Origin of the sequence: Brevundimonas sp. Leaf280 (genome assembly GCF_001422455.1) — a bacterium.
Taxonomy (GTDB): domain Bacteria; phylum Pseudomonadota; class Alphaproteobacteria; order Caulobacterales; family Caulobacteraceae; genus Brevundimonas.
On sequence record NZ_LMNC01000002.1, the window covers coordinates 330860 to 512964 of the forward strand.

182 protein-coding genes, 4 tRNA genes, 1 other RNA gene and 3 pseudogenes (1 of these 190 cut by a window edge) are annotated in these 182105 nt (G+C 63.8%); 75 read left to right on the plus strand and 115 right to left on the minus strand.

The window, feature by feature from the left end; genetic code table 11:
* Window positions 1-576, plus strand: the 3' end of a protein-coding gene (locus ASF31_RS05185) for an amino acid permease (protein WP_055753649.1). Its footprint begins 999 nt before the window's first position; the window shows 576 of its 1575 coding nt (coding positions 1000-1575); its start codon lies beyond the left edge, outside the window; its stop codon occupies window positions 574-576.
* A 122-nt stretch (window positions 577-698) separates the two neighbouring features.
* On the opposite strand, the gene ASF31_RS05190 is transcribed toward ASF31_RS05185, so the two are convergent.
* A tRNA-Leu gene (locus tag ASF31_RS05190) sits at window positions 699-783 on the minus strand.
* A gap of 153 nt (window positions 784-936) precedes the next feature.
* On the opposite strand from ASF31_RS05190, the gene ASF31_RS14405 reads away from it, so the two are divergent.
* Entirely contained in the window at window positions 937-1860 is a 924-nt protein-coding gene (locus ASF31_RS14405) for a helix-turn-helix domain-containing protein (protein ID WP_156355874.1), read from the plus strand.
* Between the two features lie 89 nt (window positions 1861-1949).
* Here the strand turns inward: ASF31_RS14405 and ASF31_RS05205 are convergent, their stop codons facing one another.
* A complete protein-coding gene (locus tag ASF31_RS05205) occupies window positions 1950-2354 on the minus strand; it encodes a hypothetical protein (protein WP_162233937.1) in 405 nt (134 codons plus the stop codon).
* A 415-nt stretch (window positions 2355-2769) separates the two neighbouring features.
* On the opposite strand from ASF31_RS05205, the gene ASF31_RS05210 reads away from it, so the two are divergent.
* Genes ASF31_RS05210 through ASF31_RS05220 form a run of 3 tightly spaced genes read left to right on the plus strand, consistent with a single transcriptional unit; the run spans window position 2770 to window position 4161 of the window.
* Window positions 2770-3006: a hypothetical protein gene (locus tag ASF31_RS05210; RefSeq protein ID WP_055753653.1), complete on the plus strand. Its 237-nt coding sequence runs from the start codon at window positions 2770-2772 to the stop codon at window positions 3004-3006.
* Between the two features lies 1 nt (window position 3007).
* Window positions 3008-3454, plus strand: coding sequence for a hypothetical protein (locus tag ASF31_RS05215; protein WP_055753654.1), 447 nt, complete (start codon window positions 3008-3010; stop codon window positions 3452-3454).
* On the plus strand, window positions 3454-4161 hold the full coding sequence (locus ASF31_RS05220) for an SOS response-associated peptidase (RefSeq protein ID WP_055753655.1): 708 nt from the start codon (window positions 3454-3456) through the stop codon (window positions 4159-4161). The genes ASF31_RS05215 and ASF31_RS05220 overlap by 1 nt, the downstream gene beginning before the upstream one ends.
* 25 nt (window positions 4162-4186) lie before the next feature.
* Here the strand turns inward: ASF31_RS05220 and ASF31_RS05225 are convergent, their stop codons facing one another.
* Window positions 4187-4627 (minus strand): DUF1810 domain-containing protein, encoded by a 441-nt coding sequence (locus ASF31_RS05225; protein WP_055753656.1) that lies wholly within the window; start codon window positions 4625-4627, stop codon window positions 4187-4189.
* A complete protein-coding gene (locus ASF31_RS05230) occupies window positions 4624-4962 on the minus strand; it encodes a hypothetical protein (protein ID WP_055753657.1) in 339 nt (112 codons plus the stop codon). Before ASF31_RS05230 ends, ASF31_RS05225 begins: the two co-directional genes overlap by 4 nt.
* A gap of 139 nt (window positions 4963-5101) precedes the next feature.
* Between ASF31_RS05230 and ASF31_RS05235 the strand changes: the two genes are divergently transcribed.
* The gene (locus ASF31_RS05235) at window positions 5102-5857 is read left to right on the plus strand and encodes an ImuA family protein (protein WP_156355875.1); all 756 of its coding nucleotides are present in this window, start codon (window positions 5102-5104) and stop codon (window positions 5855-5857) included.
* Entirely contained in the window at window positions 5772-7289 is a 1518-nt protein-coding gene (locus ASF31_RS05240) for a DNA polymerase Y family protein (RefSeq protein WP_055753659.1), read from the plus strand. The genes ASF31_RS05235 and ASF31_RS05240 overlap by 86 nt, the downstream gene beginning before the upstream one ends.
* A 192-nt stretch (window positions 7290-7481) precedes the next feature.
* On the opposite strand, the gene ASF31_RS05245 is transcribed toward ASF31_RS05240, so the two are convergent.
* Window positions 7482-7763, minus strand: a complete 282-nt coding sequence (locus tag ASF31_RS05245; RefSeq protein ID WP_055753660.1) for a SemiSWEET family sugar transporter — start codon at window positions 7761-7763, stop codon at window positions 7482-7484.
* Between the two features lie 227 nt (window positions 7764-7990).
* On the opposite strand from ASF31_RS05245, the gene ASF31_RS05250 reads away from it, so the two are divergent.
* The 5 genes from ASF31_RS05250 (at window position 7991) to ASF31_RS05270 (ending at window position 10714) form a co-directional block, all read left to right on the plus strand.
* Entirely contained in the window at window positions 7991-9136 is a 1146-nt protein-coding gene (locus ASF31_RS05250; RefSeq protein ID WP_156355877.1) for a DUF3182 family protein, read from the plus strand.
* A complete protein-coding gene (locus ASF31_RS05255; RefSeq protein ID WP_055753662.1) occupies window positions 9133-9891 on the plus strand; it encodes a S9 family peptidase in 759 nt (252 codons plus the stop codon). The genes ASF31_RS05250 and ASF31_RS05255 overlap by 4 nt, the downstream gene beginning before the upstream one ends.
* Before the next feature lie 129 nt (window positions 9892-10020).
* Complete coding sequence (locus ASF31_RS05260; protein WP_055753663.1) at window positions 10021-10284, plus strand: DUF2171 domain-containing protein; 264 nt, start codon at window positions 10021-10023, stop codon at window positions 10282-10284.
* Window positions 10285-10289: 5 nt separating this feature from the next.
* Window positions 10290-10499 carry a hypothetical protein gene (locus tag ASF31_RS05265; protein WP_156355879.1) on the plus strand — a complete coding sequence of 70 codons (210 nt, stop codon included), beginning with the start codon at window positions 10290-10292 and terminating at the stop codon, window positions 10497-10499.
* The gene (locus tag ASF31_RS05270) at window positions 10496-10714 is read left to right on the plus strand and encodes a helix-hairpin-helix domain-containing protein (protein WP_055753665.1); all 219 of its coding nucleotides are present in this window, start codon (window positions 10496-10498) and stop codon (window positions 10712-10714) included. Before ASF31_RS05265 ends, ASF31_RS05270 begins: the two co-directional genes overlap by 4 nt.
* Before the next feature lie 122 nt (window positions 10715-10836).
* Here ASF31_RS05270 and ASF31_RS05275 read toward each other — a convergent pair whose 3' ends face one another.
* The 7 genes from ASF31_RS05275 to ASF31_RS05305 are packed head-to-tail and all read right to left on the minus strand — an operon-like array spanning window position 10837 to window position 17144.
* A complete protein-coding gene (locus ASF31_RS05275; RefSeq protein WP_055753827.1) occupies window positions 10837-11691 on the minus strand; it encodes a glycosyltransferase family 2 protein in 855 nt (284 codons plus the stop codon).
* Window positions 11688-12269 carry a class I SAM-dependent methyltransferase gene (locus ASF31_RS05280; protein WP_055753666.1) on the minus strand — a complete coding sequence of 194 codons (582 nt, stop codon included), beginning with the start codon at window positions 12267-12269 and terminating at the stop codon, window positions 11688-11690. The genes ASF31_RS05275 and ASF31_RS05280 overlap by 4 nt, the downstream gene beginning before the upstream one ends.
* The gene (locus ASF31_RS05285) at window positions 12262-12969 is read right to left on the minus strand and encodes a PIG-L deacetylase family protein (protein ID WP_082465026.1); all 708 of its coding nucleotides are present in this window, start codon (window positions 12967-12969) and stop codon (window positions 12262-12264) included. Before ASF31_RS05285 ends, ASF31_RS05280 begins: the two co-directional genes overlap by 8 nt.
* Complete coding sequence (locus ASF31_RS05290) at window positions 12963-14063, minus strand: acyl-CoA dehydrogenase family protein (RefSeq protein ID WP_055753667.1); 1101 nt, start codon at window positions 14061-14063, stop codon at window positions 12963-12965. The genes ASF31_RS05285 and ASF31_RS05290 overlap by 7 nt, the downstream gene beginning before the upstream one ends.
* Window positions 14060-15091: a glycosyltransferase gene (locus ASF31_RS05295; protein ID WP_200918568.1), complete on the minus strand. Its 1032-nt coding sequence runs from the start codon at window positions 15089-15091 to the stop codon at window positions 14060-14062. The genes ASF31_RS05290 and ASF31_RS05295 overlap by 4 nt, the downstream gene beginning before the upstream one ends.
* The gene (locus ASF31_RS05300) at window positions 15088-16041 is read right to left on the minus strand and encodes a glycosyltransferase (protein WP_055753669.1); all 954 of its coding nucleotides are present in this window, start codon (window positions 16039-16041) and stop codon (window positions 15088-15090) included. The genes ASF31_RS05295 and ASF31_RS05300 overlap by 4 nt, the downstream gene beginning before the upstream one ends.
* Window positions 16038-17144 (minus strand): glycosyltransferase, encoded by a 1107-nt coding sequence (locus ASF31_RS05305; RefSeq protein ID WP_055753670.1) that lies wholly within the window; start codon window positions 17142-17144, stop codon window positions 16038-16040. The genes ASF31_RS05300 and ASF31_RS05305 overlap by 4 nt, the downstream gene beginning before the upstream one ends.
* A gap of 266 nt (window positions 17145-17410) precedes the next feature.
* Here ASF31_RS05305 and ASF31_RS05310 point away from each other — a divergent pair, with 266 nt between their 5' ends.
* Window positions 17411-17710 carry a hypothetical protein gene (locus ASF31_RS05310; RefSeq protein WP_066551468.1) on the plus strand — a complete coding sequence of 100 codons (300 nt, stop codon included), beginning with the start codon at window positions 17411-17413 and terminating at the stop codon, window positions 17708-17710.
* 91 nt (window positions 17711-17801) lie between these two features.
* Window positions 17802-18557 (plus strand): Crp/Fnr family transcriptional regulator, encoded by a 756-nt coding sequence (locus ASF31_RS05315; RefSeq protein WP_162233938.1) that lies wholly within the window; start codon window positions 17802-17804, stop codon window positions 18555-18557.
* 58 nt (window positions 18558-18615) lie between these two features.
* On the opposite strand, the gene ASF31_RS05320 is transcribed toward ASF31_RS05315, so the two are convergent.
* Window positions 18616-19374 (minus strand): Crp/Fnr family transcriptional regulator, encoded by a 759-nt coding sequence (locus tag ASF31_RS05320; protein ID WP_055753673.1) that lies wholly within the window; start codon window positions 19372-19374, stop codon window positions 18616-18618.
* 350 nt (window positions 19375-19724) lie between these two features.
* Here ASF31_RS05320 and ASF31_RS05330 point away from each other — a divergent pair, with 350 nt between their 5' ends.
* A complete protein-coding gene (locus ASF31_RS05330; RefSeq protein WP_055753675.1) occupies window positions 19725-20330 on the plus strand; it encodes a cysteine hydrolase family protein in 606 nt (201 codons plus the stop codon).
* Window positions 20327-20593, plus strand: a complete 267-nt coding sequence (locus ASF31_RS05335) for a hypothetical protein (protein ID WP_055753676.1) — start codon at window positions 20327-20329, stop codon at window positions 20591-20593. Before ASF31_RS05330 ends, ASF31_RS05335 begins: the two co-directional genes overlap by 4 nt.
* Before the next feature lie 9 nt (window positions 20594-20602).
* On the opposite strand, the gene ASF31_RS05340 is transcribed toward ASF31_RS05335, so the two are convergent.
* On the minus strand, window positions 20603-21316 hold the full coding sequence (locus ASF31_RS05340) for a Crp/Fnr family transcriptional regulator (protein ID WP_055753677.1): 714 nt from the start codon (window positions 21314-21316) through the stop codon (window positions 20603-20605).
* Window positions 21317-21359: 43 nt separating this feature from the next.
* A complete protein-coding gene (locus ASF31_RS05345) occupies window positions 21360-22274 on the minus strand; it encodes a manganese catalase family protein (protein WP_055753678.1) in 915 nt (304 codons plus the stop codon).
* 176 nt (window positions 22275-22450) lie between these two features.
* Here ASF31_RS05345 and ASF31_RS05350 point away from each other — a divergent pair, with 176 nt between their 5' ends.
* The 5 genes from ASF31_RS05350 (at window position 22451) to ASF31_RS05370 (ending at window position 26367) form a co-directional block, all read left to right on the plus strand.
* The gene (locus ASF31_RS05350) at window positions 22451-22996 is read left to right on the plus strand and encodes a hemerythrin domain-containing protein (protein ID WP_055753679.1); all 546 of its coding nucleotides are present in this window, start codon (window positions 22451-22453) and stop codon (window positions 22994-22996) included.
* Window positions 22997-23029: 33 nt separating this feature from the next.
* Window positions 23030-23596, plus strand: a complete 567-nt coding sequence (locus ASF31_RS05355) for an SRPBCC family protein (protein ID WP_055753680.1) — start codon at window positions 23030-23032, stop codon at window positions 23594-23596.
* Between the two features lie 17 nt (window positions 23597-23613).
* Window positions 23614-24792, plus strand: a complete 1179-nt coding sequence (locus ASF31_RS05360) for a zinc-dependent alcohol dehydrogenase (RefSeq protein WP_055753681.1) — start codon at window positions 23614-23616, stop codon at window positions 24790-24792.
* A gap of 224 nt (window positions 24793-25016) precedes the next feature.
* Entirely contained in the window at window positions 25017-25586 is a 570-nt protein-coding gene (locus tag ASF31_RS05365) for an arylesterase (RefSeq protein ID WP_235551252.1), read from the plus strand.
* A gap of 4 nt (window positions 25587-25590) precedes the next feature.
* Window positions 25591-26367 (plus strand): exodeoxyribonuclease III, encoded by a 777-nt coding sequence (locus ASF31_RS05370; protein WP_055753682.1) that lies wholly within the window; start codon window positions 25591-25593, stop codon window positions 26365-26367.
* A gap of 44 nt (window positions 26368-26411) precedes the next feature.
* Here ASF31_RS05370 and ASF31_RS05375 read toward each other — a convergent pair whose 3' ends face one another.
* Both ASF31_RS05375 and dinB read right to left on the minus strand, forming a co-directional pair.
* Complete coding sequence (locus ASF31_RS05375) at window positions 26412-26972, minus strand: alpha-ketoglutarate-dependent dioxygenase AlkB (protein WP_082465027.1); 561 nt, start codon at window positions 26970-26972, stop codon at window positions 26412-26414.
* Complete coding sequence (gene dinB / locus ASF31_RS05380; protein ID WP_055753683.1) at window positions 26969-28042, minus strand: DNA polymerase IV; 1074 nt, start codon at window positions 28040-28042, stop codon at window positions 26969-26971. The genes ASF31_RS05375 and dinB overlap by 4 nt, the downstream gene beginning before the upstream one ends.
* Before the next feature lie 110 nt (window positions 28043-28152).
* On the opposite strand from dinB, the gene ASF31_RS05385 reads away from it, so the two are divergent.
* From ASF31_RS05385 to ASF31_RS14920, 3 genes and pseudogenes are all read left to right on the plus strand, one after another.
* Window positions 28153-31413, plus strand: a complete 3261-nt coding sequence (locus ASF31_RS05385; RefSeq protein ID WP_055753684.1) for an error-prone DNA polymerase — start codon at window positions 28153-28155, stop codon at window positions 31411-31413.
* A 141-nt stretch (window positions 31414-31554) separates the two neighbouring features.
* Window positions 31555-31710, plus strand: a pseudogene (locus tag ASF31_RS14915) (helix-turn-helix domain-containing protein); the annotation flags it as partial.
* Between the two features lie 93 nt (window positions 31711-31803).
* Window positions 31804-32025: pseudogene (locus tag ASF31_RS14920) on the plus strand (peptidase S41); the annotation flags it as partial.
* A 94-nt stretch (window positions 32026-32119) separates the two neighbouring features.
* Here the strand turns inward: ASF31_RS14920 and ASF31_RS05395 are convergent.
* The 8 genes from ASF31_RS05395 to ASF31_RS05425 all read right to left on the minus strand — a co-directional run bounded on the left by ASF31_RS05395 (window position 32120) and on the right by ASF31_RS05425 (window position 42949).
* Window positions 32120-33382: a ComEC/Rec2 family competence protein gene (locus ASF31_RS05395; protein WP_082465029.1), complete on the minus strand. Its 1263-nt coding sequence runs from the start codon at window positions 33380-33382 to the stop codon at window positions 32120-32122.
* A gap of 83 nt (window positions 33383-33465) precedes the next feature.
* Window positions 33466-36819 (minus strand): TonB-dependent receptor domain-containing protein, encoded by a 3354-nt coding sequence (locus ASF31_RS05400; RefSeq protein WP_082465030.1) that lies wholly within the window; start codon window positions 36817-36819, stop codon window positions 33466-33468.
* A gap of 84 nt (window positions 36820-36903) precedes the next feature.
* The gene (locus ASF31_RS05405) at window positions 36904-37914 is read right to left on the minus strand and encodes a FecR domain-containing protein (protein WP_055753688.1); all 1011 of its coding nucleotides are present in this window, start codon (window positions 37912-37914) and stop codon (window positions 36904-36906) included.
* Window positions 37883-38485, minus strand: a complete 603-nt coding sequence (locus ASF31_RS14235; protein WP_082465031.1) for an RNA polymerase sigma factor — start codon at window positions 38483-38485, stop codon at window positions 37883-37885. The genes ASF31_RS05405 and ASF31_RS14235 overlap by 32 nt, the downstream gene beginning before the upstream one ends.
* Before the next feature lie 95 nt (window positions 38486-38580).
* Window positions 38581-38775, minus strand: coding sequence for a DUF6255 family natural product biosynthesis protein (locus ASF31_RS14925; protein WP_369814629.1), 195 nt, complete (start codon window positions 38773-38775; stop codon window positions 38581-38583).
* Window positions 38772-40337, minus strand: coding sequence for an ATP-binding protein (locus tag ASF31_RS05415; RefSeq protein WP_082465053.1), 1566 nt, complete (start codon window positions 40335-40337; stop codon window positions 38772-38774). The genes ASF31_RS14925 and ASF31_RS05415 overlap by 4 nt, the downstream gene beginning before the upstream one ends.
* 137 nt (window positions 40338-40474) lie before the next feature.
* The gene (locus tag ASF31_RS05420) at window positions 40475-41971 is read right to left on the minus strand and encodes an ATPase domain-containing protein (protein ID WP_055753691.1); all 1497 of its coding nucleotides are present in this window, start codon (window positions 41969-41971) and stop codon (window positions 40475-40477) included.
* 351 nt (window positions 41972-42322) lie between these two features.
* Window positions 42323-42949, minus strand: a complete 627-nt coding sequence (locus ASF31_RS05425) for a tyrosine-type recombinase/integrase (protein ID WP_055753692.1) — start codon at window positions 42947-42949, stop codon at window positions 42323-42325.
* A gap of 448 nt (window positions 42950-43397) precedes the next feature.
* Between ASF31_RS05425 and ASF31_RS05430 the strand changes: the two genes are divergently transcribed.
* Genes ASF31_RS05430 through ASF31_RS05440 form a run of 3 tightly spaced genes read left to right on the plus strand, consistent with a single transcriptional unit; the run spans window position 43398 to window position 47126 of the window.
* Window positions 43398-44396 carry an SDR family oxidoreductase gene (locus tag ASF31_RS05430; protein WP_055753693.1) on the plus strand — a complete coding sequence of 333 codons (999 nt, stop codon included), beginning with the start codon at window positions 43398-43400 and terminating at the stop codon, window positions 44394-44396.
* Complete coding sequence (locus ASF31_RS05435; RefSeq protein WP_055753694.1) at window positions 44393-46240, plus strand: glycoside hydrolase family 15 protein; 1848 nt, start codon at window positions 44393-44395, stop codon at window positions 46238-46240. The genes ASF31_RS05430 and ASF31_RS05435 overlap by 4 nt, the downstream gene beginning before the upstream one ends.
* Window positions 46233-47126, plus strand: coding sequence for an SDR family oxidoreductase (locus ASF31_RS05440; protein WP_055753695.1), 894 nt, complete (start codon window positions 46233-46235; stop codon window positions 47124-47126). The genes ASF31_RS05435 and ASF31_RS05440 overlap by 8 nt, the downstream gene beginning before the upstream one ends.
* Window positions 47127-47185: 59 nt before the next feature.
* On the opposite strand, the gene ASF31_RS05445 is transcribed toward ASF31_RS05440, so the two are convergent.
* The 5 genes from ASF31_RS05445 to ASF31_RS05475 all read right to left on the minus strand — a co-directional run bounded on the left by ASF31_RS05445 (window position 47186) and on the right by ASF31_RS05475 (window position 52703).
* On the minus strand, window positions 47186-47989 hold the full coding sequence (locus ASF31_RS05445) for an SDR family NAD(P)-dependent oxidoreductase (protein ID WP_055753696.1): 804 nt from the start codon (window positions 47987-47989) through the stop codon (window positions 47186-47188).
* Window positions 47989-49533, minus strand: a complete 1545-nt coding sequence (locus tag ASF31_RS05450; protein ID WP_055753697.1) for a GMC family oxidoreductase — start codon at window positions 49531-49533, stop codon at window positions 47989-47991. The genes ASF31_RS05445 and ASF31_RS05450 overlap by 1 nt, the downstream gene beginning before the upstream one ends.
* Entirely contained in the window at window positions 49530-50888 is a 1359-nt protein-coding gene (locus ASF31_RS05455) for an alpha/beta hydrolase (RefSeq protein WP_082465032.1), read from the minus strand. The genes ASF31_RS05450 and ASF31_RS05455 overlap by 4 nt, the downstream gene beginning before the upstream one ends.
* A gap of 136 nt (window positions 50889-51024) precedes the next feature.
* Window positions 51025-51237: a hypothetical protein gene (locus ASF31_RS05465; protein WP_055753700.1), complete on the minus strand. Its 213-nt coding sequence runs from the start codon at window positions 51235-51237 to the stop codon at window positions 51025-51027.
* An 833-nt stretch (window positions 51238-52070) separates the two neighbouring features.
* Window positions 52071-52703 (minus strand): LuxR C-terminal-related transcriptional regulator, encoded by a 633-nt coding sequence (locus tag ASF31_RS05475; RefSeq protein WP_055753702.1) that lies wholly within the window; start codon window positions 52701-52703, stop codon window positions 52071-52073.
* A 203-nt stretch (window positions 52704-52906) separates the two neighbouring features.
* Between ASF31_RS05475 and ASF31_RS05480 the strand changes: the two genes are divergently transcribed.
* The 5 genes from ASF31_RS05480 to ASF31_RS05500 all read left to right on the plus strand — a co-directional run bounded on the left by ASF31_RS05480 (window position 52907) and on the right by ASF31_RS05500 (window position 58115).
* Window positions 52907-53485, plus strand: a complete 579-nt coding sequence (locus ASF31_RS05480) for a DUF4402 domain-containing protein (RefSeq protein ID WP_235551253.1) — start codon at window positions 52907-52909, stop codon at window positions 53483-53485.
* Between the two features lie 112 nt (window positions 53486-53597).
* Window positions 53598-54410: a molecular chaperone gene (locus ASF31_RS05485; RefSeq protein WP_082465054.1), complete on the plus strand. Its 813-nt coding sequence runs from the start codon at window positions 53598-53600 to the stop codon at window positions 54408-54410.
* Window positions 54410-57124, plus strand: coding sequence for a hypothetical protein (locus tag ASF31_RS05490; RefSeq protein ID WP_055753704.1), 2715 nt, complete (start codon window positions 54410-54412; stop codon window positions 57122-57124). The genes ASF31_RS05485 and ASF31_RS05490 overlap by 1 nt, the downstream gene beginning before the upstream one ends.
* Window positions 57121-57663, plus strand: coding sequence for a hypothetical protein (locus ASF31_RS05495; protein WP_055753705.1), 543 nt, complete (start codon window positions 57121-57123; stop codon window positions 57661-57663). The genes ASF31_RS05490 and ASF31_RS05495 overlap by 4 nt, the downstream gene beginning before the upstream one ends.
* Window positions 57660-58115, plus strand: a complete 456-nt coding sequence (locus tag ASF31_RS05500; protein WP_055753706.1) for a DUF4402 domain-containing protein — start codon at window positions 57660-57662, stop codon at window positions 58113-58115. The genes ASF31_RS05495 and ASF31_RS05500 overlap by 4 nt, the downstream gene beginning before the upstream one ends.
* A 1-nt stretch (window position 58116) precedes the next feature.
* Here the strand turns inward: ASF31_RS05500 and ASF31_RS05505 are convergent, their stop codons facing one another.
* The 4 genes from ASF31_RS05505 to ASF31_RS14240 form a co-directional block, all read right to left on the minus strand.
* The gene (locus ASF31_RS05505; protein WP_055753707.1) at window positions 58117-58383 is read right to left on the minus strand and encodes an Hpt domain-containing protein; all 267 of its coding nucleotides are present in this window, start codon (window positions 58381-58383) and stop codon (window positions 58117-58119) included.
* Window positions 58380-58763, minus strand: a complete 384-nt coding sequence (locus tag ASF31_RS05510; RefSeq protein WP_055753708.1) for a response regulator — start codon at window positions 58761-58763, stop codon at window positions 58380-58382. Before ASF31_RS05510 ends, ASF31_RS05505 begins: the two co-directional genes overlap by 4 nt.
* 11 nt (window positions 58764-58774) lie before the next feature.
* Window positions 58775-61249: a response regulator gene (locus ASF31_RS05515; protein WP_055753709.1), complete on the minus strand. Its 2475-nt coding sequence runs from the start codon at window positions 61247-61249 to the stop codon at window positions 58775-58777.
* A gap of 361 nt (window positions 61250-61610) precedes the next feature.
* Window positions 61611-61832, minus strand: coding sequence for a helix-turn-helix transcriptional regulator (locus ASF31_RS14240; RefSeq protein ID WP_082465035.1), 222 nt, complete (start codon window positions 61830-61832; stop codon window positions 61611-61613).
* Between the two features lie 68 nt (window positions 61833-61900).
* Here ASF31_RS14240 and ASF31_RS05520 point away from each other — a divergent pair, with 68 nt between their 5' ends.
* Window positions 61901-62722: a hypothetical protein gene (locus ASF31_RS05520; protein WP_055753710.1), complete on the plus strand. Its 822-nt coding sequence runs from the start codon at window positions 61901-61903 to the stop codon at window positions 62720-62722.
* Between the two features lie 371 nt (window positions 62723-63093).
* On the opposite strand, the gene ASF31_RS14410 is transcribed toward ASF31_RS05520, so the two are convergent.
* Window positions 63094-63270 (minus strand): hypothetical protein, encoded by a 177-nt coding sequence (locus tag ASF31_RS14410; protein ID WP_156355887.1) that lies wholly within the window; start codon window positions 63268-63270, stop codon window positions 63094-63096.
* 840 nt (window positions 63271-64110) lie between these two features.
* Between ASF31_RS14410 and ASF31_RS14415 the strand changes: the two genes are divergently transcribed.
* The 4 genes and pseudogenes from ASF31_RS14415 (at window position 64111) to ASF31_RS14935 (ending at window position 66091) form a co-directional block, all read left to right on the plus strand.
* The gene (locus ASF31_RS14415) at window positions 64111-64812 is read left to right on the plus strand and encodes a MerR family transcriptional regulator (protein ID WP_162233939.1); all 702 of its coding nucleotides are present in this window, start codon (window positions 64111-64113) and stop codon (window positions 64810-64812) included.
* Window positions 64812-64976, plus strand: a pseudogene (locus tag ASF31_RS14930) (helix-turn-helix domain-containing protein); the annotation flags it as partial. The gene ASF31_RS14415 and the pseudogene ASF31_RS14930, both read left to right, overlap by 1 nt.
* Window positions 64977-64996: 20 nt before the next feature.
* A complete protein-coding gene (locus tag ASF31_RS05525) occupies window positions 64997-65794 on the plus strand; it encodes a hypothetical protein (RefSeq protein WP_055753711.1) in 798 nt (265 codons plus the stop codon).
* 3 nt (window positions 65795-65797) lie between these two features.
* Entirely contained in the window at window positions 65798-66091 is a 294-nt protein-coding gene (locus ASF31_RS14935) for a tyrosine-type recombinase/integrase (RefSeq protein WP_082465038.1), read from the plus strand.
* A 94-nt stretch (window positions 66092-66185) separates the two neighbouring features.
* On the opposite strand, the gene ASF31_RS05530 is transcribed toward ASF31_RS14935, so the two are convergent.
* The 7 genes from ASF31_RS05530 to ASF31_RS14940 all read right to left on the minus strand — a co-directional run bounded on the left by ASF31_RS05530 (window position 66186) and on the right by ASF31_RS14940 (window position 71198).
* On the minus strand, window positions 66186-66548 hold the full coding sequence (locus ASF31_RS05530) for a hypothetical protein (protein WP_105625214.1): 363 nt from the start codon (window positions 66546-66548) through the stop codon (window positions 66186-66188).
* 68 nt (window positions 66549-66616) lie between these two features.
* Window positions 66617-67132, minus strand: a complete 516-nt coding sequence (locus ASF31_RS05535) for a Dps family protein (RefSeq protein ID WP_235551255.1) — start codon at window positions 67130-67132, stop codon at window positions 66617-66619.
* 391 nt (window positions 67133-67523) lie between these two features.
* The gene (locus tag ASF31_RS05540) at window positions 67524-68147 is read right to left on the minus strand and encodes a hypothetical protein (protein WP_156355891.1); all 624 of its coding nucleotides are present in this window, start codon (window positions 68145-68147) and stop codon (window positions 67524-67526) included.
* A 15-nt stretch (window positions 68148-68162) separates the two neighbouring features.
* Window positions 68163-68705 (minus strand): hypothetical protein, encoded by a 543-nt coding sequence (locus tag ASF31_RS14420; RefSeq protein WP_156355893.1) that lies wholly within the window; start codon window positions 68703-68705, stop codon window positions 68163-68165.
* Window positions 68706-68734: 29 nt separating this feature from the next.
* Window positions 68735-69667 carry a CBASS oligonucleotide cyclase gene (locus ASF31_RS05550; protein WP_055753715.1) on the minus strand — a complete coding sequence of 311 codons (933 nt, stop codon included), beginning with the start codon at window positions 69665-69667 and terminating at the stop codon, window positions 68735-68737.
* A 2-nt stretch (window positions 69668-69669) separates the two neighbouring features.
* Window positions 69670-70647, minus strand: coding sequence for a hypothetical protein (locus tag ASF31_RS05555; protein ID WP_055753832.1), 978 nt, complete (start codon window positions 70645-70647; stop codon window positions 69670-69672).
* Entirely contained in the window at window positions 70644-71198 is a 555-nt protein-coding gene (locus tag ASF31_RS14940) for a 7-cyano-7-deazaguanine synthase (protein ID WP_082465039.1), read from the minus strand. Before ASF31_RS14940 ends, ASF31_RS05555 begins: the two co-directional genes overlap by 4 nt.
* A gap of 182 nt (window positions 71199-71380) precedes the next feature.
* Between ASF31_RS14940 and ASF31_RS05560 the strand changes: the two genes are divergently transcribed.
* The 3 genes from ASF31_RS05560 (at window position 71381) to ASF31_RS05570 (ending at window position 73985) form a co-directional block, all read left to right on the plus strand.
* The gene (locus tag ASF31_RS05560; RefSeq protein ID WP_162233940.1) at window positions 71381-72193 is read left to right on the plus strand and encodes a 3'-5' exonuclease; all 813 of its coding nucleotides are present in this window, start codon (window positions 71381-71383) and stop codon (window positions 72191-72193) included.
* A gap of 143 nt (window positions 72194-72336) precedes the next feature.
* On the plus strand, window positions 72337-73110 hold the full coding sequence (locus ASF31_RS05565) for a hypothetical protein (RefSeq protein WP_055753717.1): 774 nt from the start codon (window positions 72337-72339) through the stop codon (window positions 73108-73110).
* Complete coding sequence (locus tag ASF31_RS05570; RefSeq protein WP_055753718.1) at window positions 73107-73985, plus strand: toll/interleukin-1 receptor domain-containing protein; 879 nt, start codon at window positions 73107-73109, stop codon at window positions 73983-73985. Before ASF31_RS05565 ends, ASF31_RS05570 begins: the two co-directional genes overlap by 4 nt.
* 80 nt (window positions 73986-74065) lie before the next feature.
* Here ASF31_RS05570 and ASF31_RS05575 read toward each other — a convergent pair whose 3' ends face one another.
* Window positions 74066-74656 (minus strand): recombinase family protein, encoded by a 591-nt coding sequence (locus ASF31_RS05575; RefSeq protein WP_055753719.1) that lies wholly within the window; start codon window positions 74654-74656, stop codon window positions 74066-74068.
* 1773 nt (window positions 74657-76429) lie between these two features.
* Here ASF31_RS05575 and ASF31_RS05580 point away from each other — a divergent pair.
* Window positions 76430-76804, plus strand: a complete 375-nt coding sequence (locus tag ASF31_RS05580) for a hypothetical protein (protein WP_055753720.1) — start codon at window positions 76430-76432, stop codon at window positions 76802-76804.
* Window positions 76797-77789 (plus strand): hypothetical protein, encoded by a 993-nt coding sequence (locus ASF31_RS05585; RefSeq protein WP_055753721.1) that lies wholly within the window; start codon window positions 76797-76799, stop codon window positions 77787-77789. The genes ASF31_RS05580 and ASF31_RS05585 overlap by 8 nt, the downstream gene beginning before the upstream one ends.
* Window positions 77790-77793: 4 nt before the next feature.
* On the opposite strand, the gene ASF31_RS05590 is transcribed toward ASF31_RS05585, so the two are convergent.
* The 5 genes from ASF31_RS05590 to ASF31_RS05610 are packed head-to-tail and all read right to left on the minus strand — an operon-like array spanning window position 77794 to window position 86666.
* Window positions 77794-78666, minus strand: a complete 873-nt coding sequence (locus tag ASF31_RS05590; protein ID WP_055753722.1) for a GIY-YIG nuclease family protein — start codon at window positions 78664-78666, stop codon at window positions 77794-77796.
* Window positions 78666-79247, minus strand: coding sequence for a hypothetical protein (locus ASF31_RS05595; RefSeq protein WP_055753723.1), 582 nt, complete (start codon window positions 79245-79247; stop codon window positions 78666-78668). Before ASF31_RS05595 ends, ASF31_RS05590 begins: the two co-directional genes overlap by 1 nt.
* A gap of 20 nt (window positions 79248-79267) precedes the next feature.
* Window positions 79268-82093: a DEAD/DEAH box helicase family protein gene (locus tag ASF31_RS05600; RefSeq protein ID WP_055753724.1), complete on the minus strand. Its 2826-nt coding sequence runs from the start codon at window positions 82091-82093 to the stop codon at window positions 79268-79270.
* Entirely contained in the window at window positions 82090-83799 is a 1710-nt protein-coding gene (locus ASF31_RS05605; RefSeq protein ID WP_055753725.1) for a site-specific DNA-methyltransferase, read from the minus strand. The genes ASF31_RS05600 and ASF31_RS05605 overlap by 4 nt, the downstream gene beginning before the upstream one ends.
* Window positions 83799-86666, minus strand: coding sequence for an SNF2-related protein (locus tag ASF31_RS05610; RefSeq protein ID WP_055753726.1), 2868 nt, complete (start codon window positions 86664-86666; stop codon window positions 83799-83801). Before ASF31_RS05610 ends, ASF31_RS05605 begins: the two co-directional genes overlap by 1 nt.
* 275 nt (window positions 86667-86941) lie before the next feature.
* Between ASF31_RS05610 and ASF31_RS05615 the strand changes: the two genes are divergently transcribed.
* The 3 genes from ASF31_RS05615 to ASF31_RS14555 are packed head-to-tail and all read left to right on the plus strand — an operon-like array spanning window position 86942 to window position 90170.
* Window positions 86942-88816: a DUF262 domain-containing protein gene (locus tag ASF31_RS05615; RefSeq protein WP_055753727.1), complete on the plus strand. Its 1875-nt coding sequence runs from the start codon at window positions 86942-86944 to the stop codon at window positions 88814-88816.
* Window positions 88737-89903, plus strand: coding sequence for a hypothetical protein (locus ASF31_RS05620; protein ID WP_162233942.1), 1167 nt, complete (start codon window positions 88737-88739; stop codon window positions 89901-89903). The genes ASF31_RS05615 and ASF31_RS05620 overlap by 80 nt, the downstream gene beginning before the upstream one ends.
* Window positions 89904-89939: 36 nt before the next feature.
* Window positions 89940-90170 (plus strand): DUF6626 family protein, encoded by a 231-nt coding sequence (locus tag ASF31_RS14555; protein ID WP_055753729.1) that lies wholly within the window; start codon window positions 89940-89942, stop codon window positions 90168-90170.
* Window positions 90171-90338: 168 nt separating this feature from the next.
* Here ASF31_RS14555 and ASF31_RS14265 read toward each other — a convergent pair whose 3' ends face one another.
* On the minus strand, window positions 90339-91523 hold the full coding sequence (locus ASF31_RS14265; RefSeq protein ID WP_235551257.1) for a DNA cytosine methyltransferase: 1185 nt from the start codon (window positions 91521-91523) through the stop codon (window positions 90339-90341).
* Window positions 91524-91715: 192 nt separating this feature from the next.
* Here ASF31_RS14265 and ASF31_RS05645 point away from each other — a divergent pair, with 192 nt between their 5' ends.
* The gene (locus ASF31_RS05645; RefSeq protein WP_055753733.1) at window positions 91716-92519 is read left to right on the plus strand and encodes a hypothetical protein; all 804 of its coding nucleotides are present in this window, start codon (window positions 91716-91718) and stop codon (window positions 92517-92519) included.
* Window positions 92520-92537: 18 nt separating this feature from the next.
* Here ASF31_RS05645 and ASF31_RS14425 read toward each other — a convergent pair whose 3' ends face one another.
* From ASF31_RS14425 to ASF31_RS05665, 4 genes are all read right to left on the minus strand, one after another.
* A complete protein-coding gene (locus tag ASF31_RS14425) occupies window positions 92538-93077 on the minus strand; it encodes a hypothetical protein (protein ID WP_156355897.1) in 540 nt (179 codons plus the stop codon).
* Window positions 93078-93175: 98 nt separating this feature from the next.
* On the minus strand, window positions 93176-93787 hold the full coding sequence (locus ASF31_RS05655; RefSeq protein WP_055753735.1) for a hypothetical protein: 612 nt from the start codon (window positions 93785-93787) through the stop codon (window positions 93176-93178).
* Between the two features lie 56 nt (window positions 93788-93843).
* On the minus strand, window positions 93844-95586 hold the full coding sequence (locus tag ASF31_RS05660) for a site-specific integrase (protein ID WP_082465042.1): 1743 nt from the start codon (window positions 95584-95586) through the stop codon (window positions 93844-93846).
* An 85-nt stretch (window positions 95587-95671) separates the two neighbouring features.
* Window positions 95672-95745: transfer RNA gene (locus ASF31_RS05665), tRNA-Gln, on the minus strand.
* Window positions 95746-95946: 201 nt separating this feature from the next.
* On the opposite strand from ASF31_RS05665, the gene ASF31_RS05670 reads away from it, so the two are divergent.
* A tRNA-Pro gene (locus tag ASF31_RS05670) sits at window positions 95947-96023 on the plus strand.
* 61 nt (window positions 96024-96084) lie between these two features.
* On the opposite strand, the gene ilvC is transcribed toward ASF31_RS05670, so the two are convergent.
* Window positions 96085-97119 carry a ketol-acid reductoisomerase gene (gene ilvC / locus ASF31_RS05675; protein WP_055753833.1) on the minus strand — a complete coding sequence of 345 codons (1035 nt, stop codon included), beginning with the start codon at window positions 97117-97119 and terminating at the stop codon, window positions 96085-96087.
* Between ilvC and ASF31_RS05680 the strand changes: the two genes are divergently transcribed.
* The 6 genes from ASF31_RS05680 to ASF31_RS05705 all read left to right on the plus strand — a co-directional run bounded on the left by ASF31_RS05680 (window position 97118) and on the right by ASF31_RS05705 (window position 100617).
* On the plus strand, window positions 97118-97660 hold the full coding sequence (locus ASF31_RS05680; RefSeq protein ID WP_055753737.1) for a DUF924 family protein: 543 nt from the start codon (window positions 97118-97120) through the stop codon (window positions 97658-97660). The two genes, ilvC and ASF31_RS05680, sit on opposite strands and share 2 nt — an antisense overlap.
* A gap of 75 nt (window positions 97661-97735) precedes the next feature.
* Window positions 97736-98593 carry a thymidylate synthase gene (locus tag ASF31_RS05685; RefSeq protein ID WP_055753834.1) on the plus strand — a complete coding sequence of 286 codons (858 nt, stop codon included), beginning with the start codon at window positions 97736-97738 and terminating at the stop codon, window positions 98591-98593.
* A gap of 11 nt (window positions 98594-98604) precedes the next feature.
* Window positions 98605-99459: an alpha/beta hydrolase gene (locus tag ASF31_RS05690; RefSeq protein ID WP_055753738.1), complete on the plus strand. Its 855-nt coding sequence runs from the start codon at window positions 98605-98607 to the stop codon at window positions 99457-99459.
* Window positions 99460-99490: 31 nt separating this feature from the next.
* The gene (locus ASF31_RS05695; RefSeq protein WP_235551258.1) at window positions 99491-99763 is read left to right on the plus strand and encodes a phosphoribosyl-ATP pyrophosphohydrolase; all 273 of its coding nucleotides are present in this window, start codon (window positions 99491-99493) and stop codon (window positions 99761-99763) included.
* A complete protein-coding gene (locus ASF31_RS05700) occupies window positions 99760-100287 on the plus strand; it encodes a dihydrofolate reductase (RefSeq protein WP_055753740.1) in 528 nt (175 codons plus the stop codon). The genes ASF31_RS05695 and ASF31_RS05700 overlap by 4 nt, the downstream gene beginning before the upstream one ends.
* A 9-nt stretch (window positions 100288-100296) precedes the next feature.
* Window positions 100297-100617, plus strand: a complete 321-nt coding sequence (locus ASF31_RS05705) for a YbjQ family protein (protein ID WP_039243695.1) — start codon at window positions 100297-100299, stop codon at window positions 100615-100617.
* A gap of 19 nt (window positions 100618-100636) precedes the next feature.
* Here the strand turns inward: ASF31_RS05705 and ASF31_RS05710 are convergent, their stop codons facing one another.
* Both ASF31_RS05710 and ASF31_RS05715 read right to left on the minus strand, forming a co-directional pair.
* A complete protein-coding gene (locus tag ASF31_RS05710) occupies window positions 100637-101734 on the minus strand; it encodes an NADH:flavin oxidoreductase (RefSeq protein WP_055753741.1) in 1098 nt (365 codons plus the stop codon).
* A gap of 76 nt (window positions 101735-101810) precedes the next feature.
* Window positions 101811-102878 carry an Mrp/NBP35 family ATP-binding protein gene (locus ASF31_RS05715; RefSeq protein ID WP_055753835.1) on the minus strand — a complete coding sequence of 356 codons (1068 nt, stop codon included), beginning with the start codon at window positions 102876-102878 and terminating at the stop codon, window positions 101811-101813.
* Window positions 102879-102952: 74 nt separating this feature from the next.
* Between ASF31_RS05715 and miaA the strand changes: the two genes are divergently transcribed.
* From miaA to ASF31_RS05725, 3 genes are all read left to right on the plus strand, one after another.
* On the plus strand, window positions 102953-103825 hold the full coding sequence (gene miaA / locus ASF31_RS05720) for a tRNA (adenosine(37)-N6)-dimethylallyltransferase MiaA (RefSeq protein WP_055753836.1): 873 nt from the start codon (window positions 102953-102955) through the stop codon (window positions 103823-103825).
* A 10-nt stretch (window positions 103826-103835) separates the two neighbouring features.
* Window positions 103836-104205: a transfer-messenger RNA gene (gene ssrA / locus ASF31_RS14270) on the plus strand.
* A 111-nt stretch (window positions 104206-104316) separates the two neighbouring features.
* The gene (locus tag ASF31_RS05725; protein ID WP_017504863.1) at window positions 104317-104790 is read left to right on the plus strand and encodes an SspB family protein; all 474 of its coding nucleotides are present in this window, start codon (window positions 104317-104319) and stop codon (window positions 104788-104790) included.
* A 6-nt stretch (window positions 104791-104796) separates the two neighbouring features.
* Here the strand turns inward: ASF31_RS05725 and ASF31_RS05730 are convergent, their stop codons facing one another.
* Both ASF31_RS05730 and ASF31_RS05735 read right to left on the minus strand, forming a co-directional pair.
* On the minus strand, window positions 104797-105177 hold the full coding sequence (locus ASF31_RS05730; RefSeq protein ID WP_369814630.1) for a RusA family crossover junction endodeoxyribonuclease: 381 nt from the start codon (window positions 105175-105177) through the stop codon (window positions 104797-104799).
* Window positions 105153-105806 carry a peptidylprolyl isomerase gene (locus tag ASF31_RS05735; protein ID WP_200918570.1) on the minus strand — a complete coding sequence of 218 codons (654 nt, stop codon included), beginning with the start codon at window positions 105804-105806 and terminating at the stop codon, window positions 105153-105155. The genes ASF31_RS05730 and ASF31_RS05735 overlap by 25 nt, the downstream gene beginning before the upstream one ends.
* A gap of 61 nt (window positions 105807-105867) precedes the next feature.
* Here ASF31_RS05735 and fumC point away from each other — a divergent pair, with 61 nt between their 5' ends.
* Window positions 105868-107259 (plus strand): class II fumarate hydratase, encoded by a 1392-nt coding sequence (fumC, locus tag ASF31_RS05740; RefSeq protein WP_055753743.1) that lies wholly within the window; start codon window positions 105868-105870, stop codon window positions 107257-107259.
* A 63-nt stretch (window positions 107260-107322) separates the two neighbouring features.
* On the opposite strand, the gene ASF31_RS05745 is transcribed toward fumC, so the two are convergent.
* Entirely contained in the window at window positions 107323-107709 is a 387-nt protein-coding gene (locus ASF31_RS05745; protein WP_055753744.1) for a YccF domain-containing protein, read from the minus strand.
* Between the two features lie 96 nt (window positions 107710-107805).
* Window positions 107806-108045 (minus strand): DUF2171 domain-containing protein, encoded by a 240-nt coding sequence (locus ASF31_RS05750; RefSeq protein WP_039243689.1) that lies wholly within the window; start codon window positions 108043-108045, stop codon window positions 107806-107808.
* Window positions 108046-108218: 173 nt separating this feature from the next.
* On the opposite strand from ASF31_RS05750, the gene ASF31_RS05755 reads away from it, so the two are divergent.
* Both ASF31_RS05755 and ASF31_RS05760 read left to right on the plus strand, forming a co-directional pair.
* Window positions 108219-109454: a patatin-like phospholipase family protein gene (locus ASF31_RS05755; RefSeq protein ID WP_235551259.1), complete on the plus strand. Its 1236-nt coding sequence runs from the start codon at window positions 108219-108221 to the stop codon at window positions 109452-109454.
* Window positions 109455-109456: 2 nt separating this feature from the next.
* Window positions 109457-109645, plus strand: a complete 189-nt coding sequence (locus ASF31_RS05760; protein ID WP_055753746.1) for a DUF4169 family protein — start codon at window positions 109457-109459, stop codon at window positions 109643-109645.
* Window positions 109646-109649: 4 nt separating this feature from the next.
* Here ASF31_RS05760 and ASF31_RS05765 read toward each other — a convergent pair whose 3' ends face one another.
* Window positions 109650-110534: a DMT family transporter gene (locus ASF31_RS05765; RefSeq protein ID WP_055753747.1), complete on the minus strand. Its 885-nt coding sequence runs from the start codon at window positions 110532-110534 to the stop codon at window positions 109650-109652.
* A gap of 106 nt (window positions 110535-110640) precedes the next feature.
* Between ASF31_RS05765 and ASF31_RS05770 the strand changes: the two genes are divergently transcribed.
* A complete protein-coding gene (locus ASF31_RS05770) occupies window positions 110641-111048 on the plus strand; it encodes a YbaY family lipoprotein (protein WP_055753748.1) in 408 nt (135 codons plus the stop codon).
* Entirely contained in the window at window positions 111045-111269 is a 225-nt protein-coding gene (locus tag ASF31_RS05775) for a ribbon-helix-helix domain-containing protein (RefSeq protein ID WP_055753749.1), read from the plus strand. Before ASF31_RS05770 ends, ASF31_RS05775 begins: the two co-directional genes overlap by 4 nt.
* Before the next feature lie 19 nt (window positions 111270-111288).
* Here ASF31_RS05775 and ASF31_RS05780 read toward each other — a convergent pair whose 3' ends face one another.
* Complete coding sequence (locus ASF31_RS05780; RefSeq protein WP_156355899.1) at window positions 111289-111552, minus strand: hypothetical protein; 264 nt, start codon at window positions 111550-111552, stop codon at window positions 111289-111291.
* 52 nt (window positions 111553-111604) lie between these two features.
* Here ASF31_RS05780 and ASF31_RS05785 point away from each other — a divergent pair, with 52 nt between their 5' ends.
* The gene (locus ASF31_RS05785; RefSeq protein WP_156355901.1) at window positions 111605-113980 is read left to right on the plus strand and encodes an ATP-dependent helicase; all 2376 of its coding nucleotides are present in this window, start codon (window positions 111605-111607) and stop codon (window positions 113978-113980) included.
* Window positions 113981-114013: 33 nt separating this feature from the next.
* Entirely contained in the window at window positions 114014-114196 is a 183-nt protein-coding gene (locus ASF31_RS05790) for a DUF3606 domain-containing protein (RefSeq protein WP_055753752.1), read from the plus strand.
* A gap of 55 nt (window positions 114197-114251) precedes the next feature.
* On the opposite strand, the gene lpdA is transcribed toward ASF31_RS05790, so the two are convergent.
* The 14 genes from lpdA to lipA all read right to left on the minus strand — a co-directional run bounded on the left by lpdA (window position 114252) and on the right by lipA (window position 126239).
* Window positions 114252-115658 carry a dihydrolipoyl dehydrogenase gene (gene lpdA, locus ASF31_RS05795; RefSeq protein WP_055753753.1) on the minus strand — a complete coding sequence of 469 codons (1407 nt, stop codon included), beginning with the start codon at window positions 115656-115658 and terminating at the stop codon, window positions 114252-114254.
* On the minus strand, window positions 115658-116137 hold the full coding sequence (locus ASF31_RS05800) for a glutathione peroxidase (RefSeq protein ID WP_055753838.1): 480 nt from the start codon (window positions 116135-116137) through the stop codon (window positions 115658-115660). Before ASF31_RS05800 ends, lpdA begins: the two co-directional genes overlap by 1 nt.
* Before the next feature lie 13 nt (window positions 116138-116150).
* Window positions 116151-117446: a pyruvate dehydrogenase complex dihydrolipoamide acetyltransferase gene (locus ASF31_RS05805; protein WP_055753754.1), complete on the minus strand. Its 1296-nt coding sequence runs from the start codon at window positions 117444-117446 to the stop codon at window positions 116151-116153.
* A complete protein-coding gene (locus ASF31_RS05810) occupies window positions 117446-117763 on the minus strand; it encodes a DUF5076 domain-containing protein (protein WP_055753755.1) in 318 nt (105 codons plus the stop codon). Before ASF31_RS05810 ends, ASF31_RS05805 begins: the two co-directional genes overlap by 1 nt.
* Window positions 117760-119139, minus strand: coding sequence for a pyruvate dehydrogenase complex E1 component subunit beta (locus tag ASF31_RS05815; RefSeq protein ID WP_055753756.1), 1380 nt, complete (start codon window positions 119137-119139; stop codon window positions 117760-117762). The genes ASF31_RS05810 and ASF31_RS05815 overlap by 4 nt, the downstream gene beginning before the upstream one ends.
* Window positions 119140-119142: 3 nt before the next feature.
* Complete coding sequence (gene pdhA, locus ASF31_RS05820; RefSeq protein ID WP_055753757.1) at window positions 119143-120171, minus strand: pyruvate dehydrogenase (acetyl-transferring) E1 component subunit alpha; 1029 nt, start codon at window positions 120169-120171, stop codon at window positions 119143-119145.
* A 134-nt stretch (window positions 120172-120305) separates the two neighbouring features.
* Complete coding sequence (locus ASF31_RS05825) at window positions 120306-120605, minus strand: septum formation initiator family protein (protein ID WP_017504845.1); 300 nt, start codon at window positions 120603-120605, stop codon at window positions 120306-120308.
* Between the two features lie 138 nt (window positions 120606-120743).
* The gene (eno, locus tag ASF31_RS05830; RefSeq protein WP_039243670.1) at window positions 120744-122021 is read right to left on the minus strand and encodes a phosphopyruvate hydratase; all 1278 of its coding nucleotides are present in this window, start codon (window positions 122019-122021) and stop codon (window positions 120744-120746) included.
* Window positions 122022-122110: 89 nt separating this feature from the next.
* Window positions 122111-122731 (minus strand): hypothetical protein, encoded by a 621-nt coding sequence (locus ASF31_RS05835; protein ID WP_055753758.1) that lies wholly within the window; start codon window positions 122729-122731, stop codon window positions 122111-122113.
* A 109-nt stretch (window positions 122732-122840) separates the two neighbouring features.
* Window positions 122841-123023, minus strand: a complete 183-nt coding sequence (rpmF, locus tag ASF31_RS05840) for a 50S ribosomal protein L32 (RefSeq protein ID WP_026108365.1) — start codon at window positions 123021-123023, stop codon at window positions 122841-122843.
* 133 nt (window positions 123024-123156) lie between these two features.
* Window positions 123157-123708 (minus strand): sugar O-acetyltransferase, encoded by a 552-nt coding sequence (locus ASF31_RS14875; RefSeq protein WP_039243667.1) that lies wholly within the window; start codon window positions 123706-123708, stop codon window positions 123157-123159.
* Window positions 123705-124820, minus strand: a complete 1116-nt coding sequence (locus ASF31_RS05850; RefSeq protein WP_055753759.1) for an NAD(P)/FAD-dependent oxidoreductase — start codon at window positions 124818-124820, stop codon at window positions 123705-123707. Before ASF31_RS05850 ends, ASF31_RS14875 begins: the two co-directional genes overlap by 4 nt.
* A complete protein-coding gene (locus ASF31_RS05855) occupies window positions 124817-125269 on the minus strand; it encodes a type II toxin-antitoxin system RatA family toxin (protein WP_055753760.1) in 453 nt (150 codons plus the stop codon). The genes ASF31_RS05850 and ASF31_RS05855 overlap by 4 nt, the downstream gene beginning before the upstream one ends.
* A gap of 7 nt (window positions 125270-125276) precedes the next feature.
* The gene (gene lipA / locus ASF31_RS05860; protein WP_017504838.1) at window positions 125277-126239 is read right to left on the minus strand and encodes a lipoyl synthase; all 963 of its coding nucleotides are present in this window, start codon (window positions 126237-126239) and stop codon (window positions 125277-125279) included.
* A gap of 183 nt (window positions 126240-126422) precedes the next feature.
* Between lipA and ASF31_RS05865 the strand changes: the two genes are divergently transcribed.
* On the plus strand, window positions 126423-127976 hold the full coding sequence (locus ASF31_RS05865; RefSeq protein ID WP_055753761.1) for an AMP-binding protein: 1554 nt from the start codon (window positions 126423-126425) through the stop codon (window positions 127974-127976).
* Here ASF31_RS05865 and ygiD read toward each other — a convergent pair whose 3' ends face one another.
* The 4 genes from ygiD to ASF31_RS05885 form a co-directional block, all read right to left on the minus strand.
* Window positions 127977-128735: a 4,5-DOPA dioxygenase extradiol gene (gene ygiD / locus ASF31_RS05870; protein WP_082465044.1), complete on the minus strand. Its 759-nt coding sequence runs from the start codon at window positions 128733-128735 to the stop codon at window positions 127977-127979. It lies immediately after the preceding gene.
* A gap of 4 nt (window positions 128736-128739) precedes the next feature.
* The gene (wrbA, locus tag ASF31_RS05875) at window positions 128740-129342 is read right to left on the minus strand and encodes an NAD(P)H:quinone oxidoreductase (protein WP_055753762.1); all 603 of its coding nucleotides are present in this window, start codon (window positions 129340-129342) and stop codon (window positions 128740-128742) included.
* A 98-nt stretch (window positions 129343-129440) separates the two neighbouring features.
* On the minus strand, window positions 129441-129809 hold the full coding sequence (locus tag ASF31_RS05880) for a hypothetical protein (protein ID WP_200918572.1): 369 nt from the start codon (window positions 129807-129809) through the stop codon (window positions 129441-129443).
* A 65-nt stretch (window positions 129810-129874) separates the two neighbouring features.
* Window positions 129875-130591, minus strand: coding sequence for a D-alanyl-D-alanine carboxypeptidase family protein (locus tag ASF31_RS05885; RefSeq protein ID WP_235551260.1), 717 nt, complete (start codon window positions 130589-130591; stop codon window positions 129875-129877).
* A gap of 246 nt (window positions 130592-130837) precedes the next feature.
* Between ASF31_RS05885 and ASF31_RS05890 the strand changes: the two genes are divergently transcribed.
* The 3 genes from ASF31_RS05890 to ASF31_RS05900 are packed head-to-tail and all read left to right on the plus strand — an operon-like array spanning window position 130838 to window position 133664.
* Window positions 130838-132199: an MFS transporter gene (locus ASF31_RS05890; protein ID WP_055753840.1), complete on the plus strand. Its 1362-nt coding sequence runs from the start codon at window positions 130838-130840 to the stop codon at window positions 132197-132199.
* The gene (mazG, locus tag ASF31_RS05895; RefSeq protein ID WP_082465045.1) at window positions 132196-132990 is read left to right on the plus strand and encodes a nucleoside triphosphate pyrophosphohydrolase; all 795 of its coding nucleotides are present in this window, start codon (window positions 132196-132198) and stop codon (window positions 132988-132990) included. The genes ASF31_RS05890 and mazG overlap by 4 nt, the downstream gene beginning before the upstream one ends.
* A gap of 11 nt (window positions 132991-133001) precedes the next feature.
* Window positions 133002-133664, plus strand: coding sequence for an HAD family phosphatase (locus ASF31_RS05900; protein WP_055753765.1), 663 nt, complete (start codon window positions 133002-133004; stop codon window positions 133662-133664).
* On the opposite strand, the gene ASF31_RS05905 is transcribed toward ASF31_RS05900, so the two are convergent.
* The 7 genes from ASF31_RS05905 to dusB all read right to left on the minus strand — a co-directional run bounded on the left by ASF31_RS05905 (window position 133655) and on the right by dusB (window position 142558).
* On the minus strand, window positions 133655-135292 hold the full coding sequence (locus ASF31_RS05905; RefSeq protein WP_055753766.1) for a Na+/H+ antiporter: 1638 nt from the start codon (window positions 135290-135292) through the stop codon (window positions 133655-133657). The two genes, ASF31_RS05900 and ASF31_RS05905, sit on opposite strands and share 10 nt — an antisense overlap.
* A gap of 6 nt (window positions 135293-135298) precedes the next feature.
* Window positions 135299-136612 (minus strand): GTPase HflX, encoded by a 1314-nt coding sequence (gene hflX / locus ASF31_RS05910; protein ID WP_055753767.1) that lies wholly within the window; start codon window positions 136610-136612, stop codon window positions 135299-135301.
* A complete protein-coding gene (gene hfq, locus ASF31_RS05915; protein ID WP_003164861.1) occupies window positions 136613-136858 on the minus strand; it encodes an RNA chaperone Hfq in 246 nt (81 codons plus the stop codon). It lies immediately after the preceding gene.
* A 101-nt stretch (window positions 136859-136959) separates the two neighbouring features.
* The gene (locus ASF31_RS05920; protein ID WP_055753768.1) at window positions 136960-137820 is read right to left on the minus strand and encodes a D-amino-acid transaminase; all 861 of its coding nucleotides are present in this window, start codon (window positions 137818-137820) and stop codon (window positions 136960-136962) included.
* Window positions 137820-139226, minus strand: a complete 1407-nt coding sequence (locus ASF31_RS05925) for a sigma-54 dependent transcriptional regulator (RefSeq protein WP_055753769.1) — start codon at window positions 139224-139226, stop codon at window positions 137820-137822. Before ASF31_RS05925 ends, ASF31_RS05920 begins: the two co-directional genes overlap by 1 nt.
* Before the next feature lie 9 nt (window positions 139227-139235).
* Window positions 139236-141506 carry a PAS domain-containing sensor histidine kinase gene (locus tag ASF31_RS05930; RefSeq protein ID WP_055753770.1) on the minus strand — a complete coding sequence of 757 codons (2271 nt, stop codon included), beginning with the start codon at window positions 141504-141506 and terminating at the stop codon, window positions 139236-139238.
* Window positions 141503-142558 carry a tRNA dihydrouridine synthase DusB gene (dusB, locus tag ASF31_RS05935; RefSeq protein ID WP_055753771.1) on the minus strand — a complete coding sequence of 352 codons (1056 nt, stop codon included), beginning with the start codon at window positions 142556-142558 and terminating at the stop codon, window positions 141503-141505. Before dusB ends, ASF31_RS05930 begins: the two co-directional genes overlap by 4 nt.
* Before the next feature lie 95 nt (window positions 142559-142653).
* Between dusB and ASF31_RS05940 the strand changes: the two genes are divergently transcribed.
* The gene (locus ASF31_RS05940) at window positions 142654-143805 is read left to right on the plus strand and encodes a bifunctional 2-C-methyl-D-erythritol 4-phosphate cytidylyltransferase/2-C-methyl-D-erythritol 2,4-cyclodiphosphate synthase (RefSeq protein ID WP_055753772.1); all 1152 of its coding nucleotides are present in this window, start codon (window positions 142654-142656) and stop codon (window positions 143803-143805) included.
* On the opposite strand, the gene ASF31_RS05945 is transcribed toward ASF31_RS05940, so the two are convergent.
* Window positions 143802-146090, minus strand: a complete 2289-nt coding sequence (locus ASF31_RS05945) for a spermidine synthase (protein WP_055753773.1) — start codon at window positions 146088-146090, stop codon at window positions 143802-143804. The genes ASF31_RS05940 and ASF31_RS05945 overlap by 4 nt on opposite strands.
* Window positions 146091-146130: 40 nt before the next feature.
* Here ASF31_RS05945 and ASF31_RS05950 point away from each other — a divergent pair, with 40 nt between their 5' ends.
* Window positions 146131-146619: a CinA family protein gene (locus tag ASF31_RS05950; RefSeq protein WP_055753842.1), complete on the plus strand. Its 489-nt coding sequence runs from the start codon at window positions 146131-146133 to the stop codon at window positions 146617-146619.
* On the plus strand, window positions 146616-146867 hold the full coding sequence (locus ASF31_RS05955; RefSeq protein ID WP_055753774.1) for a sulfurtransferase TusA family protein: 252 nt from the start codon (window positions 146616-146618) through the stop codon (window positions 146865-146867). The genes ASF31_RS05950 and ASF31_RS05955 overlap by 4 nt, the downstream gene beginning before the upstream one ends.
* On the opposite strand, the gene ASF31_RS05960 is transcribed toward ASF31_RS05955, so the two are convergent.
* Window positions 146824-147672, minus strand: coding sequence for a YihY/virulence factor BrkB family protein (locus ASF31_RS05960; RefSeq protein ID WP_055753843.1), 849 nt, complete (start codon window positions 147670-147672; stop codon window positions 146824-146826). The genes ASF31_RS05955 and ASF31_RS05960 overlap by 44 nt on opposite strands.
* 297 nt (window positions 147673-147969) lie before the next feature.
* Here ASF31_RS05960 and ASF31_RS05965 point away from each other — a divergent pair, with 297 nt between their 5' ends.
* Entirely contained in the window at window positions 147970-149277 is a 1308-nt protein-coding gene (locus ASF31_RS05965) for a diguanylate cyclase domain-containing protein (RefSeq protein WP_055753775.1), read from the plus strand.
* Window positions 149278-149283: 6 nt separating this feature from the next.
* On the opposite strand, the gene mfd is transcribed toward ASF31_RS05965, so the two are convergent.
* Both mfd and ASF31_RS05975 read right to left on the minus strand, forming a co-directional pair.
* Entirely contained in the window at window positions 149284-152733 is a 3450-nt protein-coding gene (mfd, locus tag ASF31_RS05970) for a transcription-repair coupling factor (RefSeq protein ID WP_055753776.1), read from the minus strand.
* A complete protein-coding gene (locus ASF31_RS05975; protein WP_055753777.1) occupies window positions 152733-153074 on the minus strand; it encodes a succinate dehydrogenase assembly factor 2 in 342 nt (113 codons plus the stop codon). Before ASF31_RS05975 ends, mfd begins: the two co-directional genes overlap by 1 nt.
* Before the next feature lie 145 nt (window positions 153075-153219).
* On the opposite strand from ASF31_RS05975, the gene recG reads away from it, so the two are divergent.
* On the plus strand, window positions 153220-155307 hold the full coding sequence (recG, locus tag ASF31_RS05980) for an ATP-dependent DNA helicase RecG (protein ID WP_055753844.1): 2088 nt from the start codon (window positions 153220-153222) through the stop codon (window positions 155305-155307).
* Here recG and ASF31_RS05985 read toward each other — a convergent pair.
* The 5 genes from ASF31_RS05985 to ASF31_RS06005 are packed head-to-tail and all read right to left on the minus strand — an operon-like array spanning window position 155304 to window position 159384.
* Window positions 155304-156098: an MBL fold metallo-hydrolase gene (locus tag ASF31_RS05985; RefSeq protein WP_055753778.1), complete on the minus strand. Its 795-nt coding sequence runs from the start codon at window positions 156096-156098 to the stop codon at window positions 155304-155306. The two genes, recG and ASF31_RS05985, sit on opposite strands and share 4 nt — an antisense overlap.
* The gene (locus ASF31_RS05990; RefSeq protein WP_055753779.1) at window positions 156095-156877 is read right to left on the minus strand and encodes a TatD family hydrolase; all 783 of its coding nucleotides are present in this window, start codon (window positions 156875-156877) and stop codon (window positions 156095-156097) included. The genes ASF31_RS05985 and ASF31_RS05990 overlap by 4 nt, the downstream gene beginning before the upstream one ends.
* A complete protein-coding gene (locus ASF31_RS05995) occupies window positions 156877-157866 on the minus strand; it encodes a DNA polymerase III subunit delta' (RefSeq protein WP_055753780.1) in 990 nt (329 codons plus the stop codon). The genes ASF31_RS05990 and ASF31_RS05995 overlap by 1 nt, the downstream gene beginning before the upstream one ends.
* A complete protein-coding gene (gene tmk, locus ASF31_RS06000) occupies window positions 157863-158495 on the minus strand; it encodes a dTMP kinase (protein WP_055753781.1) in 633 nt (210 codons plus the stop codon). The genes ASF31_RS05995 and tmk overlap by 4 nt, the downstream gene beginning before the upstream one ends.
* 49 nt (window positions 158496-158544) lie before the next feature.
* On the minus strand, window positions 158545-159384 hold the full coding sequence (locus ASF31_RS06005) for a septal ring lytic transglycosylase RlpA family protein (RefSeq protein WP_055753782.1): 840 nt from the start codon (window positions 159382-159384) through the stop codon (window positions 158545-158547).
* Window positions 159385-159491: 107 nt separating this feature from the next.
* Between ASF31_RS06005 and ASF31_RS06010 the strand changes: the two genes are divergently transcribed.
* Window positions 159492-159581 (plus strand) — tRNA-Ser (locus tag ASF31_RS06010).
* Between the two features lie 26 nt (window positions 159582-159607).
* Here the strand turns inward: ASF31_RS06010 and ASF31_RS06015 are convergent.
* Both ASF31_RS06015 and ASF31_RS06020 read right to left on the minus strand, forming a co-directional pair.
* A complete protein-coding gene (locus ASF31_RS06015) occupies window positions 159608-160396 on the minus strand; it encodes a DUF5677 domain-containing protein (protein WP_156355916.1) in 789 nt (262 codons plus the stop codon).
* Window positions 160383-161015 carry a hypothetical protein gene (locus tag ASF31_RS06020; RefSeq protein ID WP_156355918.1) on the minus strand — a complete coding sequence of 211 codons (633 nt, stop codon included), beginning with the start codon at window positions 161013-161015 and terminating at the stop codon, window positions 160383-160385. The genes ASF31_RS06015 and ASF31_RS06020 overlap by 14 nt, the downstream gene beginning before the upstream one ends.
* Window positions 161016-161347: 332 nt before the next feature.
* Between ASF31_RS06020 and ASF31_RS06025 the strand changes: the two genes are divergently transcribed.
* Window positions 161348-162667, plus strand: a complete 1320-nt coding sequence (locus ASF31_RS06025) for an Hsp70 family protein (protein WP_055753785.1) — start codon at window positions 161348-161350, stop codon at window positions 162665-162667.
* 10 nt (window positions 162668-162677) lie between these two features.
* Here ASF31_RS06025 and ASF31_RS06030 read toward each other — a convergent pair whose 3' ends face one another.
* The 9 genes from ASF31_RS06030 to ASF31_RS06070 form a co-directional block, all read right to left on the minus strand.
* A complete protein-coding gene (locus ASF31_RS06030) occupies window positions 162678-163796 on the minus strand; it encodes an acyl-CoA dehydrogenase family protein (protein WP_055753786.1) in 1119 nt (372 codons plus the stop codon).
* Between the two features lie 4 nt (window positions 163797-163800).
* Complete coding sequence (locus ASF31_RS06035; protein ID WP_055753787.1) at window positions 163801-164982, minus strand: acyl-CoA dehydrogenase family protein; 1182 nt, start codon at window positions 164980-164982, stop codon at window positions 163801-163803.
* A 130-nt stretch (window positions 164983-165112) separates the two neighbouring features.
* Window positions 165113-166267, minus strand: a complete 1155-nt coding sequence (gene rodA / locus ASF31_RS06040; RefSeq protein WP_055753788.1) for a rod shape-determining protein RodA — start codon at window positions 166265-166267, stop codon at window positions 165113-165115.
* Window positions 166264-168294 carry a penicillin-binding protein 2 gene (gene mrdA, locus ASF31_RS06045; RefSeq protein WP_055753789.1) on the minus strand — a complete coding sequence of 677 codons (2031 nt, stop codon included), beginning with the start codon at window positions 168292-168294 and terminating at the stop codon, window positions 166264-166266. Before mrdA ends, rodA begins: the two co-directional genes overlap by 4 nt.
* On the minus strand, window positions 168291-168809 hold the full coding sequence (locus ASF31_RS06050; RefSeq protein WP_055753790.1) for a hypothetical protein: 519 nt from the start codon (window positions 168807-168809) through the stop codon (window positions 168291-168293). Before ASF31_RS06050 ends, mrdA begins: the two co-directional genes overlap by 4 nt.
* Window positions 168806-169951, minus strand: coding sequence for a rod shape-determining protein MreC (gene mreC, locus ASF31_RS06055; RefSeq protein ID WP_055753791.1), 1146 nt, complete (start codon window positions 169949-169951; stop codon window positions 168806-168808). Before mreC ends, ASF31_RS06050 begins: the two co-directional genes overlap by 4 nt.
* A 151-nt stretch (window positions 169952-170102) precedes the next feature.
* Window positions 170103-171143, minus strand: a complete 1041-nt coding sequence (locus ASF31_RS06060; protein WP_017504801.1) for a rod shape-determining protein — start codon at window positions 171141-171143, stop codon at window positions 170103-170105.
* A 220-nt stretch (window positions 171144-171363) separates the two neighbouring features.
* On the minus strand, window positions 171364-171834 hold the full coding sequence (locus ASF31_RS06065) for a hemerythrin domain-containing protein (RefSeq protein WP_235551262.1): 471 nt from the start codon (window positions 171832-171834) through the stop codon (window positions 171364-171366).
* 58 nt (window positions 171835-171892) lie between these two features.
* Entirely contained in the window at window positions 171893-172606 is a 714-nt protein-coding gene (locus ASF31_RS06070) for a TVP38/TMEM64 family protein (protein ID WP_055753793.1), read from the minus strand.
* Between the two features lie 122 nt (window positions 172607-172728).
* Between ASF31_RS06070 and ASF31_RS06075 the strand changes: the two genes are divergently transcribed.
* On the plus strand, window positions 172729-173934 hold the full coding sequence (locus tag ASF31_RS06075; RefSeq protein ID WP_055753794.1) for a pyridoxal phosphate-dependent aminotransferase: 1206 nt from the start codon (window positions 172729-172731) through the stop codon (window positions 173932-173934).
* Between the two features lie 43 nt (window positions 173935-173977).
* Here ASF31_RS06075 and ASF31_RS06080 read toward each other — a convergent pair whose 3' ends face one another.
* From ASF31_RS06080 to serS, 8 genes are all read right to left on the minus strand, one after another.
* Window positions 173978-174265: a hypothetical protein gene (locus ASF31_RS06080; protein WP_055753795.1), complete on the minus strand. Its 288-nt coding sequence runs from the start codon at window positions 174263-174265 to the stop codon at window positions 173978-173980.
* 87 nt (window positions 174266-174352) lie between these two features.
* Window positions 174353-175342: a protein translocase subunit SecF gene (gene secF, locus ASF31_RS06085; RefSeq protein ID WP_055753796.1), complete on the minus strand. Its 990-nt coding sequence runs from the start codon at window positions 175340-175342 to the stop codon at window positions 174353-174355.
* A complete protein-coding gene (gene secD, locus ASF31_RS06090; RefSeq protein WP_055753797.1) occupies window positions 175342-176934 on the minus strand; it encodes a protein translocase subunit SecD in 1593 nt (530 codons plus the stop codon). Before secD ends, secF begins: the two co-directional genes overlap by 1 nt.
* A 36-nt stretch (window positions 176935-176970) precedes the next feature.
* Window positions 176971-177282 carry a preprotein translocase subunit YajC gene (yajC, locus tag ASF31_RS06095; protein ID WP_017504795.1) on the minus strand — a complete coding sequence of 104 codons (312 nt, stop codon included), beginning with the start codon at window positions 177280-177282 and terminating at the stop codon, window positions 176971-176973.
* A 103-nt stretch (window positions 177283-177385) separates the two neighbouring features.
* Window positions 177386-178465, minus strand: a complete 1080-nt coding sequence (locus ASF31_RS06100; RefSeq protein WP_055753798.1) for a peptidoglycan DD-metalloendopeptidase family protein — start codon at window positions 178463-178465, stop codon at window positions 177386-177388.
* A 181-nt stretch (window positions 178466-178646) separates the two neighbouring features.
* Window positions 178647-179291: a protein-L-isoaspartate(D-aspartate) O-methyltransferase gene (locus ASF31_RS06105; protein WP_045810751.1), complete on the minus strand. Its 645-nt coding sequence runs from the start codon at window positions 179289-179291 to the stop codon at window positions 178647-178649.
* A complete protein-coding gene (gene surE, locus ASF31_RS06110) occupies window positions 179288-180082 on the minus strand; it encodes a 5'/3'-nucleotidase SurE (RefSeq protein ID WP_055753799.1) in 795 nt (264 codons plus the stop codon). Before surE ends, ASF31_RS06105 begins: the two co-directional genes overlap by 4 nt.
* Window positions 180082-181572, minus strand: coding sequence for a serine--tRNA ligase (gene serS, locus ASF31_RS06115; RefSeq protein WP_055753800.1), 1491 nt, complete (start codon window positions 181570-181572; stop codon window positions 180082-180084). Before serS ends, surE begins: the two co-directional genes overlap by 1 nt.
* Window positions 181573-182105 lie beyond the last annotated feature (533 nt).

The following is a 182105-nucleotide window of genomic DNA, read 5'->3' on the forward strand; positions in this document are numbered from 1 at the left end:
GTTCTGCGCGTCGTCGGTCACCCCCAGATCGGCAACGCCCTGGGCACCGCCGCTCTCTTGGCCCTGCCTTCGGTCATCCTGATGATGATCTTCGGTCAGACCCGCATCTTCTTCGTGATGGCGCGCGACGGCCTGCTGCCGGAAGGCCTGACCAAGATCCACCCCAAGTGGAAGACGCCCTATATCGTGACCGCCGCCACCGGCATCGCGGTCGCCATCGCCGGCGCCCTGTTCCCGGTCGGTCAGCTGGCCGACATCTCGAACTCGGGCACCCTGTTCGCCTTCTTCATGGTGTCGATCGCGGTGCTGGTGCTGCGGGTCAAGGATCCGAACCGCAAGCGTCCGTTCCGTACGCCGCTGATCTGGGTGTTCGCGCCCCTGTCGGCGTTCGGCTGCGCCTTCCTGTTCTGGAACCTGCCGCACGACGCCAAGATGGTGCTGCCGATCTGGGGCGGCATCGGCCTGCTGATCTACTTCGCCTATGGCTATCGCAAGAGCCACCTGGGTCGCGGTCTGGTCGAGGTTCACGAAACCGACGGCGACGTTCCGCCGCCGCCCGTGCCGCCGATCCGCTAAGACGAAATGCGAGGCCTGTCGCACCGATCGCGGCAGGCCCATCTATCGGCCTCAAGTAGCCCCAAGGGCGATAGGCCAGGAATAAAGAAAGGCCCCGGAGCAATCCGGGGCCTTTTTTTTCTTGGTGCGGATGAGAGGACTCGAACCTCCACGCCTCTCGGCGCTGGAACCTAAATCCAGTGCGTCTACCAATTCCGCCACATCCGCATCGAGGTAGGACGGGCCTTCTAGGGGCGTTTCATCGTTGCGGCAAGAGCCAACGAACCGGAACAAACAGGGTCTGTGCGACACAATCCGGAGGGACCGCGTCACAAAATCCCCCACACTCTGTTCCGCAAGCGTTCACGGTGCGACTTGCTCATGTCTGACCGTTTCACCGCCAACAAGCTCGCGTGGCTGGAGCAGGTGCAGGACGATGGTGAGCTGAGCGCCACAGTTTTCGCGGTCGCGTTCGGCATCGCGCGCCACCTGAACCGCGAAACCGGCGATGCCTGGCCCAGCCAAGCCACCCTCGGCGAGATGGCCGGTGTGTCCGATCGTCATATCAGAAAGCTGCTCAAGATCCTCCACACCCAAGGGCATCTCGATATCCAGACGGGAGGTTTCCATCGGCCCGATAGGTACCGACCGATCCTAAAAGACCGGAACTCCAGTTCCAGTCATGACCGGAACCACAGTTCCGCCCTTACCCCTCAAGACCGGAACTCCAGTTCCAGAGAGACCGGAACTCCAGTTCCGCCTAACCCTTTGAGAGAACTCTTTGAAAGAAGCGCTGCGCTTTCTCGTGACGAGGAGAGCGAAGCCGACCGCATTTTCGCGATGATGCCGAAGGGCTCGGCGAGCAGATCAAACAAGTCCAAGATCCGCGAAGCCGTGGCCAGCATCGTGAGCGAGGGAACCCCTGCTCTGTCGCTCCGGATCGCCGTCGGTGCTTTCGTGGCGGCCTCCCCTGACGCCAAGGACCAAGACGGGCGGTTCATGGGGGCGGCCCATACTTGGCTCACCGAGAAGCGAGGCTGGGAAGCCTACCTGCCATCGGCCGACGATCTGTTCTTGAGAAGCCGGCCCCCTGCTGAGGTGCAATGGTTCCATCGCGTCAGATCCTGGCAGCACAGCCCCGGCTACTGGCGCATGAAGCAGGACGACTTCGGTCCTGAGCCCGATTCGCCGAATACCCGCGTACCCCAGGCCGTGCTGGCCTATTGCCTCGAGAACACACCACCACAGCCACGGCCAGCCAATGACACACACCGGCTCAACCAGAAGCGGATCCGATGGCAATGAAAGAGAATGCGCCGCCGGAACACGCCAGCCCGATCAGCTATTCGGTGCGGCTCCCTGCCCTTTCGCGAAGCGGTCGGGCTTCGTCGAGGTCAGTCAAACCTGAAAGCCTCAAAAAGGGCCGCCATACGATTATCTTCTGGGATTTCCGATCTGGGATGGAATGGACGTTCTCCCAACCGACCGAACACGATCTCGGCAGCTTGGCCCGCAACTTCTCTTGCCTGCCGAATGTCGCTTTCGCTCATCGTTCTTTTCGCCATCGCCAGGGTGAGGCTCAAAATCATCATTGTCTGATAGCCGGCCTGCTTGGCAGACCACTCCGTCATGTCAGGTGAGTAAGCGACCAACGCGTCCGACACGTGCTCGCTCATTGTCTTTCCCAGCCGCTTGGCTTGATTTTCCGCCCGACGGTAAACGTCATATTCGATGTAGGCTTGTATGCGCGGGCGTCGCGTAACCACTGATTTTCTCCAGTAGGGGTGGATCGTCGGCAACCCATTTAGATGACTGATTAGACACGGTAAATAGACATAGCGATGTTGTGGGTCACTTATGACCCATTTTGCGCCCGGTTTTTCATGTTAAAATACAGCGACTTGGACCCAACGCAGGCGTGCGTAATGTGTGCATCATCCTTCACAGGATGATTTTCCTATCGGCCCCTTTAGGGTGGAATCGTTTTGCCAACGATTTGATTTGTGTGAACGCTAGGCTTCGCTCGCCTTTAGGCGCTCATGAACGATGGAAGATTTTCAAGCGTGGCCATGGGTGGAACAAATGTCGCGGGCGGGGACGGCAGACCCATCTGGTGCCGTGCAAGTCGTGCGCTTACTCAGACTGGTCCCATGCACGGTCGCGACTCCACATTCGCCGACCTGCGTGTCAGGGTTCGGTTGGGAGGACTACCTGATGGCGACACGCAAGACCCTCATCAGATCACGGGCAGGCGTTCGCCTTCAACGCATCGAGCATCTGGCCCGGCAGCAGGTGGTCCAGTCATCTTGGCGACTTTCGACACTGCGGCAGAACCAACCACGCTCATTTGCCGATGAGACGGAAGCGGAGGACGCCTTTGACATGGAGGTCATCGCTTCGCTGACCGATCCGATAATCATAGACATGCAGCGTCGCGGACTGATCGACTGACATGGCGGCCAAGCTGAAGGTCTTCACCTGGTCCGACGGCTTTCATGCCTTCACCGTCGCCACAACCTCGCGACCCAAGGCGTTGGAGGCCTGGGGCTCAAAGCAGGATCTGTTCGCAACCGGCCTGGCCAGCCAGCTTTCCGGCGGACCGGATTTCGAGGCCGCGCTGGCCTCTCCTGGCGAGGTCGTCGAACGCGGCCTCGCGATCGATGTCGGCAAGATTGGCAAGGCTAAACCCACGAGACCTCAGGGACCGTCCAAGGCGAGGGCCGCCAAAATCGAAAAGCTTCAGGCGGCGCTGGCCGATCTGGACGAACGTCATCGGGCGGTAATGGCTGATTTCGAACAACAACAGGCCGCGCTAAGCCAGGCGCGTCAGGAGGCGGATGCGACCTATGAGGCGGATCGTAAATCCCTCGCTGCCGATCTGAAAAAGGCTAGGGCCTGATGTGCAATCTGTATCGCCAGCGCTCTGGCCCCCAAGCCATAATGGATGCGGCGAACGCGATGCGGTCGACCGTCGGTAACCTCGCGCCGGGCGATATCTATCCCGACTATCCGGCGCCGATCGTGCGCTGGGAGGGCGCAGAGTGCATCCTTGCATCCGCGCGCTGGGGCATGCCGTCGTCCAAAAGGATGATCTTCGACAATGCGACGAAGCGCGCCGACAAGCTGCGCGCCAAGGGCGGCGAGGTGGACTTTCAGAAAATTCTGGAGTTCGAGCCCGACAGCGGCACGACCAACGTCCGCAACACCAGCTCCAGCCATTGGCGCCCGCATCTGTCGCCAGCGTCGCGCTGTCTGGTCCCCTTCACGGCCTTTAGCGAACCAGGTCGGGACGCCGCCGGCAAATACCGACCCGTCTGGTTCAAGCTCGCCGGGGACGATCCCGAGCCCCTCGCCTTCTTCGCCGGCATTCACCTTCAGGCCCACACAAGCGTGCGCAAGGTCAAGACCGGCATGGAGACGATCGACGTCTTCGCCTTCCTGACGACCGAACCCAACGCGGAGGTCGGCGCGGTTCACCCCAAGGCCATGCCGGTGATCCTGACACAGCCCGACGAGATCGAGGCCTGGATGACGGCGCCGTGGGAGACGGCCAAGGCGCTTCAGCGCCCGCTGCCCGACGGCGCTCTGTCAGTTATCGACGCCTGAACCGCGTAAAAACTCTGGCAATTATTTAAAGACGATCCGGTCCTGTCCTCGCGGTCGACACAAGGTCTGCGGTCAACGGATCAGGCGAAAGGCCCCAGCGTGCGAGCGCTGCGTCGAACACGGTCGGATCGGCCGCCACGGCGGCGAATAGCGTCATCGATGATCGGAATTTGAGATCGTCGGGCGATCCGAACAGCTGATGCAATGAAGTCGCCCGCGCCGTGGTCGCGCTCTGGGCGGCGCGGATGAGACGCGCCCCTAGAACGGGATGCAGCAGATAGGTTTGCGCCTCCGCGAGCGATCCGATCCCATAGAAGGCAGCCGTCGAAGACCGTCCCAACGACCGAGCCTGGGGGAAGACGAACCACATCCAGTGGCTTGTCTTGCGACCCGCCACGAGCTCGGCCATCGCCGTTTCGAACACGGGGTCTTGAGCAAGGACGAAACGGTCGAGAGCTGTCGTCACTTGCTCGTCTCGCCCAGATTGGCGAACCAGTCTGCATAGGGGGTGTTTCGCGCCATGTGCCGATTGAGATCTGGCGAGCCGTCGGTCCACCACACCGGGCCCCGCTCCCCCAATCCGACCTTGGCCTTATCGACGCTGCCCCGCGCTCCGGCTAGAGCGTCCATATCCTCAGCCGTCAGGGCCGTCCGCACCGCCCGGCGCGCCGACATCAGATCATGTACCAACTCGTCCCTCGCCTCCGCCGAAAGAGCAGGATTGGAGCACCGCCACAGCCGGCCTCGCACCACGAAATAGCGGCCGTCTGGCGTCGTGGGGTGTCGGGAAGGCCGCGTCATCGTCGAGCTAACGCGCAGCGGGCCGGATGGGCGCCACCCACAGGGCGATCCACAGCGCTGTTGCGATCCGCCTTGACTCTCACACGCTCGAATAAGAACAAATACAGAACATTCAGCTCGCATTCGGTTTCAGGAGATCATGTCCGCCGCCTCTTCATCCTTTCAGGCGCTTCGCACGGAGATCGCGCGCATAGAGGCGGATCGACGTCCGCCCGGCGGAGTGCTGCCGTTCGGCCTTGCCGCGCTCGATCGCCGGCTGCCCGCCGGAGGACTGGCGCTCGGCGCACTGCATGAGGTGGCCGGCGGCGGCGACGGGGCCATTGACGGCGCCGTCGCCGCTCTGTTTGCGGCCGGCGTCGCGGCGCGCACACAAGGGCCGGTCCTCTGGTGCGTGACCCGCCCGGATCTGTTCGCGCCGGCGCTGGAGCAGGCGGGGCTGTCCTCGAACCGGGTCATCTATGTGGAGGCCGGCGACGAGGCCGGATTGCTGGCCGCATTCGAGGACGGCCTTCGTCACGGCGGCTTCGGCGCCGTCGTGGGCGAAGTCGCCCGCCTGTCCATGACGGCGTCGAGGCGCCTGCAGCTCGTCGCCGAGGACACGGGCTCGCTCGGACTGGCAGTCCGACGATGGCGTCGTCAGGCCGAGGCGGCGGACTTCGGCCAACCGACTGCCGCCGCCACCCGCTGGCGGGTCACCGCCCTGCCCTCCGCCCCCCTGCCCGTGCCCGGCGTCGGCCGCCCGCGCTGGTTTGTCGAGCTGATCCGTTGCCGCGCCGGAGCCTGCGCGGATTTCGAACTGGAAGCCTGCGATGAGACGGGTCGTCTCGCTCTACCTCCCCACCTTGCCGACCGATCGGCTGAGACGCCGGCTTGGACCCGACACGCCGTCGCCTGACACGCCGCTTGTCCTGGTCGGGCGCCAGGGCCGCAAACGCGTGGTGCTGGCCGCCGACCCCGCCGCCCGCGCCCATCGTCTGCATCCCGGCATGGCAGCGACCCAGGCCCGGGCCCTGGTCGCCAATCTTGTCGTCCATCCCTTCGACCCCGCTGGGGATGCGGCCGCCCTGGACCAACTCGCCCTCTGGGCGCTGCGCCGCTATGCGCCGATCGTGGCCGCCGACCCGCCGGACGGCCTTGTGCTCGACGTCACCGGGGCCGGTCATCGCTACGGCGGCGATGAGGGCCTGCTCGAGGATCTGATCGCCCAGACCGCCGCTGTCGGCCTGGGCGCCCACGCCGCCCTCGCCGACACGTGGGGCGCCGCCCATGCCCTGGCCCGCAACCTCGCCGAACCGACGATCGTCGTCGCGCGCGGGGGGCCTGCCATCCGTCGCCTGCCCTTGCGCGCCTTGCGCCTGGCCGCCGACATGGTCGAAGGCCTGGGACGTCTGGGGATCGACACCATAGGCGAACTGGAGGCCAAACCTCGCGCGCCTCTGGCCCTGCGTTTCGGACCGGAGCTGATCCGTCGCCTGGATCAGGCCTACGGCCGCGCCCAGGAACCGATCACCCCGATCGACGCTCCGGAGCTGATCCAGGTCCGGCGGGTCTTCGCCGAGCCGATCGGCGCGCCCGAGACCCTGGCCCGCTACACGCTGAAACTGGTCGAAGCCCTGAGCGAGGCGCTCGAAGCTCAAGGGCTTGGGGCGTCGCGACTCGACCTAAGTTTTGAACGGATCGACAACCGGACCGAGGCCATCCGCGTCGGACTGGCGCGCCCCGTCCGTGATGTCGCGCGGCTCACCCGTCTGCTCTGCGACAAGATTGAAACCATCGATCCTGGCCTCGGCGTGGAGGCCATGGTCCTGGCGGCGCCGGTCGTCCTGCCGCTGGACTGGTCGCCGAGTTCCGGCGATCTGTGCGGCCCGGCGACGCCCGACATCGGCGATCTTGTTGATCTGCTCGCCAATCGTCTCGGCCCGCAAAACCTGTACCGGATGGCCCCCGCGCAGAGCGACGTGCCCGAACGCTCAATCCGCAAACTGTCGCCGACTGCTCCGCCGGTATCGGAGACATGGACCCGCCGTTGGCCGCGCCCCTCCCGCCTGCTCGCTAAGCCCGAAGCCATAGAGGCCGTCGCGCTCCTGCCCGACCAGCCGCCAGTCGCCTTCAGTTGGCGCGGCGTCCGCCACCGTGTCAGGCGCGCTGACGGTCCTGAGCGGATCTTCGGCGAATGGTGGCGACGCGACGGCGAACGCGATGCGGTGCGCGACTATTTCCAGCTTGAAGACGAGGCTGGGCACCGCTTCTGGGTCTTTCGACGCGGCGATGGCGAACAGCCTCAGACCGGCGATCTCAGCTGGTGGCTGCACGGGCTCTTCGGCTGACGCCTTTCGACCGGGGTCAATCTCGAGCGGTCCGCGCTGTCTAGGAATTGCTGACCGATCGTCCATTGCTGCCGCTTGTTGGTCGGACAACTAGCACGTCTGCATGGCTCTCCTCAGCAATACCGGTTTGACCAGGCCACGTCTGACAAGCACGGGCAAGGCGAGGGATAGGCGGTAGCCGGTCGATGCGACCTAATGCTCGTCAGGATCGCCATCGCGAAATCGCCACTTCATGATCAGGACGCACGCCGCCATGACCAGAGCAAAACTGTTTGACACCGTGACCGGCCAGGCCTGGGTCATGACGCCATAGACCACCCAGAGGATGAAACAGGTAACGGTAAGCGAATATGTTTTAAGGCTGACCGAAGACGCGTCGCGCTCTTTCCAAATCTTGAGGGCTTGGGGCGCAAAGCTCGTAATCGAGCAGACCGCCGCCGCTGTACCCACGATATTGGCTGTCAGGTCGCTCATGGATAGGCAACGACGCCCCCTGGCTCACCGTTCCTGTGCGCGATAACGCACCTCTACAGTGGTAAAGCCGCGCTGGCATAGGACGTTTTCAATCCTGATTTCTGCCTCGTCCGGCGTCGGCCTGTCTTCCCGACAACGACACTTCGGGGGCCCGCAAAAAGAAGGGTTGGCGTGCTGAACCGTTGCTCGCTCTTGGGGTTGACCCTCTGCAGGGAGCGTTGATCGCCATGACCATCGTCAATCCATTGGGCGTCGCCCCGATGCCTTCGTTCACCAACGCGGCCGCCCTTGCTGGCATCGCGCTGTTCGATCCGGACGGGCACAATCCGGGCAATCTGCACGATCAGGCGTCCAGAGCGATGTTGGTGTCTCGCCTGGCGCGCCTTCTGCGGCTCCCGATCATTGACGTGGTTGAAGACGCGGAAGACGTCGGACCCGATGTCTTGCTGGTGCCTCGCGACACCCTGATCGGTGAAGACATGACCTCGCGCACGGTCTTCACCGCTGGCAATCTGTTAGGCGGCCGCGTTCCACACCGCTTCATCGCCACCAAGGCGATCACCCACGGCCTGATCGATCGGTCCGCGACCTGCCCGGCCGGCTGGTCCAACACCATGGCCGACCGTCTTGGCGATGCGGCTCTGGAAGGCTACACCGCCTTCTCCGTCGCCGACGCGATCGAAGCTGGTCGGCGCCTCCTCGAGACCGGGCCTGTCCGCGTCAAGGATGTTCTGGCCAAGGCAGGGCTGGGCCAGACGGTCGTCGAAACGCCTGAGGCGCTCGTCGCCGTCATCGCCGATCAGGACGAAGCGCAAATCGCCGCCTTCGGCGTCGTCCTTGAGGAAAACCTGCTCGGCGTGGAAACCTACAGCGTTGGAACCCTGTCGGTCGGCGGACTGCGCATCAGCTATGTCGGCGATCAGCGGGAAACGACGGATCACAAGGGACGCGAGGTGTACGGCGGTTCACGACTGCGGTGCGTCAGGGGCGATCTTGATCGATTGACTCACCTCGGACTGACCCCCGAGGCGGTGGAAGCGGTGCGTTGCGCCGCCGTGTTCGACGACGCCGCCCAGCGCGCCTATCCGGACTTGGTTCTGACCCGCCGGAACTACGATGTCCTCGCCGGCAAGGATGCGCGAGGGCGAAGGCGAGTAGGCGTTCTGGAGCAGTCGTGGCGGGTCGGCGGCGCGACGGGCGCGGAAATCGCCGCCCTCGAGGCCTTCGCGGCGTCGCCGGCGCTGACTTCCGTCGAAACCGCCACGGTCGAGGTGTATGGCCTCGCCGATGTCGGACCGGAGGATGTCGTCTATTTCCGGGGTGAGGACCCCAAGGTCGGGCCGATGACGAAATATGTGACGAGGACAGCGTGACTGAACCTGACACCGTCGAGGAAGGGCAAGTCCGACTGTCTGTCGACGGACAGAAGCTGACCGGCACGCTTCTGACGCCGGAAGCCCCCGTGCCGGGATTTCTGTTTGTCCACGGCTGGGGCGGCGATCAGGAAGAGGATCTTGGCCTGGCCGAGGATCTCGCTCGACTGGGCTGCATCTGTTTCACCTTCGACCTTCGAGGCCATGCCGAGAGCGATGCGAGCCGAGACGAGGTCACCCGGCAGAACGGGTTCGACGACGTGACTGCGGCCTATGACTACTTGGCGTCCCAGCCCCTGATCGATCCCGGTGCGATCGGCGTGATCGGCACGAGCTACGGAGGCTATCTGTCGGCTCTGCTGACGAGCATCCGTGACGTGCGCTGGTTGGCGCTGCGTGTCCCGGCCCTTTATCCGGACGCGCACTGGGAGGTCCCCAAGGCCAAGCTCGATAAGGACGCGGTGCGCGCCTATCGACAGCAACTGCGAACGCCGCGGGAAGACAAGGCGCTCTCGGCCTGCGCCGCGTTCGAGGGCGACGTCCTCATCGTGCAGTCGGGCAAGGACGATCGCATTCCGCCAGAAGTCATCGCCTCCTATCAGGCCGCCTTCAAGGACGCGAACTCGTTCAGCCACAGGATCATCGCCGAGGCGACCCATGCGATGCGCGATCCCGCCCATCAGCGCCTTTACGCCACCCTGTTGATCAACTGGGTCGAGGAAATGGTGCGGGCGAGCCGCCGGTCTTATCGGTGAGCCTGTCGCCAGCGCCCAACGCCCAGCGCAGACGCCCTTATCGCAGCCGCATTACCCGCTACGACGCTTTCGTCTCTGGAACGCCGCGTGTCGCGCCTCGTTGATGGCGTAGGCAAACGGAGACCCACCATGACCGACCTCTCGAACATCAAAGAGCATATGGAAGTGACCGGCGCCGACGGCGTCCATCTCGGCACCGTCGATAAGGTCGAAGGCGATCGCATCAAGCTCACCAAGGCCGACAGCGGATCGCATAGTGGTCACCACCACTACCTCTCGGGCGGTCTGGTCGCCGAGGTTGAAGGCAATCGGGTGCGCCTGTCGGCAAACGCCGACAACGCCGCTCTTCTCGAGGAAGAAGAGGCCGGCGAGGCGATCGCCGACCTGAAATAGTGTCGATGACCCGAGACAACGATGCCGTGGCCGCACAGCTTCTGGCCATCCGCGAGCAGCTGACAACCGAAGTGTGGTCGACCGCCGTGGCCGCCGCGACGTCCGGCGACCACGAGCGCGTCCGTGATCTGGTGAAGCTGAAGGTCGATATCGAAGCCATCGACTTCGCCCTCGGACACCGGCCGGCGGGCAGACCTGAGGGAGACGAGAGATGATCGACCTGAACATCGCCAGCGCCGATACTTTGGACGGGATTGAGATGTTGCGCGGCCACGGGTTCGAAATCGTTCGCTATCGTGAGGAAAGAGGTCGTTTCACCAGCCTTCGCCAGCTCGATGAGGTACCGGGTTTGAGCGGCAAGACTGACGGCATTGAAGCGCACGTTTCGATCAAAGCCACGAGCTCAGCGACCCAGCCAACTTCGCAGTAACGGTCCGATGCGTGGGTCGCCTGATCAAGATCGCTTCCTCATTAGAGAAGACGGACATTGAACTGCGTCGGGTCGTTTAGTTTCATACGTACGGCGAGCCTGCGCTTTGAACGACGGCAATCCTAAAAGGGATTTGCAGGATCTTTTCGTGCGGCGGCAATTTCGGCCGGCGTTGGGTCGCGGCGGATGATCAAATCATCCGACGACCAGTCGACCAGTCCGAGATCCGCCATCGCCCTCAGCCAACCGTCCATCGGCCAGATCGACCAGACGGCGTGGAAGCGTTTGGCGTTGGCGATCAGGGCGCGGAAATGCTGCAGGGGCGGATCATAGCCGTCATGATGTTGGTGGAGGACGGGCGCGCCGCCGGCGAAGAGCAGCGGCAGGCCCGCTCGCGCAATGCGAAAGCCCAGGTCCGTGTCTTCGGCGCCGTAGCCGACATAGGTCTCGTCGAACCCGCCAAGCCGATGGAAGGTCGAGCGACGGACCGCGAAAGCCAGAGACCAAAACAGGCCGGGATTGCGCTCCCGGCTTTCGCCTTCCTGCGGAAAGGGGCGCACGGGATGGGGCCGGCCGGCCGCTCTCAGATCGGTTTCCGACAGGGGGCCCGGCCGGACGGCTCCGGCGGGTAGATAGAGCACCTCTGGACAGACGACGGCGTCATGCTCGGTGAGCAGGGCCTGCATACGGCCGCAAACTGACGACGACACGATGCAGTCCACGTCGAGAAACAGCAGGCTATCACCCGACGCCAAGGCGGCCGCCAGATTTCGGGCGGCGGCCAGAGGCAGGGCGTCGCCCGCCAGACGTTCGACGCGGACCGGGAAACCCACCGGCGGCAGCGTCACGGGCGTATCGCTCATGTCGATGACGATCAGTTCGTCGGGCGGCGAGGCGCTGAGCATCAGTCCCTCGACCAATCGGTCCAGATGCGCCTGCCGGTTGCGAACCAGCGTCAGAGCGGACAGTGAGGTCATCGGCGGCTCCACAAATCCAGCCGATAGTTCGGATGCCGCTCGGCGAGATCTACTTGCATGAGGTCCGATAATCCGAGCCAGAGGCGTCCCACGGCGCCGTCAGCGGTCTGAGGATAGTCGGTCTCGCCGGTCCAGTGCACCAGAAGGACGCGTCCCCCCTCGACCAAACCGTCGGCGATGCGTTGCGCCGCAAGGTCCAGATCAGCGTCGCTCCAATAATAGGCCACCTCGGACAGGACGACGAGATCCAGCCCGTCCTGAACCGGACAGTCCCGAGGGAAGGCCGCGGCCGCAAACCGGACTTTCCGCCGCCCCGACAGACGCTGACGCGCCCGCTCCAAGGCGGTCGGGCTGACGTCGATCGCCAACAGACGATCGCAGACCGCGCTCAACCGCTCGGTCAGGACGCCGCCCGCACAACCGACCTCGAGCGCAAAAGCCGCTCGCCGCGTCGACAGGGCGGCGATGGTGCGATCGAACTTGGCGGCCTCATAGGGGCTGGAGGCCAGGCCCCACGGATCGGCGTCCCCGGCGAAGATGCCTTCGAAATAGGCGGCGGTAAGCGAGCGTTCAGCCATAGGCGTCGCGCCGATACAGGGTGTCCGAGGCGGCCCGCAGCCCCCTCTCCTTCTCGAGCCGAAACCCCGGTCCGAACATCGGCGTCAACTGGCTTTGGTAGGCAGACAAGGCATAGGCCCTCAGGCCGGCCCTTAGAGGTCGCGTCGTGATCCGCAGTTTAGACCTGGGCGGAGCCGCCCCCCACACGACATAATCGAATACGGCGACCGGCCGACGGGCCATACCGGCTGCGCGGCGGGCAAGCTGTGCCGCCGCCTGATGGTCGCAATGGGGATCGTCGGGACCCGTCACGGCGATCGCATCGACGCCCCGCTCGCGGCACAAAGCCGCGAGACGACGCGCGGTCGCCTCGAACGCCATGCTGCCAGGAAAAGCGGGCTGGGCATCGGGCCAATCCAGAAACACCGGCGGCGCAGCCGCATCTCCCGCCAGCCGTCGAACGGCGCGCCCTGCCTCCAGGCGTCGGGTCCGGACAAGCCTCGCACGGGACGCCAAATCCGGATGATCGTGCGAACCCGCACCGTCGGTGAGGATCACGACGCCCGCCAACCGCCCAGCCTCGGCCGCCTGATGGATCAAGGCGCCGGCGCCCAGCGTCTCGTCGTCGGCATGCGGGGCGATGACCAGCCACCGCGCTGATCGCCAGGGCGAACGCTCCAGCGCCAGGGTCGCCAGCCGGCCGGTTTTCTCGCTCACCATAGGGCGTCGCCCTCGCCCCAGAGATCGCGATCCAGCCAGGTCTTGGCCGCCTGGTCCTTCGCATAGTCGGGTCCGGCCTGCCGAAGATAGAGGCTGAGATCACGGGTGATCTTGTCGATGCGCTCGCCGTCGAAGGCGCTGCGCGTCCCGACCGCCCGCGCCGCCAACTCCATTACATCCAGGGCGCTGCGTTCGACGACGCCGCGCGTGGCGCGGGCGAAATCCCCGGCGTCCGGCGCTTCGGACGCCGCGCGGATCGCGGCTTCGCGGACCCAAAGCCAGGCCGTCCGCGTCGCAACGACCGCATCGGCGAAGCGCGCGCGCTGGATGGGATCGGCGCGGGCGGCGTCGGACAGTGCGTCGCGCATCGCCATGACCAGGCCTTCGACGCCGCCCAACTGCACCGCCGTAAACCGCCACGCCCCGGCCGTGAAACGCGGTTCGCGATCATAGTCTCCGGGACATCCGAGCCGCTGATCGGCATTGACCATCAACCCGGTCACCTCATAGCGCCCGCTGGTCGTCGCGCGCATGCCGCGGACGCGCCACCCGCTCAGATCAGCCCTCTCCGGGTCGTTCGCCGGCACGACGATCAGCTGGCGTTCGCCCTGTTCCGGCTGGGCGGTGATGATGGCATATTCCAGGCCGCCTGCGCCGGTCGCAAACATCTTGGCGCCCTGCAGCCGGTCGCCGACCAGACGAACGCCGGGCGGCGGCTCCGTCGCCCACACGCCGAACCAGCCGCCCTGCGCAAGGACCTTGCCCAGCCAAGCCTTCTGGGCCGGGTCCGCGTACCAGTCGAACAGCGCCAGGGCGTTGACGTGTCCTTCGAATAATCGGCCGACGCTGAGATCCGACCGCCCCACGCTTCGTAGAGCGCCCATCAAGGCCAAGGCCTTTTGGATTGGATCGTGATAGGCCGTTCCACCGCTTTGGACCGGAGCGAACCGCCTACCCCAACCCTCCGAGGCGAGCAGCGTCAGACTGTCGGCGGGATATCTCGGCGCGGCGTCGTAGCGCGCACCCAGCGCCGCCAATCTAACCTCAAGTTCAAGAGGCGATGACGCGGTCGGCGTTGTTTCCAGGGCTGTCATCGGCGTGCCTCAAGCTCTGATGCGAGATCGACAAGCCAGAGTCCGGCGGCGCCGAGTCCCTGCCCGCTGATCTGCTGCCGATCAGCGGGCGACAGTGAGAGTGCTGACCTAAGGATGCTCGGCCATTGCTGCGCCTGCGGCCACTGCGCCAGGACGATCGAGGCGCCAAGCACCGCTAACCGTTCGGCCTTCGCGATCTGCTCGTTGTAGGCGCGAGGCTCGGGAAGACAGACAAAGGGCTTGTCGGCCGAAATCACCGCGTTCAGCAGGCCGTCTCCCGCGCCTCCGACGACGATCTCCGCCTTGTCGATCTCATCGCCGATGGCGTCGATCCAGCCTGCCAGCTTCAGGTTCGGCGGCATGACCGGCGGAGGCTCGATCGGCCCGACACCGGTCCACACTTGATCGGGCGTCGCTTCTGCAGCCGCCGCCAGCTTGGCGCCATCCAACGGATCGCCACCCCGACCATGAACGACCAGGATGCCTGCTCCACGTTTCGGTCCCGAATAGCGCCGGGAGGCGAAGTAATGCGTTTTGTCGCGCACCTCTCTCGCCACCGGTCCATCCAGCCGCTCATGGAAGGGCGCAAGCAAGGCTTCTGCGCCGCGGAAGGCGTCCAGATGCGCCGGGTCCGATCGATCCCCCGCGAGACGGACATAGACCACAGGCGTCGCACACAGCCGGGCCAGCATCGCCATCTCGACCGACACATCGATCACCATCAAGGCCGGCTTGGCGTCGCTGATCCACTGGGCGAACCGGGCGGTTCGCGCCCGGACGCCCGCATGGTGATAAGGGGCGTAATGCAGCGCCTCGGGCCGGACAGGCGCCTCGTCACGGCCGGAGAAGCGGTCTCCCTCGTGGGGCCTGTCATCTTCCAGATCCACGCAGGCGATGTCTTCGGTTCGCCCTTTTAGTCCCGTTCCAAGCAGGACAAATCGCTCGGGCGCAGCGGCGGCGATTTCCAGCGCACGCTGGCGGTGGCCGTCGCCCTGGTGATGGACATAGTATCCGATCGGAGCCCTCACGCTGCGGCTCTCGCAACGTCGTTGGCCCATTCTCGTAAATCCATGTCGAGCGGCATGGCGGGCAGCTGGGTTTCCAATGCCGACAGCCGCCTGGCGCTCGCCGCGTCGTGACGCTGATCCTGGCGCCACCTCGCCCGCTGTCGCCAATGCGAAAAGTCCGGCGCCATGATCGGACCGCCGTTCCGCGCCTGATCGAACAAGCGGGTCATAGCCTCCGCCATCCCCCCGGCGGCGCGGCCCGTCGTGCGTGCCGACACTCGGGTCCACACCGCCAAGGGATGCACAAGCCTGGCCCCCTGCGCTTGAGCGGCGATCACAAGCGCCCGATCCTCGCCCGTCGGCTGTTCCGGCACGCCGCCGGCTGACAGGTAGGCCGCCGCCGTGATGGCGAGGCTGGCCCCGGTGTGATCGCCATGGCGAGGCGCCGGATCATGCGGCGAAGGGTCGATTTCGTCCTCGATCGCGCGAACCTCGCGCCAGTAGGCGTCCCATAGTCGACGCAAAGCCGCGACATCCGCCGAGATCGGTTCCGCGTCATCCAGCACCAGCCGTCCACCCACCAGATCGGCTCCATCCGCGATGGCTGCGAGATTGACGGACAGCCAGTTCGACGGCGGCCGCGTGTCGGCGTCCGTCGAGATCAGAAGGCCATCGGATCGATCTCCGAGATGCTTGAGACCGACGGACATGGCCGCACGCCGCGCCGCGCCGGCATGGGCGCGATGCTCTGGAAAGGTCTGCAGATCGACGACGATGTCGAGTCGATCCTTCCACCGATAGGCCGCGGCCTGGGCCTGAGGGAGCGAACTGTCCGTGGAGTTATTGATGCAGAGCGCGACCGAAATTCTGCCCGGAAGATCCTGTGCGGCCAGAGCGGCCAGAAGCACGGGAAGACGCCGTTCCTCATTCCGCACGGGCACGCAAACGCAGAAGGCAGGTTCGCCTGTCATGCGATCAGCCGATCTTCCAGCGCGTCATTGGCCTGCATCTGCCCTGCCGCAGCCGCCTGAATCATCTCGCCATAGAGTTTTTCATAGGCGGTGATCATCCGGCGCACATCGCAGGCCGCCTCGGCGCGCGCGCGGCAGGCTGACCGAGACAGGCCGACCGCCCGGGCGATCGCGCGCGCCAGATCCTGCACATCGTCCGGACGGGCCAAGGCGCCACAGTCGGGAGTCAGAATCTCGGGAATGGCGCCGCGCGCGAAGGCAGCGACGGGCGTGCCGCACGCCAGCGCTTCGGCCACCACCAACCCGTAGGGTTCGTCCCAGCGCGGCGTGCAGACAAAGGCGGCCGCCTGCCCGATCTCCTTCGACAGCGTTTCGTGATCGAGGTGGCCGAGATAGGTAGTTTCGCGCGTCAACCTCGGAGCGATCTCAGCATCGAAATAGGCTTGATCCAGGATTGGGCCCGCGAACCGCAGGGCGACACCCGCCAATGCCGCCGCGTCCAGCGCCAGATGCAGACCCTTCTCGGGCACAATCCGCCCATACCAGATCAAATGCCCAGGGTCGTCGTGACGCGCACGCCACGGAAAGCGCTCCAGGTCGATCCCGTTCAGAATGACCTGATCGATCGGCCGCACTCGGGTCCATTGTTCGCGCATCGCCTCGGAAACGCCGACAAACCGCGCAAACGGCGCGCTCGCTTCGCGGATACCGCTTTCCAGCCAGCAAAATGGCGGCGTGTGGAGCGTGGTGACCATCGGCATCGGCAAGGTCTCGGCCATCGAGACCGGCAGATAGTGCAGGCTGTTGTTGTGGATGACATCGAACGCACTGCGTCGAAGCCGGCTCATCAATGACAGATAGGCGTGATGCTCTCGGAAGAAGGCGACGTCGCCCGCCTCCGCCGTCCCGACCTTGGCGATTTCCGTCTGCTCGCAGATCGCCTCCAGACCGAGCGCGGGGTCGGACAGGGTCGCTGCAAACAGCGTGACGTCATGACCGTTCAGCCGCAGTTGGCGACAGAGCAGATGGGTATGCATCTCCAGCCCGCCGGCGAAGGGTTCTGCGATCGGATATTTGAGATGTGCGATGACGCCGATGCGCATCCATACCGCCGTGATCGACAACCCGACCCCCCTCGGATCGGTCCATGGCGTAAAGCCTGAAGGTCAAAGCTATGCCGCGGCTATTCGTTCCTGTGTGCGATAATGGTCTCAAGCAGATGGGAAGCGTTCGGCTTTTGAAGCCAGCAGAACCAAGAGCATTTGGTCGAGATGATCCGATGCAATCGCGCGAGGGCTGCGGAGAGCAGTCAGCTTTGGAGCGATAAACTACGCAGCGCGTTCAGTGGACGAACTAAGAGGACCCAACCATGACCAACCTTGTCGCCTCCACATTCGCAACACGTAGAGACGCCGAGCTCGTGGTCGAACGGCTTGTCCAAACCCATGGCATGGAACGAGACGCCATTCAGGTCGCTCCTGAAGGCGAGGCGAACACGGTTGGAGACAGGCCTTCGGGCGGAGACGTCGAAGGCGACAGCCCCAGCGTCGACTCTCGGTCGGACGTGCCGATCGCCGGCCGTGTCAAAGTCGTCGTGTCTGCAGAAACCGATGACGAGGAACAGACGATACGCGCCGCATTCGTCGAATTCGGCGCCAAGGACGGATGACCCTCATGCGAGCCGGTCCTCGGCTACGTCGCGTTGATCCTGTGACAAGGGCCGCAGCGTCCCGACGCCTCTGTTCGCAAGGATGACGTCCGTGGAATCGCTCATCGATGCCAAGCTTCATCGCCTCGGCGACCTCTCGAACGACGATCGCGGACGGCTTGGAGGCCTCCTAAGTGGGCGCCGTCGCGCAGCAGCCGGCGAAGCCTTGGTGGAAGAGGGCAATCGACCCACGTTCAGTACGCTGCTGCTCTCGGGATTTGTCGGCCGAGTCTCGACCCTGGCGGACGGCGGTCGTCAGATCACAGCGATTAGCGTTCCCGGGGACTTCATCGATCTGCATGGCTTTCTTCTGAAAACGATGGATCACAGCCTTGTAGCCTTGTCTGACGTCACCGTTGCGGTTGTCCAGCACGCCGACTTGAGGCGCGTGACGGAACACGCCCCTCGCCTTGCGCGAGCGCTTTGGCTTGAAACGCTGATAGATGCGGCCATCCACCGGCAGTGGCTGGTGGCGCTGGGACGCAGAGACGCAGGGACACGACTGGGCCAGTTGATCTGTGAACTCTACCTCCGTCTGGAAGCCGTAGCCCTCGCCCAAGACCACACCTTCGAATGCCCTCTGACCCAATCGGACCTAGCGGACATGCTGGGGATGTCGAGCGTCCACGTGAACCGCTCGCTCAAGGTCCTTCGCGACACGGGCCTGGTGCGATGGCGGAATGGTCAGGTGTCGATCGACGACTGGACGGCGCTGACCGAGCGCGTCGCCTTCGACGCCTCCTATCTCGATCTGAAGCTGTCTAGGTCCTCAAGCGGCGCGCCGATCGCGAGACGGCGGACGGCCTAAATCTATCCGAAGCTCATTAGCGCGCGGCCGCTGCGCCTCCATCTCCGCGCCTGCGGCGTCAGACGCTCGCGATCCGGTTGGGACCGGACACATAGCGCCTGATGGGCAGCCCAGCGATACGGCGAAGCCGATCAACATCGAGCAGGGAAATCGTCTGGTCGGACCGTTTGATCAGATTCAGGCGATCCATCTCGCGAAGGGTTCTGTTCACATGCACCGGCGTGATCCCGATCAGGTCGCCGAGATCGCGCTGGGTCAAAGGCATATGGAACATGCCGCCCGGCGCATCGCCGCGTTCGGACAATCGATCGAACAGATTGGTCAGCGTGGCGGCGATGCGAACGTGTGCGGGCGCCTGACCAACCACGGCCAGACTTTCCATCAACGCGACACGCTCTTTCTGCGCGCTCAGAAAGAGCGAAAGCGCAATCCGCGGATAGGCCTCAAATGTCGCTATCAGCCTGGACCTCGATATCGCGTGCACAGCGATGGGCGTCATGGCGGTCAGGCAGTCGACCGTTGTCGTCAGGCACAGGCTGGGCGCTCCCAGGAGATCGCCCGGAAGATGGACCTTCACAATCTGCTGCTTGCCCGATGCAAGCGCGATGGACGATGCGACCCAGCCCTTGGTCAGCAGATAGAGATGAGATGGTACAGCCGCCTCATGACGTAATACGTGGTGGCGAGGCCAATGCTGGACCGGCTCGAGAAGCCCGGCCAGCGCCGAACGCTCGCGAGACGACAGCGCGACGAATTCTCCCAGCCGGCCCGGCGCATCGGATGGCGAATCGATTGGGGGCGGCAGGTCCTCATCCATGCCCCGCGTTCCCCCAAACCCGGCATGCCTGCACTAACCCATGTAAAGGGCTGTCCGACGCGCCGTCGGGGGTACTCTCGACAGGCTAGAAGCCTGTCCAAAATCGGACCTATGAAACTCAGCGGACGCACCAGGATTGGTTGTCTTTTGATCCGGCGAGAAGGCGACATGACCCGACATACGCCACACAGGGACAAGATTGATGATACGCGCGGCTTGGCGCAGGGCGGTCTAGGCGGCCCCGAGGACGAAATACTCGACGCGGGACAGGAGGAGGTCTTCTCCCGGACCGAAGTCGAGCTTGGCGAGAGCGAACACCACTGCGGTGAAGAGACGCCGGGGCTCAGGCCGTGACACACGGCCTGAAGACGCGCATTCCGGAAACAACGGCGCACCTTTGCATCGACATGCAACGCATGTTCGTGGAAGGGACCGAATGGCATACGCCTTGGGCAGCCAAAACCCTTCCGGCCATCGAGGCGCTATGTTCTGCAAGGCCTGAAAGGCTGTGGTTCACCCGATTCATCCCCGCCGCAACGCCCGATGAGGCGGGGGGCGCCTGGCGCGACTATTGGCGGCGTTGGTCGACCATGACGAAGAACGCTCTCGATCCGGCGATGTTGGATCTGGCGCTTCCGCTTCAGCGGTTCGCGCCGCCTGCGCAGATCATTGACAAAACGGTCTATTCCGCCTGGTCAGGCACACACCTCCACAAGGCGTTCAAAGATCAGGGTGTCGATACGCTCGTCGTAACGGGCGCGGAAACTGACGTTTGCGTTCTCTCGACCGTGCTCGGAGCCATCGATCTGGGCTATCGTATCGTGGTGGTCAGCGACGGGGTCTGCAGTTCGGCTGATCAGCCTCACGACCACCTTTTGGCGCTCTACAGCGACCGCTTCAGTCTACAGGTCGAAACTGCCGAATGCCGAGAGGTGCTGGAGGCCTGGGTGGCATGACCGTCCATCCTCCCGTTCTGCGCTATCAGATCCGCTACCGTGATGGCGGAGAGCCTGAGACCCTGATCTCAAACGACATGCCTGACGCCATGGCCCAGGCGTCTCAGCGCGCAAAAGCGATGGGTCAGGCTGTCGCCCTGTGGTGCGATGGTCGGTGGATCGCCGACGTCGATTCAGCCCCGTCGCTCCTCTCGCCCGACTTGATCGCAAAGCTCGTCCATGCCGGCATCTATGTATTCGGCGCACCGGTCCGAGACCGGTGACGGCCTGATCTAGGCCGCCTCGGCCGCGATGGCTTCGGCGAACGCTGGAGACCGCGGACGATAGTGACAGCAGGCCAGGCTCGCGAGAACGGCCTCATCCTTCAAAAGAATTCGTCCCCGCACGGTGCGTAGGGCGCCGGCGGCGCGAAGGCTCTGACACGCCTGATTGATGCTGGATCGGCGCAGGCTCAGCAACGCTCCGATATTCGATTGTGACAGCGCGATCTCAAGGCCACCGGTAGCGCGATGAATATCCAGAAGAAAGCTGGCGACGCGAGAGACCGCCCCATGCGACATGGCGCACCTCAACCGCGCCTCCATCGACTTCAGTCGCTTGAGGCCGCCTGCAAGCAGAAATTGAACGCCTTCCTCACCCGCTTCCCGGCAGAAGGCCGCCACGGGCGCCCGGTACACCAAGCCGTTCGACAGCCAAAGCCCTTGGCTTCCCCCTGCGATGTCGATCAGATCGCCCGCCGCAGCGACGCCGCAATGGGTTCCTCGTTTCCCGTCATCGAGAAGAATACAACCCTCGAGAACGACAGCGATCTCGCCATCCGGACGATAGGGTCCGCCCGACACGACGGGGATGATCTCTCCAAGGCGTAGCGCACGACTGCGACTTTCGAAGGAGAGCGTATCGAACGCCCGCCACAACGAAAGAATTTCCTCGCGCGGCTCTAGACATGGCGAGGTCTCGCCGGACGGTGTCGCAGGATCGAGCATAGCCGCATCCTGCGACTTTCCGGGCCTCGCGCACTTACATGGGTTAACTGACGCCCTCGTCCTCGATCAGCTCGGTCGTGGTCCCTGCCCCAGGTCCCGCCCCTAGATCAGCGCCGGTCACAGGATTGCGTTGGGGGTCAGAGGCTGTCCGGGCCGCGAAGGCTTGGACAGCGGCGGCGTCCAGTTCGCCCAGTGAGACGCTGGCGGAGCCGTCGCCGCCGTCCACGGCGCCCTGCTGTTCACGGTCGTCGATGAACTCCCACTGCTCACCCTCATTCCAGGGACCGCGGGCATCGCCCCCTCCTTGAGACATGTCGTAGTATTTGTCAGCGAAGGCGGGCAGGCCGACCAGCTTCCCCGCCGGGAAGTGGGGCTCCATGGCGTAGAGGGCCTTTTCGAAGGACTTCTGATGCGCAACTTCGCGCGTCATCAGGAAGTTCAAGGCGTCCTTCACGCCGGGATCGTCCGTGCAGTTGATCAGGCGTTCATAGACGATCTTGGCTCGGGACTCGGCGGCGATGTTGGAGCGTAGGTCGCAGGCGGGATCGCCGATCGAGTCGATGTAGGCGGCGGTCCACGGGACACCGGCGGAGTTGATGAGGGCCGGCGCGCCGCCATAGAGAATGGACGTCGTATGACTTTCACCGCCGCTGTTCAGCGAGGCGTAAAGATCCGCCTCCTCCATCGCGGCTTCAGCCATCTGGCCTTTCACGCCCCGGTTCAGCATGGACACGATCGAGCCGATGACTTCGAGGTGGCTTAACTCTTCCGTGGCGATGTCGAGCAGCATGTCTTTGCGGCCCGGATCTTCATCCGCCAAAGCCTGTGTGAAGTAGCGCATGGCGGCGGCGAGCTCGCCCTGCGGCCCTCCGAATTGCTCAAGCATCAGGGTAGCGAGACCCGGGTTCGGTTCGGCTACCCTGACCGTATACATCAGGCGCTTGTTATGCATGAACATGGTTGGCTCCTTGGTTGAACCCGAGCTAACCGGGCCATTCCGAGTGCTGTTCCAAAGGTCGGTTTTCGGACCTTGGATCGTTTTACTGTCGAGCTGGACACCTGTTGTGCCCGTTATTGGACAGGCGGAACGGACAACTCCCAACGGCTCTTGAACCCTCTTTCACGGGAGGTTTGATGTCCCTCATCGACAAGGCGCTCGCCGCCCTCACCCCGCAGCCTGACGACGAGACGCGCAAGGCGGCGACGGAAAAGGCCCGCGCCGCCTCCCAGGCGGGAGATTGGCTTTCGCTGGTGCTCGATCATCACGACGCCATCCGCGCCGCCTTCGCCTGCGGCCGGACTGCCAGGACCGCCGCAGAAAGAAACGCCGCTCGCGATGCGCTCGCGGTCGTGCTCAACGGCCATGCGCTGGCCGAGGAGCTGGTCCTCTATCCCGCCCTCGGTCAGGCCGGCGAAAAGATGCACGCGGCCCACGCCTATCTCGAGCAGACGACCACCAAGGCTCAGATGGCGGAGCTTGAAAATATCGCACCCTCAAAGCCCGCCTGGCTGGACAAGTGGGTCCAAATCGAAGGCGCCGTTCTCACCCACATGTTCGAAGAAGAAAGCGATTGGTTCCTGACGCTGAGGGCCAAGGGTGACCACCAGGTCCGTCTGGCCTCGCGTTACGCCGAAGAGTTCGAACGCTACGCTGGCGCGCCCCAGTCTCGAGCCGCCTGATCCCGACCGTCCAACATCAAGGAGGCATCAACGATGTCCGCCCCTCTTTCGACAGACGCCGACGTCCAGTCACCCGCCTTCCACGACGACGACTATGTGAAGGGCGCCTACGACTCCACCAGCATCCGGGCCGTCATGATCAACCAGCCTCGTCAACGGCTTTATGACTACTGGCGCGACTTCCGAAACCTGCCCAGTTTCATGGAGAATGTGAGGTCGGTGGATCTTCTGGACGACCTCCGATCGAGCTGGAGCGTCGCCGGCCCGGCCGGTGCGGAGATCGAGCTTGTCAGCGAGATCATCGAAGATCGTCCCGGCGAGTACATCGCCTGGCGCTCCACAGAAGACAGCGACGTCGATCACCAAGGCTGGATCGAGTTTCGCGACAACGCCTTCGGCCGCGGAACCGAGGTGCGTGTCCTGATCAGCTACGACCCGCCGGCGGGCGCCGTCGGCAAATTGGTCGCCAAGGTGATGCAGCGCGAGCCCCGGGTGCAGGCCCGGCGCGAGCTGCGACGTTTCAAACAGCTGATGGAGACGGGCGAAATCGCGACGTCCAAGGCTCCCGACGCGGCGCCGCGCGCCGACCGTCATTTCTGATCCAGGAAGGAATTCCCATGCGCGCCCTGACTTGGCACGGCAAACACAATGTTCAGGTGGACACGGTCCCCGATCCCCAGATCGTCAATCCCCGCGATGCGATCATCAAGATTACGGCGACCGCCATCTGCGGATCAGACCTGCACCTCTACGATAGCGTGATCCCCGGCATGTCCAATGGCGACATCCTCGGCCATGAGTTCATGGGCGAGGTCGTTGAGATCGGCCGTGGCAATACGAGCCTTCAGGTCGGCCAAAAGGTCGTCGTCCCCTTCGTGATCGCCTGCGGCTCCTGCTTCCATTGCGGCAAGCAGCAGTTCTCGGCCTGCGACAACTCCAATCCGGCTGACAAGTCTGACGCTTCCGAGATCGCCTACGGCTATCCGGCCGCCGGCCTGTTCGGCTATTCGCACTTGACCGGCGGCTACGCTGGCGGCCAGGCGGAATACGTCCGCGTCCCCTATTCCGATGTCGGCCCTGTCGTGGTCCCGGACGGGATCGAGGATGAGCGGGTGCTGTTCCTGTCCGACATCTTCCCCACGGGTTGGATGGCGGCCGAGAACGCGGAGATCGAGCCCGGCGACACGGTGGCGATCTGGGGCTGCGGCCCGGTCGGCCTGTTCGCCATCAAGAGCGCCAGATTGATGGGCGCCGGCCGCATCATCGCCATCGACCATCATCCACGCCGACTGGAGCTCGCCAAGGCGAACGGCGCGGAAGTGCTCAACTATCATGAGGTCAAGGTTCGCGAAGCCCTGATGGAGATGACCGCCGGGATCGGTCCGGACGCCTGCATCGACGCGGTCGGTATGGAGGCGCATGGATTCTCTCCGGACAACATCATCGATGCGGTGAAGCAGGAGACGAAGCTGGGCACGGATCGCCAACATGTCCTCCGCGAGACGATCATGGCCTGTCGCAAGGGCGGCCGGGTATCGATCCCCGGCGTGTATGGCGGAATCGGCGACAAGCTGCCGATCGGCGCTCTCATGCAGAAAGGTCTGACGATCAAGACCGGCCAGACCCATGTGCAGAAATACCTGCCGCAGCTCCTTGAACTCGTCATGGACGGAAAGATCGACACGACGGATCTGATCAGCCACCGCCTGCCCCTGGAGCAGGCGCCAGAAGCTTACAAGAACTTCCACGACAATCCGAACGAATGGACGAAGGTCGTTCTGAAGCCGCACGGCTGATCAACGGCCTTCGTTCGAGTTCCACTGCCGTGAAGATGATGGACAGCCAGACGTCTCAGCGCATCACGGCCGGAGCTCGGGATCGTTTTCAGGTGATCTGGCAGGAACAGGCCAGGTTCGGCGAGCTTTTGGGTAGGCCATGACGCTGAACCCACTGCTCGCCGACCGCCCCAGGTCCGGTTTCGGCCTGCCCGCCTCATCCGCCCGCGACGGGAGAGCATTTCTTGATCACCGCTGAGCAGGTCGTAACGCTTCTTGGCGATTCCCTGACCGCCGGCTACGGACTGAAAGCGGCCGAAAGCTTGCCGCGCCAACTGGCGGCGCGACTGGCGACCGAAACCCCACCGGTTCGCGTCATCGGCGCAGGCGTGTCCGGCGACACGACAGCGGACGGCCTGCGACGGCTTGATCGGGACGTACCGGCTCAGTCGGATCTTTGCGTCGTCGCCCTAGGCGCCAACGACATGATGCAGCTTGTCTCGGCCGACCGCGTGAGGGACAATCTTCTGTCGATCATCGACAAACTCCGACGGCGCGACATCCCCGTTCTGCTGAGCGGCATGCGGGCGCCGCCCTGGTTCGGCGCTTACGCCTGGGCGTTCGACAAAGTCTATCCCGAGGTCGCTCGAAGAGCGAACGTGCCCCTGATGCCGTTCCTTATGGACGGTGTCGCGTTGCACCCAGCCTATGTCTTACCGGACCGGATCCATCCTAACGCCGCTGGGGTGGGGAAGATGGCTGACGCCCTCGCACCGCCGGTGCGCGCGGCCTTGGCGGCCTTGCGGACGCGATGACGGGATGCGGATCGCCACCTTCAACATCAACGGCGTCAATCGTCGCCTGCCCAACCTCCTCGGCTGGCTGAAACGGGCCCAGCCGGACGTGGTCTGCCTGCAGGAACTGAAGGCGGCCGACACGCAGTTCCCGGCCGCCGAGCTCGAGGCGGCCGGCTATAGCGCGGTCTGGGTCGGCGAACCGCGCTGGAACGGCGTCGCCATCCTCAGCCGGATCGGCGCGCCGGTCGTGACACGACGCCGGCTACCTGGCGCCGCCGACGACCGCCAGGCCCGTTATATCGAGGCGGCGGTGAACGGCGTGCTGATCGGCTGCCTCTATCTGCCCAACGGCAATCCCAGGCCCGGGCCCAAGTTCGACTATAAGCTGGCCTGGGCCCGACGGCTCACCGCTCACGCGGCGTCGCTTTATTCGACCGAGGCGCCGGTCGTTCTCTGCGGCGACTACAATGTCGTCCCGACCGACGCCGACATCTACAATACGCGCTCTTGGAAGACCGACGCCCTGCTCCGACCCGAGAGCCGCGCCGCCTTCCAGAGCCTGCTCGACCAGGGCTGGACCGACGCCCTGCGCGAGCGCTTCCCGCACGATCCACCGCCTTGGACCTTCTGGTCCTATTTCCGGGAGGCCTGGTCGCGCGACGCCGGTCTGCGGATCGACCACCTGCTTCTCAACGGGCTTGCAGCCGAACGCCTGACCGACGCCGGGGTCGATCGCGCGGTCCGCGGCGTCGAGGGTGCCAGCGACCATGCGCCGGCCTGGATCGACCTCGCGGACTAAGCCGATCCGGATCCTTCTATGCCAGCCGGCCGCGCCATTGAACGTCAGGCGGCCATGGTCCGGAAGGTGTTGGAATAGCGCAAGGCCGTCATCGGCGTGATCGAATGCTCCCAGTCCGCGCGCGCCTCCCCCGACAACCGATAGGCCGAGCCGCACGCCAGCGGCGCATTTCGGCGCAGAAAGCCCGCCCCCTGACGACGGCGCAGCCGCATCACGCAGGGCGCGAGGAGGGACAGGCCCAGGATCTCTCTGTAGACGGGGCGGTCGCGATGCCAGCCGATGCCGGCGCCCGGCGCATATTCATTGACCAGAACCTGGACAAAGGCCGCGCCGTCCAGATCGAGGCGACCCGCCAAGCGCGCCATCAAGGTCGAGAGAAACGCCGGCCACCCCGCGCCATCGCCCCCGCGGTCGAAGGCGGCGATCCGGCGATGACCCAGGTAGCCCAGATGTTCATAGGGTTTGAACGCCAGAGTCTGGAGCGCGGCGACTAGCGCGGCCTGTTCGGGCGCCGACAGGACGTCCGCCCAATAGTCAAAGCCCGCCACCACGGGCGTGCGCGCGGGTGCATCGCCGAACAGGTCGATCTGCGATAGTTCGGTCACGACAGGACCAATTGGTTCGCCGCAGCGCCGGTCGTCTGCAGATTGGACAGGCTTACCCCGACCAGGCGCACGCCCCGGCTTGGCGGGTAGAGGGACCGGACCAGCACCCGACTGACCTCGTGCAGGGCCTGGCGGGAGGCCACGGGCTCGGACTGGGACCGGCTTCGCGTCGATTGCTGGAAGTCCGCCCATTTGACCTTGACGGTGACCGTCCGTCCCCGACTTCCGGTCTTCTCGCACCAGGCCCAGACATCGTCAGCCATGGCTGCCACACCGGCTTCGATCGCGTCCGGATCGGTCAGGTCGGAGGCGAAGGTCGTCTCCGACCCGCTCGATTTGCGAGTCCGGTCCGGATTGACCGCCCGGTCGTCCCGCCCGCGGGCGATGGCGTGGTACCAGGGCCCGGACTTGCCGAAATGATGCTGGAGAAAGGCCAGGGATTGACGCCGCAAGTCTGCGCCGGTGCGGATCCCCAGCCCTTCCATCTTGGCGGCCGTCACCGGCCCCACACCGTGGAAGCGCTGGACCGGCAAATCCTCGACGAAGGCCTCGCCGCGCCCTGGCGCCACAACGAACTGGCCGTTCGGCTTGTTCTGGTCCGACGCCAGCTTGGCCAGGAATTTGTTGTACGAAACGCCTGCCGAAGCCGTCAGGCCGGTCTCCTCGAGGATACGCCGCCGGATTTCCTCCGCCGTCGCCGAGGCGGTCCCCAGGCCGCGCCGATCTGAAGTCACATCGAGATAGGCCTCGTCCAGCGACAGGGGTTCGATCAGGTCGGTGTAGTCCGCAAAGATCGCATGGATCTGCGCCGACACGGCGCGATAGACCTCGAAGCGCGGCGGGACGAAGACGAGGTCCGGACACTTCCGCTGGGCTGTTGTCGAGGGCATGGCCGATCGCACCCCGAACCGCCGCGCCTCGTAGCTGGCGGCCGCGACCACGCCGCGCGCCGCCGCATGACCGACCGCCACGGGCCGCCCTCGCAAGGCGGGATCATCTCGCTGTTCGACCGAGGCGAAGAAGGCGTCCATGTCCACATGGACGATCTTGCGGGTGGCGACGCCAGACATGCGCCATGCATATCAAGACCAGAACAAAAAGAAAACATTTGTCCACGGCGACGCTTGCCATTCGGCTCGCCGGAGTGCTGTCGGGGAGGTCGAACACCCGCTTAATCCCTATGCCATACGTCGAGCTCCAAGCCACTTCGCACTTCTCCTTCCTGCGCGGCGCCAGCAGTTGCGAACTGCTGTTCGAACAGGCGCGGCTGTGCGGGCTTGAAGCTTTGGCCATCGTCGATCGCAACTCGCTAGCGGGGATTGTCCGCGCCCATGAGGCGGCCAAGGCCTCCGGCGTACGGCTGATCGTTGGCTGCCGGCTTGATCTGATCGATGGGACGGGCGTGCTTGTCTATCCGACCGATCGACCGGCCTATTCCCGACTGACGCGCCTGCTGTCGTTAGGCAAGCGCCGCGCCGGCAAGGCCAAATGCCACCTCGACTGGTCGGACCTGAAAGACTGGTCGGAGGGCTTGATCGCCATCCTGGTTCCGGACGAGGCGGACGAGGCTTGCGCCGCCAATCTGCGACGGCTGAAGGCGTCCTTTCCTGCGGGAAGCTATCTCGCCCTGACGCTGCGACGACGCCCAGGGGACGCATTGCGACTGCACGACCTGTCGAACCTCGCCGTCCAAGCCGGCGTGCCGACCGTCGTGACCAACGACGTCCTGTTTCATCATCCTGACCAACGCCTGTTGCAGGACGTGGTCACCTGCGTGAGGCACGGCTGCACCATCGACGAACTGGGCTTCCGGCGCGAACGCCATGCGGATCGCTATCTGAAGCCGCCCCACGAGATGCACCGCCTGTTCAAGGCCTATCCCGAGGCCTTGGCCCGCTCAGTCGAGATCGCCGACCGCTGTCGGTTCTCGCTGGATGAGCTGGCGTATCAGTATCCCGACGAGGTCTCGACTCCCGGCATGACGCCGCAGCAGACGCTGGAACAGCTGACCTGGGCCGGGGCCGCAGATCGGTACCCGGAAGGTCTGCCGGACGGCGTGCGCAAAGCGCTTAGGCACGAACTCGATCTGATCGGCCAGCTCGACTACGCCCCCTATTTCCTGACGGTCCATTCGATCGTGCGCTTCGCCCGCAGTCAGGACATCCTGTGCCAGGGTCGTGGTTCGGCCGCTAACTCCGCCGTCTGTTACGTGCTGGGCATCACCTCGATCGACCCGGGCCGGAATGATCTACTGTTCGAGCGCTTCGTCAGCCAGGAGCGTCGCGAGCCCCCGGACATCGATGTCGACTTCGAGCACGAGCGGCGCGAGGTCGTCATGCAGTGGATCTTCGAGACCTACGGCCGCAACCATGCGGCCCTCTGCTCGGTCGTCACCCGCTATCGCTCGCGCGGCGCCCTGCGCGACGTCGGCAAGGCGCTGGGTTTGAGCGAAGACCTGATCAAGACCTTGTCGTCGCAGGTCTGGAGCTATTCCAGCGAGGGTGTCGAGGACAAGCATGTCGCGGATCTCAATCTCAATCTGGAGGACCGGCGGCTTCGCCTGGCGCTGGAGCTGTCGCGCCAGCTGATCGGCGCCCCGCGCCATCTCAGCCAGCACCCCGGCGGCTTCGTCCTGACCCACGACCGCCTGGACGACCTGGTCCCGATCGAGCCGGCGGCGATGAAGGATCGCCAGGTCATCGAATGGGACAAGGACGACATCGACGTCCTGAAGTTCATGAAGGTCGATGTGCTGGCGCTCGGCATGCTCAGCTGCATGAAGCGCGGCTTCGACCTCCTGACCGAGCACAAGGGGATTGCGCTCGACCTCGCCACCATTCCGGCGGAGGACCCCAAGACCTATGCGATGATCCGCAAGGCCGACACGCTCGGAGTCTTCCAGATCGAGAGCCGAGCCCAGATGGCTATGCTTCCGCGCATCAAGCCGCGCACCTTCTACGATCTGGTTATTGAGGTCGCCATCGTCCGACCCGGTCCGATCCAGGGCGACATGGTCCATCCCTATCTACGCCGCAGAGAGGGCAAGGAGGACGTCGTCTATCCCAAGCCCGAGCTAGAGAAGGTGTTGGGCAAGACCCTGGGCGTGCCCCTGTTCCAGGAACAGGCCATGCGGGTCGCGATCGAATGCGCCGGCTTCACCGCTTCGGAGGCCGACCAGCTTCGCCGGGCCATGGCGACGTTCAAGTTCACCGGCGGGGTCAGCCATTTCAAGGACAAGCTGATCAGCGGCATGGTCGAGCGCGGCTATGACGCCGCCTTCGCCGAGAAGACCTTCAGCCAGCTGGAAGGGTTCGGCTCCTACGGCTTTCCGGAAAGCCATGCGGCCTCCTTCGCCCTGATCGCCTACGCCTCCTCCTGGCTTAAATGCCATCACCCGGATGTCTTCTGCGCCGCGCTGCTAAACGCCCAGCCCATGGGCTTCTATGCGCCGGCGCAGATCGTCCGTGACGCCCAGCAGCACGGCGTTGAGATCCGGCCCGTCTGCGTCAACGCCAGCCGCTGGGATTGCACCTTGGAGCCTGCGGGCGAGGATGGCCGGCTTTCTGTCCGTCTCGGCCTTCGCATGGTGCGCGGCCTGGTGAACGGCGACGCCGGCCGCCTCCTGGCGGCGCGGACGGACGGCGCCTTCCGCTCCGTCGACGACCTGTGGCGACGCGCCGGCGCCCAGACCGCCAGCCTCGTCCGCCTGGCGGAGGCGGACGCTTTCCGCCCAGCCCTTTCGCTCGACCGTCGGGATGCGCTGTGGGCCATCAAGGGGCTGCGGGACGACCCCCTCCCCCTGTTCGCCGCCGCCGACGCCCACGCCCACGCCCAGAAGCCGGAAATCCTGGAGCCGGATCCTGGCCTCAAGCCGATGACGCCCGGACGGGAAGTGGTCGAGGATTACAGCCACATCGGCCTGACCCTGCGCGATCATCCGCTGAGCTTCCTGCGCGGCGATCTGCAGGCCCGCCACGTCATGACCTGCGCCGACGGGACGGCCATGCGCGACGGTCGGCTGACGCGCGTCGCAGGCCTCGTGCTGGTCCGTCAGAAGCCCGGCAGCGCCAAGGGGGTCATGTTCATCACCATCGAGGACGAGACCGGCGTAGCCAATCTGGTCATCTGGCCGAGCCTCTATGAACAGCAGCGCCGCGTCGTGCTGTCGGCCTCCATGCTGGTCGTCGACGGCAAGGTTCAGCGTGAGGGCGACGTCGTCCACATCGTCGCAACCAAACTTCACGACGCATCGGCCCTGCTCGCTTCAGTCGGGGATCGGGGCGAAGCCTTCCCCCTGCCCCACGGACGCGGCGACGAATTCCATCGCGGCGGGTCGCCGGATGCGCGCGACGCGCCCCCTCGCGCGATCAAGGTCCGGGACATCTATATTCCCGATCTCCACCTCGACACGATCAGACCGAAGACGCGGGACTTTCGGTGAGCGGATTGAAGGTGACCGTGGTCACAGGAGGTTGCGGCCCGCCAGCTCTGCGACACAGTTCTTGCGCTGACGCGGCCTCGGGCCGTTACTCCGGCTTATGAGCGATTATGAAAACGACTGGACGTCGCGATAGGCAAGGCTATCGGCGACCGCCGTGAAGCTGTGGGTATGACGCAGCGTCGGCTGGGGGCAGCGATTGGCGTCAGCGTTCAGCAGATCCAAAAGTATGAAACCGGGTCAAATCGTATCGCTTCATCGAAACTGATGCTCGCTGCGGACGCGTTGAAGTGCGATGTCGCCGAGCTTTTGGGCGAACGTCGTGGCGAACCTCCTGGAACAGCTTGTTTGATCCGAGCGTGGTCGAACCTCAACGACAAGCAACGCGAAGCCGTGGGCGAGACCACAGGCGGCAATCGGCGCGGCATAAACGGCGGCGCCTTCTACTTCCTGCGGCTACCTGCCACCGGCCTTGAAGTCGACCTGCCGCTGATCGGTACATTCCCGCAACAACCCCAGCCGGATACAGGCGTTCAGCCGGACATCACCATCCCGCGCACGGCCCAGGCGATCGCAAGAGGGCGCGATCCGGTGATGGAAGCGGCGCTAACCTGATCAAGCCGACCGGTTCGCGCCAAGCTGGCTTGGAGAATGGCGGGACCTGCCTCCGACCTGGCGTCATTTGGCGGGAATGACCGAGCCGCTTTGATCACCTGCTCTGATAGGGACCAAAAACGGCCTTCACCGTCATATCTTCAGTGGCGTCGTCCAGCACGAAGACGCGAAAGCTGTCGCCGCCTTCAGTGACGCGGATAACCACGTGGCCCTGAGTGCTCTTTGCCGTCTCCGCTACGCCGTAGGTCGTTGTGGCGGTCGCCTGCGAGACATTGGTGACGAAGATGTCGCGTTGTCCTGGCCAGACCCGTTCCGAGGTCATTCGTTTCCAGGTGTTCACCGACGGATGCCCGTCGGCCCGAGACCCGATGACGATCACCCGGGGACGAAGCGCCGCCAGAAATGGAATACTGTTGGAATCCCAGCTGCCATGATGGTTCGCCTTCATGGCGTCGACCGGCCCAGTAGCCTGGCCGACCGAGGGCTCCACATCCCCCCAGGCAGGCGGGGTGACCGCTGTCTCCTCATTGATCGAAGACAGGTCGCCGCCAGTGAAATAGTCGAACGGACCGTAGCTGACGCGAAACGCGATGCTGAATTTGTTCTCGTCCGGCTGGTCGTCTTCAGGCCAGGTCTCAAAGGCAGGGAACAAAGCGCGTGTTGCCTCGCCCTGTCCGGTCCAGAGCACCCCGTTTGCGTATAGGTTCCGGATCTGGAATTGGGGATAGGCGTCGGCGTCGTGCACCAGGATCAGTTGATTAGCGCGCCCGGGCTGGAATCGCTCCACTTGAAGATGATTGTGTTCGGCCTGCCACGCCAGGAAGGTGCGGTAGTTGGTCATCGTGCGGTCCGAAATCGGCCTCGGATAGTCGTAGTCGGGCCAAGCGCGGTCGATCACCTTTGCGATCGGCAGATGCTCCGCGACTTCCGTGATGCCGCTCAGCCGATAGGTGCCATTGGCCGCCCACGGCGAACTATCTACGATCGCGCCCATGTGGTCGCCGTGGAAGTGGCTGATCAATGCATAATCGATTCCCGGTGCGGACGGGGGCAGAACGCGCTGCAGATAGCGCGCCACCCATTCACCCGGAGCGCGCGAACTGTCAGGCCGTGTCGGCAGCGAGAAGGGCGGCCGTTCCACGGTCTTGCCACTCATGTCAACGAGAAGGCTGGTGCCATCAGGCAGGATCAGTAGCTGGGCCTCCCCTCGTCCCGTATTGATGTGGTGAATGTCCATCTCGCCCTTCCGCCATGGGCGCAGCGGTGCGCCGATAGCGGGATTGATGGTTTGCGCCCAGGCGGGGACGGCGAAGCCCACGACAAGAGCGGCGACGGCTAAAACAGGTCTAGGTGTCATCTTGGCCTCGAAGGTCGCTTAATCGCGGCTTGTTGCGGAGATTTGGGATTGGGCGTCGACGCCCGCACGACCGGCGGTCGAGATCAGAAGCGAGCGCGAAAACCGACCGTGGCCTTCTGTCCGCTGTAGATATCGATTTGGCTGTGGTGACCCTTCGATCCCGGCCAAATCTCGCTGTTGTCATACCAAGTACCGCGATGATTGCCGAAGATGTTGTTGGCGCTGAAATAGGCCTCCAGTCCCATAAAACTGCCCCGGGTCTTTTTGATCAGCGTGTAGCTGCCCGAGATATTCACCTCGAGATAGGGAATGAAAGGTTGGGACTGGGTGATGACGCCTTGGGGCGTAGCGATGTTGCCGGTCTGGCCGCGGTCCTTCTCATTGGACCATACGCTGTTCAGATTTAGCCGTGCCGGCCCCTGGCGCCAGCTCAAACCAAATTGTCGAACTTGGGTGGAGACGCGCTCCTGAACGACGTCAGGATCGCTGTAGAGCCACGACCCACGCACCGACAGACCCCGCAGCGCTCCAGGCAGATAGTCCATGGCGTGGTTGAACTCGAGTTCGTAGCCATTGATGCCGACCTCTTGATCAGACCGGTTCGTGTAGGACTCAAAGGTAGCGTCGGCGTATTCCGTCCCCTCGTAGCCGAACTCCTGGGCTGTAAAGCTGCGCGATATGATCCCGTTCTTGATGCGGTTGCGATAGTAGTTGACCCCGATCAGACCAACCGGTTCGAAATATTTGACCACTCGAACCGAGACGTTGTCCGAATATTCCGGCTTCAATTCGGGGTTCGGGGCCGTGACCACGACGCCCTCTTCGGTCAGAGCCGTCGACCAAACCCCCGCAAGCAAGCTGACGTCAGGTCTTTGAATGGTCCGGCTATAACCAACGATGAAGTCGATATTGTTGTCGAACCGGTAGCGGACTGATGCACTTGGAAAAACGTCTGTGTACCGCCCTTCTCGCTCAACTTTAGGGCGCGTCAGGTACTGATATTCTAGGCCGGCGATTGTGGTGGCCCGGCCAGTCGCGGCATTGACCGCATAACCCGCTCTCATGACCTCTTGCGCACTCAGAGGATCGAAATCGGCGCTTCGGCCCGTCGTTTCTTCAGCTCGCAGACCCGCCCGTAGCGTCAGGCGATCCGTGAGTTCGGCCGTCGCCATCAGATAGGCGGCGCCGATGTCTTCCTCGTATTCGCGGGTATTAACGATGTTGGCGTTGTACCAGTTGCTTGCCGTGACCGCGTTGGTCCACTGGCCTGGGTTCGCCTGCATCATGTCGTAGATCTTCGTCAGGCTCGGCATATAAAGGCCGTTCCCGGACAGTGTTCTGACCCTTATGCCGCTGTTGGCGAACGAGGCCTGATTGCTGCTTTGCACAGCCCGGAGGAACTCGGTGTTGGTCAGCGGGCCGCTGTAAATCCACTGAAGGGCTTCGCTGTTGTTGGCGTAATCGTAGGTGTTGTGGGCCAGTTTCACGCCCGTTTTCCAGGTCACAGGCAGTCGGCCGAATGTCGTATCGAACTCAAGATTGAGCCCTCCGCCCAGCATCTCGGCCTGGATTGAGGATCCCGAGGTGGTCCGGATTTGCGGTCGGTTGGAGCCATTGACCGTGCTGAGCGTGAAGCTGGCAGGATCGGCCCAGTCAGTCCCGCTGACCTGTTGGATCTTCCAATCCTGATCGAGAAGGTTGCCGCGCGCCGCACTGAAGTTGCCACGCGCTTCCACAGCGTTCAGCAACGTCGAAACCTGACCCCGAGCCGCTGAATCATAACGGCTGCTAGAGTCCGAATAGGCCGCATAACCGTCCACGCGGAAGCGAGCGCCCGACCACTCGAAACTGGGAATGACGCTGGTGGTTTCGCCCACCTTGTAGGTGAAGGTGTTGGCCAGAGACAAAGTGGTCGATGTCGCGGCAGCATTTGTGGTGAAGTCGAGCGCGGGGTCGCCGCCGCCGCTGACACCCCGGGTGCGCGCCAGCGTCGTGAAGGTCGGCGTGAAGGTGCTGGGCTCTATGTCGCCGCGATTGTAGGTGCTGATCAGTGATAGGATCAGATTGTCAGCGGCCTTGAAGTCCAGTCCAAAAGTCGCGGACTTGCGATTGTATTCTCGGTCATAGAAGGCGCTGCCGATCGATGTCACGGCATAAGGCTGGGGACTGACAGCGGTAGGTATGTAGTTTCGGCCCGCCGTGGTCTGGACATGTTCGATCAGCGTCGTGGAGTCGCTTAGACCCGCCGTCACGCCCAAACGCCCGCCCAGAAAAACGTCAGCGTAGGTGATTTGAGCCATGGGGAGAAACTTGCGGTCGCCATAGCCGCCTTCCTGCCAACCCGTTTGATAATCATCCCAAAGGCCTGTGTGGGTCGAGGCGCCCAACTGCACAGTGACGCTGCGCCCGCGGCGATCGAAGGCCTTGCGCGTCCGGATGTCGATCGTCCCGGCGGGCGCGTTGGCGTCCATGTCAGCGCTGGTCGTCTTGGAAACGCTGATGGTGTCGATCCCCGTCAGCGCCAGCTGCTCGAAACTGTACTGGCGCGACGTTGGGGAGGTCGTGCTTGTATTCGCGTCAGCGCCGCCAGCTAATGACCGGCCATTGACAGTGATGCCGGTGTACCGAGACGGCAGGCCTCTCAGAGAGATGTTGCGGGGCACATCGTCAGCCACCACGTCGAAATCCACACCGGGCATATACTTCAGGAATTCGGCGGGGTTGCCGTCGCCGATTTCGCCAAAGCTGTCTGCCGACAATGTGTTGACGATATTCATGGAGGCGCGCTGCTCCATGATGGCGCGCGCGTCGCCCTCTCGTGCTCCGACGACGACGACTTCGGCGACCTCGGTAGCGGATAGATCTGAGGCCGCCGAAAGGGAACTGCGCAGTTCGACGTCGCTCCGCGCCACCCCTCCGGCAGGCACACGGACTATTGTGCGAGCGGGGACGTAACCTGTGTACTCAATCGTCAACTCCACATCCCCTGCGGGAACGCCAGCGACCCTGTATTCGCCCCGTTCACCCGAGATGGCGACTTGGCGGCCGTCAATCTTCACGACAGCGTTGCGCAGATAGTCACGGGTAGAGGGATCCGAGACTGTCCCGGTCACCACGCCCACCGCCGATGCTCTGACCGAGCGCAAGGTGATGAGTGAACCTGTATCGGCCGCAATCCGCAAAGGGGAGCCTGCGATAAGTCGCTCCATCGCATCACGCACCTTCAGTTCGCCTATGATGGCGGGCGTGCGCACGCCTTCCAAATCGCGCGCGGACGCGACAACCTGAAGCCGCGCCTGCCGGGCGAACTCAGGAATGGCCGTCACCGCCGGTTGTGCGGGAATGCTGAAGTCGCGGGTTTGCGCTTGTGCCTGCTCAAACGCGCAGACGACAAATACGGCTGAGCCGCAGGCGAGAAGAGCCTTGTGAGACATCATGATCTTTCCCCGTGCCGCTGAGAGGCGACCTATGATCGGGGAGAGGTTTGGGCGGATCGGGTTCCGCCATCCGTCATGAAACTTTTATGCGCCAGCCTGCGGCAGGCCGACCACTACGCGAGTTCGCTCCACCCTTATTGGGGCGCCAAAGAGATCGGCGACGGCTCGGCTGAAACCAACCGGATCATTCGCGGAAAAAAGGCCTGACACGGGTTCGCGCGCCAGCGTCGGATTGGCGATCAATATCCGCACGTTGCTGTAGCGCTGAAAAGCTGAAGCCGCCTGTCCCAGACTTTCGCCCTCGAATGCGATCTTGCCCTCGCGCCAAGCCAACTCTCTGTTGATTACGGTCGGAGAGACATGACGCGGCAGGGAGTCTCGGCACCCGTCTCCTCCGCTCCCGAGGGTGATCTGCGTGTCCGACCGTAACAGATCGCGTCGGCCGATCTGGTCGTCGCCGATCTGGACAACACCTTGGTGAACCAACAAGTCGATCGGCTCTTGTTCAAGCTTACGAATCCGGAAACCACTGCCCTCTGCTGCTTCAATCTGGCGATGGCCGACTTCAACGACAAAAGGCCGACCCTGATCGCCCAGGACGGTGAAGTCCGCCTCCCCTTCGAGTAACCGCACCAGACGCCTTGTCTTGCTGTAGCTGACGGTCACGCGAGACGCCGTGTTCAAGACAACCGTGGACCCATCGGGCAGCGGAACTAGACGCATCTGTCCGCGCTCGGTCGCGTAGGCCGTTGGCGCTGTGAGGATGAATTCCACAGCCGCGACTGTGGCAACGCAGGCCGCCGCTCCACCGCTCCATACCATCAACTGGCGACGCGATAGGCTCTTTTGCACGGGAGGACGCCGTGTGGACCTAGTGAATCGCCTCGGATCAAAATCCCGGCCGAGAGCCGATGCCGCCTCGCTGCTCAGGCCTATGGCGCGAGCCCGCAACAGGGCACCGGCATGGCGGGAATCCGCATGCAGCCACACGTCCAGCGCAGCTTGATCTTCGTTCGACAGCTGCCCCCGATCCTCCCGCGCGACCCAAGCCGCTGCGGCGTCGTCAATGGCCTGACTTGTGTCTCTTGCGACCATGGGGGACGCGTTTCTCCATCTTCAAATCTGTAGAGCGTTGGGACGCGCCATTTCCGCCATCTGCGTACCAATCAATCAGAAAACGAACGCCTCGCGCGATGTGCTTTTCAACCGTGCTTTCCGACAGACGCATCTGATGCGCGATCTCGCGTTGGGCATGACCATGTACCCGGCGAAGGATGAAGGCTTGGCGCGTTTGGCCGGGCATGGCGGCGATCGCTTCAGCCAATCGTCGCAACTCGTCACGATCTATGAGCGACTGTTCAAGCGAAGCCGCCCCATCGATCGGATCGAACCCATCCATCTCCTCGATCGCCTGAATCGATACGACCTTGGCTCTTCGAATGTGGCGCACGACGATCGAATGAGCGACCTGGAAAATGTAAGCGCGGGGGTTCTTTATGTCGCCCACGTGTTCGCGCGCGGCCAAAACGGTATAGGTTTCCTGGATTACGTCGTCGACATCGATGCCCGCGTAGCGTTTCCGCCTGAGCCAGATCCGCAATCCGGGCTCGTGAGGCAAAATATGGCGGCAAAACCACCGCGTCTTTTCTTCGGTGAAAACGAACATTGAGCCGATCCCCTGAAGCGGGACCGGTAGACGGCGGTCTTTACGACGGCGTGACGGACGCGTGACGTCTTGCGCAGCGACACCGCGAAAGTGAGCTAACAGACGATTGCGAAAGACGCTCCGCGGCTTCTGGGAAACTTCAGCTTCGTCGAGGCAACGCCGGTCGCCATCACTAATTGCGGCCGCAATGCGCCAGAAGCGGTCATTCGCCGGCTGCCGCAAACACGACATTCAGTGTGATCGAAAGTCGTAATTCCAGCTGACAGCCCATGGCGGTTCCCGACCCTTATCGGACATCAACAGGCGCTACCGTAGTCATGGAGCAAAGCACCCGCGAAAGTTTCCCGGCCAAGTCGTTTTGATCGAACGGCTTGCGGACGATCCGGTCCTCGGTCGTCGCAGCCAAGGCCTCAAGATCGGCATAGCCTGTCGCAAAGAGGATCGGGAAGCCTGGCTTTCGGGCTGTCATCTCTCGAGCGACTTCTCCCCCATTCATACCTGGCATGGCGAAGTCCAGCACGACGGCCCGAATGCTGGGGTGCTGATCGAACAAATCCAAAGCCGCGCCCCCGCTGCCGGCTTCGATGACGCGATAACCCAGATCGATAAGTATGCCGGATGTCACGGCCCTTACTGCGTCGTCATCATCGACGACCAGAATGGTCGTGTCAGGGCGCGGCGTCAGGCTGATGGGAGCGACAGGGAGCGTCTCAGTCTGTGGATTGTCGGCTGCGCGGGGCAGAAAAATCCTGATTGTCGTGCCGCGGCCAATCGTTGTCTCGATCGTGACGCCGCCCCCGGATTGCTTCGCCAAACCGTACACTTGGCTCAGCCCCAGGCCGGACCCCTTACCCACCGCCTTCGTTGTGAAAAACGGCTCGAACACCCTCGCGAGCACCTCGTCGGACATGCCTGAACCATCGTCCGCCACCGACACCATGACGTAGTCTCCGGCAGGAGGCTCCTCCGGTGTCGAGGGCGTCCGCCCGACAACGTTTGCAGTCTGTATTTTCAGCGTTCCGCCGACGTCCATCGCGTCACGAGCGTTGATGGCCAAGTTTAGAATGACCAGTTCGATCTGGGTGGGATCGATCATGGCCGGCCACAGATCCTTTGCAAGCTCGGGTTCCAGGATCCGAACGGTCCCGCCGATAGTGCTTTGGAGAAGGTCCTTCATGCTGCGCACGGTTTCATTGAGGTTGACCGGGCGCGGCTCAAGCTTCTGCCGACGCGAGAAAGCCAGCATCTGAGCGGTCAGCTGCGCGCCCCTGTGGGACGCCTCCGCCATCATGGACAGTCGCTTCCTTAGGGAGGGATCCTCCGTCCGTTTCAGGATCTGCTCGACGTTGCCGATAATTACCGTCAGCAGATTGTTGAAGTCGTGGGCCACCCCAGAGGTTAGCTGCCCCACAGCCTCAAGACGTTGAGCCTGGCGCAGTGCATGCTCGGCTTTTTCACGTTCGGTGATTTGATCGGCAAGCTGTCGGTTGGCGGCCTCGAGTTCGCTGGTTCGCTCAAGGACGCGACGTTCCAACAGCGCCTCGCCGCGCCTGATCTCATCGATACGCTCACGCGCTTCATACTGGCGGCTTCGGCCACGCAGAGCGGTGCGGACCGCGCTGACAAGGGTGGTGGGATGGAAGGGTCGCTCAAGAAAACCCACATTGCCGAGCATTTGCGAAAGCCGTTGAGCCAGCGGGTTGCGCTCAACGCTGCCGCCGCGCTGGGTCAGAATCAGAAACGGAAAATCCGACCATGACGGCTGGCTTTGGATCCATGCCGAAAGCCCGCTGAGATCAGCCGAACGCAGGACGTCCTCAACGACGATCGCCAAGCCGGCGCCTTCGTCCATGCGGAATAGGAGGTCGTCGATATCCCGGCAGAGAAGCGCCGGACACCCCGCCTCTGAAAGGATCGCGAGAGCGATCGCTCCGTCGCGCCCCGATGGGGTCAGCACCAAAGAGCGGCGTGAAATGCTGCCTCTTTCACTCACGCGGAGGAATCGCCCATTAGGCCGGCACCAGGCCCCACGAAGTTGGGCACGCCCCGTAATACGCCCTGAAACTCGTTCAGGGGTGCACCGAGCGTGAGCCCGTTTGAACCGATGTTGAACTCGCGGATCGTCGTCTCGTGCCGACCAGCCCGCTTCTTGATGACCGAGACGGCCCGTCGAACTTCCCCCCTTGCTTCGAAGTACCGAAGCAGGATGACCGTGTCCGCCAGATAGGTGACATCGATCGGAGCCTTCATCTCGCCGACGAGGCCATGCTGGGCGACCGTCAAATAGGTCGAGGCGCCCTGTCGGTTGAGGTATTGGAGCAGTTCGTGGATGTGGAGCACCAAAAACTGCTCCTGCGGCATGGCGGCTTGGTATCCATTCAGGCTGTCGATCACGACGGTCTGGATGTCTCGGGACGAGACGCACTCGCGAACGCGCGACGCGAACTCCCCCGGTGAAAGTTCGGCAGCGTCGACCTGTTCGATGATGAGGTCGCCGTTCGTCTCCATTGACTTAAGATCGATGCCCAGCTTGGCCATCCGGTCGTAGAGGAGACCAAGCTCTTCATCGAAAACGAATAGCGCGGCCTTCTCGCCGCGCTTCACTGCCGCGACGGCGAAGTTGATCGTGAAGAGCGATTTACCAGTGCCGGCAGGTCCCAGAATTAGCGCGCTGGAACCGCGCTCGATCCCCCCGCCCAGTAGGGTGTCAAGTTCGGCCACGCCGCTCGACATCAGGTCGCGAGCGAAGGCGGAGTGGTGTTCGGATGCGACGATCCGAGGATAGACCTCCAGGCCGCCGGTCTTGATCGTAAAATCATGGTAACCGCCCCGGAAGCGACGGCCTCGGTATTTGATCACCCGGACCCGGCGTCGTTCCGCGCCGTATTCGGGCGCCAGCTCTTGTAGCTGAATCACGCCGTGGGCGACGCTATGCACCGTCTTGTCGTTGATATCGGTGGTCAAATCGTCGAGCAGTAGGACCGTGGCCCCATGCTTGGCGAAATAGTGCTTCAACGCCAAAACCTGGCGTCGATACCGGAGCGAGCTCTGAGCTAAGAGGCGGATTTCCGATAAGCTGTCGATCACCACGCGGCGGGGATGATTACGCTCGACGGACTCGAAGATCATCCGCGTCGTCTCGCCTAGCTCCAGGTCCGACGAGTAAAGCAGGCTCTGCTGTTGTTGTTCGTCCAAAAGGCTCTCAGGCGGAACGAGCTCGAAGATATCGACGCCTTCAAGCGACCATTTGTGATTTCGAGCTGTGCCACGCAGCTCTTCCTCGGTCTCGGAGAGGGTGATATAGAGCCCGCGTTCGCCGAGCCGCGCGCCTTCGAGCAGGAACCGCATCGCGGAGGTTGTCTTGCCGGTCCCTGGCGCGCCCTCAAGAAGATAGACGCGTTCGCGCTCCAGCCCCCCCGCTAAGATATCATCCAGCCCTGGAATGCCGAACGCTGCGTCACGATGCTGGGTATCTGTTGTCGCCACGTTATGTCCCCAGCCCCTAATCAGACTACAACGCCTTTCTGCTGATGTAGTTACATCAGACTGCCCATGAGCGCCACGTTCACGTAAATTTCCGCTGTCGCCGCGCTTAGGCAACTCGGTTGGGGTGCCCGTCGGATGAAGTCCGCTCACCCCCAAATTGTGCCGGGCCAAAAGCGCGCTAATTCCCTCTTCCACCGTTGTGGCCGCTTATCGAAGTTACGCTTCGCGACGGAGCGCCGGATCGGGATTGAGGGCACCTCGCGCCTTTTCGAACTGGTTAGTAATGTCCGCTTTCCACCCTAAGCAGACTTTTGGGCAGTCCGCTCTCCAAAGAACTGCCCGAAAGCCGGCTTAGAGGTCGATCTGTTCCGATATCTCCAAAGCGTCATCGACTTCGATGCCGAGGTATCTAACGGTGCTTTCCAGCTTTCCGTGACCGAGCAGAAGCTGACACGCGCGCAGATTTCCGGTCTTTTTGTAAATCAACGCTACCTTTGTCCGTCGCAGGCTGTGGGTCCCATACGCACTTGGGTTTAGGTCGATCATTCTTACCCAAGTATCGACCAGCCGAGCATACTGGCGCGTGCCTATGTGCGCGCCCTCTTTGCTACGGCTGGGAAACAGCCAGTCGTCGCCTCGGCGCCCCCGGCGCTCCAGCCAATGCGCTAGCGCCTCCCTCGCGGCCTCAGTTATCTCGAACGGGACCGGGCGACCTGTCTTTTGCTGAATGATGGTCGAGCGCTGGCGAATGGCTCCGCCTTGAGCGATATCCGCTAGCCGAAGCTTCACCAGATCACAGCCTCGGAGCTTCGCGTCCAGCGCGATGTTGAACATCGCCAGATCCCGGACCGATCCAACCGATTTGAGATGCTGTCGGATTGCCCAGATGTGCTTAGGCTTGAGTGGAGCCTTGGCTCCAGTCATCCGACCAGCATTCCAGGGCTTACGAGGTAGCCAAAAAAGATCGGGCTGGCTCATGGCCACCTCCCACGATCAACGCCCCCTCCTCACCATACGCTTCAGACAGCGCTGATGCGCCAGAAGGAGACATTGGCGTCTAGCTCGAAACCGGACTTTCATCCGTGCTGCCCATTTGGTTGGCAACCGACCCATACCAGCCTGAAGTGCCAGCCCTGCCCAAGTCAGCTGGATGGCGCGATCACCGGTGTTGACGAGCAGATCACCAGGCCCTTGGAGCCACGGGTCATCGCCACATAGAGGTGGGCGGCGTCTGCGGTTTAGAGTTCCGGCAGGTTAGGTACGTCGTCGCCAGAGGCAGTCAAGCTGATAGCCCGAACGGCGGTTTAGGGTAGCAGCACCGATCTTCCGATCGGCAACCTTCCTCCGGACGTGTCGTTGTCAGAGCCTCCTCCCCTTCGGCCGCGACCGCGATCGTCATTCCGCAATCGAAATCAGAAGGATCGCCATGCCGGTCATCGTCGTCACAGGCGCCAGCGCCGGCATCGGTCTCGCGATCGCCGACCGGTTCGCCCGAGCCGGATGGCAGGTCGTGGTGATCGCCAGACAGGCTGAACGGCTTTCCAAAGCCGTCGAACAGCTGAAGCGTTCGGGACACCGAGTGATCGGCATGGCGGGCGATGTGTCCGATCCGGCCTTCGTCGAGCAGGCGGGACGCGATGTCGTGGACGCTTTCGGCGGCATCGATGTCTGGGTCAACAACGCCATGTCAACGGTCATCGGGCGCGATGAAGATCTGACCGACGCCGATTACCGCCGCGTCGTCGAGACGACCTATCTGTCTCAGGTCTACGGAACACGCGCGGCGCTTCGGGTCATGCGACCGGCGGACAAAGGGGCGGTGATCCAGATTTCCTCGGGATTGGCGCTGCGCCCTGCCCCCCTGCAGGCCGCCTACTGCGGCGCCAAGGCGGCCGTCGACGGGTTCACCGAGGCCATTCGGGCCGAACTGATCGTCGCAGCCTCCAACGTCACCCTGACCACCGTCTATCTGCCGGCCGTCAACACGCCCCAGCGTTTGTGGTCACGCAACCGGACAGACCGGGCGCAGGTCATTCCGGATCCTCTGTTCGATCCCCGCCTGTGTGCAGACGCCGTCTGGTCGGCCGTGCAGCGGCCCAGCCGCAAGGTCTTCGTGGGTCGCACGACATGGCTGATGGCGCTGGCGCAACAGTTCACGCCAGCGCTGGCGGATCGCCAGGCCGCCAAGATGATCACAGCGCAGCAGGGCGACCCGCAACTGCCGCGTCTCGGCAATCTCGATCAACCCGAAGACGGTCCGGCGGCGATCGACGGCCCGGACACCGAACGGGTGATCAGACCGTTGATCGGTTTCGTGTCCAGCCGCCAGATCGCGGCGCTCAAGGTCGCGGCGGTCGGCGTCCTTGCCGGCCTTGCCGGCCTTGCCGTAACGGCTGGCTTTGCGATCGGATCGTCCAAACGATGACCGAGACGACCTTTACGCCCCATCCGGCGCGCTCGTCGCAAGCGCTCCGTCCCGACGGATACGTCGCCCTCGAAGACTATGGCGTTCTGGGCGAGGGCCGGACGGTGGCTCTGTCGGCTTTGGATGGCGGCATTGACTGGTGGTGCGTGCCGGCGATCGACGCGCCGCCCCTTTTCGACCGACTGCTGGATCCGGCAGGCGGCCGGTTTTCGATCACGCCGACCGAGGCCTTCACGGCGAACCGCCGCTATCGCCCCGACAGCAATGTGCTGGAGACGGAGTTCACCACCGCCAGCGGACGCGCGCGCCTGACCGAGAGCCTGAACAGCGGCACGGCCGGTCGTTTGCCCTGGTGTGAACTGGCCCGCCGTATCGATGGCCTCGAGGGCGAAGTGACCTTCACCCTGGACATGCGTCCGGGGCGTCGGGGCGACACGGCCAATCCGTATCATTCGAAGATCGGCGAACACACGGTCTTCCATGTCGAGCGGGTGCTCGGCCTGTTCGTCCACGATCCGCGCATCTCATGCGAATGGTCCGACGAGGGCATTGTCGGAACCATCGTTGTCGGCGCAGGCGAGCGGCGCACCGTGGCCATCGTCGCTGGACGCGACGAACCGCTGGTCGTGCCGTCCATCGAAGAGATCGACGCCCGCATCGATCTGTCGGATCAGGAATGGCGGGACTGGGCGGCGCGGCTGAACTGTCCCGGCCTCTATCGCGACGACTTCATCCGCAGCGCCTTGGCCTTGAAGCTTCTGCTCTACTCTCCGTCCGGCGCCATCGCCGCCGCCGCCACCACCTCCCTGCCCGAGCGCCTAGGCGGCGACAAGAACTGGGACTATCGCTACGCCTGGCTGCGCGACGCCGGCTATACGATCGAGGCCTTCCTGGCGGCCGGCGCCCAGGCGGAGGCCAAGGCCGCCTTCAGTTGGCTGCTGATGCAGCTGAAGCGCCATGGCGCCAAGGTCTGCTACAGCCTAGACGGCGCACTCGTGCCGCCGGAAACACACTGGGACATGCCGGGCTATAAAGGCTCGCGTCCTGTGGTCACCGGAAACCGTGCCGCCGACCAGGCGCAGCACGGCGTGTTCGGCGACATCTTTGAGACCGCCTCACGTTTCGTCGGCTGCGGCAACATCCTCGACAGCGCCAGCGCCCAGCAGTTGTCCGAACTGGCGGATCAGTGCGCCGACGCTTGGCGACAGCCGGACGCGGGCATGTGGGAGCTGGAAGACGAGCAGCACTACACCATGTCCAAGATCAGCTGCTGGCAGGCCCTGGCCCGCGCCGTCGAACTGGCGGACGCCGGACAACTGCCGACGACGTGCCGGGATCGCTGGCGGCGGGAACGCGACCGGATTTTCGACTGGGTCGAGACGCATTGCTGGTCCGAAAGCCTTCAGGCCTTCGTCATGTATCCAGGCAGCGACAAGCTGGACGCCGCCCTGGCCCTGGCCGTGCGGTTCCGGTTCGATGGCGAGGATCGACTGCGCGCAACCCTTGAGGCGCTGGATCGCCATCTCGGCGCTGGCGTTTTCCACTATCGCTATTCCGGCATGCAAGCCGAGGAAGGGTGCTTCATCGCCTGTTCCTTCTGGATCGCCGAAGCCTGGGCGACGCTAGGCGAATCGGACAAGGCGCGCGCCCGCATCGACAGCCTGCGCGAAGCCCTCAGCGGCCGCTGGGGCATGCTGACCGAGATGATCGACCCGGACACCGGCGCCTACCTCGGCAACATGCCGCAGGGGCTCAGCCACCTCGCGCATCTGACCGCCCTGACCGCCGTCGGCAAGGCGCAGACCACTTCCCCCCAGCCCGAAACGGAGACGTTCCATGACTGATCGACTGACCCTTCAGGATCCGCGCGAGCAATATCCAAAGCCGCCGTTCCCGCGCCAACCGCAGTCCGTGCCCGGCGAAGCGCGCGAGATGGACCCCAAACCCGATCATGGCGAGGACAGCTATCAGGGTTCCGGCAAGCTGAAAGGACGTAAGGCCCTGATCACCGGCGCGGACAGCGGCATCGGCCGCGCGGCCGCCATCGCCTATGCCCGGGAAGGCGCCGATGTGGCCCTCTCCTATCTGCCGTCCGAGCGCAAGGACGCTGCCGAAGTCATCGCGCTGATCGAGGCTGAAGGGCGAAAGGCCATCGATCTGGCCGGCGACATCACCGATGAAAACTGGTGCCGGCAGATGGTCGAACAGGCCGTGTCCGCGCTGGGCGGACTGGACATCCTGGTCATCAACGCCGGCCGCCAACAGTATCGCGAGGACATCTCTCAGGTGACGTCGGAAGACTTCGACAAGACCTTGAAGACTAACCTCTATGCCATGCACTGGATCGCCCAGGCGGCCGTCCGGCATCTGCCGGCGGGCGCCTCGGTCATCACCACCGCCTCGATCCAGGCCTATGAGCCTTCGGCCATCCTGCTGGACTACGCCACCACCAAGGCCGGGATCGTCGCCTATACGAAGGCCCTGTCCAAGCAGCTGATCGAAAAGGGCATACGCGCCAATGTCGTGGCGCCCGGCCCCTTCTGGACGCCGCTGCAGTCGTCTGGCGGACAGCCGCAGGAAGCCGTGATGAAGTTCGGCGAGCAGGTGCCGCTGGGTCGTCCGGGCCAGCCTGTCGAGATCGCCCCGGTCTATGTGCTGCTGGCCTCTCAAGAAGGCAGCTACATCACGGGCGAAGTCTTCGGCGTCACCGGCGGCATGGGCGTCGCCTGACAAGACAAAACCGGCGGCGGGATCATCCCGCCGCCGGTCTCTCTCGTTCTGCCGGGCGACTAGCCGGCGATAGTGGCGACGGAGCCGGAATCCACCCGGATGCCCGCGCCGTTGATGAAGCTGGCGCGCTCCGAACACAGGAAGACGACGGCCGCCGCCACCTCCTCCGGCTTGCCCCTGCGATCCAGCGTCATGCCGGGCCGCTCTTCCTTCAGGAAGCTCTTGATCGCCTCCTCGAAGGTTTCGCCGCGTTCCTCGGCGCGCTTCTTCATCATGGCGTCGGTCATTGGGGTGGCGATGAAGGCCGGCGAGACCGTGTTCACCAGCACATTGTCGCAGCCGTAGGCCTTTGACAGACCCTTCGCCAGGCTGAGAATGCCGGCCTTCGAGGCGCAATAGGCAAGCTCATCGACATAGGGCTGGACCGCATCCTCCGACGCGAACAGGACGATACGGCCCCAGCCCGAGCGGCGCATGGCCGGAATGGCTTGGCGGCACATCCGCACCGCGCCCATCAGATTGATGTCGAGCGTCTCCAGCCAACCGGCGTCATCGACATCCAAGAAATCGCCGGTCGCGCCGGTCACGCCCGCTGCGTTCACATAGATGTCCGGATCGCCCATGCGGTCTCGGACCTCCGCCCACAGCCGTTCGACGTCGTCGGCCTTGGTAACGTCGCCGGTCACGCCGATGCATTCGCCCAAGGCGGAAAGCTCCTGAACGGCTTCATCCAGCGTGCCGTCCGGCTTGTCGGTCAGGGCGACCCGTACGCCTGCTTCCAACAGCAGCCGCGCCGTCTCCTTGCCCATGCCGGAATCGGCGCCGGAAATGAGGGCGATCCGCCCCTTGATCCCGAGGTCCATCACAAATCTCCTGTTCGTTGACGTTCGAGGAAGCGATCGGCCGTGCGCAGGGCGACGGCCATGAGGGTCAAGGCCGGGTTGGCCGAAAGCGCGCTGGGGAAGACGGAGTTGTCGCAAACGTACAGATTGTCGATCTCGACGCTGCACCCGTCGGCGTCGACGACCGCCCCGTCCGATTTGTCCCCCATCCGGCAGCCGCCGATGGTATGCGCCGACCGGGCTACCGCGAAGATGTCCTCGGCGCCCGCTGCCGTCCAAAGCTCCGTCATCACGCGCCGGGCATGGGCGTCCAGACGCCGCTCGTTTTCGCCATAGCTGAAGTCGATCCGCGCCTTGCGCAGCCCGACGGCGTCGACCTCATCGGACAGGGTCAGGCGGTTGTCGTCGTTCGGCAGACACTCTCCATTGATGCCGATCCCGGCGAGCCGGCGATAGTTACGCAGCGTATCGACCAGCGGCGCGCCCCATAGGCCCGCGCCGCGCGCGAACCCGCCCGCCAGGGTGACCGGCATGACGCCAAGGCTTTGGATCAGATAGCCGCCGGCGAAGTTCGCGTCCGACGGACGCACCATTTCTTCGCTGATCAGTGAAGACGGATAGCCGCGGTTCATTGACATGTCGGCGTCGAACCGCCCCCAGACCTGGGTCGCCACGTGGGTCATGAAGTTGCGGCCGACCTCGCCGCCGGCGTTGCCTAGTTCCCAGTTCAGCAGCAGGCGCGGCGTCTCGACACCGCCCGCACAAAGGAACAGCGTTCGACATTTCAGCCTTTGATCCTGCCCGTCGCGACGATAGATCACGCACTTGATCCGTCCACCGGCGTCACGCTCGACGCCTATCGCCCGCGCGTTGGCGATAATCTTGGCGCCACTGGCTGCGGCCATCGGCAGAAAGCTGTTGTCCGCGCCGCCCTTGGCGCCGGTTCTGCATCCCTGATGGCAGGCGCCGCAGTTGACGCAGGCCATGCGGTGGGGCGTCGCCCCCGCCTCGCGATCGCGGGACAGCACGGCTGCCGGCGCATCCGTAACGGTCAGCCCGACGGCCATCGCGCCACGGGCCATCGCATCCGCCGGGGCGTTGCGCGGGACAGGCGGATAGGCGAACTGTCGCCCGCCCCACGGATAGTCGGCCGGGCCTGAGACCCCGATCACCGTCTCTACGGTCTCGACATAGGATTTCAGTTCGTCCCAGCCGAACGGCCAGTCCCGCCCGCGTCCCGTCTCCGAGGCCAGCGTCAGATCACGGGGATCGGGTCGTGGGCAAAAGGCGCCCCAGTGCAGGAGCGAGCCGCCGACGCCCTGGCCGGAGTTGTTGGCCCCAAGGGCGGTTGGGTCGCGCCCTCCGCTCAGGCGCTCCTCCATCCAATAGAGATCGGCCGTCGTTTCGTCGGGCGTATGCTCCGCCGGATCGAAAGCCCGCCCTGCCTCCAACACCGTGACCGAAAGCCCGGCCTTCGCCAGCCTGGCCGCGATCGGAGCACCGCCGGCCCCGCTGCCGATGATGACGACATCGGTTTCGCCGGCCGTCCTTGCAGGCGCGCTCAACCCAAGCCCTCCATCGGCAGACGCCAAGGTTCGGTGTGGTCCGCCGCCGTCTGATCGTAGCCCTGAAACCGGCCTTCGCCGCCCGTGGCGAAGCCGTCGTAACCGGTCTGGGCCCAGGTGGCCGGCAGCGACATCCACAGGCGCGCGGCCTCGGACACGACGTCCTCGAACCACAGCCTCATGGCGTCCGCCGAAAGCCGGCCCGGCTCGGGCCATTCGCCCTGTGAAATGGTGCGCAGGATGTCGTCCTGGCGATCGGGGGCCAGGGTTGCGAACTCCGGCGCCATGGCGGCGATCTCATCCAGCCCGCGTCGCCAGGCCTCGGCGTCCGAGCGAAGATCGGCGAACCGCCACCCGTCGCCCTGTCCGCTGGCGAGCCCCACATCCAGACGCCGCGTCAGATCAGCCGGATCGCCTGCATCAGACAGAATGCGCGCGATCATCGCCGACAGCACGGCGCGCTGGGTCGGGTCCAGGACGCCGCCGTCAGCTGGCGTCGGACCGAAGTGACGATCCAGCATCGCGCGTCGGGTGCGATCCGACACGCGCTCGGACGCCATCAGATCCACAAAGGGTGGAGGCAGAGCGGATGAACCGAGCTTCTCGATGAATTCTAGAAGCAGGCCGACGAGACGGTCCGGCTGTTCCTGAGGGATCAGATGCGCCGCATCCGGCACGACCACCACGTCAGACGCGCGATAGTGGGGGGCGTTGACACGCCGCTGCGCCGCGTCGTCCAAATCGCCATCCTCTGCGCCGGCGATGATGAGGGCAGGGAAAGGCAGGACGCCGACTTGATCGGACCAGTCCTCGCGCGATCCTTCGGCCAACCATCCCCGCCAGGCTTGGGGGCTGGTTCGGGTGAAATCGGCCAGCGCCTGATCGAAGGCGGCTTGCGGCAGACCGGCGGCGGTATTGGCGTCGATGAACTGGCGCCCCCGATCCTCGATCCTGGTCGGATCGTCGAACCAAGTCAGCATATCCGCGCGCCTGTTCTCGTCCATCGGCTCCGGCGAGGGTGGCGATCCGGCGACCAGCACCACGCCCAGCAACCCGCTCAGGCCCGCCGCCCCGTCACGCGCCCGCGCGGCGATCAAGGTCGCAAACTTGCCGCCCATGCTATGGCCGACAAGGATCCAGCGCGGGAGATGGAGATCGGTCAGGCGGCGGCTCACGTCCTCGAGCACGGCTTGGACATCGCCATAGCCTTCCCCCGCCCTGTCCCCGAACCCTGTAAGATCGATTGCGACAGTCAGTACCTCATCGGAAAGCCGGTCGATCACCGCGTCCCAATCGTGGCGGCTCGAGCCCAGAGAATGAAGGAAGACGACAGTGAGGCGGGTGTCTGTGGGCATGCAGGGGCTTTTTAGAAAGCGGAGACGCGAGGCTCCGCCGTGATCGGTCGGCGGTCGTCGATCAGCGCGCCAGCGGCGCAATTGCTCCCAACAAAACAGAACCCGGCCGCCGAAACCGCTGAAACTCGCCCCCGCCTCAGGCCGCCGCCAACTCGGTCAGAAGCTTTTCAATGAAGGCTGTGTCGTGCGGTTGGTCGTTGGCGGCGTCGACGATCATGCGATCCTCGGACCAGCGTCGATCATCGCGCAAGGGCAAGGATGCTTCCTTGCCGGGCCGACGCGCCGCCGCGATCCGCAGCGCCGTCGCTTTCGGTCCCGACACGATTTCCGTGACGCCGGCATTCTCCAACGCTTGCTGTCGTTCGTTTGGGGATTCTGGACGATCGACCAAGACTTCAGGCCTTCGGCGGTAAGATTGTTGTCGGCGGGTGTCGGTTTTATCGTGGCCCTACCCGAAATGCTGGCCGAGAGTTGCGCCCACTTTTGTACTTCCGACCGGTCATTTCAGCCGAAAACGCGGCGGAACCGCGGTAAGTGGATTTCGAGGTCGCTGCAGCCAAGCACGAACGTCCTGTTCGTGGGGCAGGATTTCCCGCCCCAACCAGCGAACGCGTTCTTGTTCTGATTTCCCACCGCCTTAAGCCAATTCCAGTTCCCCATGGGTCACGATGTGCGGCAGCCGCGTTTCCGTCAAAACGCGGCATTCGGGAGGTGGTGCACGTTGAAGAGATGACTATGCGCATTGCCTGGCGTTGTGAGGATGGCGCTTACAGCATTAAGCAATTTTACGGCAAAACAGGAGCCACGCACGGCATGCTGGTGCGGGTGCGGTACTGGCCGCCCAGCTGCGCTCCTGCCCCAGATATCCGCCCGACCACCGCCCTCACGATCAAGGCGTGTGCGCGCGGGTGCCTATTTGCTCCACGCGGTGTGGCTGGCCAAGCGAAGACTAAGTGAAGCTCAGGCTGACGCTATGGTGCAGTGTACAGTCGTAGAGCTGACAGTGCGAGCTTCCGCCATAAGGCAAAAGCTGCTGTAGGACGAAAGTGTCTGAGATGCGCCATGAGCGGGCATTGGCCTCGCGGCCAGAATAAGACCTTCAGCTAGTCCAGTGTTTTGAGTGGGGCGCCATGATCTGCAAAGCGCGTGTAGGCGATTGTCGCACCGTCGCTGTCAGTATCCTCAACCAGTATTCCGGAGAAAAGGTGCGGACGCGAGAACGGCCTGGCTCCGATTGTTGACCTCAAGCTTTTTGAAAATGGCGGAGACATGCTGCTTCACAGTGCCTTCAGTCAGATTCATGTCCCCTGCGATTTCCTTGTTGAGCTTGCCCTCGGCGAGGGCGCGAAGCACGCGTAACTGAGCTGCCGAGAGACGCGCGACGCGGCGATGGAAATCAACGGCGACTGGATCGGGCGGCGTTGCGTGGGGAAATCGTTCCTCGCCGCGCATGATGTCGCCAACGGCATTGACCAGGGTCTCGACTGGGGCGGCCTTGGACAAATAGGCCTTGACGCCGAAAGCGCGAGCCATGGCGACCGAGTGGGCGTCGATGCGCGCCGACACCATAGCGAAATCGGCGTCCGGCAGGAGCTGTTGTAGCCGAAGCAAGGCGTCAAACCCGGTCGCGTCGGGCAGGATCAGATCCAGCATTACCAGTTTGATCCGGCTGCCCAACTGTCTGGCGCAGGCCTCGGCCTCCGCAGCGGACAAGACGCGGGCGACATCCAGGTGCGCATAGGCCGATCGGATGGACAGCTCCAACGCTTGGCCCACCAGGGGGTGATCATCGACGATCAGAACAGTCCAGCGCATCGCTCCAGCGCCTCCAAAGCTAAGCCTTAAGTTGTCTCGCCTCATGTAAGGATTGCCTAGGACACCTTAATGAGGCGTTTCCCATACAACTCAGGCCAGTATGCAAAGCTTGCTAAGGAAAATCGCATCAGCGCTATAACTTTGGTTATGTTTGAGCCGTTTTGCACGTCCGGCTTGTGGACTCCGCTGCAGATCGGGCTGATTTGGCGCTCCAACAACGACGCCTGTCCGGCGCCGCCTCGCAGTTGGAGCTGATGATGAACAAGTCGCTGATCGCCGCCGCCGCCCTCGTCCTGACCGCCATCGCCGCGCCGGCGCTGGCCCAATCCGCATCGACCACAGGGTCGGGATCGATCACCGTGATCCGCCCCCTGACCATCACTAAGACCGCCGACCTGAAGTTCGGCACTGTCGTTCGTCCCGGCACGGGTTCGGGCACGGTCGTGGTCAGCTCCGCCGGCGCCCGGTCGGTCACGGGCGGCGTTGTCGGCCTGAACTCGGGCGATACGCCCGCCGCCGCGGCCTTCTCGGTCGCCGGTGAAGGCGGACAGTCGGTGTCGGTAACCATCCCCGCGACCTTCTCGATGGCCAATGGCACGGACACCCTGACGGTGACGACCTCGAACAGCCTGACGGGTTCGGCCGCCAGCCAGACCCTGTCCAATGCTCTGGGATCGGCCGGTTCGCTCGCCTTCAGCGTCGGCGGCTCGGTCCCCGTCGCCTCCACCACGGCAACGGGCGCCTACACCGGCACCTTCACCGTCTCGGCGGCGTACAACTAGGGCCATGTATCCGCTCCAGGTCGACCACGAAACGCCGTCGACGCTTAACGAAGCGGAAGGCTTGAAGGACCATGGTCCTTTCGTGCCGCAGTTGCGCGGGATCGGAGTGAAGATGGTTCGATACCTTTTGCCGGTCATCGCCTTCCTGGCCATCGCCGATCCGGTCATCGCCCAGGTTGGGGCCGACCTGAACATCTCGCCCAAGCGCGTGGTGTTCGGGCCCGGCGAGCGCAGCGCCACAGTCTATGTGTTCAATCAGGGCGACCAACCTGCGACCTATTCCGTCGAAATGGTCGACCGGGTGATGACGGCGGACGGCCAGATCGTCGCCGCCGCAGATCGGCCCGATGCGACGGTCGATTCCGCGCTTGATCTCGTCCAGTACACGCCCCGCCGCATCACGCTTCAACCGCGTGAAAGCCAGGCCATCCGGGTACGCGCCCGTCCCGGTGCCGAAGGCGAACACCGCAGCCATCTGACCGTCACCGCCCTGCCGCCCGAGAACGCCGGCTTCACCGTCGATCAGGCGGCGGCCGGCGGCGGCGACGTGACCCTGCAGGTCGTGGCTTTGTTCAGCGTCAGCATACCGGTCATCGTCCGCGACGGCCCGGTCGATGCGCGCGCGGCTATCGATCGCGTGGCGGTCAAGAAGGACGGCGATCAGACCCTGCTCTCGCTCGATCTGGTCCGTAACGGCGCTAGTTCCGTCTATGGCGACGTGGAGGTCTTCGTGGAGGACGCCGCGGGCCGCCGTCCTCTGACCGCCGTTCGCGGCGTGGCCGTCTATCCCGAGGTCGCGCGTCGCACTGTCGTCGTCGCCCTGCCCGATGGCATCACGGCCGGCCAGAGCCTGGCCATTGTCTATCGCGACGACGATGCGGCAAAGGGCGAGGTGCTGGCGACGACGACGCTGATCGCCCCGTGATGGCGGCGCGCTCCACAGGCGCGGCTCTGATGGCCCTGGCCACCTCGGGCATCGCCTGGAGCGCCGCGGCGCAGGACAATCTGGTCCGCAATCTGGTCATTGCGGCCGATCCTCAGCCGTTCAGCGCCGACGATCTGCTGTGGATGGAGGTGGACGCCGGCGACGTGGCCCTGACGGACTCCATGAACGTCTATGCGTCCCGCTCCGGCGTGTTCTTGCCGTTGGGCGAGTTCGCGCGCGTACTCGATCTCGCCGTCGGCGTCTTTCCGGCGCAGCGCCGGGCCGAAGGCTGGGTCTTGGACCCTACAAATCGCATCACGGTCGATTTGACGACGCGCGAGGCGGTCGTCGCCGGGCGCACGATCCGGTTCGCCGTCGATCAGGCGGCGATCTACGACGACGATCTCTATGTGCGCGTCGATCTGATCGAACAGCTGTTGCCTGTGAAACTGAAGGCCGACCCCAGCGCCCAGAAACTGACGGTCACCACGACGCGCGCCCTGCCGTTCGAGCAGCGCGCCGAACGCGCCCGGCGTCAAGCCGCCTCCGGCGCTATGGACACTGACGACGGCGTCGTGCGCCAGCCGACCCCCTATCGGATCGCGAGCCCTCCGGCCTTCGATGTCAACATCGGCGGTCAGATCACGCGCGACGGTCAGGACAACGCCGGACGCTACGACGTGCGGGTGGCCGGGGACCTCCTCTACGCCGGGTTCGAGGGCTATGTCGGCTCCGACGACGGCGGCGCGATCAGCAATATTCGCGTTGCCCTGACCCGCAAGGATCCGTATGGCCGCGCCCTCGGACCATTGGGCGGCACTCGCGCCAGCCTGGGGGATGTGTTCTCGCCCTCCATGTCCATCGGCGCATCGGGCGTCGCTGGACGCGGCGTCTATTATTCGTCGGCACCGTTGGAAAATCTCGACCTCGCCACCCCTTTGAACCTTCGAGGCGAACTGGCCTTGGGCGAAGAGGTCGAACTGTACGTCAACGAGGTGCTGCAGCGCTCGCAGACCTCGGCGGTTCAGGGACGCTACGAGTTTCTGGACGTGCCGCTGGCCTTTGGCCTCAACACCATTCGCCTGGTCTTCTATGGATCCCAGGGTCAGATTCGCGAGGTCGTGCGCCGCATCAACTTCGGCTCGGGCCAGATCGAGCCGGGTCGGTTCGTCATGCGCTTCAGCGCCATCGAACAAGGGATGACCGTCTTTGACGTCGGCGAGCGCTTGGGCGGGCCCGAGGTCGGATCGCTGCGTCTGGTCGCCACGCTCGACTACGGTTTGACGTCCGGTCTCACGCTCAGCGCCGGCGCCGGTCGCTACGATCCGACCGGCCGCGACAGCCGCACCCTGACGACCGCCGGCGTTCGCAGCTCGCTCGGCCCCATCGCCGCCCAGATCGACGCCGCCCTGGACGACCAAGGCGGCCGGGGCGTTTCCGTCGGCATGGCGACCCGCGCCTATGGCGTGTCCTTGTTAGGTCGGCATTCCGAGTACGGCGCCGGCTTCATCGACGAGACGCGCCAGCTCGGCGTGCTGGACCAGGCGCCCCTCTCGCGCGCCACCGACTTTCGCGCCGATGGACAGTGGACGGCGCCCGGCGGCCTGATCGTGCCGATCTCGTTGAATGCGCGCCGTCTCAGCCGCGTCGACGGTGTCAACCTGACCACCGCCGAACTGCGCGCCTCCGCCCCCTTCGGTCGCTACTACGCCTCGGCCAACGTCGCCTACGAAGCCGAAAATGTCAGCGGGCTCGAGCGGCGCCGCTGGCTGGGCGGATTCGATGTGAACACCCTGATCTCGGCGCGGCTGCAAACGCGCGCAGGCCTGACCTATGAGGTATCGCCGAACCCCAGCCTCGAGACCGCCTACGTCACCGCCGATTGGCAGTTGAGCCCGACCGCCGCCTTGCGTTTTGGCGCCATTCGCGCCCTCGGGCCCCAGGCCTCGACCGCCGTCCAGGCCTCTCACCTGTGGCGGGCGCCCAGGTTCGATCTGGCCCTGAACGTCGCCTATGAGACGCGGCGTCAGGACTGGCGCATCGGTCTGCAGCTAGGCTTCGGCTTCGGCTACGACCCCGGCCGCGAACGCTACCGGATCACCCGGCCGGGCGTGGCGGGCGGCGGGTCGGTCGTCATCAACGCCTGGGTGGACGAGAACGGCGACGGCAGGCGTCAGATCGACGAAGCCGGCGTGCCCGGCGTGGTCGCCGATACGAATGCTGGGGGCGTGACGACCGACGCCGATGGGCGTGTCTACGCCACCGGCCTGGGCGACGTGCCGACGGCGCGTGTGCGGCTGACGACCGAGGGCGTCGACGATCCGTTCCTGTTGGGCGGCCCGACCGACATCCAGATCGTTCCGCGCCCCGGCCAGACGGCGCAGATCGACTATCCGATGCAGCGCAGCGCCGAGGTGCAGTTGCTTGCCCTGCTGGCGAGCGGGTCCGCCGCACCCCGCCCCCTTGCCGCCTTGGCCATCGAGCTCGTTCCGCAGGCCGGCGGCGCCCCCATTCCAGGCCGCAGCGATCATGCCGGAGTATTGTTCGTCGAAAGCCTGCGTCCCGGCGCCTACGATCTTCGTCTCGACGCCGCCCAGGCGCAGGCCTTAGGCGTATCGCTGATCGAGGGTGTTCGGGTGATCGTTCCGCCGCACGGCGGTTTCGTTGACGCCGGACGCGTGGTGGTCCGCATCACTGGCGAGGCGCAGCAATGAACCGGTTCGCTCTTTCTATCTTGATCGCGACCAGTCTGGTGTTCGCCGCGCCTCGGCAAGCCATCGCCGACGCTTCGGTGACGCGCTCTCCCGCGACCGCGCCGACCTTGGGCACCACTATTCGCGGCACGTCGGCGACCACCTTCAGCATTTCCACAGCCGGCGTCGTGACCCGGACCAGCGGAAACGCCATTCGACTGTCGTCCAGCTCGGTGACGACGCCAACCCTGTCGATCAATTGCGGCCTGCTGAACCTGTCAGGCCTGTGCGCCGTTCGCTACATTCGCGTCACCATCACGCCCGTGACGGGCAGCGGCCCTGCCTCCATTTCTCGTCTGCGCGTCGGCTCGCTGAGCGGAGCGACCTACAGAACCGGATCGCCGCCAGCGGACGCAGCCAGCCTGACGTTCGACCTGAATCCGATCGGGCTGCTGAGCACGGCGACCCTGCGTCTCGGCATGGACGTGGTGCTGGCCGCCAACCCTGCAAGCGGATCGTACGCCTTCGATTACATCGTCACGGTTCAACTGGTGACATGATGAACCCGCGCGCGCTGCCGCTCACCGCCCTGCTTCTTGCCTGCGCTTTTCCAGTCCTCGCCCAGGAGCCGGCCCGCGCGACGCTCAGCGTCGAGCGAAGCCTCAGCATCGCCTCCGTTCGACCGATCCAGCTGTCGCCGGACGATCCTGTCGCCACCTTGTCCATGCGCGCCGACATCCAGCCCAACGCCCCCGCCGTGATCAGCGTGACGGGCGATCCGGGGCGGGTCTATCGCATCCGCGTGCCCGACACTCTGACGTCCGTCGAAGGCGTCGCCTTGGTCGAAGGCCTGCGGATCTGGAGCGAAAATACGGGCGACATCTCTTCCAGCCGCACTTCTCGCATGGATTTCGAGGGTCGCGACCTGCTGCGCGTCTCGGGCCGTCTGCGTCCCGCAGCGGGCGCAACAGAGCCGATCGCCGCCCTGCCGCTCAGCGTTGATTACGAATAGATCAGTCCAAGGCCTCAAGCCTCGCGACCAACCGATCCGCCTCTTCAGCGTCCAGTCCCCGCCCTGCGGCAAAGGCCTCATCGATCGCTAGCGCCGCCTCGGCCAAATCAGAGAAGCCGAACATTCCGGCCGATCCTGCCAGACCATGCGCGATCCACTCGACCTGGCCGATGTCGCCCGCTGCAAGGCTTTGAATCAAGGCTGCCCGATCCCGCGCCGCCCTCTGCCGAAACTCGATACGCAAGTTGGCAAGGGGATCGCTCGTCATGCCGCATCAGCCGCAAGGATGTCGCGCAACTGACGGGCCAGCGTCATGGGATCGAACGGCTTGACTAGCACTCCGATGGCACCCAGTGCCTTGAGACGCTCGACTTCATCACTTTGCGCCCTCGCGGTCATGAAGATGACGGGCGTCGTCGCCAGGCCCTCCATCTCACGAAGTCGTGCAAGAACACGAGGGCCATCCATTCCCGGCATCATCACGTCCAGCAGGATCAAGTCCGGGCGTGCGCCCTCCGAGAGCCGTGTCAGCGCCTCGGCCCCCGACGCCACGCTCGTAAGGGTCAGATCGGCATCGAGCTCCAAGGCGATTGCCGCCACCTCGCGGATGTCCGGCTCGTCGTCCACGTGCATCACGGTCAGGGTCATGGGCTCTCCTCTCAGTGATCTTGCGGCGTAAACGTCAGCCGCCGGACCGTGTGCGCCAGATCGGCCAGCGACGCTGATGACTTGACCAGAACGGCCTCGACCCGTTCGCTCAACGCGCCATCCATGTCCTGAGCGGAATACACAACGACCGGGACGCCCGACCTCCCTGACCCGAGTTCGGGCAACAACTCCAGCCCGGACCCATCCGGCAAACCGAGGTCGAGGATTACCAAATCTGGCTTCATCTGCGTCAGAACTTGCCGCGCCTGCGACAGGCTGACAGCGCTGGTGATCGCAGCGATGCCGCTCAAGGTCTCGGCGGTGACCTGCAGAATGTCGGGGTCGTCGTCGACGTGCAGGATGATCGGCGCCCGGCGCCCCAATCGTTCGAGCACCGCCGAGATAGCGGCGCGCAGTCGACCTTGATCGAAAGGTTTCTCCAGCCAGTCGATGACCTCAAGCGATCTTCCCCGGGCCCGTCCTCGCGCCACATCGGCCGAGACGACGACCACGGGAGTTTCCAGAGTCTCGGGCCGTTCCCGCAACGCTCGGATAAGGCCGATGCCGTCCGTGTCCGGAAGCTGAAGATCCACCAGGATGGCGGCGAAGGTTTCGCTTTCAACGGCTTCCAATGCTGCTGTCGCGCTGGTTGCGATCACCGCATCGAATCCATCCTGCGCCAACATGATGCGCAACACCTCCGCCGCGTCGGGATCGTCCTCCACGATAAGGAGGCGAGGTCCGTCGCTCGTCTGCGCCATGCTGTTATCGAGCGTCATCGGCAGGTCGAGATGGAAGGTAGCTCCGTCCCCAGGTGCCGACTCGAACCACAACCGCCCACCATGCCGTTCGGCAATTTCCTTGGCGATCGCCAGGCCAAGGCCTGTTCCTCCCTTCTGGCGCGTATCCGACCCGTCCGCCTGGGCGAATTTGGTAAAGATCCGCGCGCGGAATGCCTCGGGTACGCCAGGACCATAATCGCGCACGCTCAGACGCACGATGCGCGCCTCTGGGATCACAACAACCTCGACCGTGCCATTGGATGGCGAGAATTTCGCGGCATTTGACAGGAGATTGACCACCACCTGAACTAGGCGATCCCCGTCCCCCAAGACCGGAGCCGATGGGCCGTCGGCCAACTCCAGCGACACGCCCAGTTCGTCAGCATAACCGCGTACCGCGTCTAGCGACCGCACGGCGACATCGCGCAGATCCAGCGGCTGAAGCTGCAGATTGATTTGGCCCGACTCCAGCTTCTCCACGTCCAGAATGTCGTTAATCAAGCGCACGAGCCTCAGACTGTTGGAATGGGCGATGCCGATCAAACGACTGGCGCGCTCAGACAGAACGCCGGCTGCCCCGCCCGCTAAAAGGCCGAGGGAACCCGCGATGGAGGTCAAAGGCGTCCTTAACTCGTGGCTGACGGTCGAGACGAACTGCTTCTTCAACTCCTCCACCCGCCGTCGATCCGTGATGTCCCGCACCACGGCGACCAGATGTACGCCGGCCGGCAGCGCAAGGGGGCTGAACGCGACATCGACCGGAAAGCCCTCGCCGCTTCGCCGACGCCCGATCATTTCCTGTACCAGCCCACCGGTCGCGTCCGCCCCGCCGGCCCGAATCCGCGCCATCAGACCAGCGTCGTCTCGGTCGGCCGTTTCCAACAAAACCGACACGTCTCGCCGCCCCAGCATCTCAGCCGACCAACCAAACATCCGCGCCGCGGCCGCATTCATCGTCTCGATGGTGCCGCTGGGGTTCAGTGTGAGTATCGCATCGATGGCGCTGTCGAAAATCGCTTCTTGCCGCGCCGCCGTGGCCCGAACCTCCGCCAGCAACTTCCGCCTTGTGGCGACGTACCGCACAAGCAATAGTGTCGCCCCGGCCACCACTACGATCAGCGACAGGAACAGGCTCGTCACCATCATCTCGGTCGCGCGGGAACGCGCCTCGACCCGTTGGGTCAAGGCAGCCAGCGCCCGGGCGTCGATCTCAGTCATCCGATCGATCGTGACCCGTATGCGATCCATCGCCGCCTTGCCTTCCCCCTTGGAGACGACGGCAAGGCCGGCTTCGCTACCGCGCTGATCATGGGCGTCCAGGGCTTCCCGGATCGCAGCCAACTTGTCGGCGATCCGGTCTTCGAGGTCCTTGATATTGGCGCTCTGCGCAGCGTCGCTAGCGTAAGCGGCCCTCAACCTGGGAAGCTCGCGATCCAGGCGTCTGATCGCCGTCTGATACGGCGTCAGAAAGTCTGGATTGCCGCTTATGATGTAACCGCGCTGACCCGTCTCGGCGTCCTGCATCAGGGAGAAGACGGTCTGAAGTTCTTCCCGGGCCCGGTAGGAATGGGCGGTCTCCTGGCGCAAAGCGCGCACGCGCTCAAAATCGCGTCGCATTTCCAAGCCGACGAAGGCAAGAACTAGGACCAAAGCACCCACCGCCAGCGCGAGACCCAATCGCTTCAGAACACTGTTGCTCATCATCCCACTCCAACGACCGCGTCCATGCATGCTTACTTCTGCGTGTAACTGCGTCTACCACCATCGTCTAATGTGTAAGCCTTCGACGCAATCGTTCTTGCCAGGCTGCGACCGTCGATTGATTGAGAGTCGAAAGTTGGTCGACGCTTGTGACTTCAATCGGCCGGCATGGTGATCGCAACGAGGAGATCAGTTTTTCTCAGCACAAAGCAGGCGTCACCACCGTCGTTAACAGGCGTCCTTAAGGTTTTGACGCCCAAGAAGCGGACCTTTCCAATGTCTTCTTCGAGTCACAAACGGACGGACGTCACAAGAAATAGTCCGGTCCGACGCGCCACGTCGGCAGGGAGCGAACATTTACTAGCTAGCCAGCTACGCAAAAAAACTCGGCTGCTGAACACTTCAGACCGGCGGCCAACGCAAACACCGCCTTAATCCCGACGTTTCGCTCCCCGCGCTCGATTCCGCCGATGTAGTTCCTGTGCAGACCAGCTCTATCAGCCAGTTCCTCCTGGCTTAGCCCAAGCGCGATACGACGACGCCTCACCGCCCGGCCAAAACTCAAAAGATCAGGGTCAACTTCCACCTGATGGACTTGCGGTGGACGCGGATCCTTCTCTACACACTATCAGTGTGATTTTGAGGACGACCCGAATGACAGGCTTTGCCGACATCTCCGAGATGAGCCCCCAGCTCCAACTGATGATCGGAACCGGATCGCATCTCGATCCTGCCGAACTCGATCCGCTAATCATGCTCGCGTCGCTTACAATCATGAAGAACGCCGGACGTGCCGGCCTGGGTGCCGACGCCCTAACGACGCTCTCGCTGCTGCTGATGGTCTGGACTCGCCTGCTGCGGGACAACCCCGACAATGGAGGGCTAGTGAAAACGTCCGCCGAAGACTTGGCAGATCTCTCAGGCTGGCCTGTCGAGCGAGTCCACGCGTCCCTGCAGGCGCTAGGTCCGCATATCCTGATCGATGACCTCGCCCTGTTCGCCGCAGGGGATTTGGAGATCGGCTTCGCACCGCTGCTACATCAGGATGGCGCCGACTGCGGCGAGATGCTGATCCGCTATTGGACGGCTCACTATGTGATGAGAATGGGGCCGAAGCTCGAAGCTGCCGTAGAGACCATCGCGGAGGGCTTGGCACGAGCGAAGGACATGGACGGTGCCGGGGAACGCGTAGCGAGGCTCAAGGCCCGTTGGTATGCCTATCGAGCCCAACGCGAAAGCCTCGCTCACTACACGGTGTACGGCGCCGGCGCGGACCTGGCTGCCTTCGTGGATGACGTCTCGACGGTAGAGGGCTTGCACGACGCAGTGGTTGGTCTGGTAGACCCCGCCAGCCATGGGCCACTGACCTTTGCTCAGGAATGCGGCCTTCTTCCCTGCACCAAACTTCAGGCTCTCGCGATCAGTGCAGCTGAGCTGCAACTGAACCCCGTCGAGGCGAGGGATGTTCGGCACTGAAAGGCAGGGCATTCGGAGGTTTGTCGTGGTCGCCGCGCCGCCCCGCAGCTTTGGTCATACGTCATACTGCCTTATACGACAGCCACAGACTTCGCTGGGAGACGCCTCATGATGGATGTTCTTATATTCATGGCCGGTGGGGTCACCGCAGTGGTCATAGCCTGGTTGGTCAAGCCCATTTTTGGGGGGCTCATAGAAGGCATGAATGGCGGGACTAGCCGGCGTAAACGAAGGTCGGAGTAGCAGCTGGTTCCGCATGTGGGTCGATGTCTCGACACCGCGTTCCTCCGGCACGGAGGATGTACAGCCCTCGTCGCGGTAGCCCTGCGCGTGCCGGACGAGCGCAGCCGAATCAACGCGAGAGAACTGGGTCAATAAGGATCGCTTGGCTCGTCATGATCGCCGGCGCGGGACTTTCGATCACACAGCGCTCGCACCATTTCGGAGATCACCGTCTTGATGGCGAGGACCCCCACGATGGTGAACGAGAACACCAAAGCCATCTGCACAAAGTTCATCTGAAAAGATTGCAGCTCAGCGTCGATCACCGTCGTTCTCCTAGCTGATTGGCCGCCAAATAATCCATCTCGAGCGCCATCTTAAACCCAGCCCAAGGGGGCGATAGGCCTGTGTTCGAGACAATAAATCCCGGCAACAAAAACGTCTAACCCCAGTGGGGGCCATTAGGAATATCATCCTGTGGAAGATGATGCACACCTTACGCACACCTGCGGTAGCCTTAAGCTGTTGTATTGGCACACCAATCCTCGGGCGCAAAATAGATCACAAGTGACCCATTTCCGCGTTCGGTCAGATTGTTAAGCGCAATCAGTAGCTTTGATGGGTCACCGATGATCCATCTGGCAGGTCCCTTCTGCGCTAACTCGCGAATTTCCTCGCACGTCCTTGCGCGACATTTATGGCGACATGGTCAGACACGGACTCAGCCTGTTATCCGACACGATCGCCCTAACCATGCCGTCGCGCTCCACTCGGATAAGGCCAGATGCTTATCTTCGAGCGGCTGGACCAGATCGTGAAGAAGAGCGGATAGAATGGGCCGCCGAATGCGGCGAGTACCACTTTATGGACGAATGTAAAGACGAAGGCCCAATGCGAAGAATACGGCCACGTCAGCAACCGCAAGCTTTCGGCACTTTAACTGTTGCGGATTTATGTCACGCTGAAGCGGCCGAAGTTACAAAGTCAAAGTCTGGGAACGGATCGCAATAAACTACCCAAGCTATCCGATCATCTCACAGTGCCTGACGCGCGCCTATAATGAGGTCGTGAAAGACTGTTTCCACGACAGCGACCACTTCGCTCAGACGCTCTGGCCTGCGAAATGAGGTGGGCCTTACAGCGCACCCCGTGTGATGTCTCACAAAATGCTTGACGATATCGATTTTGTGAGCAATCTCACACCCATGACGCAGGCCTCCGCACCAGATGAATACCACCTCGAGTTTACAAAATATGGGCCGTCTGATGTTTCGCGGATAACAGGTGTCTCCAGCGACTTGCTTAGGGATTGGCGCCGAAGGGGAATCATTAAGGCCTCCGACTTTGGGAGCAGTGTCTACACCTCACTTACCATCGCGCAGATCATGCTTCGGCGCGCTCTGAGCGATGTAGGCGTTCCCCTCACGGCGTCCGAAAAATCAGCAGATTTAGGCGCGTTACATGTTCTTGGCTTCGCTCTAGGAGCACCAAAGGCGATCGAAGAGCCGGCCGACATTTCTTCTGCTAGCGTAAGAGGCGCGATCAACGAACTACAACTGCCATCCGATTTTCGTTATCTGCTAATAACCCGACCTCAAATTGTAGCCGATGATCTATCTGACCTGCCAAACGCAGCAGAGTCTTTCGAACAGTTCGGCGGATTATTGCCACTCCCAAAACTAGAGGTTGGACTCGGGATCATCGAACGCCTTCAACGAGATAATAGAGCTGAAGCGTGGTCTGTCGTGGATCTAAGGGCGCTTGGTGACAAGCTGTTGTGGGGGAGCAAGCGCCCGATCTGCAGGCTGTGTTCCGGACCGAGACGTGCTGCACATCCAGTTGCAGCCTCAAAGGTTGGAGGTGGCTGATGTCAACATCAGCAGCAGCCATCTCCTCCACCCTGCTGACCTTGAGGGAAGTTTGCGCCACGCTCCGGCTTTCCGAAAAGACAGTCCTGAACCTTATCAACGCCAGATCTATCCCGGCGATCAAAACCGGCCGCCAGTGGCGCATCCGCTCTGACGACCTCGACAACTACACGCGAGGCGAAACATGTCCCTCTATCGTCGCGGCGAGACCTGGCATTACGACTTCCAGTTCGCGAGTCAGCGATATCGGGGGACGACGCGCTGCACCAAAAAGGGTGACGCCCAAAAGCATCTCGAACGCCTCCGCCGAGATCTTGCCCTGGGATCATCTGACGCGCTCCAAGAGCAAACGCTGAAGGATGTTTCAGTGGAGTGGTTCAATGCCAAGGTGGCGGGCACCAAGGCCGAGGCCACCGTCGCGTTTAGACTGAACATAATGCTGCGACATTTCGACGGCGACGCTCTGATCTCCACCATCGGCGCGGCCGAGGTTCAGGCGGCAATCAGCCGGCGCCGCGTGGAAACCACTCGCCAAGGTAAGCTGCCCTCCAACGGCACAGTCAACCGCGACCTGATCGACACGACTCTTCGGCCGATCCTGCGCTTTGCGCGGCGAAATCTTGAGCTCAAGGTCCGCGAGATCCCATGGAGCGATCTGCGTCTGAAGGAGCCCAAGGGTCGCACTCGCACTTTCAGCGGCGATGAGATCGAAACCTGGCGCGCGGGTCTGCCGGAATGGCATCGCCCCCTATTCGACTTTATCAATCGCTACGGCGTCCGGCTGAACGAGGCCTTCTTCCCGCTAGACGCCGTTGACGTCGTGGGAGGACGGGTCGCGCTTCGGGCCCGCAAGAACGGCGGCACACATTACCTCCCTCTCCTGCCCGACGACCTTTCCGACATGAAGGCGAGGATGGGTCGTGCCAGGGATGCCGATCTCGCCACGGTGTGGTTTCGTCAGAAGCCGGACGGTAAGCTCTAAGCCATCACACCCAGAGGGCACCAAGCAGCGTCCCAAGCCGCGCTCAGGGCGGCCAAGATCGTCGACGCGCGGCCGGTTCATGACAGACGTCACCACGCCGCTACCACGGCATTAAAGGCCTCGGGAAATCTCGCTGTGGTGAAGCAGCTTCTTGGGCACGAGAGCATCACCTCGACCGCTCGCTATGCCCACGTCTCAGACGCTGACGTACTTGCAGCTCTAGGGCACAAATCCCACCACAGCGACGCGGAGATCTCAAAAATCTCCAGCGAAAACAATGCGAAAGATGCTGGATGAGCAGAAACCTAAATCCAGTGCGTCTACCAGTTCCGCCACATCCGCATCGGGTAGGCGGTCGGCTCTAGAGGGTGACGCCGCTCAGGGCAAGGCCTCAGCGACGGCCAGCGACCAGTTCGTTGCGGATGGAGCGCCCCAAGGGATCGCGGGCGCGCCAAGTGTCGCCGACATCGGCCTCGACCATTCGGCTGCAAAAGCGCGGCAGGATCTGGCGCGGGCTGAACCCGCTCAAACAAATCTTGTCGCCCTCGGCGGACCAGCGCGCCGCCACCCGTCGCCCGTCCGAAAACTGAGAGGTGTAGCGTCCATCCGGCTCGAAATAGTGCCTCACCCACTGTCCATTCGGATAATGGGACACGATCGTATTGCCGAACGCCTTGGACATATCGGCTGAGGCGGGCGAGGCCGCCAGCACGCCTACAATCGCCAAACCGCAGATCACCGCACCCTGCTTCACACGCCTCTCCTGCGCCGTCCGTAATCGACTATCGACGATACATAAGACGGCGCAAGCGCTGCGGTTCCTCAGCCGTTACCGCGACGACCCGATTCGAACAGGAACCAGACGCGCTTCTCGCTCTCGTCGATCCAGTTCTCGAGCAGGCTGGCGGTGGCCACGTCGTTATGCTCGTCGCACAGGTCATGGACCTCGCGCATCCGGCCGATCAGTTCGCCGTTGTCGTCGCGAAGCTCGGCCAGCATATCCAGCGGATCGACGTAATCGGCGTCATTGTCGGCGATGCGTGCTTCCTTGGCGATCTGACCGATGGAGCGCAGCGTGGTCCCGCCGATCTTGCGCGCCCGCTCGGCCATCGGATCGGTCATGGCCAGGATTTCCGCCGACTGCTCGTCCAGCATCAGATGATAGTCCCGGAAATGCGGGCCCGAGACGTGCCAGTGGAAATTCTTGGTCTTGATGTAGAGGGCGAACGTATCGGCCAGAAGCCCGGTCAGAGCGGTGGAAATGCTCTGGGTCGCCTCCTCCGACAGGCTCGTCGGCGTCTTCAGAGGCGCTAGGCGCTTTTCTTTGGCGGTGACCATCATCGTTCTCCTCAGCAGCAGTCTGCGGTCAAGCTAGGTAGCCGGGCATCCGAACGGAAGCCCTGGCGCAGATGATAATGCTGAAGCTGTGAAGTGGTTCGGCGGCGCCGACCTTTGTCGGCGGATGGCTGGGGAACTAGGATTTTCGCCAGACTGTCTTTTTCCCAGTTAAATCAATGCCAACGCTCGATGCTGCGAAACCGTTTTGGACCGACTTTGTATCAGGTGATTTGGGCCGAGGCGTCAACGAGCGTCAGCGCCTTAACCCCGTAATCCCGCTGCTGAGATGCGAGATAATGACACCTGTCAGCCAGAGGTCTCTTGCGCCATCACACCATCGCTTCCAATCACCCCACCGAATCCGGCGGACCTCAACGTGGCGACCTCGGGCCTAGTTGACCAAAGCGACTCCTCGGTGCCCATCAGCGGCGTATCGCCAGAGGATCAAATCCACTACGCCCATTGAATCGCCGGTGGCGTCTGCAATCTCCGAGCACAGCGTTTGAACGCACGGCTGCCCCAGCATTTCGGCCGTTCTAGCGAGATGCCGATCTGCTTTAGCGCAGGGATAGCCGAGGTTCTTAGCGAGATGGAACGATGTGATCGGCCCGATAAATGGCAGGCGTTGCAGCGCTGATATGGGGTCTTGATCGAGTTCGCCCCGCAGTCTCGCCCAGTCTTCAGCCACCGTTTCTGCGATCTGGATTATCGCCTCGATCTTCTGCCTATGGCCGAAGACGGTCAGCGCAGATGCACGGCAATAGTCCGCGCTAGATGCAACTTCGTCAGCCTCCCAGTCACAAAAGCACAATGCCAAAGCTGGGAAAATCCGGCGGGCTACCGCTTCCCGAAAGCCGGAATTGACGACGACCCAAGCGGCTTCAGCCAGAAACTCATCTGGGACCACTGAATCCATCGTGCGCGATGCCTGCCAGTCAATCTCCGACTGGAACCCGCCGTCAATCAGGACAGCCTTTGCCGTTTCGTAGAAACGAATTCGCTCGCTGTGATCCACGCACGCCCTCCCCATTCAGCGGAAAGGATTGTCTCGCAAGATGAATTTCACCTTGGTTAACATAATGCTTGCGCCGGGATGATCGTCGAGGTGCTTGCTAATGGCTACCTTCATTTTGTGATGGCGTTTGAGACGTAAGAACGCCCCGTCTGGGATCGCAACCGATGCACTTGCAGTCATAGCTTCCTGAGTTCGGACGCGAGCATACTCCGCTTCCGAGACCTCTGCGTCATCGCGACTCAAGATGATGCCCAACTCCCGTTTTAAATCTGCGTGCAGATGCATCGACCGGTCGTGCGTCTCGCTCCTCGCTTTCCAATCCACGCGCAATTGAACGATGCCAAGGAAGAAGCCGAGAAGACCGAGGCAGCCAACCCAAATCGTTGGACTGAACCCGAATGGCGTAAGTTTGCGGCCGATTGTCGGATCAACAAATGACAGTGCGACGAGCCATGATCCAAGCGCGAGAATTGACAGGTCGAGACAAAGCGCTCGTCTCGAATAGGCGTCGCGCAGCAGGGCGTGGCCCGAGCATGTTTGATCGACCACTCGTTTCAAACGCTCTAGCTCTTGCCGCTCACCCTGCGTCACAGCCCCGCGCCCAGTATGGCACGCCACTGCTCTAGCGACTCCCCTGTCGTCGCGTTTCGCATCCGCTTCGCCAAACGATCCAGAACGTGGCTCCGCGCCATCCGGTCGGGGCTGCCAGCCGCGCCTAGATATTCGTCAACGTGCACCGACTGACCAGTGCTGTCTCTGATGGGCGCATGGACCAACTGAGCAGCCTTTTCAAAATAGGTGGGCAGCATTTCCGAGGCCACGCGAGGTCCGGTGTATCCTTTGAACGCGGCTATGCCCAAGCTCTCCATGTGATAGCCACTCAACCGCAGCGCCTCGGGCAACTTGGCGTTCAGGGCCTTCGCCAGCTTAATCACCGGCACAAGTTTCCCTCCGCAGTCTGAGTTTGCGTGGGATAGAGCCTTCTGGAACCCATCGGGCTTTATATGCGACCATCCTTCAGTTCGTGACGATGGCACTTTCAATCCCGCGTCAGTGCGTAAGGCGGGAAGAAGTTGAACTTCCATGCCGTCGCTATATTGCACCGTCACAGCCATCCGGCCTCGCGACACCGAAGCGGCGTCACTCACATTACCTGAGAGGATGCCAATCAAGCGATCAAGGACGTCGGAAGGCGGCTTGGACGCAAGCGACGTGTCATTGATGATCAGCAGGGAGTCGATGTCACTCAACCCATCGACGTAAGTCTTCTTGGCGACTGAACCGCCAAATAGTTGGTCTACCGACTCCTCTAGAACGCCCGTCAAACGCTCCTTTAGGAGATCGAGCCGTTCGCGGACCAGCGCCACGTCTCGCGAGTTGTAAGCTGCCAACTGGTCACCGATCAGGGAGCCAAGGTTAGATTGGAAAGTCTCGGAGACCAGCCTGTCTTGCGACTGCCGAACCTCCTTAGCGATCTCGCTTGGAGACCTTGAAAATCGCCTATCACCACCACCAGCCATGCTTAATCCCCGAGCCTGCTCAGCATATTTTCGTGGGCATTTTTTATGATCTCAGAGTGATGTTTGAACGCGCCGAAATCTCCGGTGCTCGCGAACCTCTGCATTTCGAGTTCCATGTCCCGCAAATACGAGTGGTTCTTGAACCAGCAGTGGGCATCTATCATCGGCGTCTTAGTAGAGACCGGCAGATGTAGGTTCCCGTAGTTCTGCTTGTAGATGGTGTATCCATCGACGTAAGCGTAGCGAAGCCACGTTAGGCCGTCGAATATATCTGCACCGGCGACGAAGTAGAGCAGTGTCGAGATAGTATCCAAACTGCCGAAAATGTGAATCGGCGTTTCCATTCCGACAGCCTGCATCGCCCTTCGCAGGCGGGCGATATTCGCCATCCGATCTAGCGTCGAAGTCCCAAGTTCCTTCTCCGTCAAACCAATCACGTCGAAGGAACGAAGGTCGTTCACGGATGCAACGATGGGAGGAATCTGGACGAGAATCTGATCTTTGGTTTCAGGCTTCAGAAGAATTTCTTTAAGCAGATCAGGCCGCAATTCAGCGCCCTTCCTTGCCAATGCAATCTGGTCAGCGACTGGATGACGTTCCTTCGGATGGTCGAAGCTTATGATTACGGTTGGCGACGCGGGTGAGGCTGCCCAATCCCGAACTACTGCTTCGTGAAAAGAGCGCTCCCATTTCTGGGGGACGTGATCCTTGTCACCCACGTCGGATAGCTCGTGATCCTTGCTCGCCTCGTAGCCTCCGCTGTCGAGGAAACAGACGGACGGAAAAGTGAAAGGCGGTTTGATCGTTTGATAGTGAACGTCATAGGCGCTGAAAAGGGCGGGTCCATCGACGACATCGCTCGTCACGTCCACAACGCTTTGCAGGTCGGGAAAGCCTTTGCTTGAGTAGGATGGGACCAGCATCGGCGTCTGCAAATCCAGATCGACGGGGCCAATGCGGCGCTGTTGAGCTAACCTCATGGCTGCCGGTCCCTGCACGATGCACATGTCCCGCACGGAGGCACCGATCCGCGCTCGCAACTGTATGTCAGCGAGATTGGAACGCCTGCTTTAGCCGCATAGTCGATGACCTCATTTTTCATCCAACTCGCGAATGGATTCAGCAGTCGAATGGCACCGTCAGATTGCTCTTCGAGCAGGCGTGACATCGACACGAGGAATGGCTCCGAGCAGTCGTAGTAAGGCGTGCCCGCGTGGATGCCAGTGACTATGACTGCTCTCCCGTAGCCTGTGAGACAAGCTGCCGCTGATATGAGGAAACCGTTGCGCCCGACGACCTCTCCCGAGGTCAGCGAGCGGGAATGGGCTACGGTTATCAGGCCCAGAGACCTCTCGTAGTGGGCGGCGACGGCCTCAGCAGCCGACCGCTCTTGCGCGCGTGCTGCTTGCCCATAGTCGACGAAGAGCGGCTGAATCGGAAAGCCGCTGTCTCTGACGAAAGCCAGCGCTGCGGCGCTATCAAGCCCACCACTTAGAAGGACGATGTGCTGCACATGATTATCGCCGATCACCGAGTCCCCACCCGCTGCGAATCGAAGGCTTAGACATAACTGCGTTCAACGGAACACGCCAACATTGTGTGCAAATGTCCTCCAGCGAGAAGCGGTAAAAGGCCGTCAGCGTCAGCGTTCGAACGAGCGGTCTCGGATCGTTTGGGTCTCCAACTTGAAACTATGGGTGACAAACCATCGATTTGGCCGACAATCCCGATCCGCTTACTGAAGGAGTGCGCTTGAACCAACACGTTGTAGTCTTCGATCTCGAAACCGTCCCTTGCACGGAGACGCTCGCCCGCCTTCACGGTCGCGAGGCCCTCACCGACGATGGGGCTGTCGAAATTCTCGGCGAGAAGTTTCCCAAGCTTCCGCTCCACAAGGTCGCAGTGCTCGCTGCCCTTGTGGCCGAGCGTGTCGAGGGGGTCTGGCGCGTAAGGTCGCTGGGCGCTCCTCACATCGGCGACCGAAGCGAGAGCGATCTGATCTCGGCGTTCGCCGCCCGAGTGGACAGCCTCAGACCGACGCTGGTGACCTTCAACGGCAATGGGTTCGACATGCCGGTCCTGCGCTACCGAGCGATGGTCAACGGCATCGCTGCACCGGGCCTGACCTCCCGCCCCTACTTCAAGAGATACGATCAGGCGCACGTCGATCTGTGCGATGAACTTGCCAGCTTCCAATCGAACGCGAAGGCGTCGTTGGACGACCTGTGCAAGATGATGGGCCTGCCGGGCAAGCCGGAAGGGATCGACGGGTCGAAGGTCTGGGAGCACGTTCGAGCCGGTCGTATCCAAGAGTGCGCCAACTACGGCGAGACGGATGTCGTGAACACCTATCGGGTGTGGCTGCGTTATGAACTTTTCAGAGGGGCGATCACGCTGGAGCAGATGGCTGAAAGCGAAGCGGACCTCACCGCGTTCATCACGGCGCGACTGGGCGAACGGCCGCACCTCGCGTTCCTGATCCAGCCGCAGATCGCAGCGCCTAACGCAACGCTGGATCGTGCTTAGCTTAGGCTAGGGCGTCAGAACGGCGCGACGTCTCGCGCGTCGGCCTTCTCCGAATCGTCGGGCGAAATCTCGTTTGGGTCAGTCAGTGCACCTAATGCGAACTCGCACTTCGACTCGTCGCGCACCGGTGCTATCCCGCCGCAATGCCTTATCTTGATCCAGACACCGCGAAGAAAATCGTCCCGATTGCCGAACTTGCCCGTGAGAAGTTCACTGAGAGCGATTGGCTTGCCATCGGCTTCAAATCGGGGGTTCCGCATCGGATCACGGCCCGGCTTCTGAAGAGCCTGAGTTGGCAGAATGAGGACTACGCTGGTTTGGTTATGACGGTGATCGGGGAGATCGTTAGTGACGACCCGACGAACCTCAAATTAGTCGAAGACTATCTGGATCAGAACTACGGCGTCGGGGGGCCTTCGATCTCCACCGCTCCGGCGTCCGGACAGAGCATCCGTTTCACGCCTTCCGTCTTCAAAGTTCCCGATGCTCCACAAGACCCAAAGCTGATCGCGGTTATGATGCCCTTCGGCTCGGCCTTCGACGGCGTTTACGCAGCTATCAAGGGCGCGTGCGCGAGCACCAACTATTTCTACGCTCAGCGGGCTGACGACATTTGGGATGACACCACAATAATCCAAGACGTTTTCAGCCTTATTTTCAGAAGCCACGCTGTGGTTTGCGATTACACCGGCCGCAACCCAAACGTCTTTTACGAAGCCGGGATCGCCCACACTCTCGGGAAGATCGTCGTCCCGATTACGCAGAACGACGCCGACGCTCCGTCCGACCTCAAACACCATCGCTATCTTCGGTATCTCGGCAACACCCAAGGGCTTGGGGAACTGGAGGCCAAGCTCACTGAGCGGCTAGTCAGCATCGCACCTCAGCGTCTTTCTGTCTGGTCGTCCCGCCCATGAGCCTTACGAAGTCGCAGCGAATCAAACTGATCCAAAACATCGCTGACCACATGGAGTCGGATGACTGGACAATGATCGACCTCGTTCTGAAGCAGTTCGGGTTGCGGACCAGCGACCAGTGGTCGAATGACCGCAAAAGCTACGTTATCGAGATGGTGAGTGAGGCCAGCGACGACGATCTAAGCGAGCTTGCCGAGCATTTTGGCATGGAGGTTAAGGCGAAGGATGCAGACCCTGCGCTACCTCCGAACCTTCCATACTGGGCCGATGGGCAGGTTCGCGTTTTCATCTCGCACCTCACAGACGAGCGGCAGCAAGCTGCTGATGTGCAAGCCGCGCTGTCGCGATTTGGAATGAGTTCTTTCGTTGCTCATAACGACATCCATCCAACCGTCGAATGGCAGATTGAAATCGAGTCCGCGCTCGCGACATGCGATCTCCTAGTCGCTCTGATCCACCCGAAGTTCGTCGAGAGCCGCTGGTGCGATCAGGAAGTTGGATACGCGCTAGGCCGAGGTATTCCGGTCTTCACCGTCCGATGCGGTGCTGATCCTCACGGGTTCGTAAGTAGATTCCAAGCGTTCAACGGCAACGGTAAAACCGCCTTTCAGATTGCGACGAACATCTTCGAAGCAGCAATCGCGCATAAGAAGCTTCAGGCGAAAATGGCGGACGTGGTAATCAGCCTGTTCGAAAACAGTGGCTCCTTTGCGTCAGCCAAATCTCGGATCGGTTTCGTTGAGCAATTGAAGGTCTGGGACAAGACCTATTCCTCAAGGCTGGTGAAAGCGGTCGAGAAAAACGATCAAGTTTCAGGCTCATGGGGCGTGCCAGAGCAGGTTAAGGCTCTCGTAGCCAAATGGGATAAGGCATAGCTGAGCATCGGCGGATTGATCTCTGGTCTCCCATCTCTGACTGGAAACTGGCCTGTCCCGCAGGACTTCGCTGACACAAGCTATGGCTCGCTGTGAGAGGCTGTCAGTGCAACAGAGCCGCGCCCTCCCGGCACTGTCCGATAAAGGGTCGAAGGTGCTACCCCCACCTGCCGCGCGATTTCGGACATCGAAAGCTGATCGTCGGCCATCAGCGCCTTGGCGATCTTCAGCTTGGTCTCGTCCATCGCCTTGGGTCGCCCTCCGAGACGTCCACGGGCAATGGCGGCCCGCCGCCCGGCTTCGCAAGCCAGACGCTTCTGCTCCACTTCATACTGGCCGAGCGCCGCGAGCGTGTGAACAGCCAGTCGCCCAGACGGCGTGGTGCTGTCGATGGCCTCGCTCAGCGACTTCAAACCGATGTCGCGCCGCGTGAACTGATCGACGAGATCGAGAATTTGACGGACATCGCGGGCGAGACGGTCGAGCCGCAGGACAACCACGGTATCTCCGGGCCGGGCGAAGTCGAGAAGCTCGGTTAGCTGCGCCCGGTCACTGCGCGTGCCCGAAGCGGTCTCGACGAAGATGCGTTCGCACCCTGCGCGCTCCAGCGCGTCGATTTGAGACTCGTGATTTTGCCCACGAGCCGAGCACCTCGAATATCCAATCAGCATCCGTGTCCGAAAACCTCTGAAAGCCCCGCATTGTCGGAGATAGATTTCAGGATACGGTATTCGGAGAGTCTGTCATCCATATCTGATGATTAACGCGACACTTCCACTCGCCCTCCCCGACATCTCCCAGAAGTATACCTTTTGGGATTTCATAATCGGCTTCCTTTTAGAAGTCGGTGGCGGCGAGGCTTGACGCCTCACCGGCATCAGTCACGCATTCGCTTCGCTATGCGTTTCCTTCTGCTTGGCAAAGATTCGTATCTGGGGGATCGAAATCCAAGTTCATGTCGATTTCAAACTCCCATCATCCATGCCCAGACATGTCTCTCTCCCCCCAAGGTCGCAGCCAATTGGAAGCGACCTTGAGGGGGAGAGACTTCAAGCCATGCACTTGTTTCCTACGCCCCAGAGGCCCTTGCGGGCTTGGCTGGCGGTTTCCCTGTATTCCAGCCTTGAAGCGGTCCTCCTGTCCGACTGCCCCGGTATCCTTTGCAGGTCCGGTAGGCTGATCCTCGGGATATGCGGTTGGCAGTGATCGTCCGAGGCAGGTGCCCGGCGGGTGGTCGTTTCGACAAAACGGTTAGCGAGTTGGTTCTCGCAGCGCCCACCCGAGCAAGGAAATAAACATCGGGATAGGCAGACGTGTTGTCACGGTCAGGACAGCGCACGTCTTCTTTGTATCGCTCTTTCGAGAAGGACGCTGTGCCTTCCCAATCCGAGGGAGCCGCAGACGGCGGGTGGATCAACCTTACCCAATCATTCGTCCGGTGTATGCCTCTTAACCCCGCTCTGGTTCATCGCGCCCGGTCAAGCGGCTGGTCTTTCACAGCCTAAACGTCCCGGTTCGGTTTTGCTGGAAGGGTCACCAGCCTCAATACCCTTTGAGCGTATGCTTTGCCTGTAAGATGCCAAGATGGTTTGAAGGGCCAACACCCAAAGAAAAACCTCGGAGGAGCGTGGGGCACCTCCGAGGCTCGCAGACAAATCCCCGTTTAACCAGAGACTAATGTCCGAAACTCGGTGAACAACCCCACGCCGTTCCTATGCTTCTATTTAGTCAAGATACACCGGAGGTCCGTCGCGGGTCATTATTTAAATGAGCCGCAGACATTCGTGTGATCAAATACGGCAGATCGGTCTCTGCCGGTTGAACCTCTCCCACAACACGGCCGCTCCGCTTTCCACCATGGCGCAGTTGATCTCGACGCCTGATGTGTTGTGGCAGATCGCGGTCACCCGTTCGTAGCTTTGCCCCGTGCGTAAGCAGGTGATCCTGTCTCCGGCCAGCCGGGTCAGGGCAGCGGTGCTCGTCGCGGCCGAAGCTGTCGGGCACGGGTGTCCCGGCGAACAGGAGTTGTCAGTTTCTCTGGCGGCTATGGCGTGTAGACGAACGCGCGTGCCGTCTCGGCAGCGGAGAGTGTCGCCGTCGTTCACATAGGCGACGTCACATGCGAAGTCGTAGGCGGGCGTCGCGGCTTCGGCTGACGTTAGTTCACCAGACCGGGGCCACCACATTGTCCCAGCGAATGCAGCCACGGCCCCAACCACGACCGTCGCGATGAAATTCGCGTTCGAACGCTTGGTCGTGCTGTGCCGACGCTTTTGCCAGAGGCGGTAGGGCACAGCTTTGGATGCCTTCTTCATACAGTGAGCATGGGCATAGTCTGGCAAACGACAGCCTAACGACCGGCTGGGTCACTGCTTATCATCGGTGTTTTGGTTGACGCACCCCGGTTCCATGAGACGCTGAAACCTCCACAAACAGGAGGATGAATGCCACCGGAAGAAGCACCGCTCCGTTGTCTTACCGTCCGCGCCGTCGTTGACGAGGCGGGCGAAATCGACGGTCTCGAACTCGAACTCTTCATGAATGCCGTCGCCGGGCCTCACCAATGGATCAGCACGACAGAGTGGCTGTTCATCAGCCCTCCGGCGGAAGCTGCCGGGGAAATCACCGTCCCCGTCGTGGTCCCCGAGGCCATCGCCATCAAAGCGATCCTTGCGGACCTTACCAGCGACCCTAACCGCATCATGTTCGACCACGCCACCACGCCGGGCGAGACGCGGAAATGGCGCTGGGTTGCCTTCCAGACAGCGCCCAACGCTCAGGGCCAAGGCCGATTTCCGTGGGAGCGCCTGAATGCTTGAGGGCGGGCTTCTGGGGTGGGCTACAGCCGCTTTGGTAAGGCTCGACGACGAGGTGCCCGGCATCCTATCTCGGGCGCTCACGGCGGCGCCTGCGCGTCGGCAGGCGATCTTCGCTTCGCTGGCAGCGCATGCGGTAAAGGCTGGTGTTTTCGACGCGGGCGACGACCTGTTCCCGGTGTCGTTCGCCGAGGTAGTCCGCCACGGCCGCGTCACAGACATCCTCCGCACGGCGTTCGGTGATGTCCCCGAGGGTTATCCGGGTCTGCTCGAACGCATCGGAGAACGACCGCTGGATCGGCCGCAAGACTACCTTGCGATCCACCAGATGCTCGCCCGCAATGACGTCAGAGCGGCCGATGCGCTGCGCGGATCGGGACGGATTACTCGCAGGAAGTTGGAAGTGTTGTCGGCGCTCGATCCGCGCTGGCATCACGCCAGCACCGTTGAACGCATCGACACCGGCGCAGAGGCCATCACCTTTAATGCCGCCGTCGAGTTCGTTCAGTCCGTCTGCTCGCGCGCCACCGACGAGGCTGTAGCTCAAGCTATCGGGCAGATGCGACCAACATCGACGTTGCCCCGGTTGCTCGACCGATTCGTCCGTCGTGCGGATCGACTGCCGCCCCACCCGGTGCCAGCGGGCGACAACGAACTGCGCCCGCTCACCACCATGCGAGATCATCTGGAAGCTGCCCGGAAATACCGAAACTGCCTCGCCAGCAAGGTTGGGCACGTCGCCGCCGGGCGTATCGCCATCGCGGAGTTCAGGGGGGAATGTCTCTTGGAGTTCCGACCGCTTACCCACAGCGGCGGTTGGATGTTCTGGCTTTGCCATGGTCCCCGAAACAGCCTCGTCCCGATTTCCACGTTGAATGCCGCCGCTGCGAAGTGTGACGTGCTTGGCATCCCGCGACAGGACGAGGACACGGGCGGCGCTGGCTGGCGCAGCTATCGGCGCATCACGCAGGAACTGGAGTGGGATTAGCAGCTTAAGTGGAGGCTCCGCTCGGGGGCAGCAGCACGCCCCCTGATATCAGGATGTCGGCTGGGATGAAGGCGCGGATAGCTGCGACGCCAGAGGATGTGAGAACAAAGACCTCATCCTCGGGCACCGTGACTTCCGCCAGTTCGGCCAGACCCGACTTCAGGATGTCGCGCCCGACGCCGTTCTCGATCAGGCCGTCAAAGCCATCGAATGTGATCCTCCTCGGAAGCCGGGCATCCACCTCGATCAGAACGCGATTGGTCAGGGCGCTGGCAGCAAGAACCGCTGCTTGGCGAGCAGTGGGCTTACGCGCGCTGGGGTGCTCAGTGAGAGGTTCAAAGGTCAGAGACCCAAGCTGTTTGATCGGCACCGAACCGACGTCGAGTAGTTCTTTGAAGAAGCGATTGGCCGCTCGCCGCTCCTCCGACACCGCGTCGTTGCCCGCCAGCGTCGAAGCCCGACGCGATCTCGACTCCTGTGAGGGGTTGCTCCCGCCCTCGCCGCCATCCGTCTGGTTCGTCAGCGGTCCCAGTCCGAGATCGTAGCGGCCGATCTGCCCGATCAGCATCATCTCGCGTTGATGGGCTTCGGCCTCGTCATCAAACACGCCCGATACGCTGTAGGAAATGATACCGCCCCGGCGTTCGATGGCTCGGATTGTGTTGAGCTTGTGGGTTAGCCTCGTCATGCGATTTCGGGCTTCTCGGACATGATGCAGCACCCGCAGACCCACGCCCTTGCCGACGTAGAAGGGGGTGCCGTCAGGCTTGTGAAGCACATAGACGTAGAAGGGCGCAGCGATACTGCGGAGTCGGGTGCGGCAGTCAGCCTCGCAAACCGGCTCGGGCCAACCGATAACGCGAAGCCCATCTTCCATTAGGCCGCCGACTTGAGTTTCGGAGGATTTCGAGCGGGCGCGGGTGCTCTCAAGTCAGTCCGCACGTCTTCCATCAATGAGAGCCCCCACAGATGATGGTCCTTCTGGCGTAGCGTTAGATGAGTTGGAGTGGCTTCGGTCACGGCTGCGACAAACCGCTGATAGTCCTCCCACAATGCCGTCGAAAACCGTCGAGCAGCGAGCTTGTGGAAGTCCTGAAGCTGGTCGCAGACGCGGATATCGTAGACAGTGAAGCTATCGGGATAGAGGACGGTCAAAACCGCCGAGGCCGTTGGCAGCTTCATCTTCCAGTCTCGCATTAGAACGCCCAATCGCTTCTCCGAAGACTGGGCCACATACAGATTGCTTGCGATCTGCTTCACTGCCTTTTCGAAGGTGCAATCGCCCACCTTTTCGAACCGCCGCCGCTCGTTGTTTTTTGCGCGGTTCGCCTTCCAGATCAGGATCAGCCAGAAGTCCTCGACGGCAAGCTGTCCGGTCTCGCGGAAATGCTTCCCGACTTCGTTGATCAGATACGGCTCAAGGTGCGCCAGACGCGCAGGTTCATTCGCGGACAACATTCTTTTCCCCTTCGCTCCTATCAGCCGCCTTCGCTCAATTCATATCGTCCCCGAAGGTCCGCATCCGGTGCCCGCACGAACTGCGACAGCAGACCGTCGAGCGTCGCGTTCGGCTGCACTGCATCGTCGGGCACCAGCGCGTAGCGCCACGGCTTGTCGCCGTGCTGCTTGGCATGGTGTTCGGTTGCGATGAAGCACCAGAGAGAGGCAGCGTCGGCTTTTCGGCGAACTTCCACATCCTCCATGTCCGAGCGCCGTTTGGTCTCAATGATCAGGCGCTCGGTCTTGGTCTCGACCACGAAGTCGGGGCGGTAGGCGGACCCCTCGCTGTCGAAAATCTTGAACTGGTTGGGGCCGGGCTTCATCCAGAGTTCGACCGTGGGATCGCGCTCCAAGAGCACCGCCATTTTCCGCTCTGTGTCAGAGTCGAACTTCGCCTGCGCGTAGCAGGCACGCGGGCCGAAGCCGGTGAAGATGAAGCGCTTGATCTCGTTCAGCCTCTCGGGCGGGCTGCGGAAGTCGCGCACCGCGTCCTTGCCTGACCCATCGAACGCCTGTGGCTTAAGTTCGCTGAAGGCGGCGTTTAAGGTCACACGATAGGTCGTTGTCGTCCGCCACATGTGCTGGCGCATCTGGGCGAACACGGCCTTGGCCATGTCCCTGCTCCAGCCTTGAAGCGTGGCGCGGACTTCCTCGTCGTCTTTCAGATAGCTGGTCAGGTGCGCCACCACTTGACCGGCGAGGTCGTAGAGAAGCTGCGCGTGGGAGTCGTAGTCGATCTCGTCGAAGTCGATCAGCTTGACGACCAGATAGTCCTCCAGTCGGGCGGGCGTATCGCCACCCTCTTCGCCGCTGATCACGGTCTGCTTCTCGGTGCGGAGCACCTGCACCAGAAGCTCGCGTGAGAGCGGCTGGTAGTTCCAGCTACCGACATCGAGCGTGAAAGGCTGGAAGCCGAACGACACCTGATCCTGAGGCGTCACAGTCAGGCTGGGGATGGCGATGGTCTTGGCGACGAACGCCGCGCAGAACTCCTTCACAACGGCTTCGGCGCGCTCCTCGGTCAGGTCCGAGAACAAACCGCTCTTGCCGCGCTGGATCGCCATGGCGTCGGCGACGATGCGCTTCACCACCTTCTCGTCGTTCAAGTCTTTGATGGTCGCGACCTGCGTCTTGATGGTCGGGAGGACGTCGGTAAGCACCGTCTGCGCCAAAGCCAGTTCCTCCTCCCTCTGGAAGGTGAAGGCGGGCGCTGGCGGCTCTGAGACGCCATGAGGTTTGACTTCAGGAGCGAACTCAGTCGCCACATCATCCTCGGGCGGACGCACGACCTGCTTCAGCATCTGCTCGATTACGGACGGCGCTTCGACCATCACCGGTTTGGAAGCCGAGACGTCGCCGCCTTCGCCGATCTTCACCTGCTTCAGCGAATGGATAACGCCATCCGCGTCCTTGGCCTTATCGATCAGGTCATTGAAGCGGTCATGGGCGATGACCGTCAGGGTATCCACGGCATCTACGCTGGTGCGCTTCCCGTAGGGCAGACGTAGGCCCCGGCCGAGGGTCTGTTCGGTCAGGATGTCTGACGCCGCAGCGCGCAGCGGGACGATGGTGAAGAGGTTGGAAACGTCCCAACCTTCCTTCAGCTTGTTGACGTGGATCACGATGTCCGTGTCGCCGCTCTTCTCGATGTTGAGCAATCGCTGAGCGTTCTCGTCGCTCTCCTCGCCGGTCAGTTTGGAGTGGATTTCCGCGACCCGGCCCTTGTAGCGGCCTTCGAAGAACCCATCGGACTCGACGAACTCGCGCACGCGGCGGGCATGGTCGGTGTCCTGCGTCACTACCAGCATGAACGGATGCACCAACGGCTTCTCGTTCTGCTTGGCGTAGGTCGCAAGCTGAACCTTCACATGCTCATGGTAGTGGATGCCGTCTTCGAGCTTGATGCGCTCCAGCGTGGCCTCATCGACTGACTTCGGGTCGAAGTTGGCGCGGGTGCCGATCGCCGGTTCCTTGATGTAGCCGTCCTTCATCGCCTCGGGCAGATCGTAACGATAGACGACGTTCTTGAAGGCGGCCGACTTGGCGCCAACGCTCTTGGGCGTCGCGGTGACTTCCAGTCCGAGGATCGGCCTAAGTTCGGCGATGGCCTTGGCGCCCGCCGAGCCGCGATAACGGTGCGCCTCGTCCATCAGCAGGACCAGATCATCGAGGCCCGCTAGATAGCTGAAATAGCTTTCGCCGATATATTCCTGAAGGCGCTTGATCCGGGGAAGCTGACCCTTCTTGGCCGATGAGGTAGTGTCAGAATTGATCTTCGAGATGTTGAAGATGTTGATGATCGCGGCTTCCTGCCCCAGCAAGTCGGCGCCGCGAACGCCGCGTCCTTCCTCGTAGTTCTCGGCGTTGACGATCAGCGGTGGCTGGTGGGCGAACGCCTCGATGCCCTTGAAAACATACTTCGGGCTGGAGGGTTTGAAGTCAGCCAGCAGCTTCTCGTAGATGGTCAGGTTCGGCGCCAGCACAAAGAAGTTGCGGCTCTTGCCGATCATGAACAGGTAGCTGACGAAGGCGCCCATCAACCGGGTCTTGCCCACCCCAGTCGCCAGAGCGAAGCAGACGCTCGGGAAGTCCCGCTCGAAATCCTCGAAATAGGCGTCGTCCAGATCACCATAAGCCGCCCGGATCGCTTCACGCGCAGTCTCGACGTCGGTTTCCTTGGAAGGCGCGATCAAGTCCACGATGTCGGCAAGGCGGTGCAGCGATTCCGACTGCGGCTTCCGTAGCGAGAGCCGTTGATTGATTTGGGTCTCGGCACGCTTGGGATCGACGACCGAGACACTCAAGACGCGATCTCCTCGCCGCCGCCGAACAGACCGGGCTGGTTCGGATTGATCGCAGTCTTCCGGCGAGGCGCTTCTTCAGCCTCGTCTACCGGCTCATCTTCGATCAGTGGCAGAGCCTCGATCTTCAGAGAGTAGTCGTCCTTGCCCCATTCGCAGCGGTCGAGGATCGCGCCCGGAATTTTACGGATCGTCAGGTTATCGAAGGCGTCGGCGTTGCTACCTTGGAATGCCTTGCAGCAGATCAGCAGAGTCCGATCTAGCCCCACTTCGTCGGAGATGGACGCAAGCTGCTCGTGGGTCAGACTATTTGTCGTGACGTAGATGAAGTCCGTCTCGGATGAATGGCCGTGCATCCAATAGTGCACGTCCGATGGCGCGTAGGTGAAGCCGAAATGCTTGCACATCGCCTCAGCCAACATCTCTGCATTATAGGACTTCGAGATCACCCAATTATCGAACTGATCCTTCTCCAGCAGGGATGGTGCCAGCTTGAAGTAGCGGTATCCGCCACCGCCCTTCCAGCCGACAGCTTCAGTGATCCCGCCGTGGTCCTCGCTGTTGATGACCTTCTTCAGGCGCGGAACGATGTGGGTCTCGCAATGGTCCCCAAGCTCGACCATGATCCAGCGGCGGCCCATCTTATGAGCGACCGCACCCGTGGTGCCTGAGCCAGCGAAAGAATCGAGCACAAGATCGCCGTCTACCGTGCACATCTCAAGAATGCGGCTGATTAGGTCTTCCGGTTTTGGCGTGGAGAAAACCTTGTCTGCCCCAAACAAATCTTTCTGATGCGCCTTGGTCTGGCGCGTTGTGTCGAGATCGCTCCAGATCGTCGCATAGGGCCGAGTAGGCGACGAAGGCGCCCACTCGCGAGTGTATGGAACCCACGCCTCGCCTTTAGCAGTCTGTCGCTGTTTCCAGATGATTTGGTCTTTCGAAAGCAAATCGAAAACGGCAGTCTTCCCCAGCGCCCAGCACGCCTCGCGACCGTCATCGTGGATAGGCAAAATTTCTTCCCCATCCGGTGCTGGAATAGGAAAGAACATCGAGGGTCGGTCCTCGCGCAAGCTGTTCTTTCCATTTTTCTTGAGGAGCCGATCCCGATAACGGCGCCCATCATTCGCAACTTGACCGTAAGCCTTGACTAACTCGGGGTCTGGCTTCTGTCGGAGTCGAGAATGCTGCTTTGACTTTGCGTAGCAGAAAATAAACTCGTGGTTTGGTGATACAGGCACCTTGTTATCGTTCGGGCTATCCACCTTCCTCCAGAGGAAGGTCGCGATAAAGTTCTGACGTCCGAAAATCTCGTCCATGAGAACTTTTAAGTAGTGCCCCTCGTTGTCATCGGCTTGGGCGAATACATGTCCATCTTTCGATAGGAGGCGTTCAATGATACTAAGTCGCTCTCGAAGTAGAGACAGCCAAAGAGAGTGCTCAACCCCGTCGTCATAATACTTAAAGGCCGATCCGGTGTTGTATGGTGGGTCGAGATAGACGCAGTTCACTTGCCCGGAGAACTGAGCCTCAAGCGCCTTCAGCGCGAGGAGGTTGTCCCCCCTAATCAACACGTTATCGAACAAGCTATCGGGACGTCGCTCGGCTGAATGATATGAGAGCCGCTCCTCCTCAATCAGGATGCGCGGCTCAAGCCGTGGGCGGTTGTCCTTGCCGATCCACGTCAGTTCGAGCTTGGTCTTGGCGGCCATCAGGCAAGGCTCCAGCGGATCGTGAACAGGGTCGTCATTTCGGGCGTCAGATTGAGCTTCTCGGTGATCTCATCGAGCATGCGTTCGCGTTCCTCGTTGATCTCGTTCAGCCGGGTGTAAAGCTGGTGCTGGAGGTCGTCCGCCTGACGCTTCAGAGCCGATGCCTCGCGCTGTAGCTCGACCTTCTCCTGAAGGTTCTGGACGGCGCGGGCGGCCTTCTTCTTCTCGTTGGCTTCCTTGGTCAGGCCCTTGATCTGTTGATCGTAGGAGACCCGCGCGTCGTCGCGCCAATTGTCGAGCCGCTCTTCCTCCTCGTTGAGGAAGTCGCCCAGCCTTTCCTGCGCCCGCCCGACGATCTCGGTCTGGCCATCCTCCAGCATCTTGGACAAAGCGGTTTCGGGCGCTGCGCCCTTGGCGGCGCCGGTCACTGATCCGGGCACGGTCAACATCCGCGCGGCAGTCTCCACATTGACGATCTCTCCATCGTCAGTCGCGGCGGCGCAGACCAGTTCGTCAAAGGTGCGGGCGGGCGTCACCAGTTTTAGGCGCGCGACCTTCAGCCAACCACTCTTACCGCGATACGGTGCGACATCGGCCAGCTTGCCATCATAGGCGTCGTAGTCGAAAGCGACTTCAGCCGTGTCCAGATCACGATCAATCGCGCGCACGATGATCTGGTCCGCTAGCCCTTCGTCAGCCAATCGGAAGAACTTCCAGCCGCGCTCATCGGCTTCGGGCCATTCGGTCGAATATGTCTCGTTGTCGTAGTCGAACCTTTCGACATGATCTGCGTGGAAGCGCGCCTCCGGCAGTTCGGCGCGCGCGAGCGTCAACAAGGTGCGCTTGAACTCATCGAGCGACGACGAGACCGCACCCTGCCGAAACTTCAGGCGCGCAATCACCTTGTCGTCCATCTCGGCGAGCAGCTTGTTGCGGGCTTCGGTCTTGGCCTCGTCGATCTCGACGCTGAACTCCTGCTGAAGGCGGTCGAAAGCGTCGTTGATCGCATCGTTGGAGCGGCACGACTGCACGATGTCGAGGATGCGCCGTTCGATATCGACGCCAGATTCGATGGCGCCCAGCACCTCATCCGATGAGCCGAAAACACCCTCGAACAGCCGGAATTTCTGATCCAAAAGCTGGACGATCCGGGCCTCGGCTTGGTTCTTCCGGTTCATGAAGTTGATTACGGTGACGTCGATCTTCTGACCGTAGCGATGACAGCGGCCTATGCGCTGTTCGACCCTTTGAGGGTTCCAAGGCAGGTCATAGTTGATCAGCAGGGAGCAGAACTGAAGGTTGATGCCCTCAGCGCCCGACTCCGTGGCGATCAGGATCGTCCGGTCATTCCTGAATGCGTCCACGATTGCGGCCTTCATGTCGGCCGTCTTGGAGCCGGAAACGACATCGGTGCCCCGGTGCTTTTCCAGCCACGCCTTGTAGATCGCGGCGCTGTCCTTGTCCGAGTTCGAGCCATTCAGGACGACGGTCTGACCCTCGAAGCCGCTTCGCTCCAAGACCTCGCGTAGGTAGGTCTGAGTTCGGACGGACTCGGTGAAAACAACCGCTTTCCGCTGGCCGCCCTTGCCCGCGATTTCGTCCAAAACGCCCGACAAACCCTTTACGAGAGCGTTGCCTTTGGCATTGGTCTGGATCGACGCCGCGAGATCGCGATAGCGGGTCAGTTCCTCGATCTCGGCCTTCAGATGCTCGGGATCGATGTCGTCGATGGCGTCATCGGTCTCGTCTTCCAGAGCCTCGGCTTCGCGAGAGTCGCCGTCCTCCCGCCATTCCTCGGCGGTTTCCTCAACCCCGTCGATGTCGGCCAGCGCCTCCTCGTTCACCGCCAGCCTTTGGCCCAGACGGGCGACCATCTTGTCCAGCGTCGCCGCGACCGCGAACGACGACGAGCCGAGGATTTTTCGAAGGACCAGCGTGACCAGATGTCGGCCGTTTTGCCCGACCGCCAGCGTGTCGCTCCGCTGGAGGTATAGTGACATGTGCTCGTAGAGGTCCGTCTCCAGTTTGTCGGGCGTGAAGTCGAACGTCTTGGGTAGACGGTTGGTGTAGTTGATCAGGCCCGCCTTCTGAACCTGACGGCGCAGGGTGCGTTTGCAGATCGGCTCAAGCCGTCGCCCCAGCAGCGCCTGTGCTGCGTTCGATGCGCTGCCGAACTCGGCTCTGAACGCCTCTTCCGACCCGAAGTAGGTGTCGTCGATAATGGTGACGAGACCATATAGCTCCATCAGATTGTTCTGGAGCGGCGTCGCCGTTAGCAGCAGCTTCTGACGCCCGGCCAACGCTTCTCGCAGCACGGCGGCCCGCGAGTTCTCGGCGGACTTATAGACGTTCCGCAGTTTGTGGGCTTCGTCGAAGACCACGAGGCTCCACGGCACACTTCGAAGCTGGTCGGCGATCCGCGCCGCATATTCGTAGGAGAGGATGACGATCCCTTCCTCGCGCCCAAGCGGGTTCGGTTTGCCCGCCTTGGCAAGGTCTTTGACCCGCTTGGCGTCGAGGATCACGGAAGGGAGCGAGAACTTCTCTCGCAGTTCGGTCGCCCACTGCTTCCGCAGCGAGGCGGGGACGATCAGCAGCAGGTGCCGTTTCCGCTCCCACCAACGCTGCGACAGCACGAGCGCTGCTTCGATGGTCTTACCCAACCCCACCTCGTCAGCGAGCATCACTCCCTTAGACAGGGGCGAGCGCAGAGCGAACATCGCGGCATCGACTTGGTGCGGGTTCAGGTCCACGCGCGCCGACGACAGCGATTGCGTCAGCCCTTCGCCCTCGTCTAGTCCCTCGCGGGTCAGGAAGTGCGCGAAATATTTGGCCTGATGCGGCGTATAGGTGGGCGCGATGCTCATGTTTCCCCGATGCGGGCCGGAGCGTTAGCGATAGCTACCGGCGCTCACCAGTCTCTCGAATCGCGGCCGTCCCCCGGCTGATTGTTGGCGGCGATGTTCTGCGCTGGCGGCGTTTGAATCAACTTCAAACCACGGCCCGCAACCGACTATACGACCGGTTTCAGCGCGCCAGCCATTCTTCTGTGCTGAGCGTGCCAGACGGCTCCGCGCTCGGCTGGGTAGTGACAGATGAATTCTATTTCGCCTATGTGGCGATATAGCGGGGGGATTTGAAAATGGACGCCAAACCACTGTCCATCGGGAAGATTTTGAGTGAGCGGCAGCGCTTTATCGTCCCAATCTACCAGCGGACCTACGCATGGAACCAGCGGGAGCTTGAGCCTCTGGTCGATCAGATCGAAGCCAAAGCCGATGAGCTTCTGAAGACGAACAAGGTAGCCTTCTCGCACTACATGGGCGCGCTGCTGTTCATCCCTGACAGCGATCCTGTGTTTGGCAGGATTCAGGCGTTCAACGTCGTCGATGGCCAGCAGCGCCTGACAACTTTCCATCTCTGTTTTGCTGCCTTGCGCGATGTCGCCAAGAGTTATGAGTTTGATGGGATAGCTCGCCAAATCTCCGACCTCATCGTCCACAGCGACGACACCCCGATGCAGGACCGGGCGACCGAGCGCTACAAACTTGAGCCGACGACTTACGACCGGATTCTCTTCAGGCACATCATCGACCTCGACCGACCGGCGCTTCGGAAAAAGTATCCCGACCACTTCTACAAAAACGGCAACATCAAAGGCGCGGCGCCCGGCCCCCTCTGGGCCTACTGGTATTTTTGGGAACAGGCCGACGACTATATCCGCGAGGGAGTGTGGCTGACCGATAGCACCAAGTATGATCGCGCCGCCCTGCAAAGGCGATTGTTGGCGCTATCGACGGTGCTGTTCGAGCATTTCCGACTTATCGTCATCACTCTGGCTGCTGACGACGATGCACAGGTCATCTTCGAAACCCTGAACAGCGGCGGTAAGCCGCTGGCCGCTATGGACCTCGTTCGCAACGACGTTTTCCATCGGGCGAACCGGCGAGGCGAGGATCAGGCCGCTCTCCTTGAGGAGCACTGGTCCGAGTTCGAGCAGCCGTTCTGGAAACAGGAACAAACTCAGGGGCGCATCAAGAAGCCGAGGATCGACTTCTTCTTGGGTCATGTTCTGGCGGCTGAACGAGGGGCGGTCATATCGCTCGGCGAGCTATTCTCCGAATACAAGGCTTTCGTCGTCGCTAGTGCGTTTCATTCCACGGCCGACGAACTGCGCGCACTGACCAAATATGCGCCCGCCTACCGGCAACTCGCCGAGCCATCATCGACGGGCGAACTCTCGAAACTGTCGCGGCGCCTGAATACGTTTGACCTCTCCACAGCCTATCCACTTGTGTTGGTCATCGCCCAATCGGATGCAGACGATGAGACCAAGGCTCGGCTCTACGACCTGATCGGCAGCTACGTCATCCGCCGCGCCATCTGCTACCTGACGCCCAAGAACTACAACAACCTGTTCGTCGAAGTGGCCGCCTATCTGAAGGCGCACGGCGTGAATGAGGACGCCTTCTTCACCGTGATGGAATCAAAAAAGGCGGCGGACACGTCGCGTTTTCCGACCGACGCAGAATTTGCGTCGGCCATTCGGAACCGTCCTCAATACGGCTGGATTCCCCAGCACCGGCTGAAGCTTATACTGGAGGAGTTGGAGTTCGCCATGCGCGACCGCTTTAACATTGAGGGCACGCTGCAAGACGGTCTCACCATCGAGCACATCATGCCTCAGAACTGGTCGATGCATTGGCCTCTGGCCAGCGGAGCATCGGCTCCAGTGGATTTGGTGACGGGGGTGGATGAAGCGATGCGATCTGAGATCGAGACCCGGCAAGCAGTGATCCAGACGCTGCCGAACCTGACGCTGCTCACGCCCCCGGCGAACTCCTCAGCCAGCAACCTGAACTTCGAATCCAAACGCACCCGACTGCACGACTCTCTCCTGAAGACGAACATCGCAATCGCCTCGGAAGCGTCATGGGATGAAAATGCGATTGCGCGGCGGGCTGACTCGCTGGCTGCTGCCGCGATTGCTCTATGGCCGTCACCACGACACTCGTAGTGGCGTAGTGACACTTTCTGTCGTTCGAGAAGCTTGCGCTGCTGTCGAAGCGCTTCTGGCGCGTGATCCCACGGCGGCATTGAATGAGTGCGAACTACAGGCGCTCCTTCAGGTGGAGCTTCTTCGTCTCCTTCCCTATCGTCTGGAAGCGTCGCTTTCGAGCGAAGTCATCGCGCGCGGGCATCACCCCGCGCTGACCATTCCTCGGGTGTTTCGCGAATTGAAACCTGACGGAGGTCGTGGCGGCAAGGAGGTTGATCTCGCAGTTCTTCAAGACCGCCCGCAGATGGTGCGTGGCAAGTTGAACGGCGCACCCTCCAAGTTCGAGCCGCCATATGCCGTCATCATCGAGACTAAAATCGACGCTTCCGCCGTCGCCACATTAGCCGGTCGCAACACTCGCGCTCGGCCAAACGTCCTAACCAGCGACGTGGGCAAGTGGCGGCCATATATCGATCATGGGCAGGTCGAGACCGTCGTGTCGGTGATCATGACCGGTCAACCAGAAGCCTATGCGGGTCTTCCCGACGTCATCACGATCCGCCGGTCGCCGCCCGCTCAAAACTGCGCCTTTCAGGGCCGGGATTTCGATCCTTGGCCCCAAATCGATGCGGCGTTGAACGAGGTTGCAGAGGAGTATCGTAGGCATCCAGTCGGATGTTTGCGCGAGAAGGACTTCGAGAGTCGCCTGTTCGGCAAACTTCGCGACGCTGACTTCCCGCGTGTCCCGTTCTGGCTGCCTGACGGCTCATGCGTGGGCATCGACCCGGTGCGCGCGCAATGGTCGGGTGAGTGGTCTCTTTCTCTCGGCAGAGGTCGTCGCCACGACCTCGTGGTTCTTTCTCCTACCGGCCGCTCGCTTCTCGCCGAACTGGAACTCAAGACCAGCCACTCGGATAGCCACAACTGGTTTCGGAAGCGGGAGGTGGAAGGCGAGCTACAGGCGATGCAGCACTTGATAGAGGAAGGGCGTCTGCAACGCGGGCGCTTCGTGATGTTTCGCTATGGAGAAGCGCTTTGGGAGGTTGACGCCAAGTCGCTCTTCTCGCGTTTCCCTGACGTCGAGTTCGAGTATGTCTGCGCCTAAGCGCACCCCATTCTGCCGCCAGAATAAATAGGCGGTATGGACATCTACCACCACTTCCACGAACGCGGACTAACCGACTCCCATCGGCATTTTAGCAGCGCATGGCTCGGCCGCGCCGAGAATTATCTTTGTCTGAGGGGGGCGCGCGGCCCATCGAGCGACGCGCTCATCGACCTGTTTCAGACGCTCTGGCGCGAATGCCGGTTCATGCTCGCACTCCGGGTCGGTTGGGCAGTGTTGTGGCTGGAGAAGGAGGCACGGCGATGAACGACGATGACCTCCTGTTCCCGCTCGACGATCTTGAACGCTGGAAGCGTCGCCAACTTCCGCAGGACTGGCTAGCGAAGCGTCAGGTGTTGCTGATCGCTCGGATTCACGCGCAAGCCGCCGAGGTCAATAAGCCCTCGCCCCCCAAAGCACCGAGTTTGACGCCCGCTACGCCGCCAGTTGCTCCTCCGAAGCCCGGTGGATCATCCGCGCCAATTTGATCCGTTCTCCCAGCCAGCGGACGTCGGGAACCGACAGCGAGTTTCCGAGGGCCTTAAACCGCGCGACATCGAGCGAGCGGAGCTTTCCGAGCCATGCGATGTCTGTGTGCCCGTCAGGCATTCCCATCAGCCTCTCGCGTTCAACCGGCGTCAGTTCGCGGACCCTGCCATCGACCACAACACAGGCCCTCCCGCCAGAGCCTCCGGCCGCACGAAGCGTAAAGGACTGTTCCACCGCCCACTTCGGCGTCGCGTCAGCGTTCAGGTAGACCGCAGGGCGGCGATTACCCAGTCGGGCGGCAGTGACCGCTTCGCGGTGGCGGGCCGTTCCAGCAGCCGCATGGCGATCCCCTCTTTGGCGCGCTTGCTCAAAAAGAACCTCTCGGGGATCGGGTCCGTTTCGAGGACATCCGACAACAAAGACACGCTCGCGCCGTTGCGCCACGCCGCCATGTTGCGCGTCGAGAACTCTCCAAGCGACGTGTCGGCGAACACCGGCGACATAGCCGAAGTTCGGCCAGCGCTTTTCGCGGCAGAGGAGCGGATCGGGCGCACCGACGATGGCGCCGAGATAGCAGCCGAAGGCATTTTCACGGTCACTCAAGAGTCCTTTGACGTTTTCGAGGATGACGAACTCGGGGTCGATGTCGTTGGCAAGATCAACGAACTGGCGCGTGAGAGCGCCGCGCGGATCGCCCATTCCCAGACGACTGCCAGTGCGGCTGAAGGCCGTGCAGGGCGTCGATCCCCACAGAACATCCAGCTTTCCGCGCCAGTCGGTGCCGTCGATGTCGAGCATGTCTCCGAGGTTAGGCACCTGCGGCCAATGGTGCTTCAGCACCGCACTAGGATAGCGGTCGATCTCAGAGAAGAAGACCGGCTCGAAGTCGCCGAGCGGTTCCCACGCCAGACTAACGCCTTCAATGCCCGAACAGACAGTCGCGTAGCGGATGACGTCATGGCGCGACGTGGTATCGTTGGCGACCTCGAACGTGACGTCCATCGGAGCGATGCGCGCACCCCCCTTCAGTCGCCCGGTGGGTGAGGCGGGCGGCGGCGTATTGGTGGGCAAGTTGTCATTGGCGGCCGGAGCCTTCTGAACTTGAGAGACCTTCTGGCGGCGAATGACCATGTGTTGTGATGTCCTCATCGGTTGTCGATGAGGGTAAAGCGCACAATTTCGGGTCGAGACCGAGCGATGATAGATGAGGTTAATCAAGCCCTTTTCACATCAGCGCCCGAGTTCTCACATTCCGGTCCGACTCGTCATTTTGCGGCGAGTTCGAAACTGGATTGAAAGCTTCGAAGAGTGAGGGTCGGCGTTATGTCTGACTCCGTTTCGCCCTATCGCTCGATCAAAAAGTCCGCTCTCGCTGCGCTACTGGGCATTCCTGACGAGCAACTTCTCACCAGAGATGAAGCCGCCGACGAAATTGGAGTCAGTCCGGGCTATCTGGCGAACTTGGCAAAGCCCGATGCAAAGGGGGTCGGCGGCGGCCCGGCCTACTATCGCTCGACAACCAGCCCCACCGGCGGGACCGCTTGGTATCCAACGTCTGAAGTCGGTGCCTTCAAGCACCATCGCCGCTCGAAGATAACTCGGAGCTATGAGCGCAAAACTGGTCAGCAGAATTGGACTAAGCTCCAAGACGATGTGGAACGACTCCCTGTCCACACCGTGGTCTCAATGATCGAGGAGTGGCGAGACAACGAACTCTATCGACGTGCCCAAGCTATCCTTCATGACCCAAATCCGATGGCTGGGCGAGCAACCTACGAGGAAGAGTGCCGACTATTCGGGGCAGCGCACAAAGACGGCCGGGTCGAAGCGTTTGCTGCAATCGCTGGATCGGATGATGCTGCCGCCCAGCGAAAAGCAATCTTCGAGAGCCTCGACGATCAGACCAACGCCGTAGAAGCCCACCTTCTCGCGTTGACGGCTTCGCGAGGTCTATCCGTCTCATCGGCCCATCCATCCTTCTTCGTCCTGACGACGATGTTCGAACGGGCATGGGGCGAGGTTCTGGCGGCCGAAACGCGCTGGCGGAACTTCGACTACACCGGAATGCCCAAGCACCGGCCAAGCGCGATCAACGAGATTACGATCTCCGTTGGACGGAACGCGTGATCGACCAGAGAAGCCTCGTCAGTCCATGCGACGGAACACAACGAGTTCGCGCCTGTCGATCACCCACTTCTTGGTCTTGGGGCCACGCACACCGGCGTAAAGGCTCTTGCGGTTGACGCGCTTCATCGGCTTCAAAGGTTCGGAATCGTAGAAGACGATACGCCCACCATCACGGGCGATAACCAGCCAATGGTCTGATGGGCGGGTGATGCCGACAATCCCGCAGAGAACGTCTTCGTCGTCGAAAATCTCGTCAAACTCGGCCCAATAGCCATTGTTGTTTGCTGGCGCAGTTCTCCAGAATGGATACGAGACCTGAACATCAATCTGGGCGTCGAACTCGCGCATGCAAGCAGCGAGCATTTTCTTGAGGTCGCCAAACCACGTTCCTTCCCACAACAGCGCTGGCCAGCGTCGCGAGCTAACTGCGGAACAAGCGGTCTGGAAGAGGTCAGCAGGATCGCCACGATGACCGATGTGCATCAAGGCGTTGACGATGGCGTAGGGACCGCAGAGGCCATCAAGAGCGCCTTGAGCGTAAGGTTTAGATCGGGTCATTTCGCGACTTAAAGCCAAGCTACGGCAAGCCGTCTATTGGCTTTCTGATCTGATTGATGTCCACCGAACCGTGAGGATGGCGATGACCGACAGCATCGCTACGTCAGCCGCCGACTGACCGGCACCTGACCGCGCGGCTTGCGCCCGAGCAGTCGGGCGAAGACGCTGATCAGCCAAGCCCACCAAGACTGCCGACGCTTGCCCTCGCTGTCGAAGGCATAGGGGTAGGAGTGCGCGTCGCTGTCGATGTCGCCGGTCGGCTGGGCCACGCGAGCCTGATAGTCGGCCTTGAATGCCCTGAAGTCCTTGTAGACGACGTAGGAGAGGTAGCCCGCCACACCCAGCGCAATCAGCGCCGGTGCCAGTTTGGAGACGGTCACGGCGAAGCCTTTGGCTCCAGCCGACCCGACTCCTGCCGCGCTCAGCATCTCAACGACCGGCGCCGGGATGCCGTGGAAATAGCAATAGGCTCCAGCCGCCACGACCGCGACCGTAGCGGCCCCTGCGAGGATAGGCATGGCGGCAGGAGCGGAAGCCACGGACACCGCTGTCGCCGACATCTGCGACAGGACGCCAGCGGCTGTGGTGAAGGCCGATACGACATTCGCTCCGACATAGGTGCCGCCCAGATAAGACCCGCCATAAGACAGGATCGCGCCGCCCGCCGCATGCTGGACCAAGGCGAGACCGCCCACCGTCAAGATCGCCATGAAGCCTTATCCTGAAATTCTGCCGACATTAGTTTACAGAGCCGTTGTCTCAACAGCTACTTTGGAAGGGTCGGAAATGCCGGAAAGTCTATCAGGTCCATCGCGGCTTTGAGCGTCATCAAATCCACCCCGCGTCCATAGCCGCGAGCCACCGAGTTCCCGTCCTTGTGGCCGGAGATCAGATCGTGGATTTCTTCCTTGGCGTCCGACATACGGGCGGCGCGCTTCCAAGAGTGTCGGAACGAATGGAAGACCTTTTGGGGATCGTCCAGCCCTTCCCCCTTCACCTTAGCGACGTTCTCGCACCAGAGACCCCACCATTTCCCGAACTTGACCGACATCTTCACCGCGTCGCCGTCGAGTTCAGGGAACAACAAGCCAGACTTACGTTCGGCCACATATTTCATGAAGCCGAGGGCGATCAGCCGATCATGGATCGGAATGATGCGCCGGGCCGAAGCGTTCTTCACTCGGCGCAAGCCTTTCAACGGGCGCCCAGTCAGGTCGATGAAGCTGATCTCTTCCTCGGTCTTGATCTCCGACACGTCCAACGACGCCAGTTCCTCGACCCGCCCGCCGGTCCATAGGGCGATGATCGGGAGCCAATATTTGTGATCTTTGGTGATCAGGGAACCGGGAGTGTTCCGATAGCCAAGAGCCGAGACAGCGCCTTGGAACATCGGGGTCTTGAAGATGGTCGCCAAGTCCTCGGCTTCGTAGGGATCGCGCTCTTCGCTCTCGTCCGCCGCTGGCTTCTTCATCATCTTGGCGGCGGGGTTCTTCCGCATGAGGTCGCGATCCACGGCGAACTCGAAGAGAGCCTTATAGACGACAGTCCAGTTCCAAACGGTTTTGATGTGGAGGACGCGATAATCGTCGCGCTTCTCGGCCTCGGCGATGGCCGTCATGAACGGCGTCTTCTCGATGTCCCGTTTGGTGTTCGGGAACCGCTTCAACTCGATGAGAAACGAATCCATTTGGAGTGGGGTGATCTGCGACACGTCAGGGTCGCCGAGGAATTCAGACAGCCGGGTCACATAGCCGCGATGGCGCTTTTCGCTTTTTCCTTTCGCCGCCTCCCAACGGTCGAGGAGGTCCAGAAGCTTCATCCCCGCGACAGGATGCGCGGCGGGAGAGGGGTTCACGGGAAGCTCAACGGTCACCGGCAAGACCGGTGTGGGAGAGGAGGCATCTGGCGCGTCTGACAGGCGTCCACGCCTATATTCCATGATCCCATTTTCCACGTCGGCCAGAGCCGAGGCGAACCATCCCCGCATCGCCGGGATCGCCGGGTGGAGCGGATCACACATGATCCTTTGGCTGTTCAGGGCCTCGGCCAGCTTGGCGTCGAAGTCCGCGACCTTGGACCAGTCGCCGGATCGAAGATCACCGACCCTCTGGACGTGTTCGCGCATTTCATCGCTGAACCCGACCGGCGCCGGTTCAAGGCCGCCGTTGAAGGCTTCGTTCAGAGCGGCTTTGAGCCTAAAAGAAGTCCAACGCTGGATCGCTGCGAAGGCGCGGTCACGGTCGATGGCCTGACGCTGGAGGGGAGCCGACGCCAGCACCGAGCGATCTTGAGCCTTGGCGATCTGGTCGCTCCAGTCGGCGAGGATGGGAGCGCCGACCCGAACGGCTTCGTTTTCGTCCTTGGTGTTCAGAGCGACCTTGAACTCGCTCTTTCCGAACATCGCCCGGAGGTCCGCCGGAATCACTTTCCGGGCCTCCCAAAGACCCGAAACGCCGCTGCGGCGTAGACCCTTCACCTTGGACGAAGCGTGAATGCGTTTTCTTCCCATTTTGGACCGACCTTTTGGACCGAGGCCGTCGCGGAAATCCTTATGGAGTAAGGACTTCCAATGATTTCAATGGGATTAAAACGGATGGCTGGGGAACTAGGACTCGAACCTAGAATGACGGTACCAAAAACCGTAGTGTTACCATTACACCATTCCCCAGCAGGACCGGCGTTTCCGAAGCACTCTGTGCGGCGGAGGCGGTCAGATACGCCAAGCCGTTTTGGGATGCAACACCCTCTTTCAGGACTATTTTCGCTTACCGTGAAGATGGGTCAAAATGGGCGCTTGCGGCCCATCGAACCCATGGCTATAAGCCGCGTCCTCACTTCGGGGCGACGCCGCCAGGCCAGCCCCCACGGTCGGAGTGTGGCTCAGCCTGGTAGAGCACTGCGTTCGGGACGCAGGGGTCGGAGGTTCGAATCCTCTCACTCCGACCATCTTCTCCTCAGAAAAATCGACGATGCGACAGCGGGCCTTTCGCCCGCTGCCATGTCCGCGTCAGTCGTCGTTCGCCGCGCTCTCCATCGCCCGGCGCGCCACCGCATTCAGATGCGCTCCAACCGACTCGATGGTCCTTGAGCCCAGCGCCTTTCTGCGTGCAGTCAGATCGGGCGATCCCGCGTCATAATCCGCCATCAGCCGCCCCACGAACGCCCCGCCCTGAACCTCGGCCAAAACCTGATCCATCGCCTGGCGAGACTCGGATCCGATGATGCGCGGTCCGGTCAGATAGGCGCCGTATTCCGCCGTGTTCGAAATCTTGGCGAAGGCGCCGGCGATGCCCCGTTCGTACATCAGGTCGGTCACCAGCTTGGTTTCATAGAAACATTCGAACCACGCCACCTCGGGCGGATAGCCGGCGTCGACCAGCTTCATGAAGGCCGCGTCGATCAGTTCGGCGATGCCGCCGCACAGAACCACCTGTTCGCCGAACAGGTCGCTCTCGCACTCGTCGCGCATCGTCGTTTCCAGAATGCCCTTGCGCCCGCAGCCAAGCGCCGCCGCATAGGACAGGCCCAGCGCATGCGCGCCGCCTGTGGCGTCCTGCTGTACGCCAAACAGGCAGAAGACCCCCTCTCCGGCTTCGTACAGATCGCGGATGCGCGGCCCGATCCCCTTGGGCGAGGCCAGGATGACGTCCAGATCCGCGCGCGGTTCGACCAGGCCGAATCGCACCGACAGGCCGTGGGCGAAAACCAGGGCCGCGCCGGGCCGCACGTTCGGCTCCAGCTCGTCGCGCCACAGATCGCGATGCGCCTCGTCCGAGGTCATCAGCGCAATCACGTCGGCGTCGGCCGCCGCCTCGGCGGCTGTCATCACCTCGAATCCATCCGCGCGCGCTGCGTCACGAGTCTTCGACCCCGCCTTCAGCCCGATGACGATGTCGGTCACGCCCGAACCTCGCAGGTTCAGCGCGTGGGTGCGCCCCTGGCTGCCGTAACCGATCATGGCCACGCGCTTACCGCGGATGATCGAAAGGTCGCAGTCGCGGTCATGGAAGACGGGCAGCGGATTGGGTAGGGTCTGGGTCATGACCGCCTTCATAACCCCATCCGACGTCGTCGCCTTCTGGAAAGAGGCTGGGCCTGAAAAGTGGTTCGCCAAGGACGAGGCATTCGACGCCGACTTCCGCGACCGAGGCCGCGCCCTGCATTGGGCCGCCGCGCGCCGCGAACTGGACGACTGGATGGACACGGCCCGGGGCGCCTTGGCGATGCTGATCCTGCTGGACCAGTATCCCCGAAACAGTTTTCGCGGTACGGCGCATCAGTTCGCCACAGACCCGCTGGCCCTGATGTTCGCCAATCAGGCGGTGGCGCGCGATCTGCACCTGGCGGTCGAGCCGGCTTTCATGAACTTCCTGCTTTTGCCCTTCGAGCACTCCGAACGGATCGAGGACCAGGACCGCTACATGGCCTTGGTCGCGGGCGACGAAGAGCTGGAGAAATGGGGCAAGCTGCACCGCGACATCATCGTCCGCTTCGGCCGCTTCCCGCACCGTAACGCCGCACTAGGCCGCCAGACCAAGCCTGAAGAACAGGCTTTCCTCGACGAAGGCGGCTTCGGGGGTTAATTCGATCCACAACGATCCGATGGCGAGCGGCGACGGCCGATTGGCGAAAGACCGATTCGGGTGGAAGCTGACGCCATGAACGCTCAGGTCGCCATCGCTGAACTTCAGGCTCGCATCGCTGCGGCGCCCGCCGATCATCCCGAGCGGCAGTATCTGAACCTGCTGCGCGACATCCTCGACAATGGCGTCCGTCGCGACGACCGCACCGGCACCGGCACCTTGGGCGTCTTCGGTCGCCAGATGCGGTTCGATCTGTCCAAGGGTTTCCCGGTCCTGACGACCAAGAAGCTGCATCTGCGGTCGATCATCGTCGAACTGCTGTGGTTCCTGCGCGGCGAGACAAATATCGCCTATCTAAAGGACAACGGCGTCCGCATCTGGGACGAATGGGCCGACGCCGAGGGCGAGCTGGGTCCGGTCTACGGCAAACAATGGCGGTCCTGGACCGCGCCGGACGGGCGAGTCATCGACCAGATCGAGAAACTGGTTCATGGGCTGAAGACCAATCCGAACAGCCGCCGCCACATCGTCACTGCCTGGAACCCGGCCGATGTCGACGACATGGCATTGCCGCCCTGCCATTGCCTGTTCCAGTTCTTCGTCGCCGACGGCAAACTGAGCTGCCAGCTGTATCAACGCAGCGCCGATGTCTTCCTGGGCGTGCCGTTCAACATCGCCTCCTACGCCCTGCTGACGATGATGCTGGCCCAGGTGTTGGGGTTGGAGCCGGGCGACTTCGTCCACACCTTCGGGGACGCCCACCTTTATCTGAACCACCTTGAGCAGGCCGAGCTTCAGCTGACCCGCGAGCCCCTGCCCCTGCCCGTCATGCAGATCGCGCCCAAGACCGACCTGTTCGCCTTCGACCTCTCGGATTTTACCCTCGAAGGCTACGAAGCCTGGCCGCACATCAAGGCCGCCGTCGCCGTTTAAGGTCATTCACGATGATCCGCGCCTTCTCTCTTGGTCTCATTCTGCTCGCGACGCCGGCAGTGTCAGCGATCGCCCAGCCGATCTCATCCGCCGTTAAAGCCGCCGAGATCACTCCGGTACAAATCAGGGTGCCTGCGCCGGACGGTCGGGCCATACCGATCAGCATCTGGACCGCCCCGGCCGAACGCGGCGTGGTGGTGTTCAGCCACGGCTATAACGGTTCGCCGACGGCCTATGCCCGCATTCTGTCGGCCTGGGCGGCTCATGGTTTCACGGTAATTGCACCGCTGCACGTCGATTCTCTACGGCATCTCGAACATGAGAAATATGACAATCGCGCTGCCTTCTCGACCAGGCTGATCGACCTGGGCGTCGCACGCGGCATCGCCGCTCATGCGCATTCGGGCAAACCGCTGATCGTGGCGGGGCATTCGTTTGGCTCTCTGATGTCCGTGATCGAGGGCGGCGCCGTCACCGCGGCAGGCCCCGCAGGCGACCCGGCGGTAAAAGGCGTGATCGCCTTTTCCTCGGCCGGCTCCATCCCCGGCCTCGTCACCTCCGACAGCTACCGCACGCTTGACAGTCCGCTGTTGGTGATCACCGGCGATCAGGATCTGGTGCCCGGCTTCGTCAGCGATTGGCGCGATCATCGCGCGCCGTTCGACAATAGTCCGGCAGGCGACAAAACTCTCATGATCTTCGCGGGTGCAGACCACCAGCTGCCGGGGACGGCCCAAGGCGAGCAGTTTGATCAGATCATCCGGGCGACAGAGGATTTCCTCGACGCCTATGCGCTGAACGACGCCGATGCCCGATCGCGCCTTGAGGCCTTCGCCGCAGACGGCGTCAGCGTCGAGCGCCGCTGAACGGATGGATTTGCGCGATTTGTCCGCGTCGGTGCTTCGCATCTCCGACATCTATGCCGCCGAACACGGTATCGACCGCGACCGCGACTGGGCCTTGCTCAAACTGCAGGAAGAGCTTGGCGAACTGACCGCCGAGCACCTGCGTCTGACCAGCCGAGCGAGAGGCGCGCCCGACAGACAGGCGCTGGGTGACGAGGCGGCGGATGTGCTGGGGATGCTGCTGATCTACTGCGCGCGGGCGGGTGTCGATCTGGATCAGGCCATGCAGCGCAAATGGCTGAAGTGGCTGGAGCCGAATGTATGACCGTTCCTCTTATCGCCCTGGTCGTCGCGCGTGGACGCAATGGCGTCATCGGTCGCGACGGCGACCTGCCCTGGCGGCTCCGCAGCGACTTGCAGAGGTTCAAGGCCATCACCGTGGGCAAGCCCTGCCTGATGGGCCGCAAGACTTGGGAGAGCCTGCCGCTAAAGCCTCTGCCGGGTCGGCTGAACATCGTGCTGACGCGTGACGAATCCTACGAAAGCGACGGCATGTCCAAGGGCGCGCTGGTCTGCGCCACCCTGGACGAGGCCATCGAGATCGGGCGCGAAACCGCCGAGGACGATGGCATCGAGGAGATCTGCATCATCGGCGGCACCGCCCTGTTCGAGGCGTCCCTGCCCCGCGCGAGGCGACTGTACGTCACCGAGGTCGAGGCCTCTCCCGAAGGCGACGCCGTTTTTCCATCATTCGACGAAACCGCCTGGGTCGAGGTATCGTCAGAATCGCACCCGGCGGGCGAGAAGGACGACCACGCCTTCACCTTCCGCATTCTTGAACGGCGCTAGGAGAAACAGATGTACGTCACCACGACCAACGACCTGCCCGGCTTTCGCGTCACCCGCCACATTGGCCTGGTGCGCGGTGTCACGGTGCGCTCGCGCAACGCCATCTCCGACGCCATCGGCGGGGTCCAGTCGATGCTGGGCGGCCGCGTCGGCGCCTATGTGAAGCTTGCTGAGGCCGGGCGTCAGGAAGCCTATGACGAACTGGTCAAACACGCCCAAGCCCACGGCGCCAACGCCATCCTGGCCGTCCGCTATGACGCGACGGAGATCATGCCGGGCGTGACCGAGGTGCTGTGCTACGGCACGGGCGTGATCGTCGAGCCGGCATGACCGGCTCGACGTTTCCCGATCAGGACAGAGTCATCAGGTCGGAACGCTCGAAGTTGCGCAGCTCGTCTTCACGACCGTCGCGGATCTTGGCGACCCACTGAGGATCGGCCAGCAGTGCGCGGCCGACGGCGACCAGGTCGAACTCCTCGTTCTCCAGACGGCGCAGCAGACCGTCCAGCGAGGCGGGCTTTGAACCCTCGCCGCCGAAGGCCGCGATGAACTCGCCGTCCAGGCCGACGGACCCGACGGTGATCGTGGGCTTGCCTATCAACTTCTTGGTCCAGCCGGCGAAGTTCAGGTCCGAGCCTTCGAATTCCGGCTCCCAGAAGCGGCGCTGAGAGCAGTGGAAGACATCGACGCCGGCGTCCGACAACGGAGTCAGCCACTCGACCATCTGTTCCGGCGTCTCGGCGATGCGGGCCGTGTAATCCTGAAGCTTCCACTGCGACAGGCGCAGGATGACGGGAATGTCGTCGCCGACGCCTTCACGCACCGCTTTCACGACCTCGGCGCCGAAGCGGGCGCGATCCGCGATGGTCGGTCCGCCCCAGCTGTCCTCGCGCGCATTCAGGCCGCCCCAGAAGAACTGGTCGATGAGATAGCCATGGGCGCCGTGGATTTCGACGGCGTCGAAGCCGAGGTCGCGAGCCGCGCGGGCCGACCGGCCGAAAGCGGCGATGGTGTCGGCGACATCTTCCTCCGTCATCGGCTCCAGCTTGGTCTTGCCCGGCATGGTCATGCCCGACGGGCTGTCCACCTTGCCCAGCGGCGCCCAGTCATCGCCGCGTCCGCGCGCCGAGCCCACGTGCCAGATCTGCGGCGCGATCAGACCGCCGGCGGCATGAACCTCTTGCACCACGGACTTCCATTCCGGCAGCGCTTCGCCGTGGAAAACCGGAACATTGGCGTCGTTGCGCGCCGCCGGACGCTCGACGACCGTGCCTTCGGTCACGATCAGGCCCACCCCGCCCTCGGCGCGACGGCGATAATAGGCGGCGACGTCGGAGGTCGGGACGCCGTTCGGCGAGAAGGACCGCGTCATGGGCGCCATGACGATGCGGTTGGGCAGGGTCAGCCCCTTGATCGCGAAAGGGCTGAACAGGGCGTCGAGGCTCATCGTATCTCCTTGGGTATCTGTAGCACCCAAGGTGGCGAACAGGGTTGCGTTTGAAAACCCCTTGCCTCCGCTTTTTCTAAATCCCGAGCGCCGCCGAGACGCGCGCGGCTATTTCGGCGAAGCGGCCGGCGATAGCACCCTGCGGATCGGTTGCGACAGGCGGTCGTCCGGCATCGCCGCCCTCTCGGAAGGCGGCGTCCAGCGGCAAGGCGCCCAAAAACGGGATGGATAAGCGCTCGGCCTCGGCTTTGGCTCCGCCTTCACCAAAGACTGGCCCGCTCATGTTCTCGATCAGGCCAAACGTCGGGACATTGACGCGCTGGAACAAGGTGTGGGCACGTCGCGCATCGGCCAGAGCGACTTCCTGCGGCGTCGACACGATCACCGCCCCATCCAGCGGCGTCTTTTGGATCAGGGTCAGCTGGACGTCGCCCGTGCCCGGCGGCAGATCGACCACCAGCACGTCCAGCGGCGCATCAGCCGTTCCCCAACGCGTCTGTGTCAGCATCTGCGTGATGGCCTGCGACGCCATCGGTCCACGCCAGATCATGGCGTCGTCCATCTTGGTCAAAAGGCCAACCGACATAGCCTTCAGCCCGTGGGCGACGTGCGGCACGATGGCGCCGTCCTCGTAGGCGGGCTGACCACTGATGCCCAGCATGGTCGGCAGCGACGGCCCATACACATCGGCGTCGAGAATGCCGACCGAAAGCCCGCGCGCCGAAAGCGCAGCGGCCAAATTTACGGCGACGGTGGACTTGCCCACCCCGCCCTTGCCGCTGGCGACGGCCAAGACGCGGCGGACATGGGCCGGACGATCGGTTGGTACGGGCGCCTTGGCGCGGCCCTGATCGACCGCCGCCTTTGACAGGCTCGCCGTGCGCGGCGCAGCAACCGGCTTGGTCTCGGCGGTTAGAATGACCGAAACGCGCGCCATGCCGGGAATGGCCTTCAGCGCAGCCTCCGCCGCGTCACGGACCGGGGCGTAGGCGGCTGCTTGAGTGCGATCGACTTCCAGAGCAAACCCCGCGCGATCCTCAGCCACGACCAGACCCTGAACCAGACCGGCGGCGACCAGCCCCTGGCCGGAAACCGGATCGATGATGGCGTCGAGGGCGGCGATGACGGCGGAGCGTTCGACCAAGGCGGTCTCCAAGGGACTTGCAGGCGATGATGCGCGCGTTCTATCGCCCTCAAACCCGTCCCGCGAGCCACGATTTGTCCCAACCGCCCTCAATCACCCTGATCGCCGGCCCGACCGCCTCGGGCAAGTCGGCGCTCGTGCTGAAGATGGCGCGCGAAACGGGCGCGGTGATCATCAACGCCGACAGCCAGCAGCTCTACGCCGACCTGCGTATCCTGACGGCCCGCCCCTCGGCAGAAGATGAAGCTCAGGCCGACCATCGACTGTATGGCGTCGCAGACGCCGCCGACGCCTGGTCGGTCGGACGCTGGAGCCGCGCGGTAATAGCGTTGCTCGACGAACTCCGAGATCAAGGCCGGCCGGCCATTTTGGTGGGGGGAACCGGCCTTTATTTCACCAGCCTGACGCGCGGCCTGGCCGATATTCCTGCGGTGCCGAGCGCGGTGCGCGATCAGATGGATGCCGACTACACGGCGCTCGGCGAGTCAGCTTTTCGCCGGCGCCTGGCCCAGATCGATCTTGAGGCGGCGCAGGCCATCGAACAGGGAGACCGACAGCGACTGGTGCGAGCCATGAGCGTTTTCATCGCCAGCGGTCGTGCGCTGAGCGCCTGGAAGGCCGACACTCAGCCCTTGTTGGCGCCGGATTCATGGACCGGATGGGTCAGGGAGCCTGAGCGCCAGCAACTCTATGCAAACTGCGACCAGCGCGTTGACCTGATGATTGATCAGGGAGCGATATACGAAGTCCAAGCCCTCTTGGACCGTGGCTTGAACCCCGCCCTGCCCGCCATGAAGGCGGTCGGGGTCAGAGAACTGGCCGCCTACCTGTCCGGCGATCTGGCCCGCGACGACGCGATCGCCGCCCTTAAACAAGCTACCCGCAACTACGCCAAACGTCAGTTGACGTGGTTCCGAAACCAGACGCCGGAGTGGAGCCGCGCCTGAGTGCAATCCGGCGCTTGGAATGCCTCACGGCTGCGCCTATATTCGTCTGGTCCGGTTTCGGCCGGACTATAGCGATAAACGCGCTTGTAATAAGCGGACCGGACCCGGGTGCGATTCCCGGCGGCTCCACCAACTTTCTCCCCGCGTTATCGGCGGAGGCAGCATGGGGCCGACTAGCATCGACGGACGTGTAAAGAGGATTGCTTTCGCTCGTCCTGGCCCACCGTATCGGGCCATTTTCTAACTGCGAACGATAACTTCGCTGGAGAAGTCGCTCTCGCCGCGTAATGCGGTTCGAGTGATTTCGAATCTTAAGTCCTAGGGGTTCAGATCCCTGGGCGGGGCCCGTCGGGGGGCCTGGCAACAGAACCCCCGGCACTTTCCAAAAGATGATCGGGAGCTTGGCGCCAGAATCCCGGCGCTTTACCTTCATGACACCTTTCGCCTACGGCCCTGCGCCGCTATCAGTCGCGCTCTGATGTGAGGTGACGATGAGCGACCAGGCCCCTCCGGTCGATGAGATGCGGTACGAACAGCTGGCGCAGGAAGCCCTGCGCGGCGTCATGCGCGCCGCGCTGGAACGCGTGCTGGCCGAGGGCCTGCCCGGCGCCCACCACTTCTACATTACCTTCAAGACGCGCGCCGTCGGCGTCAGCGTTGCCCCCGACATTCTGGCGAAATATCCGGAAGAGATGACGGTCGTTCTGCAGCACCAGTACGACGACCTGCGCGTCGAGCCTGAGCGTTTCTCGGTCAAGCTGCGCTTCGGCGGCATGCCCAAGAGCCTGGTCATCCCCTATTCCGCGATCACGCGCTTCTACGATCCCAGCGTCCAATTCTTGCTGCAGTTCGAAGACCCGCAGCTTCTGGACGAGGTCGAAGACGAGCCGACCCCGCCCCAGGACATGCCGCCGATTTCGGACGGCCCCAAGGTCGTTTCGCTGGACCAGTTCCGCAAGAAATAGCCGCCGTCAGTCCTTGCGTGGATAGGAGCGGATCAGGATCCGCTCTCTTTCGCCTTCGCGTCTTTCGACCAGCAGCCGCGCGACCTGAGCGTCGTCGTGGAAAAGGTAGCCCTTGATGGAGTCGAGCAAGGCCTTGGCCAGGTTGTCGAGGTCCATCCACGGCGGCTCGCCGACATGTTCCATGCGGATTTCGACGACATGATCGCCCCATGACGGCCTGGCTCCGCGCCATTCCTTGCGCATGAACTCATAGACCAGCGGCTTGTAGTATTTGGCCTGGGTCGTCAGGCCGTCGATAACGAGCTCGACCGCATCGCCATCCTCGCGCGCCCTTACCTTGCCGGTCCCGATCCAGCCGGCGGTCACGGTCGCATCGACTTTATGCAGACGGCGGGCGCAGCATCCAGCAAGCGCGCAGAGCGGATCGTTACGGGCGGCGTAAGCTGCTCCTCAGAATTCGCGGGCATCCGCTGGATTCTGCGCGCGACATCCAGCCCTTCGACCACAGCGCCGAATGCGGCGAAGCCCTGACCGTCAGGATTCCGCCCTCCGCCAAAGTTCAGGCTCGGCGTATCTTGTGTGACGATGAAGAAACTGGATGTGGCGCTGTCCGGTCCGTCCCGCGCCATGGACACCGCGCCGGCCGTATGACGCAGGCCAGTGTCTCGTGTCCGTTCGAGAATGATCGGCGGCCGCGAGGCGTCGTCGCTGCCGCGTGGCGTCGCCGCCTGGATTACGTCGATGGGATAGCGGCTGGCGGTATTGGTATCGCGGTTGACCGTTCGGAAGAACGTGCCCCCATCATAATCACCGGTCACGACGTAGCCGATGAAGTTGCATGTCGTGATCGGCGCGACGGCTGCATTCAGCGCCAGCACAATCGTGCCGGCGGTCGTATCGAGCGCAACGCGGGGCCTTATGGGTTCAGGCTGAACAGTCGCGAAGCCCGCCAGCGCCGACAGCGCCGCCACGGCGATCAGCCCTCGTCTCATATCCGCGCTCTTCTTGCCCTGCATGGCTCTCGTGCTACACCGCCGCGCAACCCATCGCCACGCCTGAGAGACGAGATTTACGCGCATGAGCAACGTCCGCACAGAGACCGACACCTTCGGCCCGATCGAAGTCGCCGCCGACCGCTACTGGGGCGCTCAGGCGCAGCGGTCGCTGGGCAACTTCAAGATCGGTTGGGAGAAGCAGCCCCTGCCGGTCGTGCGCGCCCTGGGCATCGTCAAGCGTGCGGCCGCCGAGACAAACCGCGACTTGGGCAAGCTGGATCCGGCCCTGGCCGACGCCATCATCAAGGCCGCCAATGAGGTTATCGAAGGCAAGCTGAACGACCACTTCCCGCTGGTGGTCTGGCAGACGGGTTCGGGCACCCAATCGAACATGAACGCCAATGAGGTGATCTCGAATCGCGCGATCGAGATTCTGGGCGGCGAGATGGGCTCGAAGAAGCCGGTCCACCCCAACGATCACGTCAACATGAGCCAGTCGTCCAACGACACCTATCCCACGGCCATGCACGTCGCCTGCGCCGAGCAGGTGGTCAACGACCTGATCCCGGCCTTGAAACATCTGCACGCCGCGCTGGACGCCAAGGCCAAGGCCTGGGGCCACATCATCAAGATCGGCCGTACCCATACCCAGGACGCCACGCCTCTGACGCTGGGCCAAGAGTTCGGCGGCTATGCGCAACAGGTCGAGAACGGCATCAAGCGCATCGAACAGACGCTGCCGGCCCTGATGGAACTGGCGCAGGGCGGCACCGCCGTCGGCACCGGTCTGAACGCGCCCATCGGCTTCGCCGAGAAGGTTGCGGCCCAGATCGCCGAGATCACCGGCCTGCCCTTCACCACGGCCCCGAACAAGTTCGAGGCCCTGGCCGCCCACGACGCCATGGTCTTCAGCCACGGCGCCATCAACACAGTCGCCGCCAGCCTGTTCAAGATCGCCAACGACATCCGCTTCCTGGGTTCCGGCCCGCGTTCGGGTCTGGGCGAACTGGCGCTGCCGGAAAACGAGCCGGGCTCGTCGATCATGCCGGGCAAGGTCAATCCGACGCAATGCGAAGCCCTGACCCAGGTCTGCGTCCAGGTGTTCGGCAACAACACCGCCCTCACCTTCGCCGGGTCGCAAGGCCATTTCGAGCTGAACGTCTACAACCCCGTGATGGCCTACAACTTCCTGCAGTCGGTGCGCTTGGTCGCCGACGCGGCGATCAGCTTCACTGACAACTGCGTGGTCGGCATCGAGGCGCGCGAGGACAATATTGCGCGCGGCCTGAACAACTCGCTGATGCTGGTCACCGCTCTGAACGGCAAGCTGGGCTATGATCTGTGCGCCAAGATCGCCAAGACCGCGCACAAGAACGGCACCACGTTGCGCGAAGAGGCTGTCGGCGGCGGCTATCTGACGGACGCGGAGTTCGATGAAGCCGTGCAACCGGAGAAGATGATCTCGCCGGGCTGATCCTATCTCAGGACGAGATTTTTAGAACGCCGACGTCGTCTGACGTCGGCGTTTTCGTTTGGGTCAGGTCTTGTCGCGGATGGTGCGTCCGACCGGCGCCAGCGCCAGCTTGGCCAGTTCGAGATCCTTCAGCGCAAACGGAATGCCGATGATGGAGACGAACTCCGCCACGGCGATGATCAAATGCGTCAGGGCGATGTACCAGCCGGCCACGACGAACCAGACGACGTTCAACACGACGCCGACACAGCCTGCGACGGGATGCGTGTCCTGCCACACGATCTCGCGGCCGAAGGGACAGAACGAATAGCTGGCGATGCGCCACGCCGCGAACGTCCACGGCAGGCCGACGACGGTCAGCGCCAGGATCGCGCCGCCCAGCAGCCACAGAAGGCCGGAAATCCAGCCGCCGAAGATGAGCCAGAGGATATTCAGGATCAGGCGCATCAAAACAGGCTCCAATGTCGCCCAATGCGACTTACCTCAGATAAGCAAAAGGCCCCGCTCGTGCAGCGGGGCCTTTATTAAATCGGCGTCAGATCGGCCTTAGTGCGGCTTCTCGGTCCAGCGCGCCTTGGCGTCATCTTGGGTCAGGCTCAGATGGACGTGCTTGTCATCGACCCGTTCGACCCAGCTGACCGGGATCATGTGGTGCTTGAAGCCGCCGGCGAAATCCAGCTTCGCCAGCTCGATCTGGTCGCCCAGGACGTGATCGACCCGGCCCACGTGACCGCCGTCCGAGCCAACGACTTCGAGATGTTCCTTGATGAGCGAAACGTCGACCATGTGTATCTCCAACAGTTTGGTTTGTCCTGCCGATGAGAACACGCCCGGCCTGCGACGGTTTCAAACCGCGACGCTTGTCATCGCCTTGATGACAGGATTGCCAAGGACGCGGTAGAAGCCGGCGTTCACACGGAACCGGAACTCGAGATATGCGGCGGATTGGATCAGGCCTGTTGGGCGTCCTCATGGCCCTGGCCTTGTCGGCGTGTGGAACGCTGGATCGCCCGACCGGCCCCCTCCGGATCACCGACGGCACGCTCGTCAAGGCGGAAGACCCTCGCATCCGCGCCAGCGACAGCGCGCGCCTGCAGGCCTTCACCCAGGAAATCGGTCAGCGACTTCGGCCCGACAAACCAACCTCGATCCTGGCGCTGTCTGGCGGCGGCGCAAACGGGGCCTACGGCGCCGGGCTTCTGGTCGGTTGGACCGAACAGGGCGATCGCCCCGCGTTCGATGTCGTCACCGGCGTCAGCACGGGGGCGCTTGCCGCTCCGTTCGCCTTTCTTGGATCGGATTGGGACGACGAACTTCAGCACGCCTATACCAGCGGCGCCGCCAGCAATTTGCTGAGCTGGCGCAGTTTCGCCGCCTTCCTGAACCCGAGCCTGTTCTCGTCACAAGTCCTGCGCAATCTGGTGGACGAGAACGTCACCCCTGAACTGATGCAGGCCGTCGCGCGCGAGCACGCCAAGGGCCGACGCCTGCTGGTGGCGACGACCGATCTGGACAGCGAGGAAACCGTCATCTGGGACATGGGTCTTTTGGCGACCCAGGGCGACGAGAACGCCCGCGAACTGTTCAAGGAGGTGCTGGTCGCCTCAGCCAGCATTCCCGGCGTCTTTCCTCCTGTGCTGATCGCCGGGCTTCAGGACGACGACAAGGTGGTTCTGGAAATGCACGTCGACGGCGGCGTCAACACGCCGTTCCTGGCTATTCCTGAAGACCTGATGCTCTGGACCCGCCCAAAGGACGAAGGCCGCGTCGGCGCCCTCTATGTGATCGTCAACGGCCAGGTCGGCCGCAACGACGGCGTTACGCCCGGCCGCCTGTCGGGGATCCTGGCGCGGACCTATGACAGCATGAGCAAGTCGTCGCTGCGCATCCATTTGGCGGTGACGGCGGCGTTCGCGCGGCGCAATGGGCTGGACATGGCGCTGTCGGCCATTCCAGACAATGTCGCCGCCTCCAGCCTGAAGTTCGATCAGGAGACCATGACGGCCATGTTCGAACTGGGGCGTCAGCGTGGACGCGGCGCCGATGCCTGGACCCGGCTGGGCGAGCGCCCGGCGGACCAGCCCTTCATCCCCCAGACGACGATTTCGGAGTCTCAGGTGCCGGCTGTGCTGGCGCCCGAGCCCTCGGCCAAGCCGCCGGCCGATGCGCCCCCCGCCGAAAAGCCCAAGGCGTAGTCATGGGCGAGATCATCAATCTAAACCGAGCGCGAAAGACCCGCGCCAAGGCTGAAGACAAGGCGTTGGCCGCCGCCAACCGCTTGGCCCATGGACGCTCCAAGGCCGAGAAGACCCTGTCCGCTCTTGAGCGTCAGCGCGCCCAGAAGCAGCTGGACGGTCAGAAGCTGGAGCCGAAATCCGACGACTGACGGCTCAGGCCTTGGGCGCGCGAATCAGCATGACCTGCCCCGCCAGCACAAGCGCCAGGCCGATCACGGCGCTCGAGCCGAAACGCGCGCCCTCGAACAGCACCGACACCAGCATGGCGATGGGCGGCGTCAGAGCCGAGATGTAGCTGGCCAGGGCATAGCCGCGTTGGCGCGCGATGGTGAAGTACAAGCCGAACGCGATCACCGACCCGAACAGCGAGAGATAAAGCAGCGACAGGGCATAGTCCGGCGTCGGCTCGATCTGCCACGTCACGCCGGTCGCCATGCCGTACAGCGCCAACATGGCTGTGCCATAAGCCATCGCCCAGGACGTGGCGGCCATGACGGGCGCGCCCGCCTGCTGTCCCTTCCAGGCGAACCAGTTGCCGAGCGCCGAAGCCAGTACAGCGGTTAGCGCGAAAAGGACGCCCAGCTCCGGATTGAGCCCAGCGCCGGCCGCAGTGATCTGGCCGTAGGACAAGACCCCGACGCCCATGACGCCCAGTACTGCGCCGATCCACGCCGCTGGCGCCGCCTTCTGTCCACCCAGCAGCCGAAATAGGATCAGGTTCACAAAGGCCAGGGCGGCGAAGATCACCGCGACCACAGCCGACGCCACCTGCCCTTCTGCGGCATAGACGAAGCCATAGCTGACCGCGAAGACGAAGGCGCCCTGTCCGATGGCGGCCAGATGCTGGCTGCGCGTCAGACGCAGCGGCCGTCGCGTCACGGCGCAGAAGGCGAACAGCACCGCCGACGCCAGACCAAACCGCCAGACGATGGAGACGATGGAATCAACCGGCCCCAGCTGCAGGGTGATCGCGTACCAGGTCGTGCCCCAGATCAGGGCGCAGATGGTGATCGCAGCGATCGCAAAGGGGCGGCTCAAAGGTTGATCTCCGACGGTGGACGGCCCGCATAACACGCCGTGACGCCACGCGCCCTCACGTCTTGCGCCTGAGTGTGACACACTGGGCGCCTCGAAGGAGATCGCCATGCGAAACGCCCCCCTGATCCTGCCCGCCGCTCTGGTCTTGGCTGCCTGCGCCGCCACGCCGGACGTGACGACCGGAACGACGATGGTGAACGTAACGGCCACCTATCGCGAACGGATCATGCTGCCGCCCGGCCATGTCCTGACCGTCAGGGTTGAGGATGTCAGTCTGGCCGACGCGCCCGCCAAGGTTCTCGCCGAAACACGAGAGCCGCTGACCGGCGCCCCGCCCTATCGCGTCACCCTTGGCTTTCCCACGTCTCAGATCGATCCACGCCACACCTATGCCGCGCGCGCCGAGATCCGAGACGCGGCCGGCGCCTTGGTCTTCGTTACGGACACCCGCCACGCGATCCTGACGAACGGCGCGCCGGCCTTGGCCGAGATCGTGCTGAAGTCCGCGCGTTGAGCAGCCTCAGCAAACGTTCGGTCGCGCTCGCCGGCCATGCCACGTCGGTGGCGTTGGAGCCGGAGTTCTGGGCCGTGCTGGATCGGATCGCAGCGGCCCGCAGCCTCAGCAAGGCGCAGCTACTGGCCGAGATCGACGCCGGTCGTGGCCGACGTCCCCTCGCCTCTGCCTGTCGCCTGCTGGCGCTGAACTGGGTGGCGGATCATGGACGTCAAACGTGAACGCCGCCTGGAGAATCGGCTAGTCGCTGCGGCCGCGCCTGCCATGGTCGTCTATCGCTTCCGATCGACTGATCAACTGCACCTCATCTGAAGGGGCGTCGCCCATTTCGACGACCGCCACCCAAATCGCCATGATGGCGAACATCGCGGTCATGCCCAAGGCAAAGGCGATCCAGCCCGCCCGCCCGTTCGGCTTGCGGCGCGTCGGCCTTGGCTGGTGATCGTCGTGCTGCATTGCAGCTAGGAACCGACCCTCGCCCGCACGGTTCCGACCTTTCGTCATACGCGGCCCTGACATTGCCGCGCGGTCCCCTTATGTTCCGGTTCGATTCTGACTGACGGATATTTTTGCGCCTGTGACTGATCTTCCCGCCCCCCGCATTTCCGACCTCGCGCGCGCTCGTGCGCCCGAGGGCGAGGCGCCGCGCGATTATCTGAAGGGGCTGAACCCGGAGCAACGCGAGGCGGTCGAGACGACCGAGGGCCCCGTGCTTGTGCTTGCGGGCGCGGGCACGGGCAAGACCCGCGTCCTGACGACACGGCTGGCGCACATTCTGGCGACAGGCCGGGCAAAGCCGTGGGAGCTGCTGGCCGTCACCTTCACCAACAAGGCTGCGCGCGAAATGCGCGAACGGATCACCCATCTGATCGGCCCGTCCGCCGAAGGGCTGCGCTGGCTGGGCACCTTCCACTCCATCGCCGCCCAGATCTTGCGTCGCCACGCCGAACTTGTCGGCCTGAAATCCAGCTTCACCATCCTGGACACCGACGACCAGGAACGGGTGCTGAAACAGCTGCTGGAAGCGGCCAACATCGACACCAAACGCTGGACGCCCAAGTCGCTGTCCGGCCTGATCGACCACTGGAAGAACCGCGGCTGGACGCCGGACAAGCTGCCGCCGGGCGAGGACTTTGCCAACGGCAAGGGTCAGGGTCTGTACGCCGCCTATCAGGCGCGTTTGCGCAGCCTGAACGCCTGCGACTTCGGCGATCTGCTGCTGCACAACATCACTATCCTGTCGCAGCATGCTGACCTGGCAGAGGAATATCGCCGTCGGTTCCGCTACATCCTGGTGGACGAATATCAAGACACCAACGTCGCCCAGTATCTGTGGCTGCGGCTGCTGACGGCCTCGACCGGCAACGTCTGCTGCGTCGGCGACGATGATCAGTCGATCTACGGCTGGCGCGGGGCCGAGGTGGACAACATCCTGCGCTTCGAACGCGATTTCCCTGGCGCCAAGATCGTCAAGCTGGAGCGGAACTATCGCTCGACCAGTCATATCCTGGGGGCGGCGTCCGGCCTCATCGCCGCCAACCGCGACCGGCTGGGCAAGACCCTGTGGACCGAGGACGACAGCGGCGACAAGGTGCGCGTGCGCGGGGTCTGGGACGGTGAGGCCGAGGCCCGGCTGATCGCCGACGAGATCGAGACCGCGCGGCGTCCCCACGCCGGCGAACCCGGCCTGAAATACAAGGACATGGCCATACTGGTCCGCGCCTCGTTCCAGATGAGGGCGTTCGAGGAACGGCTGGTCATGCTGGCCATCCCCTATGCCGTCATCGGCGGCCCGCGCTTCTTCGAACGGGCCGAAATCCGCGACGCCCACGCCTATCTGCGGCTGATCCTGTCCGAGGACGACGACCTGGCGTTCGAGCGGATCGTCAATGTGCCCAAGCGCGGCATCGGCGACACCAGCGTACAGAAAATCCTGCAGATCGCCCGCCAGCACGACCTCTCGGCCCTGACGGCCGTGCGCGGCCTGATCAATACCGACGAGCTTCAGGCCCGCACCCGCACCGCCCTGTCCAACTTCGTGCGCGACATCGACCGCTGGCGCCAACTGTCCGAGACCACGCCCCACTGGCAGGTCATGGAGACGGTGCTGGAGGAGAGCGGATATACCGACATGCAGAAGGCCGACCGCACCAGCGGCCAAACCCGCCTGGAGAACCTGAAGGAACTGACCCAGTCGATGCAGCAGTTCGAGACGCTGCAAGCCTATCTGGAGCACGTCTCCCTGGTCATGGATCTGGAGCGCGCGACCAGCGACGATCCCAACGGCGACGGGGCGGTGCAGATCATGACCCTTCACGGCGCCAAGGGACTGGAGTTCCCGCTGGTCTTCCTGCCCGGCTGGGAAGAAGGCGTCTTCCCCAGCCAGCGCAGCATCGACGAAAAGGGCGAAAAGGGCCTGGAGGAGGAACGCCGCCTGGCCTATGTCGGCGTCACGCGCGCCAAGCAGGACGCGCGCATCTCGTTCGCGGCAAACCGCCTAGTCTATGGCCGCTGGACCTCGCAACTGCCCAGCCGTTTCGTCGACGAACTGCCCATCGCCCACGTCGATCCGCAATCCGACACCGGCTATTACGGCGCCTCGACCGGCATGAAAGAGGCCAAGAGCCGCTGGGACGACGCGCCGTCCTTTGGCAGCGGTTATTCCTCCCCCGGCTGGAAACGCGCCCAGAGCTTCACCGCCGCCCAGACGCCGGCCAAGATTCCGGCCCGCAAGGCTGTCATCGAAGGCGACGGCCGCCTGATCGTTACGGGCGATCCCAAGTCGAGCTCAGGCTGGGCCAAGGGCGAACGCGTCTTCCACCAGAAGTTCGGCTACGGCAACGTCCGCGTCATCGAGGGCAACAAACTGCTGGTCGAGTTCGAAAAGGCCGGCGAGAAGCGCGTGATCGACAGCTTCGTCGAGAAGGCCTAACCCCGCGATCTATCGCAACGAACGGAGCCGATCATGGCGGGCCTCAAGGACAAGCGCGGCTTCATCGACAAGGACCGGATCGACCTGTCTGAACGACAGTCGGTCGAATACTGGATGAAGCGCTGGGGCGTGACCAAGGACCAGATCACGGCCGCGCATCGCAAAGTCGGCCGCATGACCAAGGACATCGCGGCGGAGCTGGGCAAGAAGCGGTGATGCGCTCCTCCGTTAGAAGGACGGCCCCGAACGCGGTTCGGGGCCGTCTTCGTTTCTAGATGTGGATCACGCGTCCGTAAGCATCCAGCGCTGCCTCATGCATGGCCTCCGACATAGTCGGGTGCGGATAGACGATGCCGTGGATGTCCTCTTCCGTCGCCTCCATGGTGATGGCGGTGACGTAGCCTTGGATCATCTCGGTGACTTCGTGGCCCATCATGTGGGCGCCGATCAGGGCGCCGGTCTTGGCGTCGAAGATGACCTTGACGAAGCCGTCCGGCTCGCCGGCGGCGACAGCCTTGCCGTTCACGCGGAACGGGAAGCGGCCGATCTTGACCTCGCGCTTCTCGGCGCGGGCGGCCTGTTCGGTCACGCCGACCGAGGCGACCTGCGGCTGGGCGTAGGTGCAGCCGGCGATGGGCGAATGGACGTTCGGCGTCTTGTAGCCCGCGATGAACTCGGCGGCGTGAATGCCTTCGTGCGAGGCCTTGTGCGCCAGCCAGGGCGCGCCGGCGCAGTCGCCGATGGCGAACAGGCCCTTGATGTTGGTCTGGCAGTGGCTGTCGGTCTTGATGTGGCCTCGGTCCAGTTCGACGCCCAGCGCCTCCAGGCCGATCCCATCGGTATTGGCGGTGATGCCTACGGCCGAGATGCAGACCTCGGCTTCCAGCGTCTCGGCCTTGCCGCCGATCTCGACATCGACCTTCACGCCCGAACCGGTCTTGGTGACCTTGGTCACCTTGGCGCCGACCTTGAACTTGATTCCGCGCTTCTCGAACGACTTCTGCGCGGCCTTGGACACCTCTTCATCCTCGACCGGCATGATCCGATCCACGGCCTCGACGACCGTCACCTCGGCGCCCAGTGCGCGATAGAAGCTGGCGAACTCAATGCCGATGGCGCCGGAGCCGATCACGACGAAGGACTTGGGCAGACTCTTGGGCGCCAGGGCGTCGCGGTAGGCCCAGATCTTGTCGCCATCGGCTTCCAGGCCGATCTGCGGCAAGGCGCGGGCGCGAGCGCCGACCGCCAGCATGACCGCCTTGGCCTCGACCGTGCGCGAACCGCCGGCCTTCAGAGCGACGACCACCTTCGGCGCAGCGGCGCCCTTCTCCAGCTTGGCCGAGCCCTCGATCACCTCGATCTTGTTCTTCTTCATCAGGAAGGCGACGCCCTTGTTCATCGTCGCCGCGACTCCGCGCGAGCGCTGGATGATGGCGGCGAAGTCGAACGACGCGCCCGAGGTGGACAGGCCGTATTCCTTCAGATGGCTCAGGCTCTCGAACTTCTCGCCCGACTTCAGCAGGGCCTTGGTCGGGATACAGCCCCAGTTCAGACAGATGCCGCCCAGGTTCTCGCGTTCCACAATGGCGACCTTCTGGCCCAGTTGGCTGGCGCGGATGGCCGCGACATAACCGCCGGGGCCCGAGCCGATGACGACGAGATCGAATTCAGCAGCCATTAGATCAACTTCTCGATGTCGGCCTTGATGGCCTCAGGTTCTGTCTGCGGGGCGTAACGGGCGACCACCCTGCCCTCGCGGTCGGTCAGGAACTTGGTGAAGTTCCATTTGATGGCCTGGGAGCCCAGGAAGCCGCGCTTCTGTTCGGTCAGCCAGGCATAGAGCGGATGGCGGTTCGGCCCGTTGACCTCCACCTTGTCGAAAAGGGGGAAGCTGACGTCAAAACTGGTGGCGCAGAAGGCGGCGATTTCCGCCGCCCGCCCCGGCTCCTGATTGCCGAACTGGTTGCAGGGAAAGCCCAGCACCTCGAACGGCGCATCGGCGAAGTCCCGGTGCAGCGTCTCCAGACCGTCGTATTGGCCGGTGAAACCACACTTGGACGCCGTGTTCACAATCAGCAGCGCCTGACCGCGAAAACTGTCCAGCGAAACCTCCGTGCCGTCGATGGCGCGGGCGGAGAAGTCATAGACCGAGGTCATGACTTCCACTCCCCTACGCCAGCATCGCGACGGGATCTTCGATCAACGGCTTGAACGCCTGCAGGAAGCGGGCGCCGGTCGCGCCATCGACGACGCGGTGATCGCAGGTCAGGGTGACGGTCATCACGGTGGCCGCAACGACCTGGCCGTTCTTGGCGACCGCGCGCTGCTCGCCCGCCCCCACGCTCATAATGCAGCCCTGGGGCTCGTTGATGATCGAGGTGAACTGCTTGATGCCGAACATGCCCAGGTTGGACACCGAGAAGGTGCCGCCCTGGAACTCTTCCGGCTTCAGCTTGCGTTCGCGGGCGCGCTTGGCCAGGTCCTTGGACTCGGTGGCGATCTGCGCCAGCCCCTTGGTCTCGGCCTTCTTGATGATCGGCGTGATCAGACCGCCGTCGATGGCCACGGCCATGGAGACGTCGGCGTTGTGGTGCATGGCGATGCCTTCGGGGGTGTAGGAGGCGTTGGCCTCCGGCACCATCTTCAAGGCAAGTGCGGCAGCCTTGATGACGAAGTCGTTGACCGACACCTTGATGCCCTGCGGCTCCAGCATCTTGTTTACCTTCGCGCGGACCGCCATCAGCTGGTCGATCTCGACGTCGATGAACAGCGGGAAGTGCGGGACGTTCTGGATGCTGTCGACCATGCGACGCGCCACGGCCTTCTTCATCCCGTCCAGCGGGATCAGGTCGTAGCTGCCGTCCGGGATGCCCATCTGGGCCAGCGACTGCGCCTTGCGCGGTTCGATGCCAGAGGTCGCAGCGGCGGTCGTCGTCGAGGTGGCCGCCGGTTGAGCGGCGCCCGTCGGCGCGCCCTCGACGTCGCGCTTGACGATCCGGCCGTGAGGGCCGGTGCCCTTGATCGACTTCAGATCGACGCCGTTCTGCGCAGCGATGCGACGCGCCAGAGGCGAGGAGAAGATGCGCTCGCCGCTTTCCGATTTCGTGGCAGCAGGAGCCGGAGCAGCGGCGGCCTTGGGCGCTTCAGCGGCGGGAGCGGCTTCGGCCTTCGGCGCTTCCTCGGTCTTGGCGGCGGGCTTTTCCGCAGCCTTGGGCGCGGCGGCTCCGCCTTCATCCTTCAGGCGGGCGATGGGCGTATTGACCTTCACCCCTTCCGTGCCTTCGGCGACCAGGATGTCAGTGATCTCGCCCTCATCGACGGCTTCGACTTCCATCGTGGCCTTGTCGGTCTCGATCTCGGCGATCACGTCGCCGGCGGAAACGACGTCGCCGACCTTGACGTGCCATTTGGCCAGAACGCCCTCCTCCATCGTCGGAGACAGGGCCGGCATCAGGATGTCGGTCATCAGGCGTTCCCCCCGGTTGGCGTAATCGGTTCGGCGACAGTGCGGACGTCATTCGCCTTCACCACTTCGCTGAGACCTTCGAGGATGCGGTGGTAGGCCGCGGTTTCGTCGTGTTGATGCCGCACGGCATAACCATGCGCCATGTGTCGCGCCGCATAGGCCAGCAGCCGACCGAACTGTATGGGATCGTTGAAGGCCGGTTTGACGGACATCACCGGCTCGTCCTTCGACCACCACATTCGGAGGACTTCGATGGCTGCGGGGTCAGCAGCGACGCTGTCTGGCGTCGTCAGCATGAACTCCGATGCCTCGGTCATGCCATCACCTGTTTCACGGCCGCGATGATCTTGTCCACGCCTGGCAACGACAGCACTTCCAGATTGGCGGCATAGGGCAGCGGCACGTCTTCCTGGTGCACGCGCAGCGGCGGGGCGTCCAGATAATCGAAGGCGTGTTCGATCACGCGGGCCACGACCTCTGCTCCGACGCCCATCGGACCCCAGCCCTCTTCGGCCGAGACCAAACGGTTGGTCTTCTTGACGCTCTCGACGATGGTCTCGTGATCCAGGGGGCGCAGAGTGCGCAGGTCGATCACCTCGGCCTCGATACCCTCCTCAGCCAGCTTCTCGGCCGCCTGCAGGGCGAAGCCAACCATCCGGCTGTGGGCGGTGATGGTGACGTCCTTGCCTTCGCGACGAACCTTGGCCTTGCCGATCGGCAGGACATAGTCCTCGACCTCCGGCACATCGAACTCCAGGCCGTACATCATCTCGTGTTCGAGGAAGACGACCGGGTTCGGGTCACGAATGGCGGCTTTCAGCAGGCCCTTGGCGTCGGCCGCGTCATAGGGCGCGATAACCTTCAGACCCGGCACCTGAGCGTACCAGGCCGAGTAGTCCTGGCTGTGCTGGGCGCCGACGCGCGAAGCAGCGCCGTTCGGACCGCGGAACACGATTGGCGCGCGGATCTGACCGCCCGACATATAAAGGGTCTTGGCGGCCGAGTTGATGATGTGATCGATCGCCTGCATGGCGAAGTTGAACGTCATGAACTCGACGATCGGCTTCAGGCCCGACATGGCGGCGCCGACGCCCAGGCCGGCGAAGCCATGCTCGGTGATCGGAGTGTCCACGACGCGCTGGTCGCCGAACTCCTGCAGCAGGTCGCGGCTGACCTTGTAGGCGCCCTGGTACTGGGCGACTTCCTCGCCGATCAGGAAGACGCGATCGTCACGACGCATCTCTTCGGCCATGGCGTCACGCAGGGCGTCGCGCACGGTCGTCTTGACCAGTTTGGCGTCGGTCGGGATTTCCGAGTCTCGCAGTTCGACCTTGGGCGTCGCGATCTGGGCTGGTGCCTTTTCCGGATCGCCGGTCTTGCCTTCGGCCGCAGCATTGGGCGTCTCAGCTTCGCCCTGCGCGGGGTCAGCCTTCGGCGCGGGCGCCGCTGCGCCATCTTCGCCGGCCAGACGCGCGATCGGCGTGTTGACCTTCACGTTCTCGGAGCCTTCGGCGACCAGGATTTCCAGCACTTCGCCTTCATCCACGGCCTCGACTTCCATCGTCGCCTTGTCGGTTTCGATCTCGGCGATCACCTGGCCGGCCGACACGGTGTCGCCCGCCTTGATGTGCCATTTGGTCAGCGTGCCCTCTTCCATCGTGGGGGACAGCGCCGGCATCAGAATGTCGGTCACGGATCAGGCCTCCACGTAGACGTCGGTATAGAGCTCGGACGGATCGGGTTCCGGGCTCTCTTGGGCGAATTGAACAGCTTCGGCGACGATCGCCTTGATTTCGGTATCGATGGCCTTGAGCTCGTCCTCGGTCGCATTGGCGGCCGACAGCAGCGTCTTCAGGTGATCGATCGGGTCGCGGGTCTTCTTGACCTCATCGACCTCTTCCTTGGTCCGGTATTTGGCCGGGTCGGACATCGAGTGACCGCGATAGCGATAGGTCTTCACTTCCAGGATGAAGGGACCGCCGCCCTCGCGGGCGCGCTTCACCGCACGCGCCGTCGCGTCACGCACGGCCAGCACGTCCATGCCGTCGACCTGCTCGCCCGGAATGCCGAAGCTGGCGCCGCGCTGATACAGTTCGGTTGTCGAGGACGAGCGTTCGATGCTCGTGCCCATGGCGTACTGGTTGTTCTCGATGATGTAGATAGCCGGCAACTTCCACAGCTGCGCCATGTTGAAGCTTTCGTACACCTGCCCCTGGTTCGAGGCGCCGTCGCCGAAATAGACGAAGGCCACCGAATCGTCGCCGCGATACTTGCCGGCGAAGGCCAAACCGGTGCCCAGCGCCACCTGGGCGCCGACGATGCCGTGACCGCCATAGAAGCCGGTCGGCACGTCGAACATGTGCATCGATCCGCCCTTGCCCTTTGACGAACCGCCGCTGCGGCCGGTCAGCTCGGCCATGACTTCCTTGGGATCCATGCCGGCGGCCAGCATATGGCCGTGGTCGCGATATCCGGTGATGATCTTATCGTGGCCCTGTTTGACGCTCTCCTGAACGCCGACCGCCACGGCCTCCTGGCCGATGTACAGGTGGCAGAAGCCGCCGATCAGACCCATGCCGTACAGCTGGCCTGCACGCTCTTCGAAGCGGCGGATCAGAACCATCTCGCGATAGAAGCGCAGAAGGTCTTCCTTGGACGCCGTCGGCGTGTTGGGCAGTTTATCAGGCGTGGTCGTCTGAGCGGATTTGGCTGGGGCTTTCGCCATCCGGTATCTCCCGGCTAGGCGCCGAGAACCGACGCCTTCTTATCGTTACGGAAAGGGGCTTTAGCAGCCTTCCTTCCGGTAACGCAAAGGGGTGCGGGTCGCCCTGTAACAATAGTTCAATTGGTGAAGGTCGCTTAGCCTTGGGCGGCCGGGGCCGAGACGCGGATCACATAGTCGCGCGGGTCGGAGAAACCCAGGACGGCGCGCGCGCGCTCTTCCAGAAGGTCGCGAGACAGACTGTCGGTGCGCAGATAGCGAACCCGTGTCTCAAGGTCGCGGCGCTGCTCGGTCAGATGCGCCAGCTGGTCCTCGCGCTGCCCCAGCAAGGCGTCGCGAGATGATCCGCTCAGCAGTCCGCGCTCGCCCGTCAGCGCCTGCACCCCGAGATAGGCCAGAAGCAGCAACAGGGCGAGGGACAGGCGGTAAGGTTTCATCCGTTCGGGCACTTGAGACGCTCCTTCTGAGCGCAAAAACACAGTTCAGAAACCGTGCCCGAAAATGCCTAACGAAATGTAGCTTGACCGTAAGAATGTCGGCGGAAAACGCTGATTCTCCGCCGACAATTCCGATTTCTATTTGAGTAGCATACCGTCGCCGAAATAGACGCCCTGATCGCCCAGCATTTCCTCGATGCGGAGCAACTGGTTGTACTTCGCCACGCGGTCAGAGCGGGCCAACGAGCCCGTCTTGATCTGACCGCAGTTTGTCGCCACGGCCAGGTCGGCGATGGTGTAGTCCTCGGTCTCGCCCGACCGGTGGCTCATCACGGCGGTATAGCCCGCGCGGTGGGCCATATCGACGGCGTCCAAGGTTTCCGACAGGGTGCCGATCTGGTTGACCTTGATCAGGATCGAGTTGGCCAGACCTTCGCCGATACCGGCGGCCAGACGCGCAGGATTGGTGACAAACAGATCGTCGCCGACCAGTTGGACCCGGTCGCCCAGGCGCTCGGTCAGCAGGCGCCAGCCGTCGAAGTCATCCTCGGCCATGCCGTCCTCGATCGACACGATCGGGAAGCGTTCGCACAGGTCGACCAGATAGGCGGCCATGCCTTCGGAATCGACGGTCTTGCCCTCTCCGGCCATGACGTATTTGCCGTCCTTGAAGAATTCGGTCGAGGCGACGTCGAGGCCCAAGTGGAAATCCTCGCCCGCGAGGTAGCCCGCCGCCTGGCCCGCCTTGGTGATGAAGCTCAGCGCCTCATCGGCCGAGGCCAGATTGGGCGCAAAGCCGCCCTCGTCGCCGACGTTCGTGTTGTGCCCGGCGTCCTTCAGTTGCTTTTTCAGGGCGTGGAAGATTTCGGCGCCCATGCGCACGGCGTCAGAAAACGTCTCGGCACCGGTGGGCAGGATCATGAACTCCTGGATGTCGATCGGATTGTCGGCGTGCGCGCCGCCGTTGATAATGTTCATCATCGGGGTCGGCAGGACGCGGGCCGAGACTCCGCCCAGATAACGATACAGTTCCTGATTGGCCGACAAGGCGCTGGCCTTGGCGACGGCAAGAGACACGCCCAGGATCGCATTTGCGCCCAGACGGCCCTTGTTGGGCGTGCCGTCCAGTTCAATCATCGCCTCATCGATCCGGCGCTGCTGCTCGGCGTCCATGCCGGACAGGGCGTCGAAGATTTCGCCGTTGACGGCGTCAACCGCCTTCTGGACGCCTTTGCCGCCCCACATGTCCTTGTCGCCGTCCCGCAGTTCGACCGCTTCATGCGCGCCTGTGGACGCGCCGGACGGAACGGCGGCGCGGCCGAACGAACCGTCTTCCAGCGTAACATCGACCTCGACCGTCGGATTGCCCCGGCTATCGAGGATCTGGCGGGCGACGATGTCGGCGATGTCGGTCATGGCTCGGCTCTTTGGCTCAAGGGGCAAGGGAGGTCCGACGGTTTAGCCGCCTCCCCGCCAAACGCCAATGCCGACATCGTCGCCAGGCCTCAGGAACAGCCCTCGACGAGCTGGATCGAAGGATCACCCGCGTGGACCATCATCACCTTGCCGTCGCTGCCGATCTCATATCGAACGCCGCGCGCCGACGGATCGGTGACATAGGTCGTCGATCCGCCCTTCGACCAGACGAACAGATCCTCGGCCGGCGCCTCCTGGTATTTGTGCGGCTGGGCGAAGACGGCGCCGCCGTAGGCTTGCTTGATCGCCATGGCCGTATCGCCGACGCCGAACCCTCGATCGGTCTTCGTCGTCGCACCGCGCGCCAGGGTGATTCGCGTCAGCACGCCGTTCTGGATCATCACCTGCACATCGGCGGGCGCCTTCGCGGGATGGAACTGGTCACAGACTTCGGGCTCGGCGCCGCCGACGGCGTTCGGTTGGGAGTCCTCGCCCCAGACCTTCACCAGTTCGGCGCGCGTCATGCCGATTCGCACCGGCCCCAGACCTTCGGCCGTCAAAGCGTTCGGATCGGCGGAGGGCGTAGCGGGCGTCTCGTTCGCGGATGCGACGGGCGGTGCGGCGGGCTCCGAGACGCGCTCCTCTGCGCGATTGCAGGCGGCGAGGGTCAGTAGCGCACAGGCGCTGACGGCGGTGAAACGAATCATCATGCGGCGTCTCCAATGGAAGCTTCACCGCATTGAACGCACGAAAACGGCGCGCGGGTCACCGCGCGCCGTCGAAATCGTCATCCGACCGAAGTCGGGGTCGCCTGAAAGACTAGTCTTCCTTCGGCGTGATGACCTGACGACCGCGATAGGTGCCGGTCTTCAGGTCGATGTGGTGCGGGCGCTTCAGCTCGCCGGTGTCCTTGTCCTCGACGTAGACGTTCGAGGTCAGGGCGTCGTGGGCGCGGCGCATGTTGCGACGCGAGGGAGATACTTTGCGCTTCGGAACGGCCATGTCCGTCTCAATCTTCTAAGTCGGGCGCCGCCCAGAGCCGAGCTCCGTCTAGCGCGAAAACAATAGCGGCGGCCCTCAGGACCGCCACGCGAGGCGCGGCTTATGCATGAACCGCGCGACGATTTCAAGGCGTTTAAGCAGGCGTCAGACGCCGGACGATCTTCGCAGGATTGCCGACCACCACCACGTCGGACGGCACGTCCTTCGTCACGACCGATCCCGCGCCGATCACCGACCGATCGCCGATGGTGACGCCCGCCAGAACGATCGCGCCGCCGCCAATCCAGACGTCGTCCCCGATGACGATCGGCCGCGCCGTCTCCTCGCCCCGGCGGGCGACCGCGTCCAGCGGATGTTCCGGCGTCAGAAGCTGCACGCCCGGCCCCGCCTGAAAGTTATCGCCGATGCGGATCTCGGCGCAGTCCAGGAACACGCAGTTGGCGTTGGCGAAAGCCCGCGCGCCCAGGTGGATGTTGACGCCATAGTCGCAGAAGAAGCCCGGCATGATGATCGCCTTGCCGTCGGCCGCATTGACCAGTTCGTTGACCAGGGCGCCGCGCCGGTCTCGATCCGGCTCGGCGTTGATGGCGACGGTCAGGGCCACGGCGCGGGCGCGACCATCGCGCAGATCGGGATCGCCCGGATCGTAAGGCAAGCCCGCCAGCATCTTTTCGCGCTCGGTCATGCGTCCTCCGTCAGAGCGTCAGCCACCGCTTCGCCGATGGCCAGCGAACTGGTCAGGCCGGGGCTTTCGATGCCGAACAGCGCCATCAGACCATCGATGCCGTGATGCTCCCGGCCATGAAGCTGAAAGTCCGGTTGCGGCTCGCCCGGCCCATGCAGTTTGGGCCGAATGCCGGCGTAGTCCGGCGTCAGAGCGCCGTCGGGCAAACCCGGCCAAAAACGACGAATGTAGGTCGCGAACTCTTCGGCCTTGGCGGGATCGAACGAGTAATCCTCGGTTTCGACATAGGCCAGGTCGGGCCCGAACACGGCCTGACCACCCAGATCCTTGCGATAGTGGGTGCCCAGCGCGCCGGGGATGGGCGGCGGATAGATCAGCCGATCAAACGGCGCCTTACCCGTCAGACGGAAATAGACGCCCTTGCCGAAATGTCCGGCGGGAATGTCGCCGGGCGGATAGCCTCCGATCAACGCCGCCACCGCCTGGGCCGATAGTCCGGGCGCGGTGACCAAAAGGCGGCTCGTGACCTGCATCGCCCCCTCCCCGCCGACACGGATCGTGAAGCCGCCGCACGTCAGGGGCTCTGCGCCCTCGAACGGCGCCGAGACCACGACTGATCCGCCCGCATCCTCGATCTCGCCCTGTAGAGCCAGCATATAGCCGTGGCTGTCGAACAGGCCGCTCTCGGGCGACAGGATGGCGGCGTAGGCGTTCAACTCCGGCTCCAGCGCCCGCGCCTGGACGCCGGTCAGATGCGCCAGCCCTTCGACGCCATTCGCCGTCGCCTGTTCGAAGATAGCCTCGATCCGCTCGACCTCTGATTCCTGCGTCGCCACGACCAGCTTGCCGCATTTCCAGTGATCGATCTTGCGGCTGGCCAGGAAGTCGTAGAGCGCACGGCGTCCCTCGACGCAGAAGCGGGCCTTCAGCGATCCGGTCGGATAATAGAGCCCGCCGTGAATGACCTCGGAGTTACGCGAGGAGACGCCCTGGCCGATGTGGGCTTCCTTCTCCAGCACCAGCACCGTCAGCCCCCGTTTCGACAGCGCTCGACCGCAGGCCAGGCCCACAGCCCCGGCGCCCACGACGGTCGCGTCGAAATCGAAACTCATCGGACGCCGTACCTCCGCTTCGCCTCGGCCTCGAAACAGCCGATCAGCTTTTCCACCGCTCGGTCGAAGTTCGCCGACAGCATCATGTCCAGCATCCGAGACTTGAAGGCGAAGTCGATCATGAACTCCAGCCGCGTGCCGTCCGGATGGGGAAAGAACTCCCAACGGTTCTTCAGGTGCTTGAACGGTCCGCGCAACAGGCCGACCTCGACCTTCGGCGCATTGCGATCATGCCTGACCCAGGTGGAGAAGCGCTCCTTAAGGAAAGAAAAGCCAACGCCGGCCTCCGCGTCCTGCAAGCCGACGCCCTCGCCTTCCTCGCGCGCGTTCCAGACGCGCATCGACGTGACCCAAGGCACGAAGTCGGGATAGGCGCGCACGTCGGCGACCAGATCGGCAAGCTGTTGGGGCGCATAGGGAAGAATGCGCGTGACGCGGTGGACGGCCATGCGGGACTTAGCGGCGCAGCTGCGCCTCGCGCGCCGCCTTCAGCCGGGCGAAGTCGTCGCCGGCGTGGTGGGACGAACGCGTCAGCGGGCTGGAGGACACCATCAGGAAACCCTTGGCCCGGGCGATCGCCTCATAGGCTTTGAACTCTTCCGGTGTGACGAAGCGGTCGATGGCGGCGTGCTTGCGCGTGGGCTGGAGATATTGGCCGATGGTGATGAAATCGACGCCGGCGGACCGCATGTCGTCCATCACCTGCATGACCTCTTCCTTGGTCTCGCCCAGGCCGACCATGATGCCGGACTTGGTGAACTGGTTCGGGTCCCGCTCCTTGACCATCTGCAACAGGCGCAGGCTGTGGAAGTAGCGCGCGCCCGGCCGGATCTTCAGATACAGGCGCGGAACGGTCTCCAGATTATGATTGAAGACGTCGGGCTTGGCGTCGATCATCACGGCCGCCGCCCCGTCCTTGCGCAGGAAGTCGGGGGTCAGGATCTCGATGGTGGTGTCGGGCGCCTGGATGCGGATCTGGCGCACCACCTCGGCGAAGTGGGCCGCGCCGCCGTCGGCCACATCGTCGCGATCGACGGACGTGATGACGACGTGGTTCAGGCCCATCTGCTGGACGGCCAAGCCCACCTTGCCCGGCTCTTCCGGATCCAGCGGCTGAGGCAGGCCCGTCTTGACGTTGCAGAAGGCGCAGGCTCGCGTGCAGGTGTCGCCCATGATCATCAAGGTGGCGTGTTTCTGGCTCCAGCACTCGCCGATGTTCGGGCAGGCCGCCTCTTCACAGACCGTCACCAGCCCCTTGGAGCGAACGATCTCCTTGGTGGCGTTGTATTGACCAGAGCCCGGCGCTTTGACCCGCAGCCAGTCGGGCTTTTTCAGAACGACCGACTCGGGCCGGTTCTGCTTTTCGGGGTGGCGCAGCTCGGACGGCTTACGCTGAAGGGTGTCGATCAGGGTGACCATGGCCGGTATGTCGGACTTTGAGGCCGTTTAGGCAAGGCACACCGGGTAACAGACTTGCCGCAGGCGTGATCGCGCATCGGAACTCACGCGACGTTACGCATCTTTTCAAGATGCGGCGGCGTCATTAATGACAGTCGCCCGAACAACAGAGAGGGCCGCCCGCGTCCTCCGTAGGAGACGCGCTTGCGCCAGGCCCTGGATCCCTCGCTTTACGACTCGACCCTGATCGACGCCCTGATCGATGCGCGGTCGCGGTTCGGCGACAAGGAAATCCTGGAGGATCAGGACCGGCATCCGCTGACCTACACCGGCCTGATCCGCGCCGCCTTCGTGCTGGGCCGCAAGATCGCCAATATGACCGACAAGGGCGAGCGGGTCGCCATCCTGCTGCCGTCGTCCATGGGCGTCGTCGTCACCTTCTTCGGCCTGCACGCCCACGGCCGCGTGCCGGTGATGCTGAACTTCACCGCCGGCGAAGCCAATCTGAAGGCGGCCATCAAGGCCTCCGGCGTCAAGAAGGTGTTGACCGCAAAACGCTTCATCGATCAGGCCAAGCTGGACGACCTGATCGTCGAACTGAAGACGGTGGCCGAGGTCGTCTGGCTGGACGACGTGCGCAAGACCATCGGCCTGGCCGACAAGCTCTACGGCCTCGCCGCCGGCGCGGCGCCCAAGCGGTTCCGCGTGAAGACGGATCCGGACGCGCCGGGCGTCGTCCTGTTCACCTCCGGCAGCTTCGGCACGCCCAAGGGCGTGGTGCTGAGCCAGAAGAACCTCGTCGCCAATGCGCGTCAAGTGGCGGCTCATATCGACCTGCTGCCCGAATGGGTGATGTTCAATCCCCTGCCGACCTTCCACTGTTTCGGCCTGACCGGCGGGGTCATCCTGCCGCTGCTGCAAGGGTTGAAGGCCTTCCAGTATCCGTCGCCGCTGCACGCCAAACAGATCACCGACCTGCTGCCCCAGGTGAACGCCTCGATCCTGTTCGCGACCGACACCTTCCTGAACCAGTACGGTCGCGTCGCCGAACCGAACGACTTCTCGACGCTGAAGTTCGTGGTCGCCGGCGCCGAGAAGGTGCGCGAGGAGACCCGTACCCTGTTCAACACCAAGTTCGGCGGCGTCGAACTGCTGGAAGGCTACGGCGCGACCGAGGCCTCGCCCGTGATCGCCGTCAACCATCCTGACCGAAACGCACCCGGCACGGTCGGTCAGGTGCTGCCCGGCATCGACTGGAAGCTGGAGCCCGTTGAGGGCATCGACGCGGGCGGTCGCCTGATGCTGCGCGGGCCCAATGTCATGAACGGCTATGTCACCTCAGCCGAGCCGTTGCAGTGGGATCCGATTGGCGACGATTGGCTGGACACCGGCGACATCGTCGATGTGACCGACGACGGCTATGTCACCATCCGCGGCCGCGCCAAGCGCTTCGCCAAGATCGGCGGCGAAATGGTCTCACTGACCGCCGTCGAAGGGATCGCCGGCGCCGTCTGGCCGGATCAGCGCCACGCCGTGGTGTCGATTCCGGACAGCCGCAAGGGCGAGAAGCTGGTGCTCGTCACTGACCACGCCGACGCTGAGGTCGCGCCCCTAGCTGAATGGGCGCGAACCAACGGCGCGCCCGAACTGATCGTGCCGAAAAAGATCGTCAAGGTCGCCGAAGTGCCCGTCTTGGGTACCGGCAAGACGGATTATGTGTCCATTCAGAAGATGGTTGAGGCCGAGAAGGCGGCTTGATCAGCCGATCCGGACGCCTGTCATCGAGATCGAGCCGCCGTCGATGCGGTCGTTGAAGAAGCTGACCGCCTCGCCCGGCTCCTGCTGGGCGGCGATATAAAGCACCGGCAGGAAATGCTCGTCGGTCGGCACGCTTAGCTGCGCGTCCTCGGCCAGCCCCACCCAATCGATCAGGGCCTCATGGTCGCTCCGTTCGAACGCCGTCTTCACCGCCTCGTTGAAGCCGGTCGCCCAGGCGTAGGGTTCGGCGCCGTCCTCGCGCTTCCAGGTCTGCAGATTGTGGACGAAATCGCCCGAACCGGCGATGACGATCCCCTCTTCGCGCAGCGGTTTCAGCGTTTTGGCCAGTTCGTAATGCTGGCGCGCCGTCAGCTCGCGATTCAGCGACAGTTGCACTACCGGCACGTCCGCCTCTGGCCACACATGGCACAGCACCGACCAGGTCCCGTGATCCAGGCCCCACGCTTGCGCCTGGACGGCCCCGGTCAGCGCCGATACCCGCGCCGCCAAGGCGGGCGACCCGGGCGCCGGATACTGCATCTGATGAAGTTCGCGCGGAAAGTTGCCGAAGTCATGGATGGTCTCGGGCCTCTCCTGCGCGGTGACGCCCAGCCCGCGCGTCTCCCAGTGGGCGGAGATCATCACCACACCCTTGGGCTTGCCGATCGCTTCGCCCAGCGCACGCCAGGCGGCCCCATAGGGACCGCCAAGCGCATTCATGGGTGAACCGTGGCCGAAAAAGACGGCGGGCTGGCGCATCGGATCAGCCGTGCAGCTTCTTGGCCAGCTCGGCGATATGCTTGCCCTGGAACCGGGCGCCGTCCAGCTCGACATCGCTGGGCTGACGCGATCCGTCGCCGCCCGTGATCGTCGATGCGCCATAGGGCGACCCGCCGTGGATGGCGTCCAGCGTCATCTGACCCTGGAAGGAATAGGGCAGACCCACGACCGGCATGCCGTGGTGCATGAAGAAGTTGTGCAGCCCCTGGAAGGTGGTTTCCTGACCGCCGTGCTGGGTCGCCGTGGCCGTGAAGGCGCCGCCAATCTTGCCGATCAGGGCGCCCGAGAACCACAGGCCGCCGGCCTGATCCAGGAAGGCGCGCATCTGCGACGCGGCCGAACCGAAACGGGTGCCGGCGCCGATGATGACGGCGTCATAGTCCTTCAGGTCGTCGATCTTGGCGATCGGCGCCTTTTGATCCAGCTTATAGTGAGAGGCCTTGGCCAACTCTTCCGGCACGGTTTCCGGCACACGCTTGATGTCCACGATTGCGCCTTCGACCTCGCGCGCGCCTTCGGCGACTGCCTCGGCCATGGTTTCCAGATGACCGTAGGTCGAATGATAGAGGACGAGGACTTTCGGCATCGAGGAAGCTCCGTTGAATGACAAGGGCCGTCATTCGCAACAACGACCGTTGCTAACTTGGCGCGCTGCTTGCCCTTCTGCAAGTCCCCGACATCAAATCACGTCTCGAAGGGGCAAACGGTGTCATAAAAGGTCCTGTCGCCCGGCGTGGGGCGACCGCGCCGACAATGGAAACGGTGCTCCATCACCATCGCCTGCTGCTCGATGTTCAACGCGTCCCACCGGCAGGTCGGTTCCACGCGGTAGGCATAGGAGGCGGGGGTGTCCCCAGCTTTCAACTTAGCAAACAGCAGATTGACGCCCTGCTGGGCCTGCCAAACGTGCGTCAGTTCATGGATCAGGACGCCCTGCATGCGAACCGGCGCGGCCGCGAAGTCTAAGACGAGCTGCGCTTGCGGCCACACGATCCAGTCTCGCCCGAACCAGCGTCCAGCAACGAAGGCGCGGCGGAACGGCCAACCGATCAAACGGACAGGTGCGAGGTCGATCGCGGCCCCGAAGGCCTCTCGCGCGAGCGATTTCTCAGATTCGGTCAGGGCGCGAACGAAGGATCCCAAGGCTTCACATACTCCCAGTGCCACGGCTCATAGACATAGGGCACAAAGCCGAAACGCCCAGCGTTCGCCACCAGCCAGCGATAGGTCGCCGACCGCGCCATATATTCGCGGCTGGCCGGGGTGGTGGAATCGACACCCAGACCCGGCGCTTGGCCGACATACAGATCGACCGCCGTGCCAGTCCGATGCGGCGAGCAGACGGCGCGGCGCAGGCCGTCGCAGTTGCCCTGCTGCACACAGCGCGTCGCGTCCGCCTCGGGATCGCGGAAGCCGGAGAAGATCTGCAGCAGTTCGGGATCGGCCCCCACCTCCGGAACCTCCGCTCGCGCGGCCGCGACCAGCCGGCGATAGGCGTCCAACACGTCACGGCGCAGCAGACGTGTCAGACGGTCGGCATGTTCCTCGGCCTCTACCAGGTAGCCGAGCTGATTGATCGGCGGCGGCTCGGGACAGGCTCTGCTGACGCGCGCCATGACGAACGGCCGCCGCTCCTGCCAAAGGCCGCGAAACACCTGGAATGTCGCCGCATCGAACAGGCCGGTCGGCGCCAGGCCGTGCGTCTGCTGAAACCCCGCCAGTTGCGATGCAAAGATCGGCGTGCCGGGTCCGCAGGCCGTGTGCAGTTCGCGCTGGATCAGCGGCAGATAGGCCTGCCACCCCCACTCCACCGCCCCGAAAGGCGCCCATTCCATGCCGTAAGCCGCAGCAGCGTTCGCCAGTCCCTGCGCCTGCCAACCGTCGGCGTTGGTGTGGCAGGGTCCGGCCGCACGCGCGCCGCCGGCAAACGTCAGAACGAAGCAAACGGATAGGAACGCAAAAAGGCTTCGCCACATGTCGCACAGGAAGCCCCAAGCCGGTCGATCTCACAAGTGCATGAGTCACCGATCGCTGGCATGGTGGCGCGCGGCCGACTCGCGCCGCGCCTTTCGGACCGATGCATGTCCTCCGCCGCGCCGACCGCGCCCCGCCGTTCCAACGCCGTGCTTGCCGCCTTTTCCGGCCCGTGCCTGCCGCTGGCGGCCTTTGGCGTCGCCCTGCCCGTCACCCTGCCGGAGTTCTACGCTACCTATGTGGGTTTGGAGCTGGGAGTCGTGGCCGCCGTCTTCATGGCCGTGCGCCTGATCGACATCGTCTTCGACCCCTTCATCGGCTGGGGCATGGACAAGACCAGGACGCGGTTCGGTCGCTATCGCCCCTGGATGGCGCTCTCGACGCCGATCCTGATGCTGTCGGCTTTCATGATGTTCGTCGTGGTCCAGCCCGGCGCCGGACCGGCCTATCTTTTTGGTTGGCTGCTGGTCCTCTATCTCGGCTTTTCGATCGGCACCCTGGGCCAACTCGGCTGGGCCGCCGTGCTTGCGCCGCAGTATGACCAGCGCAGCCGGGTCTATGGCTGGTGGCAGGTGTTCAACATCATTGGCGTGATCCTGATTCTGGTGCTGCCGACCGTGGTGGTTCAGACCGGCATCGGAAACTATGCCGACGGCGTGCGCATCATGGGCTGGGCCATCCTGATCGCCCTGCCCGTCACCATCGGCCTCGCCATGGTCGCCGTGCCCGAACCCGTCAATGCCGGCGACCAGCCGCACGGCGGCGCCGGCGCCTATCTGGCCCTGCTGAAGATGCCCACGGTCAGAAAGCTTCTGATCGCCGACCTGCTGCTGGGCGTCGCGCCGGGCATCACGGGTTCGCTGCTGTTCTTCTTCTTCGGACAGATCAAGGGCTACGACCACAGCCAGGCCGGCCTGTTCATGCTGTTCTATTTCGTCGCCGGTTTGTGCGGCGCGCCCATCTGGGCCTGGCTGGCCACGCGGATCGGCAAGGACAAGGCCCTGGCTGTCGCCAGCCTGATCTTCGCGGCCCTCTATATCGCCGCCACCCTGGTTCCCGGCGGCAACTTCATGTTGACGGCAGGCGCCATGTTCATCGCCGGCCTGCCCTATGCGGCCGGCCTGTTCCTGTTGCGCGCCATGATGGCGGACGCGGGTGACGAGGTGCGACTGGAGACCGGTGTGGATCGCACCGGACTGATGTTCTCCATCCTGTCCGCGACGACCAAGATCGGCCACGTGGTCGCGCTGATCCCCTACCTGATCCTGCAGGGCGTGGGCTTCAAGGCGGTGCCGGGCCCGCTAGGCAACAGCGACTTTTCCCTGCTGACGCTCCAGATCCTGTTCATTCTGGTCCCCGGCCTGCTGCTGGCCGCCGCCGCCTGGGTGCTGAAGGGCTATCCCCTGACGCCGAAGCGGCACGATGAAATCCGCCTCGCCCTGGAAGTTCGCGACGGAGTCCGTCGTTGAGACCGATCGACCGCCTGCTCGGCGTCATGGAGCGGTTGCGCGATCCCGACGGCGGCTGTCCCTGGGACGTGGAGCAGACCTTCGCCACCATCGCCCCCTATACGATCGAGGAGGCCTATGAGGTCGCCGACGCCATCGAGCGCAACGATCTCGTTGAGCTGAAGGGCGAGCTTGGCGACCTGCTGTTTCAGGTGGTCTTCCACGCCCGCATGGCCGAGGAACAGGGGCTGTTCGCTTTCGACGACGTGGTCACGGCCATCGCCGACAAGCTGGAGCGCCGCCACCCCCATGTCTTCGGTGACGAGGCGAAGCGCTCCTCGAAGGAACAGACCGTCGCCTGGGAAGCCATAAAGGCCGCCGAGCGAAAGGACCGCAAGAAGCCGGGTGTTCTGGACGATGTGCCGGTCGGCCTGCCCGCCCTGACCCGCGCCGCCAAGCTGACCAAGCGCGCCGGCCGCGTGGGCTTCGACTGGCCTTCCACCGACGAGGTGTTCGACAAGCTGGCCGAAGAGGTCGAGGAATTGCGCGTCGAGATCGCCGCCGGCGACCAGGCCAAGGCGCGCGAAGAGCTGGGCGATCTTCTGTTCGTCGTCGCCAACCTGGCGCGCAAGCTGGACTTCGAACCCGAAGACGCCCTGCGCGCGGCCAACGCGAAGTTCGTGCGTCGCTTCGGCTTCATCGAGGCGGAACTGGCGAAGGACGGCCGTACGCCCGACCAATCGGACCTGGCCGAGATGGACCGCCTCTGGGACGCCGCAAAGGTCGCCGAAAAGGCCGCGCCTGAAGCCTGAGCGACCCCCGCGTGACCTACGACCTGATAATCTTCGACTACGACGGCGTGGTCGCCGACAGCGAGGTGCTGAACAGCACCGTCATGGCCGAACAGCTGACCGCCATCGGTCTGCCGACCTCGCTCGACGACGTCCTGGCCGCCTATACGGGCAAGCGCTGGCGCGACAATCGGCCGGTCGTCGAGGTGGCCTTGGGTCGTGCCTGCCCTGACGACTTCCACACCACATGGTTTGCGACCTGTCGCCAGCGCGCGCCGCAGCAGCTTGAACCCGTGCCCGGTCTGCTGGACTTCGTCGCCGCCCGACCCGAGCCCCGCTGCATCGCCTCGTCCAGCGGCCCCGACTGGATCGGCGTCGGTCTGGACATATTCGGTCTGACGGATCATTTCGACGGCGCGGTCTTCACCGGCCTGGTGGTCGAGCGCGGCAAGCCCCACCCCGACATCTTCCTGTACGCCGCCCACGCCATGGGCGTCGATCCGGCCCGCGTCCTGGTGATCGAAGACAGCGAGGCGGGCGTCACCGCAGGGGTCGCAGCCGGTATGACGGTCGTGGGGCTGACGGCGGGCGGGCATGTTCGCGACGGCCATGCCGAACGCCTGAAGGCGCGCGGCGCACACCACATCGCCGACAGCTATACGGCCGTCTCCGCCTTCATGGATCGTCAGAGGTAGCGCAGTTCCTGAAGATCGACGTCACGGAACAGCTTCTTGGCCGTCACCTCATCCAGCTGACGCGCCCTCATCAATCGACGCAACTCCTCACGCTCGGCCGCCAGCGCCGCTAGCCACAGACGACGCTCGATATCGTCCATCTTGCGCGTCAGGGCGGCGTCTTCCTCGTCCGTGCGGGTGTGGGTCTCGATCCGCTGACGATAGGTTTCCATGATCCGACCGGCGATGTCGGAATAGAGGTCGGGGTCGGGTTTGCCCTCCGCCATGGCGTGCGAGGCGTCCTCGATGGCGCGCAGGGCTGCCGAGGCGGCGGCGACCCGGCCGCGATCCTCTTCCTGCTCGTGCGACGGCTCCGGCGGCAGTTCGACGTTCTTCAAAAGTCTGGGCAAGGCGAAGGTGGCCACCACCAGCGACACCACGATCACACCCGCCGCCAGGAAGATTGCAAGGTTCCGCGACGGCATAGGCGATCCGTCGCCCAAGGCGAATGGCAGGGTCAGGATGCCGGCCAGAGTGATCGCGCCCCTCACACCCGCCAGAGACATCACCATGGTCAGCCGCAGGCCGACCTTGGCCGGAGGCCCACGATGGCGGCGGCGAAACAGGGTCAGCTTCAGCGAGGTCCACACCCAGACGAACCGCAGCGCCGCCAGGGTGGCGACAATGCCGAACACATAGACCGCCAGCCACCAGACCTCGGGCCGGCTGGTGCCCGCCACCACCTCGGCCGCGCGCGACATGATCGAGGGCATCTGTTCGCCCAGGATCACGAAGATGATGCCGTTGGCCACGAACTGAACCGTGTCCCATACGACGCTGCGCCGGATCCGCGTCATCGCCATCGACTGGCCGGCGATGCCGCCGCGTTCGGTGAAGCTCATCGTCACCCCGGCCGCAACCGCCGCCAAAATGCCGGACGCGTGCAGTTCTTCCGCCACCAGATAGGCCGCAAACGGGATCAGCAGACTGACCAGAATCTGCGCACCCACGTCCTCGCCCCAGCGTCGGCTGACAACGCTCTTGGCGTAGCTGATGGCCATGGTTACCAGAACGCCGACGGCGAGCCCGACCAGAGCCAGCCAAGCGAACGTCCCCACCGCGTCGCCGATCGAAAACGCCCCCGTCGTCGCGGCGGCGACCGCGATCCGCATGCAGGTCAGGCCCGTCGCATCGTTCAACAGCGACTCACCTTCCAGAATGTGCATCAGTCGCTTCGGGATCGGCGCTCGCGCCGCGATCGCCTGAACCGCGATGGGATCGGTTGGCGACAGGATGGCGGCCAGGGCCAAAGCGACCGGCAGCGGCATCTCCGGGATCATCCACCAGATCAGGAAACCCAGACCGACGACGGTGAACAGCACCAGCCCCAGCGCCAACTCAAGGATCACCGCCCGGTCGCGAAACAGGTCTTCCTTGGGAATTCGCCAGCCGTCCAGAAACAGCAGCGGCGGCAGGAACAGAAGAAAGAAAATGTCGGGCTCAAGATCGACCGTCTTGCCCGTGATCAGCACGATGGCGGCGCCCAGCCCGATCTGAACCAAGGGCAAGGCGATGCGCGTGATCCGCGCGATCGAACCCGACACTACCACGGCCAACAGCAGAAGCAGGACGGTTTCGATCAGATGCATGAAAACTCAGTCGGTCAGGTCGGGATACAGGCGCTCGAATCGCCCGAGCGCCGCAGGGTGCAACCGGACCGTGACGTGAGTACGGCCAAGCTCATCCGCATCGCGCGACGTGACCCGCCCATGTTCGTACAGCCACGCCAGGGCCTCGCCCTGATGCGGCTCGAGCGTCAGCTGAGTCTCGGGATCGTCGTCGATCAGGCCGGCGATGATCTGGCGCAGAGGTTCGATCCCCTCGCCCGTCCAGGCTGAGACAGCGACCGCCTCACCGTCCTTCGCCAGCCGTTCGGCCTGACCCAGCACAGTCTCGCGCGCTTCATCGTCCAGCAGGTCGATCTTGTTCCAGACCTCCAGCACCCGGCGCGTCTTGCCCTCTGGCGTCTCGATCTGTTTCAGCACGGCCTCGACGTCCTTGGCCTGGGCGGCGCTGTCGGGCGAGGCGATGTCGCGAACGTGCAGGATCAGATCGGCCTCGCCGACCTCCTCCAGCGTGGCGCGGAAGCTCTCGACCAGTTCGTGGGGCAGGTCGGAGATGAAGCCGACCGTATCCGCCACGATGGCCGGTCGCCCTTGCGGCAGCCGGATAGTGCGCTGGGTCGTGTCCAGTGTGGCGAACAGCAGGTCCTTGGCGAAGACCTCCGACCCCGTCAGCCGATTGAAAAGCGTCGACTTGCCGGCGTTTGTGTAGCCGACCAGGGCGATCGTCGGGAACGGCGCCTTCTGACGCTGTTTGCGGTGCAGGCCGCGCGTGCGTCGCACCTCTTCCAACTCGGACTTCAGCCTGACGATGCGGTCGGCGATCAGACGCCGGTCCAGCTCGATCTGGGTTTCGCCGGGCCCACCGGTCGAACCGGTGCCGCCACGTTGCCGCTCAAGGTGGGTCCAGGTCCGCACCAGACGCGACCGCTCATAATCCAGCCGCGCCAGCTCGACCTGAAGCCGCCCCTCCTTGGTCCGCGCGCGACGGCCGAAGATTTCCAGGATCAGGCCGGTGCGGTCGATGACCTTCACCTCCCACGCCTTTTCCAGATTGCGCTGCTGCACCGGCGTCAGGGCGTCGTCGATGATAACAGCCTCGGCGTCTGCGGCGCGCACGAGCGCGGCCAGTTCCTCGACCTTGCCCGTGCCGAACAGGGTCGCTGGCGTGGTGCTGCGCAGCCGCACGATCTCTTCGGCGCGCACGTCGAGGTCCAGCGCGCGGGCAAGGCCCGCCGCCTCCTCAAGCCGTTCGCTCGCCAGCCGGGGACTGTCCGAGCGTCGGTCGGGGTGAATGACGACCGCCCGGATCAGCGGGACGGTGTGGTCGATCAGTTTTTGGGTCAATCAGTCTTCTTCGGCGTCGGGCTCGTACAGCTGCACGGGCGCGGACGGCATGATGGTTGAGATGGCGTGTTTGTACACCAGCTGGGACTGGCCATCGCGGCGCAGCAGGACACAGAAGTTGTCGAACCAGGTCACGATGCCCTGCAACTTGACCCCATTGACCAGGAAGATGGTCAGCGGCGTCTTGGTCTTGCGGACCGAGTTGAGGAAGGTGTCCTGAAGGTTCTGACGTTTGTCTTGCGACATGGCAGGTTTTTCCTGTTCTTCGTTGTTCATCGCCGTGGGAGCGGCGGGGCCGATGCAGCCAACCGCGACCTTAACCGCCGCCCGGCCGCTCGGGCAACGCCCTAAATGGCCCCTCGACGCGCCTGTTCAAGATAGAGTTCTCGCAGGCGGGTCGCCACCGGGCCGGGCTGGCCGTCACCGATTTTCAAGCCGTCCAGCGAAACCAGCGGCATAACGAAGGCGCTGGCGGCGGTGACGAACACCTCGCGCGCCCGTTTCGCTTCATCGACCGAGAAGGCCCGTTCTTCCAGTTCGACACCCTCGGCGGCGGCGAGCTCGATGACGGCTGCTCGCGTGACGCCCCGCAGGATATTGGCTTGGATGTCCCGCGTTCTCAGCCTGCCGTCCTCATCCACGATCCACGCATTGGTCGATGCGCCTTCGGTGATCAGACCCATGTCGTCATACATCAGGCACTCGTAGGCTCCGCGCTCGCGCGCCGCCTGTTTGGCCAGCACATTCGGCAAGAGACCGACGGTCTTTATATCGCAACGCCCCCAGCGAATATCGGGCTGGGTGACGCCGGCCGCGCCGTTTTGCGCCAGACGCTGACTCCGCGCCGGATCGATCGACTTGGCGGTCACGACAACACTGGGCGCGACATCGACCGGAAAGCCATGATCGCGTGGCGCCGTGCCGCGTGTGATCTGCAGATAGACCATGCCGTTGCGCACACGATTGCGCCGCACGGTCTCGCGCAGAACGACGCCCAAGGCGCCGGCGCTCATCGGAATGTCGATCTTCAGTTCGTTCAGACTGCGGTGAAGGCGGCTCATATGACCTTCGAAATCGCCCAGCCTCCCGTCGAAGACCGACCAGACCTCATAGACGCCGTCTGCAAACTGGAAACCGCGATCCTCGATATGGACCACGGCCTCGCCATGCGCGCTATACGCGCCATTCACATAGGCGACGCGTGACATCAGGCCGGCTCTTCTTCATCGCCGCCGCGCGCTGGCGAGACGCCCAGCGACTTCAGCTTTCTATGCAGGGCCGATCGCTCCATGCCGATGAAGGCGGCGGTGCGCGAGATATTGCCGCCGAACCGCATGATCTGCGCCGCCAGATACTCCCGCTCGAAGACCTCGCGCGCCTCCCGCAGCGGCAGGGCGATGGTGCGCTCGCCGCCCAGGTTCGCCGTCCCGCCGTTAGAGGTCGCCACCTCCTGCGGCAGCATGTCGGCGGTGATCGTTTCCGCCGGATCGCCGGTCGCCAGGATCAGCAAACGCTCGATATTGTTGCGCAGCTGGCGAATGTTTCCGGGCCACGGGTGAACCTGCAGCACCGCCACCGCATCGTCCCCAACGATGCGTTTGGGCAGACCTTGCGAAGCGCTGATCGTGTCGACGAAATATTCAACCAGTTCGGCGATGTCCTCGCGCCGTTCCGACAGCGGCGGGACACGGATCGGCACCACATTCAGACGGTGGAACAGGTCTTCGCGGAAACGTCCCTCTGCGATCTCGGCCTTCAGATCGCGCGAGGTCGACGTCACGACGCGGACATCGACCTGCACGTCCTGCTCTCCGCCGACCCGGCGGAACCGCTGATCGACCAGAACGCGCAGGATACGGCTCTGGCTCTCGCGCGGCATGTCGCTGATTTCGTCCAGATACAGCGTGCCGTTGTGGGCGCGTTCGAACACGCCGATCTTGCGCGGACGGCCGTCCTGGCCCTCCTCGCCGAACAGTTCGACATCCAGACGTTCCGGCGTCATGCCGGCGGCCGAAATCGCGACGAACTCGGCGCGGGCGCGCGGACTGGCTTCGTGGATCTGACGCGCCACCAGCTCCTTGCCCGAGCCGGCCGGTCCGGCGATCAGAACCCGACTGTTGGCCTGGGCCACCTTGGTGATGGTGCTGCGCAAGGCCTGCGCAGCCTGTGATCGGCCGATCAGACCGGACGGTGTCATGGTCGCCGCGCGAAGGCGGCGGTTCTCGCGCCTCAGCGTCGCAGCCTCAATGGCGCGTTGGACCACGACAACCAGCCGATCCGACTTGAACGGCTTTTCGATGAAGTCATAGGCGCCGCGCTTCAGCGCCGTCACCGCCGTCTCGATGTTACCGTGACCGGAAATCATCACGACCGGCAGATCAGGATCCAGTTCCTTGACGACCTCCAGCAGTTCCAGCCCGTCCAGCCCGCCGCCCTGCATCCAGATGTCCAGGATCGCCAGCGACGGCTTCCTTGCCCGGATCGCCGCCAGGGCCTCGTCGGAGTTTGCGGCGACGCGCACGGCATGGCCCTCGTCCTCAAGCAGGCCGGACACCAGGTCGCGGATGTCGGCCTCGTCGTCGACAACGAGAATGTCGGAACCGGTTGGTCGCATCTTGCCTCGCTATTCGGCGGCCAGGGTCTGGAGCTTGCGCTCCGCGCCCTCGCCGCCTTTACCGTGGGGTTTCAGGGGGAAGATCATGCACACGCGTGCGCCGCGCAGGGTCTTGGCGTCGGCCAGCTTCAGCTCGCCGCCGTGGTCCTCGCAAATGCGTTTGACGATGGCCAGGCCCAGGCCCGTGCCCTTCTCGCGCGTGGTCACATAGGGTTCGGTCAGGCGATCGCGGTCGCGAGCCGGCAGACCCACGCCGTCGTCCTCGATGACGAAGGTGGCGAAGCCGTCCTCGATCGTCAGCGACGCGATGACGCCCGCACGATCCGACGCCGCAGCTTCGCCAGCGGCAAGCCGTTGCGCCGCAACCGACTCGCCCGCGTTTTTGAGGATGTTGATCAGCGCCTGCCCAACCATGCGGCCGTCGGCCTCCATTGTCGTCTTGGGCAGGGGCTCGGTGATGTCCACGACAATATCCGGTGCCGCCACCCGCTGAGCGAACACCGCCTCGCGCAGCATTTCGGCCGGGTTCTCGGGCGCGAAACGCGGCGCCGGCATGCGGGCGAAGGACGAGAACTCATCGACCATGCGACCGATGTCTCCGACCTGGCGGATGATGGTGTCAGTACACCGGTCGAAGATTTCGACATCCTCGCCGATCCGCGCGCGGTATTTCCGCTTCAACCGCTCGGCCGACAGCTGGATCGGCGTCAGCGGGTTCTTGATCTCATGGGCGATGCGACGGGCCACGTCGCGCCAAGCCGCGTTTCGCTGGGCCGTCACCAAGCGGGTGATGTCGTCGAAGGTCAGGACCATCTCGCCACCGAAGCCGCCCTCGATCCGAACGCGCAGCCGCCGCGTGTCTCCGCCCCGGCTGACGTCGATGTCTTCCTCGATATGGGCCTCGGCGCGCCGAACCAGATCGCTCAGCTCTGGCGACAGGGCCGCGAGTTCGTGACCCAGAACCTCGGCGTCGTCGATGTGAAGCAGTTGCAGGGCGCTGTCGTTGATCGCCGACACCCGCCCACGCTTGTCCAAGCCGATGACACCGGCGCTAACGCCCGACAGCACCGTCTCGATGAACCGGCTGCGATCATGCGCCTCGTCGCTCGCGGCTTTCAGCGCGGCCTGCTGAGCCTGCAAATCGCCGGTCATGCGGTTGAAGGCGTCCGAAAGGGTGGCGATTTCGGCCGGAGCGCCGTCGCTGTCGACCCTTGCGGTGAAGTCGCCGCCCGCGACCTGTCCCGCCGCCTTCACCAGACGACCGATGGGCGCAGAGATGCTGCTGGCCGCCGACATCCCCAGCCACACCGCCCCGACCAGCACCAGCAGCGCCGTCTCGAGATAGCTGAGGATGAAGGCGGACTGGATCCGAGCGCGGCTCTCCTCCGCCTCGCGATAGGCCTGGATCGACTGATCCGACGCGTTCATCCGCGCGATCAGTCCCTCTTGGAGGGGACGGACGAGATAGAGGTAGGCGTCTCCATACGCCGGCAGAGCGATGATGGAACGTACGGTATCGGGCTTCTGGGTAACGTCAGTGGGTGGTTTGCCGTCCTGCCCAGCGGCCTCGATATAGCTGCGCGGCGGCGCCAGGTAAGGCGGCGCGCCGGGTTGCTCGGCTCGCGCCAGAACTTCGCCGTTGCCGTTGACAATATAGATGGCCGGGTATCGGAAAATGTCGCCGACCTGCGCCAAGGCGGCGTTGAACTGGATGCGGTCGTCAAACAGTCCTCTCGCGCTGTCCAACTGATCCGAGATCGTGACCAAATCCGCATCCATCGAACTGGCCACGTCGCGGACATAGGCGCGACCGATGATCGCGCCGTTGTCGACCGACGATTTCACGTTCTCGCTGAACCATTGGTCTACGCCTCGATTGACCAGAACGCCGAACACCAGGGCGATCAGCACCGACGGGACCAAGGCCACCATCGAGAACAGGGCCACAAATCTCAGATGAAGGCGTGAACCCGCTTCGTCGCTGCTGCGCACCAAGGTCAGCACGCGCCGGCCTACAATGATAGCCAAGCCGGAAATCAGCAGCAGATTGGCCGCCAGAACGATCAGCGCGATCTGGCTGCTCGATCCGCGCGCCGACCCCGATGTGGCGCCCGGCGCGACCGCCACCAGCCAGATGGCCGCCGCCGTGATCGCGACAGCCAGAAAGAACGCCAGTCCGAAGCCGGTCCGCGCCCGTTCGCTATCGACCCACCCCCAGAACGACCCGTCGTCCGACGCGAGGTCGGGCGAAGCGGTGCGTGCTGAAGGCGTATCCGTCATGCCACAGCAGTCTCCAACACCTGTGGCCCATTTTCAACAGCAGACTTACCCAACCGAGGCAAATCCGGCCGCCACAGTTCGTGCATGGCGTCTTCGACGGCCATCGGATCGTCCAGGCGGCAAATTCTTGCCTTCGCCTCGCGACGGTGTTGCGGATCGGCCGGCCAAGGCGCCTGTTCGATGTACCAGCCCAGATGTTTGCGGAACATTTTCAAACCCAGCGGCAGGCCGTAGAACTCGGCCGACGCCCGTAGATGTTCGATCACGATCGCCAGACGCTCTTCAGGCCCGGGTTCCTCCAGCGCCACGCCGTCGATCAACGCCCGCTCAAGGTGCGCCGCCAGCCATGGCCGGCCGTAGACGCCACGTCCCAGCATCAATCCGTCCGCGCCGGACTGCGCCAAGGCCTGGCGCGCTTCATCGGCGGTGATGATGTCGCCATTGACGATGACGGGGATGCCGACCGCCGCCTTCACCGCCCCGACTGCATCCCAATCCGCTTGCCCGGTGTAGAACTGCTTTCGCGTGCGGCCATGCACCGTGACGGCCTTGACGCCGATCGCTTCCGCGCGGCGAGCCAGTTCCGCGGCGTTTCGGCTCTCGTCGTCCCAGCCCAGCCGCATCTTGACCGTCACCGGCCGATCGGTCGCCTTGACCGCGGCCTCCATGATCCGACACGCCAGATCGGGCGTCCGCATCAGGGCCGAGCCGGCAGCCGAGCCCGTGACCTCCTTGGCCGGACAACCGAAGTTCAGGTCGACGATGTCCGCCCCGGCCTTTTGCGCCATGCGTGCGCCCTCGCCCATTTGTTCGGGATCACGCCCGACCAGCTGGATGACGGTCAGCGGCAGACCTGCTCCCACGGCGGCGCGCCGCACGACGTCAGGCCGCGCCCGCGCCAGTTCCTTGGCGGCCACCATTTCCGTGGCGACATAGGCGGCGCCCAGTTTGGAGGCCAGCACGCGGAACGGCAGGTCGGTCACGCCGGTCATCGGCGCCATCAGCACCTGGCCGGGCACGGTCACATCGCCGATTTGCAAGGTCTTGGGCATTTCCGTCTTTCGCCGCATCGCAGTCGCCCTCGTCAAGCACGACCGCGGCGCTTTGATGGTTTCGCCCCGTCGCCGCGCGCACTATCAAGGCCGCCATGACATTCTCGGGCATCATCGTCGCGGCCGGTTCCGGCTCGCGCGCCGGCGGCGACAAACAGTGGCGGAACCTGAGTGGAAAGCCCGTGCTGCGCTGGTCCGCCGAGGCCTTGCTGAACGCTGGCGCCGACGAACTGATCGTCGTGATCGCCCCTGACGCCCTTGACCGTGTGGCCGAGGTGCTGTCCGGTTTGCCGCGTTGGAATGCCGTCGTCGGTGGAGCCGCCCGCGCCGATTCGGTCCGCGCCGGGCTTGCAGCCCTGACCTGTGGGAAGGGTCAGCCGGTACTGATCCATGACGCCGCCCGTCCGCTGCTGGACGCCGCCGTCATCGACCGTCTGCTGTCGGCCCTTGAAACTTCGGACGGCGCCCTGCCCGCCCTGCCGATCGCCGACAGCCTTCGGCGTGGCGACGCGGAAATCATGACCGACGTGATCGAGCGCGACGGTCTGTGGCGCGCCCAGACGCCTCAAGCCTTCCGCCGGGGCGTGATCGAGACCGCCTATGCGGCCTGGTCGGACGCCGAGGTTCCGACCGACGAAGCCGTCGTCGTCCAGCGCAACGGCGGCGCGGTGGCCCTGGTTCAGGGCGATGCACGTCTGATGAAACTGACCTATCCCGAGGATTTCGCCATGGCCGAAGCTCTGCTGCCCCGCGCGCAGCGTTATCAGACCCGCATCGGCTCCGGCTATGACGTGCATCGCTGGGGACCGGGCGGGTCCGTCTGGCTGTGCGGGATCGAGGTGCCGCACGATCAGACGCTGATCGGCCATTCCGACGCGGACGCCGGTCTTCACGCCCTGACCGACGCCATCCTGGGCGCCATCGCGGCAGGCGACATCGGCGACCATTTCCCGCCGACGGATCCGAAATGGAAAGGCGCTTCCTCGGACCAGTTCCTGATCCATGCCGCCGAACTGGTCGGGGCGCGCGGCGGCCGCATCGTCAACGTCGACGTCACCCTGATCTGCGAACGCCCCAAGGTGAAGCCGCATCGCCAGGCCATGCGCGACCGCATCGCCGGGCTGCTGAATCTTCCGCTCGACGCCGTCAGCGTCAAGGCCACCACGACCGAAGGGCTTGGCTTCACCGGACGCGGCGAGGGTCTGGCCGCCCAGGCCGTGGCGACCGTGGAAACGCCGGCGCCCTAGCGCGCCGCCATCTTCATCTGACGCACCAGCGATCCGAACAGATTGACATAGTCGTCCGTCCAAGGACGCACCGTCGTCGGCGACAGCTTGCGCCAACGCGCATCGTCCCTGAAGCCCTCCAGCGCCGCCGGACTCTTGCCGATCAGCAGGGCCTCGGTCGAGGCCTCGGCCATGTCGCCTTGGCCCGACTGCTCGATATAGACCTGGTGCAGGTGCGGGACCTTCAGGGCCTGCGCCGCCGCCTCGGCCGGCAGGGTAATCTCCAGATTTCGGTTCGACAGATGCAGCACCACGACGCCGTCGGGCGCCAGCAGCCGCAGATAGCCGCGGATCGCCTCCACCGTCAGCAAATGGGTCGGCACAGCGTCGGACGAGAAGGCGTCGATGACCAACAAGTCGTAGGATCCCGCCGGCTCGCGATCCATCGTCAGGCGGGCGTCCCCCAGAACCGTCCGAACCGGCCCATCGGCGCAGCCATTGATGAAGCTGAACCATTGGGGGTCGCGCGACAGCCGATCCACCATCGGATCGATCTCGAAGAAGGTCAGTTGGTCCTGGGCGCGCTTGTAGGCGGCCATGGCGCCCGAGCCCTGCCCCACCACGCCGACGCGCGCGCCGTCCAGCCGCCTCGTCTGCATCTGCAGCATCGCCTGCCCCAGCGGCGTCGAGGTCGCGTAATAGAGCGTCGGCTGACAGCGGTTCGACGGCGCCTGGGCCTGGGCGCCATGCAGGGTCGTGCCGTGCATCAGCACATGGACCGGCCCGCCCATCAGCGGATCGTCGATCTTGGCCACTCGCATCACGCCAAAGAAGCTGCGTTCCGACAGGACCCAGTCATAACCGCGCGCCAGATGATAGCCTGACCAGACGATGGCGGCCAAAACGATCGTGAACATCACCGCCCGATCACGGACCAGGAAGGCGAACAGGGTCGCGATCCCCAGGATGGCTTGCGCGATCCGCACCAGTTCGGCGTCGGGGATGGCCGCGCGGATGTCCGGCGCATACCGGACCGCCTCCATCGACAGCGGCCCCAGAAGAGCGATGACCACGCCGGCGACGCAGCAGATGATCTCCGACGGCCTGATCTCGCGACGGCTCCACGGCCGCAGTAGTCCGACCGCCACCAGCACCAGCGGATATTCCCACACCATGTCGAAAACGGCCGGCGCGATCAGGCCATTGAACAGCCCGCCGACCACGCCGCCCAGCGACAGCAAGAGATAGAATTCGGTCAACCGATCCGGCGTCGGCCGTCGCGCCGCCAGCCTCTGGTGACACATCAGCGCTGTGAAGAAGAAGGCCGCCAGATTGATGGTGAAAACCAGCAGCCATTCACCAGTCCGGAACGCGATCAGGGCGGCGCAGGCCGCTGCCGCCGCGGCCTGCAGACCAAGGCCGATGGCTGGCGAAACAGCCGGCCGTGTCTGGAACGCGATGACGAACGTCAGCAGATAGAGCGCGAGCGGTATGACCCATAGAAAGGGCGCCGAGGCCACATCCGTCGTCAGATGCGCCGTCACCCCCAGCATCAGACTGGACGGTGCGGCGGCCAGCAGAACCAGCATCCCCTTTTCGCGCCAGGCGATCGGCGGGCTGGCCTCAAGTGGCGCGGGCTCCGCCGTTCCAATCTCGCGTCGTCGCCAGACCTGAACGCCCAGCCCCACGACCATCACCACGAACAGCCCATAGCCGACGCTCCAGCCCAGGCGCTGACCCGACAGGCTGGCCAGCGGCTCGATCACGACCGGATAGGCCAGCAGGGCCAAAAAGCTGCCCAGGTTCGAGGCGGCATAGAGAACGTAGGGGTTCTGGCCGTCTGCATGTCCGGCCCGCACGCGCGCATACCAGGCCTGAAGCAGCGGCGCGGTCGCCGACAGAACCGCAAACGGCGCGCCGATCGACACCGCCAGCGTCGCCAGCAGCCATATCGCCGGTTGGGACGGATCGGGATCCCCCAACAGGCCGCTGATCTGCAAGGGCAGGAAAAACGCCGCCACGATCAGCAGACCCAGGTGGACCCCGACCTGCGCCCGCATCCTCGCCAAACGTTGCAGCAGGTGCGCATAGCCATATCCGGCGAGCAGCGCGGTCTGGAAAAACACCATCGACGCGTTCCACACCGAAGGCGATCCGCCCAGCGTCGGCAACAGCAGCTTGGCCGCCATCGGTTGAACGACGAAGACCAGACAGGCCGATGTGAAGATGGCGACGGCGAACAGGATCGGCGCGATGCGATCCGATGTCGGGGCGGCGGGGCGTAACGGATCGACAGCCTCGGTCATGGCTCTGGTTAGAGCGGGGTTCGCGGCCTATGAAAAGACCATGTTTTCCCAAGATATCGCGCACCTGGCGCAACAGATTGTCGCAACAGCCAGCGAACGCGGCCTGATGCTGGCGACGGCCGAAAGCTGCACGGGCGGGCTGGTGTCCGCTGCGATCACGGCCATCCCCGGTTCGTCAGCGGTCTTGGATCGCGGCTTCGTCACCTACAGCAACGAGGCCAAGGCCGAGATGCTGGGCGTGTCGCTGGAAAGCCTGTCCGCCCACGGCGCCGTGTCGCAAGCGGTCGCTCTGGCCATGGCTGAGGGCGCCGTGGCGCACTCGCGCGCCTCCGTGTCGGTGTCCGTGACCGGCGTGGCCGGACCAGGCGGCGGATCGGTCGACAAGCCCGTGGGTCTGGTCCACTTCGCGGCGTCAGGCCCACAAGGCGTCGTTCACCGTGTCGAGCAGTTCGGCGACCTCGGCCGCGACGACATTCGCCAAGCCAGCGTTCGTGTGGCGTTGGAAATGCTGGCGGATCGGCTCGCGTGAGCGACCCCGTCGTCATCGACGCCAGGGGTCACCGCTGCCCTGTTCCCAGCCTGAAGCTGATGAAGGCGATGGAAACCGCTCCGCCCGGCGCGCGGATCGTGCTGCTGGCCACCGATCCGATGGCCCGGATCGATGTGCCGTTTCTGATGTCTCAAAAAGGCGGGCGCCTGCTCGAGATCGAGGACGCCGACGGCCTTCTTCGCATTACGATCGAGACCGACGCCCGGCCCGACGCTCCGACAGATTGACGACATCGGCCGGCGGCGCATCGACGACCGCGCGCGCCTTGGCCGCCAGTTCCATCTCGGTAGCAAAGGCGCCGCCGTAGAAGATGGCGTTGACGTTCCACGACAGCCAGATCAGCAGCACCACCACGGCGCCGACCGATCCATAGGTGGCTCCCAACGGCGCGATCTGCTCGACATAGATGGCGCACAGCCACGACGAGACGACCGACATCAATGTCGCCACCAAACCGCCCGCCGTCGCCGGCAGCCAGGCGACCGGCGTCCTGTGGCTCATGGCGTAGCGGTAAAGAAGCGTCAGCCCGATCACCAAACCGATGGCGGGCAGCAAGGCATCCAGCGGCGCCATGCCGCTTCGCCCGGCCAGGCCGGCGGCCGACGACGAGGCATGCGCCATGATCCGCACGGTCACGACCGCGCCTGACACCACAGTGAACAGCGCAAAGGCGAAGATTGCCACGAAGAAGGCCAGCAGATTGAACTTGAAGAAGCCGTGCGGCTCGGTCTCGTCATGGATCAGGTTCAATCCCGCCAACAAGGCCTTGAAACCCCGGTGCGCGGCATAGGCGCCGACGAACAAGGCGAAGGCGCTCTGAGCGGAAACCGTCCGCGCCGACGCATTGCTCAAACGCGTGATCTCGCCCTGAAAAATGGTCTGCGCCGCTTTGGGCAACAGGTCCGATAGCGCGGTCGCCTGGGCGCTGACTTCGCTGATCGACAGACCCAACTTGTAAAAGCCGATCAGGATGGCGATCGCCGGAAACACGGCCAGCAGGGCGAAAAAGGACACGCCGCCCGTATAGAGCATGACGTCGCGCCCCCAGCTGCGGGTGAACGCTCGCACGGCCAGCCCGCCCCAGAATCCAGGCGCTTTCAGGACCGACCGTGTCAGTTGCTCACTCAAATCGGTCCCCACAACCGTTGCACAAGCGGCGGAACCTAGCGGAATTCGTCTGCGGCGAAAGTCTCATCCGCGTGAGGACGATCATTCGCGATCCGGCCGCATCCCGTTGGCCGGACGACATTGCATCCTTAACACCCTCGTCGCTATGGTCCGCGCGTTTCCGGCCGGCTATTGGCGCGGCGACTTTTGGAGACGATCGGCTTGGCTTTCGACGCGCGCGTATTGATCCTGGCGGCTGACGATGGCCGGATCGGGCCGCTCGCTGCGGGTCTGGACGCGCTGGGCTGGACGACGGTGACCGCCCGTGACGTCGTCTCCGCTGAGATGACGCTTCAGGACTTTCCGCTCGAAGCCGCCGTCATCGATATCAACACCTTCGACGCCGACGTGGCGTCACGCCTTCGCGCCGCCGCCGAGCCGCGCCGCCTGCCCATCGTAGTCATCGGCGCCCGCCCTGATTCGGTAAAGGGTGCGGATCTGACCATGTCCACGCCGCCGCATCCGGCCCAGGCCGCCTTGCGCCTGGAGCAGTTGGGCCGGGCCGCCATCGCCGAGGAAGAATATCGGCTGCGCGTCACCACCTTCGCCACGCGCGGGGTCGGCTTGGACAAAAGGGCCGACGACGATGGTCCCTTGCGTGTGCTGGCCGCCGGCGTCGCGGACCGGCGCTTTCTCGCCCTGTCGAACGCCCTGACTGCGGCCGGTGTCGAGGTGGTCGCGGCGCCGACGCCCTACACCGCCTTCGACTATCTGCACGAAAGCCCGTTTGACGCCGCCGTTCTGTGGGGCGCCGAAGACCATGCGCCGGCCCTGTCGATCGCGGCGGGCATGAAGCGCAACACGCGCCTCTATCATATTCCGCTGATGCTCTATCTGCGCGGCAGGAACGAGATCAGCCTGGCTGAACTGTTCAATCGCGGCTTCGCCGATGTCGCGTCCGCCGACACGCCCGAGGGCGAAACGGCCGAGCGGATCCTGGCCCTGGCCGGCGCGCACCGCATTCATCTGGGCATCCGAAAGACGTTGGACTCGGTCCGCAGCCTGGAAGTGATGGACCCGGAAACGGGCCTGTTCACGCCCGAACTGTTCGCAAGCCACCTGGGCCGTGTCGCCGAGGCCTCGCGCGCGCGCAAGCGCCCACTTTCCGTCTGCGTACTGAGGGTGCGCGAAACCGAATCCGTCACCTGGGCGCGTCAGGGCGGTTGGCTGGATCGCGCCATGCCGCAGATCGGGGCCATGGTTTCGCGCCTTGTCCGTGTCGAGGACACCCCTGCCCGCCTGGCCAAGGAGGTCTTCGCCCTGGCCCTGCCCGCGACCCACGCTGAACCGGCGCGTCTGGCCGCAGAACGAATCGCGGCCGTGATCGGCTGCACCGCCTTCGACGCCGGTCCGGACAGGTCGCCGTTCGTCGCCGAATTCGACGTCGGCGCCGCCGAGATGCGTCCCGACGAAAGCGCCGCCGCCCTTTTGGAACGCGCTTCGGCCGACCTGTTCGAAAAGACGCGCTGACGGGCTCTACGCCCCCGCCACCCGCGCCAGATCGGCGGTGATCCGTTCGGCCACCTTCAATCGCTCTTCCGCCGTCGGCCAGTCGCCCGAAACGACGATCTTCTGATCCGGCCGGATCTTCCAGAAGGCGTGGTTCTTCTGGATCAACCCGACAAGTCCCGCCGGATTGGGGAAGCTGTTGTCGCGCAACGTCAGGACCGCACCGCGCGGTCCGATGTCGATCTTCTCGATGCAGGCCTTGCGGCAGTTCGACTTGATGCCGACGATCTTCAGCAACTGCTGCGCCTCATCCGGCAGCGGCCCGAAACGGTCGATCAGTTCGGCGGCTAGGGCTTCACGATCCTCGGCCTGTTCGGCGTCGGAAAGACGGCGATAGAGGCTCAGACGCACATTCAGGTCTGGCACGTAATCTTCTGGAATTAAGACAGACGCGCCGACATTGATCGACGGCGACCAACCGCGATCCACCGCCTGTCCCTCGCCCTTCTCGCGCAACTCCGCCACGGCGTCTTCCAGCATCTGCTGGTACAGTTCGACGCCGACCTCGCGGATGTGGCCCGACTGTTCGTCGCCCAGCAGATTGCCGCCGCCGCGCTGGTCCAGGTCGTGGCTGGCCAGCTGGAAGCCGGCGCCCAGATTGTCGAGCGACTGCAGAACCTGCAACCGCCGCTCGGCTGACAAGGTCATCGGCTTGACCGCATCGGTGGTCAGATAGGCGAAGGCGCGGGCCTTGGACCGCCCGACCCGACCCCGGATCTGATACAGTTGCGCCAGGCCGAACATGTCGGCGCGATGCACGACCAGCGTATTCGCCGTCGGGATATCTAGCCCGCTCTCGACGATCGTGGTGGAGACCAGGACGTCATATTCCCCGTCGTAGAAGGCGCTCATCACCTCTTCCAACTGGGTCGCGCTCATCTGGCCGTGGCCCACGACGAACTTCACCTCGGGCACCTGTTCGCGCAGGAATTTCTCGATGGCGGGCAAGTCCTTCAAGCGCGGCGCGACGTAGTAGGCCTGACCCCCGCGATATTTCTCGCGCAGCAGAGCCTCGCGCACCAGCACCGGATCCCACGGCGTGACGTAGGTCCGCACCGCCAGACGATCGACCGGCGGGGTGGCGATGATCGACATCTCGCGGATGCCTGACAGCGCCATCTGAAGCGTGCGCGGGATCGGCGTGGCGGTCAGGGTCAAGAGATGCACGTCGGCGCGCAGCGTCTTCAGCTTCTCCTTATGCTTGACGCCGAAGTGCTGTTCCTCGTCGACGATGACCAGGCCCAGATCGCGGAAGCCGACCTGTTCGCTCAGCACAGCATGGGTGCCGACAACGATCTCGACCGAGCCGTCCTTCAGCCCGGCCCGCGTCTCCGCCGCCTCCTTGGCACCCACCATCCGCGACAACTGACGCACTTTCACAGGCCAGCCCGCGAAACGTTCGGTGAAGGTCTTGTAGTGCTGGCGCGCCAGCAGTGTCGTCGGCGCGACAATCGCCACCTGCTGCCCCGTCATGGCCACGACGAAGGCGGCCCTCAGCGCCACCTCAGTCTTGCCGAAGCCGACATCGCCGCAGATCAGGCGATCCATCGGCGTGCCCTTGCCCAGATCCTCCAGCACATCGCCGATAGCGTTCAGCTGATCGTCGGTTTCCTCGTAAGGGAAGCGCGCGCAGAACTCGGCGAACAGACCCGGCGGCGGCGTGACCGCATCGGTCTCGCGCAGCGCCCGTTTGGCGGCCAGAGCGATCAGCCCCTCGGCCATCGCGCGCAGACGTTCCTTGGCCTTGGCCTTTCTGGCCTGCCAGCCTGCGCCGCCCAGCTTGTCCAGTTGGACGCCCTCGGAGTCCGAACCGTACCGCGTCAGAAGGTCAATGTTTTCAACCGGTAGATAGAGTTTGCTCTCGCCGGCGTAGAACAGCTCCAGACAGTCGTGCGGGGCCTGCTGGATTTCCAGCGTCTTGAGCCCTTCATAGCGACCGATCCCGTGATCCAGGTGAACCACCAGATCACCCGTCGTCAGGGCCGACGCCTCCGCCAGGAAGTTCGAGGCGCGGCGTTTCTTGCGGGGCCGCGCCAGACGGTCGCCCAAGATGTCGGTCTCGGAAATGACCGCCACCTCGTCGGTGACAAAGCCGTGCTCGACCGGCAGGACGCCGCGCAGATAGAGGTCTTTCGGGGCCGCCTGAACATCGGCCCAGTCGCGCACGGCGACGATGTGATCCAGCCCGTGGTCGGCCAGCATGGTCGCCAACCGCTCCGACGATCCTTCGGTCCAGGAGGCGAACAGCACCCGCTTGCCCTCGGCCTTCAGCGCCGCCGCATGGGCCGCCACCGCCTCGAACAGATTGACGCTGTCCTGCGCCCGCTCGGCGGCGAAGGTTCTGCCCAACCGTCCGCCGGCATCCTCGCCTCCCGTGGAGAAGGGCGTGAAACGACGCACGGCGCGACCCGCCAGCGCCTGGTTCCAGTCTCCGGCGTCCAGATAGAGCCGCTTTGGCGGCAAGGCGCGATTGGCGCTGGCTTGTCCTTTGGCCTTGGCCGCCTCAGCGCGCGCATCATAGGCGTCCGCCACCAGATCCCATCGCTCGGCGCGGGCCGTCTCGACCTGGTTGTCGAGGAAGATCGCCGCGTCGTCCGGCAGATAGTCGAACAGGCTATCCAGGGTCTCATAAAACAGCGGCAGCCACTGTTCCATGCCCTGACGCCGCGCGCCCTCGCTGATCGTCGCATACAGCGGGTCGTCGCCCGGCGCGCCGAACAGGTTCAGATAACCCGTGCGAAAGCGCGAGATGGCGGCCGCATCCAGCAGCGCTTCCGACACCGGCGCGAGGGACACGGACGTCATCTGGCCGGTCGACCGCTGCGTTTCGGGATCGAAGGTGCGGATCGATTCCAGCTCGGATCCGAACATGTCCAGCCGGACCGGCTCCTCGAAGCCAGGCGGATAGACGTCGACGACCCCGCCGCGCACCGCGAACTCGCCGCGCTCCGACACGGTCGAGGCCCGGACATAGCCGTTGGCGGCGAAATAGCGCTCCAGCGCCTGGATATCGAGATCGCGTCCGACCTTGGTTTCGAACCCGGCCTGTGTCGTGACCGACTTGGGCGGGGTGCGTTGCATGGCCGCCGACACCGTCGTCACGACCAGAACCGGCGCATCGCCGGGCTTGCGCATCGCCAGTCGCGTCAGCGTCGCCATGCGCTGCGCCGCGATCCCTGCCGTGGGGCTAAGTCGGTCATAGGGCAGACAGTCCCACGCCGGATAATCCAGAACTTCAATATCTTTCGAGAAGAACTGAAACGCCTGAACGAAACTGCCCGACCTCTGAAAGTCGCGTGCGACAAACAAGCCGACACCGCCGCCGGCCTTGACCCGTTCGGCGACGATCAGCGCGTCCAGCCCCTCGGGCGCGCCGCCCAGATCGGCGTCAATCCGATGTTCGACCTTGGCGTCCATCAGCCGATTCCCTTGCCGACTTCGGCCGCGACGTAGGCGCGCATGAATGCGCGCACCTTGGCCATCACCGGCGTCTCGAACTCGGGCGGCGTCGGATCACGCTCGATGATCCAGCCGTAAAGCCACTGATCTTCCTCGTCGATCAGCCGCTCGAACTGGTCCAGTTCCGCATCGGTCAGGGTCGGCGCGACCAGATCGGAAAACGGCCCCAGCACCATATCGGCCTCGCGAAAGCCCCGCCGCCAGGCGCGGAACTGTATGCGGCCCAACCGCTGCCTGCGCTCAGGCGTCATCTGCTCAGGGGTCATTTCGCTTTCGGGACGCGCGTCGATTTCGGCCACAAGAATCCTTGCCCGTTAAAAATGCCGATGCGCTCATGCAGCGATCCGCCGCGCGGAGGCGATAGCGCATCAGGAATGTGAGAAGCGCAGATAGCGTTCCTGAACGCACTTCGCCACCCGTCATGGTCACGCTATGTTCACGGCGATGCGTCCGCAGATTCTCTTCCCCCTCTTCGCCGAGGTCTCGACCCTTAAGGGCGTGGGCCCTCGCGTCCTGCCTCTGGTGCAAAAGGTGGCGGGCCCGCTGGTCCGCGATCTGCTGTTCCTAAGCCCGTCCGGCGTCATCATGCGCCGCCCCGCCGAGGCCGCCACCGCCGTCGATGGCGAGGTCGGCGTCTTCACCGTGACCATCGATCGCCTCTTCACGCCCAGCCGCCCCGGCGCGCCGCTGAAGGTCCGGGCCAGCGATCCGACCGGCTTCGTGCATCTCGTCTGGTTCGGCGGTTCGCCCCAGCACATCGACCGGCTGTTGCCGCGCGGCGAGACGCGGTTGGTCGCGGGCAAGGTCGAAAGGTTCAATGGCGAGGTCCAAATCGTCCATCCGGACATCGTCACGCCAGACAAGGCCGCCGACATTCCGGCGTCCGAGCCCGTCTATCCGGCGACGCAGGGCCTCAGCTCGCGCCAATTGCGTAAACTGGTTCAGGGCGCCCTGCCCGCCGCGCCCGACCTGCCGGAGTGGCAGGACGCCGCCTGGCTCAAGAAGCAGAACTGGCTGGGTTGGCGAGCCGCTCTGGACGCCCTGCATGCTCCTACAGCCGAGATGGACCTGTCGCCCGACGCCCCCGCCCGCCAGCGCCTGGCCTATGACGAGTTCCTGGCCCATCAGCTGGCCTTGGCCCGTCGTCGCCGCGCCCGCGAGATCAGGCCCGCCCCGGTCATCGCCCCCGGCGCAGCGTCCGAACACCTGCTCAAGGCGCTGCCCTTCCAGCTGACCAACGCCCAGGCCCAGGCCGTCGCCGAAATCCGTCGTGATCTGGCGTCGGGCCAGCAGATGGGCCGATTGCTGCAAGGCGATGTCGGCTCGGGCAAGACCGCCGTCGCCGCCCTGGCGCTGGCCGACGCCGCTGCCAGCGGTTTCCAATCCGCACTCATGGCCCCGACCGAAATCCTGGCGCGCCAGCATTACGAGAAGCTCGGCCCCATGCTGGACGCAGCCGGCGTCGCCGCCGTCCTGCTAACGGGTCGCGACACCCCGGCGCAACGACGCGAGAAACTGGCTGCCCTGGCCTCGGGTTACGCCCAGGTCGCCATCGGCACCCACGCCCTGTTCCAGGATGCCGTCCGCTTCGACCGCCTGGCCCTTGCCGTCATCGACGAACAGCACCGATTCGGCGTGAACGAGCGCCAGCGGCTGCAAGCCAAGGGCGACCCGCGCCTGGGCGCCGTGCATCTGCTGACCATGTCGGCCACCCCCATTCCCCGCACGCTCGAACTGACGCAGTACGGCGAGCTGGAGGTCAGTCGCCTGATGGAGAAACCGCCCGGCCGCACCTCCGTCACAACCGCCGTCCTGCCTTTGGCCCGCATCGGCGAGGTCGCCGCCCGCCTGAAGAGCGCCGTCGAAAGCGGCGCCCAGGCCTATTGGATCTGTCCTCTGGTTGAGGAATCCGAGGCCATCGACCTGGCCGCCGCCGTCGATCGCGCCGACGATCTGCGGCGCCTGCTGGACGTGGAGGTGGGCCTCGCTCACGGCCAGATGCCGGGCGCAGAGCGCGAGGCTGTCATGGCCGACTTCGCCGATAGCCGCCTGCCGGTTCTCGTCGCCACCACGGTGGTCGAAGTCGGCGTGGACGTGCCCAACGCCTCGATCATGGTTATCGAACACGCCGACCGTTTCGGTCTGGCGCAGTTGCACCAATTGCGCGGCCGCGTCGGTCGCGGCGCCAAGGCCAGTTCCTGCATCCTGCTGTATGGCGGTCAGGACGGCGCCCTCGGCGAGACGGCGAAAGAGCGGCTCGAAACCCTGCGTCGCACCGAGGACGGATTCGTCATTGCCGAGGAAGACTTCCGCCTGCGCGGCGGCGGCGATCCCCTGGGCCTGAAACAGAGCGGTTTTCCCGCCTACCGATTCGCTGACCCGATCCGCCACCGCAGCCTGATGCTGGCGGCCGCCGACGATGCGCGGCTGATCATGAACCGCGATCCTGATCTGACGTCGGAACGCGGCCAGGCGGTGCAGGTGCTGGAAGAGCTATTCGACTGGAAAAACCACAAGGCCGGCGCAAGCTAGCCGATCACTCGGCTCCAGCCATCGAATCCGACCTCGACGTTGTCAGGAACAAGCGCCGACAACGCCTTGTAATCCATATCGATGTGCAGGTTCGTCAGCACCGCGCGCTCCACGTTAGCCGCGGCGATCCACGCCAGGGCCTCGTCCAGATGAGCATGGGTCGGATGCGGCGCGTAACGCAGTGCATCCACGATCCAGAGCTTGCAGCCGGCCACCGCCGCCAGGGCCGCCTCGTCCAGATCGGACACATCGCTGGAATAGGCCACGTCGCCCAACCGATAGCCGACAGAGCGGATCGGCCCGTGCGCCTGGTCGAAGGTCGTGACCGGGATCGAGCCGCCCGCCCCCTTGACGGACCAGGCCGTGCCATGCGGCGGAATGATCCGTCCGTCCAGCAACGGCGGATAACCGAACTTGCTCTCGAAAATGTAGTCGAACCGATGCGTCAGCGAGCCGTGCGTCGCTTCATCCATCCACGCCGGTATCCGCTTCCTGGCCCGCGCGGCGAAGGTGCGCAGGTCGTCGATCCCATGGGTCTGGTCAGCGTGGTCGTGGGTATAAAGAACCGCATCCACATGTTTCGTGCCGCTGGCCAGCATCTGTTCGCGCAGGTCCGGCGAAGTGTCGATCAGGACAGTGGTCACCCCCTCCGGCCCGGTCTTCCTCGCCAGCATCGAACAGCGCGTTCGCCGGTTCTTGGGCTCGGCCGGGTCACACGCGCCCCAGTCGCCGTCTCCGCGCGGCACCCCGCCCGACGACCCGCTGCCCAGAATGACGACGTCGAAACTCATGCAGGCCTGGGTATCCGGTCAAAGAGGCCGAAGAAGGCCTCGGTCGTGATGCGGTCCGCCTCCTCGGCGCTCCAGCCTCGGATTTCGCCCAGCTTGTCCAGCACATGACCGATGTAGGCCGGCTCGTTGCGCCGTCCGCGATGCGGAATCGGCGCCAGATAGGGGCAGTCGGTCTCGACGATGATCCGGTCGCCCGGCATATCGCGGATCACCGCCCGCACATCCTCGGCCGCCTTAAAGGTCGCGATGCCGGACACCGAAAACCAGGCGCCCATTTCGGCAGCGATTTTCGCCAGTTCCGCGCCGCTCGTATAGCAGTGCATCAACATCTTGAATGGCCCCACCGCATACTCCTCACGCAGGATCGACGCCATCACCTCGTCCGCCTCACGCGTATGGATCACCAGCGGCAGACTGGTTTCGCGCGCCGCCGCCACATGCTGTCGGAACACCGCCGCCTGCACATCGCGCGGGCTGAAGTCATAGTGGAAATCCAGACCGCATTCGCCGATCCCGATCACCTTGGGCCGCTGCGCCAACTCTACCAGCGTCGCCGCCGTCAGGTCCGCTGCGTCCTTGGCCTCGTGTGGATGGACTCCGACCGTGCACCAGATGTCGTCGTGCGCCACGGCGATCCCATGGGTCGCCTCGAAGGTGGTCAGCTTGTCGGAGATCTCGACCATCAGCCCGACGCCCGCCTCGCGCGCGCGCGCGATCACGGCGTCCCGGTCCTCATCGAACTGGGGTGCGTGCAGGTTCACATGACTGTCGATCAGCATCAGCCCATCCGCTCCTGCTGGGCCTGAACCCGCTTCAGGTCCGCCAGCGCGCCGGCCAGCACATCGGCCTTATCCAGGTTCAATCCCGCCGCCCGTTCCGGCAGCGGCTGCAGCCGCTCCCACAGTTCGGCCCATCGATTGCCGGCGCCGGGCGAACTCTGCAAGGCGCGCATCCGCACCGCCGCGATCAACCGGTCCATCAGGGTCTCGAACCGCTCCTGCCCCTCGGCGCCGCGGAACCGGTCGGCGATGGCCAGCGCTTCAGCCCGGTCCACTTCGCCCTCGACCCAGCGCCGCGCCAGTTGGTCCATCTCAAACGTCGCGCCTGAAGCCAGGGCCAGGGCCGCGCCGGGCGATCCGCCCGCCATGATCGCCGCATGTTCGGCGTCCTCACGCTCTGCGCCCGTCCGGTTGCGCACCAGGGTCTCCAGCCGGTCCGGCGTCCAGATCGGAAAGCTCAGCCGCCGGCACCGCGACCGGATCGTCGCCAGCAACCGCCCCGGCGCATGGGTCACCAGGAAAAGCACGCCACGCTCGGGCGGCTCCTCAAGAACCTTCAGCAAGGCGTTGGCGGCGTTGAGATTAAGGTCGTCTGCCGCATCGATGATCGCCACCCGAAACTGGGCTTGCGACGGGCTCTTTGAAAAGAACTCTGGCAGTTCGCGCGACTGATCGACCGAGATCGATTTCTTCGTCTTGCCGCCCTCAACCAGCCGTTCCAACACCAGCAGGTCCGGATGCGACTGGGCCGAGATCAGCCGGCTGACCGGATCGTCGCGCCGGGCGCCCAGCGGCCCCGACGCCGGATCCGCCTCCGCGCCCAGCAGCCGCCGCGCCGCGCGATAGGCGAAGGTCGCCTTGCCCGTCCCCTCGACCCCGCACAGCAGCCAGGCGTGGTGCAACCGCCCCCGTTCCCAGGCGTCCAGAAACGCCGTCTCCGCCGCCGCATCGGGAACCAGGTCGAACCGGTCACGGGGGTGATCGCTCACAGCAGCCGGTCCTGAACCGCCTGCCAGACCCGCGCTTCGACCTCGTCCAGCGATCCGACGGCATCGATCAGCACGCAACGCTGGGGATTGGCCTCGACGATCCTCAGAAAGCCCTCGCGCAGGCGCTGATGGAATTCCAGCCCCTTGGATTCGAACCGCGTCTCGAACAGGCCGCGCCCGAACGCCCGCTCCAGGCCGACCTCGACCGGCAGGTCAAACACCAGGGTCAGGTCCGGCTGGTCGTCCCCGACCACGCCCGCGTCGATCTGTTCGATGAAGTTTTGCGCCACGCCCCCGCCTGCGCCCTGATAGGCGCGGCTGGAATCGGCGAACCGATCGCACACCACCCAGTCGCCGGCCGCCAGCGCCGGGCGGATGGTCCGCTCCAGATGGTCCGAGCGCGAGGCGTACATCAGCAGGGTCTCGGTCATGGCCGACCACGGCTCCGCGTCCGTGGCCACCACCAGATTGCGGATCACCTCCGCGCCTTTGGACCCGCCCGGTTCACGCGTGCGAACGACCTTGCGCTCGCCCAGCGCCGCCTGCAGCCGCGCGACAAGCCGCCCGACCTGGGTCGATTTGCCGGCGCCCTCGCCGCCTTCGAAGCTTATGAATTGTCCACGGGTCACGCGCCTTCATGGCGCGCTGACGCCGCCCGGCGCAAGCCCGTGCGCGCGATCAGCTGCCGGATATCAACAGGGCGCCCGCATAACCTCGCGCCACGACCGACTGACGCGCCGCCTCGGCGGCATTGGCGCTGTCCCACGGCCCCACCACCACATTGAACCGCGCCGCGCCCCGATCGGCTCGCACCCAGCCGCTCAGGCTGTCGGCGATTCGCCCGGCCTCGACCTGATCCGAGAAACTGCCCGCCTGGACCCAGAAGGTCGTCACCTCCGCAACCGCGACCGGCGCGGGGGCGATGACGGGCGCGCTGACGGGCGGGCTGGCCGGGACCGCGCCTCGCGGCGTCTGCGCCGACGCCCGCAACAGCGTGCCCCCGCCCTGCTGCGGCGCCCGGCCGAGGTAGCGCACCCGCACCCGCCCCACGCCCTGCGACAGCATCCCCAATTCGCTCGCCGCCTCGCGCGACAGGTCGATGATCCGGCTGTCCACGAACGGCCCGCGGTCATTGATCCGCACCACCAGCCGCCGCCCGTTGTCCAGGTTCGTCACCTCGACCAGACCGGGCAGAGGCAGGGTCTTGTGCGCCGCCGTCAGGGCATGCATGTCGAACCGCTCGCCGGTCGAGGTCGGCCGCCCGTTGAAGGCGTCGCCGTACCAGGACGCCATCCCGACCTCTTCGTAATCCGGCTGTTCCTTGGGCGTGTACCAGCGTCCGCGCACCTGATACGGCCGCATCGTCCCCGACACGATCGGCGCCGGGTCCTTGACCACAGGCAGGCGCGCCTCGTCGCGCGTCCCGCCCACGCTTGCGCCGCCCGCCGTCGAACAGGCGGCCAGCAGCGAGAACAGCCCCAGGATCAGGGCGCCGCGCACCCATTTTCCACACGTCATCGATCCGCCTCGTCAAGGAATACGAGAAACAGGATGATCGAAGACATTTCCGCTTTGGTTAATGACCCGTTCGCCTGCTATGGCGTCCGCCTCCGCTGCGGCGGCAAGGAAGTGTGGCCGAGTGGTTTAAGGCACTGGTCTTGAAAACCAGCGACGGTGAGAGCCGTCCGTGGGTTCGAATCCCACCGCTTCCGCCATCCGCTCTATGATTGGCAGAGGCGTTCTAGTTCACTGTATCCGTCGCGACCGCTTTGACGAAGGCGTCGAACGCTGACACTCCTGTCCGATTGAAGCCAATCGCTTGATCAAAAACTCGCAATGTCTTGTTCCAGTATTTTGCGGCTAGGATCATGTAGTCCAAGCTCGGGTCGTGATCAGCACTAGTCGGAAGTCGATGATATCGATGAAGTGGATTCTCACACGTCACTAGATTGTAGTGCCCTATGTGTTGCCACATGGAATGCGCGCACGAACTGAAGGGTGTGTAGACGTAGTTGTAAAAATCAATGCATCCCGCTTCCTCGGCCATCTGTCGAACAGACAGTCCAGACCATTTCCCTAAATCTACGTCTTGGAGAAATCTGATACGCTGCGAGTCAATCCACCTCTCCTGCACTTCAGGCATATCAGCTTCTTCAGCGGTGGGTTCGCGGTCGCCCATCTGAGCCCGCCGATGTTCTAGTTCGAGCTTAGCCTGACCAAGGCCGAATGATATGAACTTCAAGCACCTGATCGCAGGATCTAACAGCAACCAAGCCATGTTGATGTGAGCGTCCGCCATTGCGCGAAGCAAAATCGGCGCGCTGTGTCCGTTCCATAAGTCGGGAGCGTTAGCGATCTCCTTTGCCAAAGTTGCTTGTCGGGCGATCATTCCTCCAATAACTTCATGTACTTGAACTTGAGCGAAGTTGGGAGGCCACGCTGCCAAACGCTCTGCGAGCTCCCCGTCAACGGCGCGTCGATACTCAGCAAGCAACGGCCCTATGTCGATGCCCCCTTCAGCCAATGTCATCGGCAACCTCGCAGGGGGACAGGGTCATTCCGCAGTTCCAGAATTCGACAGGCCAACTCGTTTGAGAAGCCATCAGGCCATCCCGACCAAAACACTGATTCATCGTGGCCCGGATACTGGCTGCAATCCGTCTAGAGATTTCAGTATTGGGATACTGGTCGATTTTCGGAAACTGAGCGAGTGATAATTCCGGGGAAACCATTAGACGCTTTGCATCAAATGCCAGCCATAGGGCATGAGCTTGGGTCATCGTGGCTTCCCAGGAAGCGCGGTCGTGCATGCCGGCCACGACGTCGGTCAGATACTTAATGTCTCTCGCTTCAGGCTTCGCTTCTTCTGGGCTGTAAATGTTGTTCAGTGGATGGCTTGGATAGTGCGCCGCCAGCGGACGTAGAGCGGTCTTGATATCATTGCCATATTCCTCAGCTTTGCGCGTAATGAGGTCGCAAAGCTCTTCGGGAGGGATGGTGCTGAACTGGCCCGCACCGGCCCACACTACGTCGGCTCGTTCAGGGCTCGTCGATCGCAGATCTCGCGTGAACGCAGTTAGCAGCTCGACGCATTTATGAGGGCCAAAAACTTCTTGAAGTAGCGCAATCCACAACAGCTCCGGGATCATGGTGTTGACCCAAGACACCTCCCCCAAAGGCCCAAACATCTCGTTGAATGGCGTGACAAGCTTTGATCTGACACGCTTTTGGTCAGCAAGAACTCGCTTTCTAGGCGGCATCATATCTAAAGACATCCAACATTACTCATAAAAAACAGATGCGTAGATCAGATACGTATTGTCCAACATATGCAGTCGATTTGGAAAACGATAGCTGTTCATCATCGCATTCTGTGCGCCGCCGGTAACGCCGTCGTCTGACGCGGGCGGGCGCCCTCATTAACGCTTGCTATTGCCCCGCCTGACGCTAGGAACCCGGCTCCCCTCCCTGGAGCCCTGCCATGACGGCGACGAAACCGATGACGATCGGGATCGATTTCGGCACGACCAATACGGTCGTCGCCCTGACCGATGCGGACGGCCTCGCCCGGCTGGTGACCTTCGACGCGGTCGAGGGCCAGACGACCACCTTCCGCTCGGCGCTCAGCTTCCAGATCCATCAGGGCGTGGACGGCCAGCCGCCCGAGCGCGTGGTCGAGGCCGGTCCCTGGGCCATCGCCGCCTATGTCGAGGATCCGCTGGAGACCCGCTTCATCCAGTCGTTCAAGACCTTCGCGGCCAGCGCCGCCTTCACCGAGACCCGTATCGACAACCGTCGCTATGCGTTCGAGGACCTGCTGGCCGCCTTCCTGCTGCGTTTGCGTCACCATGCGGGCGACGAACTGGCGAACACCCCGCCCGCTGTCATCGTCGGGCGCCCCGTCACCTTCGCGGGCGGCAATCCTGACGAGACCCTGGCCCTGTCACGCTATCAGACGGCGTTCGAGCGGCTGGGCTTCACCGACATCCGCTATGCGCACGAGCCGGTGGGCGCCGCCTTCTATTTCGCGCGCACGCTGAAGCAGGACGCCACGGTTCTGGTCGCCGACTTCGGCGGCGGCACCAGCGACTTCTCCATCATCCGGTTCGAGCGGACGGACGACGGCCTGCGTTCGACGCCGCTGGCGCGGTCCGGCGTCGGCGTGGCGGGCGACGCCTTCGACTACCGGATCATCGACCAACTGGTCTCGCCCGAACTGGGCAAGGGCGGTCTCTACAGTTCGGTCGGCAAACAGCTGCCGATCCCCCAGCGGTATTATTCCGCCTTCGCCCGCTGGGATCAGCTGGCCCTGCTACGCGCGTCGCGCGACATGCGCGACATCCGCGCCCTGGCCCGCACCGCGCTGGAGCCCGAGAAGATCGAGCGCCTGATCGAGGTGCTGGACGACAACCATGGCCATGACCTGTACCGCGCCGTCTCAACGCTGAAGATGGCCCTGTCGGCCGACGATCAGGCGACCTTCCTGTTCCAGGCCGGCGGCGTCCATATCGAAAAGCCGGTCGCCCGCGCCGATTTCGAACGCTGGATCGCGCCTGAACTGGCCGCCATCGAAGGCGCGGTGGACGAGGCCATGGCCCTCAGCGGCCTGGGCCCCGACGCCATCGACCGGGTCTTCCTGACCGGCGGCACCTCCTTCGTGCCGGCCGTGCGCGCCATCTTCCAGACCCGTTTCGGCGCCGAGCGGATCGAGACCGGCGGCGAGTTCGAATCCATCGCCGCCGGCCTAGCCCTGATCGGCCGCGAAGCGGACCTGGACCTGTGGAGCGAAAAGGCGGTCTAGAATCCCGACCCTAGAACCCTTGCGCCCGCGCCACCCGTTCGGCGTGGAACCCGGCATCGCCCAGCAGTTCGTTCAGCACCCGCACCCGCTTCATGAACAGACCGACGTCGAACGCGTCGGTCATGCCGACGCCGCCGTGCATCTGGACCGCCTCCTGCACCGCCAGCTCGGCGACCCGCCCCGCCTTGGCCTTGGCGATAGAGGCCGCCAGCGGCGCGTCTTCGCGCCCTTCGTCGATGGCGATCTGCGCGCCGATCGTCGCCGCGCGCGCCAACTCCAGTTCCGAGAACAGATGCGCGGCCCGGTGCTGCAACGCCTGGAACTCGCCGATCAGCTTGCCGAACTGTTTTCGCGTCCGCAGATAGTCCATCGTCGTCTTGAACGCCTGATCGCCCGCGCCGGTCAGGCTGGAGGCCGCGCAGGCCCGCCCCAGGTCCAGCGCGCCGTCCAGCAGCGCCTCCCCGCCCCCGACCGCGCCGATCACGGCATCGGCGTCAACCGCCACATCAGTCAGCGTGATCCGCGCCGCATTGTGCGCATCCACCATCACCGTGCGCTCGATCTCGACGCCCGCCGTCGCCGGATCGACCAGGAACAGCGTCGTCCCCTCGTCCGCCGTCGCTGCAACGATCAGAGCGTCCGCCACATGGCCGTCCAGCACAAAGGCCTTGGCGCCGTTCAGCTTGAAGCCGTTGCCCGCCCGCTCGGCCCTCGTGGTGATCCGCGACGGCGCGTGTTTCGCGCCCTCATCCACCGCCAGCGAAAGGATCGCCTCGCCCGCCGCTATCCTGGGCAGCCAGGCCTGCTGCGCCTGCGATCCGCCGTCGATCAGCACCTTGGCCGACAGAATCGACGATCCCAGATACGGCGACGGCGTCAGGGTGCGGCCCAGGCTCTCGGCGATCACCCCGGCCTCTACGGCGCCCAGCCCCATGCCGCCCAGCGCCTCTGGGATGATGACGCCGGCGAACCCCATCTCGCCGAAGGCCCGCCACAGGTCGCGCGACACCCCGTCGGCGTCACGCTCGTCCCGCAGCTTCCTCAGATGGGCGATCGGCGCCCGTTCGTTCAGGAAGCCGTCGGCGGCGTCCTGCAACATCGTCTGTTCTTCGGTCAGGATCAGCGGCATCGTCTCACGCTCCCGGCAGTTGCAGCAGGTGTTTGGCGATGATGTTCAGTTGAACCTCGCTGGTGCCGCCCTCGATGGAATTGGCCTTGGTCCGCAGCCAGTCGCGCGCGGTCTTGCCGTCGTTCGACCGCTCGCCCTCCCATTCCAGCGCATCGGCCCCGCCCGCCGCCATCAGCAGTTCATGGCGCCGCTTGTTCAGCTCGGAGCCATAGTATTTCAGCATGGAGGCGATGGCCGGATGCGCCTGTTTGGCCTTCACCTGATCGCCGACCCGCTCCATCGCCAGACGGAAGGCGGCGGCGTCGATCTCCAGGTCCGCGATCCGGGCGCGCAGCATCGGCTCGTCCAGACGCCCAGCTTCGTCGGCGCCGATGGCGTCCAGCGCCACCTGCCCCACCGGCCGCCCGCCGCCGACCTCGCCCATCGCGCCGATCATGGTCCGCTCGTGCGCCAACAAATATTTGGCCACGTCCCAGCCTCGATTCAGCGTCCCGACCAGATTTTCCTTCTCCACCCGGACATCGTCGAAGAAGGTCTCGCAGAAGGGCGACTTGCCTGAAATCAGGGTGATCGGCCGCGTCGTCACGCCCGGTGTCTTCATGTCGAACAGCACGAAGCTGATGCCCAGATGTTTGGGCGCCTCGGGGTCCGTGCGCACGAGGCAGAAGATCCAGTCGGCCTTGTCGGCGTAGGAGGTCCAGATCTTCTGACCGTTGACGATCCAGTGGTCGCCCCGATCCTCGGCCCGCGTCTGTATGGACGCCAGATCGGATCCCGCGCCCGGCTCGGAATAGCCCTGGCACCAGCGAATCTCGCCGCGCACGATCTCGGGCAGGAAGCGCTTCTTCTGCTCTTCGGTCCCAAAGGCCAGCAGCGCCGGACCCAGCATCCAGACGCCGAAACTGGCCAGGGCCGGCTGGGCCTTGATGCGTCGCAGTTCGGAGGCCAGCACCTTGGCCTGCTCGCGGTTCAGCCCGCCGCCGCCGTATTCCGCCGGCCATTCCGGCGCCGTCCAGCCCCGCGCGCCCATCCGCTCCAGCCACAGCTTGTGCGCCGGGGTCTTGAAGGTGGGGTTTCGCCCGCCCCAGATCATCTCGTCGTCGGCCATTGGACCGCGACACTCGGCCGGGCAGTTCGCCTCCAGCCAGGCGCGCGTCTCGGCGCGGAATTGCTCCAGATCGGTCATTCCTCGTCTCCCATAGCGTGCGTCGCTGACCGGCCGAAACCGATGCGAGACATCGTTGGGAAGACCTTATCCAGGAAATCCCCGCCTTAGAAAGCGAAACCTGAATGCCGATCACCTAGCTGACGTAACGTCAAATCAGGCCGTGGCCCTTGGGCAGTTCGGCGTAACGGTGGACGCGCGTCGCCATGACCAGCCCAAAGCCGATCATCACGGTCAGCATCACCGTGCCGCCATAGGACAACAGCGGCATCGGCACGCCCACGACCGGCGCCAGCCCCATCACCATCGCCCCGTTGATCAGCACATAGAGGGCGAATGTCGCCGTCACGCCCGACGCCGCCAATCGACCGAAGTGACTGTGCGACAGCGACGCGATCCTCAGCGAGATCAGAATGATGGCGGCATAGGAGGCCAGAAGCGTGAAGGTGCCCACAAAGCCGAACTCCTCGGCGAAGGCGGCGAAGATGAAGTCGGTCTGGCGCTCGGGAAGGAACTCCAGCTGGCTTTGGCTGCCCAGGCCGAACCCGCGCCCCAAAGGCCCGCCCGACCCCATGGCGATCTTGGACTGCACGATCTGATAGCCCTTGTCCGACATGTCGGCCTCGGGGTTCAGGAAGGTCAGCACCCGGTGACGCTGATAGTCGTGCATGCCGAACATCACATAGGGCGGCACCAGCACGGCGGCGGCGATGATCAGCGGCAGGATGATCCGCCAGCTCAGCCCGGCGACGAACATGATCGCCGCCCCCGTCAAACCGATCAGCATGGCCGATCCCAGGTCCGGCTGGTGCGCGACCAGCAAGAACGGCAGGCCGATGATCCCGACCGGGAAGATCAGCTTCCAATGGAAACTCGCCTCCTTGGCCGAGGCCCCGTGATACCAGCGCGCCAAGGCCAGCACGACGCCGATCTTCATGATCTCGGATGGCTGGATGCGTGTGAACCCCAGGTCAAGCCATCGGGTGGCGCCCAAGGCTGTATAGCCCAGCGGCGTCTCCACCAGCGCCAACATGAACAGCGCCATCCCGTAGATGGGATAGGCCAGGGCGAACCAGTAGCGGATGCTGATCAGCGACAGCATCAGCATCAGCACCAGACACATGCCGAACCGGATCAGGTGCTTCATCGCCCACGGCGACCACGATCCGCCGGCCACCGAATACAGCATCAGGGCGCCGGTGCCGGACACCACGCACAGCAAGGCCGTCAGCCGCCAGTCGATCTGGCCCAGCTTGGTCGAAACGCGTTCGCGCTCACCGGGACGTGACAGGGCCGAGGCGGTCAACGGCCGGGCTCGGAAAGATAGGGTCGCGGACCGCTGGTCGCAGATGGCGCAGAGCGGCTCGGTTGGGGCGGGGCCACGACATCGGGCTCGGGCGCGGCGCCGACGACGCCGTCCTCGACGATCGCGTCGCCGGTCGGTTCGGGCGGCAGCGGCCGTTCGATCCGGGCTCGCATGTCCGGATCCTTGAGCAGCACGGTGCGCATCACCTCACGCGCACGCGGCGCGCCGGCGGTCGCCCCGCCCTTGCCCCCGTGTTCGACGATGATGGCGACCGCATATCGCGGCGCATCCACCGGAGCGAAGGCCACGAACAGGTTGTGGTCCTTCAGCGCCCAGATATTGCTCTTGCGCGAGCCGGAGCCGTAGTTCCGGACCTGGGCCGTGCCGGTCTTGCCGGCCATCTGTATGTCGCCCAGGCCCAACTGGCTCTGGCGATAGGCGGTGCCGGATCGGTCATTGGCCACGGCGATCATGCCTTGGCGCACATATTCGACGTGGGCGGGATCGAACGGCAGGTCCGGGGCCTCGGCCCCGCTGGGCTGTTCGACGCCGCCGATGGACTTGATCAGGCGCGGTTGAAGTTGCTTCTTCCCGTTCGCCAGACGCGAGGTCATGACCGCCAGCTGCAGGGCGTTCACTGTAATCGCGCCTTGCCCGATTGCGACCGAGGTCGTCTCCCCCGGATGCCAGACCGGATCGCGCGGGAAGGTTCGCGCCTTCCATTCGGTGGACGGCAACAGGCCTTTGCGCTGGTTGCCGACACCGATGTCGAACTCGTGCTCGAAGCCAAGCGCCAGCCCGGCCTTGCGGATGTTATCCACGCCCGCGCGGTTGCACATGGCGTAGAAATAGACGTCGCAGGAGTTCTTGATCGCGTCGTGCATGTTCTGGGTGCCATGCCGCCCCCAGCATCGCTGCGTTCGGTTGCCCGTCCGATACGAACCCGAGCAGAACACCGTCAGCTTCGGATCGACCCCGGCTTCCAACAGAGCCAGGGCCGTGGTCGGCTTGAAGGTCGAGCCCGGCGGGAAGGTGCCGTTCAGCGTCTTGTCCAGCAGCGGCTTGCGCTCATAGTCGGCCAGGGCGCGATAGGTCTTGCTCGGCACGCCGCCGACGAACAGGTTCGGATCGAACGATGGCGCAGACATCATGCACAGGATGTCGCCGTTGCGCACATCCATGACCACACAGGCGCCCGACTCGTCGCCAAACACTTCCAGAGCCCGGTTCTGAACGTCGGCGTCGAGCGTCAGGATGACTTCCTTGCCCGGCACGGCGGGCCGCGATCCGCCGATGTCCTCGGCCACCACGCGACCGCGCGCATCCACCTCGACCCGATTGCCGCCCGGCTCGCCGCGCAGCGACGTATCCAGAGCCTTTTCTACGCCTTGGCGGCCGATGCGGAAGCTGGGGTTGAACAACAGGGCGGGCGGCTGCTCGCCCTTGTCACGGATCGCCTTGACGTCGCGATCGGACACCTTGGCCACATAGCCAATGACGTGGGCGAACGATCCGCCGAAAGGGTAATAGCGCGCCTCGTTCATATCGACCATCACGCCGGGCAGTTCGTTGGCGTACTGATTGACCTTGGCGAACTCCTCCCAGGTCAGGTCGCTCTTGACCGGCACCGGGTTGAACTTGGAAGCCGCATTGACGTCGCGGATGATCGCGCGACGGCGCTCCAGCGTGTCGGGCAGCAGCCGTCCCAAAAGGTCCAGGGTCTGGTCCAGATCCTTGGTCTCGTCGCGCACCACCAGCACACGGAAGCTGGGGCGGTTGCCGGCGATGACGACGCCGTTGCGGTCCTTGATCAGGCCGCGCGGCGGCGGGACCATGCGGAAGTTGAACTGGTTCTGCGACGACAGGGTCGCATATTCCTGAGCCTGCACGACCTGAAGCTGGCCCAGCCGTCCAATCAGCGCGGTGATCCCCAGCGCCGTCGCCCCGCCCAGCACGAAGGTGCGCCGCAGGAAGGACCCCTGACGCTCATTCACATCGGCAAAGAAGATGGAGGGCTCGCCGCTCATCGGAACCGAATATCTCCGTCGTCGAATCGCTCAAGCATCCAGTTGGCGATCGGAAACAGCAGCAGCGTCGGCACGACCTGTCCGACCAGCGGCAGAATCGCCGGCGCGTTCGTCGCCCGCATGGTCACCACCAGATAGGCCAGAAAGAAGGCGCCCAACGTACAGGCGGCATAGGCTCCGAACCGGATCAGCCCCTCATGCCCCGCCAGCAGATTGCGTGAGAGCAGCACCGTTCCATAGACGCCCATCAAGCACAACGCCCACAGACCCAGCGGCGTATTCCAGAACAGATCGAGGAAAAGGCCGATCAAAAACAGCACCGCCGGCGCCAGCATCGACGGCCGGATCAAGGGCCAGGCGAAGGCCAGGATCATCGGAATGACCGGCTCGGGCAGATGCAGACCGAACAGCTGGAGCGGCGTTCCCAGAACGACCGTCGCGGCGAGGACGAGCAGGGCCGGATAGACGATCCACTGAAGAGGTCCGACAACGCGAACCGCGACGGGCCGTCTCACGCCGCGCCTCCCGGAGCGGGCGCCGGCGCAGGGCTGGGCGCAACCGGCGCAGGCGACGGGGTCGAAGCCGCAGGCCTCGGAGACGTCACGGCCGGACGGGCCGCAGTCGGCGCAGCGGCGGGCGCAGGCGTTGGCGCTGGCGTCGCCGCCGCAGCACGCGCCCGTTCGGCCTGAGCCTGCTGCGCCGCCGCACGACGGGCGGCGGCGTCACGGATCGCCCCGACCTCGGCCGCGCTCGGCTCCGGTGCCGTCGACAGGCCTGCGAGCGGCGGCGCATTCAAGGCGTTCGGGCTGACCAGCTGTCCAAAGCTCTGGAACAACAGCACGCGGACATAGTCGATCGCGCCGTGATCACTGAACAGCTTGACCCGCCAGGCGCCGTCCACGCCCTTGGCGGCCACCCCGACCGGCAGACCGCGAGGCAGACCGCCGCCGTCCCCTGAACTCAGGATACGGTCACCCGCCTTGATCGAACCCGATCCGCGAATGAACTCCAGACGCGGGCTGTCGCCGCCGTCTCCGGTCAGCATGGCGCGCGCATCGGTGCGCTCGATCATTACAGGGGTGCGCGACGCCACATCCGTCAGCAGCACGACACGGCTGACGCCGCCCGTCACGCCCGTCACCCGACCAACCAGTCCGTGTTCCGTCACAACGGGATTACCGATCCGCACGCCCTTGGCCGAACCGACGTCGATCAGCTTGGCGTTGGAGAAGGGACCGCGAGATTCCGAAATCGCTCGTCCCGTGGCCATGGGCACCGGCGGCTCGGTGCGCAGACCCAGCATGGCCTCATAGCGGCCGTTGATGTTCTTTTGGGCGATCGCTTCGTCGCGCCAGCCGCGCAGTTCGGCGATCTCGGCCTTCAGGCGGCGGTTCTCGCCGATGGCGAAGAAATAGCCGCCGACATAATCTCGCGCGGCCCCGGCCCAGCGCACCGGCGCGGCGAAGACCCCGCCCACTGGCCTGGCCGCCGCTTCGAAACCGCCGCGCGCCGCGCCCATGGTCGAGCCGCCCTCGGACGTGGTCCGGTCGCCAAGCAACAGGACGACCGCGCCGATGACGGCCACGACGACGACGACCGCGGCGGTCCACGCCAGCGGCACCTTGATGTTTTCAAAAGGGCCGTCGCGAAACGCCACGGGCGACCTTCCACTCAAAGGGGTTGGAATCGGCAGGACGCCCCCTGCCGCTGAGCCTGCCTATCGCAAAATCAAGGCCGGAATGGAACCGTGATCACGCAGGCCAGACAAGGATTTGCAGCCAAGCTTTCACCTGGCCGCATCGGACGGATCAGAGCGCGGAGTCGAGCACGCCCTTCATCCAGCGCGGGTGCTCCAGAACGCGGCCGCAGCCTATGGCCACGCACGACAACGGATCGTCGGCGACCGAGACCGGCAGGCCGGTGTGATCGCGGATTTCGACGTCTAGGCCGCGCAGCAGGGCGCCGCCGCCCGTCAGCATGATGCCCTTGTCGGCGATGTCGGCGGCCAGTTCCGGCGGGGTGGCTTCCAGCGCGACCTTCACGGCCTCGATAATCTGAGTGACCGGCTCGGCCAGGGCTTCCGCCGCCTGACGCTCCGAGATGCGCACCTCGCGCGGCACGCCCTGCATCAGGTCACGGCCCTTGACCTCAATCGACAGGCCTTCGCCGTCGGCCGGAATGCGGGCGGTGCCGATGTCCTTCTTGATGCGTTCGGCGGTCGTTTCGCCGATCAGCAGGTTATGGTTGCGGCGCATGTAGCTGATGATGCTGTCGTCCATCTTGTCGCCGCCCACGCGGACCGAACGCGAATAGACGATGCCCGACAGCGACAGGACGGCGACTTCAGTCGTGCCGCCGCCGATGTCGACGACCATCGAGCCGGTCGGCTCGTGGATCGGCAAGCCGGCGCCGATCGCAGCCGCCATGGGCTCGTCGATCAGGCCCACGCGGCGCGCCGAGGCGTTCAGGCAGCTGTCGTTGATCGCGCGACGCTCGACCGCCGTGGCGCCCGAGGGCACGCAGACGATGATTTTGGGGTTCACGAAGCCCTTGCGGTTATGAACCTTGCGGATGAAGTGCTTGATCATCTCTTCGGCGACTTCGAAGTCGGCGATGACGCCGTCGCGCATGGGGCGGATCGCCTCCATGTGGCCCGGCGTGCGGCCCAGCATCTGCTTGGCTTCAATCCCCACGGCGTGGACGACCTTGCGCCCACCGACGTTTCTCAGCGCCACGACCGACGGCTCGTTCAGGACGATGCCCTTGCCCTTCATGTAGATCAGGGTGTTGGCGGTGCCCAGGTCCATCGCGATGTCGTTGGAGATCGCGCCGAAAAGGGAGAAGCTCATGGGAATCGATACCGTTGTTATCTGGCAGGGCGTCTAGATGTCTCAGTCGACCTGGCGACGCCCCAACTGCCCTGACATCCCCACGCCGGACAGTTCCTGATCGTCTTCGCCACGCCTACTAGCGGCGGGTTTGCCCGTATGAAACCGGGAATACAAGCCCCGATGACAGTGTCGTCATATGGAGAGGGCTATCGAGGCACTACGCCTGTGGACACCGGCTTCAGGATGTCGGCCTGCCGTCGCGCTGCGGAACGACAGCCAAGGCGTCCGCCGCCTCCATCGTGGGATACAGCGTGTCCTCCTCTCGAGCGACCCGATGCGCCAAGGCGCCGATCAACCCCTTGGTTACAGAAGCGAAACGCTCCCGATCCGTCAGAATGCGGGCCTGCGACCACTCTTCGAAATAGTGCGCCCAAACGCCGCTCAGCGCCCCCATGTCCTCAACATAATGCTGCGCTAGGTCGCGAACCGAATGATCTTGGGACCGCATCAGGACTGGATAAAGTTCGCCGTCCTCGATCGCGAGATGCTCGGTCAGAGCCGTATTCAGCGCACGCATCAACTCGCGGGCGCGTGTCGCATCATCCGATGTTTTAAGAACGGCGGCGGTCCCGCCCAAGGCGCTGGCCAATCGTATGATCCGGCCGTGCTGCACTTTTAGAACCTCGACATCCATAGCGATGCCTCCCACAAGCCATCATGCAACCTGTGGATGAACGGAGTCTAAATAGCAAGCTAAGCAAATTCCCTCAGTCGCCGCGCGCGATCTCGCGCCGCTTGACCAGTTCACGCACCAACAGCATCAGCGCCAGCCAAGCCAGCGCCACGCCAGCCAATATGGCCGAGGTCCAGATCCCGTCGCCGCTGACCGCCGTCATGAAGGATCCGCCAAAGAAGGCGACCAGCGCGGTCTTCGGCAATACCCCCAGCGCGCACCCCGCCAGAAAGCCCGGGAACGACGCCCTCGCCGCCCCGAACGCCATGTTCACGACGATGAACGGCGCCGACGGTACGTTGCGGATCATGAAGCTGGCGTAGAAGGCGTTCTTGCCGACGAACCGCGTCAGCCGTCCGACCGTCTTGCCGCCGTGCCGCGCCAGCAGCCGCGCCGTGGGTCCGCGTCCCAGCCAATAGGTCACGCCTGCAGACACGACCGTCGCGATCCAGCTGTAGAGGAAGCCGAACCACGGTCCGAACGCCACGACGCAGGCGGCGATCAGGATGAATTGCGGTGCGCCGAAAAAGGCCGAGGCCGTAAACACCACGATGGCGGCGACAAGGCCCCAAGGTCCCTGACGGAATCCGGCCAGCCAGTCTTCCAGCCGCCCCTCGGCCTCCAGCCCCAGTTGGCTCTTGCCCACAGCGAACAGGGCGATCATCGCGCCCAGCAGCAGGGCCGTCGCCAGCACGGCGCGCCAGCGACGCGCCTCCATGTTCGACAGAAAATCGATGATCCAGCGCATCAGAGCCGCCGCTTATCATCCCATCTCGGCATTAGCGAGCATCAGCGCATTGTCCCGAGGGGCGACGCCGCGTAAACAACCCCGCCTCCCCGGCAAAAACTTCCAAAACCACGGGATAGTTCATGTCCAGCCTGCAATCTTCCGCCCTCGCCCGCGTCAAGCCCTCGGCCACCATCGCCGTCACCGCGCAGGCCCGGAAGCTTAAAGCCGAAGGCCGCGACGTGATCGGCCTGGGCGCCGGCGAGCCGGACTTCGATACGCCTGACAACATCAAACAGGCCGCGATCGACGCGATCAACCGCGGCGAGACCAAATACACCGACGCCGACGGCATGCCCGAGTTGAAGGCGGCCATCGTGGCCAAGTTCAAGCGCGAGAACGATCTCGACTATACAGCCGCCAACATCCACGTCGCGCCGGGCGGCAAGCCCGTCATCTTCAACGCCCTGGTCGCGACGCTGAATCCCGGCGACGAAGTCATCGTGCCCGCCCCCTACTGGGTCAGCTATCCTGATATGGTGCTGCTGGCCGGCGGCGAGCCTGTCACCGTGATCGGCGAGGAGAAGGACGGCTTCAAGTTGCTGCCCGCTGTGCTGGAGGCCGCGATCACGCCCCGCACCAAGTGGCTGATCCTGAACAGCCCGTCCAACCCCACCGGCGCCGCCTACACCCGCGCCGAGCTTGAAGCCTTGGCCGAGGTCCTACGTCGTCACCCCCACGTGTGGGTGCTGACAGACGACATGTACGAGCACCTCGTCTATGGCGACTTCGAATACACCACCATCGCCCAGGTGGCGCCGGACCTGATCGACCGTACACTGACGGTCAACGGCGTATCCAAGGCCTACGCCATGACCGGCTGGCGCATCGGCTACGCCGGCGGGCCCAAGCCTCTGATCGACCTGATGCGCAAGGTGGCCAGCCAGACCACGTCCAACCCATCCAGCATCAGCCAGTGGGCGGCCGTCGAGGCGCTGAACGGCCCGCAGGACTTCATCCCTGAGCGCAAGGCCGCCTTCGAAAAGCGCCGCGATCTGGTCGTGTCGATGCTCAACCAGGCGGCTGGCATCACCTGCGCCACGCCCGAGGGCGCCTTCTACGTCTATCCGTCCATCGCCGGACTGATCGGGAAGACGACGGAGACGGGCGTCGCCATCGACGGCGATTCCACCTTTGCCGCCGAACTGCTGAACGCCGAGGGCGTCGCCGTCGTCCAGGGCGAGGCTTTCGGCCTCAGCCCCTATTTCCGCATCAGCTACGCCACCTCGGACGCCGTGCTGGAAGAAGCCTGCACTCGCATCCAGCGCTTTACGGCCTCGCTGCGCTGATCGACTCAAGGCGGAGGTTCAGGCCTCCGCCCGCCGTCCGGCCCTATTTGCTGGGCTGCATATAGACCACGCGGCAATCGCCATCGATGGTGGTGTAGCGGTTGTTCGACGCGTCGACGAACGAGATCCGGCCGCCGTCGTCATATTCGACCTTGCCAGTCGAGCGTCCCTTGAAGTTCTCTACCCCATAAGTCCAGCAGGTGATGTCCGCCGGCTTGTCGCCCCAGGTGGCGTCGTTGCGCGCCCGCTTGCTGTCGGTGCAGGCGGACAGCCCACCGGTCAGGACACCGATCAGGGCAAGGGCTGCGGCGGTATAGACAAGCGCTTTCATAGGCTCAGCCTTGCACGGACGCCGTCCAAGGAAAAGGGCCGCCCCGGCGATGACGGGACGGCCCAACTTTCGACGATGGCGCTCGACCTATGGCCGGCTGGCCATGCCCAGCTTCACAGGCTTGGCGTCGTCAGCCAGAGCGCCGCGCTTGACGCCCCACAGAAGGATGATCGGCGCGCCGACATAGATCGACGAATAGGTGCCGATGATGATGCCGAACATCAGGGCGATGGAGAAGCCGAACAGGGCCTCGCCGCCGAAGATGGCCAGGGCCGCCAGCACCATGACGGCGGTCACGCCGGTGATGATGGTCCGCGACAGGGTCTCGTTCAGCGACAGGTCGATCACGTCGCGCAGCGGCATGGTCTTGTACTTGCGCAGGTTCTCGCGAAGGCGGTCGAACACGACGACGGTGTCGTTCATCGAATAGCCGATGACGGTCAGGACGGCGGCGACCATGTTCAGGCTGAACTCCAGCTTGAACAGCACGATCAGCCCGAACGTCAGGATCACGTCGTGCAGCAGGCCGACCACGGCGCCGAAACCGAACTGCGGCTCGAACCGGAACCAGATGTAGAGGAACATCAGGCCGATCGCGACGCCCAGAGCCAACAGGCCCGAGGTGAACAGCTCGCCCGACACCTTGGAGCCGACGACGCTGACGCCCGAATAGTTGACCTGACCGACCGCGCCGCTGATGGCGCCCTCGACCTGATTGACGACCTGGGTCTGATCGCGGCCTTCCGGCACCTGGAAGCGAAGAATGGCGGTCGAGCCGTCATCGACATTGGTGTCGCGGCGCGCGATGCCCTGGACCTGAACGTCGCCCAGGTTCAGGCCGTTCACGGCCTCGCGGACCCGATCCAGCTCGATCGTCTGACCCGCCGGCTTGGACACTTCCATCGAGGCGCCGCCCCGGAAGTCGATGCCCATGTTCAGGCCGGGATAGAAGCAGGAGACGATCGCCGCGATGCACAGGATCACAGACAGAACGCCGGCGAACCGCGCATATTTGACGAAGTGGAAGTTCGTCTTCTGCGGCAGCAGTTTGATGAGGGGCCATCCACGCATCGCCATCACTCCGCGATCGGCAGTTTTTTGGGCTTGGCCGTCTTGAGCCAGTAGCCGAGCAGGACCTGGGCGACCAGGACCGACGAGAAGACCGAGGTGAACACACCGATGGTCAGGGTCCAGGCGAACCCGCGAACCGGGCCCTCGCCGAACACGAACATGATGCCCGCCGCGACCAAGGTGGTCAGGTTGGCATCAATGATCGTGCCCATGGCCTTGTTGAAGCCGGCGTCCATAGAGGCGATGACGCTGCGCCCCGCACGGGCCTCGTCGCGCATCCGTTCGTAGATCAGCACGTTGGCGTCCACCGCGACCGCGAAGGTCAGGATCAGACCGGCGATGCCGGGCAAGGTCAGCGTCGCCTGGGTCAACGACATGGCCGCCACGATCAGCACGCCGTTCAGCACCAGGCCGACCACCGACACGCCGCCAAACAGCAGACCGTAGGCCAGGATCATGAACAGCACGATGATGGCGAAACCGACGGCGGTCGACAGGGCGCCTGCGGCGACCGCATCCGCACCCAGTTCGGCGGTGACGGTGCGGCGCTCCTCGACGTTCAGCGGCGCCGGCAGGGCGCCCCCGTTCAGCAAATTCACCAGCGTCGCCGCTTCCTGGATCGAGAAGTTGCCGGTGATCTGGCCCGAGCCCGAGGTAATCGCGCTCTGGATCGTCGGGGCCGAAATGACCTTGCCGTCCAGGATGATGGCGAAGGGCTTCTGAAGGTTGGCGGCGGTGGCTTCGCCGAAGCGCCGCGCGCCGGCGCCGTCGAAGCGGAAGTCGATGGCCGGGCGGCCGCTCTGGTCCGAACCGACGCCGGCACGGGTCAGGTTCTCGCCCGACACCAGCACGCGCTTCTTGACCAGATAGGGCGTGCCGTCCTCGCCTTGCAGCAGTTCGGAATCGGGCGGCACACGGCCGGCCAGGGCGTCCTGAACCGAGTTCTCGACGTCGACCATCTGGAAGGTCAGCTGCGCCGTCTGGCCAATGACTTCTTCAAGCTTGCTCGGATCGCTCTCGCCCGGCGCCTGGACCACGATCCGGTCTGCGCCCTGGCGGGTGATGGAGGGTTCGCGCGTGCCCAGGCTGTCGATCCGGCGACGCACCACCTCGATCGACTGGTCCACGGCCGTCGCGCCCATGCCGTTCAGCGCGGTGTCGGTATAGGCGAAGCGGATGCGGTTATCGCCCAGGCGGGTCGCGGTGCGCTCGGCCTGCCCACCCGGTCCGACCTGACCGCCCAGTTGCTGCAGCGCCTTGAACGCGGCATCGCCCTGGACCGGATTGGCCAGGGTGACGACCACGCCGCCGGCTTCACGCTGGAAGCCGTTGGTGGCGACGCCCGCGCCGTTCAGCGTGACCCGAACGTCTTCGATCAGATTGGTGACACGCTTTTCGCGCATCGCCGGCACATCGACTTCCAGCAGCAGATACGAACCGCCCTGAAGGTCCAGCCCCAGGTTCAGCTTGTTCTTGGGCATGAAGCCGGGCAGCGCCTCGCGTTGCTGATCCGACAACAGGTTAGGGAACGCCAGCAGACAGCCGAGAACGGCCGCGACGACGACGAGAATGACTTTCCAGCGCGACAGCTGAATCATGAGGGCGGTCCAGGTATCGGCGGATACGCGAGCGTATCAGGCCTTGGAATCGTTGGCGGCGATGGCGGTGCGGTTGCGCACCTCGGCGATCATGGCCTTGACCACGCGCACATTGACGCTGGGCGCGATCTCGACGTTGACCTCGGCCTCTTCGACGCGGGTGACCTTGCCGATCATGCCGCTGCCCAGGACGACCGTGTCGCCACGCTTGACGGCGGCGATGGCGGTCGCGTGTTCCTTGGCGCGCTTCTGCTGCGGACGGATCAGCAGGAAGTAAAACAGGATAAAAATACCGATGATGGGCGCAAACCCGATCAACTGCGCCGTCAAGCCGCCTTCAGCGCCCATGGGTCGTCTCCGAACATAGAAGGGTAGCCCTCGTCGGAGCCCCCATTAAAACGAGGCGCGGAACCTAGGGCCGCGCCTCGCAGATTGCAACGCGGCGAAAGCGCTACCTGGGCAACACTGTCAAAGGATCGACGGCGACCGGATCGTCGCCGCGCATCTGACGGGTCTCGAAGTGGATCGAGGGGCGTCCGTCGCCGGCCGTCAGACCCACGGTGCCGATCTGCTGGCCCGCGCGAACGTCGTCGCCATCCTTGACCATCGCCGAACCCAGATGGCTATAGACCGTGCGCCAGCCGTTGGCGTGCACGATCAGCACCGTCAGCCCCTGCCCCACCAGATCGCTGCCGACATAGGCCACGCGCCCTGCCGCAGAGGCGCTGACCGTCGCGCCGGCCGAGGCCCCGATGTTGACGCCGTTGTTGCGCTCGCCCATGCCGACCGGGCCGAAACGCCGCACGATGTCGCCGCGCACGGGCCACAGCAGGTTCGGCTGACCGGCAGCGGCGTCGGCGGCGTTGGCCTGTTCGACAGGGCGCGTCTGGACCGGCAGAGCCGCATTGCCCGAGGGCGGCGGCGGGGGCGGCGGCACGGCGCCGTTGTTGGGCACCAACACGCCGACGGGCGAGGCGCCGGTCGCGTAGGGATCGCGGCCGGTATCCACCGCCGCTTCAGGCAGGATGATTCGCTGGCCCGTCGTTATCGCCCCGCGCGGCCCCAGGCCGTTCAGGTCGATCAAAGTCTGCACCGGCGTCTGGAACCGCCGCCCGACGCCCGAGATCGTGTCGCCCGGTTGGATCACATAGGCCGCGCCCGGCCGCACGGGGGCCGACGACGATGGATAGGATGGCGGCGTATAGGCGGGCGGCTGCGACGCCGGAGGCTGATAGGTCGGTTGGCTCGGACCGACATTGACCGTCGGCGGCAAGGCTCCGCCGTCCACCTGACCGATCGGCGCCGTCGCGGGCGGCGGCGATTCATAGGGGGCCGGTCGATAGGGCTGGTTCGAATTCTGGCCGGCGTTCGGATAGGTCGGCTGCTGCGGATAGGCGCCCTGCCCCGGACCATAGGCCGGCGCCGGGTTCGCATGCGTCGAATAGCGCGGCTCCGAAGGATAGCTGATGCAGGCCGCCGTGCTCAACGCCGCCCCCGCGACCAGAGCCGCTCTCATCCAGCCCGAAATCATCGCCACCGGCTGCTCCCATTCGTGGTTAAACTCGCCCGCCCGGTGTGCCCGCTCGCGCCCCATAAGCCAACCCCGCAAACCGCACGGAATTGGGGCGAGTGAGGTCGTAAGGGGTGACTCGTGAATCGTGAATGGCGTTCGCACACTCGGAATCACGACTCACGAGTCACCATTTACGCCCCTAACCTTCCTTCGCCGTCCCCTCGACCAGTGGAACGAAACGCACTTCCGTCAGGCTTTCGCGGTGGAAGGATCCGTCGCCCTGTCCGACGTAGCGATGCAGCATCTGCACCGACGTGCGTCCCACAGGCGCGACCAGCACCCCGTTTGGCTTCAGCTGTTTCAGCAGTTCGGTCGGCTCGGTCGGCGAGGCGGCGGTGACCATGATCCGGTCGAACGGCGCCTGTTCGGCCCAGCCCAGGCCGCCGTCGCCGTGCTTGGTGATGACGTTCTCGATCTTCAGCACCCGCAGTCGGGCTTCCGCCTCGACCAGAAGGCTGCGATACCGCTCCACCGAATAGACATAGCGCGCAAGCCGGCTCAGCACCGCGCACTGATATCCGCTGCCTGTGCCGATCTCCAAAACCCGGTGCCGCGCCTGCACCTCCAGCGCCTGGGTCATCAGGCCGACGATATAGGGCTGGCTGATCGTCTGGGCGCAGTCGATCGGCAGGGCCTGATCCTCCCACGCCTGATCCAGAAATTTCTCGTGGACGAAGACCGCCCGGTCGATGCTCTCCATCGCCTTCAGCACGCGCGGGTCCGTGACCCCCTGCTGCCGCAGCGACAGGATCAGCCGCCCGGCCCGGTCGTCGTGCAGATTCATGCGGCGGTCGCCACGCTCTTTGGCGGCGCCCCGCCCAGCACCTTCTTCAGGTCATGCACGCTGGTCATGTGCGTCAGGTCGATATGCAGCGGTGTGACCGAGATCCGCCCCTCCTCGATGGCCCGCAGGTCCGTGCCCTCGGCATGTTCCTGCTTTTGTCCTCGGAAACTCATCCAGTAATAGTCCCGTCCGCGCAGGTCGGTGCGCCGCACCGCGTGCATCTCGCCGACGTTGCGGAAGCCCTGGGTCGTCACCTCGACCTGATCGACCGCTTCGGGCGGACGGTTGGGGAAGTTCAGGTTCATCACCACGCCCGGCGCCCATTTCTGGTCCAGCAGGCGGCTGATGATTGCCGGCGCGAACGCCTCGGCCGTCTCCCAATGCGCCACGACCTCGTCGTGGAACCGCTCCAGGCTTTGGCTCAGGGCGATGGAGCGGATGCCGAACGCCATCCCTTGCAGCGCGCCCGCCACCGTGCCGGAATAGCTGACGTCCTCGCCGATGTTGTGCCCGCGATTGACGCCCGACAGCACCAGATCGGGCTTCTCCGGCATCAGGTCATTGACCGCCAGCACGACACAGTCGGTCGGCGTGCCCGTCACCGCGAACCGCTTCTCGCCCAGGTTCAGCACCCGCAGCGGTTCGGTCAGGGTGATCCCCCGCCCCTTGCCCGACTGCTCGACGGCGGGCGCGCACACCCACACGTCGTCGCTCAGCGTGCGCGCAATCCGCTCAAGGCACTCCAGGCCTTCCGCCTCGATCCCGTCGTCATTGGTCAGAAGAATACGCATCAGCCGCCCACGACCTGCAGACCGCCCATATAGGGCTGCAACACCGCCGGCACGGCGATCCGCCCGTCGTCCTGCTGATAGTTTTCCATGATCGCCACCAGCGTCCGGCCGACCGCCAGGCCCGAGCCGTTCAGCGTATGGACGAACTCCGTCTTCTTCTCGCCGGCGCGCTTGAACCGCGCATCCATGCGCCGCGCCTGGAAGTCCCCGCAGTTCGAGCAGCTGCTGATCTCGCGATAGGTCCCCTGGCTGGGCAGCCAGACCTCCAGGTCGAAGGTCTTCTGCGCCGAAAAGCCCATGTCGCCCTTGCACAGCAGCATCCGCCGGAACGGCAGCTCTAGCGCCTTCAGCACCGCCTCGGCGCAGGCCGTCATCCGCTCATGCTCGGCGTCGCTGTCCTCCGGCCGCGCGATCGACACCATCTCGACCTTGGAGAACTGGTGCTGGCGAATCAGCCCGCGCGTATCGCGCCCCGCCGACCCGGCCTCAGCCCGGAAGCACGGCGTCAATGCCGTCATCCGCATCGGCGTCGCCAGTTCGTCCTCGGACAAGATGGTTTCGCGCACGAGATTGGTCAGGGAGACCTCGGCTGTGGGGATGAGGAAGTGGCGCTTAGCAATCATGCGAGGCCGCAAAGCTTTAGCTAAATCCCCTGCCGTCCCTTCTCCATCAGCCAGATGAAAACGGACGCCGCCTTCGTCTGGATGGGACACCATCAAGCTGTCTGCGTTGACGAGAAAATCGTCGGTCAAAAGCGAAAAATCAGCTTCGCCTGTTTCGCTCCAACGACGATGGAAATCGCCCTCAATTAAACTCGACGCGAAGAACAGGTCATTCTCGAACTTGGGCAACTGCCCTGTGCCGAACATCGCCTCATCGCGCACCAGATATGGCGGGTTCACCTCCAGATAGCCGTGCTGGTCCGTCTGCATATCCAGCATGAACTGGCCCACGGCCCGTTCCAGCCGCGCCAGTTGCCCCTTCAGCACCGAGAATCGCGCGCCCGACATCTTCGCCGCCGCCTCGAAGTCCAGCATGCCCAGGGCCTCGCCCAGGTCGGCGTGGTCCTTGGCAGGACCGGTGCGACGCGGCTCGCCCCAGGTCGAGACCTCGACATTGCCCGCCTCGTCCTCGCCGTCCGGCACATCCTCGGCCGCCAGGTTCTTCTGCGCCGCCAGCAGGTCGCGCAGCTCCTTGCCGACGCGCGCCTCAACCTCGGCCGCCGCCGCGATATCGCCTTTAAGCGCCTCGACCTCGGCCTTGAGGCGATCCGCCTCTGCCATGTCCTTGCGCCCCATGGCGGCGCCGATCAGCTTGGAGGCGGCATTGCGCTTGGCCAAGGCGTCCTGCCCCGTCGTCTGGGCGTGACGCAGTTTGGCATCCAGCTCTCGGATATCGTCCACCACCTTCTGTGCATCATCCACCCCGCGCGACGACCAGCCCGCCACGTAAACCTGGGGGTTCTCGCGAATGGCTCTGATGTCGTGCATGGTCTGAAACTTCGGCTGGGCGGGAGAAGCCGAACGCTCTACCCGCCCACGCGGAATCGGGCAACGCGAGAAGCTTAATGTCTCCTCCCCATGCAATGGGGAGGGGGACCGCAAAGCGGTGGAGGGGTTCTTGACGTCTCACAAACGCCTGCGATGCGCTGAAGAGCCCCTCCGTCACGGCGCGAAGGCGCGCCGCGCCACCTCCCAATGAATGGGGAGGAGACGATGCTCAGCCATCGCAATGCCGCTGGTCCGTTGTCAGCGAATCCAATCGCTTGCCGAAATATCTGCCCCGTCTCCCATCCCGGGGGTCAAACGGCCCCATAATACCCCCGTCTCGTCGCATGGAGGGCTCGCCTGGCCTGCGACCTTGCGGCGGCGGGAGCGGAGGGAACGGGGGCGATGGTGAAATCCCATCGCGGCGCCGGGGCTGATCGGTCGGGGAATCGCCCCGGCGTCCGCAGTCGCGTCGCAGGGTCGAGGGGGATACTCGGCCGCACCGGGGATCGGGGATCGCTGCTCCGACCCGCCCG

Bases quoted from the DNA above. Each gene is read 5' to 3' on its own strand.
- ASF31_RS14405 (WP_156355874.1), top strand. From the start codon at position 937: ATGTCTGACCGTTTCACCGCCAACAAGCTCGCGTGGCTGGAGCAGGTG.
- ASF31_RS05210 (WP_055753653.1), top strand. From the start codon at position 2,770: ATGGCGACACGCAAGACCCTCATCAGATCACGGGCAGGCGTTCGCCTT.
- ASF31_RS05215 (WP_055753654.1), top strand. From the start codon at position 3,008: ATGGCGGCCAAGCTGAAGGTCTTCACCTGGTCCGACGGCTTTCATGCC.
- ASF31_RS05220 (WP_055753655.1), top strand. From the start codon at position 3,454: ATGTGCAATCTGTATCGCCAGCGCTCTGGCCCCCAAGCCATAATGGAT.
- ASF31_RS05230 (WP_055753657.1), bottom strand. From the start codon at position 4,962: ATGACGCGGCCTTCCCGACACCCCACGACGCCAGACGGCCGCTATTTC.
- ASF31_RS05235 (WP_156355875.1), top strand. From the start codon at position 5,102: ATGTCCGCCGCCTCTTCATCCTTTCAGGCGCTTCGCACGGAGATCGCG.
- ASF31_RS05240 (WP_055753659.1), top strand. From the start codon at position 5,772: ATGAGACGGGTCGTCTCGCTCTACCTCCCCACCTTGCCGACCGATCGG.
- ASF31_RS05245 (WP_055753660.1), bottom strand. From the start codon at position 7,763: ATGAGCGACCTGACAGCCAATATCGTGGGTACAGCGGCGGCGGTCTGC.
- ASF31_RS05250 (WP_156355877.1), top strand. From the start codon at position 7,991: ATGACCATCGTCAATCCATTGGGCGTCGCCCCGATGCCTTCGTTCACC.
- ASF31_RS05260 (WP_055753663.1), top strand. From the start codon at position 10,021: ATGACCGACCTCTCGAACATCAAAGAGCATATGGAAGTGACCGGCGCC.
- ASF31_RS05265 (WP_156355879.1), top strand. From the start codon at position 10,290: ATGACCCGAGACAACGATGCCGTGGCCGCACAGCTTCTGGCCATCCGC.
- ASF31_RS05270 (WP_055753665.1), top strand. From the start codon at position 10,496: ATGATCGACCTGAACATCGCCAGCGCCGATACTTTGGACGGGATTGAG.
- ASF31_RS05275 (WP_055753827.1), bottom strand. From the start codon at position 11,691: ATGACCTCACTGTCCGCTCTGACGCTGGTTCGCAACCGGCAGGCGCAT.
- ASF31_RS05280 (WP_055753666.1), bottom strand. From the start codon at position 12,269: ATGGCTGAACGCTCGCTTACCGCCGCCTATTTCGAAGGCATCTTCGCC.
- ASF31_RS05285 (WP_082465026.1), bottom strand. From the start codon at position 12,969: ATGGTGAGCGAGAAAACCGGCCGGCTGGCGACCCTGGCGCTGGAGCGT.
- ASF31_RS05290 (WP_055753667.1), bottom strand. From the start codon at position 14,063: ATGACAGCCCTGGAAACAACGCCGACCGCGTCATCGCCTCTTGAACTT.
- ASF31_RS05300 (WP_055753669.1), bottom strand. From the start codon at position 16,041: ATGACAGGCGAACCTGCCTTCTGCGTTTGCGTGCCCGTGCGGAATGAG.
- ASF31_RS05305 (WP_055753670.1), bottom strand. From the start codon at position 17,144: ATGCGCATCGGCGTCATCGCACATCTCAAATATCCGATCGCAGAACCC.
- ASF31_RS05310 (WP_066551468.1), top strand. From the start codon at position 17,411: ATGACCAACCTTGTCGCCTCCACATTCGCAACACGTAGAGACGCCGAG.
- ASF31_RS05320 (WP_055753673.1), bottom strand. From the start codon at position 19,374: ATGGATGAGGACCTGCCGCCCCCAATCGATTCGCCATCCGATGCGCCG.
- ASF31_RS05335 (WP_055753676.1), top strand. From the start codon at position 20,327: ATGACCGTCCATCCTCCCGTTCTGCGCTATCAGATCCGCTACCGTGAT.
- ASF31_RS05340 (WP_055753677.1), bottom strand. From the start codon at position 21,316: ATGCTCGATCCTGCGACACCGTCCGGCGAGACCTCGCCATGTCTAGAG.
- ASF31_RS05345 (WP_055753678.1), bottom strand. From the start codon at position 22,274: ATGTTCATGCATAACAAGCGCCTGATGTATACGGTCAGGGTAGCCGAA.
- ASF31_RS05350 (WP_055753679.1), top strand. From the start codon at position 22,451: ATGTCCCTCATCGACAAGGCGCTCGCCGCCCTCACCCCGCAGCCTGAC.
- ASF31_RS05355 (WP_055753680.1), top strand. From the start codon at position 23,030: ATGTCCGCCCCTCTTTCGACAGACGCCGACGTCCAGTCACCCGCCTTC.
- ASF31_RS05360 (WP_055753681.1), top strand. From the start codon at position 23,614: ATGCGCGCCCTGACTTGGCACGGCAAACACAATGTTCAGGTGGACACG.
- ASF31_RS05370 (WP_055753682.1), top strand. From the start codon at position 25,591: ATGCGGATCGCCACCTTCAACATCAACGGCGTCAATCGTCGCCTGCCC.
- dinB (WP_055753683.1), bottom strand. From the start codon at position 28,042: ATGTCTGGCGTCGCCACCCGCAAGATCGTCCATGTGGACATGGACGCC.
- ASF31_RS05385 (WP_055753684.1), top strand. From the start codon at position 28,153: ATGCCATACGTCGAGCTCCAAGCCACTTCGCACTTCTCCTTCCTGCGC.
- ASF31_RS05395 (WP_082465029.1), bottom strand. From the start codon at position 33,382: ATGACACCTAGACCTGTTTTAGCCGTCGCCGCTCTTGTCGTGGGCTTC.
- ASF31_RS05400 (WP_082465030.1), bottom strand. From the start codon at position 36,819: ATGATGTCTCACAAGGCTCTTCTCGCCTGCGGCTCAGCCGTATTTGTC.
- ASF31_RS05405 (WP_055753688.1), bottom strand. From the start codon at position 37,914: ATGGTCGCAAGAGACACAAGTCAGGCCATTGACGACGCCGCAGCGGCT.
- ASF31_RS14235 (WP_082465031.1), bottom strand. From the start codon at position 38,485: ATGTTCGTTTTCACCGAAGAAAAGACGCGGTGGTTTTGCCGCCATATT.
- ASF31_RS05415 (WP_082465053.1), bottom strand. From the start codon at position 40,337: ATGGACGAAGGCGCCGGCTTGGCGATCGTCGTTGAGGACGTCCTGCGT.
- ASF31_RS05425 (WP_055753692.1), bottom strand. From the start codon at position 42,949: ATGAGCCAGCCCGATCTTTTTTGGCTACCTCGTAAGCCCTGGAATGCT.
- ASF31_RS05430 (WP_055753693.1), top strand. From the start codon at position 43,398: ATGCCGGTCATCGTCGTCACAGGCGCCAGCGCCGGCATCGGTCTCGCG.
- ASF31_RS05435 (WP_055753694.1), top strand. From the start codon at position 44,393: ATGACCGAGACGACCTTTACGCCCCATCCGGCGCGCTCGTCGCAAGCG.
- ASF31_RS05440 (WP_055753695.1), top strand. From the start codon at position 46,233: ATGACTGATCGACTGACCCTTCAGGATCCGCGCGAGCAATATCCAAAG.
- ASF31_RS05445 (WP_055753696.1), bottom strand. From the start codon at position 47,989: ATGGACCTCGGGATCAAGGGGCGGATCGCCCTCATTTCCGGCGCCGAT.
- ASF31_RS05455 (WP_082465032.1), bottom strand. From the start codon at position 50,888: ATGCCCACAGACACCCGCCTCACTGTCGTCTTCCTTCATTCTCTGGGC.
- ASF31_RS05475 (WP_055753702.1), bottom strand. From the start codon at position 52,703: ATGCGCTGGACTGTTCTGATCGTCGATGATCACCCCCTGGTGGGCCAA.
- ASF31_RS05485 (WP_082465054.1), top strand. From the start codon at position 53,598: ATGGTTCGATACCTTTTGCCGGTCATCGCCTTCCTGGCCATCGCCGAT.
- ASF31_RS05490 (WP_055753704.1), top strand. From the start codon at position 54,410: ATGGCGGCGCGCTCCACAGGCGCGGCTCTGATGGCCCTGGCCACCTCG.
- ASF31_RS05495 (WP_055753705.1), top strand. From the start codon at position 57,121: ATGAACCGGTTCGCTCTTTCTATCTTGATCGCGACCAGTCTGGTGTTC.
- ASF31_RS05500 (WP_055753706.1), top strand. From the start codon at position 57,660: ATGATGAACCCGCGCGCGCTGCCGCTCACCGCCCTGCTTCTTGCCTGC.
- ASF31_RS05505 (WP_055753707.1), bottom strand. From the start codon at position 58,383: ATGACGAGCGATCCCCTTGCCAACTTGCGTATCGAGTTTCGGCAGAGG.
- ASF31_RS05510 (WP_055753708.1), bottom strand. From the start codon at position 58,763: ATGACCCTGACCGTGATGCACGTGGACGACGAGCCGGACATCCGCGAG.
- ASF31_RS05515 (WP_055753709.1), bottom strand. From the start codon at position 61,249: ATGATGAGCAACAGTGTTCTGAAGCGATTGGGTCTCGCGCTGGCGGTG.
- ASF31_RS05520 (WP_055753710.1), top strand. From the start codon at position 61,901: ATGACAGGCTTTGCCGACATCTCCGAGATGAGCCCCCAGCTCCAACTG.
- ASF31_RS14415 (WP_162233939.1), top strand. From the start codon at position 64,111: ATGCTTGACGATATCGATTTTGTGAGCAATCTCACACCCATGACGCAG.
- ASF31_RS05525 (WP_055753711.1), top strand. From the start codon at position 64,997: ATGTCCCTCTATCGTCGCGGCGAGACCTGGCATTACGACTTCCAGTTC.
- ASF31_RS05535 (WP_235551255.1), bottom strand. From the start codon at position 67,132: ATGGTCACCGCCAAAGAAAAGCGCCTAGCGCCTCTGAAGACGCCGACG.
- ASF31_RS05550 (WP_055753715.1), bottom strand. From the start codon at position 69,667: ATGGCTGGTGGTGGTGATAGGCGATTTTCAAGGTCTCCAAGCGAGATC.
- ASF31_RS05555 (WP_055753832.1), bottom strand. From the start codon at position 70,647: ATGAGGTTAGCTCAACAGCGCCGCATTGGCCCCGTCGATCTGGATTTG.
- ASF31_RS05565 (WP_055753717.1), top strand. From the start codon at position 72,337: ATGCCTTATCTTGATCCAGACACCGCGAAGAAAATCGTCCCGATTGCC.
- ASF31_RS05570 (WP_055753718.1), top strand. From the start codon at position 73,107: ATGAGCCTTACGAAGTCGCAGCGAATCAAACTGATCCAAAACATCGCT.
- ASF31_RS05575 (WP_055753719.1), bottom strand. From the start codon at position 74,656: ATGCTGATTGGATATTCGAGGTGCTCGGCTCGTGGGCAAAATCACGAG.
- ASF31_RS05580 (WP_055753720.1), top strand. From the start codon at position 76,430: ATGCCACCGGAAGAAGCACCGCTCCGTTGTCTTACCGTCCGCGCCGTC.
- ASF31_RS05585 (WP_055753721.1), top strand. From the start codon at position 76,797: ATGCTTGAGGGCGGGCTTCTGGGGTGGGCTACAGCCGCTTTGGTAAGG.
- ASF31_RS05590 (WP_055753722.1), bottom strand. From the start codon at position 78,666: ATGGAAGATGGGCTTCGCGTTATCGGTTGGCCCGAGCCGGTTTGCGAG.
- ASF31_RS05595 (WP_055753723.1), bottom strand. From the start codon at position 79,247: ATGTTGTCCGCGAATGAACCTGCGCGTCTGGCGCACCTTGAGCCGTAT.
- ASF31_RS05605 (WP_055753725.1), bottom strand. From the start codon at position 83,799: ATGGCCGCCAAGACCAAGCTCGAACTGACGTGGATCGGCAAGGACAAC.
- ASF31_RS05610 (WP_055753726.1), bottom strand. From the start codon at position 86,666: ATGAGCATCGCGCCCACCTATACGCCGCATCAGGCCAAATATTTCGCG.
- ASF31_RS05615 (WP_055753727.1), top strand. From the start codon at position 86,942: ATGGACGCCAAACCACTGTCCATCGGGAAGATTTTGAGTGAGCGGCAG.
- ASF31_RS05620 (WP_162233942.1), top strand. From the start codon at position 88,737: ATGAAAATGCGATTGCGCGGCGGGCTGACTCGCTGGCTGCTGCCGCGA.
- ASF31_RS14555 (WP_055753729.1), top strand. From the start codon at position 89,940: ATGGACATCTACCACCACTTCCACGAACGCGGACTAACCGACTCCCAT.
- ASF31_RS14265 (WP_235551257.1), bottom strand. From the start codon at position 91,523: ATGGTCATTCGCCGCCAGAAGGTCTCTCAAGTTCAGAAGGCTCCGGCC.
- ASF31_RS05645 (WP_055753733.1), top strand. From the start codon at position 91,716: ATGTCTGACTCCGTTTCGCCCTATCGCTCGATCAAAAAGTCCGCTCTC.
- ASF31_RS14425 (WP_156355897.1), bottom strand. From the start codon at position 93,077: ATGACCCGATCTAAACCTTACGCTCAAGGCGCTCTTGATGGCCTCTGC.
- ASF31_RS05655 (WP_055753735.1), bottom strand. From the start codon at position 93,787: ATGGCGATCTTGACGGTGGGCGGTCTCGCCTTGGTCCAGCATGCGGCG.
- ASF31_RS05660 (WP_082465042.1), bottom strand. From the start codon at position 95,586: ATGGGAAGAAAACGCATTCACGCTTCGTCCAAGGTGAAGGGTCTACGC.
- ASF31_RS05680 (WP_055753737.1), top strand. From the start codon at position 97,118: ATGACCGCCTTCATAACCCCATCCGACGTCGTCGCCTTCTGGAAAGAG.
- ilvC (WP_055753833.1), bottom strand. From the start codon at position 97,119: ATGACCCAGACCCTACCCAATCCGCTGCCCGTCTTCCATGACCGCGAC.
- ASF31_RS05685 (WP_055753834.1), top strand. From the start codon at position 97,736: ATGAACGCTCAGGTCGCCATCGCTGAACTTCAGGCTCGCATCGCTGCG.
- ASF31_RS05690 (WP_055753738.1), top strand. From the start codon at position 98,605: ATGATCCGCGCCTTCTCTCTTGGTCTCATTCTGCTCGCGACGCCGGCA.
- ASF31_RS05700 (WP_055753740.1), top strand. From the start codon at position 99,760: ATGACCGTTCCTCTTATCGCCCTGGTCGTCGCGCGTGGACGCAATGGC.
- ASF31_RS05705 (WP_039243695.1), top strand. From the start codon at position 100,297: ATGTACGTCACCACGACCAACGACCTGCCCGGCTTTCGCGTCACCCGC.
- ASF31_RS05710 (WP_055753741.1), bottom strand. From the start codon at position 101,734: ATGAGCCTCGACGCCCTGTTCAGCCCTTTCGCGATCAAGGGGCTGACC.
- ASF31_RS05725 (WP_017504863.1), top strand. From the start codon at position 104,317: ATGAGCGACCAGGCCCCTCCGGTCGATGAGATGCGGTACGAACAGCTG.
- ASF31_RS05735 (WP_200918570.1), bottom strand. From the start codon at position 105,806: ATGCAGGGCAAGAAGAGCGCGGATATGAGACGAGGGCTGATCGCCGTG.
- fumC (WP_055753743.1), top strand. From the start codon at position 105,868: ATGAGCAACGTCCGCACAGAGACCGACACCTTCGGCCCGATCGAAGTC.
- ASF31_RS05750 (WP_039243689.1), bottom strand. From the start codon at position 108,045: ATGGTCGACGTTTCGCTCATCAAGGAACATCTCGAAGTCGTTGGCTCG.
- ASF31_RS05760 (WP_055753746.1), top strand. From the start codon at position 109,457: ATGGGCGAGATCATCAATCTAAACCGAGCGCGAAAGACCCGCGCCAAG.
- ASF31_RS05770 (WP_055753748.1), top strand. From the start codon at position 110,641: ATGCGAAACGCCCCCCTGATCCTGCCCGCCGCTCTGGTCTTGGCTGCC.
- ASF31_RS05780 (WP_156355899.1), bottom strand. From the start codon at position 111,552: ATGACGAAAGGTCGGAACCGTGCGGGCGAGGGTCGGTTCCTAGCTGCA.
- ASF31_RS05790 (WP_055753752.1), top strand. From the start codon at position 114,014: ATGGCGGGCCTCAAGGACAAGCGCGGCTTCATCGACAAGGACCGGATC.
- lpdA (WP_055753753.1), bottom strand. From the start codon at position 115,658: ATGGCTGCTGAATTCGATCTCGTCGTCATCGGCTCGGGCCCCGGCGGT.
- ASF31_RS05800 (WP_055753838.1), bottom strand. From the start codon at position 116,137: ATGACCTCGGTCTATGACTTCTCCGCCCGCGCCATCGACGGCACGGAG.
- ASF31_RS05805 (WP_055753754.1), bottom strand. From the start codon at position 117,446: ATGACCGACATCCTGATGCCGGCCCTGTCTCCGACGATGGAGGAGGGC.
- ASF31_RS05810 (WP_055753755.1), bottom strand. From the start codon at position 117,763: ATGACCGAGGCATCGGAGTTCATGCTGACGACGCCAGACAGCGTCGCT.
- pdhA (WP_055753757.1), bottom strand. From the start codon at position 120,171: ATGGCGAAAGCCCCAGCCAAATCCGCTCAGACGACCACGCCTGATAAA.
- ASF31_RS05825 (WP_017504845.1), bottom strand. From the start codon at position 120,605: ATGAAACCTTACCGCCTGTCCCTCGCCCTGTTGCTGCTTCTGGCCTAT.
- eno (WP_039243670.1), bottom strand. From the start codon at position 122,021: ATGACCGACATCGCCGACATCGTCGCCCGCCAGATCCTCGATAGCCGG.
- ASF31_RS05835 (WP_055753758.1), bottom strand. From the start codon at position 122,731: ATGATGATTCGTTTCACCGCCGTCAGCGCCTGTGCGCTACTGACCCTC.
- rpmF (WP_026108365.1), bottom strand. From the start codon at position 123,023: ATGGCCGTTCCGAAGCGCAAAGTATCTCCCTCGCGTCGCAACATGCGC.
- ASF31_RS14875 (WP_039243667.1), bottom strand. From the start codon at position 123,708: ATGACCGAGCGCGAAAAGATGCTGGCGGGCTTGCCTTACGATCCGGGC.
- ASF31_RS05850 (WP_055753759.1), bottom strand. From the start codon at position 124,820: ATGAGTTTCGATTTCGACGCGACCGTCGTGGGCGCCGGGGCTGTGGGC.
- ASF31_RS05855 (WP_055753760.1), bottom strand. From the start codon at position 125,269: ATGGCCGTCCACCGCGTCACGCGCATTCTTCCCTATGCGCCCCAACAG.
- lipA (WP_017504838.1), bottom strand. From the start codon at position 126,239: ATGGTCACCCTGATCGACACCCTTCAGCGTAAGCCGTCCGAGCTGCGC.
- ygiD (WP_082465044.1), bottom strand. From the start codon at position 128,735: ATGCGCCAGCCCGCCGTCTTTTTCGGCCACGGTTCACCCATGAATGCG.
- wrbA (WP_055753762.1), bottom strand. From the start codon at position 129,342: ATGCCGAAAGTCCTCGTCCTCTATCATTCGACCTACGGTCATCTGGAA.
- ASF31_RS05885 (WP_235551260.1), bottom strand. From the start codon at position 130,591: ATGGAATGGGCGCCTTTCGGGGCGGTGGAGTGGGGGTGGCAGGCCTAT.
- ASF31_RS05890 (WP_055753840.1), top strand. From the start codon at position 130,838: ATGTCCTCCGCCGCGCCGACCGCGCCCCGCCGTTCCAACGCCGTGCTT.
- ASF31_RS05905 (WP_055753766.1), bottom strand. From the start codon at position 135,292: ATGCATCTGATCGAAACCGTCCTGCTTCTGCTGTTGGCCGTGGTAGTG.
- hfq (WP_003164861.1), bottom strand. From the start codon at position 136,858: ATGTCGCAAGACAAACGTCAGAACCTTCAGGACACCTTCCTCAACTCG.
- ASF31_RS05920 (WP_055753768.1), bottom strand. From the start codon at position 137,820: ATGTCACGCGTCGCCTATGTGAATGGCGCGTATAGCGCGCATGGCGAG.
- ASF31_RS05925 (WP_055753769.1), bottom strand. From the start codon at position 139,226: ATGCGACCAACCGGTTCCGACATTCTCGTTGTCGACGACGAGGCCGAC.
- ASF31_RS05930 (WP_055753770.1), bottom strand. From the start codon at position 141,506: ATGACGGATACGCCTTCAGCACGCACCGCTTCGCCCGACCTCGCGTCG.
- dusB (WP_055753771.1), bottom strand. From the start codon at position 142,558: ATGCCCAAGACCTTGCAAATCGGCGATGTGACCGTGCCCGGCCAGGTG.
- ASF31_RS05940 (WP_055753772.1), top strand. From the start codon at position 142,654: ATGACATTCTCGGGCATCATCGTCGCGGCCGGTTCCGGCTCGCGCGCC.
- ASF31_RS05945 (WP_055753773.1), bottom strand. From the start codon at position 146,090: ATGACCGAGGCTGTCGATCCGTTACGCCCCGCCGCCCCGACATCGGAT.
- ASF31_RS05950 (WP_055753842.1), top strand. From the start codon at position 146,131: ATGTTTTCCCAAGATATCGCGCACCTGGCGCAACAGATTGTCGCAACA.
- ASF31_RS05960 (WP_055753843.1), bottom strand. From the start codon at position 147,672: ATGCTCTATACGGGCGGCGTGTCCTTTTTCGCCCTGCTGGCCGTGTTT.
- mfd (WP_055753776.1), bottom strand. From the start codon at position 152,733: ATGGACGCCAAGGTCGAACATCGGATTGACGCCGATCTGGGCGGCGCG.
- recG (WP_055753844.1), top strand. From the start codon at position 153,220: ATGCGTCCGCAGATTCTCTTCCCCCTCTTCGCCGAGGTCTCGACCCTT.
- ASF31_RS05985 (WP_055753778.1), bottom strand. From the start codon at position 156,098: ATGAGTTTCGACGTCGTCATTCTGGGCAGCGGGTCGTCGGGCGGGGTG.
- ASF31_RS05990 (WP_055753779.1), bottom strand. From the start codon at position 156,877: ATGCTGATCGACAGTCATGTGAACCTGCACGCACCCCAGTTCGATGAG.
- ASF31_RS06005 (WP_055753782.1), bottom strand. From the start codon at position 159,384: ATGACGTGTGGAAAATGGGTGCGCGGCGCCCTGATCCTGGGGCTGTTC.
- ASF31_RS06015 (WP_156355916.1), bottom strand. From the start codon at position 160,396: ATGACATTGGCTGAAGGGGGCATCGACATAGGGCCGTTGCTTGCTGAG.
- ASF31_RS06020 (WP_156355918.1), bottom strand. From the start codon at position 161,015: ATGATCCCGGAGCTGTTGTGGATTGCGCTACTTCAAGAAGTTTTTGGC.
- ASF31_RS06025 (WP_055753785.1), top strand. From the start codon at position 161,348: ATGACGGCGACGAAACCGATGACGATCGGGATCGATTTCGGCACGACC.
- ASF31_RS06030 (WP_055753786.1), bottom strand. From the start codon at position 163,796: ATGCCGCTGATCCTGACCGAAGAACAGACGATGTTGCAGGACGCCGCC.
- ASF31_RS06035 (WP_055753787.1), bottom strand. From the start codon at position 164,982: ATGACCGATCTGGAGCAATTCCGCGCCGAGACGCGCGCCTGGCTGGAG.
- mrdA (WP_055753789.1), bottom strand. From the start codon at position 168,294: ATGAGCGGCGAGCCCTCCATCTTCTTTGCCGATGTGAATGAGCGTCAG.
- ASF31_RS06060 (WP_017504801.1), bottom strand. From the start codon at position 171,143: ATGAGCTTCTCCCTTTTCGGCGCGATCTCCAACGACATCGCGATGGAC.
- ASF31_RS06070 (WP_055753793.1), bottom strand. From the start codon at position 172,606: ATGCGCTGGATCATCGATTTTCTGTCGAACATGGAGGCGCGTCGCTGG.
- ASF31_RS06075 (WP_055753794.1), top strand. From the start codon at position 172,729: ATGTCCAGCCTGCAATCTTCCGCCCTCGCCCGCGTCAAGCCCTCGGCC.
- ASF31_RS06080 (WP_055753795.1), bottom strand. From the start codon at position 174,265: ATGAAAGCGCTTGTCTATACCGCCGCAGCCCTTGCCCTGATCGGTGTC.
- secF (WP_055753796.1), bottom strand. From the start codon at position 175,342: ATGGCGATGCGTGGATGGCCCCTCATCAAACTGCTGCCGCAGAAGACG.
- secD (WP_055753797.1), bottom strand. From the start codon at position 176,934: ATGATTCAGCTGTCGCGCTGGAAAGTCATTCTCGTCGTCGTCGCGGCC.
- yajC (WP_017504795.1), bottom strand. From the start codon at position 177,282: ATGGGCGCTGAAGGCGGCTTGACGGCGCAGTTGATCGGGTTTGCGCCC.
- ASF31_RS06100 (WP_055753798.1), bottom strand. From the start codon at position 178,465: ATGATTTCGGGCTGGATGAGAGCGGCTCTGGTCGCGGGGGCGGCGTTG.
- ASF31_RS06105 (WP_045810751.1), bottom strand. From the start codon at position 179,291: ATGAATCTGCACGACGACCGGGCCGGGCGGCTGATCCTGTCGCTGCGG.
- surE (WP_055753799.1), bottom strand. From the start codon at position 180,082: ATGCGTATTCTTCTGACCAATGACGACGGGATCGAGGCGGAAGGCCTG.
- serS (WP_055753800.1), bottom strand. From the start codon at position 181,572: ATGCACGACATCAGAGCCATTCGCGAGAACCCCCAGGTTTACGTGGCG.